Origin of the sequence: Paenibacillus sp. NFR01, from assembly GCF_900111565.1 — a bacterium.
GTDB lineage: Bacteria > Bacillota > Bacilli > Paenibacillales > Paenibacillaceae > Paenibacillus_AQ.
The window spans coordinates 286674-517359 of record NZ_FOIK01000002.1 but is presented as its reverse complement, the minus strand read 5'-3'; the positions used below and the strand labels follow the sequence as shown (position 1 = coordinate 517359).

Annotated in this window: 211 protein-coding genes, 6 tRNA genes and 1 other annotated feature (2 of these 218 only partly in view); of the genes, 153 read left to right on the top strand and 64 right to left on the bottom strand. The window is 55.2% G+C overall.

The features are described 5' to 3' along the window. The 4 genes from BMW84_RS13570 to BMW84_RS13555 form a co-directional block, all read right to left on the bottom strand. A protein-coding gene (locus tag BMW84_RS13570; RefSeq protein WP_091069255.1) for a GerAB/ArcD/ProY family transporter crosses the window boundary here: on the bottom strand, positions 1–486 show its start. The gene continues 615 nt to the left of window position 1, outside the view; only the first 486 of its 1101 coding nucleotides appear in the window; its start codon is at positions 484–486; the stop codon falls past the left edge of the window. Further along, on the bottom strand, positions 483–2198 hold the full coding sequence (locus tag BMW84_RS13565; RefSeq protein ID WP_091069253.1) for a spore germination protein: 1716 nt from the start codon (positions 2196–2198) through the stop codon (positions 483–485). The genes BMW84_RS13570 and BMW84_RS13565 overlap by 4 nt, the downstream gene beginning before the upstream one ends. Before the next feature lie 122 nt (positions 2199–2320). Next, a complete protein-coding gene (locus BMW84_RS13560) occupies positions 2321–3304 on the bottom strand; it encodes a sensor histidine kinase (protein WP_091069252.1) in 984 nt (327 codons plus the stop codon). After that, positions 3301–4002 carry a response regulator transcription factor gene (locus BMW84_RS13555; RefSeq protein WP_091069249.1) on the bottom strand — a complete coding sequence of 234 codons (702 nt, stop codon included), beginning with the start codon at positions 4000–4002 and terminating at the stop codon, positions 3301–3303. The genes BMW84_RS13560 and BMW84_RS13555 overlap by 4 nt, the downstream gene beginning before the upstream one ends. Positions 4003–4183: 181 nt before the next feature. On the opposite strand from BMW84_RS13555, the gene BMW84_RS13550 reads away from it, so the two are divergent. Then, the gene (locus BMW84_RS13550) at positions 4184–4762 is read left to right on the top strand and encodes a histidine phosphatase family protein (protein ID WP_091069752.1); all 579 of its coding nucleotides are present in this window, start codon (positions 4184–4186) and stop codon (positions 4760–4762) included. Positions 4763–4853: 91 nt separating this feature from the next. On the opposite strand, the gene BMW84_RS13545 is transcribed toward BMW84_RS13550, so the two are convergent. Together BMW84_RS13545 and BMW84_RS13540 are read right to left on the bottom strand one after the other, a co-directional pair. After that, positions 4854–5591: a glycerophosphodiester phosphodiesterase gene (locus tag BMW84_RS13545; protein WP_091069248.1), complete on the bottom strand. Its 738-nt coding sequence runs from the start codon at positions 5589–5591 to the stop codon at positions 4854–4856. 181 nt (positions 5592–5772) lie between these two features. Further along, the gene (locus BMW84_RS13540) at positions 5773–6327 is read right to left on the bottom strand and encodes a hypothetical protein (RefSeq protein ID WP_139209631.1); all 555 of its coding nucleotides are present in this window, start codon (positions 6325–6327) and stop codon (positions 5773–5775) included. 222 nt (positions 6328–6549) lie between these two features. On the opposite strand from BMW84_RS13540, the gene BMW84_RS25160 reads away from it, so the two are divergent. After that, positions 6550–7452, top strand: a complete 903-nt coding sequence (locus tag BMW84_RS25160) for a L,D-transpeptidase family protein (protein ID WP_091069243.1) — start codon at positions 6550–6552, stop codon at positions 7450–7452. An 89-nt stretch (positions 7453–7541) separates the two neighbouring features. Here BMW84_RS25160 and ahpF read toward each other — a convergent pair whose 3' ends face one another. The 3 genes from ahpF to BMW84_RS13520 all read right to left on the bottom strand — a co-directional run bounded on the left by ahpF (position 7542) and on the right by BMW84_RS13520 (position 14913). Then, on the bottom strand, positions 7542–9071 hold the full coding sequence (gene ahpF / locus BMW84_RS13530) for an alkyl hydroperoxide reductase subunit F (protein ID WP_091069241.1): 1530 nt from the start codon (positions 9069–9071) through the stop codon (positions 7542–7544). A 12-nt stretch (positions 9072–9083) separates the two neighbouring features. Continuing rightward, complete coding sequence (gene ahpC / locus BMW84_RS13525; RefSeq protein ID WP_091069239.1) at positions 9084–9647, bottom strand: alkyl hydroperoxide reductase subunit C; 564 nt, start codon at positions 9645–9647, stop codon at positions 9084–9086. Between the two features lie 241 nt (positions 9648–9888). Further along, the gene (locus BMW84_RS13520; RefSeq protein ID WP_175498807.1) at positions 9889–14913 is read right to left on the bottom strand and encodes an S-layer homology domain-containing protein; all 5025 of its coding nucleotides are present in this window, start codon (positions 14911–14913) and stop codon (positions 9889–9891) included. Between the two features lie 309 nt (positions 14914–15222). On the opposite strand from BMW84_RS13520, the gene BMW84_RS13515 reads away from it, so the two are divergent. Then, the gene (locus BMW84_RS13515; protein WP_091069234.1) at positions 15223–16686 is read left to right on the top strand and encodes a protein adenylyltransferase SelO; all 1464 of its coding nucleotides are present in this window, start codon (positions 15223–15225) and stop codon (positions 16684–16686) included. Positions 16687–16740: 54 nt separating this feature from the next. On the opposite strand, the gene BMW84_RS13510 is transcribed toward BMW84_RS13515, so the two are convergent. Further along, positions 16741–17718 carry an N-acetylglucosamine kinase gene (locus tag BMW84_RS13510; RefSeq protein ID WP_091069232.1) on the bottom strand — a complete coding sequence of 326 codons (978 nt, stop codon included), beginning with the start codon at positions 17716–17718 and terminating at the stop codon, positions 16741–16743. A gap of 183 nt (positions 17719–17901) precedes the next feature. Between BMW84_RS13510 and BMW84_RS13505 the strand changes: the two genes are divergently transcribed. The 4 genes from BMW84_RS13505 (at position 17902) to BMW84_RS13490 (ending at position 22162) form a co-directional block, all read left to right on the top strand. Next, positions 17902–18819, top strand: a complete 918-nt coding sequence (locus BMW84_RS13505; protein ID WP_091069229.1) for an SMI1/KNR4 family protein — start codon at positions 17902–17904, stop codon at positions 18817–18819. 160 nt (positions 18820–18979) lie between these two features. After that, the gene (locus BMW84_RS13500; RefSeq protein ID WP_091069228.1) at positions 18980–20074 is read left to right on the top strand and encodes a DUF4097 family beta strand repeat-containing protein; all 1095 of its coding nucleotides are present in this window, start codon (positions 18980–18982) and stop codon (positions 20072–20074) included. A gap of 22 nt (positions 20075–20096) precedes the next feature. Continuing rightward, a complete protein-coding gene (locus BMW84_RS13495; protein WP_091069226.1) occupies positions 20097–20771 on the top strand; it encodes a response regulator transcription factor in 675 nt (224 codons plus the stop codon). An 11-nt stretch (positions 20772–20782) separates the two neighbouring features. Further along, on the top strand, positions 20783–22162 hold the full coding sequence (locus BMW84_RS13490; RefSeq protein ID WP_091069223.1) for a sensor histidine kinase: 1380 nt from the start codon (positions 20783–20785) through the stop codon (positions 22160–22162). Between the two features lie 33 nt (positions 22163–22195). Here BMW84_RS13490 and BMW84_RS13485 read toward each other — a convergent pair whose 3' ends face one another. Continuing rightward, on the bottom strand, positions 22196–22786 hold the full coding sequence (locus BMW84_RS13485; RefSeq protein ID WP_091069221.1) for a CatB-related O-acetyltransferase: 591 nt from the start codon (positions 22784–22786) through the stop codon (positions 22196–22198). A gap of 168 nt (positions 22787–22954) precedes the next feature. On the opposite strand from BMW84_RS13485, the gene BMW84_RS13480 reads away from it, so the two are divergent. Both BMW84_RS13480 and BMW84_RS13475 read left to right on the top strand, forming a co-directional pair. After that, positions 22955–23683 carry a metallophosphoesterase family protein gene (locus BMW84_RS13480; RefSeq protein WP_175498806.1) on the top strand — a complete coding sequence of 243 codons (729 nt, stop codon included), beginning with the start codon at positions 22955–22957 and terminating at the stop codon, positions 23681–23683. Then, entirely contained in the window at positions 23616–24221 is a 606-nt protein-coding gene (locus tag BMW84_RS13475) for a P-loop NTPase family protein (protein ID WP_254772981.1), read from the top strand. The genes BMW84_RS13480 and BMW84_RS13475 overlap by 68 nt, the downstream gene beginning before the upstream one ends. A gap of 467 nt (positions 24222–24688) precedes the next feature. Here the strand turns inward: BMW84_RS13475 and BMW84_RS13470 are convergent, their stop codons facing one another. The 3 genes from BMW84_RS13470 to BMW84_RS13460 are packed head-to-tail and all read right to left on the bottom strand — an operon-like array spanning position 24689 to position 28072. Further along, on the bottom strand, positions 24689–26998 hold the full coding sequence (locus BMW84_RS13470; protein ID WP_091069217.1) for a carboxypeptidase-like regulatory domain-containing protein: 2310 nt from the start codon (positions 26996–26998) through the stop codon (positions 24689–24691). Further along, positions 26988–27335, bottom strand: a complete 348-nt coding sequence (locus BMW84_RS13465) for a hypothetical protein (RefSeq protein ID WP_091069214.1) — start codon at positions 27333–27335, stop codon at positions 26988–26990. Before BMW84_RS13465 ends, BMW84_RS13470 begins: the two co-directional genes overlap by 11 nt. Next, on the bottom strand, positions 27332–28072 hold the full coding sequence (locus BMW84_RS13460; RefSeq protein ID WP_254772980.1) for an RNA polymerase sigma factor: 741 nt from the start codon (positions 28070–28072) through the stop codon (positions 27332–27334). Before BMW84_RS13460 ends, BMW84_RS13465 begins: the two co-directional genes overlap by 4 nt. Before the next feature lie 109 nt (positions 28073–28181). Between BMW84_RS13460 and BMW84_RS13455 the strand changes: the two genes are divergently transcribed. The 3 genes from BMW84_RS13455 to BMW84_RS13445 all read left to right on the top strand — a co-directional run bounded on the left by BMW84_RS13455 (position 28182) and on the right by BMW84_RS13445 (position 31958). Further along, positions 28182–28871 carry a YjgB family protein gene (locus tag BMW84_RS13455; RefSeq protein ID WP_091069211.1) on the top strand — a complete coding sequence of 230 codons (690 nt, stop codon included), beginning with the start codon at positions 28182–28184 and terminating at the stop codon, positions 28869–28871. A 98-nt stretch (positions 28872–28969) separates the two neighbouring features. Beyond that, on the top strand, positions 28970–30247 hold the full coding sequence (locus BMW84_RS13450; protein ID WP_091069208.1) for a B12-binding domain-containing radical SAM protein: 1278 nt from the start codon (positions 28970–28972) through the stop codon (positions 30245–30247). Between the two features lie 37 nt (positions 30248–30284). Continuing rightward, the gene (locus BMW84_RS13445; RefSeq protein ID WP_091069206.1) at positions 30285–31958 is read left to right on the top strand and encodes a DUF262 domain-containing protein; all 1674 of its coding nucleotides are present in this window, start codon (positions 30285–30287) and stop codon (positions 31956–31958) included. Positions 31959–32002: 44 nt separating this feature from the next. Here BMW84_RS13445 and BMW84_RS13440 read toward each other — a convergent pair whose 3' ends face one another. After that, positions 32003–33106, bottom strand: coding sequence for a stalk domain-containing protein (locus BMW84_RS13440; protein WP_175498805.1), 1104 nt, complete (start codon positions 33104–33106; stop codon positions 32003–32005). Between the two features lie 401 nt (positions 33107–33507). Between BMW84_RS13440 and BMW84_RS25155 the strand changes: the two genes are divergently transcribed. The 10 genes from BMW84_RS25155 to BMW84_RS24825 all read left to right on the top strand — a co-directional run bounded on the left by BMW84_RS25155 (position 33508) and on the right by BMW84_RS24825 (position 44556). After that, positions 33508–34668, top strand: coding sequence for a winged helix-turn-helix domain-containing protein (locus BMW84_RS25155; protein ID WP_091069200.1), 1161 nt, complete (start codon positions 33508–33510; stop codon positions 34666–34668). 67 nt (positions 34669–34735) lie between these two features. Continuing rightward, positions 34736–36076 carry an MFS transporter gene (locus tag BMW84_RS13430; protein WP_254772979.1) on the top strand — a complete coding sequence of 447 codons (1341 nt, stop codon included), beginning with the start codon at positions 34736–34738 and terminating at the stop codon, positions 36074–36076. A 16-nt stretch (positions 36077–36092) separates the two neighbouring features. Beyond that, positions 36093–36332 carry a hypothetical protein gene (locus tag BMW84_RS13425; protein ID WP_091069195.1) on the top strand — a complete coding sequence of 80 codons (240 nt, stop codon included), beginning with the start codon at positions 36093–36095 and terminating at the stop codon, positions 36330–36332. A gap of 353 nt (positions 36333–36685) precedes the next feature. Beyond that, complete coding sequence (locus BMW84_RS13420) at positions 36686–37777, top strand: outer membrane lipoprotein-sorting protein (protein ID WP_091069192.1); 1092 nt, start codon at positions 36686–36688, stop codon at positions 37775–37777. Between the two features lie 192 nt (positions 37778–37969). Then, positions 37970–39154, top strand: a complete 1185-nt coding sequence (gene alr, locus BMW84_RS13415; RefSeq protein ID WP_091069190.1) for an alanine racemase — start codon at positions 37970–37972, stop codon at positions 39152–39154. 206 nt (positions 39155–39360) lie between these two features. Continuing rightward, entirely contained in the window at positions 39361–39642 is a 282-nt protein-coding gene (locus BMW84_RS13410) for a CopG family ribbon-helix-helix protein (protein WP_091069747.1), read from the top strand. 3 nt (positions 39643–39645) lie between these two features. Beyond that, complete coding sequence (locus tag BMW84_RS13405; protein ID WP_042124727.1) at positions 39646–39996, top strand: type II toxin-antitoxin system PemK/MazF family toxin; 351 nt, start codon at positions 39646–39648, stop codon at positions 39994–39996. A 180-nt stretch (positions 39997–40176) separates the two neighbouring features. Next, positions 40177–42429, top strand: a complete 2253-nt coding sequence (locus tag BMW84_RS13400; RefSeq protein ID WP_091069188.1) for a Tex family protein — start codon at positions 40177–40179, stop codon at positions 42427–42429. Positions 42430–42686: 257 nt separating this feature from the next. Further along, the gene (locus tag BMW84_RS13395) at positions 42687–43619 is read left to right on the top strand and encodes a GNAT family N-acetyltransferase (RefSeq protein WP_254772978.1); all 933 of its coding nucleotides are present in this window, start codon (positions 42687–42689) and stop codon (positions 43617–43619) included. Positions 43620–43785: 166 nt separating this feature from the next. Further along, complete coding sequence (locus tag BMW84_RS24825; protein WP_091069186.1) at positions 43786–44556, top strand: hypothetical protein; 771 nt, start codon at positions 43786–43788, stop codon at positions 44554–44556. A gap of 116 nt (positions 44557–44672) precedes the next feature. Here BMW84_RS24825 and BMW84_RS13385 read toward each other — a convergent pair whose 3' ends face one another. From BMW84_RS13385 to BMW84_RS13375, 3 genes are all read right to left on the bottom strand, one after another. Further along, complete coding sequence (locus BMW84_RS13385) at positions 44673–45605, bottom strand: S-layer homology domain-containing protein (protein ID WP_091069183.1); 933 nt, start codon at positions 45603–45605, stop codon at positions 44673–44675. Positions 45606–45711: 106 nt separating this feature from the next. Further along, positions 45712–46506, bottom strand: coding sequence for an SDR family oxidoreductase (locus BMW84_RS13380; RefSeq protein WP_091069180.1), 795 nt, complete (start codon positions 46504–46506; stop codon positions 45712–45714). 300 nt (positions 46507–46806) lie between these two features. After that, positions 46807–47757 carry an S-layer homology domain-containing protein gene (locus BMW84_RS13375; protein WP_091069161.1) on the bottom strand — a complete coding sequence of 317 codons (951 nt, stop codon included), beginning with the start codon at positions 47755–47757 and terminating at the stop codon, positions 46807–46809. Between the two features lie 179 nt (positions 47758–47936). Here BMW84_RS13375 and BMW84_RS13370 point away from each other — a divergent pair, with 179 nt between their 5' ends. From BMW84_RS13370 to BMW84_RS13360, 3 genes are all read left to right on the top strand, one after another. Further along, on the top strand, positions 47937–49913 hold the full coding sequence (locus BMW84_RS13370) for a GTP-binding protein (protein WP_091069160.1): 1977 nt from the start codon (positions 47937–47939) through the stop codon (positions 49911–49913). 153 nt (positions 49914–50066) lie between these two features. Further along, positions 50067–50318 (top strand): hypothetical protein, encoded by a 252-nt coding sequence (locus BMW84_RS13365; protein ID WP_091069159.1) that lies wholly within the window; start codon positions 50067–50069, stop codon positions 50316–50318. Between the two features lie 95 nt (positions 50319–50413). Continuing rightward, positions 50414–51538, top strand: a complete 1125-nt coding sequence (locus BMW84_RS13360) for a hypothetical protein (protein ID WP_091069158.1) — start codon at positions 50414–50416, stop codon at positions 51536–51538. 673 nt (positions 51539–52211) lie between these two features. On the opposite strand, the gene BMW84_RS13355 is transcribed toward BMW84_RS13360, so the two are convergent. Further along, entirely contained in the window at positions 52212–53438 is a 1227-nt protein-coding gene (locus BMW84_RS13355; protein ID WP_091069157.1) for an MFS transporter, read from the bottom strand. 5 nt (positions 53439–53443) lie between these two features. Beyond that, positions 53444–54232, bottom strand: a complete 789-nt coding sequence (locus BMW84_RS13350; protein WP_091069156.1) for a TrmB family transcriptional regulator — start codon at positions 54230–54232, stop codon at positions 53444–53446. A gap of 285 nt (positions 54233–54517) precedes the next feature. Between BMW84_RS13350 and BMW84_RS13345 the strand changes: the two genes are divergently transcribed. The 7 genes from BMW84_RS13345 (at position 54518) to BMW84_RS24820 (ending at position 60709) form a co-directional block, all read left to right on the top strand. Further along, a complete protein-coding gene (locus BMW84_RS13345) occupies positions 54518–55264 on the top strand; it encodes a DeoR/GlpR family DNA-binding transcription regulator (protein WP_091069155.1) in 747 nt (248 codons plus the stop codon). A gap of 2 nt (positions 55265–55266) precedes the next feature. Then, complete coding sequence (gene pfkB, locus BMW84_RS13340) at positions 55267–56181, top strand: 1-phosphofructokinase (protein WP_091069154.1); 915 nt, start codon at positions 55267–55269, stop codon at positions 56179–56181. Between the two features lie 73 nt (positions 56182–56254). Continuing rightward, positions 56255–58192, top strand: a complete 1938-nt coding sequence (locus BMW84_RS13335) for a PTS fructose transporter subunit IIABC (RefSeq protein ID WP_091069153.1) — start codon at positions 56255–56257, stop codon at positions 58190–58192. Between the two features lie 285 nt (positions 58193–58477). Further along, positions 58478–58657 (top strand): hypothetical protein, encoded by a 180-nt coding sequence (locus BMW84_RS13330; protein WP_091069152.1) that lies wholly within the window; start codon positions 58478–58480, stop codon positions 58655–58657. Between the two features lie 536 nt (positions 58658–59193). Continuing rightward, a complete protein-coding gene (locus tag BMW84_RS13325; protein WP_368086717.1) occupies positions 59194–59763 on the top strand; it encodes a histidine phosphatase family protein in 570 nt (189 codons plus the stop codon). A gap of 156 nt (positions 59764–59919) precedes the next feature. Next, positions 59920–60414 carry a DinB family protein gene (locus tag BMW84_RS13320; RefSeq protein ID WP_175498803.1) on the top strand — a complete coding sequence of 165 codons (495 nt, stop codon included), beginning with the start codon at positions 59920–59922 and terminating at the stop codon, positions 60412–60414. Between the two features lie 124 nt (positions 60415–60538). Continuing rightward, complete coding sequence (locus BMW84_RS24820; protein WP_175498802.1) at positions 60539–60709, top strand: hypothetical protein; 171 nt, start codon at positions 60539–60541, stop codon at positions 60707–60709. Positions 60710–60879: 170 nt separating this feature from the next. Here the strand turns inward: BMW84_RS24820 and cmpA are convergent, their stop codons facing one another. Then, positions 60880–61017 (bottom strand): cortex morphogenetic protein CmpA, encoded by a 138-nt coding sequence (gene cmpA / locus BMW84_RS13315; RefSeq protein WP_091069148.1) that lies wholly within the window; start codon positions 61015–61017, stop codon positions 60880–60882. A 112-nt stretch (positions 61018–61129) separates the two neighbouring features. After that, positions 61130–61489: a hydrolase/acyltransferase gene (locus tag BMW84_RS13310; protein ID WP_091069146.1), complete on the bottom strand. Its 360-nt coding sequence runs from the start codon at positions 61487–61489 to the stop codon at positions 61130–61132. Positions 61490–61606: 117 nt separating this feature from the next. On the opposite strand from BMW84_RS13310, the gene BMW84_RS13305 reads away from it, so the two are divergent. After that, positions 61607–62083 (top strand): SprT family protein, encoded by a 477-nt coding sequence (locus BMW84_RS13305; RefSeq protein WP_091069744.1) that lies wholly within the window; start codon positions 61607–61609, stop codon positions 62081–62083. Positions 62084–62351: 268 nt separating this feature from the next. Continuing rightward, entirely contained in the window at positions 62352–69200 is a 6849-nt protein-coding gene (locus BMW84_RS13300) for an S-layer homology domain-containing protein (RefSeq protein WP_175498801.1), read from the top strand. Positions 69201–69251: 51 nt separating this feature from the next. Here BMW84_RS13300 and BMW84_RS13295 read toward each other — a convergent pair whose 3' ends face one another. From BMW84_RS13295 to BMW84_RS13285, 3 genes are all read right to left on the bottom strand, one after another. Further along, a complete protein-coding gene (locus BMW84_RS13295) occupies positions 69252–69587 on the bottom strand; it encodes a hypothetical protein (protein ID WP_091069141.1) in 336 nt (111 codons plus the stop codon). Positions 69588–69776: 189 nt separating this feature from the next. Further along, positions 69777–71552 carry an ABC transporter ATP-binding protein gene (locus tag BMW84_RS13290; RefSeq protein WP_091069140.1) on the bottom strand — a complete coding sequence of 592 codons (1776 nt, stop codon included), beginning with the start codon at positions 71550–71552 and terminating at the stop codon, positions 69777–69779. Then, positions 71539–73314 (bottom strand): ABC transporter ATP-binding protein, encoded by a 1776-nt coding sequence (locus BMW84_RS13285; RefSeq protein ID WP_091069138.1) that lies wholly within the window; start codon positions 73312–73314, stop codon positions 71539–71541. Before BMW84_RS13285 ends, BMW84_RS13290 begins: the two co-directional genes overlap by 14 nt. Positions 73315–73642: 328 nt before the next feature. Between BMW84_RS13285 and BMW84_RS13280 the strand changes: the two genes are divergently transcribed. The 10 genes from BMW84_RS13280 to BMW84_RS13235 all read left to right on the top strand — a co-directional run bounded on the left by BMW84_RS13280 (position 73643) and on the right by BMW84_RS13235 (position 81026). Continuing rightward, positions 73643–73718: transfer RNA gene (locus BMW84_RS13280), tRNA-Asn, on the top strand. Between the two features lie 6 nt (positions 73719–73724). Next, a tRNA-Ser gene (locus BMW84_RS13275) sits at positions 73725–73813 on the top strand. 966 nt (positions 73814–74779) lie between these two features. Continuing rightward, positions 74780–75685 (top strand): branched-chain amino acid ABC transporter permease, encoded by a 906-nt coding sequence (locus tag BMW84_RS13270; protein ID WP_091069136.1) that lies wholly within the window; start codon positions 74780–74782, stop codon positions 75683–75685. 11 nt (positions 75686–75696) lie between these two features. Further along, on the top strand, positions 75697–76665 hold the full coding sequence (locus tag BMW84_RS13265; RefSeq protein ID WP_091069133.1) for a branched-chain amino acid ABC transporter permease: 969 nt from the start codon (positions 75697–75699) through the stop codon (positions 76663–76665). Then, positions 76634–77416, top strand: coding sequence for an ABC transporter ATP-binding protein (locus BMW84_RS13260; RefSeq protein ID WP_091069132.1), 783 nt, complete (start codon positions 76634–76636; stop codon positions 77414–77416). Before BMW84_RS13265 ends, BMW84_RS13260 begins: the two co-directional genes overlap by 32 nt. 5 nt (positions 77417–77421) lie before the next feature. Next, positions 77422–78123, top strand: a complete 702-nt coding sequence (locus BMW84_RS13255; RefSeq protein WP_091069130.1) for an ABC transporter ATP-binding protein — start codon at positions 77422–77424, stop codon at positions 78121–78123. 72 nt (positions 78124–78195) lie between these two features. Then, positions 78196–79395: an ABC transporter substrate-binding protein gene (locus BMW84_RS13250; protein ID WP_091069128.1), complete on the top strand. Its 1200-nt coding sequence runs from the start codon at positions 78196–78198 to the stop codon at positions 79393–79395. 188 nt (positions 79396–79583) lie between these two features. Further along, positions 79584–80714: an alanine dehydrogenase gene (gene ald / locus BMW84_RS13245; RefSeq protein WP_091069126.1), complete on the top strand. Its 1131-nt coding sequence runs from the start codon at positions 79584–79586 to the stop codon at positions 80712–80714. Between the two features lie 104 nt (positions 80715–80818). Then, positions 80819–80893 (top strand) — tRNA-Glu (locus tag BMW84_RS13240). A 50-nt stretch (positions 80894–80943) separates the two neighbouring features. Further along, positions 80944–81026, top strand: a tRNA-Leu gene (locus tag BMW84_RS13235). Positions 81027–81112: 86 nt separating this feature from the next. Here the strand turns inward: BMW84_RS13235 and BMW84_RS24515 are convergent. Beyond that, the gene (locus BMW84_RS24515; protein ID WP_139209627.1) at positions 81113–81529 is read right to left on the bottom strand and encodes a hypothetical protein; all 417 of its coding nucleotides are present in this window, start codon (positions 81527–81529) and stop codon (positions 81113–81115) included. A 32-nt stretch (positions 81530–81561) separates the two neighbouring features. Next, positions 81562–81759 (bottom strand): Rha family transcriptional regulator, encoded by a 198-nt coding sequence (locus BMW84_RS13225; protein WP_091069123.1) that lies wholly within the window; start codon positions 81757–81759, stop codon positions 81562–81564. Between the two features lie 134 nt (positions 81760–81893). On the opposite strand from BMW84_RS13225, the gene BMW84_RS13220 reads away from it, so the two are divergent. Together BMW84_RS13220 and BMW84_RS13215 are read left to right on the top strand one after the other, a co-directional pair. Further along, positions 81894–82256, top strand: a complete 363-nt coding sequence (locus BMW84_RS13220; protein WP_091069122.1) for a helix-turn-helix domain-containing protein — start codon at positions 81894–81896, stop codon at positions 82254–82256. Between the two features lie 95 nt (positions 82257–82351). After that, positions 82352–82434: transfer RNA gene (locus BMW84_RS13215), tRNA-Leu, on the top strand. Positions 82435–82545: 111 nt separating this feature from the next. On the opposite strand, the gene BMW84_RS13210 is transcribed toward BMW84_RS13215, so the two are convergent. Then, positions 82546–83022, bottom strand: a complete 477-nt coding sequence (locus BMW84_RS13210; RefSeq protein WP_091069119.1) for a glutathione peroxidase — start codon at positions 83020–83022, stop codon at positions 82546–82548. A 140-nt stretch (positions 83023–83162) separates the two neighbouring features. Between BMW84_RS13210 and BMW84_RS13205 the strand changes: the two genes are divergently transcribed. The 3 genes from BMW84_RS13205 (at position 83163) to BMW84_RS13195 (ending at position 84577) form a co-directional block, all read left to right on the top strand. Then, complete coding sequence (locus BMW84_RS13205) at positions 83163–83597, top strand: organic hydroperoxide resistance protein (RefSeq protein WP_091069116.1); 435 nt, start codon at positions 83163–83165, stop codon at positions 83595–83597. Positions 83598–83771: 174 nt separating this feature from the next. Beyond that, positions 83772–84050: a hypothetical protein gene (locus BMW84_RS13200; RefSeq protein ID WP_091069114.1), complete on the top strand. Its 279-nt coding sequence runs from the start codon at positions 83772–83774 to the stop codon at positions 84048–84050. 113 nt (positions 84051–84163) lie between these two features. Further along, positions 84164–84577, top strand: coding sequence for a thiol-disulfide oxidoreductase DCC family protein (locus BMW84_RS13195; RefSeq protein ID WP_091069111.1), 414 nt, complete (start codon positions 84164–84166; stop codon positions 84575–84577). Between the two features lie 29 nt (positions 84578–84606). On the opposite strand, the gene BMW84_RS13190 is transcribed toward BMW84_RS13195, so the two are convergent. Then, the gene (locus BMW84_RS13190) at positions 84607–85794 is read right to left on the bottom strand and encodes a copper amine oxidase N-terminal domain-containing protein (protein ID WP_091069108.1); all 1188 of its coding nucleotides are present in this window, start codon (positions 85792–85794) and stop codon (positions 84607–84609) included. 272 nt (positions 85795–86066) lie between these two features. On the opposite strand from BMW84_RS13190, the gene BMW84_RS13185 reads away from it, so the two are divergent. Genes BMW84_RS13185 through BMW84_RS13140 form a run of 10 tightly spaced genes read left to right on the top strand, consistent with a single transcriptional unit; the run spans position 86067 to position 96534 of the window. Further along, entirely contained in the window at positions 86067–87236 is a 1170-nt protein-coding gene (locus BMW84_RS13185; protein WP_091069106.1) for a P-loop NTPase family protein, read from the top strand. After that, on the top strand, positions 87233–88480 hold the full coding sequence (locus BMW84_RS13180) for a TadA family conjugal transfer-associated ATPase (protein WP_091069104.1): 1248 nt from the start codon (positions 87233–87235) through the stop codon (positions 88478–88480). The genes BMW84_RS13185 and BMW84_RS13180 overlap by 4 nt, the downstream gene beginning before the upstream one ends. A 15-nt stretch (positions 88481–88495) precedes the next feature. Further along, the gene (locus BMW84_RS13175; RefSeq protein ID WP_254772977.1) at positions 88496–89353 is read left to right on the top strand and encodes a type II secretion system F family protein; all 858 of its coding nucleotides are present in this window, start codon (positions 88496–88498) and stop codon (positions 89351–89353) included. A 12-nt stretch (positions 89354–89365) separates the two neighbouring features. Next, positions 89366–90238, top strand: a complete 873-nt coding sequence (locus tag BMW84_RS13170; RefSeq protein ID WP_091069098.1) for a type II secretion system F family protein — start codon at positions 89366–89368, stop codon at positions 90236–90238. Positions 90239–90251: 13 nt separating this feature from the next. Further along, positions 90252–90440 (top strand): Flp1 family type IVb pilin, encoded by a 189-nt coding sequence (locus BMW84_RS13165; protein ID WP_091069095.1) that lies wholly within the window; start codon positions 90252–90254, stop codon positions 90438–90440. Next, on the top strand, positions 90389–91096 hold the full coding sequence (locus BMW84_RS13160; protein ID WP_368086719.1) for a TadE/TadG family type IV pilus assembly protein: 708 nt from the start codon (positions 90389–90391) through the stop codon (positions 91094–91096). Before BMW84_RS13165 ends, BMW84_RS13160 begins: the two co-directional genes overlap by 52 nt. Positions 91097–91139: 43 nt before the next feature. Next, positions 91140–93371: a phage tail tape measure protein gene (locus BMW84_RS13155; protein ID WP_139209626.1), complete on the top strand. Its 2232-nt coding sequence runs from the start codon at positions 91140–91142 to the stop codon at positions 93369–93371. A 28-nt stretch (positions 93372–93399) separates the two neighbouring features. Then, a complete protein-coding gene (locus tag BMW84_RS13150; protein WP_254772976.1) occupies positions 93400–94395 on the top strand; it encodes a TadE/TadG family type IV pilus assembly protein in 996 nt (331 codons plus the stop codon). Between the two features lie 30 nt (positions 94396–94425). Next, positions 94426–94926 (top strand): A24 family peptidase, encoded by a 501-nt coding sequence (locus BMW84_RS13145; RefSeq protein ID WP_254772998.1) that lies wholly within the window; start codon positions 94426–94428, stop codon positions 94924–94926. Between the two features lie 15 nt (positions 94927–94941). Next, the gene (locus BMW84_RS13140) at positions 94942–96534 is read left to right on the top strand and encodes a DUF6382 domain-containing protein (RefSeq protein ID WP_091069086.1); all 1593 of its coding nucleotides are present in this window, start codon (positions 94942–94944) and stop codon (positions 96532–96534) included. 15 nt (positions 96535–96549) lie between these two features. On the opposite strand, the gene BMW84_RS13135 is transcribed toward BMW84_RS13140, so the two are convergent. Then, positions 96550–97014, bottom strand: coding sequence for a DUF2621 family protein (locus BMW84_RS13135; protein WP_091069083.1), 465 nt, complete (start codon positions 97012–97014; stop codon positions 96550–96552). A 196-nt stretch (positions 97015–97210) separates the two neighbouring features. On the opposite strand from BMW84_RS13135, the gene BMW84_RS13130 reads away from it, so the two are divergent. From BMW84_RS13130 to BMW84_RS13060, 15 genes are all read left to right on the top strand, one after another. Further along, a complete protein-coding gene (locus tag BMW84_RS13130; protein ID WP_091069080.1) occupies positions 97211–98338 on the top strand; it encodes a deoxyribonuclease IV in 1128 nt (375 codons plus the stop codon). 44 nt (positions 98339–98382) lie between these two features. Next, the gene (gene purU, locus BMW84_RS13125) at positions 98383–99282 is read left to right on the top strand and encodes a formyltetrahydrofolate deformylase (RefSeq protein WP_091069076.1); all 900 of its coding nucleotides are present in this window, start codon (positions 98383–98385) and stop codon (positions 99280–99282) included. Positions 99283–99386: 104 nt separating this feature from the next. Continuing rightward, positions 99387–100097 (top strand): CpaB family protein, encoded by a 711-nt coding sequence (locus tag BMW84_RS13120; RefSeq protein WP_091069074.1) that lies wholly within the window; start codon positions 99387–99389, stop codon positions 100095–100097. A gap of 12 nt (positions 100098–100109) precedes the next feature. After that, entirely contained in the window at positions 100110–101174 is a 1065-nt protein-coding gene (locus BMW84_RS13115; RefSeq protein WP_091069072.1) for a P-loop NTPase family protein, read from the top strand. Beyond that, on the top strand, positions 101171–102694 hold the full coding sequence (locus BMW84_RS13110) for an ATPase, T2SS/T4P/T4SS family (protein WP_091069069.1): 1524 nt from the start codon (positions 101171–101173) through the stop codon (positions 102692–102694). Before BMW84_RS13115 ends, BMW84_RS13110 begins: the two co-directional genes overlap by 4 nt. A 12-nt stretch (positions 102695–102706) precedes the next feature. Continuing rightward, complete coding sequence (locus tag BMW84_RS13105; RefSeq protein ID WP_091069067.1) at positions 102707–103756, top strand: hypothetical protein; 1050 nt, start codon at positions 102707–102709, stop codon at positions 103754–103756. A 20-nt stretch (positions 103757–103776) separates the two neighbouring features. Beyond that, entirely contained in the window at positions 103777–104646 is an 870-nt protein-coding gene (locus BMW84_RS13100; RefSeq protein WP_091069065.1) for a hypothetical protein, read from the top strand. 52 nt (positions 104647–104698) lie between these two features. Beyond that, positions 104699–104896: a hypothetical protein gene (locus BMW84_RS13095; protein WP_091069062.1), complete on the top strand. Its 198-nt coding sequence runs from the start codon at positions 104699–104701 to the stop codon at positions 104894–104896. Positions 104897–104900: 4 nt separating this feature from the next. Beyond that, a complete protein-coding gene (locus BMW84_RS24815) occupies positions 104901–105044 on the top strand; it encodes a hypothetical protein (RefSeq protein WP_175498800.1) in 144 nt (47 codons plus the stop codon). A 14-nt stretch (positions 105045–105058) separates the two neighbouring features. Then, positions 105059–105439, top strand: a complete 381-nt coding sequence (locus BMW84_RS13090) for a hypothetical protein (RefSeq protein ID WP_091069060.1) — start codon at positions 105059–105061, stop codon at positions 105437–105439. 10 nt (positions 105440–105449) lie between these two features. Further along, positions 105450–105947, top strand: coding sequence for a hypothetical protein (locus tag BMW84_RS13085; protein WP_091069057.1), 498 nt, complete (start codon positions 105450–105452; stop codon positions 105945–105947). 94 nt (positions 105948–106041) lie between these two features. After that, positions 106042–107313, top strand: a complete 1272-nt coding sequence (locus BMW84_RS13080) for an S-layer homology domain-containing protein (protein WP_091069054.1) — start codon at positions 106042–106044, stop codon at positions 107311–107313. A 14-nt stretch (positions 107314–107327) separates the two neighbouring features. Next, entirely contained in the window at positions 107328–112388 is a 5061-nt protein-coding gene (locus BMW84_RS13070) for an Athe_2463 domain-containing protein (protein WP_175498799.1), read from the top strand. 112 nt (positions 112389–112500) lie between these two features. Then, a complete protein-coding gene (locus BMW84_RS13065) occupies positions 112501–113199 on the top strand; it encodes a thioredoxin domain-containing protein (RefSeq protein ID WP_091069048.1) in 699 nt (232 codons plus the stop codon). 20 nt (positions 113200–113219) lie between these two features. Further along, positions 113220–114086 carry a copper amine oxidase N-terminal domain-containing protein gene (locus tag BMW84_RS13060; protein WP_091069045.1) on the top strand — a complete coding sequence of 289 codons (867 nt, stop codon included), beginning with the start codon at positions 113220–113222 and terminating at the stop codon, positions 114084–114086. Between the two features lie 60 nt (positions 114087–114146). Here the strand turns inward: BMW84_RS13060 and BMW84_RS13055 are convergent, their stop codons facing one another. Continuing rightward, complete coding sequence (locus BMW84_RS13055) at positions 114147–114776, bottom strand: hypothetical protein (RefSeq protein WP_091069041.1); 630 nt, start codon at positions 114774–114776, stop codon at positions 114147–114149. Positions 114777–115041: 265 nt separating this feature from the next. Here BMW84_RS13055 and tkt point away from each other — a divergent pair, with 265 nt between their 5' ends. Continuing rightward, positions 115042–117090, top strand: a complete 2049-nt coding sequence (tkt, locus tag BMW84_RS13050) for a transketolase (protein ID WP_091069038.1) — start codon at positions 115042–115044, stop codon at positions 117088–117090. 34 nt (positions 117091–117124) lie between these two features. After that, entirely contained in the window at positions 117125–117442 is a 318-nt protein-coding gene (locus BMW84_RS13045) for a pyrimidine/purine nucleoside phosphorylase (protein ID WP_091069036.1), read from the top strand. 244 nt (positions 117443–117686) lie between these two features. Here BMW84_RS13045 and BMW84_RS13040 read toward each other — a convergent pair whose 3' ends face one another. Continuing rightward, the gene (locus BMW84_RS13040) at positions 117687–118592 is read right to left on the bottom strand and encodes an NAD(P)-dependent oxidoreductase (protein WP_091069033.1); all 906 of its coding nucleotides are present in this window, start codon (positions 118590–118592) and stop codon (positions 117687–117689) included. A gap of 252 nt (positions 118593–118844) precedes the next feature. Between BMW84_RS13040 and BMW84_RS13035 the strand changes: the two genes are divergently transcribed. The 3 genes from BMW84_RS13035 to BMW84_RS13025 all read left to right on the top strand — a co-directional run bounded on the left by BMW84_RS13035 (position 118845) and on the right by BMW84_RS13025 (position 121550). Next, on the top strand, positions 118845–120200 hold the full coding sequence (locus tag BMW84_RS13035; protein WP_091069031.1) for a glucose-6-phosphate isomerase: 1356 nt from the start codon (positions 118845–118847) through the stop codon (positions 120198–120200). Between the two features lie 133 nt (positions 120201–120333). Beyond that, entirely contained in the window at positions 120334–120966 is a 633-nt protein-coding gene (locus BMW84_RS13030) for a YigZ family protein (RefSeq protein ID WP_091069029.1), read from the top strand. A 2-nt stretch (positions 120967–120968) separates the two neighbouring features. After that, positions 120969–121550 (top strand): TetR/AcrR family transcriptional regulator, encoded by a 582-nt coding sequence (locus BMW84_RS13025; RefSeq protein WP_091069027.1) that lies wholly within the window; start codon positions 120969–120971, stop codon positions 121548–121550. A gap of 142 nt (positions 121551–121692) precedes the next feature. On the opposite strand, the gene BMW84_RS13020 is transcribed toward BMW84_RS13025, so the two are convergent. After that, positions 121693–122094, bottom strand: a complete 402-nt coding sequence (locus BMW84_RS13020; protein WP_091069025.1) for a secondary thiamine-phosphate synthase enzyme YjbQ — start codon at positions 122092–122094, stop codon at positions 121693–121695. A gap of 187 nt (positions 122095–122281) precedes the next feature. On the opposite strand from BMW84_RS13020, the gene cysT reads away from it, so the two are divergent. The 6 genes from cysT (at position 122282) to BMW84_RS12990 (ending at position 127826) form a co-directional block, all read left to right on the top strand. After that, on the top strand, positions 122282–123097 hold the full coding sequence (cysT, locus tag BMW84_RS13015) for a sulfate ABC transporter permease subunit CysT (protein ID WP_091069021.1): 816 nt from the start codon (positions 122282–122284) through the stop codon (positions 123095–123097). Further along, positions 123094–123891, top strand: a complete 798-nt coding sequence (locus tag BMW84_RS13010; RefSeq protein ID WP_091069020.1) for a sulfate ABC transporter permease subunit — start codon at positions 123094–123096, stop codon at positions 123889–123891. The genes cysT and BMW84_RS13010 overlap by 4 nt, the downstream gene beginning before the upstream one ends. A gap of 1 nt (position 123892) precedes the next feature. Then, a complete protein-coding gene (gene cysA, locus BMW84_RS13005) occupies positions 123893–124957 on the top strand; it encodes a sulfate/molybdate ABC transporter ATP-binding protein (protein ID WP_091069017.1) in 1065 nt (354 codons plus the stop codon). Between the two features lie 36 nt (positions 124958–124993). Continuing rightward, entirely contained in the window at positions 124994–126064 is a 1071-nt protein-coding gene (locus BMW84_RS13000; RefSeq protein ID WP_091069014.1) for a sulfate ABC transporter substrate-binding protein, read from the top strand. 198 nt (positions 126065–126262) lie between these two features. Further along, on the top strand, positions 126263–127036 hold the full coding sequence (locus BMW84_RS12995; protein ID WP_091069012.1) for an MBL fold metallo-hydrolase: 774 nt from the start codon (positions 126263–126265) through the stop codon (positions 127034–127036). A gap of 208 nt (positions 127037–127244) precedes the next feature. Further along, a complete protein-coding gene (locus BMW84_RS12990; RefSeq protein WP_091069010.1) occupies positions 127245–127826 on the top strand; it encodes a GNAT family N-acetyltransferase in 582 nt (193 codons plus the stop codon). Positions 127827–128463: 637 nt separating this feature from the next. Here BMW84_RS12990 and BMW84_RS12985 read toward each other — a convergent pair. Further along, entirely contained in the window at positions 128464–129267 is an 804-nt protein-coding gene (locus tag BMW84_RS12985; RefSeq protein WP_091069007.1) for a Cof-type HAD-IIB family hydrolase, read from the bottom strand. 189 nt (positions 129268–129456) lie between these two features. Further along, complete coding sequence (locus BMW84_RS12980) at positions 129457–130365, bottom strand: DMT family transporter (protein WP_091069005.1); 909 nt, start codon at positions 130363–130365, stop codon at positions 129457–129459. A 171-nt stretch (positions 130366–130536) separates the two neighbouring features. Here BMW84_RS12980 and BMW84_RS12975 point away from each other — a divergent pair, with 171 nt between their 5' ends. Then, entirely contained in the window at positions 130537–131283 is a 747-nt protein-coding gene (locus tag BMW84_RS12975; protein ID WP_091069003.1) for a metal-dependent hydrolase, read from the top strand. Positions 131284–131373: 90 nt separating this feature from the next. Here the strand turns inward: BMW84_RS12975 and BMW84_RS12970 are convergent, their stop codons facing one another. Together BMW84_RS12970 and BMW84_RS12965 are read right to left on the bottom strand one after the other, a co-directional pair. Continuing rightward, entirely contained in the window at positions 131374–132777 is a 1404-nt protein-coding gene (locus BMW84_RS12970; protein WP_091069000.1) for a sensor histidine kinase, read from the bottom strand. Continuing rightward, positions 132777–133454 carry a response regulator transcription factor gene (locus BMW84_RS12965; RefSeq protein WP_091068997.1) on the bottom strand — a complete coding sequence of 226 codons (678 nt, stop codon included), beginning with the start codon at positions 133452–133454 and terminating at the stop codon, positions 132777–132779. Before BMW84_RS12965 ends, BMW84_RS12970 begins: the two co-directional genes overlap by 1 nt. Before the next feature lie 298 nt (positions 133455–133752). On the opposite strand from BMW84_RS12965, the gene BMW84_RS12960 reads away from it, so the two are divergent. Genes BMW84_RS12960 through BMW84_RS12950 form a run of 3 tightly spaced genes read left to right on the top strand, consistent with a single transcriptional unit; the run spans position 133753 to position 137582 of the window. After that, entirely contained in the window at positions 133753–134496 is a 744-nt protein-coding gene (locus tag BMW84_RS12960; protein WP_091068995.1) for a polyphosphate polymerase domain-containing protein, read from the top strand. Further along, positions 134489–135172, top strand: a complete 684-nt coding sequence (locus BMW84_RS12955; RefSeq protein ID WP_091068992.1) for a DUF4956 domain-containing protein — start codon at positions 134489–134491, stop codon at positions 135170–135172. The genes BMW84_RS12960 and BMW84_RS12955 overlap by 8 nt, the downstream gene beginning before the upstream one ends. 43 nt (positions 135173–135215) lie before the next feature. Beyond that, on the top strand, positions 135216–137582 hold the full coding sequence (locus BMW84_RS12950) for a carbohydrate-binding domain-containing protein (RefSeq protein ID WP_091068990.1): 2367 nt from the start codon (positions 135216–135218) through the stop codon (positions 137580–137582). Between the two features lie 1134 nt (positions 137583–138716). On the opposite strand, the gene gluQRS is transcribed toward BMW84_RS12950, so the two are convergent. Then, complete coding sequence (gene gluQRS, locus BMW84_RS12945; protein WP_091069739.1) at positions 138717–139679, bottom strand: tRNA glutamyl-Q(34) synthetase GluQRS; 963 nt, start codon at positions 139677–139679, stop codon at positions 138717–138719. 14 nt (positions 139680–139693) lie between these two features. Next, positions 139694–140695 carry a lipoate--protein ligase gene (locus BMW84_RS12940; RefSeq protein WP_091068988.1) on the bottom strand — a complete coding sequence of 334 codons (1002 nt, stop codon included), beginning with the start codon at positions 140693–140695 and terminating at the stop codon, positions 139694–139696. A 232-nt stretch (positions 140696–140927) separates the two neighbouring features. On the opposite strand from BMW84_RS12940, the gene BMW84_RS24935 reads away from it, so the two are divergent. From BMW84_RS24935 to BMW84_RS12865, 15 genes are all read left to right on the top strand, one after another. Then, on the top strand, positions 140928–141146 hold the full coding sequence (locus BMW84_RS24935) for a beta-xylosidase family glycoside hydrolase (protein ID WP_139209624.1): 219 nt from the start codon (positions 140928–140930) through the stop codon (positions 141144–141146). 69 nt (positions 141147–141215) lie between these two features. Next, positions 141216–141371: a lmo0937 family membrane protein gene (locus BMW84_RS24510; RefSeq protein WP_139209623.1), complete on the top strand. Its 156-nt coding sequence runs from the start codon at positions 141216–141218 to the stop codon at positions 141369–141371. 129 nt (positions 141372–141500) lie between these two features. Next, entirely contained in the window at positions 141501–142985 is a 1485-nt protein-coding gene (locus BMW84_RS12930) for an aminotransferase-like domain-containing protein (RefSeq protein ID WP_091068982.1), read from the top strand. Then, positions 142979–143920, top strand: a complete 942-nt coding sequence (locus BMW84_RS12925; RefSeq protein WP_091068981.1) for a D-alanine--D-alanine ligase — start codon at positions 142979–142981, stop codon at positions 143918–143920. Before BMW84_RS12930 ends, BMW84_RS12925 begins: the two co-directional genes overlap by 7 nt. Further along, the gene (locus BMW84_RS12920; RefSeq protein WP_091068978.1) at positions 143913–145154 is read left to right on the top strand and encodes an aminotransferase class I/II-fold pyridoxal phosphate-dependent enzyme; all 1242 of its coding nucleotides are present in this window, start codon (positions 143913–143915) and stop codon (positions 145152–145154) included. Before BMW84_RS12925 ends, BMW84_RS12920 begins: the two co-directional genes overlap by 8 nt. Positions 145155–145234: 80 nt before the next feature. Beyond that, on the top strand, positions 145235–145561 hold the full coding sequence (locus BMW84_RS12915; RefSeq protein ID WP_091068977.1) for a YnfA family protein: 327 nt from the start codon (positions 145235–145237) through the stop codon (positions 145559–145561). A gap of 226 nt (positions 145562–145787) precedes the next feature. Continuing rightward, positions 145788–146480, top strand: a complete 693-nt coding sequence (locus BMW84_RS12910) for a hypothetical protein (protein ID WP_091068974.1) — start codon at positions 145788–145790, stop codon at positions 146478–146480. 259 nt (positions 146481–146739) lie between these two features. Continuing rightward, on the top strand, positions 146740–147018 hold the full coding sequence (locus BMW84_RS12905) for a hypothetical protein (protein WP_139209622.1): 279 nt from the start codon (positions 146740–146742) through the stop codon (positions 147016–147018). A 143-nt stretch (positions 147019–147161) separates the two neighbouring features. Continuing rightward, on the top strand, positions 147162–147695 hold the full coding sequence (locus BMW84_RS12900; RefSeq protein WP_217646133.1) for a hypothetical protein: 534 nt from the start codon (positions 147162–147164) through the stop codon (positions 147693–147695). Between the two features lie 153 nt (positions 147696–147848). Further along, positions 147849–148094 (top strand): hypothetical protein, encoded by a 246-nt coding sequence (locus BMW84_RS12895; RefSeq protein WP_091068968.1) that lies wholly within the window; start codon positions 147849–147851, stop codon positions 148092–148094. A gap of 302 nt (positions 148095–148396) precedes the next feature. After that, positions 148397–149053, top strand: a complete 657-nt coding sequence (locus BMW84_RS12890) for a hypothetical protein (protein ID WP_091068964.1) — start codon at positions 148397–148399, stop codon at positions 149051–149053. A 72-nt stretch (positions 149054–149125) separates the two neighbouring features. Then, positions 149126–149752: a class I SAM-dependent methyltransferase gene (locus tag BMW84_RS12885; RefSeq protein WP_091068962.1), complete on the top strand. Its 627-nt coding sequence runs from the start codon at positions 149126–149128 to the stop codon at positions 149750–149752. Positions 149753–149811: 59 nt separating this feature from the next. Then, positions 149812–150300 carry a GNAT family N-acetyltransferase gene (locus BMW84_RS12880; RefSeq protein ID WP_091068960.1) on the top strand — a complete coding sequence of 163 codons (489 nt, stop codon included), beginning with the start codon at positions 149812–149814 and terminating at the stop codon, positions 150298–150300. 666 nt (positions 150301–150966) lie between these two features. Beyond that, the gene (locus BMW84_RS12870) at positions 150967–151461 is read left to right on the top strand and encodes a hypothetical protein (protein ID WP_091068955.1); all 495 of its coding nucleotides are present in this window, start codon (positions 150967–150969) and stop codon (positions 151459–151461) included. Between the two features lie 8 nt (positions 151462–151469). Continuing rightward, a complete protein-coding gene (locus BMW84_RS12865) occupies positions 151470–151946 on the top strand; it encodes a GNAT family N-acetyltransferase (protein WP_091068953.1) in 477 nt (158 codons plus the stop codon). Positions 151947–152028: 82 nt separating this feature from the next. Here the strand turns inward: BMW84_RS12865 and BMW84_RS12860 are convergent, their stop codons facing one another. Beyond that, positions 152029–153717 (bottom strand): methyl-accepting chemotaxis protein, encoded by a 1689-nt coding sequence (locus BMW84_RS12860; protein WP_091068951.1) that lies wholly within the window; start codon positions 153715–153717, stop codon positions 152029–152031. A 389-nt stretch (positions 153718–154106) separates the two neighbouring features. On the opposite strand from BMW84_RS12860, the gene BMW84_RS12855 reads away from it, so the two are divergent. Continuing rightward, on the top strand, positions 154107–154838 hold the full coding sequence (locus BMW84_RS12855) for a queuosine precursor transporter (protein WP_091068948.1): 732 nt from the start codon (positions 154107–154109) through the stop codon (positions 154836–154838). 101 nt (positions 154839–154939) lie between these two features. Here BMW84_RS12855 and BMW84_RS12850 read toward each other — a convergent pair whose 3' ends face one another. From BMW84_RS12850 to csaA, 3 genes are read right to left on the bottom strand one after another with little or no spacing between them, the layout of a single operon-like run. Beyond that, a complete protein-coding gene (locus tag BMW84_RS12850) occupies positions 154940–156034 on the bottom strand; it encodes a M24 family metallopeptidase (protein WP_091068946.1) in 1095 nt (364 codons plus the stop codon). Between the two features lie 16 nt (positions 156035–156050). Beyond that, the gene (locus BMW84_RS12845; protein ID WP_091068944.1) at positions 156051–156758 is read right to left on the bottom strand and encodes an MBL fold metallo-hydrolase; all 708 of its coding nucleotides are present in this window, start codon (positions 156756–156758) and stop codon (positions 156051–156053) included. Between the two features lie 46 nt (positions 156759–156804). Next, positions 156805–157134, bottom strand: a complete 330-nt coding sequence (gene csaA, locus BMW84_RS12840; protein WP_091068942.1) for a chaperone CsaA — start codon at positions 157132–157134, stop codon at positions 156805–156807. A gap of 135 nt (positions 157135–157269) precedes the next feature. Between csaA and BMW84_RS12835 the strand changes: the two genes are divergently transcribed. Both BMW84_RS12835 and BMW84_RS12830 read left to right on the top strand, forming a co-directional pair. Continuing rightward, positions 157270–158118 carry an SDR family oxidoreductase gene (locus BMW84_RS12835; protein WP_254772975.1) on the top strand — a complete coding sequence of 283 codons (849 nt, stop codon included), beginning with the start codon at positions 157270–157272 and terminating at the stop codon, positions 158116–158118. A 654-nt stretch (positions 158119–158772) separates the two neighbouring features. After that, positions 158773–159291 carry a GNAT family N-acetyltransferase gene (locus BMW84_RS12830; protein ID WP_091068940.1) on the top strand — a complete coding sequence of 173 codons (519 nt, stop codon included), beginning with the start codon at positions 158773–158775 and terminating at the stop codon, positions 159289–159291. A 5-nt stretch (positions 159292–159296) separates the two neighbouring features. On the opposite strand, the gene BMW84_RS12825 is transcribed toward BMW84_RS12830, so the two are convergent. Continuing rightward, positions 159297–159650, bottom strand: a complete 354-nt coding sequence (locus BMW84_RS12825) for a winged helix-turn-helix transcriptional regulator (RefSeq protein ID WP_091068937.1) — start codon at positions 159648–159650, stop codon at positions 159297–159299. Positions 159651–159713: 63 nt separating this feature from the next. On the opposite strand from BMW84_RS12825, the gene BMW84_RS12820 reads away from it, so the two are divergent. The 4 genes from BMW84_RS12820 to BMW84_RS12805 all read left to right on the top strand — a co-directional run bounded on the left by BMW84_RS12820 (position 159714) and on the right by BMW84_RS12805 (position 161834). After that, complete coding sequence (locus BMW84_RS12820; protein WP_254772974.1) at positions 159714–159986, top strand: YqkE family protein; 273 nt, start codon at positions 159714–159716, stop codon at positions 159984–159986. A gap of 25 nt (positions 159987–160011) precedes the next feature. Then, positions 160012–160518 carry a metallophosphoesterase family protein gene (locus BMW84_RS12815; protein ID WP_091068932.1) on the top strand — a complete coding sequence of 169 codons (507 nt, stop codon included), beginning with the start codon at positions 160012–160014 and terminating at the stop codon, positions 160516–160518. Positions 160519–160613: 95 nt separating this feature from the next. Further along, complete coding sequence (locus BMW84_RS12810) at positions 160614–161084, top strand: GNAT family N-acetyltransferase (RefSeq protein ID WP_091069734.1); 471 nt, start codon at positions 160614–160616, stop codon at positions 161082–161084. Positions 161085–161105: 21 nt separating this feature from the next. Further along, positions 161106–161834 carry an HAD family hydrolase gene (locus BMW84_RS12805; RefSeq protein ID WP_091068929.1) on the top strand — a complete coding sequence of 243 codons (729 nt, stop codon included), beginning with the start codon at positions 161106–161108 and terminating at the stop codon, positions 161832–161834. 75 nt (positions 161835–161909) lie between these two features. Here the strand turns inward: BMW84_RS12805 and BMW84_RS12800 are convergent, their stop codons facing one another. After that, positions 161910–163043 (bottom strand): FAD:protein FMN transferase, encoded by a 1134-nt coding sequence (locus BMW84_RS12800; RefSeq protein ID WP_091068927.1) that lies wholly within the window; start codon positions 163041–163043, stop codon positions 161910–161912. Positions 163044–163270: 227 nt separating this feature from the next. Here BMW84_RS12800 and BMW84_RS12795 point away from each other — a divergent pair, with 227 nt between their 5' ends. Continuing rightward, a complete protein-coding gene (locus BMW84_RS12795; protein ID WP_091068925.1) occupies positions 163271–163843 on the top strand; it encodes a TetR/AcrR family transcriptional regulator in 573 nt (190 codons plus the stop codon). Positions 163844–163945: 102 nt separating this feature from the next. Continuing rightward, positions 163946–166045: a YhgE/Pip domain-containing protein gene (locus BMW84_RS12790; RefSeq protein ID WP_091068923.1), complete on the top strand. Its 2100-nt coding sequence runs from the start codon at positions 163946–163948 to the stop codon at positions 166043–166045. A 381-nt stretch (positions 166046–166426) separates the two neighbouring features. Here BMW84_RS12790 and BMW84_RS12785 read toward each other — a convergent pair whose 3' ends face one another. Further along, on the bottom strand, positions 166427–167359 hold the full coding sequence (locus tag BMW84_RS12785) for a glycosyltransferase family 2 protein (protein ID WP_091068920.1): 933 nt from the start codon (positions 167357–167359) through the stop codon (positions 166427–166429). A gap of 572 nt (positions 167360–167931) precedes the next feature. Here BMW84_RS12785 and BMW84_RS12780 point away from each other — a divergent pair. Both BMW84_RS12780 and BMW84_RS12775 read left to right on the top strand, forming a co-directional pair. Beyond that, entirely contained in the window at positions 167932–169212 is a 1281-nt protein-coding gene (locus tag BMW84_RS12780) for a glycosyltransferase family 4 protein (RefSeq protein WP_175498797.1), read from the top strand. 133 nt (positions 169213–169345) lie between these two features. Next, positions 169346–170068 carry a DsbA family oxidoreductase gene (locus tag BMW84_RS12775; RefSeq protein WP_091068916.1) on the top strand — a complete coding sequence of 241 codons (723 nt, stop codon included), beginning with the start codon at positions 169346–169348 and terminating at the stop codon, positions 170066–170068. Between the two features lie 125 nt (positions 170069–170193). Here the strand turns inward: BMW84_RS12775 and BMW84_RS12770 are convergent, their stop codons facing one another. Together BMW84_RS12770 and BMW84_RS12765 are read right to left on the bottom strand one after the other, a co-directional pair. Continuing rightward, positions 170194–170583: a hypothetical protein gene (locus BMW84_RS12770; protein ID WP_091068913.1), complete on the bottom strand. Its 390-nt coding sequence runs from the start codon at positions 170581–170583 to the stop codon at positions 170194–170196. Between the two features lie 5 nt (positions 170584–170588). Continuing rightward, the gene (locus BMW84_RS12765; RefSeq protein WP_091068911.1) at positions 170589–171122 is read right to left on the bottom strand and encodes a hypothetical protein; all 534 of its coding nucleotides are present in this window, start codon (positions 171120–171122) and stop codon (positions 170589–170591) included. A gap of 169 nt (positions 171123–171291) precedes the next feature. On the opposite strand from BMW84_RS12765, the gene BMW84_RS12760 reads away from it, so the two are divergent. After that, a complete protein-coding gene (locus BMW84_RS12760; RefSeq protein ID WP_091069733.1) occupies positions 171292–172500 on the top strand; it encodes a threonine synthase in 1209 nt (402 codons plus the stop codon). Positions 172501–172566: 66 nt separating this feature from the next. Here the strand turns inward: BMW84_RS12760 and BMW84_RS12755 are convergent, their stop codons facing one another. After that, entirely contained in the window at positions 172567–172986 is a 420-nt protein-coding gene (locus tag BMW84_RS12755; protein WP_254772973.1) for a GNAT family N-acetyltransferase, read from the bottom strand. A gap of 203 nt (positions 172987–173189) precedes the next feature. Further along, on the bottom strand, positions 173190–174281 hold the full coding sequence (locus tag BMW84_RS12750) for an RluA family pseudouridine synthase (RefSeq protein ID WP_091068908.1): 1092 nt from the start codon (positions 174279–174281) through the stop codon (positions 173190–173192). A gap of 734 nt (positions 174282–175015) precedes the next feature. Between BMW84_RS12750 and recQ the strand changes: the two genes are divergently transcribed. The 5 genes from recQ to BMW84_RS12725 all read left to right on the top strand — a co-directional run bounded on the left by recQ (position 175016) and on the right by BMW84_RS12725 (position 180444). After that, a complete protein-coding gene (recQ, locus tag BMW84_RS12745) occupies positions 175016–176848 on the top strand; it encodes a DNA helicase RecQ (RefSeq protein ID WP_091068905.1) in 1833 nt (610 codons plus the stop codon). 17 nt (positions 176849–176865) lie between these two features. After that, a complete protein-coding gene (locus BMW84_RS12740; protein WP_091068903.1) occupies positions 176866–178863 on the top strand; it encodes a B12-binding domain-containing radical SAM protein in 1998 nt (665 codons plus the stop codon). An 86-nt stretch (positions 178864–178949) separates the two neighbouring features. Continuing rightward, positions 178950–179495: a GNAT family N-acetyltransferase gene (locus BMW84_RS12735; protein ID WP_091068901.1), complete on the top strand. Its 546-nt coding sequence runs from the start codon at positions 178950–178952 to the stop codon at positions 179493–179495. Then, positions 179492–180157, top strand: a complete 666-nt coding sequence (locus BMW84_RS12730; RefSeq protein WP_254772972.1) for a nucleotidyltransferase family protein — start codon at positions 179492–179494, stop codon at positions 180155–180157. The genes BMW84_RS12735 and BMW84_RS12730 overlap by 4 nt, the downstream gene beginning before the upstream one ends. A gap of 53 nt (positions 180158–180210) precedes the next feature. Next, complete coding sequence (locus BMW84_RS12725) at positions 180211–180444, top strand: hypothetical protein (RefSeq protein WP_091068899.1); 234 nt, start codon at positions 180211–180213, stop codon at positions 180442–180444. Positions 180445–180548: 104 nt separating this feature from the next. Here BMW84_RS12725 and BMW84_RS12720 read toward each other — a convergent pair whose 3' ends face one another. The 4 genes from BMW84_RS12720 to BMW84_RS12705 form a co-directional block, all read right to left on the bottom strand. Further along, positions 180549–181523: an alpha/beta fold hydrolase gene (locus BMW84_RS12720; RefSeq protein ID WP_091068897.1), complete on the bottom strand. Its 975-nt coding sequence runs from the start codon at positions 181521–181523 to the stop codon at positions 180549–180551. A 164-nt stretch (positions 181524–181687) separates the two neighbouring features. Next, positions 181688–182656, bottom strand: coding sequence for a type I phosphomannose isomerase catalytic subunit (locus tag BMW84_RS12715; protein ID WP_091068894.1), 969 nt, complete (start codon positions 182654–182656; stop codon positions 181688–181690). A 728-nt stretch (positions 182657–183384) separates the two neighbouring features. Next, the gene (locus BMW84_RS12710) at positions 183385–183993 is read right to left on the bottom strand and encodes a tRNA 5-(aminomethyl)-2-thiouridylate-methyltransferase MnmM (RefSeq protein WP_091068893.1); all 609 of its coding nucleotides are present in this window, start codon (positions 183991–183993) and stop codon (positions 183385–183387) included. A 167-nt stretch (positions 183994–184160) separates the two neighbouring features. Continuing rightward, on the bottom strand, positions 184161–185108 hold the full coding sequence (locus tag BMW84_RS12705; RefSeq protein WP_091068891.1) for a tRNA modification radical SAM protein MnmL/YtqA: 948 nt from the start codon (positions 185106–185108) through the stop codon (positions 184161–184163). Between the two features lie 340 nt (positions 185109–185448). Between BMW84_RS12705 and BMW84_RS12700 the strand changes: the two genes are divergently transcribed. Beyond that, complete coding sequence (locus BMW84_RS12700) at positions 185449–185628, top strand: hypothetical protein (RefSeq protein ID WP_091068887.1); 180 nt, start codon at positions 185449–185451, stop codon at positions 185626–185628. A gap of 186 nt (positions 185629–185814) precedes the next feature. Then, entirely contained in the window at positions 185815–186531 is a 717-nt protein-coding gene (gene trmB / locus BMW84_RS12695; protein ID WP_091068886.1) for a tRNA (guanosine(46)-N7)-methyltransferase TrmB, read from the top strand. 122 nt (positions 186532–186653) lie between these two features. Here trmB and BMW84_RS12690 read toward each other — a convergent pair whose 3' ends face one another. Both BMW84_RS12690 and BMW84_RS12685 read right to left on the bottom strand, forming a co-directional pair. After that, positions 186654–187769: an MGDG synthase family glycosyltransferase gene (locus tag BMW84_RS12690; RefSeq protein ID WP_091068884.1), complete on the bottom strand. Its 1116-nt coding sequence runs from the start codon at positions 187767–187769 to the stop codon at positions 186654–186656. A gap of 57 nt (positions 187770–187826) precedes the next feature. Further along, positions 187827–188354 carry a phosphatase PAP2 family protein gene (locus tag BMW84_RS12685; RefSeq protein ID WP_091068881.1) on the bottom strand — a complete coding sequence of 176 codons (528 nt, stop codon included), beginning with the start codon at positions 188352–188354 and terminating at the stop codon, positions 187827–187829. Between the two features lie 370 nt (positions 188355–188724). On the opposite strand from BMW84_RS12685, the gene BMW84_RS12680 reads away from it, so the two are divergent. The 4 genes from BMW84_RS12680 to rplT all read left to right on the top strand — a co-directional run bounded on the left by BMW84_RS12680 (position 188725) and on the right by rplT (position 191353). Beyond that, positions 188725–189963: a glycosyltransferase family 2 protein gene (locus tag BMW84_RS12680; protein ID WP_091068878.1), complete on the top strand. Its 1239-nt coding sequence runs from the start codon at positions 188725–188727 to the stop codon at positions 189961–189963. Between the two features lie 86 nt (positions 189964–190049). Next, positions 190050–190192 (top strand) — a sequence feature (ribosomal protein L20 leader region). Positions 190193–190245: 53 nt separating this feature from the next. Continuing rightward, the gene (infC, locus tag BMW84_RS12675; RefSeq protein WP_139209621.1) at positions 190246–190743 is read left to right on the top strand and encodes a translation initiation factor IF-3; all 498 of its coding nucleotides are present in this window, start codon (positions 190246–190248) and stop codon (positions 190741–190743) included. A 17-nt stretch (positions 190744–190760) separates the two neighbouring features. After that, positions 190761–190961, top strand: a complete 201-nt coding sequence (rpmI, locus tag BMW84_RS12670; protein ID WP_091068874.1) for a 50S ribosomal protein L35 — start codon at positions 190761–190763, stop codon at positions 190959–190961. Between the two features lie 32 nt (positions 190962–190993). Continuing rightward, on the top strand, positions 190994–191353 hold the full coding sequence (gene rplT / locus BMW84_RS12665) for a 50S ribosomal protein L20 (RefSeq protein WP_068721095.1): 360 nt from the start codon (positions 190994–190996) through the stop codon (positions 191351–191353). An 86-nt stretch (positions 191354–191439) separates the two neighbouring features. Here rplT and BMW84_RS12660 read toward each other — a convergent pair whose 3' ends face one another. Continuing rightward, complete coding sequence (locus tag BMW84_RS12660; protein WP_091068871.1) at positions 191440–191982, bottom strand: acyl-CoA thioesterase; 543 nt, start codon at positions 191980–191982, stop codon at positions 191440–191442. A gap of 309 nt (positions 191983–192291) precedes the next feature. Between BMW84_RS12660 and BMW84_RS12655 the strand changes: the two genes are divergently transcribed. From BMW84_RS12655 to BMW84_RS12635, 5 genes are all read left to right on the top strand, one after another. Continuing rightward, positions 192292–193374 (top strand): BMP family lipoprotein, encoded by a 1083-nt coding sequence (locus BMW84_RS12655; protein ID WP_091068869.1) that lies wholly within the window; start codon positions 192292–192294, stop codon positions 193372–193374. A gap of 181 nt (positions 193375–193555) precedes the next feature. Continuing rightward, positions 193556–195094, top strand: coding sequence for an ABC transporter ATP-binding protein (locus BMW84_RS12650; RefSeq protein ID WP_091068867.1), 1539 nt, complete (start codon positions 193556–193558; stop codon positions 195092–195094). Further along, a complete protein-coding gene (locus BMW84_RS12645) occupies positions 195087–196160 on the top strand; it encodes an ABC transporter permease (protein WP_091068865.1) in 1074 nt (357 codons plus the stop codon). Before BMW84_RS12650 ends, BMW84_RS12645 begins: the two co-directional genes overlap by 8 nt. Further along, positions 196161–197111, top strand: coding sequence for an ABC transporter permease (locus BMW84_RS12640; protein ID WP_091068863.1), 951 nt, complete (start codon positions 196161–196163; stop codon positions 197109–197111). It begins immediately after the preceding gene. Between the two features lie 173 nt (positions 197112–197284). Next, a complete protein-coding gene (locus BMW84_RS12635) occupies positions 197285–197605 on the top strand; it encodes a hypothetical protein (RefSeq protein ID WP_091068860.1) in 321 nt (106 codons plus the stop codon). A gap of 8 nt (positions 197606–197613) precedes the next feature. On the opposite strand, the gene BMW84_RS12630 is transcribed toward BMW84_RS12635, so the two are convergent. After that, positions 197614–198063 carry a GNAT family N-acetyltransferase gene (locus BMW84_RS12630; protein ID WP_091068858.1) on the bottom strand — a complete coding sequence of 150 codons (450 nt, stop codon included), beginning with the start codon at positions 198061–198063 and terminating at the stop codon, positions 197614–197616. A 551-nt stretch (positions 198064–198614) separates the two neighbouring features. Between BMW84_RS12630 and ilvB the strand changes: the two genes are divergently transcribed. From ilvB to BMW84_RS12585, 9 genes are all read left to right on the top strand, one after another. Continuing rightward, on the top strand, positions 198615–200363 hold the full coding sequence (gene ilvB, locus BMW84_RS12625; protein ID WP_091068856.1) for a biosynthetic-type acetolactate synthase large subunit: 1749 nt from the start codon (positions 198615–198617) through the stop codon (positions 200361–200363). Between the two features lie 5 nt (positions 200364–200368). Continuing rightward, entirely contained in the window at positions 200369–200848 is a 480-nt protein-coding gene (gene ilvN / locus BMW84_RS12620; protein ID WP_091069728.1) for an acetolactate synthase small subunit, read from the top strand. 191 nt (positions 200849–201039) lie between these two features. Then, positions 201040–202032 carry a ketol-acid reductoisomerase gene (gene ilvC, locus BMW84_RS12615; protein ID WP_091068854.1) on the top strand — a complete coding sequence of 331 codons (993 nt, stop codon included), beginning with the start codon at positions 201040–201042 and terminating at the stop codon, positions 202030–202032. 118 nt (positions 202033–202150) lie between these two features. Beyond that, positions 202151–203692 (top strand): 2-isopropylmalate synthase, encoded by a 1542-nt coding sequence (locus tag BMW84_RS12610; RefSeq protein ID WP_091068851.1) that lies wholly within the window; start codon positions 202151–202153, stop codon positions 203690–203692. A gap of 192 nt (positions 203693–203884) precedes the next feature. Beyond that, positions 203885–207550 carry an LPXTG cell wall anchor domain-containing protein gene (locus BMW84_RS12605; protein ID WP_091068849.1) on the top strand — a complete coding sequence of 1222 codons (3666 nt, stop codon included), beginning with the start codon at positions 203885–203887 and terminating at the stop codon, positions 207548–207550. A gap of 382 nt (positions 207551–207932) precedes the next feature. Then, a complete protein-coding gene (locus BMW84_RS12600) occupies positions 207933–208493 on the top strand; it encodes an RNA polymerase sigma factor (RefSeq protein WP_091068847.1) in 561 nt (186 codons plus the stop codon). Beyond that, the gene (locus tag BMW84_RS12595) at positions 208490–208942 is read left to right on the top strand and encodes an anti-sigma factor family protein (RefSeq protein ID WP_175498796.1); all 453 of its coding nucleotides are present in this window, start codon (positions 208490–208492) and stop codon (positions 208940–208942) included. Before BMW84_RS12600 ends, BMW84_RS12595 begins: the two co-directional genes overlap by 4 nt. Positions 208943–208984: 42 nt before the next feature. Further along, positions 208985–209500: a hypothetical protein gene (locus tag BMW84_RS12590; RefSeq protein ID WP_091068842.1), complete on the top strand. Its 516-nt coding sequence runs from the start codon at positions 208985–208987 to the stop codon at positions 209498–209500. Positions 209501–209517: 17 nt separating this feature from the next. Next, the gene (locus tag BMW84_RS12585; RefSeq protein ID WP_091068839.1) at positions 209518–210606 is read left to right on the top strand and encodes a DUF4097 family beta strand repeat-containing protein; all 1089 of its coding nucleotides are present in this window, start codon (positions 209518–209520) and stop codon (positions 210604–210606) included. A gap of 79 nt (positions 210607–210685) precedes the next feature. On the opposite strand, the gene BMW84_RS12580 is transcribed toward BMW84_RS12585, so the two are convergent. Further along, entirely contained in the window at positions 210686–211666 is a 981-nt protein-coding gene (locus tag BMW84_RS12580) for an aldo/keto reductase (protein WP_091068837.1), read from the bottom strand. Between the two features lie 227 nt (positions 211667–211893). Between BMW84_RS12580 and leuB the strand changes: the two genes are divergently transcribed. The 4 genes from leuB to BMW84_RS12560 all read left to right on the top strand — a co-directional run bounded on the left by leuB (position 211894) and on the right by BMW84_RS12560 (position 215858). Continuing rightward, complete coding sequence (gene leuB / locus BMW84_RS12575; protein ID WP_091068835.1) at positions 211894–212976, top strand: 3-isopropylmalate dehydrogenase; 1083 nt, start codon at positions 211894–211896, stop codon at positions 212974–212976. A 222-nt stretch (positions 212977–213198) separates the two neighbouring features. Continuing rightward, a complete protein-coding gene (locus tag BMW84_RS12570; protein ID WP_091068833.1) occupies positions 213199–213738 on the top strand; it encodes a peroxiredoxin in 540 nt (179 codons plus the stop codon). Positions 213739–213938: 200 nt separating this feature from the next. Then, positions 213939–214346 (top strand): hypothetical protein, encoded by a 408-nt coding sequence (locus tag BMW84_RS12565; protein WP_091068831.1) that lies wholly within the window; start codon positions 213939–213941, stop codon positions 214344–214346. Positions 214347–214754: 408 nt separating this feature from the next. Beyond that, entirely contained in the window at positions 214755–215858 is a 1104-nt protein-coding gene (locus BMW84_RS12560; RefSeq protein ID WP_091068829.1) for an ATP-binding protein, read from the top strand. Between the two features lie 160 nt (positions 215859–216018). Here BMW84_RS12560 and BMW84_RS12555 read toward each other — a convergent pair whose 3' ends face one another. Genes BMW84_RS12555 through BMW84_RS12545 form a run of 3 tightly spaced genes read right to left on the bottom strand, consistent with a single transcriptional unit; the run spans position 216019 to position 218484 of the window. After that, positions 216019–216198 carry a FeoB-associated Cys-rich membrane protein gene (locus BMW84_RS12555; protein WP_175498795.1) on the bottom strand — a complete coding sequence of 60 codons (180 nt, stop codon included), beginning with the start codon at positions 216196–216198 and terminating at the stop codon, positions 216019–216021. Between the two features lie 34 nt (positions 216199–216232). Further along, a complete protein-coding gene (gene feoB / locus BMW84_RS12550; RefSeq protein ID WP_091068827.1) occupies positions 216233–218245 on the bottom strand; it encodes a ferrous iron transport protein B in 2013 nt (670 codons plus the stop codon). Further along, a complete protein-coding gene (locus BMW84_RS12545; RefSeq protein ID WP_254772971.1) occupies positions 218242–218484 on the bottom strand; it encodes a FeoA family protein in 243 nt (80 codons plus the stop codon). Before BMW84_RS12545 ends, feoB begins: the two co-directional genes overlap by 4 nt. A gap of 241 nt (positions 218485–218725) precedes the next feature. Here BMW84_RS12545 and BMW84_RS12540 point away from each other — a divergent pair, with 241 nt between their 5' ends. The 3 genes from BMW84_RS12540 (at position 218726) to BMW84_RS12530 (ending at position 222134) form a co-directional block, all read left to right on the top strand. Next, positions 218726–219685: an aldolase catalytic domain-containing protein gene (locus BMW84_RS12540; RefSeq protein WP_091068825.1), complete on the top strand. Its 960-nt coding sequence runs from the start codon at positions 218726–218728 to the stop codon at positions 219683–219685. A 168-nt stretch (positions 219686–219853) separates the two neighbouring features. Beyond that, on the top strand, positions 219854–221977 hold the full coding sequence (locus BMW84_RS12535; protein WP_091068823.1) for a putative bifunctional diguanylate cyclase/phosphodiesterase: 2124 nt from the start codon (positions 219854–219856) through the stop codon (positions 221975–221977). Between the two features lie 83 nt (positions 221978–222060). Further along, positions 222061–222134 (top strand) — tRNA-Gly (locus BMW84_RS12530). Between the two features lie 115 nt (positions 222135–222249). On the opposite strand, the gene BMW84_RS12525 is transcribed toward BMW84_RS12530, so the two are convergent. Beyond that, the gene (locus tag BMW84_RS12525) at positions 222250–223605 is read right to left on the bottom strand and encodes a dipeptidase (RefSeq protein WP_091068821.1); all 1356 of its coding nucleotides are present in this window, start codon (positions 223603–223605) and stop codon (positions 222250–222252) included. Positions 223606–223828: 223 nt separating this feature from the next. On the opposite strand from BMW84_RS12525, the gene BMW84_RS12520 reads away from it, so the two are divergent. The 3 genes from BMW84_RS12520 to BMW84_RS24805 all read left to right on the top strand — a co-directional run bounded on the left by BMW84_RS12520 (position 223829) and on the right by BMW84_RS24805 (position 225804). Further along, positions 223829–224806, top strand: a complete 978-nt coding sequence (locus BMW84_RS12520; protein WP_254772997.1) for a TRM11 family SAM-dependent methyltransferase — start codon at positions 223829–223831, stop codon at positions 224804–224806. A 21-nt stretch (positions 224807–224827) separates the two neighbouring features. Then, on the top strand, positions 224828–225445 hold the full coding sequence (locus BMW84_RS12515; RefSeq protein WP_091068818.1) for an NUDIX hydrolase: 618 nt from the start codon (positions 224828–224830) through the stop codon (positions 225443–225445). Between the two features lie 206 nt (positions 225446–225651). Further along, positions 225652–225804 (top strand): hypothetical protein, encoded by a 153-nt coding sequence (locus BMW84_RS24805; RefSeq protein ID WP_175498794.1) that lies wholly within the window; start codon positions 225652–225654, stop codon positions 225802–225804. A 108-nt stretch (positions 225805–225912) separates the two neighbouring features. Here the strand turns inward: BMW84_RS24805 and abc-f are convergent, their stop codons facing one another. After that, positions 225913–227859: a ribosomal protection-like ABC-F family protein gene (gene abc-f, locus BMW84_RS12510; RefSeq protein WP_091068816.1), complete on the bottom strand. Its 1947-nt coding sequence runs from the start codon at positions 227857–227859 to the stop codon at positions 225913–225915. A gap of 557 nt (positions 227860–228416) precedes the next feature. On the opposite strand from abc-f, the gene ggt reads away from it, so the two are divergent. After that, positions 228417–229991 carry a gamma-glutamyltransferase gene (gene ggt / locus BMW84_RS12505; protein WP_091068814.1) on the top strand — a complete coding sequence of 525 codons (1575 nt, stop codon included), beginning with the start codon at positions 228417–228419 and terminating at the stop codon, positions 229989–229991. Between the two features lie 30 nt (positions 229992–230021). Then, positions 230022–230686 carry the 5' portion of an amidase gene (locus tag BMW84_RS12500; protein ID WP_091069721.1) on the top strand. Its footprint extends 550 nt past the window's final position, so only the first 665 of its 1215 coding nucleotides appear in the window; the start codon lies at positions 230022–230024; its stop codon lies beyond the right edge, outside the window.

Sequence of the window (230686 nt, the reverse complement as noted above, 5' to 3'; positions counted from 1 at the left end):
ATTGAGCCCGAACATATAAATCGGCAAATATACCGCATAAAGCATGATTACGATGCTGTTGACCCGAGCAATCGGTTCGATGCCTGAACGTACCATGTAGATCGTGATCAGCAGGATGAGCACGGCGATTAACGTCACCGGAGTGTTGAACAACACATTGTCTTTAATGAAGTTGACGAATTCCCGCAAAATGGTCGCCGTCACGTCCACATAATACTGGAGCATCAGCAGGCCGAGGATAAAGGCGATGACCGGGGAGGTCTTCCGGCCGACCCAGTCCAGAAACGGAGCACCCTGGCTGGCCCGGATAATCGTGCCGACGATCAAAGCCACGACTATTCCGATTACCGCAGCCAGCAGGACGGCCAAAGGCGAATCCTGTTCGGCATACGTGCCGATGATAACCGGCAGCACGACCGTCGCCGTAGGCAAAATGGTGTTAACGATCAGCATGATGGTCTGGGTCGTTCCGATTTTCTCGTTCACAGGCCTCCGCCTCCTTCCGGCGATGCTCCGCCGTTTCCGCCGCCGGTTGAAGGATTTCCGCCATGGGCAGGGGTTCCCTTGCCGGCCTCGGCATTCGTTTTATTGCTGGTGCCGCTGTTGGGTTGGCTTGCGCCTTGGGAGTCAGCCGCTGCCGGTTTCGGCTGCTGATGGCGCCCTTGCCGGCGGGTTTCTTTGCCGGTCAACGTTTTGGGCCGCATCGTCATGTGCCAGAGCGGCACGCGGATAAAGACATCCTTCATGTAGCCCGGCTCCATCGGGGCGATCGGAGATAAATAAGGCACCCCAAAGGAGCGAAGTCCCGCCATGTGGATCAGGAGCACGATCAGAGAGGACATCACGCCGAACAAGCCGAGCGTCGCCGCGATCAGCATCATGGCGAAGCGGATCAGCCGGATCGAGTTGGCGATCGCCAGCGAGGGGATGACGAAGTTGGAGATGGCCGTAAAAGAGACGACGATGACCATCGCCGCGGAGACCAGACCGGCCTGCACGGCGGCTTGGCCCAGCACCAGGGCGCCGACGATGGAAATCGCCGGACCGATGGTCCGCGGCATGCGTACCCCCGCTTCGCGCAGGACGTCGAACGTAATCTCCATCAGCAGCGCCTCCGCCAGCGCCGGCAGCGGAACGCCCTCGCGCTGCGCGGCCAGGCTGATTAGCAGCGTAGTGGGGAGCATCTCCTGATGGAAGGTCGTTACGGCAATATACAGCGCCGGCAGCAGCATGGATACAAAAAAGGCCGCGAACCGGATCATCCGCAGAAAAGACGATATATCATACCGCTGATAGTAGTCTTCGCTGGATTGGAAAAAGTTGAAAAACGTAGATGGAGCCAGCAGTGCGAACGGCGTTCCGTCGATAATGATGCCGACCTGGCCCTCCAGAATTCCGCCGGCCATGGCGTCTGGGCGTTCCGTGTTCTGGATGGTGGGAAACGGCGTCATGCCGCCGTCCTGGATAAACTCCTCGATATAATTGCTCTCCAGGATGCTGTCCGTCACGATGGAGTTCAGCCGGCGGCGGATCTCCTCGATGACACTCTCGTTTGCAATGCCCTTGAGATAGGCCAAGGCAACCGATGTCTGCGTGCGTTGGCCGATTTTGAATTCCTCGATATGCAGATCGGGCGTTTTGAGCCGGCGGCGCAGCATGGCGGTCCCGGTCCGCAGGCTTTCGGTAAAGCCCTCCTTCGGGCCGCGGATGACGCCCTGGGAGGTCGGTTCGTTAATGCTGCGTTTCTCCCATCCGGCCGTATCGGCCGCGAGGGCAGAGGAATGCCCGTCAAAGAAAATCAGCGTATTGCCGTTAAAGAGCAGCGGAATGAGTACCGTCAGCGTTTTGCCCTCCTGTACGCTTCCGATAGGCAGCAGCTGGTCTTTGACCAGATGGAAGGCCGCTTCCTCGGACATGGCGCTGGTCGTCAAGGTCTGATTGTCCATCAGCGGCATGAGCACCGCCTGGTTCACGGTCTCCGTATTGACCAGACCTTCGATATAGATAAAAGCAATGGAGAGCGCGGAGGAAGGATTGGCATGAAAACGGCGGATGACGATATCCGAGCTGTGCCCGATCAGTTCATGGATCTCCTGCAGGGTCGCTTCCAGCGAAGGGTTCAGCGGCTGCGCCGACGGAACGGACACCTCGGGAGGATCCTGCGGCCCGAGAAGTTTCTGGATCAGCTTATTCGGCATGGTGGTCTCTCCTTCGTGTGCTGGATTCTGGATGGTTTGGGGTTATTATCCCCGGGAGGAGAAAACCTTATTCTTCCATGGCAAAAGGCGCGGTCCTCCCGCTCGGGGGAAGACCGCGCCTTTTATGTATTATCCGAAAAATAGATGCGGACCGCAGTGCCTTCGCCGAGCCGGGATTCCAGCTCCACGCGGTGTCCGAGCCGCTTGCAGATCTCCCGTACGAGATATAGCCCCATGCCGGTCGACTCATGGTACTGCCGGCCGCGTTCGCCGGTGAAGTAGGGATTGAACACCCGCTTCAGATCGGCAGGCGAAATGCCGATGCCTTCGTCGCGGATTTCCATTATTGTACCGTCCGCACCGCGCCGGGCAGTGAGAGAGACGGTTTTGCCCGAGCCGGGCGTATAGTTGACCGCATTGATCAGGATTTGCGTCAGCATGAACAGCAGCCATTTGGCGTCGCTGTACACGGCGAGTCCGGGATCGATGGATATCTCGGCGCGGATGCCCCGGCGGATGAACAGCTTGCGGTTCTCGGCTACCGCTTTGGCGGCCATATCCCGCAGCAATAGGGACTCGACCTGGAAGTCATCTTCAAAGCGCTCCAGGCGGGAGGTATAAATCACCATCTCCAGCCCTTTGCGCAGCCGTTCGAGCTCCTCCTGGATGCTTGCGGCAGCGGCTTCGTCCACATCCTCCAGCGTTAGCTGAATCACGGACAACGGGGTTTTCATCTGATGGACCCAGCGGCCGATGAAATCCACATGCCGGTCCATCGTACGGATCCGCAGGTCCAGCTGCTCGCGGTAATGGCGGTCGGCCGTATGCAGCAGCCGGCTCACTGCCTCGGGCACCGCGGCTTCGCCGAGCGGGTCCAGCAGATTGTCGCCTTCCCCGGCATGGCTGAGCTTTTGATATAAAAGGCGCTGCTGCATGTAGCGGAAGACCAGGTACAGGAGAAGAACGACACCGGCAAGAAGCATGCCGTAGAGCATGACGGAGGGCGGCCGGGAGTCCCCGGTGAGCCAGTAGAGCCCCGGAACGAAGAGCATTTGCGCCAGGTAAAAAAACATTAGCGGCAGATGATCCTTCAGGAACAGCTTCATGGCAGCTGCCTGCCTTCCGCGTTAAGCCGGTAACCGGCCCCGCGCACCGTTTCTACAATCTCCGGCAGTCCCAGCTCCTTGAGCTTCCGCCGCACACGCGTAATATACACGTTCAACGTATTGTCGTCGATGAAATGCTGATCCTCCCACATCAGATCGAGCAGCCGTTCGCGGGAGACGACCCGCCCGGCCTTATGCATCAGCGCCTCCAGCAGCACCGCTTCCTTCTGCGTCAGCTCGGCGGTTTGGGCCTCAAGCTGCACGACATACCGTTCCGGATAAAAAATCAGGCTGCCCGCCCGCAGCGTGCGTTCCTGGAGACCTTGGGCATAAGAGCCGTAGGCTCTGCGCAGGTGACTGCGGATCTTGGCCAATACCACTTCGTATTGGAACGGCTTCGTAATGTAATCGTCGCCGCCGTTCTCCAGCGCCATGACCTGATCCATGCCGCTGTCGCGTGCCGAAATGAACAGGATAGGGCACAGCGAGCTGCGGCGGAGCTGACGGCACCAGTAAAACCCGTCAAATCTCGGCAGATTGACGTCGAGCAGCACGAGGGAGGGCGAGCATTCCTCGAAGGTCTCGAGTACCCGGTTAAAATCGCCGGCAATTACCGCCCGGTAATCGTATTTGGCCAGATAGGCGGCCAGCAAGTCGGCCAGCTTCGCATCGTCTTCGATAATCAGAATCGTATCCATGAGGTCCTCCTTGGACAGGCTTCGCTATTACAGTATCATGCCGGGCAAAATGGATGCAAAGCAAATACGCCGATGAAGCGGCAGGCGCCTAGCAGTCCCGGGCCGTATCTGTGCAAAAAAACTGCAGCTGGTTTATACTTTGTACATTATGGACAGCGACAATCAGGAGGACAGAACAGTGATTACAACCATCGGTTTGATCCGTCACGGCAGCACGGCATGGAACAAGGAAGGGCGCATTCAAGGACATACGAATAATCCGCTGGACGAGGAAGGATTCGGGCAAGCGGAGAAAATCGCCGAGCGGCTCAGCGGCGAAACCTGGGATTATATCTATACCAGCGATCTGCTGCGGGCAAAACAGACGGCGGAGGCCATTTCGGCCAAGCTGGGTATTCCCGTAGCCGGGCTGGTGCCGGAGCTGCGCGAAATGAACGGCGGACTCCTGGAAGGCACGACCGAAGATGAGCGGGTGGCGCAGTGGGGGCAGGACTGGCGGTCGCTGGACCTGCGTCTGGAAAAAACGGAAAGCGGCATGGAGCGGGGAAGCCGCGCCATCGAGGAAATCGCTGCCCGCCATCCCGGCAAGCGGATTCTGATCGTCAGCCACGGCGCGATTTTGCGCAGCAGCCTCAAAGGACTTGTACCTGAGCTGGATGTCAGCGAGCTGCTGAAGAACACGTCAATTACCCGCATTGTAAAAGACGATGCCGGGTGGACCTGCGAGCTGTACAACTGTGCAAAACATATCGAGGAATAAGCAAAAAGGGACAGCAGCGGAAGATATCTCCCGCTGTTGTCCTTTTTTTGTACAGTTTGAAGTCGTTCAGTCAAATTTCCTGCTTCAATGTTTACGCTTCTACTTCAGCCAGCAGCGCGGCAAGTACATCCGGGTAATCCGTAATGATTCCGGCGACCCCGGCATTCATCAGCTCTTTCATCCGCTGCGGGTCATTCACCGTGAACGGATGGTAGCAGACCCCATGCTCGGCGGCTTCGGCCACGAATTCCGGCAGTACTGCGTAATGATAAGCGTGAAGCGCCTCTGCTCCCACCGTTGCGGCATAATCCCAAGGCCGGTACAGCCCGTCCCCGTAGAGGATTCCGGTTCGGATGTCCGGGGCGAGCGCTTTGCAGGTTACCAGCGAGTAGTGATTGAAGCTGGACAACACGACGCGGGGGGACATGCCGAATTCGCGTACGGCGGCGATGACTTTCTCTTCCATGCCGGGGTACAGGAATGTAGTGTTTTTCAATTCGATATTCAGCACGGTGTCCGTATCCTGCAGCAGTTCAAGCAATTCCTCCAGTGCGGGGAGCCGCTCGCCGCGGAACTCCGCCCCGAACCAGGAGCCGGCGTCCAGCGCCTTGAGTTCCGCCAGGGTCTTGTCCTTCACGAAACCCGCGCCGTCCGTGGTCCGGCTGAGTTCCTCGTCATGAATCAACACCAGCTTGCCGTCCGCCGTGAGCTGTACGTCGGTTTCGATGCCGGTGGCGCCCAGCTCCAGGCCGCGGCGGAAGGCCGCCATCGTATTCTCCGGACAGACGCCGGATGCGCCGCGATGCGCAAAATTGATGATAGGAGTCATCTGCATATCCCTCCGAATTCAGGTTGATGAAGAGCGGTTCAACCTTAGGTATTCCACGCCGCGCGGCAAATCCCTGTCGTTGGCCGGACCGGTGGATGCCCATTCCGGAAATTTAACATCCCCCTAATGTTAAGAAATTACGGCTATGCCCGTCCGCTTCACACCCAAAAAAAGAGAGGATTCACGCAGATACAATCTCTCGGATCAGCTCATGCACATGCTGCGCTTCGCTGAAGGCCTGCGTGTATTCGGCGTCGCCGCCGCCGGCAGGCAGGAATGGAATGGACAGCACCGGCGTGTCGCTGCTGCTGAGATAAATCTTGAGCGTCAGCTCATGCACCGGAGCAGGCTTACGCGCCTGAGCTGATGCAGCCTGTACGCCATCAAGCGAAGGAATGGCCGCTTCCCGGGCAAGCAGCGGTCTTGCGCTGGTAATGCGGCTGGTTCTGCTGAACTTGGTCAGCGTTAAGGCGTCCTCCACGATTTCGGCGCCAAGAATGGAGTCGAACGCTACCAGCTGCGCCGCCGGTTCCTCGCGGCTGCCTGCGGTCAGGCTGCCGACGGCAAGCCGTTTGCCGGTTTCGTCCAAGGCGATGATATGGGAGCAATCAGGCGTAATGAAACGGCGGGAAGCCTCCAGCTCCAGCGACGCAACGGCGTGGTCGAGCCTGCTGAGCGCTGCCGGGGCACGGGATAACAGATATTGCTGCACCGCGGCTGCAAGTAGCAGGAGCATGCCAAGGGCAGCGAAAAAGATTGCCAGAATAATCAGAATGATCCACCTCCTTGCTTCATAGATATGCCGGAGACCGGTGTGAACATGCACGGAATCGCTGGGAATTAGCGGGGACGGGCCCGGCAAAAAGGGTACGGGCCGGGCTGCAACTATTGCGGCGCAGCGTCGTCTATACGTATTGGATTTCCAATATAAACCAGACAACCCCGGAGGAGGAGCAACATGGATCTGCATGCATATCCCGTCCCGTACCCAAGCCGCCTGGCCAAGGCAGCACTGTCGCTGCTGGCGTTCACTCTGCTGCTTGCGGCGTGTTTCGCCGGTACCGCCAAAGCCTCTGCCGTCACCGATCTGCTCATCATCAACAAAAAGACGAATACGCTCGGCTACTTCAGCGGCGGAAAGCTGGTCAAAACCTTCCGCGTCGCAACGGGCAAAACGAAAGAGCTGACCCCCGAGGGGCGCTTCCCGATCGTCGTCAAGGTGAAGAACCGGCCGTACTACAAGGAGCATATTCCCGGCGGCGATCCGGCCAATCCGCTCGGCGACCGCTGGCTTGGCTTGAAGGTAAACGGAACGATGGGCACGACTTATGCCATCCACGGCAACAACAACGAATCTTCCATCGGCAAATATGTCAGCGCGGGCTGCATCCGGATGCACAATGACGATATCCGCTGGCTCTATCCGCGCATCGCCACCCAAACCATGGTCATCATTACGTCCTCGGGACTCGATATGCAGAGCATCGCCGTAAAATCCGGTTATCCGCTCGGGCAAACGCTTGTAGCCGGAAGCTTCGTAAAAGACGGAGAAACGATCATTCCGCAAAGTCCTTTTCTGATTGAACAATCCAGAGTGTTTGTACCGCTTCGCGAGACGGTGACGCTTCTGGGAGGCAGCGTGACTATTAACGCGGTAAGCGGAGACATTGTGATGAAACTCGGCGGGCGTACCGTCACGCATCAGCCGCTGGGCGATACGGCAAACGTGGACGGAAAAAGCGTCGCGATGCTTCCGTCGCGGAACGTGGGAGGGCGGCTGTATCTGCCGCTGAGCAGCCTGGCGCCGCTGTTCGGTATCGTCCCGGCCTGGAATCCGCAGGCGAAGGCCGTGGAGCTCTAGACTATCAGGTCCGGTATAACGGACGAAGGAACGGAAAAAGGCCACCCCGCTATGCGCTTCGCATAGCGGGGTGGCCTTGTCTTGATCATCTAGTGGCGGATCAGATAATCAAAGGCACCGAGCGCGGCGGTTGCTCCTGATCCCATGGAGATAATAATCTGCTTGAACGGACTATGGGTGCAGTCTCCGGCGGCATAGACCCCGGGCATACTCGTTGCGCCGTAGCCGTCGACGACAATCTCGCCCATCCGGTTTCGCTCGACCGAGTCGCCGAGCCAATCCGTATTCGGGACTAGCCCAATCTGCACGAATACGCCCTCAAGGGGAATATGCCGTTCTTCGCCGCTGTCCCGTTCGGTATAGGAAATGCCGTTCACCCGGTCTTCCCCGGTGATTTCTTTGGTCTGCACGTTTTGAAGCACCGTCGCGTTCGGCAGGCTGAACAGCCGCTGCTGCAGCACGGCATCCGCTTTCAGCTCCGGCATAAATTCCAGCACCGTCACGTGCTTGACAATGCCGGCCAGGTCGATGGCCGCCTCGATGCCGGAATTGCCGCCGCCGATGACCGCAACATGCTTGCCCGCAAACAGCGGCCCGTCGCAATGCGGACAATAGGCGACGCCTTTGTTCTTGAACTCCGCTTCTCCGGGCACGCCGACATTGCGCCAGCGGGCGCCGGTGGCAAGGATCACGGTTTTGCTTTTCAGCACAGCGCCGTTCTCCAGCTCCACCTCGATCAGTTCTTTGCGTTCCAGACGGGCGGCACGCTGCAGCTTCATGACCTCAATGTCATAGGCCTTGACATGCTCCTCCAGATTGGCGGCCAGCTTTGGGCCTTCCGTATGCTTGATGCCGATCAGATTCTCGATGCCCAGCGTATCGAGCACCTGCCCGCCGAAGCGTTCGGCGATCAGTCCGGTGCGAATGCCCTTGCGCGCCGCGTAGATTGCCGCGCTGGCGCCGGCCGGTCCACCCCCGACCACAAGCACGTCGTAAGGCGCTTTCCCGGCAAAATCCGCGGCAGCCGGAGCATCGCCCAGCCTGGCGACGATCTCTTCCAGCGACATCCGGCCGCTGGCGAAAAATTCGCCGTTCAGATAGACGGACGGAACGGCCATAATGCCTTTGCGCTCCACCTCATCCTTAAAGGCAGCGCCGTCGATCATCGTATGCGTGATGCCCGGATTCAGCACGCTCATCGCCACCAGCGCCTGGACGACATCCGGGCAGTTATGGCAGGTTAAGCTGATATAAGTTTCAAAGCGGTATTCCCCGCGGAGCCGCTTGACGCGTTCCGCGGTGTCGGCCTCCACCTTGGGCGGCCGGCCGCTGACCTGAAGCAGCGCCAGCACCAGCGAGGTGAATTCATGGCCGAGCGGAACGCCGGCAAAGACCACGCGGGCGTCTTCGCCCGGACGGCTCACGCTGAAGCTGGGCGTCCGCGGCAGTTCCGCTTTTTCTACCTTGATCCTGGCGGACATCGCTGCCAATTCCTCTACAAGCTCCAGCATCTCCAGCGAAATCCGATCCTGGCCCGCGCTGGCCCGGAGCACCACCTCGCCTTCCATCAGTTCCAGATACTGCTGCAGCTGCGCCTTAATCTCAGGTTCGAGTGCCATCGGCGTCTGCCTCTAAATCTTTCCGACCAGATCCAGGCTCGGCTTCAGCGTTCCTGCGCCTTCTTGCCATTTGGCCGGGCAGACTTCGCCGGGATGGCTGCGGACGTATTGCGCCGCTTTGACCTTATTCACGAGCGTGCCCGCATCGCGGCCGATGCCGTCGGCATTCACCTCAACGGTCTGGATGATGCCGTCCGGGTCGAGAATGAAGGTGCCGCGCTCGGAGAGGCCCTGCTCTTCGTTCAACACATCGAAATTGCGCGAGATCGTTTGCGAAGGATCGCCGATCATCGTATAGGTGATTTTGCCGATTGCTTCCGAATGGTCATGCCAGGCTTTATGGGTAAAATGCGTGTCCGTGGAGACGGAATATACCTCGACGCCCAGCGATTTGAGCGTTTCATACTGGTTCTGCAAATCCTCGAGCTCGGTGGGGCAGACGAACGAAAAATCCGCCGGATAAAAACAGATAACGCTCCATTTGCCTTTCAGGTCGGCTTCGGAGAGCTCGATGAATTTGCCGTTGTGATAGGCCGAAGCCTTAAACGGTTTGATTTCACTGCCAATCAGGGACATGGGGGTTCCTCCTCGAAATGGTGTGGCGGCAGGCCGCTGTGCCTGCGCTCCTTCCGTTAGGATGGTTGACCGGAGCAAAAATATTCCTGTATGTGCACGTTGTATTTCGTACAGTAGCTTCGCTTGCATTTTTTACAGCGAAATAAAAAATCCGCTGCACAGTGTGCAACGGATTGTATTATTTGCCGCATTTTCGGTTCACCCATTGGATGAACTGCGATGAAGCAACGGGAGGGCCGGCTTACTTCACATCATCGGCTGTTTGCTTAACGAAAGTTTCACTGCCGTCTGCGTTCCGTGAAGCCACATGAGATACGGTTGCTTCCTGCACGTCGCCGAATGCCCAATGGCTCGGCGGCACATCCGGGAAGACCGGTGCCATGCCCTGCAGCGGTCCGCGGAACAGCATGCGGTTGATCATCGTCACCGCTTCGGCGCGGGCGATCTTTTGACCCGGACGGAAGCTGCCGTCGCTGTAGCCGCTCAGGAAGTTGCCGCTATAGAGCGCTTCGATCGCATTCTCCGCCCAGTGGCCGTCGCTATCGGAAAAATGGTTCTGAACCGGAACCCCCGGTTTCAGCTGCAGGAAGCGGGCCATTACCGCGGCTAATTCGCCCCGTGTCACCGGTTGGTCCGGCTTGAAGGTTCCATCGGCGAAGCCGCTGAAGTACCCGTGTTTGACGGCGATCATAATGTAGTTGGTCGCCCAGTGGCCTTGGCGCACATCGGTAAATGAAAGCGTGCCGTCCTGCTTTTGATTGTCGGTCAGGCGGGCGACGATGGCAGCCAGCTCAGCCCGGGTTAGCGAAGCGTTAAGCTTGAACTCCCCGTCAGGCATGCCGAGGATATACCTCTGATGGTTCAAAGCGCCGAACCGGTCGGAGAAAATTTTGATTTTGGCCGTCGAAGCCGCCGAAATTCCCGTAGCGCCAGCAGCGGCAAAATCGCCGCGGACGCTCAGTTCTTTTTCCGCTTCGGATAGCTGTGCCCACTTCACGGTGAACTTCAGGCTGCCCGTCTGTCCGCCGGACAGGTTGGTTACGTTCCAGGCGATCGTGTTGCCGTTCGCCTTGCCTCCGCCGGCATCCGCAACCTGTGCCTCCGCCGGGAGGGTTATGGTCACCGTTCCGTTATTCAACGTTACAGAGGAGAGGTTCTTATAGTCCACCGTGAACGTGGACTCGCTTCCCTCCTTTACAACATTCTGCGGAGTCGAGACCGTCAGCGCGAGCGTCGGTCCCGGAACGGTTCCGCCGGTATCTCTTGCCAGCTTAATGTCATGCTTGACGATATCCTGATTCACCGCGATCACCGGACTGATGTAAGTCTGGTAGCCCGGTTTGCTTACGACGAGATAGTAATCCGTTTCCGGGTAAACCATATAGGCGTAGTTGCCGGATGCATCTGTCGATTGCTCCGGACTCGCGTTGTCGTTCGGCGCAAAACCGGTGAGCGCAGGCAGATGCACCGGTGTTCCGCCCGTTTTGCCTGCTGCCGTATTTCTGGCCGTCTGTGCATAAAGCAGTGTTACCTTGGCGCCCTCGACCGGCTGGTTGGTGCCGGCGTCGGTCACGACCCCGTACGGGTCGATTAACTGCTGGGTAATGTTCAATTCACCGTTTGCTTTCAGGCTGACTGTGCCCTGGCTGATCGTAATTTCTTTACCCGGTTCGATTGCATAACGGACCTCCAGCGTATAATCCCCTACCGCCAGCCGGTTGGCATTGAATACGCCTTGTCCGGAGACAGGGAAGGCTTTAGCCACGCCGTTTTCTTGCACATAGGCGCCGTGGGCGTCTTTCAAATAGATAAAGGTTTTGCCTTGCATCTCCGAAATGAGCGGTGCTGCAAGTCCGTTCGGCTGCTTGAAGCCGACGATGCCGGTGATCGTTTTATCCGATTCGAAAGTCTCATCTCCGTTCCCATGCACCGCCCCGACGGTTGCCGTCTGGTTGTAGGTGATGGAGGTCGGAGTGCCGCCGATAATAACCGTTTGGGTAATGGTTAAGGTATAGGTCTGGCCCCCTTTCGGAACGGGAAGGGCGTAAGCGCCGTGTTCATCCGTAATGACCGTTTTGTCAAAATCGATCTGAGGGTCAATGATGCCGTCCCCGTCGATGTCGAGCGTTACCCGTACGGTGGCGCCGGGAACCGGCGCATTGCTGTCTCCGCTGGTAATTACACCCTTCACCTGTGCCGGAAGAAACGTAAGAAAGACTTTAGCATCGGCAGACAACCCTTTATCCAGATCCAGCACAGTGGCGGTGACTGGGACGGATAACGGATCCGTTCCAGTTAATGCGCTGGACTGGTAGATCACTTTGGCGATTCCGTTGCTGTCGGTCACCGCTTCGGCACCCTCCGGAAAAGAACCTTTGTCGGCTTGGAACTCTACTTTAACTCCGTTGATCGGATGGTTATCGGCATCTTTGAGAACAGCCGACAATTCCGATGTCGATTGGCCGTCCGCAAGGATTTGCTCCGGGCTTGCTAACAGAGCGAATTTAACTTCAAGAACCTTGAAATGGTTATCGGCCAAACGGGAAGGATCTTCCCCCGGGAGCTGCTCTCCCTGAGCATCTTCGGCCGAGAAGGTGACCGTATAAGTACCGGTGCCGGTCTTGTCGGCTAACGGCGTATTGGTCAACGCCCATTGCTTGTAGCCGTCGGCCACGCTCGTGGTAGTATTGATCCAGATCAGCTCAACCTTACGTCCGTTCACATCGGCAAAGACCTTATTTGCCGTGAGCGCCGATACGGCGGACAATTTCAGCGGCTGCCCTGGGATTGCGGTCACTACAGCGGCATCGCCCTGCGATTTGTCGCCGACCCAGCCGTCAAGGCCTTTCAGGATGCTGAGCTTAACGGTGGCGGGAGGACTTGTCTGGCCCTGTTGATCGGTTACTGTATAGGAAAAGGTATCGATGCCCGCTGTATCTGCTTTCGGCGTATATAACCAGTCTTTGGCATGCGGCTGATCCGGACTCGCCGGATTCAGGGCTCCCTTCGACGGGCCGGTTCCCGTAACGATGGTATACGCCAGTTCGCCGATATTTGCACCTGAATCGGTACCGGACAAAGTGATCGGCGTAGCATGGGCATTCTCCTGCAGTTCTGTGACCAGAGGCGCGGCAGCCGGTATGCCATTGTAGGAGATGGTTACTTGTGCCGGGATCTTCGAATAATGTTTGCCGTCGTAGCCGGACCATCCAAAGCGGACAGTGGCCCCGTTCTCCAGATCGGCAGCCGGAGTGAATTTAAGGCTATTGAGTGCAGCCGCGGGGATCGACGTCGTTGCGCCTTGGGGCGCATATACGGCCTCTTCCACAGATGGGCCGTCATAATACAGCTTTCCGATATGGTCAAAGTCCTCCGGAAGCGTGACCTGAATGCCCTGCATCGGATCGTTGTCTGCGTCCGAATATGCGGAGGCAAAGCTGTTGCCGTCGGCAGCGGCGAAATCAAGCGTTTCTCCCATTAAGCCGGTTTTGGCAATATCGGTAACCGCCGGAGGCGTATTGATGGAGATGCTTATCTTCTTATTCTCCAACGCATATTGCTTCCCATCGGAACCGTTCCACCAAAATTCGGCACCGCCTTCCGCATTGGGTTCCGGAATAAATTGCAGGTTGTCCAGTTCTGCGGGAGTAAGCTCCTGTCCGGCTACGACAGGGCTGGTGGAGGAGCCGGATACCAGCACCAATGTGCCCTTGGAAGCATCCGGCAGAGAGATAATTTTCGCCTTGACGAGCGGTTCGCTATCGCTGTCATGATATGCGCTGCTGCCGGTAAAATCGTCCGCTTTGAAAATCACGGGCGACCCTTTATCCGTAAGCTTGGTAATATGCTCGATCGTCGGCGCATAGTTCAAATGGAGGTTTACATGGGCAGAGTTCACGGTATTTTTGCCCTGGCCGTAACCGGTCCAGGCGAAAGATGCATCTGCGTCCATGGTTGGGGCCGGCTGGTACTTGAGCTTGCCGAGGTCGGCAACCCCGATGGAATACCCGTCCGTTCCGAGGTTGGCCGCGGTTAATTCCTGGCCGTTAAAGATCAGCTTGCCGTCCGCCGCATCCGGCAGGGAGCGGATCGTAACCACCTGCAGATTCTCGCCGTTTGGAATATCGCCGGCTCCTCCGACCCCGCTGTTTTTGAAGAAGCTGGATTGGAAATCCGCCGCGCTCAGTTGCAGGTCGGTATTCTGCAACACGGTTTTGTCGATATCATGGGCTTTCATGTTGTATGTAGAGAACGACAATACATGCTCGGCTTTACCCGGCGTCCCGTCATTACGGGCATCGAATAAAATCACGTTAACGAAATACTCGGTCCCGGGAACAATACTGGAGTTGGTCAATACCGGGTCCCAGTCCTTGCCGGCATTCTGGGCGGCATTGGTGAAACTTTTGGATTGAACGTCAAGGTTGAGGTCCTGCACGTTTCCGTTGATATCCTTGACTTTCTGAATAACGTTCGCTTCCACGACATAGTTCCCGGTGTTTTTAGGGACAAAAGTGGTATCAAGCGTTATTTTTCCGTTCTGAACCGTGAGGCCGGCATCGGTAAACTCCCCATTCTCCCGCGTGCCCCCGTCGATGACGAGCTGCGCCCAGTCGATTTCCGTAACCCAGCCATCGTTAAATGTATTGGTTGGCGCCAAATAATAATGATGGATCGAGGTCCCGACATAATTATCGCCTGTTGCGATTTTTGAGAAGTCGGCAGGCAGAAGGGAGAAGACGGTCGTGTTCCAGATTTCATTTTGTCCGGACAGCGCCCCTATGTAGTTAGCCTGCTTGAATTCCTTTTTGTAGCCGTCGGAAGCATTTTTCCAATTGTCCGAGGTCGGCCAAGGCGTGTAGGGATCCCCGAGCTTGATATCGTCCGCATTGCCGGACATATATACCCGGTCCCATTCGCCGCCAACGCCGTTTTTATACTCGTCGACGTCGTAGGCCCGGACAAGAAGCTGCGCGCTGACTTTGGGGAGTTGCTGCACATTGACAACCTTGTATTCAATCGGGTACAAGGGATCGCCGTTTTTAATGCGGCTGGTGCTGTAATCCAGGTCGCCGTCAGCGGGGGTATTCGCTGCGCCATTGCCGCCCCAATTGTCGGTATCGGTAAAATAGGTTGCTCCGGTAAACAGCGGAACCTCACCGGCGGAGACTTCTTGCGAGCCGAAGCCGGCGACCCAGGTTCCGGCCGCTACGGCGACCGCGAGTACGAGTGAAACTATGGTTTTGGTGCGTTGCTTTCTCTTCAAACCCCTGTCTGCTCCCTTCAAATACATCAATAAGTTATTATCACAAATTTGATATTACCTAAATCTAGTAATAGTGTCTAGAAAAAATCGCCAAATTCCGTGACTTCCGTAGCATATATTTTTGCTTTTCGACACTTGTAACATTATATTAATAGGGAAATAGACGTATAAAATGTCCGGGGACGTCGGATTTTCCTGCAGATGCGCGAATGGCAATTAAGGACTAGTGAAGCTGGTTTTAGGATAGAAAAACGGGTTGAATAAAAGACTACACATCAAAAACGGAGAGTACAAAAGGAGGAGTAATCAATGAAGCCATCCGATCCACAGGGCTGGAAGCTGCAGCATAGCTATGCCGAGCTCCCGGAAGGCCTGTTCACCCGGGTGACGCCGTCGCCCGTGCGCGCACCTAAGCTGGTGATGTTCAACCGGCCGCTGGCGGAAGCGCTGGGACTGAATGCCGATGTCCTTGCCGGCGAAGAAGGCGCGGCCATCTTCGCCGGCAACCAACTGCCGGAGGGGGCTGAGCCGCTGGCGCAGGCGTACGCGGGACACCAGTTCGGCTATTTCACGAAGCTGGGGGACGGCCGCGCGGTACTGCTCGGCGAGCAGCTCGCGCCGGACGGCACGCGGATTGACATTCAACTGAAAGGCGCAGGGCGAACGCCTTATTCCAGGGGCGGCGACGGCCGCGCCGCGCTCGGTCCGATGCTTCGCGAATATATCATCAGCGAGGCGATGCATGGCCTCGGCATTCCAACGACCCGCAGCCTGGCGGTGACGGCAACCGGAGAGCCGGTCATCCGGGAGACGACGCTGCCAGGAGCGGTGCTCACCCGGACGGCGGCCAGCCATTTGCGGGTCGGCACGTTCCAGTATGCCGCTGCTTACGGCGGCAAGGACGAGGTGCAGGCGCTGGCGGATTACGCGCTGCGGCGGCATTATCCCGAAGGGCTGACCCAGGAAGCGCCTTATCTGTATTTGCTGAAGGCGGTGGCGGAGCGGCAGGCGGCACTGATTGCCCGGTGGATGCTGGCCGGCTTCATCCATGGCGTCATGAATACGGACAATATGGCCATCAGCGGAGAGACGATCGATTATGGGCCATGCGCTTTTCTGGACACGTATCGCCCGGACACGGTATTCAGCTCCATTGACCGGCAGGGACGGTATGCTTACGGTAATCAGCCGTACATTGCCGGTTGGAATGTGGCCCGTCTGGCGGAAGCCCTGCTGCCCCTGCTGCATGAGCACGAAGAGGAAGGTGTACGGCTGGCCGAAGAAGTGCTGCATGCATTCTCGCCGCAATATGAAGCGCGCTGGCTGGAAGGCATGCGCGCTAAGCTCGGGTTATTCGGGGCAGAAGCAGAGGATGAAGCGCTGGCCAAAGACCTGCTCGCGCTTATGGCGGAGCAGCAGGCGGATTATACCGGCACCTTCCGCGCGCTGACGCTAAGGCAGCAGGAACGCCTGCCGATGTCGGGGACGGAAGCGTTCGCCGCGTGGGAATCGCGCTGGCGGGCCAGACGGGAGCGCCAGCATGCGGATGACGAAGCAGCCGCGCAGCTGATGCGGCGCAGCAACCCGGCGGTGATTCCGCGCAATCACCGGGTGGAGGAGGCGCTGGAGGCGGCAGAGCGGGAGGATTACAGCGTGCTGCACCGCCTGCTCGCCGCGCTGGCCGATCCTTACGCCTATACGCCCGAACAGGAAGCGCTCGCCGAACCGCCGGCGCCTTCATCCTGTGCGTACCGTACGTATTGCGGGACCTGAGTCGGCATTCAGCGGGAAACGCTGACGAGACTGCTGACCAGAGCTTCCGCCATTTCAGAGCTTGGCCGCGCCTTGCTGCATAGCATGGATGACGGCTGCATCCGCCGGGCGGCCGAGCTGCTCGAGCGCGTACAGCACGGCGCCGGCAACCGGCGGAAGCTGAGGCTGGAGCGCGGCATACGCCTTGCGCGCCCCGCGCTGGAGCCGTGCTGTCAGCCCGGCACGGAAATAATCGCTGTTCACAACGCTGCCGATGCAGGCGACGGGAACAGGATCCTGCCGGAGGCTGCCGGCCAAGAGGCCGATGCCGTTCATGATCTGGTCCATGGCGCGGTCGCATACTCTTTGCGCGGCGCCGCTGCCGCCGAGGGCTTCTGCGGTGACGGCGGGAGCGAATGCGCCGAACGTTTTGTCGCGGGTGCGGCGGTCGGATTCAAAGCCGGCCTCGGCGAGCGTGTGCAGCGCAGAGAGCGAGGGCTTCTGCCAATGCTCCAGCATCCGCCGGATCAGCCGGTCGTCGGAGGCATCCGTATATCCGGCAAGTACCTCATATACCGTTTCATAGGCAATGCTGCGGGCGGCGCTGTTGGCATAATGATGAAAATCATAATTGCGCAGCAGCCGCCCTTCTTCGTTCACGGCCACTAGGATGGAGCCGGTTCCCGAAATGACGATAATGCCGGGGGTTCCCGGCATGGCGCCGTAGTGGGCAATGAGGGCATCGTTCACATGCCATTTGGGGCAGAGCAGCTCGGGAAGATCGGTCAGCCGCAGGATCCATTCCAGATCTTCCGGTGCATCGTATCCGGCGATTCCGGCCGCGATTCCGATCACTTGCCCGGGGGCGATCCCGCCGAGCGCAAGCGTATGGCGGATCGCTTCATGCACGTTGCTTGCCGCAGCGGCGTCCCGATAAAGGGAAGCGCTTCCTTTTTCACTGTAAGATAAAATCGTTCCGCGAAGATCGGCGGCCATGACCCGGGTGTGGGTGCCGCCGCCGTCGATGCCGAGGATAACCGGTTCAGGCTGCATAGAACAACACCTCTTTTTTGGAATAAGAGAGTAGACACTTGCGGGTAAATTTTAACGAGAATGGTACCAGCATACTACAACCTCCCGGACCATGGAAATGGAATGCTGCCGCAAAGTGGAGAAGGACTGTCCGGAAATGGTATAATCTCGCGTAGATGTATTTGCACTTAGGAGGCATAAATCATGAGAGAAGAACTTATTGCCCAGCTCGACCAGTGGCATGAGGACGATGAAATCCAGAACATTGTGGATGCGGTAACAGAAATTCCGGCGGAGGAGCGGGACTATACGCTGGTGAGCCATCTGGGCCGGGCGCTGAACAATCTTGAACGCTACGAAGAGGCGCTGGAGCAGTTCATGAGCGTACAGGACGAAGGGGAAAATGATCCGCTGTGGCATTTCCGCGTCGGTTTCGCCAACTATTATTTGAAGCGGTACGAGGAAGCGGTTGCCGCGTTCGAAGCGGCGGACCGGCTGGAGCCGGACGATGAAGACACGCTGGAGCTGCTGGGGCTAAGCCGGCGCAAGGCGGCCAAACGGGCTGCCAAGGAAGCGGCGCGGGAAGCGGCGATGAAGAAAACGTCGGTTACCAAAACCCTGCCGAAATACGATTACTCCGGATTCTGGGACGAGAGCGGCGAGGGCAGCGATTACGAGGCGCCGCGTCCGAATGATGCGCTGATTGCGTCCGTGGAAGAACAGCTGGTGTTCAAGCTGCCGACATTCTACGTCAACATGATGAAGCAGCATAACGGCGGCGTTCCGCGCAACAACAAATACATGCTGGAGAACGGCGAGGTTAACGGCCAGGCGGAGATTCGCATTGCGGGAATCCGCGGCATCGGGCGGGACGCCAAATATGCGCTTTGCGGACCAGAGGGAAATCTCCATGCCATCGACACCTGGAATTATCCCGAATTCGGCGTGATCATCGCGGACGCTCCGTCCCCGGAGCAAGGCGTGGTGATGCTGGACTACCGCGAAGCCGGCAACGACGGCGAACCGGAAGTGGTTTACGTTCATCGGGAACCGCGGCAGATCATCCCGCTCGCTCCGAATGTCGAAAGCTTTGTCCGCGGACTGGTCAAGTCCGAAGAATAGGTTCATTGATTTGGCGCTCGTCCTGTCCGCAGGGCGGGCGCTTTTTTATGGACGGAAGACGGCTCCTCTAACCCCTCTCATCAAACTCTAATCTTTCTGCAAAGATTTTCTCATCCGCCGGCATTTATGCTGGAAGCATCATAGCGGAGGAGGAATTGAAATGAAAGAGTTTCCGGGACATGGAAAAATGAAGCTGCTCGCTTGCGGGACGGCTGCCGCGCTGCTGGCGGCAATGATTTGGGCCGGCGGGCCGGCTGCGGCGCGGCAGCTGGACGAAAGCGGCTTTGAGGCCAAGCCGGTTGCTGGAAACAGCGTACAGGCCAAGACGGTCCAGACGGTAAAGACTTCGGTTCAAGCGGCTTCGGCATCCGGCGTGAAAGCGGCGCTTAACGTAAAAGTGAGCGGCCGGGAAACGACAGTAGACAAAGGCGTAACGGCTGTGGGTCCCGGAAAAGCAGGAACCCTTGCCGTAACCAACCGGAATGGTTCGATCACCTTTACGCAGGGCACCGGAAAAAATATCGAGGTACATATGAAGGTGATTGTCGCGGATTCGACGGAAGCGGAAGCCAAGGCGGCGGCGGACAAGGTCAAGCTGCAGGTTCGTCAGGGAACGACACTGGGCATCGAAGTCGAGGACGGGAACGTGTCCCGGACCAATCCCCCGCAGGTAGCGCTGTCGGTTACGCTGCCGCAGAAGCTTGGCGCGAAGCTGGAGGCGGAGCTGAACAACGGCGATATTTCACTGTCAAACGTGAAGAATACCGGTACAATTAAGCTAAAGGTAAACAATGGGGACATTGCGGCAAGAGGCGTCGTTGCAGACATTGTCCTGCAGGCGGATAACGGCAGCGTTGCGGTTGCCGATGCCAAAGGTGCGGCGGACGCCGCCGTCGTGAACGGCGAAGTGGAGGCGACGCGCATTTCCGGCGCGCTTGCGCTGAAAGCGACCAACGGCACCCTAACGGCAACGGGCGTATTCGCTGCCCTGAAGGCCAGCGTGGTGGCCGGTGAGATTGACATTTCCACAAGCAAGCTTGGCGGCAATTGGGACGTCAGCTCTGCGACCGGAGACGTGACGCTGGCCTTGCCGGCTCATTCTTCCGTAAAAGTAGACGGCAAGGTGATGCTCGGGGAACCGGAGACGGATTTACCGCTGACGGTAAAGGGCAGCCGGATTAGCGGCACCATCGGTGCAGGTACGTACACCGTGAGCGCTTCATCCCTTTCGGACCTGTCCATTTTGAAAAACTAAAGCGTAAGCGAGGTGCCTCGCGTTGAAGGAACGCGTGCTGATCATTGAAGACGAGACGGCGATGACCCGTCTGCTGGAACTGGAACTGGCTTACGAAGGGTATGAAACGGCAAGCGCCGGCGATGGCCCTTCGGGTGCGGAAAAAGCGCTGAATGAACATTTTGACCTCATTCTGCTTGATCTGAATTTACCCGGAATGAACGGCATGGAAGTATGCCGGCAGATCCGCGCCGTCAATACAACGCCGATCATCATGCTGACGGCCCGGCATACGGTCGGCGACCGGGTACGCGGCCTGGACATGGGAGCGGATGATTATCTGCCGAAGCCGTTTGCCATTGAAGAGCTGCTGGCCCGGATGCGCTCGCTGAAGCGCAGGATGCAGCCGCGTGAAGCGGAGGCGATGCTCACCGCCAAGGATTTGCGGCTGGACGAGGCGGCGCATCTCGTCACCCGAGGCGGGCGGGAGATCGAGCTGTCGCAGCGCGAGTTTGAGCTGCTCCGCTGTCTGCTGCTGCACAAGAACCGGCTGATGAACCGCGAGGCGCTGCTGAATCTCGTCTGGGGATACGCCTACGAAGGCGAAACGAATGTGGTGGATGTCTACATCCGTTACGTGCGTTTGAAAGTGGATGAAGGCTATGGCGACAAGCTGATTCATACGGTCCGCGGCGGCGGATACATATTGCGGGAGTAGAGGGTGGCAGGATGAAACATTGGACATTTTCCCGCAAGGTCAGCCTTTCGATTGCGGCAGCTTCGCTCCTGGTGGTGCTGGCGGTCAGCGGTTTTGTATATACGACCTTCAAGCATTGGAACGATCGGCAGGTTCAGGCTTTACTGGACGCCAAGCTGGACAATTTCGCGACAAAGATGAGCGAGGTCAGCTTTTTGCCGTCGCTGCTGAAGCCGGGAGCCGGCGGCGGCAGCGGGGCGGCGGCGATCTTCAAGCCGGATTTATCTTCGTTTGCCGGGGATCTGGAGGCCGGGCAGCAGCTTGAAGTGCTGGATACCAAGGGCCGGATTCTGGCGGAAGTCGGCGCGGGTCATCCCGCGGATTCGCACGTCGCCTACATGGCCGAGCGTACCTTCAGTCCGCTGGTGTACGGCAAGCTGACGCTGCGGCTGATCGATACCGGTAAGGCGCAGAATGCGGCAGCCGAACGGGAGATCGGCAGGCTGCTGCTGCTTGGTCTGCTGCTGGCCGTCCTAGCGGCGGGTCTGGCAGGATGGATCGTCACCCGTTCGGCGCTGAAGCCGATCCGCGGCATGATCCGGGAGGTGCGGGCGATCGGCGCCGACAACCTGGGCGAGCGGCTGCATTTGCCTAACGCGCAGGATGAAATCCATCAGCTCGGCGATACCTTCAACGCGCTTCTGGAGAAGCTGGAGCTATCCTTCAACCAGCAGCGGCGGTTCGTGGCGGATGCTTCGCATGAGCTGAAGACGCCGCTGGCGATCATCGAAGGACATACGCATATGATGCAGCGCTGGGGCAAGGCGTCGCCGGAGGTTCTGGAGGAGTCGCTGGCATATTTAATGGAAGAGACGCGGCGTATGAAGGAGCTGACGGCAAGCCTGCTGCTGCTGGCCGAGACGGAGGAGCCGCTCCCGGAGGAGGCCGCCGAAACCTGCCTGCTGACCGGGGTGGTCCGCGAGCTCCTGCCGCAAGCCGGGCTTTTGAAGCCCGGGGTGGCAATGGTTGTGGAGGAGCCGCATCCCGAGGATCTTACGTCTGTAAGGATGCCGGAAGCAGCCGCTTACCAGGTGCTGCGCAATATCGTCGAAAATGCGGTAAAGTATACGCCGGAAGGCGGCGAGGTACGGATAGGGTACACGGTATCGGCCGGGCAGGTGACGGTTACGGTCAGCGATACCGGCATCGGCATCGGCGAAGATGAGCTACCGCATGTGTTCGACCGCTTCTACCGGGCCGAGGCTTCGCGCAGCCGCAGCAAGGGCGGGTCCGGACTGGGCTTGTCCATCGTCCGGACGATCATGCTGCGGTACGGCGGCAGCGTCGGCATCGAAAGCGCACCGGGGCGGGGCACCACGGTGACGCTAAAGTTCAAGCAGGCCGGCGGGTAAGGGCCGGCCTGCTTATGCTGCCGCTGCGCGCGGCTATTCCGGAAGGCCCTGTTCCGCGGCATGGCGGAACAGGGCTTCCAGGTCCCCGCTCAGCAGCAGCGGCAGGGCCGCTTCGATTCCCGGAAGCGGCCAGTCCCACCAGCGGAGCCGCAGCAGCTCCGCTATTTCGTGCTCTGCGAAGCGGTAGCGGAGCACCCGGCCGGGATTGCCGCCCGCGATGGCATAGGGCGGCACGTCCTTGGCGATCAGCGCCCCGGCGCCGATGACCGCCCCGTCCCCGATGCGCACGCCCGACAAAACCGTCGCCCCGTCGCCGATCCACACGTCGTTGCCGACAACGACATCGCCTTTGCTCTTGGGGTGGCCCGGAATATGGGCCATGGAGGGCAGCAGCGCCGTAAACGGGTAGGTGGTCACCCAATCCGCACGATGCTCTCCGCCGAGGAAGACCGTTACATTTTGCGCGATGGAGCAAAATTTGCCGACGCGGAGCATGGCGGCTTCGCCGTAGGTGCGGAGCGCCGGGCTGCCGTACGAGAATTCGCCGAACACGGCCTTGGCGCTTGTCCGGGGCGGAAATTGCCGCAGCAACGCGGTCAGCCGGCTTCCGGGTTCTTCCGTCATTCCACATCCTCCTGTCTGCCGCTCCGCATGTTCGGGGACTTCCTTGAATATGTGGAGCGTTGTCTTTTATTCATATGCCGCGAATTTTCAGCCGGTGACGGAAGGGATCGCGCGATCCGATCTTGAAGTTTACTAATCATACTGAGAGAAATATACAAGGAGGCCGCTGTGCAAACCATCGCAATCCTTACCGACATTCACGGTAACGCTCCCGCGCTTCAAGCGGTGCTGAACGATATCGCCAAACGCGGCATCAAGCGGATGTATTGTCTCGGAGACACGGTTGGTATCGGGCCGGATACCGATCGCATCTTCGAGCTGCTGCTGGAGCAGCGGGACATCGCCTTTGTGTGCGGCAACCATGATCTGGCGCTGCTGCGGGCAGCCCGCGGCGAAGCGCCGCCTCCGGGCCAAGAGGCGGAACGTTCCCACCATGAATGGCTGGCCCGGAGGACCGATCCGCGGCATGTGGCGCGGATGGCTTCATGGCCCATGGAGATTCTTACCCGGGTCGAACAGGTGCCCGTACTGCTGACCCATTATCATCTGGATCCGGACGGCTGGTTCCAACCGGTCGACTGGAATCCGTCCACGGAACGGCTGGAGCGGCAGTACGCCGGCCATCAAGCCCGGCTTGTCGTTTTTGGCCACCATCATGTCGTGCATCATTTTACAAACGGCCGCCGGACGTTCTTCAATCCCGGCGCACTGGGCTGCGCCCACTCGGACCGCCCGGTTGCGGCATACGGCATTGTGACCATAGACGGGGACCTTGTGTCGGCCGAAGTTATTGAAGTCGTCTATGACCAGACGGATTTGCTGCGTGCTTATGCCGAGCTGGACGTGCCGGATAATACGCAGATTTTGCGGATTTTCCACGGGAGGGATTCCCATTAGAATCCGGATTATCGGGGGCTGCGGCAGCGGCAAATCGTATATCGCCCGGGCGTTGTCGGACCAATACGGCATTCCTCACTACGAGACGGACAATATGGTATGGGACCGGAGCGCGGCTGCCCGCCGGTATCCCGAGGAAGAGCGGGATGCCCGGCTGCGCGGGATCGCGGCTTCCGCTTCATGGATCATCGAAGGCGTGCATCACCGCTGGGGCGCCGAAAGCTTCGCGGCGGCGGATGTCATTTATATTCTGAATCCGCCGAAATGGCGCCGCAACTGGCGGACGATCCGGCGTTTTGCGCGGACCCGGCTTGGGCTGGAGCGGGCTAATTACAGACAGACTTGGGGCAACCTGCGCGTGATGCTGCTGGAGTGGAACCGTGATTTCGACGCCAAGGCGCTGCCTGAAATTATGAAGCTGACGGAGCCGTTCGCGGGGAAACGCGTGATTGTCCGCAGCAGTGCCGCTATTTTGCAGCATGCCGCACAGTGGTATGCCGCCACAGCCAGAGAAACCGCAGAGAAGGAGCAGCCATGAAGAGAAGAAAATGGATGATTCTTGCGGAAGCGTAAGTTAGGGAGTGAGTGTGACTGCGGAAGCAGGATTTAAGATGAAGATGGGGGGATGCATTCCTAAACTCAGTAAATCATCATCTCCCTGCGTCCCGTTGCACTTTGTACAACGGACTCGCTCATAAATAGCCCAAAATGAAAATCCGCTGCATTTTATGCAGCGGATTTTTACGTTTTGGCTCTAAAGGGGCATATGGGCCGCAGTTCATTGTACAAAATGCAATGGAATCGCAAAAGTGTGGCGATTTTGCCGATTTCGTTGTACAAAATACAACGAAGCTCCGGCAGAAGGGTCCACGAGAAATCCCGTTGCCAGCTGAATGGCAAATTTGGTCGGCCAGCAGATCAAACGATAAGTGTGCGGTGCAACGGAGTCCGCTGCAGCATTTGCAAGCGAATCGCAGTCTATGGTTGGCGTAACCCATGGATCGCCTAACGAATCTCCACCACGGCCTTCATCCACTCTTTCAGCGCGGTGGAAGGTGCCGATGAACTCCACGCGGTGAGTTCATCGTTGTCCCGCTGCGCCCACAAGCCGAGCTTCTCCTTCAGCAGCCGGTCGAAGGCTTCCGGCGCTGCGGCTCGCTCCGCCTGCAGGCCGGCCATCAGCCCCGGCCAGCGGTAACCGCTTTGGCCGTAGCTATGCTCGGGATACGCTTGTGCCAGCGCCAGCATGGAATCAAGCGATTCCCCGTCGAGCAGGCCAGCCGCCAGCGCGTATCCGACAAAACGGTGGCTCCGGTCTTCCGCGAGCGCAGCCGCAAGCTCACGACGGGCCGGCCCGATTTTTCCCTGGTAAATAAGGCCGGCTGCGTGCAGCGAAAGGGAGTAACTGCCGGGATCCCCCTCATTAAGCAGGATGTATTTCTCGTAGTAATGCTCGTATTCCTGCCATTTACCGTGTTCCTGTGCGTTATTGGCCAAGGTAAAGGCAGTCTGGGCATCCGGCTGCAGCGCAAACAGATTCTTCAGCAGCGGGAGGGTGGCTTCCTCCAGGCGGTCATCTTTCGTTAGGGATGCTTTGGCATGCATGATGCGGGTGATCATGCGCAGGGCATGGGCATCCCGGGGGTGAGCCGCATAATCGCTGCGGTATACTTCCAGCGCTTCCTCTGGCTTGTGATCCAGCACAAGCCGGTCCGCCGGGGTCAGCTCACGCGTCTGCAAAGCGAAAAACGGCAGATTGCTTACCGTCTTCTCGTTCAGGCGGTAGCCGTTGCTGCGGGTAATCAGCCGTCCCCCGGCATCGTAGGCTTCAATGCTCCAGGAGAATTTGCCTTCCGGATTGGCGAACCCGAGCAGCGACTCCGGCTCGACCGTCTCCCAGCCGTCCCCGCTCCAGCTCAAGAGGTAGCCTCCGCTGGCGTCCATTTCATCGGTCGACATCGTCAAATGGCTATCCGTGATCCGCTGCCGAACCACGGTCCCCATCGACCCGCTGTCCGTGTAGATCCAGCCGGTAAACGAATAATACGCTGCCTGTGCCACCGGTTCCCACCGGAAGGTGACGGAAGGGCCGGTGATGACTTGAGAATTGACCGGCGAGATCAGATTCAGCAGCGGCTGCAGCGTGATATTCGACGTAACTTCATCGCCCTGCCCGATCTCAAGCCAGTCATCCTGCGTGACCGGCCAAGTCCAGCCGTCGATCTGCTCAAAGCTGAGCCCCAGCGCTAGCTGGTAGAACCCAGGGATAACGCCGGTGAACCGGTAATGCCCATTCGCGTCCGTTACGGTCTCATACGGCTCCGAGCCGGGCAGCACGCTGTGGTTTACCTCGCTCTCCGCGCGCAGGAATACGCCAGCTCCGGCGACCGGGGTCCCGTCGCTGCGCGTCAGCGTGCCGGCCAAGGCGGAGGTCGCCCGCATGCCTTGCTTCATGGCGTCTTCCAGTGAATTCCGCAGCAGGATCAGCTGGCGTTCCGTATCGGTGGACGCCAGCTCTTCTTCGGTTCGTCCGGAGGATGCCGGGACGCCGGTGCCCGCCGCTGCGCTTGAAGCTGCGGGGAATGGGTCCGCCTCTTCCTTCCACCAGCGGCGGTATTGTTCCAGCGCGGCCTTCACGCCGGCCAGCGCTTCCTCCGGCCGCCCGTCGGCGAAGCGCAGGCGGCCGAGCAGCAGGGCACGCCGCGCTTCCAGCTCGCTGTCGTTCATGGACACGGCAAAGTCCGCCGTGTCCAGCGTTTGCGCCGCTTCCGCCAGCGCGCCGCTTTCGAGCTGCCGCTGCGCGCGGAGCAGCAGCAGCTCTTTCTTCTGCGCTGCGTCGCTGCCCGCCCGCTCCAGCGCCAGGTCCAGCGCCAGCGCGGCGGCATCGCGCTGGTCCAGCGCGTCATATTCCGCCAGCAGCAGCTTCAGCGCGCTTAGCAGCGCCTGGTCCGGCGCAGCGGTGCGGATGTATTCCGCCAGCAACCGGATTTTGTCCTGCGCAGGCAGCGCTGCCGCCGCAGGCCCGGTGTCTTCCGGGCTTTCGCTCCACTGGCTGGAACCTGCGCCTACGTATACATTGTAGGCCCGAACAGCGCCCATGCCCGGTTCGATCAGCGAAGAGCGGATAAGCGCCAGGCGTTGTCCTCCGGTTGCCTCCGCTAACCGGGTCAGCAGCTCCGACGAAGCGGCGTCCGGAGCGGCGCTGCCGTCGTCCGGCCGTCCGGAAGCGGAGGAATGCCAGACGGCTCCGGCCAGCAGCAGGACCGCCAGCAGAAGAAAGGCAGCCAGATGTTTGACCTTGATTCTAATGCTCATGCTGCTTCACCGCCCGATCGTAAAGATCTTTCCAATACATATTGCCGCCGACTTCGATCAGCTGCCGCTGCGCTGGCGGTGCCGTGCCGCTCTGCGTGGAAGGGCTGCCGGGCGGCGCTTCATTCAGCTTCCAGACCGCAGCGGCGATCACAAAAACAACGACGCATAAGGCCAGCGGCTGCAGCGGAAGGATTAGTTCCTTATTCCAAAAGGCCGAAATCCGGTCTCGCCAGCCTGCCTGCCGCGCCTTTCGCATGACTTCGTCCTGCCCGCCGAAACGGAGCGGCGCCACTTCCTCGGCAAGCCGCTCCCTAATTTCCTCGCGATCGTCATTCATTCCCGTATCCCCTCCTTTTCCAAAGCCTGCTTCAGCAGCTGGCGGCCCCGGGCGAGCCGCGATTTTACCGTGTTTTCCGGCTTGCCCAACTGCCCGGCAATGTCCAGCACGCTCATCTCATGGTAATAGTAGAGCGTCAGGCATTCGCGGTAGATGTAATCCAGCCCGACGATGGCATCCGAAATGCAGAGCCGATTCCATCCGGCCAGCGCCAGCGCCTCGGCACTGTCGGCGCTGCCGGCTTTGTCCGGGAGCCAATGGTTGCTTCCGCCGGCCGGGAAAATGCTTCGCCAGCTCCAGGTCCGCCGCCGCATCCGGCAGCGGTTGACCGCGATGGAGACCAGCCATGCCTTTAGCCGCAAGGGATCCTTGAGCTGCCCGATTTTGGCATAGGCTTGAAGGAATGTATCCTGCACCGCTTCTTCCGCCGCCTGCCGGTCGCCGAGCAGCAGATACGCGGTCCGCAGCAGCATATCCCCGTAATCCTCCATAAGCCGGCGCAGGGCGGCTTCATCCCGCGCCTTCAGTCCTTCGATGATATCCAGATGGAGCCCCCTCCCTTTACTAGTAAGATGCCGGCTGGAGCAGCAGGGTTGCATCGCTTGCGTAAAAAAATCCCTCAACCCGTTCCGGCGGCTCAACGCTTTGCCCCAAGCCCCGCCCATTTTCCGGTTTGATTGGCCGGCGCTCAGGGTAAGCGATACGTATGGCCGGAAGGTGCCGAAACCTGCAGGCATTTTGCCTGCAACCTTGTCAGGTGCAGCTTCGTCTATAGATTTGCTTAACCCGTTCAAGAAGAACGAGGAAACATCATACTATGGATAGTTATAAGGAGATGCAAACGATATGTCACGAACTTTTCGAGTAACCGCGAGCATACTGATGTTGTCCAGCATGCTGGCTTTAGCCGCCTGCGGCTCCGGCAGCAATACGGATTCGGCGGCAGGAACGGAAACGGCGGCCCCAACCGCGGCTGCCGGCGGCGGGGAAGCCGCAGCGACCGCTTCGCCGTCGCCGGCGGCCACCGCAACCGCTGCCCCTGCCGAAGCAACCAGCGCGCCGACGGCAGCGCCGGAAGCCTCCGCGCCGGCAGACGCGCCGGACACGGCGAAAGAACTGAAGGAGCTGCTGCATCTGGCCGAGCAGGGCCGCGCACCGGGCATCAAATATGCCGCGCATACGGGGCTGATCGACGATGTGAAGGCCGCGTGGGGCAAGCCGGATGTCGAAGAATCGGCGGGCAGCGGCATCTATGCCACCTACAAATCCAAGGATGCCGTAATCGGCTTCAATAAAGGCAGTCGAATTTTCGATGTCCGCTCCAGCGCCGCCGATTTGCAAAAGCTGACGCTGAAGCAGATCGAAGCCGTGCTCGGACAGCCGGAGGATACGAAAACGAACGGCGGAGACACAATTTATATTTATCCGGCCGGCAAACAGTTCCAGCTGAAATTCATCATCCCGGAATCGACCGGAACGGTAGACCATATTTCGGTCTTCTCGCCGAAGGATTCGTTCAACAACATGGCCGGATAAAGCAGCAAACCGACAGCCCGCAAGGGCTGTTTTTTTATGGGGATGGAAGGGATTGGGAGGGGTCCCGCGAATCTCTATCCTGGAGAGGAGCGAAACGGATGCGAAAAAGCATATTGCTCATCCAGCCGGAAAACCGGAAGATCAACGCCTTCCGCCGGCGGCAGTTCAACAATTTCGTACAGATCACGATGCCTTATTTGGCCGGATTCATCGACGAGACGAAATACCGGATTACGCTGGTGGACGAGTACCGGCAACGAATTCCTTATGGCCGCCCGTTTGACCTGGTGGCGATCACGGTCAATACGCCGAATGCGGCGCATTGCTACGGCATGGCGGCAAAATTCCGTGCAAGCGGCGCGGTGGTCGTGCTCGGCGGTCCCCATGTGACCTTGCTGCCCGGGGAGGCTTCCCGATACTGCGACATCCTTGCGATCGGGGAGGCGGAAGAGACGTGGCCGAAGCTGCTGGAGGATTTTTACCGGGGCGAGTACGCGGCGGAATACCGCTCCGAGACCATTCCCCGGCTCCAAAATCTGCCGGTTCCGAGATGGGATCTGCTGCGGCGCAGCCCGCTGATGAAGGGAGCGGTATTCTCCACCCGCGGCTGCCCGCATAACTGTGCCTACTGCAATCTCAAGCAGATCTATCATAACCGGTTCCGCACCCGGCCGGTCGATGAGGTGATCCATGAAATCTCGCTGATGAAATCGCGGTTTTTCGTGTTTTGGGACGACAACTTTTTTGCAGACAAGGCACATGCGGTTGAGGTGATGGAGCGGCTGGTTCCTCTGCGCAAAAAGTGGGCCGCCCAGGTCACCCTGGCCGACTGCAACAACGAGGAGCTGCTTACCAAAGCCCGCGCGGCCGGCTGCCTATACTTGTTTGTCGGGCTGGAGTCGTTTTCGCCCGCTGCGCTGAAGGGCGTGAACAAAGGGGTCAACCAGGTGGCGAGATATGAGGAGATCATCGGCAAGCTGCACAAGCACGGGATCATGGTTCAGGCCGGCATTGTGTTCGGCTTCGACGAGGATTCGCCCGATACGTTCCGGCAGACGCTGCAGGGCTGCGAGGCGCTGGGCATCGACGGCGTGACCGTCAGCCTGCTGACACCTTTGCCGCAGACGCCGGTGTACGCGCAGATGAAGCGGGAGGGGCGGCTTTTGAGCGGGGACTGGAGCCTCTACAACGGCAAAACCGATGTCGCTTTCCAGCCCAAGGGGATGAGCCCGGAGGAGCTGCACCGCGGTTATGTGGAGTTCCGCCGGCGGTTTTATTCGCTGCCTTCCTTTGTCCGGCGGATGCGGGTGTCCCGAACCCATCTGTTCTATAACTTTGCGATGAACCTCGGGTACCGGCTGGCGCTAAAGCGGTAATCGTACCAGGAACATCTAGATCGGAAAGGTGAATGATATGCAAACCGGAAGCACGACGATACGCAGAGTATTCGATTCAAGCGTCATTTTTAACATCCCAATCTATCAAAGGGCGTATTCCTGGGAGAAGGAGAAGCAGCTTAAAGATTTTTTTAATGACATTTTGACGCAGCACCCGGAAAAGAAATATTTTTTGGGGACGTACCTGTTTCATGTAAGGGAGGAGCAAGGCGACTTCCAGATCATCGATGTCATTGACGGACAACAGCGGTTGACCACCTTTGTAATCTTTATGAAGGAGTTGATCGACCGTTTGATCCAGGGCGGGGCCTCAGAGGTATCCGAACGAACGCGGAGAATTTATTTGAAAGACGGCGATGTATACAAAATCAAATTGTCGAACGAGGACAGTTCTTTTTTGCACCAACATATTCTTGAGGATCACCCGGTTACGAGCAATGGCCTCCAGACCCCGTCGCAACGGCTCTTGCTAAGCGCAAAGCAATTTTTCAAAGATTCTCTGCAGAAGTGTGACCTGAACACGCTGAACAAGCTGTATCAGACCGCGGTACAAGCGGAAGTGCTGTTATACGTGGTAGAGGAGATTCAGGCGGCGACGCAAATTTTCGAGCTGCTCAATGACCGGGGAAAACGGCTGACGGATCTCGAATCGCTGAAGAGCTTTTTAATGCACAACATCGGCATCGTTTCCGAGCATCCCAATCAGATGATTAACGATATCCAGCATCAGTTTGCAGAGATTTACCGAATGATCGAGAGACATCAATTAAACGACGACGATGTTTTGCGGTACCATACCTTGGCTTTTGAAAAAGAATTTGAGCTGAGCGCCAAAGAATACATAAAGAAGAAGGTTGCCGAACGGATGGGCGCCGGCCAATATGAAGAAGCCAAACATTTAATGATCAGCTACGCAAGGAATCTGAAACGTTCTTTTGAGCTTTTTGCAAGCATCTTAAAGAATGAGGATAACGTACAGGCCTTAAGAGACTTGACCATGATCGGAAGAATCGCGCCATTTTATCCTTATCTGATGTATGCCAAGCATGAAAGCAACCAGGAATTCGTCAGACTGGCCCAAGCCTTGGTGAAGTTTAATTTCCGCGCGGTTCTTGCCAACTTGAGAAGCAATGCCGGGGAGAGCTACATGCAGACGGCCCATAAAGAAGGGCGGAATCTGGCCGACCGGATTGAACAGTTTTGCGCCGAAAACTGGTGGAATATGAACAGGCGTGCGAAAGATAACCTGAAGTATTCAAGCCAATATGAATCCATGAACCGAAATCTCGTCAAGTATATTTTATTTAAATACGAGAACCATCTACGTTTCATTAAAGGGTTCCCTCCGCTGGAACTCGAGCACTACTTCAATGACTCCGCCAGGGAAAAGCTCAGCATCGAGCATATCACGGCACAAAGAGTCCGCGGCATCACTCTGGATGAAGACTTCCGTGAGAACTACATGCACAATCTCGGGAATCTGGTGATCGACACCGCAGCCTCCAACTCCAGTAAAGGCAATAAGGTGCCGGATCAGAAGCTATCCGCCTATTTGAGGGCACCGATCATGTCGCAAAATGAAATCGACGACTTCTCATGCGACTGGAGCGATCTGGCGAGCATCAAACGGATGATCGATGCGCGCAAGCAGGTGATTGATGATTTTATTACAGTCCAGTTTGAGCTGTAAATGAATCGTTCTATTTCAGAGAAGGCCGCCCGGGCAGGGGCGGCTTATTTCATTGCAGCCGGATACTCGTCGTAGCCCTCGAACGTAATGCTCTCCGGCACAAGGCCATTCCCGGACCGGGCATACGTCAGCTTGAGATCGCCGATGCTTTCGCCAAAACCGATAAACACGTTGATCCGGGCGACCAGCCTGCCGCCGTCTACGTTGTAGTAAACGACCGAACCGTAATACGCCTGATCGACGGTTTGACCGTCGGCCGCACGCCCGGGAATCCGTATGGACACGGACGGCGACGCCGATTTCTGCAGCTTCAGGTTCATCAGCAAATCCGTACCGTCTTTGGCCACGCCGGAGCTTACGAGCTTGCCGGCCGCCTCAGGAGCGGGAACCACGGGAAGCTCGGTCCCGTCCTGCGTCCGGATCACATGGACTTCCTGCTCTACGATGCCGGTACCGTGGCCAAGCATAAAGACGATAACGGCCTCCTGTTTGCCGTCGCCGTCGATATCGGCCGCATGCAGCTCCGGCGGATAGCTGAGGTCGCGCGGGTTCTCCCAGCCGAAGCGATACTTCCGCCCCTCCGCCTCAAGGATGTAGCCCTTATACTTGTCGCCGTCTTTCGATACGGCGTACAGCTTGATTGCTGGATAGCCTTCGGCTGCCGCCAGCGGCTCCTTCGGGGTCCGGACGGTGGTGCTGACCGCGCCGGATTGAATGCGGACTTCGCCGCCGGCTTCGTCATACTCATAATCCGCGCCGGTAAGATGGTTCAACTCGTCGGCAGGGAAGTAAACATGCCCGCCGCGCAACATGATTTTTCCGGCAATCGGCTCAAGGTTTCCGTCTCCGTATTGCATGAACTCGCTGCCGGACTTCAGCAGGATGGCGTTATAGTCCGTCTTGAAGGTGAGCTGTTTTTTCCGGTTATTCCAGCTCAGCGAGGCAGAGTAATATTCGGTCAACACTCGGGCGGGAACGTAGATCAGGTTATTCTCAGAAAAGGCGTATAGGCCTGTGGCCGTGATCTCGCCGTCAACCATAAGGGTGAGCGGCGCAGCAGCGGCGGCGTGATCTATAGAAGATGCAGCCGGACTTCCGGCCAGCATGAGGGTCAGAGCGGCGGTGCAGACTGCGAGCAATCTTTTCATGGATATGCCTCCGTCATAGGGTAGGAAAGTATAAGCTCTTACATTATAAAATAGATTTACCCGCTGGAGATCACTTTCCGGCAACAATCGGGAAACAAGCCTGTTACAGATTTGAATGATCCGTGTAAGGCATCTTCTACAGTCCCGGCGGCGTTCCCAGCTCATGGGCGGCACATAGCGCCATCAGGCGCGCCCGCGTCGTGCTTCCTTCCTCGCGCGCGGATCGAGGCAACGGCGCTGCAGACCGTCGGCGGCAAGGAATATGACGGTTTTGTGCTTGGTCTCGTGCGGGGCTAAGGGAAGCAGCCTAACGTGCCGCAGGAAATGGAGCGTAGAGCCAAAGAGCAACCGCTGGTATAATGAACCCATCGATGAATCGCACAAGGAAAGCGGGTTAACGCATGGATATACAGTGGCTTGAACAGGATCTCACCGTGATCATCAACGGCCAGCCGGCCTTGCTGCTGCCCAAGGAGTATGTACTTCTGCAGTTTTTGTACCGTAACCGTGGCCAGGTGTTCAGCCGGGAACAGCTTTTGGACCAGGTGTGGCCGCTGGAATTCCCGGTGGAACGCACGGTGGACGATCATATTTACCGCTTACGCAAAAAACTGTCCGGCATCGCCGGCCTCTCGATCAAAACGGTCCGGGGATTCGGCTACAGCCTGACGGTGCAGGTGTCCACGGCAACTTGGCTAAGCACGCCCACGACCGGTGACGCCGAAATGCAGGAGACGATGCTGCGGCTGCTGGGTACCTATCATAAATACGGCCAGGGACGTTCACTCCTGACGCTGGCACGCCAGCAGGACGTGCTCGGCTACGAGATGGACCCGTTCTACCGGGTCTGCGTCCATTTTATTGAGGGGGATTTGGCGTGGCTGCTGTTTACGGAGGAAGTGGGGCTACAGGACCGGCTTTATTATCTGGTGGTGTTTTATCTTTTTATGGGCGGTGGGCAGGCGGAGGAACGTTTGGCATTTTGCGAGCGAGTTCTGGACCAGAAAATACTGGCCCCTGCAGAGCATCTGGAATTGAAGATTCTCAATATTCTGCTCCTTTACGCACTTGCCGGGCAACCGCAAAAGGCGCTGGACCGGTTGAAACTGACGCATCAGGTGATTGCCGACCCGAACTATGAAAGCTTTGTGCCGGTCACGGCCATCGCCGAAATGTCGGTTCATTTGATTGCGGGTACGGCGGATGAGCAGGTGGAGGCGATGTGCATGAGCATCGACGAGCTTCTCGCGGCCAAACCTTACCTGCGTGAAATCGGGCAATATCATGTGGCAAAAGGCTTATGGCGCTTGCGGCAGCGGGCTTGGCGGGAAGCGGAGCGTCTGCTGGATGAAGGTTTGCAGGTGCTGGAGATGAGCGGATTTGTGCCGATGCGCTGTTATGTTTTGCAGCAGATCGTCCAGTTCAGCGAAATGTTCTCCTCTATTCCTGCCTTGCGCGATAAATACGCCATGCTTATGCATGAAGAGCATGAACGAATGGATCTGCCGCGCTTGCGGCAGCCTCTGGAGAACCTCCTGCGCAGCGCCGTGCTTTCTCTCTGATCATCCTCTGACATTTCTCCATTATTGTTGCAGGTAGTGAATAGCATGCTTGACATTGGAGGAATGGATGATGAAGTCTTTGGAAAAAGCAGGCCCGGGCCTGCTGCGCAACAAAGTTTATGTGCGCGTGTATACCGCCTACACCGTCGCCGCTTTCGGCGACTGGTTCGATACGCTGGCGATCCAGGTACTGGCCGGTTACCGCTGGGGCGTGAGCCCGCTGATGCTCGCACTGATTCCGGTAGCCGTCGCGCTGCCCGGCATCGCGCTGGGGGCGCTGGCGGGTACGGCCGCCGACCGGCTGAACAAGCTGAAGCTGATGCGGCTGTGCGATCTGCTGACCGCGCTGATTACGCTGTTTCTATTGTTCGCGCCGAATATGTACTGGCTGCTCCCGCTGCTGGCGCTGCGGGCAGCGGTCTCCACGCTGAACGTGCCGGCGCAGCAGGCGCTGACGCGCTCGATCGTGCGCGAAGACCAGTTGATGCAGGCGGCATCGCTGAACGGCATCGTCAATCAGGGCTCCAAAATCGCCGGGCCGCTGCTCGGCGGACTGGCGTTGACGCTGTTATCGCCGCAGTGGTGCATTTTGCTGAACTTCATTATGCGGCTGTGTTCCTATGGGCTGCTGCTGACAATGAAGGCGCCGGGGACGGCTGCGGCTGCGATTACGGTGTCCGTTTCAACTGCTAGCTCAACTTTCGCTTCACCAACCTCAACCTCTCCTGCTTCCGCTGCCGGTGGAGAAATGGAGGGAGGAGTGGAAGAACGCGTTCCGTTTGGCGTAATGTGGAAAGAGGGCTGGTTGTTCATCCTCCGTACAAGTGTGCTTCGCAACACGATGATCTACGGTTTGATCGGGATGCTGGCGATCCAGATGATCGACTTCCAGTTTACCAGCCTATTCCGGTCGATCGCGCCGGACAACGAGCCGCTGCTCGGCTGGATGGTCGCCGCCTCGGGCGTGACGGCGGTCCTCACGATTCTGGCGATGAACCGCCGCAGAAGCGAGGGCAGCCATGGCCGGCGCTTGGGCAGCGGCCAGTTGCTGATCGGTGCAGCCGTCGGCGGTCTGGGGCTGCTGGCGCCGGGAGTGCCGGTCTATCCAGTGCTGCTGTTTGGCGCCGTGCTGGGCGCAGGCAACGGGATCTCCATGCTGGCGTTCAACTATTGCCTGCAAAAAGAAACGCCGCCTCACATGACGGGCCGCGTCTTCGGCATCCAGAGCACGGTTCTTAGCGCGGTGATGATCGTCGCGCCGCTCCTGGGCGGGCTGCTGGTGGAGTGGTCCGGGCCGTCGCGCATCTTTGCAGTCTTCGGCGCGGCGGTGGCCGTCATCGGGCTTGCGGGCATCGCCCTCAGCCCGGTGCTCTGGCCGGAGGCGAAGCGGGCCGCGGCTGAGGGGTAAGGGGCGCGTCGCGGCTTTGGCGCGTGCGGCGGCGAGCGACAATAACGGCAGATATGCCGTTATTGAACTCGTGCCGGCGCCAAGGGCTGAAAATAACGGCAGATATGCCGTTATTGAGCCCGTCTCGGCGCTGCTCATTGCATTTTGTGCAATGGATGGGCATCAAAAAGCTCCGAATCTCAATTTCGTTGTATTTCGTGCAACGGAATTCCGAAAAACGACCGAAAACCGCCCAAATATGAAAAATCCATTGTAAGAAGTGCAACGGAACGGAAAAATTAGTTTGTTTATGCCCATTCTGTTGTACGAAATACAACGTAGCTTCAGAATGAGGCGGGAGCGTGGAGGCCAGTTTAAAGTATAGGGCTCCGGCCCCTCGCACCCGTGTTTCACTTCCGCCCCGTGCCCCATCCCGCACCGTCGCCCCTTTGCTCCCGTAATCCCGCCTTCACGCCTCTCTGAATGCGCTGCCCCAACGACCGCACAAACGCCCGCCCGCTTTTCCCCGCACTTGCGAAATGCTTGTCATGCCCGTCTGCATATTGAGGTCATGTCCCTCATAGACATGTACTAATCAATGCATTCAAAACAGGTTAAGGGGATGATGACATGCGCCGGATAACATGGGTACTCGCGATCATTATGAGCGTGGCCCTGGTGATGACGGGCTGCGGCGGGAAGAAGGATGCCGCTTCCGTGGTCAAGGATTTGAACGATGTGTCTGACAAGCTGGAGAGCAAGCAGGGGGCGTACCAAGGTGCAGGCACGATGACCCTGTACACCGGCGAGCAGCCGCAGGAGTATAAAGTCGAGGTCTGGTACAAAAATCCGTCTTACTACCGGATCAGCCTGGCCAATGTGCAAAAGGATGTCACGCAAATCGTGCTTCGCAACGATGACGGCGTATTCGTCCTGACGCCAAGTCTCGGCAAGAGCTTCCGTTTCCAAAGCGACTGGCCGGACAATCAGGGTCAGGTATACCTCTACCAGACGCTGCTGCGCGGCATCGTATCGGACAACAACCGCCAGTTCGTAGAGGACGGCAACAATTACGTGTTCGAGGTGGCGGCCAATTATCAGAGCAGCGCGCTGGTACGCCAGAAGATTTGGCTGGACAAAAAAACGTACGAGCCAAAGCAAGTCCAGGTGTCGGATTCCGAAGCCAAGGTGGTCGTCAACGTGAAATTCGACAGCTTCAAATTCGATCCGGACTTTACGAAGGATTCGTTTGATATGCAGAAAAATATGGCTACCGGCAGCGCCTCCGAGAGCACCGTGATCGAAGTGGACGAAAACGGCAATCCGGTGAGTGCGGCAGATGACGGCGAGAACGCCGCCGATCAGGCCGCCGTGGCCGAGCTTGGCGACTTTGGCATCATCGAGCCGGGTTATGTTCCGGCCGGCGTCGAACTGAAGGATACGCACAAGATCGAAGGCAGCAAAGATTATTCCGCGCTGATCCGCTATGACGGCGTTTACCAATATACCATCATGGAATCCCGTCCGCTGGACCGCGCCGTATCGCTGGCCCCGGGAACGCTGATCGATCTGGGCTTTACCGCCGGCCTGCTGACCGGGGATGAGCAGCAGACGCTTACCTGGATGGATGCCGGTATGGAATACCGCATTACCAGCGCCAATCTGCCGCTGGACGAAATGATACAAATTGCCGCTTCTATGGATGAACAATCGGGTAAGTAATAGTCAGAGGCGGATACAGCGTTAGCGGGACTCGTTCCTCTTACACGCCGTATCCGCTTTTTTTCACATTCCGAAAGATGCCTTGCTTCCATTTGACAGCCGCCTTGCGTTAGCATTACCATGGGCATAAGCATCATGTTCCAAGGTGAAAGGTTACAACGCCTATTTACAATGTTAGAAGGTGACTTTGAATTGCAAGCAAGCTATCGACCGACAGTTGCCGAGATCAATCTGGATGATTTGCGTGCCAATTACGAGGCATTCCGCGCCGTACTGCCGGCCGAAACCAAGTTTATGGCATGCGTCAAAGGAAATGCGTACGGCCATGGCGCCGTGGAGGTCTCGCGGGAGCTGGAACGTCTGGGCGCGGATTATTTAAGCGTAGCTTTTCTGGATGAAGCATTGGAGCTGCGTCAGGCGGGAATACTACTTCCTATCCTGGTGCTTGGCTATGTTTCCCCCGAAGGAATCTACGCCGCCTGGAAGAACCATGTGACCGTGACGCTGTTCACGCCGGAGGTGCTGGAAGCGATTCAGGCGCTTCCCGAAGATCCGGACCGCCGGCTGAAGGTGCATATCAAGATCGACAGCGGGATGGGACGTCTGGGGCTTTTGCCGGAGGCCGCGCCCGACTTCATCGAACAGGTGCACCGGACCACGCAAGCGGAGCTGGAGGGAATGTTTACCCATTTTGCCAAGGCAGACGAACAAGACAAAAGCTATACACTGATGCAGCATCGACGATTCACGGGCGTGGCGGAAACGCTTCGGGGCAGAAATATCGAAATCCCGATCATACATACGGGCAATAGCGCTACGGCCATTGATACACCTCTTTTATCCATCAACATGGTGCGTGTGGGCATAAGCTTGTACGGATTTTATCCCTCGGCAGAGGTGAGCCGTGAGACAGTGGCTCTACACCCGGTAATGACGCTGAAGACGCAGGTGGTCTATGTGAAAAGCCTGCCGCCCGGCTCGGGCATCAGCTACGGCACCCGGTATTTTACGGACAGCTGCGAGACCATCGCCACGCTGCCTGTAGGATACGCAGACGGATATTCCCGCATGCTGACAGGTAAAGCGGAGGTGCTAATACGCGGACGCCGCGTTCCGGTCGTCGGAACCATCTGCATGGATCAGTGTATGGTGACGCTCAAATCTTTCGCTGAAGAAGCGGAACAAATCAAAGCCGGCGAAGAGGTTGTGCTCATCGGCCGCCAGGGCGACGTTTCTGTGACCGCAGACGAACTGGCTCTTCATTTGGGAACGATTCACTACGAGGTAATCTGCATGCTGGCTCACCGCGTCCCGCGGAAATACGTCCGCCAGGGAGCGCTTCCGAACCTGGTTAACCCTCTCCTGAAGCCGGAGTGATTCCGGCCTGGCAGCACTTGCAGGGAAATGAAAGCAGGGAAGAATATCGAGTGACTGTGACTTATGGTCTATACGTGCCGCCATTTCTAGTTTATAATGGAGTGCAGCATACTTGATATACTGAAAGCATATATTCCTTGTATAAATTTCCTTGTATATTGCTACACTGGATGCAGGGGCTAAGGTTTGTGGGGGTGGAAGAGAAGGTGGCCAATATGCAGAACACCAAGAGAATTATGATCAGCTTGCCGGATCATCTCTTGCAGGAAGTGGATGGAATCGTCCAATTGGAGAATTCTAACCGGAGCGAATTGATCAGACAGGCCATGAAGCTGTATTTGAGCGAGCGGAGAAAGAACACGATCCGCGAATCGATGCAGCGGGGCTACATGGAAATGGCGAAGATCAATTTGACGATGGCATGTGAGGCATTCCTCGCTGAGGAAGATGCAGACAGCACTCTTGGCCGCTTAGTAAGCGGGGTGTAGATATTGATCGTTAAACGCGGCGACGTTTTTTTTGCCGACCTCTCGCCTGTAGTAGGTTCTGAACAAGGTGGAGTGCGGCCGGTGCTGGTCATTCAGAACGATATTGGCAATCGCTTCAGTCCGACGGTCATTGTAGCGGCCATTACGGCCCAGATCCAGAAGGCGAAGCTGCCGACGCATGTGGAAATTGATGCGGCTGCCCACGGCTTTGACCGCGATTCGGTCATTCTGCTGGAGCAGGTTCGGACCATTGACAAACAACGCTTAACCGATAAGATCACCCACCTGGACGATGAAACGATGAAAAAGGTGGATGATTCGCTGCAAATCAGCCTGGGCCTGATCGATTTCTGATCGGCTGGGGCTACATACTTCTCCAAAGCCAACAAGCGCACCGGATCAGGGGATCCGGTGCGCTTGTTGGCGTTTGAAGCGGATAGTCGCAGCAGGAGAATTTTGGTGTATCCTCTCCGGTTGTGATACTATTTTAGATATGTGCCTGAACATACGCTTGCTGCAAGCGTCAGACCGTGGATGAAAGAGGGATGGAAGTTGACGGTAGAACCTAACGTGAATGCGGGAACGACGGCGGAAGAAGCCGCCGCCCGCCAGGAGCTCGAACTGATTATACAAACGATTGCCAAGGAGCTCGGGATCAGTCCCAAGCAGGTACGGACGACGGTCGGCCTTCTGGATGAAGGCAATACGATTCCGTTTATCGCCCGGTACCGTAAGGAAATGACCGGCGAACTCGATGAAAATGCGCTTCGCGATATCGAGGAGCGGCTTGCGTATTTGCGCAACTTAAGTGAGCGCAAAAAAGACGTCCTGCGCAGCATTGAGGAGCAGGGCAAGCTGTCAAAGGAGCTCGCGGAAAGCATCCGCAAGGCGGTCAAGCTTCAGGAAGTGGAGGACCTTTACCGTCCGTACAAGCAAAAGCGCAAGACGCGGGCCAGCGTTGCCAAGGAAAAAGGGCTGGAGCCGCTGGCGGACTGGGTGCTGGAGCAGCGCCGCAATGCCGACCCTTATCAGGAAGCGGCGAAATATATCGACGCGGACAAAGGCGTGGAGAATGCGGAGCAGGCGCTGCAGGGCGCCATGGATATCATCGCCGAGAATATCGCCGACGATGCGCAGATCCGTTCCTGGGTCCGTTCCTATACGGCCAGCCAGGGCGTGTTGATCTCCGAAGCGAAAGATGCGGAGCAGGAAAGCGTATACGAGAATTATTACAGCTACCGGGAGCCGGTGCATAAGATGCCGCCGCACCGTATTCTCGCCATCAACCGGGGCGAGCGGGAAGCCGTGCTGAAGGTGGGCATCGAAATCGCCGCCGATAAGATCCATGCGTACATTGCGCGCAAGCTGATCAAAGGACCGTCGCTGGTAAAGGAGCTGCTGGAATCCGTCATTGAGGATTCCTACAAACGGCTGATCGCGCCTTCGGTGGAGCGCGAGGTACGCGGGGAAATGACCGAGAAAGGGGAGACGCAGGCGATCTCTATTTTCTCCGGGAACCTGCGCAGCCTGCTGCTGCAGCCGCCGGTCCGGGGCAAAAACGTGCTCGGCGTCGACCCGGCCTACCGAACAGGCTGCAAGCTGGCCGTCGTGGACGACACCGGCAAGCTGCTGGAGGTGGCGGTTACCTACCCGACGCCGCCGAATAACAAGAAGAAAGAGGCGGCGGCCAAGTTCAAGGAGCTGATTGCCACATACGGCATCCAGCTCATCGTCATCGGCAACGGCACCGGCTCGCGGGAGACGGAGCAGTTCACCGCCGAGGTCATTGCCGAGATCGGCGACCCCGGGCTCCAGTACCTCATTGTCAATGAGGCCGGAGCCAGCGTGTATTCCGCCTCCAAGCTGGCGCAGGAGGAGTTTCCGGATCTGGATGTGGCCGAGCGCAGCGCCGCATCGATTGCCCGCCGCGTGCAGGACCCGCTCGCGGAGCTGGTCAAGATCGACCCGAAGGCGATCGGTGTCGGGCAATACCAGCATGATGTGACGCAGAAGCATCTGGAGGAGAGCCTTAAGGCCGTCGTGGAATCGGCCGTCAACCATGTCGGCGTCGACGTGAACACGGCGTCGCCGTCCCTGCTCTCGTACGTCTCCGGCGTCAATGCGACAATTGCCAAGAACATCGTTAAGTTCCGCGAGGAGAACGGCAAGTTCCAGTCCCGCAAGCAGCTGCAGAAGGTGCCGCGCCTCGGCGCAAAATCGTACGAGCAGTGCATCGGGTTCCTGCGTATTCCCGAAGGGGACAATACGCTCGACCGCACGCCGATCCACCCCGAGTCGTATGCGGTGGTCGACCGGCTGTTCGCGGAGCTGGGGCTGAAGGTCAGCCAGCTCGGCAGCAAGGATGTCGCCGCAGAGCTGGCGGCGCAGGATCCTGAGGCGCTTGCGGCGAAGCTCGGCGTCGGCGTGCCGACGCTGCGCGACATCCTGGAGAGCCTCCAGCGTCCGGGCCGCGACCCGCGCGAGGAGCTGCCGCCGCCGATCTTCCGCACCGACGTGCTGAAGATCGAAGACCTTGTGCCCGGCATGGAGCTGCAGGGCACGGTGCGCAACGTCATCGATTTCGGCGCGTTCGTCGATATCGGGATCAAAAACGACGGGCTGGTGCATATCTCCCAGCTCAGCGGCAGCTTCGTCAAACATCCGATGGACGTCGTGTCCGTCGGCGACAACGTGACCGTCTGGGTGCTCGGCGTCGATCTGAAGAAAGGCCGGGTCAGCCTGACGATGCGCCCGCCGCGCAGCGAAGCGGGCAGCGCGAAGGCATAACCTTATCCATACGAGCCCTCCGGCCGGAGTTTTTGCGGCGCGGAGGGCTTTTTTTTGCATGGAAGCCGAGCCGGTTGCCCATCGGTGACCGCCAGGGGCCGTACGCTGGCCGTAGCCCGCAAACCGGCCGTCTTTCAATCCCGGACCGCCTCGCTCGCCCGCCGTACAAAACGGCTTTAGCGATGTTTGCCCTGTCCCTCCGGCCTGGCGGGGTGGTATCCTTGTAGCAAATCAAACAATACAGGTGGGATCTATGATTGGGAAAACATGCAAAACATGAGCTGGTGATCCGGAATTTCCGGCAGGAGGACATGCCGGCGCTTGGAGCATTCTACGAAGCGGTGACCGGAGGACAGGGTGAAACGATCTTCTGGTGGGTTGGCGGAGAGGAGAATTGGAGCAATGTCTTCTGCGCGTTTGAAGGCGACCGGATGATTGCCAAGGGACAGGCGGAGGTGTTTACCTCCGTTCAGCCGGGCAGCCCGGCGGAGGCCAAGCACCGGATTTTTGTGAATCTGCGCGCGCTGCCGGGCAAGGAACATCAGCATGTCGTGCTGGATGCGGTATATGTCTGCCTGCTGGACCGGGCGCGGGAGCTGAAAGCAGGGTTAGCCGCCGGGTATGACGCGCTGCTGTGCGTCGGGAACAAAGCGGCCGAGGAGACGTATAACCGCTATTTCGAGTGGCATCTCGGGTACCGGCACATGTACGATCTCTGCACGATGACCCGCGATTTGACGTTGCCCATATCGCCTCAGCGGCTGCCGGCTGGGTTTGAACTGGCTCAGCGGAGCCTGGAGACGGAAGCCGAACAACGGGAATATCTGGCGCTGGAGGCCGAGATCTGGCCGGAAACGCCGCTCCGCCTCGAGCGTCTGCTGGAATACCGGCGGAATCCGCATTGGACGAATCTAGTCGCCTGCGAAGCGGGAACGGTCGCGGGGAGCCTGATGGCCTGGGAAGAAGAGGGGCAGGGCATGACCGAGGACGTGTTCGTGCGGGAGCCGTGGAGAGGGCGGGGCATCGCCGGTGCGCTGCTGTCCGAGGCGTTAACCTACCTTCAAAACATCGGGCTGGCAAGCGCGCAGCTCGTCACGCGGACGGATAACGCCGCCGCTTTGTCGCTGTACGGCAAACTGGGGTTCATCACAACATCGCATGAAAAAAGGTACAGTATGCTTTTGGAGTAATCTATCCGGTTAGCCTTCCATAGGCGGTCTTTGGAGTAAAACTCCGGAGGCCGTTTTTGATCTGACTTGAAAAATAGGCCGTTCTTTTCGCCGAATGCGCAACATCACACATCCTTGTTTCGTCAAAGAGAATAACAGATCATTTGCATACAGGAGGATTGATCCCATGAACGCTCGAACAACGGCTTCCTTCGCCGCAGCCGCGGCGCTCGTCCTGCTTCTCTCCGCCTGCGGCGGCAATGAGGCCGCGCCTGCGGCTTCGCCTTCTCCGTCGGCGACGACCGAACCATCGCCGGCGGCCCCATCGTCGCCAAGCCCGTCCCCGGCCGCCTCGCCGTCTGCGACTGCCGCGCCATCGCCGTCCGCAACGGCGCCGGCTCCGGTAGAAAGCACACCGCCCGAAACCTCGTCCGCGCCGGATGAAGGCATGCCGCCGACCGCGGCGGAGGCTGCGTCAACGGTGATCCGGGCGCTGAAAGCAGGCAATATGAAGACGCTGGCGGCCTGGACGCATATGGAGAAGGGCGTGCGGTTCTCCCCGTACGGGTATGTCGATACCGCCAAGGACCTGGTGCTGGACCGGGATACGATCGAAGGCGCAATGAAAGATCCAACCAAACGCGTGTGGGGCGCTTACGCCGGCTCCGGGGAAGAGATCAAGCTGAGTTTTGCCGAATATATGAAAAAGTTTGTTTACGATGCGGACTTCATGGGCCTTGGTAAAGTCACGGTTAACGAGAAGATTGACCGCGGGTCTACGCTGAACAATATAACCGAGGTCTACCCGCCGGACCAATACGATGTCGTGGAGTATTACATCGCCGGAGTGGACCCCCAATACGGGGGCATGGACTGGCGGAGCTTGAAGCTAGTCTTTGAAAAATTCGATTCCGACCGTATTCTCGTCGGCATCGTGCATGATCAGTGGACGCCATAGCAGCCGGCCGGCATTGTCCGTATTCACCGGCTTACGCACAAAAAGGCAGCGCCCCAATGCCGGGGTGCTGCCTTTTTCATAAGCGATTTATTTTCGGGCAGAACCGCTGCCGCTCCTTATTTCCCCGAAGTCACCAGCTTCGCGGTCGCTGTATAGCCTTCCGGCAGATACGTGACCACGCTGGCCGAAGAGATAACCTGTGCATACATGCCGTTCGGATCCGGGCTCGTTACGCGGTAGTAGATCACTGCGGTTTTGTTCGCGCCGAACTCGATCTTCGTGACCGACAGGCCGTAGCCCGGATTCGGCAGATTGCCGACAGTCAGCGTTACCTTGTTCACGCCATCCGCCGCTTTCGCCAGTGTCACGGTCGCTTCGTACGCCGGCGCCGGTGTTGGGGTAACCGGTTTGATCACTTCCTTAGCGAATTTCATCGCGTCGTACGTCCATTCTGCCGCTTCTGCGCGGGTTATGGTATCGTACGGACGGAAGTTGCCGTTCTTATCCAGCGTCACGAGGCGCGTGTTCAGCAGCGTCTGCATGGCTCCGTTTTCCGCGGTGGTAAGCTTCGTGCCGTCCGCAATGTTGAAATACATTTTGGTCGTGGCAAATTGTCCTTTGCTCTCAAGCGCTTGCAGCATCAGTGTGGCGAACTGGATACGGGTCATCGCCGCGTTCGGGTCAATGGTTTTATCCAGCGTCAGTCCGTTCTGCTTGGCTGCGATAAAAGCGGAAGCATACCAGGACTTGTCGTTCACCTTGTCGAAGTAATCGCTTGCTTTGGCTGTGGAAGTCGGAGACAGCTTCAGGCCGCTGACCAGAAATTGCACCCCTTGGGCCACGGTCACTTTGGATTTTGGCGCAAATTTATCCTTGGTCATGCCATTGAGAATGCCTTGGCTGTGCAAGGCGTTGATTTTATGCTCGGCATTATTGCCCTTTAAGTCGGAGAAGGCAAATGCCGATGTGCCTACCGATAAACTGGCTGCCAGGATGCCGCACGCGATGGTCATTTTTTTGGCGTGCATTTTAAATGTTTGTTTTTTCATTGTGCCTCACCTCACCCTCTTAGATGGGAGAACTCGCCAAAAGGTTGCAGGTTGCCATCATAAAATATTTAAACTTTAATCTACCCGCAGATTACCGCCAGTAGTCTTATCCGCGCAGCAGTGATTCGGCCCCGTCCACGTACACCTGGGTCCCCGTCACATGGAACGATTCGTCGGAGGCCAGGAACAGCACGAGATTGGCGACCTGCTCCGGCTTGCCCGGGGCATCCTCAAGCGGGTGATTGCCGCCTTCGGGATACTCCACGGGGATTTGGACCTCCTTCAGGTCTTCGGTTTGATTCGTGTTCTTGCCGATATTGGTTTCAATGGCGCCCGGACAGATGACGTTCACCCGGATCGCATACCGTGCCAGCTCCAGCGCCGCCATCTTGGCAAAAGCGGTCTGCCCGGCCTTCGAGGATGAATAAGCGGACGCCCCGATATTGGAGAAGACCCGATTGCCGTTGATCGAGCTGGTGATAATGATGCTGCCGCCCTGTTCCTTCATAAAAGGCACGGCGTATTTGACGGTGGCGAAGGTGCTGCGCAGATTGGTGTGCATCGTCTGGTCCCAGTCGTCCATCGTCAGCGTTTCGATCGGGGCCCAGGTTCCGTTGATGCCCGCATTGGCAAAAACCACGTCGATCCGTCCCTCGCTGCCCCCGATGCCGGCCATCGCCTCTTCAATCTGCCCCGGAAGCGATACATCGCATTCAATGACCTCGGCAGTACCGCCGGCCGATTCGATTTCCTTTTGGGTTGCGGCCGCCTCCTCGGGCGTGCGGTCCAGCAGAAATACCTTCGCACCGTGTTGGGCAAAACGTTTTGCCGTCGCCTTCCCGATCCCGGAGCCGCCTCCGGTGACTACCGCGATTTTCCCCTGCAATCTCTTGTCTGCCATTTGAGTATCCTCCCCGATACGTATTGGAAAAAGCCTGGCCGCGCTTGCGGCTTCTGTAACTTTATACCCCTGCCCCCCGGAATGAACCAACCGGTCCAGGCCGGTGGTAAACGGACAATCCCGCCTGCGGGAGCTGAGGCGGCCCGCCGGTTTCCGGTGTTCAGGGGGCGGAGGGGAGAGGGGGAGGCAGCGCTTCCGTCAGGCCGGTCCGTTTCGGCGACGCTGCCGCCCCGATTCAAAAAAGCCGCGCTCCCATGTATGGAAGCGCGGCTTTACAAGCGGCCCGATTAGTTTATCCGGTTATTTGGAGCCTGGGAGTGCGATGACATCCTTGAGCTGCTGTGCGGTCGCTTTATAGCCTTCCGGCAGATACGTCTGCGCCGTCGCGGATGAAATCACCTGCAGGTACATGCCGTCCGGATCCGGTTTGGTCACGCGGTAGTAAATCACGGCTGTTTTATCCGCACCGAATTCAATCCGTTCGATGATCACGCCGTAACCCGAGTTCGGCAGGCCGCCGACGGTCAGCGTCGCTTTGTTGACGCCGTCTGCTGCCTTGGACAGCGTCACGGAAGACTCATACGATGGCGCCGGCGTTTGCGTAACCGGTTGAATGACTTCCTTCGCGAATTTCATCGCATCGTAAATCCATACGGCCGCTTCCGCTCGGGTGACCGTGTCAAACGGACGGAAATTGCCGTCCTTGTCTAGCGAGACGATACGGGTATTGAGTAGTGTCTGCATCGCGCCGTTCTCAGTGTTGGAGAGCTTGGCGCCGTCATTGATGTTCACGTACATCATCGTTACCGGGAACTGCCCTTTGCTTTGCAGCGCCTGCAGCATGAGGGTTGCGAACTGGATGCGGGTCATCGCCGCGTTCGGATCGACGGTTTTGTCGAGCGTCAGTCCGGTTTGCTTGGCCGCCACAAAAGCGGAAGCGTACCACGCGTTATCTTTGACTTTGTCGAAATAGTCGCTTGCTTTAGCCGAAGAAGCGGAAGAAAGGCCCAGTCCGCTGACGATAATCTGAATGCCTTGGGCAAACGTGACTTTCGATTTCGGAGCAAACAGGTCTTTGGAGATCCCGTTCAGAATGCCTTGGCTGTTCAGGGCGTTGATTTTGCTTTCTGCGGCATTCCCTTTCAGGTCGGAGAAGGCAAATGCCGAAGTGCCTACCGATAAGCTTGCTGCCAGGATGCTGCACGCGAGGGTCATTTTTTTGGCGTGCATTTTCAAAGATTGCTTGTTCATTGTGCCTCACCTCTTCCTCTTAGATGGGAGATCACGGTAAAAGGTTGCAGCAGGATGAATATTTATTGAGAAAAGCTAAGGCTGGAACATTGCCGGCATCCGCGGTAGACTAGAGTGACAGCGCTCTCTTCGCAAGAGGCGCGGGCCGGATTACATACCCACAAGGATGGAGAACAGCGATGACAGAGGCTGCAGCATCACGGATTAACATTGGTATTTTCGCGCATGTCGATGCCGGAAAAACGACAACGACAGAGCATTTATTATATGAAAGCGGGCGAATCCGCAATCTTGGCAGCGTGGACAGCGGAACGGCGGTGACCGATTCCCTGGAGGTCGAGCGGCAGCGCGGCATTTCCGTGCGGGCGGCTTTGGCTTCCTTTGCCTGGAAGGGCGTGCAGATCAACCTGGTGGATACGCCGGGGCACGTCGATTTTCTGTCCGAGGTGGAGCGGAGCCTGCGGGTGATGGATTGCGCGGTACTGATTCTTTCGGCGGTGGAAGGCGTTCAGGCCCAAAGCGAGATGATCTGGAACGCGCTGCGCAAGCTGAACATTCCGACGCTGGTGTTCATGAACAAGCTGGACCGCACCGGGGCCGACCCCGCTGCCGTTCTGGCCCAGGCGCATGCCTATTTATCGGAAAATATCATTCCCGTCCAGCGGCCGCTGCTGGACGGGCTGGACTATGCCGGCGCCGAGGATTTATGGGATGACGGCGCAGAGCCGGCAGCCCGGACCGGCTTGCTGGAGATGATCGCCGAACGGGACGAGGCGCTCCTGGAACGGTATATGTCGGAAGGAGAACCTGACTTCGCGGCATGGCGAGAGTGGTTCCGGCAGCGGACAACGACCGGAACGATGTATCCGCTCGTCTACGGAGCAGCGGCCAAAGGCATGGGCATCACCGCGCTGCTGGATGCGATGCTCGATTATTTTCCGCGCGCGGGCGGCAATCCGGATGCGCCGGTTTCGGGCATCGTGTACAACATTCAGCGCGACAAGGCGATGGGCCGGATGGCCTTCGTCCGGCTGTATCAAGGCCGTGTGCGCAACCGCGACACGGTGAAGCTTCACCTGCAGGATGCGGAAGCGAAGGTGACGCAGATCCGCAAGGTGGAGGGCGGCCGCGCGGAGGATGTCGGCGAGCTGGCCGCCGGGGACATCGCCGTGCTGTACGGCCTGTCCACGGCCCGGATCGGCGACATTATCGGCGACCCGGACCCGGTGCCGGCGGAGGCGAAGCTCGCCGTGCCGCTCCTGACCGCGCGCGTCTTCTGGGACGCGGACACCGACGAGCGGCAGGTGATCTTCGCGCTCGGCGAGCTGGCGGACGAGGATCCGCTGCTCGATGCGCAGTGGCTGCAGGAGGAACGCGAGCTGCACATCAAAGTGATGGGGCCGATCCAGCTTGAGGTGCTGGACAGCGTGCTGGAGAGCCGCTACGGGCTGAAAGTCACCTTCGGCCAGCCGTCGGTGATCTATAAAGAGACGCCGGCGCAGGCGGGCGAAGGCTATATCGCTTACCTGATGCCGAAGCCGTGCTGGGCGATCCTGCGGTTTGCGATTGAACCGGGGCCGCGCGGCAGCGGCCTGCAGTATGCATCGGTGGTGCGCAGCTCGGATCTGCTGCCGCAGTACCAGAACGAGACGGCGCGCCGCGTGCCGGAGGCGCTCCAGCAGGGGCTGCGCGGGTGGGAGGTTACCGACCTTAAGGTGACGCTGGTCGAGGGGAACCACCATGTGTGGCATACCCACCCGCTCGATTTTGCCGTAGCCACGCCGATGGGCATCATGGACGGGCTGGCGCGAACCGGCACCAAGCTGCTGGAGCCGATCCTCCAGGTGCGCATCGTCGTGCCGGAAGAGAACGGCGGCCGCGTGATGAACGATCTGATCCAGATGCGCGGCAGCTTCGAGCCGCCGGTCCTCCAGGGCGAGCGGATGATCATCGAGGGCCGGCTGCCGCTGGCGACCTCGCTGGAGTATCCGGTGACGCTCAGCTCTTTTACCAAAGGCCGGAGTACGTTCACCTCTTTCTTCGCCGGGTACGAGGAGTGCCCGCCCGAGGTTACGGCCGAGCGGACCCGCCGCGGCGTCAATCCGCTGGATCAGGCGAAATACATCCTTAGCGTGCGCAAAGCGCTGCAGGGGTGAAGCCCCGGGTTGCTCCTTAGGTATAGCAACAGGCGTACGTACCGTACCCTTGCCGGCCGGAGAGCGGCAAATATTCAGCCCATGCGGCGAATAAACTGAAACTACCTGTTATCTGGCATGAAGTCACCTCTACCCGAAAGGAAGTGCTGGCCCGTGATTATTTGGGGAACCGTCATAGCGCTGCTTGGCATCTCGCTGCTGACCGCGGTTATTGGGCCATATGGCCCGCTTGTTTTTATCGCCGTCATGTTTGGCATTGTACTCGACACCCATCTGCGGACGAAGGAAATTCAAACCGACCTGCAAGCGATCAAGGAGAAGCTGGGCCTCTCCCAAGAGGAAGCCGCTCCAGTGAGCGATGAAGAGATCGAGGCGGAATTGGAGCGGGAAGCGCGAGGGGAGTAGAGGCAGGGGGGTAGGAGCTTAGGGTAGTGCTAGGGGCTGTCTACGTTGCCGCAGGGCGGCGAAACACCTTTTTTTAGAGAAAATGGAGGGTTACGATGAAACGTTTTATCGCAATCGCCGGGTGCATGATTCTGCTCGCCGGCTGCTCCAAAACTCCGGCAAACCGCAGTGCGCAAGAAGCGGCTTTTTCTCACCATCCACCCGCTGCCACAGCAACTGCCGAGACGCCGCAGGTTTCATCCGAAGCAGCCGCGCCGCAGCCTACCGCCGTCCGGGAGCTGTCCCGGGAAGAAGCGGTGGAGTGGATCAAGTCCAAGCTGAGCGACGCGTCGCTGAAAGAATCTTCGGTTCGGTATCAGGATACGGATCCGGATGGAAACTATATTATTGCGCAGAGCAGTTCTGCCACTACGGAGATCATGGAATGGTACCATGTCAACCCGAAGACACAGGAAGTGACCTGCGAGATTTCGCCGGACGAATGTTTGGCGGGATCCGCCGTTTCGGAGGATACTCCGGCGTTACTTAATCCCGAGCAGCAGGAGGCGCAGGACCTGGCCCGGGCTTTTGCCGAGAAGAACCTGGGACCCAGGTATGTAGATGGAGTGACCGCCGTGGAGCTGGATCATGAGGACAACGGAAATCCGGTTTTTCATGTCTACAATCCGGGGAGCGGGCATACGGAAACGCTGGATTGGCTGACGGTGAATTTGGCGGACGGTACGGTGGAGGCCATGTTTACGAAAAGTGCGCGCTACAGTGAGAAGGATTTTTCCATTAGCGCGAAAAATGCCACGATTCCCCTCAAAGGCTGGGACAATGAGCTGAATCTTGCGGAGCTGCTGGGCAAGCCGTTATCGCAAGTGACAGAAACGCTGCAGAATGCGGATACGCTGACCGGATCATTTGTGCGAACGGTGGAATATCCGGGCCTGACCCTGCAGCTTTTCTCTCCGAAGCAGGACGGCAAAGCTTTTTGGATCATGAATATGAAGCTGACCGATTCGTCGTATGCAACGGCCAAGGGGCTGCATGCCGGCATGCCGCTGGCGGAGCTGATCAAGGTCTACCCCGAGCTTGCGGCGGAGGGTGCCGATCCATCGGCGGATCCGGATAACCGGGCATACGAGCTATCGGATCAGGAGACGTATACCTACGCGCGGTATGATGTGAAGAGCGGAGTGATTCGGGAGATCTATATTTATCATCTGATTCCGTGAGCGGTAGCTGAATCGGATGGTCGGAGCGCAACAAGCCCTCGTCGTTGGACGGGGGCTTGTTTTTTGACGGGGATTAGTTTTGATGCGGAAAACGTAGCTGTGTGCGGTAGGTGTGGTTTCACCTCGGCTAACGGACATGAGCGCCGCTATTTTCAAAAAAACGCGTTATTTCCCAATCCAACGGACCTGATCGCCGTTATTTGCTTGTTTTGGGCAGAAATGTGGGGTTTTGAGCGTGAATAACGGCTCTCAGGTCCGTTAACGAGCCGAAAAGCCTCATTATCGACGAATAGCGGCGCTCAGGTCCGTAAGAGATGGCGCGAAAGGATAGAAACAGAGCTTTATCTGTGAAAAATGCTTTCAAGCCGCGTGGGATCTCAGTTCGCGCATCAGAGAGGCCATAGCAATAATCGGCGCTGGGGAATGTGCTATTACTAATATTGCATGCCACAGGTGCTGCTTGTGCGAATAAAGCATCAGGTTTGTTATTTTTAGTCCATGTGCCAATGTGAGGTGAGCGGGTCCGTAACCAATCGCGACCGCAGGCTACCTTTGCGGCACGCCCCGTCAAGCGACGAGCGCTGAGTGAGCTCCGCGGCGGACGCTGATCATATGAAAAAGCAAGCCCCCGTCCACCCGACGGGGGCTTGCTCCGCGTGCATCCCACGCTTCCTTATCCTTCCTCCACCGTGTACGTCTTCAATCCCCGCAGTACCGGGAACAGCCAGTACATCCAGATGACCGCTACGGCAAGGGTGCCGAGGCCGCCGATAACGGTGGCCGGAACGGCGCCGACCAGGCCGGCCATCGTGCCGGACTCGAATTCGCCGAGCTGGTTGGACGTGCCGATGAACAGCGAGTTGACGGCGTTGACCCGTCCCTGCATATCCAGCGGCGTGTTGACCTGCACGAGCGTAGAGCGGATCACGACGCTCACGACGTCGGACGCGCCGGTCAGGAACAGCGCGAACAGCGATACATAGATGTTGCTGGAGATGCCGAACAGCACCGTGGCCAGCGCGAAGACCGCGAGCGATGCGAACAGCGTTTTGCCGATCGCGTTTTCCAGCGAGACGCGGGTCAGGATCAGCGAGACGACCAATGCGCCAACCGCCGGCGCGGAGCGCAGCAGGCCGAGGCCCAGCGAGCCGGTCTTCAGCACGTCTTCGGCGAAGATCGGCAGCAGCGCGGTCGCGCCGCCGAGCAGGACGGCAAACAAATCGAGCGAGATGGTGCCGAGAATGATTTTACGCTTAAAAACAAATTTGAGGCCGCTGAGGAAAGTCTCCATCGTGACGGCATCGGGTTTTCGGACATGGCGGACGACCTTGACGCTGAAGATCAGTACCGTGGAGACCGCCAGGGCAACGAGCGAAGCGATATAAGCGTAGGAAGTGCCCCAGGCAACGAGCACGCCGCCGAGCGCCGGGCCGACGATCATGGCCGTTTGCATGGCGGAGGCGGACCAGGCGGCGGCTTGCGGCAGCTGCTCGCGGTCCACGAGATCCGGAACGAGCGCGGCCGAGGCCGGGCTTTCGAAGGTCCGGCTGGCGCCGAGAATCGCCGCTCCGATCAGAATGTGGATCGGATCGATCCAGCCCTGAATGCTGCCGAGCAGAAGCGCCACCACGACGAGGCACTCGAAGAGCTGGCATAAATACACAATCGTGCGCCGGTCATACCGGTCGGCGACCTGTCCGGCGGGAAGCGTAAGAATCAGCATCGGCAGGAATTGCGCCAGGCCGACGAGGCCAAGCTGGAACGCGCTGTCGGTCAGCGCATACATCTGCCAGCCGATGACGACCGACAGCATTTGAAAAGCGGTGGTGCTGAAGATCCGGGCGATCCACAGAGACACAAAGGAACGGTTGTGCATCACGGACGGAGCTATGGTACTCATGAATGTCATCCTTTCTTTCGATCCATCTCGGGATGCTCTTGGCGAATCCGGGCATAGTCCGGTCCGTAACGGTCCAGCAGCTCGGGCGCGAAGTCGCGTTCGATCCGCTGCATCACTACATCATGGAAATAAGCCGAATCCAAGACATCCAGCAGGGAAAAATGATTGCTTTCCAGCGCCAGCGCCGGCGTCTGGCTGCCGAAGTTGCCGAGCAGCGCCACCTTTTGGTCCAGCAGCAGCGAGAAATTGCGAAGTTTGGGCGGCGCGCCTTCACCGCGGCTGTGAACCATGACATGCTTCAGCTTCGTAGGAACCTCGCCGATTACCATCAGATGCACCTCGACCCCCCGGGCTTCGGCCGCCAGCAGCGGCTCCTCCAGCCGGTGCAGGTCCTCGGACCAGAGATCCACGAGAATATCGTGGGCCGCATTGGCGGCCAGCCGGCGGATGGCCAGATCGACCTGCTTATCGCCTTTCCAGTTGGAGAAAAAAGCCGGCGTCTCCGCCGGAGCCGTCAGCTCCCCCTTCAGCACGCGTGCGGTGTGCTCAAAATCGTATTGCAGCAGCTTGATGACTTCACCGATCGGAACGGCGGCATACAGCACCGGATCGCCTTCGAGCGTACGGCAGATGCCTTTTTCCGCAAGACCGCGCAGCGCGGCATATACGTTGGAACGGGACACCGACACCTGCTTGGCAACCTCATAGCCGGAAGAGGCAGGCTGCCCATGGAGCGTCAAATAACACCGGGCCTCCAGATCCGATAGTCCCAGCCTGCGCAGGGATTCGATCATAACGGGTCCTCCTTGTTGAATTGCTTAGACGTATTTTAGAATACTACTCCCGCTAAAGGCGAACTGTCAAGGGAATGGATTCCAGTCGGTCACGTATTGCAGGTTGTCGCTTTTTGCCGTGAGAAGATTTGGTATAATTGGACAGAGTATAAGGGCCCAGAAGCTGTATTCGTTACAGAAGCGTGACGAACCATAGAATGGTTGAAGATATTTGAATGATTTTGAATTTTAGTGATTGTTTTTTTGAAGGTTTATGATACTATAGATTTTGTTGGAGGATGAAAAATGTTAACCGAAGAACGATACACGCTAATTTTACAGCGCTTACAGGAACGGAAGATCGTGAAGATCCAAGAGCTTATGGAAGAGCTGAACGCCTCTGAATCCACGGTACGCCGCGATTTGATCGACCTTGAGGCCCGCGGGGCTTTGAAGCGGATACACGGCGGCGCCTCGCTGCCCGTACATCGGGGGCTGGAGCCGGGGATGGAAGAGAAATCCTCCAAAAACGTTCAGCAAAAGACCAGAATCGCCAAACTGGCCGCCTCACAGGTGCATGACGGTGAATGCATTTATCTGGATGCGGGAACGACTACGTTAGCGATGATTCCATATATTGAAGCTCGTGACATTATTGTGGTCACTAACGGCCTTTCGCATGTGGAGGCTCTGGTCAGCAAGCAGATCCGCAGCTATTTGCTGGGCGGGATGATGAAGAGCCACACGAAAGCGGTAATCGGCAGTATCGCCCTTCAGAACATGGACAACTTCCGTTTTGACAAATGCTTTTTGGGAACCAATGGGGTAGACGCGGACATGGGCTTTACGACGCCCGACCCGGAAGAAGCGCTGGTGAAGCGCAGAGCGCATCAGCTGTCGGCCGAGACCTTCGTGCTGGCGGACAGCAGCAAGTTCGGCGAGGTCTCTTTTGCCAAACTGTTCGATGTGCCGGAGGCGGTCATAATCGCGGATTCGGTTCCGGAGCCGATGCGCGCCGCCATTGTCCAAAAAACCAAAGTAATTGAGGGATGAACATGATTTACACCGTTACGCTTAACCCATCCATTGACTATATCGTGGAGGTCGAGAATCTTGAGCTGGGGAGCCTGAACCGGATGAAGCGGGATCTGAAGCTGCCGGGGGGAAAAGGAATCAACGTCTCCCGGGTGCTGAATCAGCTTGCGGTAGGCAATACGGCCGTCGGATTTCTCGGCGGCTTCACCGGCCGTTATATAGATGACAAGCTGCGCGAGGAAGGCATCGGCTGCGATTTCGTTTTTGTTCAGGACGATACGCGGATTAATGTAAAGCTGAAGTCGGCGGAAGAGACGGAGATCAACGGTCTTGGCCCTGACATTTCGGCGGCAGAGGCAGAAGCGCTGCTCGGGAAGTTGTCCGGGCTTCAGCCGGGAGACATCATGGTGTTGTCCGGGAGCGCGCCGCCAGCGCTCGGCGGAGAATTTTATGGCAAACTGATCCAGGCGGCGAAACAGGCCGGAGCGGAATTCGTCATCGACACGACGGGCCAGGCGCTTTTGGATGCATTGCCGCAAGGACCGCTGGTGGTAAAGCCGAATCATCACGAACTGGCGGAGTTGTTTGGCGTAGAGCTTGAAACACGGGAAGAGCTGATCGTGTACGGGCGCAAGCTGCTGGAGCTCGGCGCCAAACATGTGCTGATCTCGATGGCTGGCGAAGGCGCGCTGCTGATTACGCCGGAAGCCGCTTATCATGCCTCGGCCCCGTCCGGGACGGTGCGCAATTCCGTCGGCGCCGGCGATTCGATGATTGCCGGGTTCGTAGGAACGCTGCACCAGGGCGGGAACGAGATGGAAGCCTTCCGGTCCGGCGTCGCCTGCGGCAGCGCAACGGCGTTTGCCGATGATCTGGCCTCGCGCGAAGAGATTATGCGCCTGCTGCCGGACATTCAAATCAAAGCCGTTCAGTAAAGAACAACAAGCATAAATAGGCGGGCGCCCGGCAAGACGCGCCTGCCGGAACTGAAAAGGAGAGCTGAAGCAGATGAAAATTACCGATCTGATGCTCAAAAATATCATGATCATGGATTTGCAATCCACCACGAAAGAGGCTGCCATCGACGAGCTTATCGCCAAGCTTGATGAAAGCGGTCGCATCAACGATAAAGCGCTGTTTAAGGAAAAGATTCTGCAGCGCGAAAAAGAGTCCAGTACCGGTATCGGCGGGGGAATTGCTATGCCGCATGCCAAAACGAAGGCGGTCAACGAAGCGACAGTGTTGTTCGCGAAGAGCGCCGGCGGCGCGGATTTTGAAGCGCTGGATGAAGCGCCGGTGTACCTGTTCTTTATGATCGCTGCACCCGAAGGAGCGGGCAATACCCATCTTCGCACGCTGGCCGCGCTTTCCCGGCTGCTGATCGATGCCGACTTCATAGCTGCGCTGAAGAACACGAAGACGCCGGATGAAGTGGCAGCACTGTTCGATGCGAAGCAAGCGGAGCAGGATGCGGCCAAACAAGCAGAACAATCCGAATCCGCTTCATCAAACAACGCATCTATGACACAAGGAACATTTGTCGGCAATCCGGCATCGGAAGCTTTTGTCGTTGCTGTAACCGCTTGCCCGACCGGCATCGCGCATACATTCATGGCGGAGGACGCACTCAAGAAAAAAGCCAAAGAGCTCGGTATCAACATCCGAGTGGAAACGAACGGTTCCGAAGGCGCGAAAAACGTGCTGACCGCAGAGGAAATCCGCCGTGCCAGCGGGGTCATCGTAGCCGCCGACAAGCAAGTGGAGATGGCCCGCTTCGACGGCAAGCCGGTGCTCCAGCGTCCAGTCAGCGACGGCATCCGCAAATCGGAAGAGCTGCTGCGCAAGGCAGCAGGCGGCGATGCGCCGATCTACCGCGCGCAGGGCGGCACCTCAGCTTCTTCGGACTCCGCTTCGGCGGGCAAGCCGAGCATCGGCGGCCGAATCTATAAAGACCTGATGAACGGCGTTTCGCATATGCTGCCGTTTGTCGTCGGTGGCGGCATCCTGCTGGCCATTTGCTTCCTGCTTGAACGTACGCTGAGCCCGGATAACGAACTCGTGAAGCTGCTGATGACCATCGGCGGCGGGGACGGTGCGTTCCACTTCCTGATCCCGATTCTCGCCGGCTTCATCGCCATGAGCATCGGCGACCGTCCGGCGCTCATGCCCGGTATGGTCGGCGGCTATCTCGCCGCAACGTCGAACGCCGGCTTCCTGGGCGGTCTGGCCGCCGGTTTCCTTGCCGGTTACGTCATTCTCGGGCTGCGCAAACTTTTTACGGGCGTTCCGAAATCGCTTAACGGCCTCAAGCCGATCCTGCTGTATCCAGTGTTTGGGCTGCTGATCACCGGCACGGTTATGTACTTTATCTTTGATCCGATTTTCAGCTGGATCAACACCGGCCTCATCGACGGCCTGAACAGTCTCGGTACCGGCAACAAAGTGCTGCTCGGCCTTATTCTCGGCGGCATGATGGCCATCGACATGGGCGGCCCGTTCAACAAAGCCGCGTATACCTTCGCCATCGGCGTGTTTACCTCCAGCGGCAACACCAACGGCCTGATGATGGCGGCCGTCATGGCAGGCGGTATGGTTCCTCCGCTCGCAATCGCCCTGGCAACGACGTTCTTCAAGCATAAATTCACGAACGAAGAACGCCAATCCGGCCTGACCAACTATGTGCTCGGCTTGTCCTTTATCACGGAAGGCGCCATTCCGTTCGCGGCGGCGGATCCGCTGCGTATCCTGACGACCTGCATCATTGGTTCCGCGATCGCCGGCGGCCTGACCCAGCTCTGGAACGTCAATGTTCCGGCACCGCACGGCGGCGTGTTCGCCGCGGCGCTCGCCAATCACGCGCTGCTGTTCCTGCTCGCTGTAGCCATCGGCGCCGTTGTTTCCGGCCTGATGCTCGGCCTGTGGAAAAAGCCGCTGTCTTCGAAATAAGCGACTCTAGTACGTGTAAGCCCCTGTTCCGATTCATGGAACAGGGGCTTTTGCGTTTAGCGGGCGTGCTGCCTTGTGTGGGGCTTCCAGAAGCCGCCTAGAGGCGAGCACGGCTTGCGTTAAGCCCATGGCTTGTGTTAAGTTCACGGCCCACTATACCGACTCTGCCCGCAACCTTGCGTTACAAGACTCCAGCCTTTGCCCGTGCAATATCCGTAGCGCCAGCTTGCGGCTCACGGGCGAATGCGGTAATTTTGAGGAGTGAGCAGAATACGGGGGTAAAGCTTGAGCGGGTTAGAGTTTGAGAGGTTTGAGAGGTTTGAGAGGTTTGAGAGGTTTGAGAGGTTTGAGAGGTTTGAGAGGTTTGAGAAGTTTGAGAAGTTTGAGAAGTTTGAGAGGTTTGAGAAGTTTGAGAGGTTTGCGGGTTTAAATTTGGGAGCGTTAGAGTTTAGAGGCGGATTTTAGGGCTGGAGTTATACATAGGGTTTGGCATGGTAATGGTCACGGTAACAGTAACGTTAACGGTTATAGTTTAGCGGTTGGGTTAAGAGGCTGAGATAGAGCGGTTAGCTCAAGCGGTTGATATCTGAGGTACTTGAGGAGTACAGAGGAAGGATTTGCAAGTAATGTTTTGCAAGTAAATCCATCGGGCTCGTGCATAGCGAGAGGCGAAAAATAAATTAGTGGGATTTCCTCCCACTAATTTTCGCCAATCCCCGCTTTTAACACAAATAGTGGGAATACCTCCCTCTATATTTGATCAAACGCCCCAATTTGCTCATTTCAAGCCTAATTAGTGGGATGAAATCCCACTAAATAGCATGTCGTCTCCAATCGCCTAAATTAGTGGGATAAAATCCCACTAATGAACCAGCGAATGCAACGCCTAATTTAAGGCGGTATGTTCCGCCTTTTTTACGTAAACCAGCATAGGCCAGAACGCATCCGGATTGTGCGAATGAATCCGATGCTCATCTCGCCCAATGAAACGAGGAATGTTCATGACAACGACTACTTTATTTCTCGTCCGCCACGCCGAATCGGTCTACATGCCCGGGCAGGAACGGGAGCGAGGCCTTTCCGATCAAGGCGATCAGGATGCGTTCACCATTGCGGAGCTTCTGCAGCATGAGTGCATCGATCTTTTCCTCTCAAGCCCTTACGAGCGGGTGATACGGACTATACAGCCTTTGGCTGACCGGCTGGGCAAGCCGATTGAACGAATTGAAGCGCTGCGGGAGCGGGCGGCAGGCGATTTCGGCAACCTCAGCTTTGCGGAAGCGAAACGCCGACTCTACAGCGATTTTGGATTGGCTTTTCCAGGAGGAGAATCGGGTGATGCCGCTCAGCGGCGGGTTATGGAAGGGGTGGAGCCGATTTTGAAGCGGTATGCCGGCCGCCGAATCGTTATCGGCACCCATGGCGACATCATGACCTTGCTGCTGAACCGGTGGAATCCGGCGTATGGCTACAGCTTCTGGGCCTCCACGTCAATGCCGGATATTTACCGGCTTGAACTGGAAGCGGAGGGGGCGGCCGCTCCACGGGTGACCCGCATTTGGAACCCTTGACTAGGTGGGGCCGCCCCGCAGGCTTCCCGCATTTTGACCCTTGACTGGTGTCCCGACGTCCCCGTTCGGACAAGCGCCCCATGTTCCCGGACCATGATTTTACCTTCACAAAATGGTAAAGTATAGTTATCCAAAAAACCTACGGGAGGTATGAACATGCAAAATAAAATCAGCGAAGTCCTGTTGCAAAACTGGGATTATGCCATGGATATTGAGGATTGGTCGCCGCCGCTAAGCGATGCGCTGAATGGCGTGAGCAGCGAGCAGGCGCTGTGGAAGCCGCAGGGTGCCGCGGGCAATTCGATCTGGGAGACAGTCAACCACCTGACGTACTACAAGGAACGGCTGCTCCGCAAGCTCAAGGGACTTCCGAAGCTGCCGGATCTCGAGAGCAACGACGCTACGTTTACGGTGACCGAAAGCGGGGATGAGGCGTGGCAGCAGGCCGTGGACAAGCTGAAGAGCGTGCATGCGGATTTGCGCGTGATCATTGAAGCGCTGGAGGAAGGCGCCTACGACTGGGGCGGTTCGGGGCATGCGCCGGGCGAAGAAGTGATGAGCCTCATTTTGCATGACGCCTATCATACCGGCCAGATCGTGCTGGTCCGCAAGCTGCAAGGCTCGTGGCCGAGCAACCGCCGGTTCAATTAAACGCTTTTTCAGAGGGTAAAAGGCACAGCCAGGCGATTCGCCCTTGTTTCAGGACCAAAGTCCCCGGTTAATGGATGGCATACAACCAAGCATCGCACATTAGCGGACAAAGGAGAGATCGATTATGGAGCCGAACACCACCAAGGACAGAAGCGTTGAAGTGGAGCACAGAGAGGTACAGCATAAGTCGGATTCCAGCCTTGTCGCATCAACCTTTATCAAATACGCGGCGTATGTCATTATTATTTTCGGGATTTTGTTTTTCCTGGTGAGATACGTGTTCCCAATGTTCTGATAGGTAAACCGGATAAGCAACGGAGAAGACGCGGGCGGCGACGAAGCAGCCTGTGTCTTTTTTTCGGGGAAAAGAAGTACGCAACGCAAGGCACCGTCCACTCCGGTCCGGAACGGCCTGAGCCCGCAACAAAAAGCCGCATCGCCCCTCAGGCAATTACGGCTTCCGGGTTAAACCTCATGTTTCATCACGTCATGCGGCGCGGCGGAGTTGCGGTAGAAGAACCAGCACTCGTTCAGCAGCTTGATCTGCCGGCGGTCCTTTCGCAAATACGCCTTCATCAGCTGATGGCAAAGCCATTGCGGCAAGGGAATCCCTCCTCTGGCATGCTTCCGGTTTACCTACAGCCTATGAAAGCAGCCCAGGAAAGGTGCGGTTTCCCGGCATTTCAGCCAAAAACGACGATCAATCGCAGAGTGCTTAATGCGCGTTCTCTGCTTCTTCTTCGTACCACTGCTCCAGTTGGGCCTGCAGCGCGCGGATCTCTGTAAGCAGGGCAATCAGCGGGTAATGGCTCTCCTGGATGGCGGCAAAAGCGCGCTCCAGCCGGTTAATGTAATCGATCCCGGACTCCAGCGTATATCCTTCGCGCAGCAGCTCCAGCGCATCGCATTCCGCGACGGCCAGCGGCAGATCGGGCACGTTGTCCGCAGTCAACTTGTCGATCTCTTTATTGAGGCGAAGATTCAGCGCGCTCAGCTGATAGGCATATTCTTCGGGCATCTCCACGAATTGCAGCGCCTGCTGCTGCTGTAAAATGACGTACCGCATTTTCGGCATCTTGTATTCTCCCTCCGTACTTGTCTTTCTTCTTGACAGTTTAGCGTATGCACAAGTTACAATTCAAGTGGTAGAGAAATCGAAAGAGAGAAATGGATGGGAGCGGCGATGACGAATATGAGCAATGAGGAGCTGCAGCAATGGATCGAGCAGGTATCGCTGCGCAGCTTCGGCGTTCCGTTCCGGCATAAAGCCAGCTTCAACGGACGGCTGACGACGACGGGCGGACGTTATTTTACCAAAAGCCACAATATCGAGATCAACCCCCGGCAGCTGACGATGTTCGGCAGGGAAGAGACGGAAAAAATTATCAAACATGAGCTTTGCCACTATCACCTGCATTTGGCGAAAAGGGGATATATGCACCGGGACGCCGATTTTAAGCAGCTGCTGGCCCGGGTGGGCGGCAGCCGGTACTGCCAGTCGCTTCCCGGCGCCCAGGCGCGCAAGCCGCTGCCGATCCGCTACAAGCTCGTCTGCGTCTCCTGCGCCATGGAATATCCGCGCAAGCGGAAGCCCGATCCCCGCAAATACCGCTGCGGCCGCTGCGCGGGCATGCTGAAACTGCTCGTGCTCAAGGAGAGCGGAAAGTGAAGGACGCGCGATTTCTGTGTTTTACGTTGCGAGGCGCCGGGCGTATACGGCTGCAGGCGATCCGCAGGCTGAATGGCTTGGGATGGAGTAGAGAATATTAGCATACAACTTTCGGGACATGAAGAAGCCGCAGTTACTGCGCGCTTCTTTTTTTGCGGCGCATCTTCGTACAATCGCACCGTTTTCTGGATAAAATCACACATCGATATGTAAACGCTATCAAACTAAGATGGAAAAGAAGTCCATTTTAGCAGAGGGGGCGCAACACATGAAGCGATTCAGGTCCGCCATCGCGGGTCTGCTGGCATTGCTGCTGTTCATTCCGGGTCTGCCCTATATCGGGTCCGGCGGAGGGTTGGCGCATGCGGCTGAGATAGGGGGAACCGGGGCAAAGGATGTTCCGACAAGCACGGTCCTCATCAAGAACAAGTGGAAAGGAAATTATTTGTACGAAACGAGTGACGGGATCGTCCGTTACGGGATGACTAATCCCGTCGATGCCTCGGCGCATTGGAAGGTGCTGACGGATAACGGAATATCGCGGATCCAGAACGAGAAGACCGGGCATTTCATCACCTTGACCGGCAATAACGGTAAGGAAGATTCGTTGAAAGCAGGTGCGGCTTCGGGTGCAAAAGATCAGTGGCTGATCGACACTTCGAGCCGTAATGGCTATATGGTGATCCGCAGCGCCACCGAACCGCTGAGCCAGCTGGTCATCCACGAAGAGCAGCAGCTCGGCTATGCGCAGGTCAGCGCGGATATCAACATTACGTTCGAGAGTCCGCAGTGGGCGTTTGTTCCATTGAACGCACCATCCCCGGTACGGCTGGAAAGCCGGATGCGGCCGGGACAGGTCATGTATGAAAAAGACGGTAAAGTTCTATGGGGCAGCGAGCCTGTCACCAACGAAGCCGCACAGTGGTATATCGAAGCAGGCGGCTCGCAGGGAACGCTGCACATCCGCAACAAGTCGACCGGCAACTATATCAAGCAGAACGAGCAGCATTGGTATGGTGTATTCTCGGCGAAGATCGATCCGGCGAAGTCGGCCCTGAGCGACTGGATTCAGGAAGCGGCAGCCGGAGAGGACGGAGCCGGTTATGTGACCTTCCGGAATAGCGGGTTAACGGATGGAGGCAAGCCTTTATGGCTGAATCCGCAGTTTAACGATGACCACGACGTGCGCTCCAATAACTGGCCGGCGGGCAGCACGAATGCCCAGTGGAAAATTGTACCGGTGAGTGATTTCCAGCCCGTTAGGCTGGCCGCCTACACGGATGCCCAGTCACCGGCAGACTTTTTGTACGAGACGGCCGGCGGTGGTTTGAAGCATGGCGCGATTGCGGATGCGGCCGACGTCAACAGCTTTTTGTGGTATCTGGAGGATTATGACGGCCACAAACGGCTGCGCAACGCGGCCACCGGCCATTATTTATCGTACGGGGAGGGTACCGTTAAAGCCTTTCCGCTGAGCGCTAGCTCGGCAACCGATCAATGGACCCTCAAGGAATCGGATGATTTCGATGACTATATGACCATCGGCAATGTCGGCGACACGGGCAGCTATTTGTCCATACTGGGCGGGGGCAATACCGGCGCCGGAACCGACAGTGCTTCGCTGAATGCCCAATGGCAGCTGGCCGATCCGGCTGCGCCCGTCGACAATTCGGAGCATTACATCCGGATTCAGAACGGTTGGCAGTCCTTCTATTGGTACGAAAGCAAGGAAGGACTCCTGAAATACGGCAACATGCAGGAAGACGGCAGCGACCAATGGCTGGTGGTGAAATATAACGGCCGCAAGCTGTTTAAGAACCGCGCGACCGGCCATTATCTCAACATCGCGCAGATGCCGGACGGCCATCTCCAGGTGTCGCCGCTGGGCGATTTGAACAACGTCGATCCGGCGTACATCTGGACGGGGAAAAATATCGGCAACAGCACGTACGTGATCTCGAGTGTGCTCGACAAGGAGCCGAATAAACAACCGGAGAAATATATCTCGCTGCAAAACCTGACCAAATACGCTGAATACGGCGCCATCAATCCGGCCTGGGGCAGCCCGCAGTGGCGTTTTGTCCCGGTCACGGAGAAGAAGCAGGATTTGTTCCGCTTTAAGCTTCAAGGCGCCGCGGATGGGGAAGAGCTGTATCTGAAGGACGGTCCGGTACCAACGCCTCAGGCCAGCGGTAAGCTGGAAGAGGAAGTGACGGACACGGGACCCGCGATCCTTAACGGTAACGGCGGCATGGATGCTCCCGATGATCAGGGCGGCCCCGCCGCTCCGGCGAGCTCAGACGATAAAGCGAATACCCATGATTCGGCTGATGCGGCGGATCAAGCCGATGATTCTATTACAGCGGGTGGAGCCGATTCTGCCGGGGGGCAGGAGCATAAACTGACGGCTGAAGTAAACGCCGCGCCGGCCGTGGACGATGCAACCGTCGGTCAAGTGACATACGGCGATTTGGATCTGTCGGATGATTCGTTCGTCTGGCAGCTGCAGGAGATCGCCGGCGCGAACGGGCAAGTCAAAATCCAGAACCGCGGAACAGGTAGATATCTGTCGCTGCAATCCTTCGAGAAGGTGATTGAATCGGATTCCCCGCAGCTTCCGGTGCTGACCGATAAAGTGGTTTACGATGTTTGGGCCAGCATTAAATGGTATGTCGGTATGGATGAACATGGAGATACCACTTTTAAGAGCGGTTGGGGAGGGCATTATCTTTACAGCACGAAGGATGCCGATGATTATCCCGTCCTTCGGATCAGCAGAGTGGACGGCATAAGCAATAAACCGGATGCTCATTTCACGGCCGAGCCGGCGGTCATCGCGCCGCAGCCGCTGCCATCTGAACCGGTACGTCTCAAAAACGCCAATACCGGCGAATATCTGTACGAGAATGAACATGGCGTCGTGCTGTATGGCAACCCGGCGGCGAACAATGGTTATTCGCACTGGACGGTCGTTGACGAGGGAGATGGCCAATATATCGTCAACCGGGCGACCGGTCATTATTTGACGCTGAACGGGGATTACTCCTTCCTGGAGACCTCGCGCACCGCGCCGGCAAACGGCGCTTCCGCCTGGGACATCAGTCTGGCCCCGGATGCCAAAAATTACACTATCCGCAGTCTTTACGGCGAATATGACGATGAATATATCAATATCAAAAACCGTGCCGGATATGCGGAACACGGCCTGTATCTGACGAGCGACAGCTCGGTGCAGTGGAGTCTGGAAGCTGCAGATAAGGATTACGTCACTCCTGAAGGCGAACCGCGGAATACGGATACCGCAACGCCGGTACAAGAAGACACGAATCTCGTGAAAATCGTTCCGCAAAACGCAGCCGGCGCTGTTCTGGCTGAACAGGACGGTCAAATCGTTGTGGCGGAGAGTACTGCTGTTTCTGCCGGCGCAGTGTGGCGCCTGCAGGATTTTAACGGCCGCAAACGGATCGTCAACATGGATTCCGGCCACTTCCTTGCGCGCGATAAGGATGGGGCAGCCGTTATTTCGGAAACAGGAACAACCGAGCTCGCGCAGTGGAATACGCCAGAGAAGCTTGGGTTTACGCTGCTGCAAAATGCGGATAAGAGCCAAACGTTGACCAATAACGGTTCATCCGTTGCTCTCGGCCCCCTTAACGCAGATGGCGCATTGTGGAGCCTCACCCCGGTTCCCGGCGATGCCGTGTATGCAGGAGCGGAAGCGTTCCGCGGCGATGGCGTGCTGCGGTTTGCCGTTCATGCGGATACGGCAAAAGCCTACAATGCTGCGCTCAGTTATCTCAACAAGGCGGCCGCGACCGCGAAGCTAAAGGTGGAGGTCAACGGGCTGCCTCAGCGCGAAATTACGCTGGCTGCGGATTTGTCCTGGAACCAACAAGCCTTCCCGCTGAATTTGCGGGCAGGCATGAACACCGTCAGCTTCATCGGCAGCGTAGCCGTGCTCAAGCTGGTCGACGTGGATAGCCTGACGATCAAGAACAGCATCAATAAGGCCTACCGCGGCGCCACCTTGCCGTATATTACGTACGAAGCCGAGGATGCGGATACCAATGCGCAGCTCCTCGATCCGTCAAGGAAATACCGTACGGTCGCTTCCGAAGCCTCCGGACGGCAGGCGGTTGTTTTGAGTAATACCGGCGATTATATGGAGTTTACGCTGGCCAAACCGGCCAATGCATTGGTGCTCCGCTATTCCATACCGGATAGCCAGGACGGCCAAGGCGACGTGAAAACATTGTCTTTGTACGTCAACGGGAAGAAGCAGGAGCTGACCCTGACCTCCAAATATGCCTGGGAATACGGCAGTTATCCGTGGTCCAATGATCCGGCGCAGGGAAGCGCGCACCGCTTCTTTGACGAAATTCATGCCTTGATCGGCGAAACGCCGGCAGGCGCGACGATTCGTTTGGTCAAAGAAGACAGCGACACCGCCGCTTCCTATACCCTTGATCTCGTGGATATGGAGCAAGTCGCACCCGCGCTGGAAAAGCCGGACGGATTCGTGTCCGTGGCCGATTTCGGCGCGACGGCCAATGACGGCAGCGACGACACGGATGCGTTCCAACAGGCGCTCACCAAAGCCAATAAGGAGCATACGGGCGTCTGGTTCCCGGCAGGCAGCTTTAACGTAGGCGCCGAACAGCTGGATCTGGAATCCGCGCTCATCCGCGGGGCAGGCATGTGGTACACGACGCTGGACGGGGCCAAATTCTTCGGCCACGGCGGCAGCGTTGGCGTATACGATCTGCTGATCGACGGCGGCATCAACGTTCGCGATGACGAAGCGGTGACGAATGCGTTCCATGGCGCGTTCGGCCAAGGATCGGTCATCCAGAACGTCTGGATCGAGCATACGAAAGCAGGCCTATGGCTGACCCAGCCGATGGGCGAAAAAGCGCGCACGAACGGCCTTTACATGGAAGGCCTGCGCATCCGCAACCTGATGGCGGACGGCATTAACTTTGCCGTCGGGACCGGCAACAGCATGATGGAGCAGAGCGACATCCGCTATCCGGGCGATGACGGCATCGCGATGTGGTCGTTCACCGATCCAAAGCTGAACGATGTCAACGGTACGGAGCGTACGCCAAGCTACAACAATACCGCCCGTTTCAATACGGTGTCCCTGCCGTGGCTGGCGGACAACATCGTTATATTCGGCGGACGCGATAACAAGGTTCAGGACAATATCGTGAAGGACACGGTGACGAACGGAGCGGGGATTGCCGTATCCACCCGATTCACCGCAGAACCGTTCCAGGGAACGACGGTTGTGGAACGCAACACATTGCTGCGCACCGGCAGCTATGATTCCGGCTATACGGTTAACCTGGGAGGATTGTGGCTGTACGCCGGGGAAGGCAATATGAAAGCCGATATCCGCATCCGCAATAATACGATTGTGGACAGCACGTATTCCGGCATTATTGCGCACGGCAATTTAACGATGGACGGCGTCCGGCTGACCGACAACGTCATCGACGGAGCCGGGACGAGCGGCGTTGCCGTGACGGCGGACCTGAAGGGCTCGCTCATCGCCGACAATCTGATTATCCGCGGCGAGCGGATGTTTCTGACGGCCAACGGCGCATCCGGTTTTGTCATCGACGAGCGGAACCAAGGGATCGCTTCGAAGGTATTAAAGTTTTCAGTGAAGCTGGAGAACGGCCAAACCGGTCCGTTTACAGCATCCGCCGGTAACGCAGCTGTCCTTCAGGTATTGGACCCGGCAGGAGCGGACATCACTCCGCAGGCCTCCTTCAGCGTTGGGGATTCAGCGATTGCTGCGGTGAACAGCAACAAGCTTTTGGCTTACCGCGGGGGAAATACGGTGCTAACCGTTACGGTCGGAGGGGTTTCCAGAGCGTACGATCTTGCAGTTACGGGCACGACCGGTCCGGAAACGGGACCGGGACCCAACACGCCGGGCAATAGTGTGAGCCCGGCCGCTTCGGCGCCGTCTTCGGAAGCCGGCGACAAGTCGCTCCAGACGGCCGCCTCCGGCACGGCCGTCATTGAAGTGGCTGCCGCACCGGACGGCAGCGTGGCCTTCGGCGCAGCCGCGCTGCGCGCAGCGGCTGTGGCCAGCCATGGCGCCGTCCTTGCGGTGACGCATGACGGCGCGGTGTACCGCATCCCGCTGGCGCAGGCACAGCGGGTGCTGGACGCCGCCGGGCTCAGCGGCGGCGTGCTGGAAGTGCAGCTCGGCGCGCCTTCGGCCGCCGAGCAGGCCCAGCTGCTTGCCGCAGCCGGCAAGCAGGGCCTCAGCGTGAAGGGAGCGCCGCTCGCCTTCACGGTTGCCGTCACGGACGGCAAGGCCTCCGTGACGGCCGGGACGCTGGGCACCGCATACGCGGAACGCCGCTTTGCGGTGGACGGTGCGCTCGACCCGAATACCTCGGTCGCGCTGCTCTTTGATCCTGCAGCCGGAACGTTCAAGTATGTTCCGGCGCTGTTCGAGACGGTGAACGGTGCAACCGCCGTCACCGTCAAGAGCAGCCTGCCCGGCGGCATCATCGCCGTGGCGGAGAACCCGGTCAGCTTCGGCGACATCGCCGGCCACTGGGCGGAAGCCCAGATCGGCCTGCTCGCCAGCAAGCTGATCGTGAACGGCGCGTCCGCCGGCAGCTTCGCGCCGGCAGGCAACGTCAGCCGGGCCGAATTCGCGGCCATGCTGGTCCGTTCGCTCGGACTTGTCCCTGACGCGTCCGCGCTGGGCACCGCCTTCACCGACGTTCCGGCCGGCGCCTGGTACGCCTCGGACGCCGCGGCTGCGGCTGCCCTCGGCCTTGTGCAGGGCTATGCGGACGGCGGCTTCCGTCCGAACGCCCAAATCACGCGGGAGCAGATGGCCGTCATGGCGGCCCGGGCGTTGAAGCTGATGCAGACGGACGTTCCCGCCGCGCAAGGCAATGCCGCCTTCAAGGATGGGGACCGCATCTCCGCCTGGGCGCAGGATGCAGTGGCGGCCCTCGTGGCCGGCGGCATCATGAACGGACGGTCCGCGGATCACTTTGCGCCGGACCAGAACACCAGCCGCGCGGAAGCGGCCGTGATTCTTGTTCGCCTGCTGCAAGCCGGCAAACTGCTGAATCCGTAAGCTTCGGCTCCGCACAACCAAGGCCCCCGGTTTCACACCGGGGGCCTTGGTTTATTGTTCGCCGGAACGTCTGATTTCATGGATGGCAATCGTGTAGATTACGCCGTACAGCCCGCTGTCCCGTTTCTGCGTTAGCCGCCGCTCCAGCGATATTGCTGCCGGCTCGCCGAGCGCTACGATCTTCCGGTACGCTTCGTTATCTTTGATGTAGTCGTAAGGGTTGCTGCTTAAGGCCAGGCGGGGATCATTGCCGATCTCCGCGTGCATCTGTTCGATCAATGGATTAAGCTGCTTGTCGATCCTGGCGTTGGACGAAGTGTCTGCAATAATAAGCGCAGCGACAAGGATGAAGCTGGCAACAAAAACCCACGCAATCTTAGCTTTCACGGTCTCGCCTCCATCTTTCGGTAAAGGAATCTTGAACGTTATAAACTATTTTACAGGAAATTCCTGGTTCATCCAATGAACCGGGCAGCGCAGCGAAAAAGCCTCCAAACCCGCCGTCGGCGGATGTGGAGGCTTCTTTGTTTCCGGCATATGCTTAATTGAAAATGCAGGGCAGCGTCCGCGTCCCGCTTAAGCTTCCATCTTCTGCGCCGAATACAGCCGGTAATAGAGGCCGCGCTGCGCCATCAGCTCGTCATGCGAGCCGGATTCGGCCACGCCTTTATTCGAGACGTACATGATGCGGTCGCAGTTTTTAACGGTCGAGAGACGGTGCGCGATAATGAACGAGGTGCGTCCCTTCAGCAGCTCGTTCAGGCCCTGCTGCAGCAGGCGCTCCGTCTTGGCGTCGATCGAAGAGGTGGCTTCGTCGAGAATCAGGATGCGCGGATCGGCCAGCAGCGTCCGGGCAAACGAGATCAGCTGGCGCTGTCCTTGGGACAGCTTCGAGCCGCGTTCGTTGACCTCGGTCATATAGCCGTCTTCGAACTCGCGGATAAAGTCATCGGCGCAGACCGTTTTCGCTGCGGCAATGATTTCCTCTTCGGTGGCGTCGAGCCGGCCGTAGCGGATGTTATCCATGATCGTACCGCTAAAGATAAAGCTGTCCTGGAGCATAATCCCCATTTGGCTTCTGAGCGATTCCAGCGTGACTTCGGCGATGTCATGGCCGTCGATCTCAATTTTGCCGCCCGTCAGATTATAGAAGCGGGAGATCAGGTTCACGACGGTGGTTTTGCCCGCGCCAGTCGGACCGACCAGTGCGATGCTTTCGCCCGGCTTGACGTCGAACGAGAGATTTTCCAGAATGTTGATTCCCGGATCATAAGCAAAGGTAACATCGTCGAAGGTAACGCGGCCCTGTACGGTCGGCAGCTTCTTGGCATCCGGCACGTCGGTGACCGTAACCGGTTCATCCAGCGTTTCGAAGATCCGTTCCAGATAGGCGACACCGTTGATAAACGCGTTATACAAGTTCGACAAGTTGAGAATCGGCTGCCAGAACCGCCAAGCGTAGCTGCTCATCGCCAGGATGACGCCGAAGGTGACGTCCTGCGGGCTCAGCGTCAGAAGGCCAACGAGATAGATCGCCGTCGTGACCAGCGTGGACAGATTATCCACGGTGAACGGGATAAGCGTATTGTAACGCAGGGCGCGCATCCATTCCTTGCGGAAGTTGCCGGCCAGGCGCGTGAAGATCCCCTCATTGCGCGTCTCGCGGGAGAAAATCTGCGTGACGCGGATCCCGCTGATGCTCTCCTGCATATAGGCGTTCAGGTTGGAGCTTTTGTTCGAAACCGCCTGCCAGGCCCGGCGCTGCTTGGTCTTGATCAGCAGCATGACGCCGAGGAATACCGGAAGGCCGGCGATGGTCACGAGCGACAGTCTGACATCGACCGCGAACATAAAGGCCGCGATAAAGATCAGGTTCACGATTTCGAGAATGAAGTTGATAATCCCGTTCGACAGGACATCGGATACCGAGTTCACGTAGTTGACGACCCGGATCAGGATTTTGCCTTGCGGCCGGTCGTCGTAATATTTGAACGGCAGCCGCTGGAGATGCTTGAACAGGTCGGTGCGGATATCAAAAATAATATCCTGACCCACGCTCGTCATCATCCGTGAACGGATGGTGGCGAGGATAACGCTGACGACGATGGTAACCAGCAGCAGCGCCGACCAGCCGACCAGCGCGCCGACGTCATTGGCCGGAATCGTCACGTCCACGACATGCTGCATGATCAGCGGGGCGGAGAGGCCGATGACGGCCGACAGGGCGCTGAGCAGAAAAGCGATGATCATCGGTTTTTTCTGTCGCCTGATATATACCATCGCGCGCCGGAAATGGCGGATATCAAACGGCGATTCCAGATTCTCGTCGATGTCGAATTTATTTCTGGCCACTGCTGGTCACCCCTCTTCCAATCCCTTCGTTTTGCAGCATAAAGACGTCATAATAGTAACCGCGTTTGGCCAGTAGTTCCTTGTGCGTGCCTTCTTCGACCAGCCGGCCGTTGTCCAGGACGAGAATGCGGTCGGCTTCCGAGGTGGTGGACACCCGCTGGGCAATGACGATTTTGGTGCACGGGAATTCCAGCTCGCGCAGGCTCTTCTGAATATGCTCTTCCGTCTCCAGGTCGACCGCGGAGGTCGTGTCGTCCAGAATGAGGATCGGCCGCTGTACCGCCAAAGCCCGGGCCAGGGCAATCCGCTGCTTCTGGCCGCCGGAGAGGCCGATGCCGCGTTCGCCGACGATCGTGTCGTAACCCTCGGGCATTTTGGTAATAAAACCGTGCGCCGCCGCAAGCTCCGCATATTTAACGGTTTCTTCCTCCGGCAGTTCGGGATCGCCGTAAGCAATGTTGCCGTCAATCGTATCCGAGAACAGCAGCACATCCTGTGTCGCGATGCCGATGTTGGCACGAAGCTCGTCGAGCTCCAGCTTGCGGACATCCTGTCCGTCCAGCAGCACCTTGCCCTTGGTTACGTCATAGAAACGTGGAATCAGGTTGATGAGCGTCGTTTTGCCTGCGCCGGTGGAGCCCATGATGGCAACGGTTTCACCTGGCTCGATCGCGAAGCTTACATCGTCGAGTACTAACCGGTTGTCATATTTAAAGCTGACATGGTCAAATTCGATGCGTCCGGTGTAACGACGAATGTTTTGGGTGTTATGTTTGTTCTCGATGCCGGGATGCGCGTAGTACACCTCGACGATTTTGGACAAGCTGGCGAAAAAGCGTTGAATATCATTAATAATGATGCCGATATTGCGCATCGGGTTCGACAGGCCCCAGATGAGCGAGGAGAAGGCGGCGTATTCCCCGAACGTAACCCGGTCGATCATGACGAAATATCCGCCTGCCAGCATCAGGATCACGTTGAAGGCTTGAGCGAACGTTTCCAGATAAGGGAAGTAATCCAGCCAGACGAGAGCGGCGGTTTTATTCGCTTTGGAGAAGTCCACGTTTTTCGCGGTAAACTTCTCGATTTCGTATTCCTCGCGGGCAAATGCCTTGACCACCCGGTTGCCGGAGATGTTCTCCTGTGTCGTCGTGTTGAGCTGGGACAGCCGCTCGCGCAGATCGATGTACATCGGCCGCACGCGTTTGGCGAATATGTACGCGACGATGAAGATCGGAGGCGAAAGGATGAGCAGCCACAGGGTCAGTTCCACATCGATGGTGAAAAAATATACGACCGCCGCCAAAAATACCGTCAGCGATTCGATAATCGTCTTGATAATCCACGCCATGGAGTGGCGTACCATATCGAGATCGCCCGTCATTTTGGTCATGAGGTCGCCGGTGCGGTTATGATCGTAATAATGCATATCCTGTCCCTGGATTTTGTTGTACAAATAAATGCGGACCCGGTAAAGCATGTTTTGCGATGAGATTTCGTACTGCATCGTTGTCAGATAGGCTAGCCCCGTCCGCAAAAGCGAGAAACCGACCATCGCCAGACAGAGTCCGATGAGCAGTCCCCGTTTATCGGCCAGATTCTGCGCCGCATGGTCGTTCGAGATGAACGTATCCACGATGCGCTGCCCGATGTACGGATTAATGATGGTGAGCGAGCAGCCGATGACCGACAGGCAGAGCGCAACGATGTACCTCGCCCTATCGCCCCCCAGGTTCTGCCACAGCCACTTGAGTTGGAACATGTAATCACCTGCTTTTTGTATATTTTCTTTTTCTGTTGAACGCTGCCTCCTATCCCATCAACAAAAAACTAAAGTGATTATAGCATGAATGCCGGGAACGATCTTTTTCCAAATCCTTGGCGTGTGAACGCTTCAATCGGATATTAAGGAATCAAGGGGGGATATTCGCCCTCATGCGTAAAGATGCACGGTATTTTGGCGGATTGCTAGCAATAACGGCAACATGGTGACGCTTTCCCGGACAGGTGTGAAAACGATGTCAAATATCGGGGTTCCGCTTGACTGAACTTTAAAATCATGATAAATTATTTCTTGTTCATGTGAATGTTCCCTGATAGCTCAGTTGGTAGAGCACTCGACTGTTAATCGAGTTGTCACAGGTTCGAGTCCTGTTCGGGGAGCCATTTCTTGGAGAGATACCCAAGTGGCTATAAGGGGACCCTCTGCTAAGGGGTTAGACTGCGTAAGCGGTGCGAGGGTTCGAATCCCTCTCTCTCCGTTCTGAAGATGAAAGTAAGCTCCTCCTGGTGAGGAGCTTTTTTATTTCCTTCATATATAAATAGCTGATGCTGAAGCCGAGTGTTTCACCGGGGAGCTGACGCCGAATCGTTCCACCGAGCAGTTCTTGCGGACACAGGAGCCGTTATTTACCGTTTTTTCGGAAAAATCGTCGTCTTACGGACACCACAGCCCTTATTTGTGAAATTACGGTGCGAAAATGTGTACTAAAGGCGAATAGCGGCTCTCAGGTCCGTTAGGGCGGGAAATGAGCTATTTTTCCGCAAATAGCGTCTCTCAGGTCCGTTGGCATCGTGCACAGGTAGCCTGAAGCAGCAGCAATCGGTCATCCCCAGCAATCCTTTGTTTCTCCTCAATGTTCCCCTCGTTATTCGCCGGGAATTCTCTTGTTTTCTGTCGCCCCTAGCCAGCCCTCAGCAAAGCCTATACACCTCCAATCCCGCTTATTCGCTTGGACATATTTTCATATTCGCCTCTATGCAGTTTTGCATATCCGTTCACAAATGGCACGAGATTGAAGCCGTTCGCAGCGCATAAAAGGCGGTATAAGACGAAATTCGAGGGAATTCGCTAGAATTTATCCCGTTATTCCTTTAATAAATTGAAGGATCGAAGCTTTAAAGAGACAAATGTTATATTAATTGCCCGAAAATAAAGTATTGTATTAAAAAAGGACTTTTTCTCCAACACTCCAATACCTCCGATTATCTGCGTCATGCTCCCGATTCCTCCTTATTGTTCACTTCACTTATCATTATCTTCCATAATCATGTCATATAATGTAATAAAACCTACCCTAAATTTTCGAATAAAATCGTAAAATCTAAAGATCGGTAGTGACGAAGAAAATAACCTGTGTTACTATAGGTAACATCAAACAGAGAGAAAGGCGAATGGCAACACAAGAAGGGGAAGTTTCATCACAAAATAGAAAAAGGGGATGCCGATGGAGTACTTCATTCAGCAATTGATTAACGGGATTTCCGTGGGCAGCATTTATGCGCTGATCGCACTGGGTTATACCATGGTGTACGGGATTATCAAACTGATTAACTTTGCACATGGCGATGTTTTTATGGTCGGTTCGTTTATCGGACTGTTCACCGCGAAATTTTTGGCATCGGCAGGGTTTCCGCCGGTCCTTGTCCTTATCATATCGCTTGTCTTCTCGATGACGGTGAGTGCGCTGCTGGGGATCACGATTGAACGTCTCGCTTACAAGCCGCTGCGCAAATCCACCCGGATTGCCGCTTTGATCACCGCGATCGGCGTTTCCTTTTTGCTCGAATATACAGGCGTCCTTATTCTCGGGCCGCAAGCCCAAGGGTTCCCGGACATCCTGGAGAAAAAGCAGTACTATCTGTTCGGTTCCTCCATCCAGGTGGAATCCACTCAGGTCATGATTCTGATCATCACGATTGTATTGATGCTGCTCCTGCAGTACATCGTACACTACACCAAAACAGGCAAGGCAATGCGCGCGGTATCGTTCGATATGGAAGCGGCCCGGCTCATGGGGATCAACGTAGACCGCACGATCTCGGCAACCTTCGCAATCGGTTCCGCTCTGGCGGCGGCGGCCGGCGTTATTTTCGGAATGACGTACAACTCGGTGGATCCGCTGATGGGCGTGATGCCTGGCCTTAAAGCTTTTGTCGCTGCGGTGCTTGGCGGGATCGGAAGCATCCCCGGAGCGCTTGTCGGAGGCCTGCTGCTGGGAACGGTGGAGACGGAAATTTCCTCGCTCGGTTATTCTTCCTGGCGTGACGGCGTAGCCTTTGCCGTTCTGATTCTAATCTTGATCTTTAAACCGTCCGGGCTCTTTGGTAAAAATGTCCGGGAGAAAGTGTAGGGGGGATCATGATGAAGAAGCTGAACAAAAAATTCTGGTCGGGCATTGTCGCTTCAATTATCTTCTATGCCATCGTGCAAATTCTTCTAACAACAGGAATCCTTAATGATGTTAATCGGTCCACGCTCCTGTTGATCGGCGTAAATATCATGCTGGCGGTATCGCTGAACCTGATCAACGGGATTACGGGACAATTCTCCATCGGCCATGCGGGCTTTATGTCCGTGGGTGCGTATACTTCGGCGATCCTAACGCTGGATTACAATGCGCCGTTTGTGGTCGCAATCATTGCCGGCGGCATCGTCGCATCGATCTGCGGGATTTTGATCGGCATACCGACCCTTCGCCTGAACGGCGATTACCTGGCGATTGCGACGCTTGGTTTCGGCGAAATTATCCGCATTATCATGCTGAATACAGAATATGTCGGCGGGGCGTCGGGTCTCAGCGGCATTCCGAGCAAAACGACCTGGACCGTGATTTTCATCTTTACGCTGGTGACGGTCGTGCTGATCAACAACTTTATCCGTTCCACGCATGGCCGCGCATGTCTGGCGATCCGCGAGAATGAAATCGCCGCCGAAGCCATGGGGATCAACACGACGCTGTACAAGGTCATTGCATTTACGATCGGCGCTTTGTTCGCCGGCATGGCCGGCGGGTTATCCGCACATACCTTTTACGTTATTACCCCGGGCAGCTTCAACTTCCTGAAGTCGTTCGAAATTCTCGTTATGGTGGTGCTGGGCGGTCTCGGCAGCACGGCCGGTTCGATCGTCGGCGCAGTATTCGTTACCCTGTTGTACACCTACCTGCGCGATGTTCCGGAATGGCGCATGATTATTTACTCCATCGTCTTGATCCTGATGATGATTTTCCGTCCGGGCGGACTGTTGGGTACGACTAAATTCTCGCTCGGCAAATTCGGCAAAAAGGAGGCGAAGGCAAATGGCGATATCAGCGACAGCAGCGCTTCTTAATGTAAAAGCGGCGAGCCGCTCCTTTGGCGGACTTAAGGCACTCAGCGAAGTTTCGCTTCATATTAACAAGGGCGAGCTGATCGGCCTGATCGGACCGAACGGCGCCGGCAAGACGACACTCTTCAACCTGCTGACCGGCGTTTACCCGCCTTCAACGGGCCAGATCATTCTGAACAGCGAGTCGGTCGGGGGATTGAAGCCGTACAAGATCAATCACAAAGGCGCGGCCCGGACCTTCCAGAACATTCGGCTGTTTACGGCAATGACGGTGCTGGACAACGTCAAAATTGCTTTTCACCAGCATGCGAAACATTCGTTGTTCTCCTCCATGCTGCGGTTGCCGAAGCATTTTGGCGGAGAAGCCGAGATTACGCAAAAAGCGCTCGATATCCTCAAAATCTTCAGCCTGGATGACCAGGCCGACGAGACGGCCGGCAATCTCAGCTACGGTAATCAGCGCAGGCTGGAGATCGCCCGGGCACTGGCCGCCGGTCCCAAGCTGCTCCTCCTCGACGAGCCGGCAGCCGGGATGAACCCAAATGAAACCCGCGATCTGATGAACCTGATCGCCTGGATCCGCAAGGAATTCGACCTGACGATCCTTCTGATCGAACATGATATGTCGCTCGTTATGGGGGTTTGCGACCGGATTTACGTGCTGGACCGCGGCATGCTCATTGCCGACGGAACGCCGCAGGAGATCCGCAGCAATCCGAAAGTCATCGAAGCGTATCTGGGACAGGAGGCGTAGAGGCCATGCTTAAAGTTGAAGGAATCAACGTATATTACGGAGCCATTCACGCCCTGAAGGATCTCAGTATTACCGTCAATCAGGGGGAGATTGTAACCTTGATCGGCGCCAACGGCGCCGGAAAGTCTACGCTGCTCAAGACGTTGTCAGGGCTGCTCAAGCCCAAGACAGGAACCATTGAATTTCTGGATAAATCCATTGCGAATCAAAGCGTACAGTCGATTGTCAAACAGGGGCTGATCCATTGTCCCGAAGGGCGCCGCGTGTTCGCCAATATGTCGGTGGAAGAGAATCTTGAACTCGGCGCGTATCTGCAGAATTCCAGCAGTCTGGCTGCCGATTTCGAAAGAGTCTACTCCACGTTTCCGCGGCTATTGGAACGAAAGAAACAGCAGGCCGGCACGCTTTCCGGCGGCGAGCAGCAGATGCTGGCCATGGGGCGTGCACTGATGGGCCATCCGAAGCTGCTGCTGCTCGATGAACCCTCCATGGGGCTTGCCCCGCTGCTGGTCCAGGATATCTTCAAGATAATCCAGGAAGTGAACGCAGCCGGAACGACGGTTCTGCTGGTCGAGCAGAATGCGCATCAGGCGCTCAAAGTCGCCCACCGCGCATACGTGCTGGAGACCGGCCGCGTCGTGCTGGAAGGAGACGCCAAGGAACTGGCGGATTCCGAAGAGATCAAGATGGCTTACCTCGGACATTAAGCAGGTCCGCATCACTCACGGCATCACAGAAACAACATATAAAATTATATTTTTCGGGAGGCTGGGAGAAGAATGAAGAAAATTGGGGCCATTATCTTGTCGACAGTATTGACTGCCGTATTGGCAGCCGGCTGTGGCAACAACAACACAGAGAACAGCGGAAATTCCGCAAGCGGCGGCAACTCTGGCGGTGACACGATTAAAATCGGGGCTGACCTGGAGCTCACAGGCGGTCAAGCTTCTTTCGGCGACTCCGCATCCAAAGGTGCGAAGCTGGCTGTTCAGCAAATCAACGACGCCGGCGGCATTCTCGGCAAAAAGCTGGAGCTGGTTGTAGCCGACAACGCTTCGAAGTCCGAAGAAGCTACACAGGCCGCGCAAAAGCTGATCACCAATGACAAGGTCGTAACGATCATTGGCGCTTCGACCTCCACCAATACGTTGGGTATCGTGCCGGTAGCTACCGAGAAACAAATTCCGCTCGTAGCCGTAGGCGCCACCAACCCGAAAGTAACCGTTGACGAGCGCAGCGGCAAGGTGAACGAATGGGTATTCCGGGCAGCGTTTATCGATCCGTTCCAAGGCCAGGTAATGGCTAACTTTGCTACTCAATCCCTGAATGCAAAGACTGCCGTTATCTACACGGATACTTCCAGTGACTATTCCAAAGGTCTGCAAAAGTTCTTCGAAGAGACCTTTACCAAAAACGGCGGCAAAATCCTGAGCCAAGAGTCTTACCAACAAAAAGACTCTGACTTTAAAGCGGTATTGACCCGTATCAAAGAACAAAATCCGGACGTGATCTACCTGCCTGGTTATTATGAAGAGGTTGGCAAAATCCTGAAGCAAGCACGCGAAATGGGCATTACCGCTCCATTCCTGGGCGGCGACGGCTGGGATTCCCCGCAATTGGCTGAAATCGCCGGCGCTGAGGCTTTGAACAACACCTTCATGTCCAACCACTACTCGCCTGAAGATACTGCCGAAGAAGTAACCTCTTTCGTGGATGCTTACAAAGCAGCGAACGGCGGCGCAGTACCGGACGGTATGGCTGCTCTCGGTTATGACGCCCTGAAGCTGGTGGCCGATGCCATTACCCGTGCCGGCGAAGCCGATCCTGCCAAGATTAAAGATGCTTTGGCCGCAACCAAAGATCTGCAGCTGGCAACAGGCAAAATCACGCTCAACGAAACGCATGACCCTGTGAAAGCGGCCGTCGTTCTGAAATTCGTGGACGGCAAGCAAACTTTCGAAACCAAAGTAAATCCGTAAGCGCGAATGCTGCATATACTGCAGAAGACGGTGTTTAAACCTTTGCGGTAACGGCTATTAAGACTTAAATGGTTTACTGGATGTAGGGAGCCTCGGCTCCCTGCATTTATCTATTGTTGTACGGGGAAAGGCTCAGGGGATGGGCCTTTTTCTGTTATGGTGACACATCAAGGGAAGGAGCGTGCAAAATGATCGTCGGCATACCCAAAGAGATCAAAAACAATGAGAATCGCGTTGCCGTCACTCCCGCAGGGGTTGAAGCGCTTCGAAAAAGCGGCCATGAGGTGCTGGTGCAGCAGGGTGCCGGCATCGGCAGCGGATTTGCGGATCGTGAATATTCAGCCAACGGCGCACGGCTGATTCCAACAGCGGCCGAAGTCTGGGCCCAAGCAGAGATGATTCTTAAGGTGAAGGAGCCGCTGCCGGAGGAGTACGGGTTTTTCCGCACAGGGCTGATTCTGTTCACGTATCTTCATCTGGCCCCGGAAGCGGCACTGACCGAAGCGCTGGTACAGAGCGGCGTTACTGCTATCGGCTACGAGACGATTCAACTGGAGGACGGTTCGCTGCCGCTGCTCATTCCGATGAGCGAGGTTGCCGGACGGATGGCCGTGCAAATCGGCGCACAGCTGCTGGAGAAGCCGCACGGCGGCAAAGGCATCCTGCTTGGGGGAGTGCCGGGCGTACAGCCAGGGGAAGTCGTTATTGTCGGCGGCGGCATCGTCGGCACCAATGCGGCGAAGATGGCGCTTGGCCTTGGCGCACGGGTTACTGTGCTCGACCGGAATGCGGCGCGCCTTCGGACGCTGGACGATATATTCGGCGGGCGGCTGATTACGGTCATGTCGGATTCCTATCATCTGGAACAAGCGGTGCGCAAGGCGGATTTGCTGATCGGTGCCGTCCTCATTCCCGGTGCACGGGCGCCTAAGCTGGTGAAAGAATACATGGTGCGGCAAATGGCGGAAGGTTCCGTCATCGTTGATGTCGCCATCGATCAAGGCGGCTCGATTGAGACCATCGACCGGATGACCACGCATGAGAATCCGACGTACGTAAAACACGGCGTAGTTCATTATGCGGTCGCCAACATGCCGGGCGCGGTCGCCCGCACATCGACGCTTGCACTGACGAATGTGACGATTCCTTATGCGCTCCAAATTGCGGATCTCGGCATTGCTGCGGCTGCGAGGCAGAACGCTGCGCTGGCCCGCGGACTGAATGTCGCAGCCGGCCAGGTAACCAATACTGCCGTAGCGCAAAGCCTGGGATACACTGCCGCGGACGGGGTGACAGCGCTGCTTCAAGCCGGCGGGTAGGTCCGTCTAAGCGAGGATTAGAAAGTTTGAAAAACTACTTGTCAAATATTCTGGGATTTGATATACTCATTTTTGTTGTGACACTGATTTAAATCTTCGAGTATGGCCCGTTGGTCAAGGGGTTAAGACACCTCCCTTTCACGGAGGTAACAGGGGTTCGAATCCCCTACGGGTCACCATTTCTTTTAAGGGATGAGAATCCCTGAACTGAATATTTTCCTCTTATTATGCGGTAGTGGTGGAATGGCAGACACGCTATCTTGAGGGGGTAGTGGGCGTACGCTCGTGGAGGTTCGAGTCCTCTCTACCGCATTGATGAACACCGGAAGGACCCTTGGCTCAAGGGTCCTTTTTTATTTTTCAAGAAAAGTTCGCCAGTGCTATCGGAATAGGCAAGTTTAACGGTTCCACGGGCCGGCATATTGCGGATATAATAGGCGGATACAATCCGGACAGATATCATGGGTGAACTGGATAGATAGCTGCTGTTTCAGATATTGCTCTATGGTTATCCACTCTTCGCTGCGGTTACGGATGGATTTGCAGGATGCGCAGATAGGAACCAGGCGTCCGTGTACATGCTGCAAATTTGGTGAAGAGAATCGCTTATGCAGCGAGAAAAGATTGGATTTGCCGGGAGCGGGATGGACGGAAATGGCTGCAGGTTCGTCGGCAGGCTGGCTGTGGAGGGAGGGCTGGCCTTCTTTCCAATGATGATTCACGTACAAGACCGATCCCTCTTGGTCCATCAGAAGTACACTGTGCGGCAGGCTGTCCAGCATCTGCTTCACGGAGGAAGGTAATAGAAATGGCAAAGTCATCGCTCCTTGAATTCTTTAGGTAGACATCAGGTTGGCGGCAAATCCAGCAGTTTGGCAACCAGCCGGCGGTAACGCTCGGCTTTGCGTGTGCCGTGAATGAGATTCGACAGGCGGTAAGGCGGAATACCGTGCAGCTTGCAAAAATCCTTCTGGTCCAGCTGAAGCTCAGCCAGCCGCTGCTTGATCGCCCAGCCGAAGGGAGTCACGGGACGATTGCTCTTCAATAAGCTTCACCTCTTATCGGCCATCCCACGCTATGGTATAATCTATAGGATAATATTAGCAATTATATACTTATTTACGTCATTTTTCAATATAAAACACGTTATTTAGTCATAGTTCTTTGGAGGGATGCCAGTTGCAAACCATTTACGAACGGATCGAATTTCTCATTAAGCAAAAGGGGCTGACCAAAAAAGCGTTCTGCCAGCAAATGAACATCAGCACCGGCAATTTCGGGGATTGGAAGCGCGGCAAATCGACGCCCGGTACCCATAATTTGATTGAGATCGCCGGATTTTTCAAAGTCAGTCTGGATTGGCTGATTCTCGGTAAAACCGCGGCGGAAGTAATTAGGGAGAGCGAAGGCGAGTATTTTATTGCGCAAAAACGGCAACTGGATTGCCAAATGGACGAGCTTTTGCCGGAAGAGCAGGCGTTTATCAAGGAGTATTTGGCCTTTGCCGAATACCGCAAAAATAAACAAGACGGAGCGGAATAAGCCGTTAATATAAAAAGGCTTTACTTTTTACAAACAACGATATATAATATTGAATGTTGGCTTCAAATGAAACGTTTATATTTGGAGTTCATTGCGCGGTAGTGGTGGAATGGCAGACACGCTATCTTGAGGGGGTAGTGGGCGTATGCTCGTGGAGGTTCGAGTCCTCTCTACCGCATAATAGGTTATTGAAGAGAGCCCTTAATTTTAAGGGTTTTTCTTTTGCCAAAAAACAAAACCGGGACCGTTCCCATCGCACATGGCGAGAGGGCGGTCCCTTTTTTGCCGATCAGATTAATTTGGCGATATCCGCTTCGATTTGCTCCGGCGTCGTTTGCGGTGCGTACCGTTTCACTACCTTGCCATCGCGGTCGACGAGGAATTTGGTGAAGTTCCACTTGATGCTTTTGGAGCCGAGCAGTCCGGGCGCTTCATTCGTCAGGTATTTGAAAAGCGGATGGGCATCGTCGCCTTTCACGTCGATTTTCTCGAACATCGGAAAGGTTACGCCGTAATTGATTTGGCAGAACTCGGCGATATCGTCGCTATCTCCAGGCTCTTGTCCGGCAAATTGGTTGCTCGGGAACCCGAGTACCGTAAACCCGCGGTCCTTGAACTTGTCATAAGTCTCCTGCAGCCCCTTGAACTGCGGCGTAAACCCGCATTTGCTAGCCGTGTTCACGACCAGCAGCACGTTGCCCTTGTATTGCTCCATAGACTCTTCCTTGCCCCGGAGCGTACTAGCCGAAAAATCATAAATGCTCATAAAAATCCCTCCCGAACAATATTTTCTACAATTTAATTGTACACTATCTAACGCCAGAAGCAAAGTTTCAAATCATCTCCTTGGTTTAAAGTTAACTATGAAAAGGCAAATTTATGCTTTATTAAAGGAGAGGATGTTCGATGAAAGCATTATACACCGCAACGGCCACCGTGCACGGCGGAAGAGAAGGCAGAGTGGAGTCCTCGGACGGCGCGCTGAAGCATGATCTGAAAATGCCCAAGGAGCTTGGGGGTCCCGGAGGAACCGGCACCAATCCCGAGCAATTGTTCGCGGCCGGCTACGGCGCCTGTTATGAAAGCGCGCTGACCAATGTAGCCCGTAAAGAAGGCGTCAAACTGCAGGATGTAGAGGTGACCAGCAACGTCTCGATCGGCAAGGACGATAGCGACGGCGGCTTCCGGTTGGCGGTACGGCTCGATGTAAAGTTGCCGGGTATCGAGCATTCCGTGGCTCAGCAGTTAGCCGAAAAAGCGCATGCCTTCTGCCCGTACTCCAAAGCGACGCGCGGCAATATCGACGTGGAGCTGAACGTGCTGCAGGGCGTGCATGAATGAAGATTTTCCGGTAATCATGGCAAAAAAACGTCGATCTGTGCAGAAAAAGAAATTACGGAAGCTCTAGGGACATGCTTTGGTTGACATCACCCCCAAAATTCTTTAATATGTCTAGGTATCTGTTAAGTTGCGCGAGCCATGACAACCAAAAATTCAAATAATGGGTGATGAAGAATGTCCTATAGACCAACTATTACGAATGTAACCAAAGCAAGCAGCAACGATAAGCAAGGTTTGTACGAATTTATTGTGAAGCTTGCCGACGGTACGGAGTGCCGTGCATTCTACCACCGCTATCCGGCCTGGAAAATGACGGCTATCAGCCGTTTGCTGAAAACGCCTTGTCCGGTATGCCGCAAGGATTTTATCTGCAAATGCATGGAGGCTTACACTTCCGATTTCGAAGAACAAATGGTCGGGGACGAATGGATCGAGAAAGCCATCGCCGAATAATTTAGATATCATCAGAAGAAGCGCGGGAGCAATCCCGCGTTTTTTGTTTGCGCCGGCGCAGAATGACGGGAACGCTTCGAGGGTAATGTATGGAAGAAAGGGAGGCGGCAGGCATGGAGACCTACGGTGTGGAAAATAAAACGGTTGTGCTTATCGACGGCGTCTGCCATCTGTGCCAGGGACTGGTACGGTTTATCGTCCGCCGTGATCCGCAGGGGCATTGCCTGTTCGCGCCGCTGCAGAGCGAAATCGGAGCTGAGCTCATGCAAAAAGCCCGGCTGGACGCCGGGCAGTTGAACACCGTTGTGGTAATGGAGAACGGTACAGTCTATACGGAATCCGGCGCGGTTCTGCGGATTTTCCGGCGTCTGCGTTTTCCGTGGCCGGCCGCGTATGCGTTCGTTCTGGTTCCCGTACCGCTGCGGAACGCGGTGTACCGCTACGTGGCCCGGAACCGTTACCGCTGGTTCGGCCGGGATGAAGCTTGCCTGCTGCCGACGCCGGAGGTTCGGAAGAGATTTTTATGAGTGTAATAAAGATTAAAGATTTCCAGGTATTACTTGGCTAGTGCTTCGTAACCCAGAATATATGTCTCCGTGATTTTCCAGGAACCGTCGTCCGCTTTCACCAACGCGTTAACGGTGAAGGCACGGTTATCCGTAAACTCGGGGCCGCTGAGCCGCTTCGTGGTCTGAACGGTATATACATAAGCTTCAGTAGCGGTGTAATCCAGGATTTTGGTGGATTCGACGGCGTTATCCAAGTCATAGGCCTTAAAGATCTGCACATACGTTTGTTTGGTTTGGTCATAGATAGGCGAGGAGTCGTCAAGGGTGGACAATACGCCGTTCAGATCCTCTTTGTTGGAATAATCCGCGTTTGCCTGCAATGTTGCCTTGATTTTGGATTCATCTTCCTTCGGCACGGTAACGACGGCATCCAGTGCGCCTTGCGGAAGCGAATACTCCACGTTGCCAACCTGGACGTTGTTGATCAGCCAGGTTTTGCTGCCTGCCGGCTTTGTCAGAAGATAAGTATTTTCTGTTCTGGAATCCAGCATGAAGGCGCCGCCGACCTTTTTGGTTGTCTCCGTTGTAGTTACCGTGGCTTCATTCGCTTTTGCATCCACGATCTTTATATCATCGATAGTCGTTTTGGTATCGTACAGCTCCATTTGCCCTTTCACTGAATCACCGATGCCGGCGAGTGCGGAGGAAGGATCGATCAAAGACATGAGACCGGCGAGATTCTCATTGTCGGAATAGAGAACATAATTTTTAAACAAGGTATCAATGCCTGAGGTATCAATGGTAAGAGCACTGCGGTTGATTTCTACAATGCGAGTTTTGGCATTCCATTTCACTTCGTTCCCTGTCGCTTCGCCGACAAAACGCAGCGGGATGTAGGTCACGTTATTGATCGATTTGGGCGCGGCTTTCAGCTGCTTGACCGTTCCGTTCACGGTGGCCCGTTTGCTGCCGATTTGCAGCTTGATGGTCAGTCCGTCTTTAGTTGCGGTAACAGTTTTGGTTTTAGCATCCCAAACAAGGTCCATTCCAAGCTTTTGGAAAATCGGACGCATCGGAACCAGCACCGTTTCCTGATCCATCACCGGAGCACTGGTGTTGAGGTTCAGTTTTTGCTGATCAATCAGCACGGAAATTGGTTGTTCTGCTGCGGCCGCGGTAAAGCTGATAGTGCCGGATAAAGCAAGCGCCGCGATAAAACCCGGAATGACTTTCATATGTATAGCTCTCCTTTTAGAATAATATGGATATAGATGATGTACAGATGTAACCTATTATAAAGGCAAATGTGTCAGGGGGATATATCCTGTACAGGATATTTTCGGTTAAAAATACCCATAGAGGTAAAAAAAGGTATTGCCGCCTACGTACAGGTGTGCTACTATAACTGTAAATTATAGGAACAAAGACGGAAGCACCGTCCGATGACCGCTTAGCGGTTATTGGCGGTGCTTTTTTTGTTGTTTCTAAGCAGAAAGGAGGAGAAGCCGTGGCGGCAAAAATCGTACTGGCCGTCCGGGAAAGCCAGTTTATTGAACCGCTTTTGCATTTTGTGCACCACAGCGATTACGGTGAAATGCTGCGGATTACAGCCTTCAGCCGGATGGAGACCTTCATGGCATTTATGAAGAGCGGAGAAACACCGGATGCGGTGATCGGTGATCCGGTGTTTATCGAAGCGTGGCTATTGGAGAGCCGGAGCCGTATACCTTGGGCGGTTCTGCATGAAACAAACGGAACCGTCAATTCCGGGCCTGGGGGGCAAACCGGGACTGCGATTGCCAAATATCAGGCGCTGCCCGCGTTGCTGGAGGCGATATTGCAGCTCTGCGACGTTCGGAAGGTGAAACCTGCTGCTGCGTTAAGGGAGGAATTATTGCTGCTGGGTCTGGTTTCGGCCAGCGGGGGCAGCGGCAAGACGACCGTTGCGCTGAACATGGCGAAAGTACTCGGGGAGATGGGTCTGTCCGTATTCTATTTAAATCTGGAAAGCGTGGACAGCAGCGTGCTGTCGCTGCGTTCGGCTTCTTCCGGAGGTCCCGGGCTGGACGGGCTGCTGTATGAACTGAACGCCCGGCAAAATGCCGACGACAGGAATAGGCCGGGAATCAAACCCGATATCGGCAAATATGTCATCAGGCATGAGAGGCTGCGCTGCGAAGCCTTCCGGCCTCCGGCCAATCTTCAGGAAATGCTGCAAATGACCAAGCAGGACACGCTGGAGCTCCTGGAGCTTATTTCCGGTTCAGGCAAATACGACGTGGTTCTTGCGGATACCGGCGGGCTGGAAGAGGAACGGACACTGGCGGTTTTGGAGCGATGCCGCAGCCTGCTCTGGATTTTGCGGAATGATGAGGCCAGCCTCTATAAGACGGAGAGATGGGTGAAGCAGTATGTGTCCGGCTTCTCGGACTCGGCGGCAGGCATCCTGGAACGCAGCGCCTACATTATGAACAGAGCAGGGGACGATTCTGGTTGGGGCTTTCTTACGGAAGGGTTACGGATGGACGCAGCGCTGCCGGATATTCCCTCCTGGTCGCTGAGGCATCAAGCGGAGTTGCGGCTGAATTCGCCCCAATTTATTGCAGGCATCCGGAAGCTTTGCCAGACCGTTGTTGAACCTGCCTTGCCGCGGGTGTTCACAGGCAGATCCCTATGAACGAAAGGATGTTCAGGGAGCTGCGCAGCGAGATCCGTGAAGGGTTGGACGTTACGTTATCGATAGGCAACCGCGAGCTGGGGGCTTATATCGAACGCGTCATTTTGGGGCGGGATAGCTTGAAGTATTTAACCGCCAAGGAAAAGCATGAATTGGTCAAAAGGTTATATGACTCTTTCCGCGGCCTCGATATTTTGCAGCCGCTGGTGGACAATCCGGCGATATCGGAAATCATGATCAACAGCCATGAAGAAATTTTTGTTGAGGAAGACGGACAGATCCGCCCGCTGCCGGTAGCATTTGAGTCCCGAACGCGCCTGGAAGATATTATTCAGACGGTGGTATCCGGTGTGAACCGGGTGGTCAATGACTCCTCTCCGATTGTCGACGCCCGGCTGAAGGACGGGTCGCGGGTGAATATCGTGCTGCCGCCCATTGCCCTGAAAGGACCGGCGATGACGATCCGCAAATTCCCGGAGTCGCCGATGACAATGGACGATCTGGTGCGGCGCGAGGCGCTGAGCGGCGAAGCGGCGGAAATGCTGCGGCTGTTTGTCATCGCCGGATACAACATCTTTATCAGCGGAGGGACCGGCTCCGGCAAAACAACGTTCCTTAATGCATTGTCCCAGTTCATCCCGCCGCAGGAGCGGGTGATTACGATCGAGGATTCCGCAGAGCTGCAAATCACGACCGTTCCGAACCTCGTGTCCCTGGAGACGCGCAATGCCAATACCGAAGGCCGCGGCGAGATCACGATCCGCGACCTGATTCGTTCCTCCCTGCGTATGCGCCCGAACCGCATCGTGGTCGGCGAAGTCCGCGGCGCAGAATGCCTGGATATGCTGCAGGCCATGAACACTGGCCATTCAGGAAGCTTGTCTACCGGGCATGCCAACAGCGCCAAAGACATGCTCAGCCGCCTGGAGACGATGGCACTCAGCGCCGCCGACCTGCCGGTAACGGTGGTCCGCCAGCAGATCGGTTCGGCCATCGATATCTTCGTGCATTTATCCCGGCTGCGCGACCGGTCGCGGCGGGTGACGGAAATCTGCGAGGTGGCGGGAGTGAGGGAGGGTGAGGTGGTCCTGAATCCGTTATACGAATTTAAGGAGACCGGGGACAATGGCGGCCGGATCATAGGGAGCCTGATTCCAAGCGGCAATCCGCTGCTGGATGCCGGGAAGCTGGAAAGGGCCGGCATTCGGAAGCATCCGGTAGCAAAATATGGCATTCATCCGTGAGGAGGAGAGCGTTTCGTGTCAGATCCGCCTTGGAAGAAGAAACCAAAGCAGCGTTCGGTGAATCAGCTGCCTAGAGCCAGGCCAGAGGGGCTTATGCCTGGAAAACCGCAGCCGGTCGCCGGGAATTCGGCGCTGCCGGATTATCAGACGTATGCGCTACACCCGCGGCTTAAGCTCCTTGCGACGATGCTGGGCGGGATCGGGTTATATGCCGTCGGGTACCTTTTTTACCATCGGCTGCTGCTTCCGCTTTTACTGGTTCCGGGCGGGGCGTACGCCCCGCGTGTGCTGAGAGATTATCTGCTTCAGCGGAGGCGTGCGGCATTGACCCAGCAGTTCAAGCAGACCTTGTTTTCGCTGTCTTCCTCATTGTCCGCAGGACGCTCCGTCGAAAATGCCTTTCGCGAAGCGGTGGTCGACTTACGGATGCTGGATCCCGACGGGCGCGGCGACATGGCCAAAGAACTGGGCATTATCTGCGCACGGATGGAATTCGGGCAGCCGGTGGAAGAAGCGCTCCACGATTTCAGCAAACGTGCAGGAATGGAGGATGTGGAGCGTTTTGCCGATGTGTTCAGCGTCTGTAAGCGGACAGGCGGAGATTTGGTAGAGGTTGTCCGCCACACCTCAAGCATCATCGGCGAGAAGCTAGAGATCCAGCAGGAGATTTCTGTCGCTATTGCCCAGAAGAAATTCGAAGCCAAGGCGATGCTGGCGGCCCCGCTGGCGATGGTGATGTTCATGAGTCTGACGGCAGGGGATTATATGGAACCGATGTACACGGGAATGGGCATTGTCATCTCGACCCTTGCACTGGCCGGACTGGTTCTCTGCTATCGCTGGACCTCGAAAATTATGGACATTTCATTGTAAAGGCGGGAGAGCATGCGCTGGGTTTCAGGATGTATTGCAGTGCTGCTGGCGTTTGGTTGGCTGCTGCTTCATTTGAAAAGCGGCAAACGGTATCACCGGTTGCGCAGCATCCCCATGGAGGGCCTGCGGCTGCGCAAATTCGCCGGACCGGTCCTGCTGCTGTTGGAGAAAGGGGGGATGGGCGGGCGGATTCCAAGATTCTTTATCCGAATCCAGCGTTCTTTGCAGCGAAAATATGGGATTCGCTACAGCAGCGAACGCACATTGCTGTTTTTGGGGGAAATGTTCAGCTACACTTGGCTCCTGCTGCTGCTGGGCAGCCTGTTTACCGCACTCAGCGGCGAACGCTCCGGGATGCTGCTGGGCGGCTTGCTGGGCATCGCGCTGCCGGTGGCGCTGATTCACGACCTGCACCGGAAAGTGCAGCTGAGGGAGCAGCGGATGATGTTTGAATTGCCGGAGCTGCTGAACAGCATTGTGCTGCTGGTCGGGGCCGGAGAGACGGTCCAGCGGGCCATTATCCGCTGCGCCAGCAGCAGAAAGAGCAGCAGCGAGCATCCGCTGTATACCGAGTTGTCCGTGCTGATCCGGGACTGGGAGAGCGGGGATTCCTTTCAGCAGGCATTCGAGAATTTCAGCAAGCGTTGCTCCGTGCAGGAGGTCTCTTTGTTCACTACAGCCGTTCTGCTGAACTACCGGCGGGGCGGGGCGGATTTTGCCCTGGCTTTGCGCGATTTGTCGCGTTTGCTCTGGGAGAAACGGAAGGCAATCAGCCGGACGCAGGGGGAGCAGGCCTCCTCCAAGCTGGTATTTCCGATGGTGGTTATTTTTCTGATTGTGATTGTGCTGGTGGGAGCGCCGGCGATGATGATGCTGAACATGTAGGAGGATGATATGAATGACATCGAATTTTTTGAAGCATGCCAGACAATTCTGGAACGAAGAAGAAGGACTGGGTTCGCTGGAAATGATTCTGATTATATCGGTTTTGATCGCTGTCGTGTTGCTGTTCAAGGACAAGATCAAAGAGGTTGTATCCGATCTGATCGATACGGCCGGGGAAAAGAGCCAGCAAGTATTCGAATAAAAGAGCTGCGGCATGAAGAGGGCAGCTTTACGCTGGAAGCCTCGATGCTGCTGCCGATCCTTATGGGAATTGCGATGCTGCTTTTGTTCTTTTGCCTGTACAGCTATCAGAAATCAATGCTGCAGCAAATGGCTTCCGCCGTCTCCGAGCGCGCGGCCTATAGTTGGGATAACAGCCATAAACAGTCTAAGGACGGCTCCTTTTCTTCCGGCAGTTACGACAGTCTTTATTGGCGGATCAGCGAGGATGCGCTGCTGCAATCTTTGTTCGGGCTTGGAAAAGAAGGCGGCGAAGTAACAGCCGAGCTGCCCTTCTCCGGGAACACGGACGTTCTGCCCATGAAGAAACTGGGGCAAGCGGCGGATATGCTGCCGGCCCCGCTGCCGGGCAGGATGAACTACGATTACGGGCTGCAAGGAAGAAGCATCGAAACGCAGCTCTCCAAATCGCTGCGCCTGCCGGTGCTGGATGACATTCTCTCCGATTCGGCCCGTCCGCAGGGACAAGCCCGTTCGTTTGTTGCAGAGCCCGTCGAATTTATCCGCACCGTGGACCTGATGCGCTATTACGGTGAAAAGTTCAAAGGCGCCGGAGAGGGGACGGAGGACAAAATGAACCCGAAGAAAGCCTCGGCTGTGCTGAACAAGCTGAAATGAAGGTGCGCCCATGGAAAATAAGCGAGGGAATATGCGAGGTTGGATGCCCAAGCTGAGACGAAGGCGGTATGGACTGCGGGACAGAAGGGATGCAGGTTCGGTATCGATTTTTCTGATTATGGTGCTTGCCGTGTTGTTTTTGTTCGCCGCCGTATTGATTGATTTCGCGCGGATCGCAGCGTCCAATGTCCAGCAGGAACGTCTGGCCCGGGCCGGGGTACGTTCGGTTATGTCGTCGTATGATACGCAGCTGCACGAAAAGTACGGATTATTCGCTTTTTCGGGAGACCGCGGCGAACAGATTTTATCCGAAGTGCTTGGCGACAATCTGTATGAAAGCGGCCGCAGCGACGCCTTTAATCTGCTGCCGGTCAAGCTGGATTCCTCCACTCTGGAGATGTCCCGCCCGCTCGGCGAATTCGAGGTCTTCCGCAGGCAAATCGGCGAAGAGATGAAGTATAAAGCACCAATTGATGCCGTTCTGGAACTCGCCGCCAAATTCAAACCCATCTCCGGTGCGATGGAAGAAGCTTCGCGTTCGACGAAATTGCTCGCCAAGCTCCAGCCCCTATACGATGAGCGGGAAGCCGCCCTGGACGAGATGCTGGAGAAGCGGAAACTGGTCGGAGACCGTGTCCGCGATTTGGAACGGCTGATCGTAAATCTGCCAGGACGGGAAGTGGTTAACGAGCCGGTTGGTACCATGGACTCGGCGGCGGATATTGTAGCGATGCATGCGGATTATGTCGCAAAGTATTTTTCGGATGTGTACCGGGATAAAGATGAGCCTGCACGTTTTACTTCTACTATTAGTTACTATATCACGCAGACCGGGGACATCCGTATGCGCATAGTGCCTGCCATTGAGCAATTTCATTCCAGGCATACCGCATTGCTGGAAGAGGCGGAAGCTGCGCTGAAGCATGCGGATGAGTTGAATACTCAAATGAAGGAGGTACTGGATCAAGCGCGCAACAGCGGAGCGGAACAGGGGGAGGCCAATGCGGCGGGGTGGGATATCCCGGGAGATTCGTCGTCACCGGCGGTTTCATTGCAGTCGCTGCGCGAGCAGGAGGAAGCACTGCTGCTGAATGAGGCGGAACTACGCGAATGGTACGCGGGTATCACTGGTCAGGAGCAAGCATCCAAGGCGGTAGATTCCGCCGTTACGATTTTGCCGGGAGCTTTGGCGGAGGCCGTGTCCCCCACTGCGGATATTGCGCCAGCGTACCTTGCCGTCCGAAACGCAGCGGAAGCTGCCGAAGGCTACTTTAACAAATATGGCAGCGCAGGCAGTGAAATGACCCAGGCAACGGCCAAGCTTGACGCCCGGCGCGTTCCAGACAAGCAGCGCAAGCAGATCGAGAAGGAAGCGAAAGCAAAACTCGGCGATGCCGTAAAGCTGCTGAATCAAATTCGCAGTCTGGGCAGCGCCGCTCAGGAAGCCCAGGACAGCTTCGATGAGTTAGAACAATTTTATGCCGAGGTTGTCGAGTTCAACCACGCAGCAAGTTCGGAACAGCAGCCTGTTGTCCCCGAGAATAACCTATATCCGGCAGGCGGGCAAGCGATGGAGAATGCCGACGGCATCTACGATGCGCTGGGGACGGTTATGGGAGGCGCGCGTGACCGGCTGTTCCTGTCCGAGTATGCCGCACTCTATTTTTCGTATTTCGACCCCTCACAGCTCGGGGGAATGATGTCTGGAACAGCGGAACCGCTCGGCGAAGATATAGCTGCGGCGCTGGACCCTTCCGCACAAGAGCTTGAGTATGTACTGTATGGAATTTCACATCCGGCGGCAAATGTAGCGGCAGCATACAGCGAGATTTTTGCGCTAAGTCTGGCGGTGCGGACCATGGAGGGATTCATGGAAAGTGCGAAGCTGGGCAATCCGCTGGCCATTTTAGCAGCGGCGCTGCTTTACGGGGTCGAGCATGCGGCGGCTGACATGGTTCAGCTGTGCAAGGAAGGCGAAATCCCGCTATCCAAGTATTTGCCTGTAAGGCTGAGCTATCGCGATTATCTGCGATTGTTTTTACTAAGTCATGGCAGCGGCGAAGGGCAGCTTGCGCGGATGCTGGCCGTCATCCGGCAGCAGACGGGGCGAAATCCGGTCGAGAGCTACACGTATGCTTCAGCGGAAATCCGTTTGGGGCTTCGGCTGTGGTTTTTGCCGGGTGCCGTCAAGGTGCTGAACAAAAACGGTACATTGCCCGGCAGTGTAGAGGGAAATGTGTACTTCAAGACGGTGAAGGCGGATTTTTCTTATTAGGAGGCATTTCTCAAATAGGGGGAGGGAGATGGACCGGAGGAGTAAGGCGGTATTCCGCCGGATAGAAGACGGCAGCATGGTTGTTGAAGCCGCTATGGTGCTTCCGGCATTTCTGTTGTTTGTATTGTTCCTAATTTTTATTATTCAGATGACCCTATATTCCACGGCGCTGCAAGCTACAGCTTCGGATACCGTTAAAATGGTTGCCAGCCATATGTATCCGGCAGCGCTCGCTGCGGAGAAATGGAAAAACGACAAAACACAGGCTGCTGAAGCAACAGGGAGCACCGGAAGTTCGGAGACGTCTGCAACGGGAAAATGGACGCTGCCGCGTTTGTCGGTCGAAGAATGGGCCGGAACGTATGCGCAGAAGCTGCCAAGTCCGCTGGATGAGTGGGTCGGCGATTTATTGGCCAAGGGTGAGGCGCCGCTGCAAAAGCTGCAGGCCGGAGCTTCGGAAGCGGCGCTTGATTTGGCGGTCAAGCCGCTGCTGCGGCCCTATCTTGCTTCCGAATGGCTGGAATATGACCGGATCCATGTATCCAATGTGATGGTTCCCGACTTAAAGGGAGGAACCCGGCCGTATTTTGGTCTGGTACTCAGCTACCGTTTGCCGATGAAAGTTCCCTTTTTAAATAAGAGCCTTGTGCTGGAGGCAAGCAGTGCCGAACGGATCTGGATCGGTGCGACGGATGAATCCGGAGGGACAGGCACCGGCGGTTCGGACAGCGGACAAAACATTGGCATTACGGTGTTAGAGAAACCGAATCCCGGCGTAGCTAACCATCAGGGGAAGATTCGGGCGAAGGTAAAGCCCGGCATATCGGCAAACCTGGCCATTTTTTACAAAAGCGGGCAAAGCACCGCCAAATATCTGGGCTGGAAACAGGCGGATGATCAAGGTTATATCGAGTGGGAATGGAAGATTGGCGTCAATACAACACCGGGAACTTGGACGTTTGTCATCACACTCGATGATGGAACAACGCTGAAAGCGGAGTTTGAAGTCGTAAAAAAAAAATAAGTTCCGGCGAAGGGAGGGAACGAATTGGCTGTGTGGGCATTTTGGGGCTTTCTCCCCTTTTTAGCTGCCGCTTTTGCCACCGATCTAAGGTCCATGAAAATACCGAACGTCATTACGGTTTCCGCTCTGGCTTCAGGGCTGCTCCTACAAGGTTTGCTACTCGGGCTTCCGGGACTCGGACAGGCTTTGGCTGGAGCGTTAACCGGGTTTGCTATTCTGCTGGCCATGTATTTCATGGGCGCCGTGGGCGCAGGGGATGTAAAACTGTTTGCCGCAATCGGTGCCTGGGGCGGAATGTTCTTTTCTTTTCAGGTCGTCATCTATTCCGTTTTATTCGGTGCCGTTATCGGCTGGATGATCGTTCTGTGGCGCCGGGAAGCGATGCGTACGGTCCGGAGGATTCTCGGTAAAACTGCCGTATTCCTGCTGCTGCGAAGTCCGGGATTGTTAAAGGAAGGGCCGGAGCGACTCAGATTCCCTTTTATGCTGGCTGTAGTCCCGGGTTTCCTGTGCGCTTATATCTACTATTAACGGGGGGATTCTCTGGTGTTTGGACTTCAGTGCGATTTTATCCAGCAAGACGGTATATCCATGCTGCTGCGCAGTCCAAGCGGATTGACGGCGGAGCAGATGAACATGGTTCAGGCCCGTATGCTGATGGGGAGCTCCATCGGACATCATCTGCGGCTGATGCTGCGTGAAGTCGACCTGCAGATTACGCTTGAATACGCCGTATCCCGCCGGAAAATGCTCAGCCATTTGCTCAAGAGCGAAAAACTGGACATGACCTCGTTTTACGGTCTGCTGCTGCAGATTGCGGGAGCTATGGACGAGGGCAAGTTGTATATGCTGCAGCCCGAACTTTATGCACTTCATGCCGATTACATCTTTATCGAGGGGCCGCTGAACGGCGGGAAAGCGCATTTGACGTATGTACCTGTGCAGCTTGCCGAGTTGCCCGGGGCGGGAGTGTCGCTGCAGATGCTGGTGATGACGCTGATGACAGCAATCACGGAGCTTGCCGGAAACGGCATACAGCGGCTGCTGAAATATTGCGGGGATGCTGATTTTTCGCCGGCCGGATTGAAGCTGCTGCTTGCGGAGCTGTTGACAAGCCTTCCATTAGAGCAGCAAAGAAGAGAAGCGCCGGAAGACAGCATTGACGGTACGCGCTTGCATGCTCCTTCTGAGTTCCAGGAACAAGAGATTCCGCCGGAACAAAGGAAAGCAGAGCGGAAAACAGAGCGAAGCCGCACTGCTCCGATGGATGAGGAGGTGCAACGTCCGCCGTGGCTGATTCATTATTCTCTGGGTCCAGAGGCTGAGGCTTCCGGGGAGGCTACGGACGTTGAAGCGGAGGATACAGAAGAAACAGGCTCATCTCCGCATAAAACTTATACGCTGCTGGCGGGAGTCCTTGCAATGGCTCTGCTGTGGAAGTTCCTCTACTTTAGCCATCCCCAAATGCTGTGGCTTACCGTCTGCATAGCAGGCAGTCTGTGTATCGCGGCAGCGTGCTGGATGATTTGGAGCAATCGTTGGAGATGGGGAGTCGGCGATACGGAGGAGGTTGATGAAGGAGAAGAAGCGGCAGGGCAGACCTTTGGATATGACTTCGGCTCAACTCTTGAGCCGGTTAAACGCGAAGCCCCGCCGCTGGAACGCCGGCCCGGGTTGCCTCTGTCGGAAAAATCTACTCCTGCGGTGGAGCATATCTTTGGTGATCACGGAATGAAATCCCTTGGCGCGCCTTTTCCGGCAATGTCCGAAGCGGCAACGACCCAGTTATCCCGCGGGACACCTGAGGCCTCAACGGGCGCCTCCGCACGGCGAATGCCCCATCTGGAACGAGTCCATGAGGATGAGGGCGGCTATCCCGAGAAGATCGAGATCAACCGCCCAAGCTTTATCATCGGCCGCTCCGCCGAAGTGGCGCAATTTGTGGAGAATTCGGAAGGCGCTTCACGGGTGCATGTTGAAATTTCCCGCGGAACGGACGGTTTTATATTAAAAGACCTGGATTCCCGCAACGGGACGATTTATCAGGGCGAGGTGATGGTGCCGTATAAAGAGTATCCCCTAACCGATGGGGTTCAGTTTTCGATCATTAAAGGCCGTTATATCTTCCGGTCGGCTTAATGCCTGCCCGGCGAATTATTTGATCAGGTGGCGGTAAGGGGCATAGTCGATGCCGTTTTTCTCCAGAAACGTGATCAGGAAGCGGCTGTCACGCCGCGGCGTGGCCGCAATGTACCCTTTAATGCAGTGCTCGCGGGTTACGGCTTCGGCGTTGCTCTCAATGGCGATCCTGCCGATTTCTGCGGCGATGGAATGTTTGGCGATGTCGCGGAACGGACCGGGAACCGGTTGAACCAGCTGATCCAGAAAAGACTTCATTTCATCGCTCCACATTGGCCTGCTGCGTTCGACCCAGTAGTTTTGCCAGTCCAGCTTGGATTTGCCGTCGGCTTTGGGGAGTACCTTGAGGAATTTACGAAACATGAAATAGCCGCCGATACACATGCTGCCCAGCAGCAGAAACGTCCAGAAAGCTATGGAATTCATAAACCAGCCGCTCGGCGCAGCGGATAAGAAAAGAAACAGCGTGCCTGTAATCATTCGTACACCGCCTTTGACAGTGATGATTGTCACAACATCCTTTTCATTCCCAGTATAACGCATTTTTCGGCGGAAGTTCAAAGAAATCTGTGCTTGTACGGCAAACGGTTGTCTACCCGGGACGGCCCTCGCCTAGATTTATTTCCTTAATCACGGTAGAATAGGGGATAATTCGTGAAGGAAAGAGGGTTAAGGCATGTTGAAAATCGGTTCCCATGTGTCCTGCGCGGACAAGGGTCTTCTGAGCGCGGCCAATGAAGCAAATGAGTATGGCTCCACTTCGTTTATGATATATACCGGCGCGCCGCAAAATACGCGGCGTAAACCGATCGAATCGATGTTCCTTGAAGAGGGCAAACAGACGATGAAGGAGAACGGGGTCGAAGAGATTGTCGTCCATGCCCCGTATATCATCAATCTGGGCTCTTACAAAGAGAACACCTACCAGCTGGCGGTTGATTTTCTGCAAGAGGAAATCCGCCGCACCCATGCACTGGAGGTGAAGCATATCGTGCTGCATCCGGGCGCATTTACGGACAAGGATGCCGAATACGGCGTGCAGCGGATTGCCGACGGGCTGAACGAAGTGCTGAACGGAACCCATGAGACCGAGGTGCATATTGCACTGGAGACGATGGCGGGAAAAGGCACAGAAATCGGCCGCAGCTTCGAGGAGATTGCCTCAATCATCGACAAGGTTGTACATAACGAACGTTTGTCCATCTGCCTCGATACCTGCCACATCCATGATGCCGGCTATGATATCGTGGATGATCTGGACGGCGTGCTGCGCAAGTTTGACGACACGATCGGCCTCAAACGCCTTGGCGTCGTGCATATCAATGACAGCAAAAATCCGCGCGGCGCGGGCAAAGACCGCCATACCCCGATCGGCTCGGGCTGGATTGGCTTTGATACGATCAACAAAGTGGTCCACCATGAATTGCTGGCCGGGTTGCCGTTTATTCTCGAGACGCCTTGGATCGGCAAGGATGCGAAAAAGGTTCAGCCGATGTACGAGGTGGAGATCGCCCTGCTGCGCGGCAATGTGAAGGAGCGTTTTGGCGAGCAATTCCTCCGCGAGGTGGAAGAACTGCATGCTTTCTTTGATAAAAAGGAGATCGAGTCGCGCAAATATGTGCTGGATGTGTGGAGCCTGCTGAAGAACGATGCTAAAGCGAAAAAAGCCGATCCGCGCGAACCGCTGGAGCGTCTGTACGACGAAGTGCTGGCTGCAAACTTGTTCCCGCAGCTTGACGAAAAAGCCGTGAATCACCGGCTGATCGCCTGGCTGGCCGGCAAACAAGCGTTGGCGTACGCATAACCGAAGCTACAGTAAGCTTGAGCAGATGAGAGGATGGGCAAGAAATGACGGAAGTACATGTTAAAAGCGGACAGGCGCCTGGCGCCAGTCACCCCAACCGGGCACGGATGCTGATTTCCTGCCCAGACGGTCCCGGAATCGTGGCCGCCGTGTCGCATTTTTTGTTCGAGCATGGCGCAAATATCGTGCAATCGGACCAGTATACGATGGACCCGGACGGCGGAATGTTTTTTATGCGGATTGAATTCGATCTGCCCGAGCTGGATAAACGGATCGAAGAGCTGCGTACCAAGTTCGGAGGCGTTGCCGAACGTTTCAAAATGGAGTGGCAGATCTTTAATGTAAGCCATAAGAAGCGGCTGGCGATTTTCGTCTCTAAAGAAGATCACTGTCTGGTAGAACTTCTCTGGCAGTGGCAGGCCGGGGACCTTGATGCCGATATCGCGCTTGTAGTCAGCAACCATCTGGATATGAAGGAATACGTGGAATCGTTCGGTATTCCGTACCATCATATTCCGGTGACTGCGGAGAGCAAGGCGGAGGCGGAGAAACGTCAGCTGGAAGTGGTTGGGGCGGATATCGACGTGATCATTCTGGCCCGCTATATGCAGATTATTTCGCCGTCTTTTATCGAGCATTACCGGCACCGGATCATCAACATTCACCATTCGTTTTTGCCGGCGTTCGTCGGAGGCAAGCCGTATGCGCAGGCGTATCAGCGCGGGGTGAAGATCATCGGCGCTACTGCCCACTACGTCACTGAAGAGCTCGACGGCGGCCCGATTATCGAACAGGACGTGCAGCGGGTCAGTCACCGCGACGACGTCAATGAGCTGAAGCGCATTGGCCGGACCATTGAGCGAGTCGTGCTCGCCCGGGCAGTCAAATGGCATATCGAAGACCGGATTCTTGTCCATCACAATAAGACGGTGGTCTTCAACTGATTCAACTATAAATCGCTAGTTGGTGGAAAAGCATTCTACCGGCATCTTGGCCTTTAGGCGCCAGGATGCCTTTTTTCGTTCCATCAGAGAGGGGAGGAATACGCTTGGCAACCCGTGGCAGGCCGCTGCTTAAGCGCAACTATATATTGGCGGTTCTTATTTTGATACTCGGTTTTGGCGGACTACTCAGTTATGACTTGTACATCAAGCCCTTTGTATTGTCAAAGACCGTAGTGAAAGTGAAAGCCCCGGATAACGGCTTTTTGCCCAAAAATGTTGAACTGAAGCGTGAAGACCTTTATCTGGACTCCGTGCAGACCAAAGATATTCCAGCAGGCGCCATCACGGCCTATGAGCAGGTCGTGCACAAGATTACGAATGTGGACCTGATGGATGGAAGCATTCTGACCGAGCCACTGGTCGATGTCAGCGATCTGGAACCGCAGGGCGATGAAGGGATTTTCCCGATCCCGAAGGAAGCGATCTATGCGATTAACGGTTCGCTGCGGAGCCGGGATAAGGTGGACCTGTATCTCGTCGATGCAGACATCAAGAACGTTCCCGTGGAGGAACTGCAGCCTGCTACGCCGCCGGAGCCGGCGACAAGCCTGTTTCTGAGCGATGTAACGGTAAATTACGTGCGTACGGAGGATAACAACGATGTGCTCGACTCCGAGGACGGTAACGTTAACAACCGTTTTACCTCTACCGGCAAAGTTGCCGTACCGGAATTAAAGCTCAAGAAATCCGACGGCGAATTGCTGGGCCGATATTTGGAGCAGGGCAAACAACTGTGGATCGTCAGGGTGAAATAGGAGGGATGCCATATGAAAATTTTCAGTCTTGGCGTGGATCAGTTGACGGTCAATGAGATTAAGCTTGCCGGATATACGGTTATTCCCCATAGCAGTCTTCCGGATCCCGTCCATACCGGACCGGATATGCTGATGTTTACCAGCGAGGCCGTTCCGGTGTCTGCGCTGGGAGAGCTGCGGATAAATTATCCGCAGGCCACGATCCTGTACCTGTATTTGCAAAAGGGAGTGCGCGGCTATCAATCGGTGCATTTATTGTGCGAGAGCCTGGGAATCTTCTTTGTCCCGCCGCGATCCACCTCTGGCGCGATCATCGAAAAGCTCAGGTTCATCCTTGCGGAAGACGGCGAGGAGCGGCCTAATGTGATCGGATTTTTCGGCTCGGGCCCCGGCGTCGGCTGTACGAGTACGGCCAGATTGTTCGCGAAACGCCTGGCTGCGGCCGGACAAAAAGTAATCTTGCTGGGGCTGGATTTGTATGACCCCGGTTATGACCGCAAAACGGCGGTCAGCCTGGATAGGCTCAGGCCTCGCCTAACCGGCAAAATGCTCCAAGCCATCGATTTCGAGAATCTTGTGAAGCTTGACGGATATCCCTACCTCCCTGGCAATTACGATTATTTGGCAGCCCAGGATTACCGAGAGGAAGAAATCGAGTATTTACTTGCCGAGGCCGGAAAATACGCCGACGTGCTCGTCGCCGATTGCGGCTCGATCCCGGAAAGCGCCGCGTGGTATGTCGGGATGCAGTGCTCCGCTTTGCGCATGCTGGTGACTCACCCGCGCCATGAACAGAGATTGCAGCCGCTTATGGAACTTGCCGGACATATGGATCTGCATCCGCAGGATTTCCAGTGGATCATCAACCGCAGCACGGCGGAGGAACTGCTGTCTCCCAAAAATCTGGTGCAGCGCTTTGGCTGCGAACTGCTGCTCGAGCTGCCCTATTATCCGGGTTATCCGGAGAATCCGCCGCTTGGCAAGCGGGAGCTGCAGCAACTGGATGACAAAATTCATGCGCTGCTCGTGACGCTCGGATTGACGCCGGAACTTAGAAAGAAGGGGGTATTCGGATGATTGAATTTAACGAATGGAAAAAGCAACGGCCCAGCGATTATCCGCTGTCATGGCCGAAGCGCGGGTTTAAGCCGCCTGCCGCAGCCAGAGTAACCAACCCGCCGTTTTCCCTCAAACAAAAAATTCTCAGCACCGGCAAACCGGGGAAAGACGAATTTTATGCTTTTCTTCGGCAGATGAAGCAGGAGATGAATGCCGGACTGGAGCGGGAGGACGAAAGTTATTTTGAACTGAACGCCAAGGCGTTGATCGGAGACCCGCAGGCTGTCGGCTTTTTCATGAACGAAATTGAAAAATATTTACGCAAAACGCCGTTCGCCGGAAAGCTGCCGGAAGCGTACAGCACGCCGGCCGAAGCGTTGTTTCATGAATGGAAGGGCTTCGGGCCGGCCTACCGCTGGTTCACCGACCGGACGTTCAGCGAATCCACCGGTTTGCAGATTATCGGCAAACAGATTTTTTATAACCACCGGGGCAACTTTATCGCTTATCCGTACGAAATGCCTTCCCTTGACCGGGTGGAGCAGCTTAAGCGCGCTTTGCTGAAAAGCGATCCCGGTAAAAAGCTGAACAAAGATAACCCTTCCGTCGAGTTCAAAATGGATGATCCGCTTTGGCCCGGGCGGTTTATCCGGCTTGCCATCTGGGTATCGCCGCGGGTCTGGGAGGGCTTCACGACGATCTCGCTGCGGCGGCAGGTGGTCGAGTTTTTGAATCTGGAGGATCAAGCGGGGACCAAATGCATTCCTGCCGAAGCAGTGGAGATGATACGCGCTCTTGCCGGTACGTTCCGCAATACGGTCATCGCCGGCGCAGTCGGATCGGGAAAAACGACCTTTGCCAACACGATTGTCGGCGAGCAGCTGCTCGGTTCGTCCTCGTGCATGGGGGTCGTGATGATCGAGAAGCATCCGGAATCCATTTTGCCTTATCAGATCAAAGGCCACCGAATCATTCCGATTCAGGCGGCGAACGAAGAGCTGATGGAGGTTGGCGTGGAATCGCTGCGCCATGATCCCAACATCGTGTTTATGACGGAAATGCGGTATCACGAGTGGGAATTTTATTTGTGGAGCGGGGAAAAGGGGTATGACGGCATCACCGGGACGTTCCATACGGTGGATTCGGAGGACATCCCTTATCAAGGCGCTTTCGCCGTATCTACGCGGGTGGGCGGGAGCTTCAAGGGCCATCTGATCTCGGCTTTGAAATCATGCGAGCTGGTCTTCATTCTCGAAAGCGTCCGGAACGGAAGAAAACGGCTGGCGCGCATCTCCGAGATTTTTTATGACGAAGCCAACCGCTCGGTGTACGCAAACGATCTGATGCGCTGGGAGGAGGAGACGGGTTCATGGAGTTATAACGATAAGCTGACGCCTGCGCTGCTCACTAAGATGGAGAAGAAAAATGCTCCGGCTACGCGGAGACTGCTTCAAGAGCTGGGCCACCTTGCGGCGCAGAAGCCTATGATCCAGCCGTTGAAGGAAAGCCTGAAGTCGAGGCTTGTCCTGGAAGAGTAGGAGGAGGTAGCGGTGCAACTGTTCATGTTTCTAATTCGTTTTGCGTTCCATCTGCTGGTCGTTTGGGGAATGTGGCTGATCGTCCAGCCGCTGCTGGAGCGGCATTTGCGGCAGCTCGGGCAAAAGCTTGACCACCGCATGAACCGGCGGCTGCAGCGGTTTGAACGGCGAGCAGTAAGCGGGCGAACCCGTTCCTGGATATACCGGCATGTTGACCGGCTGCTTTATTTTGCTCAGCGGAAATATGAACCGGGTATCAGCGTACTGCGCTTTTTCCTGCGGACATTCCTGACAGCCGTAGGGGTTTACGGTTCCGCGTGGTTAACGCTGAAAGAGCTGCCGGGGCACTTAAGCTTCAGCAATCCCTTTTTGGAAGGAGCTGCTCTTCAGGGTAGTAGCGGGGCTGCCGGAGAGTGGCGTTTACCGCTGTTCCTGGCCTTGCTCTTTGGCACTGTACCTTACCTGCGGCTGCGGTATAAATATGCCCAGCGCAAAGTCCGCGGCAGCTACGATCTGCTCGATGTCATTCGTATCGCTACCAAGTATACTCATTTATCCGTCGATTCCATTTTGGCGCGGACGGCAGAGCTGCTCGGGGAAGACAATGTGCTGAAGACGCCGCTGAGGCTGCTGGGAGCCGCCTTTTCCAATTATAGCAGTGAAACGGAGCTGAACCGGGAGGCGGAGCGGTTTGCCCGGGCGATCGGCACGACCTTTGCCGTAGAATTCGTTTCGGATCTGCTGTATTGCGAGAAAGAAGGGACCCGCTATTTCAAAAATTCGCTGATGACATTAAACCAAACCATGGAACAGCAGCGGGAGACGATCATGAACGTGAAGGCCGGAAGCCGGGATGCCATAAGCCTGGGGCTGTACGGGAACCTGGTTGTACTGGTATCCTCGGTCGGCACATTTATGTTTATGCTGAAGCCCGATGTGTATTTTAAACTGCAATTCGAGACATCGGTGGGGCTTATTTTTCTGATGATCATCCTCAGCGGTTTATTCATTTCGTTTCTGCTCAGTACCGTGCTGGCCAAACCGAAGCTGGACTACCATTAAGGCGAGAAAGGAGGTGGGTTATGGAACGTCTTCTGCTGCTGTTGGCCGTCATCGGCGTAGCTTATTTGGCATTGTTGGTCTTTATCAGTAGCGCCGGTCGGCAGGAGCAATATTTCTTCCGGCTTCGGGCGGGGGTAAAGACGCTGGGCGAACGCATGACCAACGACCTGCTGCAGCAAATGCTGGCGAACACCGGCCTGCCGCTGTCAGCCGGGAGAATTATGCTGTTTCGTTACGCCGCCGCATTCATTTATTTGCTGGTGCAAGCGATCGGGAATTTTGTGCGGGCAAGCCCTTTTTCCTTGTTCGATCTGCTGGTCGCCTTGTTGATTGTAGCGGTCACCAGCCCGATGCGCTATCTTCCGTTTGGCTGGCTGCTTGGCTGGCTGCAGCAACGGTCGCTGATCCAAAAAGACGGAGAATTAATCTCGTTCATCCGGCTCTATGAGAACAACCGGCTTCGTCGGCGGGGGTATACGCAGTTCGGCGCATTTTGCGCAGCTTCGGCCAATCATTTTCAGCATATCCGCCAGGATTTGTACGAACTATCGGAAAGGGCAGTGGATGAGGGCAGCGAGCGGGCGATTGAATGGTTTTGTTCCACTTTTCCGGAGCATCATCCCTTTATCAGCGATATCCGCTCCATTCTGCTCGCCACCGAAGCGATGGACGATGATTTCGAGGCGGCGAAATATTTGCAGGAGCAGGCCAAAACTATTGCCAAAATATCCAGCGACCAATATTTAAAGAAATGGTCTTTTATCGGAGATGTGGCTACCATTGTGAATGTTGTTCCGTCGATTGCCACCTTTTTAATGATCGTTTCGCTGGCGATGCAGTACATTATGCTGATTAAGGGAAGTTTCGATGGAATAGGAATGTTTCAGTAAAAAAGTTATATTCAGGAAACGCATAGGACTGTACAATGAAAGGAGTTTTTTTATGAAAAAAGATGCGATTTCGACAGGATTGTTTATTGCGATCGGGTTCCTCTGCGTGGCTATTGTCATTGCCGTTCTGATTCCGGTGGTGCGCGATGTTATCAATGATGCCGACGACAACAGGCCGGATGTTCCCGGCGTCAGTACAACTTCCATGTGGTACTCGCCGGACGAGGCGCCGCTTTCTAGAGTGGGGTAAGCCGATGAAAAAGGATACCTTATCCGTGGCCTTGTTCCTGGCAATCGGGTTTATCATCGCCGGAATGTTTATCGCTGTGGCAACCCGGATGATTGGCAGCAGCCAGGACGACCTGATCACCCATGTCAAACAAGTTGAACAGTACTAAAAGGGGGCGCAGAGTTGAAAGCGACGGTTCTGCGGGCACTGTTCTTGTGGCTGGTATTGTTCATTCTGCTGCAGCCGCTGTTCTCCTATATTGATTATTTGCTGGACTTGCAAGTGAAGGCGAACACCTCCTACATCACGCAAAAAGCCGCGGTTGAAGGTATGGTCACCTCAGGTCTGATCAACGAGGTCACGAACAACCTTACTGCGCTTGGTTTCTCTACCGGGGATATTGAGATCACCAGCAGCACGGAATCTGTCCAGTCGCGCGGCCGGCGAATCGATGTCTATATCAAAGCACCGCGGATCCATATGTTCCCTTATAATTTCTCCGCTCAGGATCAGCCGCTTTTTTACTACGGCCATGGTTCGATTATGAGCGAGTTTATCGAATGAGGGCCAAGAAATGGACTATATTGTAAAATTGGCTTTTGTCCTGCTGATCTTCATCTATACCTGGTTGTTTCAAGTGCAGAATCAGGAATGGGATCTCAACCGGTCGTTGCTGAAGGACGCGAACAATGCTGCGGTACATGACGCTGCCCAAGCCATTAATCTTTCCGAATATGCCAAGGGACGGATTGTCATCGATCCAATTGCCGCGCGTAGCGCTTTTGATAAGGGGCTGGAGATAAATCTCGGATTGGACGAGGGCCTGAATTTCAAGAAAGGCAGCCCGTTGCATGCGAAGGTTGAGGTTGTGGACTTCATTATTGTCGATGAATCGACAAACAGCTTTCCGCTCCTGTATGAGAACAAACTATACGGCATCACCAAATACCTCCGGGGACCCGCAGTAATTGCTGTAATTAAGACCAAACATACGGTGCTCATTGCAAGAAATAAGAGTCCGGAGGACATTGAGGTTCCAGCCGTACAGGAAAATAAACTCGTGTACAAATAGCTATTGAAGAGGATGCGGTATTGCAGGTTCCGTCCGCCCTCCGCTGAACTTACAAGCCGCATTTCATTTTCATAGCCAAAGGAGAATTGATCTAATGAAAAAGCTTCTGAAGAAAATGGTTTCGTTTGCGGTCATCGGAGGGCTATTACTATCTACCGCCTTGTGTCCCGCACAGGTTACGCGTGCCGCTGCCGTAAGCTCGTTCAAAGATGTTCCGAAAACGCACTGGGCGTACACAACCATTATGGAAGGGGTCGAAAAGGGCTATCTGGAGGGCTTCAGCAACGGCACGTTTAAGCCGAATGATTCGGTTACAGTGGCGCAGTTCCTGAAGATGGTGTTGTTGTCGATGACAGAGGTGGACAGCAGCGGGAAGCGTACATGGGCAGCCTCGAAGTTGGCGTTGCTACCGGATTGGAACTTGAGTGCTTTTAAAGATTCGAGCATTTCTTTCGCGGCTGGTGGGAAGGGGCAGGCATGGTATGAGAATTATGTGCATACGGCAGAAACGCTAAGTATCATTCAAGCGCAGCAATATGACGAAAGGTTCAACACCCCATTAACTCGCCAAGAGGCAGCAGCTATTCTTGAGAATCTTGATTCTTATTTCTATGGCACGCTTGATCAAGCATACGCTGAAAAAGCAGCTCCTGTCTTATTTAAGGATGTTACAAAATTTGGGCGAGGTTATGATCTTGTCGCCGCAAAGGTGGCTTTACGTGGCATTATGGCCGGGGGAGCAGGGGGATATTTTAACCCGAAACAAGCGATCTCCCGGGCGGAAGCGGCTAAAATCACTTATGTTCTAGCTCATCCAGAAGCTCGAAATCCACAGAAAATTGATATGACGAATATTCCTTATGCAATGGTGGATTCCCCGGGATATAGTCAGACCGTTCATGTATTTGCCAATTGGGAAATGAAGAAAGTGTATGACTCTCTCAAAGGAGCTCAAAAAAGTTATCCAGGTTACACACAAGGATCGTACGGAGAACTGGATTACTATAAGTCCCGGGAAGAAGCAGAGAAGCATCTTGAAAAACAATATTATTTTGATAAAACGATCTTTGACAATACTATTTACTTCGACATTGTCTTTGGTTTCGATGGAAATGTCTATAACATTACATTGAGTTCCGATGTTGAAAGCTCCGCTCGAGGACAGGAAGTGTTAGATCTGTTCCTTAAGAAGACCTTTAATAATCCTAGCCCTGTAAAAGAAAAAATACTAATGGTGTTACAAACGGAGCAGAAAGGGGGGAGTCTAACTACCTCAGATAAAGTTTATGAAGGAAGACAAGTCGTTATTTCTGCTACAAGGCATGGGTTTATTAGTATAGGGATTTCTGTATACCAGGATAAATAGGGAGGAGCAAAACTATGTTAGGCCGGAAACTAAGGCCGACGCTTGCATACTTGCTAGTTTGGATCATGCTCTTGTCATTATTGCCTCTGGGTCCTCCATCAGTGGCTAATGCTGCTGTACTGACTCAACAACAGTGCATTGAAAAATATGCTTATTTATCACCGCCGCCCGGATTCCCGATTTGTAATACTTCAGGAAAGCTTTGGAACAAGAAGCTGTATGATGACATGAAGATTATTGCCTATGGGGATGTTCTACAGGCAAACACAGCGGCGGATTTCAAAGCTGATTGGCAGGATGAGGAAGGGAATCTGCGGACGGATGCAGCTAATGGTCATCCGTACTTTTCGCGAAATGGTGCAGCAGGCGAATACCGGTACTTTGGATGGGATCAATACAACACGCTTTACAGTAACCAGTGGTTCATTAACGATTCCAAGAAAGGGAGCGATCCCAATGCTAGAAGTTGGATTTATCGACCATGGGAGGAAAATAGCCTCATAAAAGGTAGATCCGATAAGCCAGGTAAATTTTCGCCCATTCTTAATGGTTCATTTGATAATGCAAAAAGAGTTTATGAACGTGGTATAAATGCGATAGATACTGTCAACAAAATCATCAAATCAGATAATGTACAGGTCAGAGTTTCCGCTAAAGACCAAGACGCCAATATTAATCCAGTGAAAAATCTTTTCGACTACATGTACGTCGAGCAAGATCCCACAGTGTGGGCGGGCGGCATGGGCCGGATGTGGCATTTGAAGGATAACGGGGAGATCTGGTACCAGACTTTTGCGATCGATAAGCTCACCGGCAAAGAGAAACCAGGCGTTGTCGCTGACATTATCCCGAAAAACCTTACGACGACCAATCTTTCTGCGTTGCCAGCCCTTTGGACCTGGAACTTCGACCTTACAGGTGTTCTGCAGGATTCAAAGTGGTTTAATGACCGTTATGAAAAAGCACGCCATTATACCCGAGGAGACGTGAAGGAATGGACGCTAAAGTTTGAATATGCGTACCCAGGAAAGCCCTTAACGACACTGAAAACTTTCACTACCCAGAAGAACGGAGATGTTTCTTTTCAGAATCAAGGCATGATCGCTTCATCTAACATCGATGTTCCGATCGAAAAGGGCGTGCTGAAAGAGGGAGATAAGATCTCCTTCAAATTAACGGTTACGGCACGGTATGAGGACAGCAACGACAATAACGTTTTTGATGTCGATACTGACGAATATGATGTTACATTAGGGAATACTCCACCGCCACCACCGCCGCCGCCAACACATGGTGACCTGCCACCGAAAGACGATCCCGGCCCACCGCCGGTAGAATGCGTACCGAGTATTCCTACAGATGCCTTCGACATTGTAGAATTCGGCGCTTCAGACGGTACGGATCTATCGCGAATAGCGGATCGTCAAGTGTGGGTGGACGGTATTCCTGTAGATGCGAACCTCTTTTTCGGGGGAGGGTATGTCTTTGGAGACGACAAGGATGGTCTGGTGACGGTATCGATGCGGTGGACACCTAAACCGGGTGAAGACAAGCATGGGTCCAATGGCTGCGATACATACCGGATCGTATTGGTTCATGACACAAAGCCGCGGGCACAGTTCAAGCTCTTTGGCGATACTTTCAAGGAAAACCGGAAAATGAGCGTAGATAATACGTCCCGCGATCCGAACGCCAACGATCCCTTTGTTCAAGCCTCGTATCCCATTGTCAGCAGTCAATGGTCCTGGTCCGCAACTGACGGCTCCAGCGATAATGACCGAAGGATGGGTGTGAACGGTGCCGATCACAAGGAGTTTCTGTACAAGAAACCGGGAGAGTATGTTCTAACCTTAACCGTGACCAATGCTTTAGGGCGGACTTCCGATCCGTATGTGTTGCCGTTTAGTGTTTTGCAGGACTATGATCCGGCAGTTATTTTCTATCCGTATTCCAGCCAGATCGCGCGGGGCGAGGGCGTATCCCTGTTCCTTGATGCCGTCAGTACGGATAAGGATGTGATAACAACTACCGACTTCAAAGTGTACTATGACATGGACAATGATGAGACCTATTCCCAGCTGGTGGATTCCTTCGGGGCCCCGTTGTCGGAATATAAGCCGCCGGGCAATAAGCTCGGACGTTACCGTATTGTGGTGACGGTGAATGAAGACTATGGACAAGCAACGATTCCGCAATTCATCACAGCTGCAGACAAACGTTCGACCACTCAACACTTTGATTTTGAGGTCGATAACTACATCCCGTATTCGGACATCTATACGGATATTCCGACGGTACGCCAAGCAGTGGATGCTTTCTTTTTGGAGGATAAAAACCTGGCGCAGAGTAAAATCAATTACCTGAATTCAAACGGGGTAACGATCAGCAATCAGATGCGTACCAAAGGTGCGGACCCAACGGTAAATACGTGGGACATGCATACGTATACCTATTCACAGCCGGCTGCAACGACAGTAAATACGGGTGGGTATCCATCAAGCACCTATGTTTACTCTTCCGGAGGCTACTCGGGGACGCTGCAGCTGCAGAGTGTAATGGACAATGGATCTTATAATGATTTTGGCTCTTACCAAACGGTTGTGGATGTGCCTGGTCATAATGAGACTACCGTCACCTATGAACAATGGTGTCAGGGTTATGCCGGTAACAATGTTTATTATAACCATCCCGGAAGCTGCTCCAATTCGACTTCATCACCATATACCGTGGCTGTAGAGCATACAACATGGGTTGATACCACTTACCGTACGGTCTGGGTACCAAACATTCAGTGGGTCAGCAACTACTACGGGACTTATTCCGGCAACATCTACAAAGATGTGCGGCAGCCGTATGCCAATCCGTTTGTACGCTCCACATCGAACAAATTCGTGATTTACGTCTCGGACGATTGGATAAACGAGCTGGGTGATTTCACGAAAGTGAAGGAATTGACGGATGCGAAGATTATTTTGGTCGGTAAACCGTCCATCAAGACGCAAACGGGCTACGATTATTTTATCGAGAACAAGGGCCAGTCGACCGAAGACATCATGCAAAGCGTCGTGGACTATATTTCAACCCTGAATCCGCCCACAGCAACGCAGACGGTGCTGGTCAATCAGGAGTTCAAGCTGCTGACCGATGAGTCCGATCCGGAGAACGATCCGATTGCCAAACGGCAAACGATGTACATCCACAATGAGAATTACTTTGATAATTCCTTGGGGCATGCGGCCTTTGCGGCAAACGAGTTTAACGAAGTAAAGTGTGGAACGGAAACGCTGCGGACGAGCTTTGGGCAAACCGGAGAATACCGGATTTTGCGGCGAGTTCAGGATAAACCGAGCGCCGATCCGAAGCTGGCCGCCTACGACTATTACTCTAACAACGCCGAAACGATAGTCATCGTTCACCGGAAGCCGATCGCGAAAGCGGATCTAGACTGGACATACGATGCCGGCACCAATACGTATCTCACTAGCTGGGTGGATCAATCGTATGACCTGGACCACAACATCAGCGATCCGGTGAATAAAGGAATTGTGGACCGGAAGATCAAGTTCGCCTTCTCCGGGGAAACGTATTACAAGATTCCAGACCGGTTATCTGCGGGCACCTATCATCTGGAGTATCTGGTCAAAGACGTGGAAGGTGCCTGGTCCGCTCCGTTCATCATGGACTTTACATTGGCCAGTACGCCACCGCCGCAGCTAAAATCCAAGCTAAAGGCGCAAGATCCGGCCTTCTCCATTGTCACCGGCATTCCGGCCAGCGAGAAGCTGACGGCCTATGGATTATGGACTAGGTATCCGTATTCCCTGTCTTTGTCGCTACAGATGCCGCCGGGTGGCGGTCTGATCAGCAAGACGGTGCCATATTTCACCGGGACAAAAACAGGCTCAGACATTGCCTGGGGCGATGTAGCCGGTATGATCATTCCGGATACGATGGCGGACGGAGCGTACACCTTCCGCATCCAAGCCAATGGCTCAGTGGGCGGAGCCTATGCGTATAACGACCACACCGTAAATGTATTCACGCCGATCAACCTGGTGGCGGTGGATCCGGAATCGAATAAGCAGCTTGTGGTGGGATATCCAAGCACATTCACAGCTACCACAACCAAATATCCGAACAAGGTCACGGCAACCGCCTTCTATGGCACTTCCTATGCGCAGACACTTACGATGGTCGCCTCGTCCAACTCGGAAGGGAAGATCTGGAGCTACGGGATGGCTGCTGTGCCGAACGTTCCGGATGGAAATTATACGGTTCGGTTCACGGCAACCAACCCGAGCGGCAAAAACGAAGCGGTTAACGTTCCGATCCGAGTGACCCACAATACGCCGCCAAGCGGAAGCTTAAAGACCTACACATATGATGCCGCAAATCCGTCCATGCCGAAATATGAGGGAGATACGGTTCACATCGATCCGGTCAATCTGAACGATAACGAGCATGATACACTGACGGTGAACTTTACCGTAACCGATCCGGCTGGCGCCAGCGTACTCAATCGTACGTTTACATGGTCTTACCCGTATACGACACAAGGCGGTCCTACACTGGTTGCGTCAAAACCGGGTACTTATGCGGTCACGATGAGCATCAGTGACGGTAAAGCGGCACCAGTGCTGGTAACGGGCAGCTTTACAGTTCTGCCGCTCAGCATCACCGGCGCCGTCACGCATAACGCACTGTGGGACAGCCACAGGGCCGATTACAATTCCATTAATCCGTCGGCAACTAGAGCAGCCAATACATTCTGGGCGGGCGAGGAATTCGTTTTGTCGGCCAATGTAACGAACACCGGAGCTTCGCCGGTTGTTGCAAACACGTTAACCGCTCGAATGACGGACACTAATTTGACGGTTTCCTTGGCAGGCACCGGTAGCAAACCTTTGATCTGGAACGGCAGCTTGTGGCGGGATAACTTTGTTGATCTTGCCGACGGCAGCTATACTTTCATCTTTACCGTCACTTACTCCAACGGCGTCATAAAAACAAATACCGTTACCATTTTGATCAAAGACAGCATTTATACAATTTTGGGTTCGCATCGAGTGAAATAAGATAAACGGTGGCAGGAGGGTTGTATGGATTCGTCTCTTCTCCACCGTTTCTTTGTCAGGCATCGTATTTATCGGAGTGCCCCGTCGCATCTGACTAGAGAGGAAAGAGTGAATGAAGAAGAGAATTTGGATATTCCTGGTGTTTCCGCTGCTGGTTATCGTAGCAATTGAATCAGTCGTGCTTTACCAGCAGATCAGGGATAAGGACCAAGCAGAGGCTTTTCCAACCTTTATGGACGCTAAAGGCAAGCTGGACATCCAAGTAGGGGATTTTAAGCTGGACAAGCAGCCATCGCTGGGCAAACCTGATGCGCCGGTGAAAGTCATCGAGTTTGTGGACTTCAAGTGCCCGGCCTGCAAGGCATGGGAGCAGGAGTATAGCGCCCAGTTTAAAAAGAAATACATAGACACTGGTATCGTGCAATTTTTTGCGGTCAACTTTCCGTTCCTTGGGCCGGATTCAATCGAAGCGGCGCTGGCCGCAGAGCTGATGTATGAACAGGGAGCCGATAAGTTCTGGCAGTTCAAGCAGAAGCTTTACGACCATCAGGGACAGGAGCAGACACAGTGGGCTACGGAATCTTTCTTGCTGGAATTTGTGAAGGAGAACATCGAGGGGATCGATTACAAGAAATTTGAAGCAGGGCTGAAAAACTGGGATCACCTTATCGATGTCAAAGAGGATTTTAAAATTGCTTCCGCCAACGGGGTGTATGGAACGCCGAGCTTTAGGGTCAACGGGAAGGCGGTCAGCTCTGATTATGCTAAGCTTAGCCAAGCGATCGAGGACAGCATCAACAATAACAAGTGATTCGGGAGGAACGTTCATTCATGAAAAAATTAATGGCCACATTTGCAGTAGCTGCAATGGTCGCCGCCGGCTTACCTGTCGCGGGTTATGCGGCATCGGCGCCGATTAAGATTATGATCGATGGGGCAGAACTGAAGAGTACCGCCGCGGCACTTTTAGTTAACGGAAGTGTTATCGTGCCATCCAAAACAATCTTTAAATCCCTGGGCGCAACCGTAGAATGGAGCCAGGTCAAGCAGCAGCTTAAGGCCACGAAGGGAAGCACGACCATTGTTTTAACCATCGGCTCGAAGTCGGCCCAACTGAACGGAAAAGTAGTCGCTTTAAATACGGCTCCACAAGTCATTAAAGGAACGACCTATATCCCCTTGAAATTTGTGGCTGAAGCATTTGATTCAACAGCTGCGTGGAACCCGAAAACCAACTCCGTAACTATCAACCAAAAGCAAGCAGCTTCTGTGAGTATTGTTCAAACGGCAGAACAAACCGCAGAGCAAATCGCCAAAGATGAGGATGAAATTAAAAAAATCATCCAATTAAGGTCGGATTATTACGCCAAAAAGGATGCAGTGGGTTTACGAAGCACATTTGTAAAGCCAGTGGAGAGCGTTGAATTTTTGAATAAATATTTTGAAACCTACGACGATAACGATTATATTGAGAGTTTTGGCGAGATCCAAATCACCGGAAACAGCGCCGTTGCAATAATTGTTCTGATCCATGAGGTTATCGAAGTAAATAATGTCAGTGGAAAGCCGTATATTGCGGCTAAACTTAAGGACACCATGAGCGTTCAATTAACAAAAGTAGAAGGGAAAACGTGGAAGATCAATTCCATTAAAATGATAAAGGGCGAGCAAATCCCTATAGATGATTTAGTTCAATAAATCAAACCATAACCGGTAACTTCGTTGCCAAAAACGGGTAAGGGAATGAGGGGAAGACCTTCACATGCCTTTGACCCTTTTTTGCGTTAAAGGGAGCTGCCTGAATGACGGAAGCAGTGCATACCGCCGCTCTTCCGGCTCCCGCCAGCTGCTGCCCTGGGCATTGCGTACAAAAGGGACCAGCTTGCCTTTGTAAATTCGGCGCGTCAGCAGCGCCGCGGAGAAATCATCCGGCCGCACAAAACATGCCGGCTTGGCGACAGGCGAGCATTCGCCCTGCTCCAGCACCGAAGCGACAAATTGGGAGCAGAAGTAGGCGTCTTCCCGTTCCATCCGGACGTTCAGCAGTACGCCGAGCAGACCGAGCAAATGATATTTATACCGTTCCTGTTCCGACATCATGGACTGTACGAGGCTGTACATCCGGTCGTACTCCTCCGAGGTTACTTTTATTTGAAAAATGGCGCATTCGCTGTCCCGGTAAAAGGAATCGCGGAAATTCTCGCGGATGAGCCCGCCGATAAAGGGGTTATGCGCTTTTTTACGGCCAAAGCTGTATACTTCACGAAGCTGTCCGTCAAAGGCGAGCGAAGCATGGTTCAGCTGCGCCCGGGTAAACCAGCCGATCACGGTGCTGAAGAGGGTTTCGTTAGCGGTGAGGACAATATAGATATTTTTATGAATGCTCATATTTCGCGGCCCTTTCTGCCAAGATATTGAAGTGCACGCGTTCATTCGTGCCAGTTTCAGTGTACGGGATTGGGCGTTTTTCCAAAACGAACCAAAGTCTTGCCGCGTTACTGGACCTAAGGCTAAGTACGGGCTGGACGCCGAACCGGGAGGGTGGCAGAGACAGCTTTGCCATGCGCAAAAATAAACACTTGGAAAAGCTTTCACTTTAGTGATACAATAATAGTCAAAATGACATTCTTGATTTTAGAGGAGGATTATTTTAATGACCGAGCAACAAGCGAAAGAACAAGCGATTCAAAAAGAGGAAAACTCCACGGTCGATAATCTGGCGATTACCACGATCCGCACGCTGGCGATTGATGCAATTGAAAAAGCAAACTCCGGCCATCCGGGCATGCCGATGGGCTCCGCGCCGATGGGCTACCAGCTGTTTGCTAAAACGATGGTGCATAATCCGGATCATCCGACTTGGGTAAACCGCGACCGCTTCGTCCTGTCCGCCGGCCATGGCTCCATGCTGCTGTACAGCTTGCTGCACCTGAGCGGCTACGATCTGCCGATGGAAGAGCTGAAGCAATTCCGCCAATGGGGCAGCTTGACTCCAGGCCACCCGGAATTCGGTCATACGGCAGGCGTTGACGCCACTACCGGCCCGCTCGGCCAAGGGATTGGCATGGCTGTAGGTATGGCAATGGCGGAAGCGCAATTGTCCGCAACCTACAATAAAGACAACTACGACGTTATCAACCACTACACTTACGCCATTTGCGGCGACGGCGACCTCATGGAAGGCATCTCTTCGGAATCCGCTTCCCTGGCCGGCCACCTGAAGCTGGGCAAACTGGTTGTATTGTACGATTCCAACGATATCTCCCTGGACGGCAAGCTGAACCTGGCGTTCTCTGAAAATGTAGCCAAACGTTTCGAGGCTTACGGCTGGCAAGTGCTGCGCGTAGAAGACGGCAATGATCTTCCGGCCCTTGAAAAAGCGATTGCCGAAGCGCAAGCCGAAAGCAGCAAACCGACTCTGATCGAAGTGAAAACCGTCATCGGCTACGGCAGCCCGAACAAACAAGGTAAAGGCGGCCATGGCGGTACGCACGGTTCCCCGCTCGGCAAAGAAGAAGCCAAGCTGACCAAAGATTTCTACAAATGGGTATACGAAGAAGATTTCTACGTACCGGACGAAGTGCGTGCCCGTTTTGCCGAAGTGAAAGCAAGCGGCATTGCCGCCAACAAAGCTTGGGACGAGAAGTTTGCCGAGTACAAAAAGGCCTATCCGGAGCTGGCGGCGCAGTTCGAAACCGCGATCAGCGGCAACCTGCCTGAGGGCTGGGATGCGAAGCTTCCATTCTTCACTGCCGAAGACAAAGCCGTTTCGACGCGCGTAGCTTCCGGCAACGCCCTGAACGGTCTGACTGCGGGCGTTCCTCAGCTCGTGGGCGGCTCTGCCGACCTGGAAAGCTCGACGATGACGCATCTGAACGGTCTGGACCAATTCACATCCGAATCTTACGCCGGCCGCAACATTTACTTCGGCGTACGCGAATTCGGCATGGCTGCAGCGATGAACGGGATTGCCCTGCACAGCGGTCTGAAAGTATTCGGCGGTACCTTCTTCGTATTCACCGACTACCTGCGTCCGGCTGTCCGTCTGGCATCGATCATGAAACTGCCGGTGACTTACGTGCTGACGCATGACAGTATCGCTGTCGGCGAAGACGGCCCTACCCACGAACCGATCGAGCAACTGGCATCCCTGCGCATCATTCCGGGCCTTACCGTGATCCGTCCGGCAGACGCCAACGAAACTTCCGCAGCCTGGGCCTATGCTATGGAAAATAAAGCGAATCCGGTAGCGCTCGTGCTGACCCGCCAAAACCTGCCGATCCTGGCCGGAACCGTGGAAGGCGTGCGCGAGAACGTGAAACGCGGCGGTTACGTCGTATCCGAAGCCAAAAGCAAGCCGCAAGCCCAACTGATCGCTACTGGCTCGGAAGTGCAACTGGCTGTGAAAGCCCAAGCGGCGCTGGCTGAAGAAGGCATCGATGTTCGCGTTATCAGCCTGCCAAGCTGGGATCTGTTTGAAAAACAAGACAAAGCGTACCGCGATTCCGTTATCCTGCCGGATGTGAAAGCACGTTTGGCGATCGAAATGGCGCAAACCTTCGGCTGGGAACGTTACACCGGCGACCAAGGCGACATTCTCGGCATCACGACTTTCGGCGCTTCCGCACCTGGGGACACCGTCATTCGCGAATACGGCTTTACGGTTGAAAATGTAGTCAGCCGCGTAAAAGCCCTGCTATAATAGACCCAATCTAGGACAAAGGGGAGAAATAGCAATGAGTCAGTTCACCAACGCGACAGTTCAGAAGGAAGCCAATATTTATTACGACGGCAAAGTAACCAGCCGTACCGTATTTTTGGAGGACGGCACTAAAGTAACGCTCGGGATCATGCTGCCCGGAGTCTACGAATTCGGTACCGACGGCCCTGAAACGATGGAGATTTTGTCCGGCGAACTCAAAGTGCTGCTTCCCGGAACGGAAGTATGGAAGGATATCAACGGAAAAGATACGTTCCACGTTCCCGGCAATTCCAAATTTGCGCTGGAAGTCTTCACCTTAACTGATTATTGCTGCTCTTACCCGGTAATTTAAGCTAGTAAAGGTTTGATCGGAAAAAGCCCCGCCAATCGGCGGGGCTTTTTTTGGCTTTCGGGTCAGTGAGTGACCCAGGTATGCGTATATTTGCGTGTTGCCAACGGAGTGCCGGTCCGCGAAAGGTTAAACCGGACGGCGGAGTGAAGCGGATTGTGCTGAGCAACGGGTTCAGCATTCTATAAAAAAACCGTCCCTGCAGCATAAGCAGCTGCAGGGACGGTTTGTCGTTCCTTGGACGGGACTATTCCTGAGCGTCCCGCTTATCGCCCATCTTTTGCCCGATCCAGTCCTCGTAGCATTTGACGACCGCGGACAGATCCTCGTCTCCGAAGCCGTGGTTATAGCCGGCCTGGAACAAGCTTTTGGCTACGCCAAGCATCGGCGTCGGAACGCCCGTGGCATCGCTGAGCGAGGTGGCAAGCTTCAAGTCCTTGAGCATCAGCGCCAGCGAGAACTGGTTGCTGAAGTCGCCGTCGATGATCTTGCGGCTTTTCAGCTCGGCCTGCTTGCTGCCTGCGGAACCGTTCTGCACGAGCTGCAGGAACTTGTCGGCCGGCACGCCGGATTTAACGGCGATGGAGAAGCCTTCCGCCAGCGCGGCATTGTGGATGCCGACCATGGCGTTATGCGCCAGCTTGGCGGCAGCGCCGCTGCCGTTGGCGCCCATATGCAGCAGCAAGCGTCCCATCGTGTCGAAGAGGCCGCGGACGGATTCGATCACTTCGGCGTCGCCGCCGACCATGAAGACGAGCGTGCCGTCAATGGCTGCCGGCTTGCTGCCGGTGACCGGCGCGTCGAGGAATTTGCCGCTCTTGGCTTCAACCGCGGCTGCGACTTCGTGAACCAGTCCCGGAGAAATCGTGCTGGAGTCGATAACAACGGCGCCCGGCTTTAAGGCGTCGAGAATGCCGTTATCCCCGTAGAATACCTCGCGGATGGAATCGTCGTTGCTGATCATGGTGATAATAACGTCCTTGCCTTCCGCAGCGCCAAGCGGCGTGGCGGCAACCTGTGCGCCTTCCGCTTTCAGCGGTTCGCATTTTTCCGCGGTACGGTTGTATACCGTAACGTTATACCCTGCGCGCAGCAGGTTCAGGGCCATGGGCGCCCCCATTGTTCCGAGTCCGATAAAACCGATTTGTGTCATTGCAAGGCCACCTTCGTTCTTTGAAATAGGATTCTTTTATTCATCTTATCACGGCATCCGGACATGTTCCACAGCGCCGGCTTTGCAGTTTGAACGGCAGCGCTTCCATGAAACTTGCAAAAATGACTTGCAGATAGGCGTTCGTTGTGCCCTAAGACCTTGCCAGTCAAGGCAAATTAAAGTATCCTTATATAAAGTTCTAACCAACGGTGTTAAATTCCTTAGAGAAAAAACAGGAGGTTACCATTACCGATGTCCAAGAAAATAAAATTTGATTACACCAAGGCGCTTTCTTTCTTTAACCAGCATGAAATTGACTATTTTGCCCCTGCCGTGAAGCTCGCACATGAGCAGCTCCATAACGGAACCGGCACAGGCTCCGATTTCCTGGGTTGGATTGATCTGCCTACCGCTTACGACAAAGAAGAGTTCGCGCGCATTCAGCAAGCGGCCAAGAAAATCCAAAGCGATTCCGATGTCCTGATCGTGATCGGGATCGGCGGATCTTACCTCGGCGCCCGCGCTGCGATCGAAGCGCTCAGCCACTCTTTCTATAACAACCTGTCCAAAGATCAACGCAAGCTTCCGGAAATTTATTTTGCCGGCAACAACATCAGCTCTACATACATCACGCATCTGCTCGACCTGGTGGAAGGCAAAGACTTCTCCGTGAACGTTATTTCCAAATCCGGCACAACGACCGAGCCGGCCATCGCCTTCCGTATTTTCCGCGCCGCACTGGAGAAGAAATACGGCAAAGAAGAAGCCCGCAAACGCATTTACGCGACTACGGATAAAGCAAAAGGCGCGCTCAAGAAGCTTGCAACCGAAGAAGGCTACGAATCCTTCATCATTCCGGACGATGTGGGCGGACGCTACTCCGTACTGACTCCGGTAGGCCTGCTGCCGATCGCCGTTGCCGGTATCAACATCGAAGAAATGATGCAAGGCGCCGCAGCCGCAGCGGACGAGTTCAACAATCCGGACGTGGCTACGAACCAAAGCTATCAATACGCAGCCGTGCGCAACGCGCTCTACCGTAAAGGCAAAACAACGGAAATCCTCGTAAACTACGAGCCTTCCCTGCATTTTGTCTCCGAATGGTGGAAGCAGCTGTTCGGCGAGAGCGAAGGCAAAGACTTCAAGGGCATTTACCCGTCTTCCGTCGACTTCTCCACCGACCTGCACTCGATGGGCCAATTCATCCAGGAGGGCAACCGCAACATTTTTGAAACGGTAATCCAAGTGGAAGAAGTTCGCCATCACATTACGCTGGAGAGCGATCCGGACGATCTGGACGGCCTGAACTTCCTGGCTGGACAAACGGTCGACTTTGTCAACAAAAAAGCGTTCCAAGGCACGCTGCTGGCGCATACCGACGGCCAAGTACCGAACCTGGTCGTGACGATTCCGGACCAAACGCCTTACACCTTCGGCTATATGGTTTATTTCTTTGAAAAAGCATGCGGCATCAGCGGCTATCTGCTGGGCGTGAATCCGTTTGACCAACCGGGCGTAGAAGCTTACAAGAAAAACATGTTCGCGCTGCTCGGCAAACCGGGTTACGAGAAGGAGAAAGCGGAACTGGAAGCAAGACTTTCCGAATAATCTCCGATCCTGCGCATAACTATATCTGCATACCCGTCAAGTCATCAGGAGCAGTCCAGCGGCATTATTGCCGCGGACTGCTTCTGCACATATAATCAAGTCATCATCACATGCGATTAAGGACTGGAATACGATGCTGGAACAATACAAAACCGTGCGCTCTTCCGGGTCACAGGAAATCGTGATCCGCAAATCCCGCTTTATCGGCCATGTCATGCCGGTGGAGACGGAGGAAGAAGCGATCCAATTTATCGAAGACATCAAGAAGCAGCACTGGAATGCCACTCATAACTGCTCTGCGTACATGATTGGCGAGAGGGACGAAATTCAAAGGCAGTCGGATGACGGGGAGCCGAGCGGAACCGCCGGCAAACCGATACTGGAGGTAATTCGCAGCCAGCAGGTTAAAAATGTCGCAATTGTCGTTACCCGTTATTTCGGAGGCATTATGCTGGGCGCAGGCGGCTTGATCCGGGCATACACGGATGGGGCGGTGCAGGCGCTTGAAGCCGGAGGGGTCGTCACCCGCGTGCTGAGGCGGGAAGTGTTCGTGGAAATCGAATACACCTGGCTGGGTAAAGTGGAGAACGAGCTGCGAGGCCGGGGCATCAAGACCGGAGAGACTTTGTTTACGGATAAAGTGACTCTGCTGTGTCTTCCGCGAAATGAAGAAGGCGACGCATTTACGGCATGGATAACGGATCTGACCGGGGGGCAGGCCACGGTTACGGAAGGGCGGCGGCTTTACTTTAACGAAGGGGAATAGATATGGCAAGAAGAGCAGTGGAGCAGGAGTTGTCGAGAGAACGCATTCTGGAGGCGGCCAGGCATCTGTTCATTACCAAAGGCTATCGGGCAATTTCGATGCGCAGCATCGGGCAGCACCTAGGGTACAGTCATGGCTCTCTCTATTATCATTTTAAGGAAAAAGCGGAGTTGTTCTATGCCATCGTCGTCGAGGATTTCAATCATGTTGCCGCGCTGCTGAACCAGGCGATGCATACCCCGCCTGAGCCGGGCATGACCCGGGTGGAGCAGCTGATCCTGGAATTTATCCGTTTCGGTCTGGACCATCCGTACCAGTATGAAATTATGTTCATGATCCGCGACGAAGAGCTGCTGGCTTACTGCCGCGCAGAACAGGGACGATGTTATGACTTGTTCGCAAGTATCGTCCGCCGTCACATGAAAGATGAAGGGTATGTCTCGGCCGACTGGCAGAGCGTACCGCGTATGCTCTTTTTATCCGCGCACGGATTCATTTCCTACTACATTCAAGATAAAGTCTCGTTTGAAGACGTCAAGGATGCCGCTCTGTCACATGTCAAGGTTCTTAGCCGCAGTTTATAGGTTGCAGCTTTTTTTACCGAATTTCACTTTAGGGCGTTGAACTGGTATAACATTACACGGTGAAAGTGTTATAGAGGCTATAAATAATAAAGGGCGGCCCCGGAATCACGCGGAGTCGCCTTATTTTCCATACGGAGGAACATTACCCGGCCACGATCTTCACGGCATATTGCCGATGTCGAGGCCCGTCGAATTCGCAGAAATAAATGCCTTGCCAGCGTCCGAGCAGCAGCTCGCCCCCGTGGATAATAATCGTTTGCGAAGGCCCGGCGGTGATGGATTTAAGATGGGACGCCGTATTCCCTTCGGCATGCCGGTACTGGGGATGCTCCCAGGGATACACTTCGTCCAGACGCATGAGCACATCATGCTTGACGTCGGGGTCGGCATTTTCGTTGATGGCAATTCCTGCCGTGGTATGCGGGCAGTACACGACGGCGATGCCTTCCTTGACGCCGCTTTTTTTCACGAAGGACACGATGTCCCGGGTAATATCCCGCAATTCGTCGCGTTTGCTGGTGCTGATCTCAAAGGTATGAAGCATCGGTTAAAGACCCCTTTCTCGACCTGAAGGTTAATTATATTTTACCCCAAAAATCGTCGAAAGACATTGACGGTACATAAGGCTTTTGGTAAAGTATTAATAATATAATTCCAAGTATATTAATAGGAATAGTGATACGTGATTATTCAGTGAACCGACCGGATCACCGGAGGTAGGAGGCCTGCTATTGAACGCGTTGCTCAGACATAAGGGATGGACTTATGGATTCCGCACCAGTATCCTGCTTTACTTTATCGCACTTATTGTGCTGCCGATCCTCGGCGTCTATTACAACTCGTTTTCGCTCGGCTTCGGCAACTTCGTCGATACGATCACGGATCCGATTGCCTGGAAGTCGGTCCTGCTGACGCTGAAGCTGGCCGTCATCGCTACGTTAATCAATGTGCTGGTTGGTACCGTGATCGCCTGGGTGCTCATCCGCTATAAATTTCCGGGCAAAGCGCTGCTGAACAGTCTGGTCGATCTCCCGTTTGCGCTGCCGACGGCGGTCGGCGGACTGATGATCCTGCTGCTGCTCGGTCCCGGCAGTATCGTCGGTGAGCTGGCCGAACGTTTGGGCTTCGAAATCGTGTTCCACCAGCCGGCCATCGTGATTGCCATGGTGTTCGTCACTTTTCCTTTCGTGATCCGGGCGGTGCAGCCGCTGCTGGAGGAACTGGACCCCTCCGAGGAGGAAGCGGCCTACACGATGGGGGCGAAGCGCAGCCGGGTGTTCCTGCAGGTCATTTTGCCGAACATGTTTCCGGGGATGATCAGCGGGGGGATGCTCGCTTTTTCCCGGGCGCTGGCCGAATTCGGAGCTGTCGTGCTGGTCGCCGGCAACATTCCGGGCCGCACGCTGGTCTCCTCCGTCTTTATCTACGGGGAAGTGGAGAGCGATAATCCCGTCGGCGCCGCCGCGGTTTCGATCCTGCTGCTCACCTTGTCCTTCGCCATTCTCTGGCTGATTAATGTGCTGCAGATGCGGGGGAGAAGAGCATGAAGAAGCTGACGATCGGATTTACTTATTTAGTCTTTTTGGTACTGATTGCCGCCCCGCTTGGAAAAATGATTATCAATGCCTTCCAAGGCGGATTGGGCGGTTTTATAGATGCGCTGACGAGGCCGGAAGCGGCCCACGCGCTGCTGATGACGCTGTTCGTCGTTGTAGTGGTGACGCTGCTGAATACGCTGTTCGGCATTATGATGGCTTTATATCTGGTCCGGGCGAACTGGCTTGGGCGGCGGGTGAAAGGCTTGCTGAACAGCATCGTCGATTTGCCGTATGCCGTTTCGCCGGTCATCGGCGGCCTGATGATTGTCCTTCTGGTCGGGCCGGACAGCCCGATCGGAGCTTTTCTCGAACAGATTGGATTAAAGATTGTGTATGCTTTTCCGGGGATGGTCATCGCTACCTTGTTCGTCACTTTTCCATTGATGGTGCGTGAGGTCATGCCGGTGCTCCAGGAGATCGGGACCCAGCAGGAGGAAGCGGCTTCCACGCTGGGCGCTTACGGCTGGACGACGTTCTGGAAGGTAACCTGGCCTTCGATCCGCTGGCCCGTCATTTATGGCGTGATCCTAACGGTGGCTCGTTCGCTGGGAGAATTCGGCGCGGTACTGGTTGTGTCCGGCAACATTATGAATAAAACACAGACGGCGACGACGCTGGTATACCAGGATGTCGAGAACTTCAACGTTTCCGCCGCGGGGGGCGTGGCGCTGGTGCTGGCCGCTTTCTCCGCAGGCTTGCTGCTTCTGATGGAATGGACCAAAAGACGAAAGGAAGTGCATTGAGATGCATGTGGAAGTTCGGGGACTGAATAAACATTTTGGCGATTTCCATGCGGTGAAGGACGTAAGCTTCGGGATTACCAAAGGCCATCTGATCGGCCTGCTCGGCCCAAGCGGCGGCGGCAAAACCTCGATCCTGCGGATGCTGGCGGGCCTGGAGAACCCGGATAGCGGCGAGATTGTGTTCCACGGCAAAACCGTCAACCAGCTGCCGCCGCAGGAGCGCGAGATCGGCTTCGTGTTCCAGAACTATGCGCTGTTCAAGCACATGACCGTCTATGAGAATATCGCGTTTGGCCTGAAGGTCAAGAAAGCGAATAAACAGCATATCAAGGACCGCGTGATGGAGCTGGTGGAGCTTACAGGCCTGAAGGGGTTTGAAAAACGCTACCCGCATCAGCTCTCCGGCGGGCAGCGCCAGCGCGTTGCTTTTGCCCGGGCGCTCGCGCCGGAGCCGCAGCTTCTGCTGCTCGACGAGCCGTTTGCGGCCATCGACGCCAAGATCCGTCAGGAGCTGCGCTCCTGGCTGCGCGACCTGATCGAGCGGGTCGGCATCACTTCGATTTTTGTTACGCATGACCAGGATGAGGCGATTGAGGTCGCCGACGAAATCATGATCATCAATCAGGGGCGTCTCGAACAGAAAGGGACACCATGGGATATTTATAAAGCGCCGAAAACGCCGTTTGTGGCGACGTTTATCGGCGAATCGACCTTGATCGAAAATGCTTCCGAACTGAAGGGGTTTGCGAATGCGGGCGGCGGCAAGCCGACCAAAGCACTGATCCGTCCGGAATATATCGAGGTCGGCCATCTGCATGAATTCAAAATGGCTTCGGCCACGGTGCAGGGCGTGGTGAAGCATCTGCATTTCCGCGGCAGCGAATGGCTGATCGAAGTTGAGGTTGGCGGACACAAACTGTCGACGTACCGCTCGCTGGAGAAGGAGACGCTGCAGCCGGGACAGGAAATCGCCGTGCTGGTGCACCGCGCCTATCTGTTCAACGACGAGCGCAGCTGGATCCAGGAGAACGGCTTGAAGGAAGATCCGATGCCGGTATTTATCTAATCGCTTATTTTATAACTAAAGGGATGTGTGGCCGGTATGGGGCTTTTCAAAGGGAGCAGACAACTGCACGGATGGCTGGCTGCCTTAATTCTGGCATTGTTTACGATAACCGCCGCAGGATGCGGGAATGACGGGGCTGAGGGAACTACCGGGCCCGTCGCACCCAAGGGCGACGTCACACTCGTCGTCGGCGCTTACAGCGTCGCGAAGGATGCGATGGGGGAAATCCTGCCGTTATTTGCCGCGAAGTGGAAAGCGGAGACGGGGCAGACGGTTGTTTTTCAGGAATCGTACGAAGCTTCGGGAACGCAGGCACGGGCGATCGTCGGCGGCTTTGAAGCCGATGTGACCCTGCTGGCGATGGAAGGCGATGTCGACAAGCTGGTGAAAGCCGGGCTGGTGAATAAAGACTGGAAAACGCATGGCGCAGAGGGCATGGTTACCCGTTCCGTCGTTGCGCTTGGGACGCGGGAAGGCAATCCGAAGAACATCCACAACTTTGCCGACTTGGCCAAACCAGGCGTCAAGGTGCTCTACCCCAATCCGAAGACTTCGGGCGGTGCCCAGTGGGATATCAATGCCATTTACGGAGCCGGCCTGAAGCAATCGGAGGAGGAGACCGGGGGGAAGGACCCGGCTGCCGCCAAAGCGTTCCTGGAGTCGATCCACCGCAATATCGAATCGCTCGATAAAAGCGGCCGCGCCTCCATGGCGGCTTTCGAGTACGGCGTCGGCGATGTTATCGTCACGTATGAGAACGAGCTGCTGGCCCGGATCGCCCAGGGCGTGAAATACGAAGTGATTTTGCCTGAAGACACGATCCTGATCGAAAACCCGGCCGCCGTGGTGGATAAATATGCTGCGGAGCACGGCACGACCAAGGCGGCGGAGGCGCTGGTGGATTTTATGAGCACGCGCGAAGCGCAGGAGGTATTTGCCAAATACGGCTTCCGTCCGGTCGACCAGACGGTGCTTGCCGAGCATAAAGACCGTTACCCGGTACCTGCGGGATTGTTCGATATTCAGTACCTTGGAGGCTGGGACGAGGTGCGGAATACGCTGTATTCCAAACGCGGGGTCTGGTATCAGGTGCTTGCGGGAATCTAAGAGGCTGTCCCGGCGCAGGAGACTGTGCGGGCGGCTTCTTTTTTTACTTTTATAAAGTTTAGTCTATATTTTTCGGGGTCCCGCAAAGTACCTGAGTAAACTTCGAAGCCAAGCCCCAGCCTATGGGGTTATTTTGCGCGGCGGGGCAGTTTATAATGGAATAGGACGTATAGAGAATATCAGGATGGAGGCTGGCCGATGGATACATTAACGTTTCTCGGAACGGGCGACGCCATGGGCGTGCCGCGGATGTATTGTGAATGTGCGGTTTGTATGGAGGCGAGAACAAGCGGAACCAACAATCGGCTGCGTTCTTCCGTATTGATTGAGGGAGGCAACGAGCATTGGGTCATCGACTGCGGGCCGGATTGGCGGCGCCAGATGGAGCTGCTGGGCTTACGCGAGATGCGTACGCTGCTGGTGACCCATCCGCATTTTGACCATATCGGCGGATTGCCGGAGTGGGCGGATGTATGCCGCTGGAGCGGCTACCGGGGGCAGCTGTATGCACCGGCAGAGGTTATTCCCGTTATTCAGCGCCAGTATCCGTGGCTGGGCGGCCATATCGACATGATTCCTTGCGACGATGGCTTGACGCTGAACGGTTGGGACATCATCACCTGGAGGGTCAATCACGGAAAAAACGGCTACTCCTACGCCTATCGGCTGAGCAAAAACGGCTACACCTGGGTCTACTGCCCGGATTCCATCTCGCTCGGACCGGAGGAGACGAAGCATATGCACGGCGCCGATTTGCTGGTGCTCGGTACGAGCTTTTACCATGAGGAAGCCGAGCTTTCGACCCGGTCGGTGTATGATATGAAGGAAGCGGCGGAGCTGCTGGAGCTGGTGAAGCCGAAGCAGGCGGTATATACGCATATGTCGCATGACGTGGATTTGCGGAAAAGCTATTCGCTGCCTCAGCAGGTAACGCTGGCCGTTACGGGAATGAAGCTGCCGCTGGGCGGGTAGGGGGAAATTGATGCCAGAGCGTTATAACGACGGATCATTTCGCTTTCGGCGGTTCAGGGGATGAGGGATATTGGATATCATGGGCATAAGTTGCGGGTTGTCAAATTCGTCGTTCAAACTTTTGTAGCAGACACGGCTGAAGCTCATGTGGTAATCTATGGATAATTTTATTCAAAAGCAGGAAACTGCTACATTAGGAGGTTATCCGATGTCTGCACCTGTCCCACCCATCATGCTGGATTTTCCGGAAAGCTTTGAAACGGAGCGGCTGTTCATCCGCACGGCGCTTCCGGGAGACGGCGCTGAAATGAATGCGGCCATGGCGGAGAGTGTCGAAGCGCTGGCTCCGTGGATGCCGTTTGTCCACCCGATGCCGTCGCCGGAACAATCGGAACAATATGTCCGCGAAGCGCGGGTCCGTTATTTGGAGCGGACCGAGCTGCATATGCAGCTGTACGACAAGCAGACCGGAGCCTTTATCGGCTGCAGCGGGGCACATACGATTGACTGGGAGCTGCGCAATTTCGAGATCGGCTACTGGATCCGCACCTCGTGTTCGGGCAAAGGTTATATTGCGGAAGCGGTAAACAAACTGACCGAACTCCTGGCGCGTGACTTTGACGCAAACCGGATCGAAATCCGCTGCAGCGGCAAAAACCGTAAAAGCGCCGCCGTGGCCGAACGGGCCGGCTTTAAGCTGGACGGCGTGCTGCGCAACAACCGCAAAGGCATAGACGGTGAGCTGCAGGACAGCCTTGTGTATGCGAAGGTGCGCGGGCAGGATTTCTAGAAGAATGTGATCCGAAAGAGAGGGCCTGCGAGGGTTCTTTCTGAAAAAAAAAGCCGTCCGGCTTAAGCCGGACGGCCTTTTGGGTTTATAGAGGGCGATGCTTGGCCCAGGGTGTGGTGTGATTGCGGATGCGTGAGTGCTTATGAGCGAGGCCGGATGCTTAAGTGTGGATGGATTGCTAATCGCTGAAGCATGATCACTGGACCGTGAGTACGGAGAGTGAGGCCGGATGCTTAAGTGTGGATGAATTGCTAATCGCTGAAGCATGATCACTGGACCGTGAGTACGGAGACGTGAGCACGGATGTGTAAGTGCTGATGTCCCGGGTAAAATGCCGTACATGGCGCAGGCCCGAACCTAACGGACACAGGAGCCGCTATTCGTCAAAAAACCTGCTATTTCCCAAACTAACGGACATGAGCGCCGTTATTTCCCTCCCAATGCTGCCTAAACGGGTGAAATGGCGAGAATAAGGTCTCTGATGTCCGTTAGAATCTGAAAAAGCACAAAATGACGCAAATAACGGCGCTCATGTCCGTAACACTCGGCAGCTGGTTTCAAACGACTAAAACAAACTAGTCACTGAACTGCAGAGGCACAACGACAGTCGCCCTACAACTACTACCCTTCAGATGGCTTATTGCTCTGTGTGCAGAATGAACTTATCGATTGCGTATTTGACGCCCTCTTCGTTGTTGCTGAGGGTGATGAAGTCGGCGATTTCTTTCAGCGCAGGGATGGCGTTGCCCATGGCAATGCCCAGGCCGGCGGCTTCCAGCATTTCATGGTCATTCCAGGAATCGCCCATGGCGATCGTCTCCGACAGCTCGCAGCCAAAGTGGGACGCAAGGAACTCCAGAGCCAGACCTTTGGTGCCTTCGCTGTGCATGATTTCAAGGAAATAAGGCTTCGACTTCGTGATGTGCACGGCATCGCCAAGCAGCTCGCGCAGCTTTGGCGCCAGCTCGTCCAGGAAGTCAGGATCGTCGATGATGAGCATCTTCGGCGTTTTTTGCGGGACCAGCTTCTCCCAGTCCGGTTCGATGAAATACGGTGTGCGGTTGAGCGTCGAATAGTCTTTCAGCTTTTGGTTTTCTTCACGGGCGTACAGCTTGTCGTCGATGTAGGTTTGCAGATGCAGATCATGTTCCACGCAATATGCGAACAGCTTGCGCACTGCGTCCTGCGGCACATAACGTTCGTAGAGGACTTTTTCGTCCATGAGGTTTTTGACCAGCGCGCCTTGATACGTAATAATCGGCACGTTCAGTCCGGTTTGGCGGGCAATCGCCTGTGCTGAGGCATAAGCGCGTCCGGTAGCGAGGGTAACAACGACGCCGGCGGCGACAGCCGCTTCCAGCGCTTGCTGTGTACCCGGGGTTACTTCTTTGTCGTCGTTGATTAGCGTGTCGTCGATGTCGATGGCAATCAGTTTGTACATGGTTTCTCTCCTAAAAGTTTTTGTGTAGCGTATGCTTCTTCGAGTAGCTTCGTACAAAAACTTGCATCGGAAGCATAAGCCTAGTTTTTGTGTAGCCTATGCTTCTTGAACAGCTTCGTACAAAAACTTGCATCGGAAGCATAAGCCTGGTTTTTGTGTAGCCTAAGCTATTGAAAGCACAGGCTTTCTCTACTCCGGAGCGTTGCTCCGGGGTTCGGGGCTAAGCTCGGCGATCAGCATTGCCGCGAGAATGCAGGCGCAGCCTGCGGCAGCCGACAGGCCGAGGGTCTCCCCGCCGAACAGCAGGCCGGTTGCAGCGGCAAATACCGGTTCGGTCGAATAAATAATCGCCACCCGGGCCGGGGTGGTGTACTTTTGGCACGCCGTCTGAATCCAGAAGGCGAACGCGCTGGTCGGGCCGACGGAGATGAGCAGCGCCCACAGCACCTTCGGGTCCTGCAGCAGCTCGCCGCTGCGGGCCAGCGGACCGCTGCCGTCCACGAGCAGCGACGCGGCGATGCTCAGTACGCCGACAAACGCAAGCTGCAGGGTGACCAGCGGCAACGCGGGATAACGCGGCGCATATATGCCGGTATAGGCGATCTGCAGCGCAAAAGCAATCGCGCAGAGCAGCACCAGGCCGTCGCCTTTGTTCAGCGACAAGGCGGAGCCGGTGAATGTCAGCAGGTACAGACCCGCTGCCGCCAGCGCCGCACCTATCCAAGTATACCGCGAAATGGCGTGTCGCAGCAGCAATAAAGAGAGGAATGGCACTAAAACGACGGATAGACCGGTGATAAATCCGGTATTCGACGTAGTCGTGTACAGGAGGCCAACCGTTTGGAAGGCATAGCCCATAAATAAAAAAAGGCCCAGCAGCAGCGCATGGCCTACCATGCGGAAGCTGAGTTGTCCCCATTCCTGCCGGTAAAAGACCGCCGTAATCAACCCGAGCAGCAGTGCAGCGCCAATGAAGCGGATACCGTTAAAGGCCAGCGGCGGCAGCACGCGGACCGCATGCTGCACGATCAGAAACGTGCATCCCCACATCATCGCAACCGCCAGCAGACTCAGATCGGCGATTCGGGAGCGACTCAAGAGCGGTCATCCTTTCTTCGGCTAAAGTGTGGCAAGTTGACCAAATTGTATCCTAAAACCCCGGGAACGACAAGCATGTTCGCTAGACAAAACGATGAAGCGTTGGTATAATGCGAAAGCCGTACACTTGTTCCTATAATTGACGACATCTTAGAAAGGAGCGGCTGCCAGATGATGGGCAAATCGCATTTGGTGATCGGTACCGGCGTAGCCTTGTCGGTGATGGGCTTGCTTGGGCAGGAGATTACGCTGCCGGTCGTCGCCGTCGCCGCAGTCAGCTCGCTGCTGCCGGATATCGACGAACCGAACTCCATGCTCGTGCGCGGCGCGCTGCCCGCCGCGCTGATCCGCCTACTGCAGCTGCTGCTGGTGGCTGCAGCAGGCCTGGTCTATTGGCAGGGCGGCCTGGCGTGGCCCTGGAACCTGGCGCTGGCGCTGCTGATCGCCAGCACGAGCATCCTGCCGGGCCGGCGGCTCCGGCAGCTCGCCATGCTGCTGTCGGCGGTCGGCCTGATGGCCTTCGCCGAGGCGCTGCATCCCTGGAACTTCGTCGCCGCGGGGATACTGATTCTGGCGACGATCGTTCCTCACCGCGGCCTGACGCATACCTTTTATGCGTTGGCCGGCTGGACGCTGCTGCTGTACGCCGCAGGCAGCGGAATGCCCGGCGCCGGCCCGGGGCTGCTGCAGCCGGGCGGTGCGCCGCCGCAGCTTTGGCTCGCCGGCGGCCTGGCGTATCTCATGCATCTGCTGTGCGATGCATTGACCCAGCGCGGCATTACGCCGCTGCCGCCGCTCGAATTCAAGCTGCGGCTGAAGCTGATGAGCACCGGCACGAAGCGGGGCGGAGCGGTGGAGAAGGTCTGCGTGCTGCTGACCGTCCTGCTGCTGCTGTATACGTTTGTATTGCCAAACTAACGTTACATCTGCCTTACCAAATGAAAGGGTATACGAATTCGCCGCAGTAACGGCGAAGACGTATACCCTCTTTATTTTACCGATGGTAGTTCACGGCAGCTGCACATAAAACGTGGTCAGCCCGCCCGGCTGGCTTTTAGCATAAATTTTGCCCTTATGCTGCTGCTCGATGATCGATTTGGCAATGGCAAGGCCAAGGCCGTGGCCGCCCTGCTTGCGCGAGCGGGAGGTATCGGTGCGGTAGAAACGGTCGAAGATCCGGTGCAGATGCTCCGGGGCGATGCCGTCGCCGGTGTTGGACACCGCAAGCAGCGCTTCGCCTTGCTGTTTTTTGAGCGTCAGATTCACCTGGCCCCCGGGACCGGAGTATTTCACCGCATTGTCGAGCAGGATCATGACCACCTGCTTGATCTGCTCGCGGTTGCCGTTTACGGTAACATCGGGAGCGATATCATAGTCGAGCATGACATTCTGCTCGAAGATCACCGCTTCCATCGTCAGGATGATGTCCATCGCCGCGTCGCTCATATCGAAAGGAGCATGCAGTGGACCTATGCGGGAATCGTCCATTTCGGTCAGGTAGAGCAAATCGCTGGTCAATTTGGCCATTCGCCCGGTTTCCGACTTGATATACTGCAGCCATTTGGCCTGCGCGCCGATGGTGTCCTCGCGGTTGGCGAGCAGTACGTCGGCATTGGTGTTGATGACGGCCAGCGGCGTTTTGAGCTCGTGGGAAGCATCGGCGATAAACTGCTTTTGCTTCTCGAAGGCTTCCCGGACCGGCTTAATCGAGCGATTGGCGAAATAACGGCTGAAGAAAAATAAAATAACCAGCATGACAATGCCGACAGCCGAAAAGGTATAGATCATTCTGGTCAAAATATCGCGCTGGGCGGTAATGTCCAGGAAGACCAGCATGTAGCCCAGCGAGGTCTGCTTCTTCTCGAAGGTCCAGCGGCTGCCGTCCATCGTGAATTCGCCGGTGTTCGTGCCGAGCGCTTTGGCTTTCCCGAGCGCTTCGGTGTACAGGCTGTCGTCCATCGTCATCTGCGAATCCTTGACGCTGATGTTCCAGTCATTGTCGGTAAGCAGCATGAACGACACAAAACGTTCCGGCGGCGGCGAGTTGAGGCCGCCCCTGCCGCCGCCCTGGTGCATGCCGCCTGCTTTGCCGCCGCCGGGCGCGCCGCCGGCAAAGCCGCCGCCTTCTGCCGCGGCACCGGACCCCGCTGCGCTGCCCTGGGTATCTCCGGCGGCACTTCCGCCGCCCGTCGCTCCGGCAGGCGTCTCTCCGTCCGCGGCATTCTCGCCGTATGGCCGGTCGCCGCCGCGCGGAACCTGATACAGCTCCATAATCCGCTCGCGGTCTGTCCGGATGCCGTTCGCCACATCCTGATAGGTAATGACATAAATCGCGGCGAAGGCGGCCAGCATGGTAATCGAGATGGTGACGAGATTGACGATGAGGAAGCGATTGCGGAGTTGTTTGAACATTACGCATTCACCTCAAGCACGTAGCCCACGCCCCGGATCGTGCCGATCCGCACCTCCGAGCCGAGAAACGTCAGCTTTTTCCGCAAAAACGAAACGTACACCTCCGCATTGTTATGCTCTGCCTCCGAATCGAAGCCCCACAGCTTCTCAATAATCTGCTCCTTGGACGTCACCGACTGCCGCCGCGTCATCAGCAGCTCCAGCAGCTCGCTTTCCTTCAGATTCAGCTTCATATCCTTGCCTTTGACCGCCAGGCGCAGCGTTGTCGTATTCAGCTCCAGGTCGCCGAACTTCAGCGCATCCTCGGGCAGCACCTCGCCTCTGCGGCGCATGACCGCCCGGATCCGGGCCAGCAGTTCCTCCGTCGAAAACGGCTTGGCGATGTAATCATCCGCCCCGTAATCGAGTCCTGCCACCATGTCGCTGATTTCGCCTTTGGCGGTCAGGAAAATGACAGGGGTGGCGATGCCTTTGCCGCGCAGCTTTTGCAGCACGCCGATTCCGTCCAGCTCCGGCATCATAATATCCAGCAGCAGCAGGTCGTAAATGCCGCTCAGCGCAAAATCAAGCCCGGTCCGGCCGTCATGGACGGCGTCGACGGAGTAGTTATTCTTTTTCAAAATTTGAGTCACGGCCTCCGCCAGATGCACTTCGTCTTCCACAATCAATATTCTCATGGGCGTATGCCCCTTCCTTCGTTGTCTTGAATGCAGTGTAGCAAACGTACCTTTAGCCAACCTTAACCGGCTACGTCCGGCTTCATTATAATGCAAGGCTGAAATCTTCCCCGTCATTTTAACCGTTTTTTGCACATTCCGAAAGCTCCGGTATTTCTTCCTTGATTGTAAACGGAGTGTTAAATGGATTTTCGCAATGTAAATTCTATTTAAGATTCGTTAAAGGTTCGGACGCTAAGATACAGACATGAGCAAGAGGGGAACACCCGAACAACCAGACAGAAAGGATCTGAAACCTATGGCGATTGAAGTATTCAACCGATATGAGAACAAATACGTATTCGACCACGCCGCCTACCAAAAGCTCTATTGCGACTTGCTGGATTACATGGAACTCGACGCCTACAACCAACAGCATGAGTTTTACTCCATTACGAACCTGTACTACGACACGGAGCATGACTCGCTGATCCGGAGCAGCCTGGCCAAACCGAAATACAAAGAAAAGCTTCGTCTCCGGGCTTACGGCGTACCGGGCGGCGATTCCAAGGTCTATCTGGAGATCAAGAAAAAAGTGTTCGGCCTTGTCAACAAACGCAGAACGTCGCTGAAGCTGAACGAAGCGTACGAATTTGTCCGCACCGGGATTGAGCCGGAGTACAAGGACTATATGAATAAACAGGTCATCGAGGAAATCAAATACCTGCTCTCCCGTTACGAGCTGAAGCCGAAAGTGTATCTCTCTTATGACCGCAAAGCGATGTTTTGCAAAAATAACCGCGATCTCCGGATCACCTTCGATACCAACATCCGCAGCCGGCGGTATGATCTAAAGCTGGAAAACGGCACCTACGGGCAGCTGCTGATGCCGGAAGGGCAGTGGCTGATGGAAGTGAAGGCCGAGAAGACGATTCCGGTCTGGCTGGCTAAAATGCTGTCCGAGCACCAGATGTACCGCACCAGCTTTTCCAAATACGGAAATGAATATAAACAGATGCTGAAAGACAGCAAATGCGAGAGGGAGAGTGTCCTGTATGCTTGATTCGATTTTTAATGTGGCGCTGACGAGCGCCGACCTGACGTTTACCGATGCGATGATTACGATTGTGGTGGCGCTGGCTCTCGGGGCGATCATCAGTCTGACTTATATGAAAACAAGCCCTGCGGGATATTCGCAAAGCTTTACCCTTACCATGGTGCTGCTGCCCGTGATTGTCGCCATTATCATTCTGCTGATCGGCAGCAATGTGGCCCGGGCGTTCAGCTTGGCCGGCGCTTTTTCAATTATCCGCTTCCGCAGCGCGCCCGGCGATCCGAAGGATATTACGTATGTCTTGTTTACGATGGCTTCCGGCCTGGCCTGCGGCGTCGGCGCTTTCGGTTACGCGGTGCTTTTTACGCTGGCGCTGTGCGCGGTGATGTTCGTGCTGAACAAGCTGAGATTCGGCGCCGCCAAGACGGTGCAGAAGACACTCAAGGTAACGATTCCGGAGAGCCTTGGGTATGAGGAAGCTTTTGCAGAAGTGTTTGAAACATTCGGCGTAACCTACGAGTTGCGCAAAATCCGCACCACCGAGCTGGGCAGCCTGTACGAGCTGGTCTACAGCGTAACGTTCAGCGAAACGACGAACCAAAAGGATTTTCTCGACATGATCCGCACCCGCAACGGCAATCTGGACCTGTCGCTGACGATGACGCCAACTGTGGCTGAATATTGATTCCGGGCTTTACACATGACCTACAAACGAAGGGATGATGACAATGAGCAAATTTATGATAGGCAGTAAATTGGGGCTGGTGCTCCTGCTGGCGGCCGCCATGACAGCCTGCGGGGCAGGCAATAATGCGACGGCTTCGGTGGGCAGCGGGGCAACCTCTTCTGCCGTGCAGCTTACCTCCGCGGCTACGCCGATCACGGCAACGATTACTCCGGTCAAGGCGAGCGATCTGGTTGAATACGACGAAGACGACACGAACACTTCCTGGGGTGCCGATGCTTCGACAGCCATTACATTAGGCGGCGCCAGCGCCAGCGTCAGCGGCTCCGGCGCGGAGGCATCGGGCAGCACGGTAACCATTACCGCAGCAGGAACCTATGTCATCAGCGGCAGCTTGAACAACGGGCAGATCCTTGTCAACAACACCGATAAAGGCACCGTGCATCTCGTACTGAACGGCGCATCCATCACAAGCAAAGACAATGCGCCGATTTATATTCAAGAAGCAGGCAAGGTAGTGGTGACGCTGGCTGACGGCACGGACAATACCGTTACCGACGGCGCGGAATACAATCTTGCCGCTGACAGCGACGAGCCTAGCGCCGCGATTTTCAGTAAAGCCGACCTGACCTTCAACGGCAGCGGCAAGCTGACAGTGAACGCCAATTACAATGACGGCATTACGAGCAAGGACGACCTAAAAATTGTCTCGGGCACGATTGAAGTGAAGTCCAAGGACGACGGTCTCGTCGGCAAAGATTTGGTTGGCGTTCAGGACGGCAGCATCACGATTGCAGCGGGCGGCGACGGCATCAAGTCGACCAACGACAAGGACGAGGACAAAGGGTTCATCGCCATTGCCGGCGGGACCTTTGACATCACGGCTGAAAATGACGGCATACACAGTGAAAAAGCACTCGTTATCGACGGAGGCACCTTTGATCTGGTGACCGGCGGCGGCAGCGTCAACGCTCCGGCAAGAGCCGAAGAGCAAGGTCCCGGCGGTTTTGGCGGGGGCGGCTTCGGCGGCGGTATGCGCGGCGGCCAGGATCAGACGGATGGGACGGCGGTGGACGGCGAGTCCTCGGCATCGGTTCCGCAGGATCAGCCGGGCGACGGCGGCTCCGCCTCGACGACGGCGGCCAGCGCAAGCGCGACCGCTACGGTGAAGACGGCGGATGCCAAGGTTATGACTGCGGCAACCGGAACGAGCGAAAATGAAGTGGAAGCCGATACCACAGAGTCGGACAGCGCCAAGGGGCTGAAAGCCGGTGCCGATCTGACCGTGAACGGCGGCACGTTCACGCTAGACACGGCGGATGATGCGCTGCATTCGAACAGCAATGTTTCGGTTGTCGACGGGACGTTTGACATTCAGGCCGGCGATGACGGCATTCATGCCGACGTGCTGACGCAAATCTCGGGCGGAACCGTCAAGATCGTCAAAAGCTATGAAGGCATCGAAGGCGCCATCATCAATATTGCCGGCGGCGATATCGACGTAACGTCTTCGGACGACGGCGTGAATGCTTCGGGCGGCACGACGGAAACGTCGGAATCTGCGGATGCCGACGATGGCTCGGCGGACGGTGTGACGGATGGTAAGGCGCAAGGAACCGCTGGAGGCACGGCGGATGGTACGGCGCCAGGAACAGCAGCAGGCTCGTCGGGCAGTGCGGCTCAAGGAACCGCTCAAGGAATAGGGCCTATGGGCGGCGGAGCGTCCAACGGCATGCTGACGATTACCGGCGGCACATTGAAGGTGAATGCGGACGGCGACGGCCTGGATTCGAACGGCTCCATCGTGATGAGCGGCGGCACCGTAATCGCGAACGGCCCGACGGATGACGGCAACGGTACGCTGGATTACGACGGCACGTTTGAACTGACGGGCGGATTCCTGGTGGCGGCCGGCAGCGCGGGCATGCTGCAAGCCGCTTCGGACAGCTCCAGCCAATACACAGTGGCGATGACCTTCACCGATCAGCAGGCCGGACAACTGGTTCATCTGGAAGATGCGGACGGCAATACTGTGGTTACCTTCGCTCCGTCCAAAGCTTACCGCGCCGTGGTCATCAGCTCGCCTGATTTGAAGGCAGGCCATTACACCCTGTACACCGGCGGCAGCGCCACCGGAACGGCAAAAAACGGATTGTACGAAGGCGGGGCTTACCAGGGCGGCACGAAGGTGGTAGCCTTCGAGATTACAGGCAGCATGACCTGGCTGAATGAATCCGGCGTTACCACCGGCGGAGGCGGAATGGGCCAAGGCGGCATGGGTGGCAGAGGCGGCGGCAGACCGGATGGTCAAGGCGGACAAGGCGGCATGACTCCGCCGGATGGCGGCGCCGGCCCGGGCTCGGCGCCAGGCAGCACCGGCAAGACGGACTCGGGAACCACGAGTAAATAGGAGGGCGTCGGCGCACGCGAATTTGAAGCAGGCAAATTACAAGCGTAAATAAAGAGCAGCGATCCTCTAGATTTGGAGGGACGCTGCTCTTTGCTTTGTGGGCGAGAAACCGCAAAGCGAATTTGCCGGGGGATTTTGGGCGTGGCCCAGCGAGGTAACAATGGGATCATGTTCTTGAGCCTCCGACACAATGGAGGGGGAGGAACCCGTAGTCTGCATGGAAGGAACGAGTACACTTGGATGCTCACAACTACGGAGTAGGGTTGATCATCTCAGGCGGAAATGTGCAGGGGGAAGTGTGAAGTAACCAGGGGTTTGGGCGGGGCATGGGGGCCGGGGCTGCGGCAAGGGATGGGACGTGGCGGTTTATGCGAATGCATGCGGGAGGGAGTGTGAAGTAACCAGGGGGTTGAACGGGGCAGGCTGTTGCAGCAAAGGATGGGACGTGGCTGTATATGCGAATGCGTGCATGAGGAAGTGTGCAGTAACTAGGGGTTGAACGGGGCAGGCTGTTGCAGCAAAGGATGGGACGTGGCTGTTTATGCGAATGCGTGCTGAAGGGAGTGTGAAGTAACTAGGGGGTTGTTTGAGCGGAGCGTGCAGTTGCAGACGTAAAACGTCGGTCTCGCATACGCAAAAGTCGATCTTTTTGTGCGGCATACCTTCGTGGGAGAGAAGATTTCAAAACTAACGGACATGAGAGCCGTTAATGCTGTGAAATCAAAGGATTGGCCGAGCTAACGGACATGAGCGCCGTTATTTTGGCTTTTTGAGCGATTTTGAGGCGATTATCCCAAAATAGCGGCTCCTAGGTCCGTTGTTTTGGGAAATAGCCGTTATTTCGGCGAATAACGGCTCTGGTGTCCGTTAGCCTCTGAAGGCTTGGGGGAGAAACTAAACTCCCGTCCGCGAGCCCCCAAAGTGCCTGCCTCCAGACACTGAAATCCACGGCTTCCATGCAAAAAAAGGTGTTCCATGCCGCCGCTGGCGGCGTATGGAACACCTAGGCCGTTTATAGCAGCAGGGTAACCGCTGCAGCTTATGCCCCTGCCGCATAAGCCTCTGCGCATAAATCCCTGCCGCATAAGCACCCGCGCATAAGCCGCTGTCATGCGCGCGAACCCGCCGCGGCCGTCACCTTGCCGCGCGCAGCTTCTCCAGCATCTCGGCCGTTACGGTGATGTTGGCCGCTGGGATGGCGGCCAGCGCGAAGCGGCCGACCAGCTCCGCCGGCAGCAGCGGCTGCGGCTCGGGCAGCAGGCCGCCGGCCCAGGCCAGCCAGCCGGCGACGCCGGCGGGGGACACGCCCGCCTCGCGCAGCTCGGCGAGCGTGATGCCGCCGTGCCGCTTGGCGAGCCGCCGGCCGTCCGGGTCCAGCAGCAGCGGGATGTGGGCGAAAGCCGGCGGCGTCCAGCCGAGCGCCTCGTAGAGCAGCAGCTGCCGCGGCGTCGAGTCGAGCAGATCGGCGCCGCGCAGCACATGCGTGATGCCCATCAGCGCGTCGTCCACGACGACGGCCAGCTGGTACGAGAAGATGCCGTCCGCCCGGCGGACGACGAAATCGCCGCCGGCTGCGGCATTGACGCGGCGCGTCCCGGCGATGCCGTCGCGTAGCGTCAGCTCGCGGTCGTGTGTGCGGAAGCGCAGCGACGGCGTCTTGCGCTTCGCCCGCGCCTCGGCCTCTGCGGGCGAAAGCCCGCGGCAGGTGCCCGGATACGCCGGGCCCTCCGAGGCCAGCCCATGCGGGGCCGCCGCCGCGGCGAGCAAATCGTGGCGGCTGCAGTAGCACGGGTAGAGGCTGCCGCGGGCGTCCAGCCGCTGCAGCGCCTGGCCGTACAGCGCCAGCCGCTCGTTTTGGGTGTACGGCGAATGCGGCCCGCCGATATCGGGGCCTTCGTCCCAGTCCAGCCCGAGCCAGCGCAGATCCTCCATGATGCCCGCGGCGAACTCCGGACGGCAGCGGGCCGTGTCGATGTCCTCCATCCGCAGCACGAACGTGCCGCCGGCCTGGCGGACCTGCAGCCAGGCCATCAGCGCGGCGAGCGCATTGCCGATATGTAATGGGCCGGAGGGCGACGGCGCGTATCGGCCGCGCATCAATGCAGCGGCCACTATTCCTCCAGGAAGATCAGGCCGATGACATCCTCCGGTTCGATCCGGCCGAAATAATGCGTCAGATCCAGATGCGCAAGGGCTTGTCTCACTTCGGCTTCTTCATAACGCTTGCCGCGCAGCGCGTTCTCTACGTCGACTACATCGCCCACGCCGAAGAAGTCCCCGTAAATTTTGATGTCCTTGATCACCGATTCCTCGATGTCCATGCGGATGTCGAGCAGGCCGCCCGGGAATTTGCGGGAATGCTTCACGTTGCTCTTCGGCGACAGACCGTAGTTCCAGTCCCAATTCTGGTAATGTTCTTTGGAAATTTCGTTGATGCGGACCCAATCGTCCTCGGTCAGCTTGTACTGCGGGACCTCGGACGGCTCCATGCCGAAGATCGAGCGCAGCAGGCCGGCGCGGAATTCCTCGATGGTCATCTCCGTGCCGAGCAGCTCCTTGATATTGGCGACGCGGCTGCGCACGGATTTGGTGCTTTTCGATTTGAATTTTTCCGGATTCACGTTGAGGGAAGACTGTACATCGTCCAGATTGAGATTGAACATCAGGGTGCCATGGCTGAACATCCGTCCGCGCGTGGAGAACTGGGCGTTGCCAGAAATTTTTTGCTCGCCGACTTGAATGTCGTTGCGACCGCTAAGCTCGGCATTGACGCCCATGGAACGCAGATAGTCGATCACCGGCTGGGTGAATTTCAGGAAATTGTGGAACGACTCGCCGTCGTCCTTGGTAATGAAGCTGAAGTTCAGGTTGCCGAGGTCATGATAGACGGCCCCGCCGCCGGAGAGCCGGCGCACGACCTGAATGTTGTGCTCCTTGACGTACTCTTGATTGATCTCTTCGATCGTGTTCTGATGTTTGCCGATAATGATCGACGGGCTGTTAATATAGAACAGCAGATAGCTGTCATCCATGGGCAGATTCTTCAGCGCGAACTCCTCGATGGCCAAATTGATGGACGCATCCGTAATCCCCGTATTATCGATAAAGAGCATGACGATTCCTCCGATTTGTGCATAATGAACTGCTGCATCTATTTTAATCGAAAAGCCGTTTTTGCACAAAATGTCCAGCCGAAGCCCACGTTTTCATTGTTACTCCTGCTTCCGGGATGGTTATGATTTTCTTCTGGCGAGTTCTGTGCTAAAACCAGCCGTTTGCCAAGTCATCTCTCCGGTATTCTTGCAGGTCACGGGTAAAGGCAGACGTAAGCGAGCGTCAAGGGAGATGCGCGGAAGGACATATCGTTCTAATGTGGCGGTATGCGGGCTGTCCTACAGCACGGACGGACAGCGTTATACGGATGTCGGCGAAGCCTTCGGGCTGCGGGAAGGATACGGCTTATGGACCGGCGCCAAATTCGGGCTATTCGCCGCTTCGGAGGGCTCCACTGCTCCGTCGGCCGCAGCAGGGTATGCCGATTTTAAACAGTTCACAGTAAAATAACGGAAGTTTAGAACATGACACAGGCGGGTAAATAGGGACAAATACCTTTGAGGAAAGGTGGTTATCCTTATGTTATGGGGACTGATTGGACTCATCGTGCTATTGTGGCTGTTCGGATTTATTTTTCATGTGGCGGGCGGCTTGATCCACTTGCTGCTGATCGTCGCAGGCATTCTCTTTATCATTAATCTGTTCCGGGGACGCGGCGGCACGCGCAATTATTAACCCGGAGCTTAAGCAATGGATGCGGGCGATCACCCGCCTCGGAACCACGGCCGGAATAAAATTCCGTCGCCGTGGTTCTTTTTTTGCCGCGAAGACTGTGCCATGATAGCTATGGGGGCGATTCAAACCATGTATCACGATTTCAAACCGATAGCGGGACGTCCGCTTTATATCCAGGTTAAAGAGTATATCCGGCAGCAGATTGTCAAAGGCACCTTTCAAGGCGGCCAGAAGCTGCCCTCCACCCGCGAGCTCAGCCTGCTGCTGAACGTCAGCCGCAATTCCGTCATTTCCGCGTATGAAAGCCTGACTGATGACGGTTATGCCTACACGGTGCAGGGCCAGGGAAGCTTTGTATCGGCCACGGTGGTGCACGGGCAGGACGGTTCCGCGGAGGATGCCGGCTGGAGGCTGGACTGGTCGCAGCGGCTGAGCCGGGAGGCACGGCTGGCGGAGGAACTGGACATCATGAAGCACGGCGTGCGCGCGGAACGGGGAACTATTTCTTTTACGAGCATCGCCCCGGACGAAAGCCTGTTTGATCTGGAGAATGTAAAACGCGCCTTCCTGGCGCGGATGGCCGTCGAAGGCCATGTGCTGTTAAATTACGGCTATGCCAAAGGGTATAAGCCTCTGCTGGATTATCTGCGACAATATATGGAGCAAAAAGGCGTTGATCTGGACGGCAAAGACCTGCTGATCACGAACGGATTCACGGAGGGCTTCGATCTGGTGCTGTCCGCACTCGGCCGGAAGCACGGCGCGGTGCTGTGCGAGAATCCGACCCATCATACGGCGCTGAAAAATATGCGGCTGCACGGTCTCGAAGTCTGCGGCGTCCCGATGGGGGCGGACGGCATCGACCTCGCAGCGCTGGAAGCCTCGCTTAAGCAACGGGCCTACGACTGGGCGTACTTGATACCGTCGTACCACAACCCGACCGGCATCGTTACCTCGCCGGAGAAAAGGCATGTGCTGATGAAGCTGATGGCCGCATATCAGGTGCCGGTAATCGAAGACGGGTTTAATGAAGAATTGCGTTACTCCGGCTCCCATGTCGCCCCGCTGATTGCGGCGGCGGGAAGCGGCAACGGCGTCATCTATCTCGGAAGCTTCTCGAAGGTGCTGTTTCCCGGCCTTAGGGTCGGCTGGGTGCTCGCCGATAAGGACCTGATTTATTATCTGGAAAGCGTCAAACGGGCGCGCAGCATCCATACCTCGACGCTGGACCAGTCGATTTTGTACCAATATCTGCTCGGCGGCAATCTGGAGAAATATTTGCGCCGGGCGCGGACGGAATATAAACGGAAATACGAGCTGACGCTGGCCTGCTGCAAGCAGTATCTGCCCGATGCGGCCGTATCGGGCGACGGCGGGCTGCATCTGTTCGTGACCTTCCCCGAAGGCTTCAGCACGCGGGAGCTCCTGATGGCCTGCAAGGCGCAGGGCGTCATTTTTACGCTCGGCGAAATGTTTTTCACGGACGGGACGGGGCAAAACACGCTGCGCCTCGGATTCTCGCGGGTCTCCGACGAGAACATCCGCAAAGGCATCGAAATTATCGGCAACGCGGCAACACGACTACGGAACGGAAGAGGGAATGGGCAATGTTAAAAATCGGCGTTATCATGGGCGGGGTATCCTCCGAATACGAAGTGTCACTGCAGACCGGGGCGGAGATGCTGAAAAATCTCGACCCTGCCCAATACGAAGCGGTACCGGTCGTGGTGGAACGCCGCGAAGATTTGCTGAAGCAGGTAGCCGGGCTGGATTTTGCGCTGCTGGCACTGCATGGCGAATTCGGCGAAGACGGGACGGTGCAGGGCGCGCTGGAGACGCTGGGCATTCCGTATTCGGGCAGCGGCGTGTTGTCCAGCAGCCTTTGCATGGATAAACATTTGTCCAAAACAATCCTGCGCAGCCACGGCGTCGCGACGCCGGATTGGCTGTGCTGGAACAGCCTGGACGAAGTGAACGCTAACGCGGCGGACCGGCTCGGGTATCCGCTGATGGTGAAGCCGAACAACGGCGGCTCCAGCATCGGGATGACGAAGGTGAACTGCCGGGAAGAGCTGCGGGCAGCGGCTGAAAAAGCGTTTGCCGAAGGCGGCTCCGTGCTTGCGGAGCAGTATATGAACGCGCAGGAGATTACCTGCCCGATTCTGGACGGCAAGCTGCTGCCGGTCATCGGCATCCGTTCGCTGGGCGCTGATTGGTTCGACTACAGCGCCAAATATGTGCAGGGCGGCGCCGAGGAGCGGATCATTACGCTGCCGCCTGCGGTGCAGCAGCGGGTGCAGGAAGCCGCGCTGCGCAGCTACGCGGCGCTGCGATGCGCGGTGTACGCGCGCATTGACATCATGCTGAAGGACGGCGTTCCGTACGTCCTCGAGGTGAACACGCTGCCCGGCATGACCGCCACCAGCCTGCTGCCGCAAAGCGCGCTGGCTGCGGGAATGAGCTTCTCCGGGCTGCTCGACGAGCTGATCCGCCTGTCGCTGGCGGAGCAGCGGGGAACCGGACGGCGGGAGGTGGCTGGCCATGTCTAGAATCAGCAGCGGACTGGCGCTGAAGCCCTTAGGACCCGCCAAACCGGCGGTTCTTGGCGGCGGCAGAGCATCCGGGGAGCTGCTTGTCGCTCCCCGCGTCAGGGAAATTCCGCCTTCGGGCATCCGGACTTTTTTTGATCTGGCTGCAGCTAACAACGAGGTTATTTCGCTCGGTGTTGGCGAACCGGACTTTCCGCTGCCGGCTTCGGTGCGCGAGGCCTGCATCCGGGCCATGGAGCGCGGCGATACGATGTATACGCCGAACGCCGGCCTGCCGGAGTTGCGCGAGGAGATCGCCGCGTATTTGCACCGCAGCTTTGGCACGATGTATGCTCCGGCGGACGAAGTCCTCGTGACGGTGGGCAGCAGCGAAGCGCTGGATCTGGCGCTGCGTGCGTTCACGGCGCCCGGCGACGAGATCATCGTCCCGTCGCCGGGGTATGTCGCCTATGCGCCGATGGCGCATCTGAACGGCGGCACGATTGTTCCGGTCAGCACCCCGTCGTCGTCAGGCTTCAAGTTGACCGCTGATGCGCTGCGCGCGGCCATTACGCCGCGTTCCAAGCTGCTGGTGCTGAACTACCCGAACAACCCGACCGGCGCGGTCATGTCGTATGACGAGTGGCTGCCGGTTGCTGAAGTTGTGCGCGAGGCCGGCCTAATCGTCCTGGCCGACGAGGTGTACGCTGAGCTGAGCTACGGCGAGAAGCATGTCAGCTTCGCCGCGCTGCCGGGGATGCGTGAACGCACCATCCTGATCAGCGGCTTCTCCAAGGCGTTCGCCATGACCGGCTGGCGGGTCGGTTACGCCTGCGGCAACCGCGAATTGCTGGCGCCGATGCTCAAGATCCACCAATACACCGCCATGTGCGCGCCGGCCATCAGCCAGATTGCCGCGCTGGAATCGCTGCGCAGCGGCCTGGCGCACATGGAGATGATGAAAGACAGCTTCCGGCAGCGCCGCACGCTGCTGGTTGAGGGCTTGAAGGCGGCGGGTCTGCCCTGCCATGAACCGCAGGGCGCCTTTTACGCCTTCCCTTCGATATCGCATACCGGAATGACGTCGGATGCGTTTGCCCATGCGCTGCTGCGGGAGGCCGGCGTCGCCGCCGTGCCCGGTAGCGTGTTCGGCGCGGATGGCGAAGGCTACATCCGCTGCTCCTATGCGGCTTCTCCGGCGAAGCTGGAAGCCGCGCTGGAGCGCCTGGACCGCTTTATGAAGAAATGGCGTTAAGCCCGGTCAGACATTGTAAGTTTCAGCGGATTCCCCTATAATTCCACTCAAGATGTAGTGGAAGAGCAGGGGGATAACCGATGGCGGTGGCAATCCTATTATTTATCGTGGCCGGACTGGCCGAAATCGGCGGCGGCTATCTCGTCTGGCTGTGGCTGCGGGAAGGACGGCCGCTGTGGATGGGGCTGGCCGGCGCGGTCATATTGATCGCGTACGGTATCATCCCGACGCTGCAAAAGTTCCCGTCCTTCGGCCGGGTGTACGCCGCCTATGGCGGCGTATTTATCGTGCTGGCCGTGCTGTGGGGCTGGCTCGTGGACAAAAAAACGCCCGACCTGTACGACTGGGTCGGGGCGGCGATTTGCGTCGTCGGCGTATCGGTGATTTTGTGGGCGCCGCGGCATTGAGGATTTTAATATAAGCAAAATTAAGCAAAGCAGCGATCTCCGTTTGGAGATCGCTGCTTTGCGTTTGCGGGCCGATAGTGCCTTTTTTGTAACTGATGAGGGATTAACCGATATAGAAGGATCGCTTGCTTTTTTCACGAATACTGTAGATATGGAAATATTTAAGAGTTCGTGAATAAGACGTTATCTGAAATAACTATAAAACATATGAAGAGGATTGAATTATATGTGGCCAAGTATTATTGGATGGTCTTTGTCTGCCTTGATAGCAACCATTGGTTGGTGGATAGCTATAACTAATTTAAATAAGCAACATAGAAGAAATCTAGAATTAGACAAACAAAAATTTATTCGTGAGATGCAAATTAAAACAGCTGATGAAGCTATAAATTTGCTAGCAAAATCAAGAGACTCACTTGGGGAGTTGAATTTATATTTGATTCTTTTACCTGGTGATCTGAGAACAAAATACTCAGTGAATTTGGAAACTCATAGTAGTCGTTGGGAAAAGCCAAACGAACAAGTTTTAAAGCTGTGGGAAAAATCATCCAAATCAATTCTTGAATTCACTTATTTTTTTGAATCGAGAGAAGTTGTACTTAATAAGTTTGTAGGAATGAAAGAAACATATTTAGAACAGTTAAGCGAAATAAGAGAAGCGACAGGTAAGTATAGTGAATATTTAGGTAGGATCTATTATGCAAGATATTTAAACGGGATAGTACTTTCAGAAGAAGAATTGATAGACCTTGAGAACAAAACGAAAGAATTTAATAAGTATATTTTTGATTTTTTAGGTTACGTGCATGATTTTATAATTGAACTACAAAATGCTTTTTTAAGTGAAGCGTTTGGGTATTCAATCCCTATTAGGCAACCAACAGATCCTAAATATAAAGTACTCAAAGCGAAAGAATAGATACGTAGGATTAATCAAGAAGAAAGTTACTTCAGATAACATAATATTCACGCTGCGGGCATACGCCCTTGGTCTGGTATTCGCCAGACACCCGACATACGTCGGGTCGTGAATACAGGAACGTTAGGCGAAATTCATGAAGAAGGGACAAGATGAAGGATGAGTATAATAAGTGATATCAAGGAAGTAGCTAACATAGTTCAAAAGGCTGATAACATCGAATTATATAAAAAAAATATTGGACCTAAAATTAGAAGCTATGAACATACTTGAGCAAAACAACAATCTAAAAGCCGAAGTCAGAGAACTAAGAGATAAACTAGAGATTCAAGAAAAGCTTGTTTTTAGGAAAAATAAGTATTGGATTAGTGATGTTGAAGGGCCATTTTGTTCTAAGTGTTGGGATGTCGATAAAAAGCTTGTACGTCATCAAGACTTGCATGATGGATATTATATGTGTCCGAATTGTAAAATGACAGTTGAAAATGAATCATACAACGGGAAAACAGTTGATGAAGAAGAAAATGATTTTCTTTAATAATTGGCAGGTAATCCAAAGAAGTCATAAACTTCGCCTAACATAATATTCGCGCTGTGGACATTCGTCCTTGACCCGGCATTCGTCGGGTAGTGAATACAGGAACGTTATGTGTAATTAAATCATTCTTTTGGAGGGAAAACATGATGAATATATCTATATTTCTTAGTTATCCAAAACCATATACAAAAAAGCAAGAAGAATTTGTTGTTAAGCTATCCCAATACTTAGAAAGTAGAGGATTGAAACCTAGAACACTTGGGATAACTGATTATGATATGGATGCTCCGTTAACTGCAATTCGCAGATTAATGATGGAATCAAATGGTCTAATAACTATAGCTTTTAGAAGGGCATTTATTGAAAAGGGATCTGGAAAACCTAAAAGTGATAATGAGTACGATATATCAAATCAATGGCTAACAAGTCCTTATTCTCATATAGAACCTGCAATGGCATTTCAAATTGGACTACCAATATTAATTTTTAGAGAGAGTGGAGTAATTGCAGATGGCATTCTTGAACAAGGTGTAACAGGTTTGTACATGCCAGAAATTAACCTTGATAATGAAATTAATTATTTTGATTCACAGGAGTGGATACAAGTAATAGGTAAGTGGGAAGGGCATGTTCGAGCTGTGGTTCAGAATAAGGGGTGTCCCCCAAAGTTATATTGATAATTGTAAGTAATTTCAGGATGGCTTCAACTACACATAACATTATATTCAAGCTTCGGCGCCTGGTGGCTCCTCGGTGGGACGTTGTGGAATACGGGAACGTTATGTGAAGAACCCGCAGTACTGTATAGAACCTTTTGAAGGAGGAAATCAATGAAACTGAGAATACTCATATTTATTTTTGCATTGGGAATTCTTTCTGGAATTGTTCAATTGATCAATAACAAATATTCATTTTCAAAGACTGAAACATATTTTGAATCAATTTTGTTTTTCTTAATAGTTGGATTGACAATGCTGGTTTGTGAGCGATCAGGAGTCAATGATAAAAAAGCTCATCTAGTTTTCGGGATCATTCTTATATTTGCCGGTATTTTCTTTGATTTAGTTACTACATAGAATTTGTAAAGGAACATAAGGAGCATGAGGGCATAAGGATATAAGGACATAAGGGAACCAGCTTTAGAAATTCAAAGATGCGGGTAAATCGGCCTAACTTCATATTCACGCTTCGGGCGCCGGAAGTTAGAAGTGGGATCGAAGGGGCATTTCAGCTGCAGGGAATCATATTCAGCGGACACATCCGCACCGACTAAGCGCGTCGCACCCGGACCCTTGGGTCCTTAAGTCGGTAGGACGTCGTGAATACTGAGAACGTTATAAGAAATCCCCGCAAAACCATTGAAAAGAGGACACAATCTATGAAGATCCTTATCTCTCAGCCAAACCATGAAGGAAATCTTGAACAGCTCCAAACTGAACTTGCATTAGATGATGATTTTGATACAGTTTTATTTCCTGAGGGTTACATTAGAGATAAAGATAATGTAGCTAGAGCATGTGCGTTAGCAAATAAATATAAGAAAATGATAATAACGGGTTATAGAGATAACAACAAAGATAGAGCATTAATAATTAATCAGCATGGCGAGATCATTTTAGAACGTGCAAAAACACCAATGAATGTTCGTCTATATACACCTTCAGCGGTTGAGGTTAATGGTTTTAAGATCGGCTATTTGTTATGTGTAGAATTATTGCAAGGATTACTTGGATTAGAAGAATATGATACAAGTTTAACTTATATTGCACATCCGATAGGTGTAGGAATGTTTAGTAGAGATCAATTGGATGAATGGATCTCTGAAGCTAAGAGAATTGCAGTTAGATATAATACGATGATACTAGGAACAAGTCACGCCGACGGCTCATATAGGAACTGTGGTATTTCTATACCGATATCTTATTGTATTGATAGAACAGGAGACTCCATATTTATTTCTGAGAATGACTTAAGAACAAGAATAATTAACCTTGAGACAAAGAAGTATGAAATTATTGAAAGGACACTTGCATAGTGAAGAAGGCGGGGGTCGCTGGCGATTCTCAGTCGCAAGGGGGATTTCAACAAGCTAAAGGAGAAGAGATAAATGAGTATTCATGAGAAGATTAAACAATGGGAACGGACACAAGGAGTTGCATTGTTTGCTGATTTAGGACTACCGGACAATGCGAATATTTTGGACTATGGTTGCGGCTACGGTCATTTTACTTTTGCGGCATCCAGATACTTAGGAAGTGAACGAGGCAACGTATTTGCAGTTGATATTAATAGAGATTGCCTTACTTATGTAAATAAGGTAGCTCAAGAAGAAGGTTTATCAAATGTAAATGTCATGACTGGGAATAAGGATTATATATTAAATTTTGAAGATAATACATTGGATATGATATTGTATTATGATATTTTACATGGAAACGGCTCGCATAGATTTACACTGCTCGATGAAGCAAAGAGAACATTAAAACACGGTGGAATTTTATCCATATTACCATTTCACTTAAGTAACTTTAGAGATAGAGAAGGCAAGAAAAAAGTGTTTACTTATAAGAAATTAATCGAAGAAGTCAATGAATATGGCTTTATTGGAATGAGTGAGATGCCTGAAGGTGTACATTTTGAAAAGTACCACAGTTCATATTATAACAATAAAGGCGGGGTTGAATTCGAAGATTTAGAGAGAGCAGGAATACTGAATTTTAGAAAAAACACCTAAACGTTAAGTGAAATCACTAGAAGATAATAATGAAATCATAATGAATTGAGGAACCTACAATGACTGCATATATTATTCGATCGGTCAATGAACAAGACATAACGTTTTTGTGGGAGATGCTGTTTGAATCCATATATACCCCTGAAGGTCAAGAAGCGGCGAATAGAGATATTATTAATAATCCTTCCCTCTCTAAATATGTTGAGGGCTGGGGACGTGAGGGAGATAGGGGTTATATTGCAGTAAATGATCTGGGAGATTCATTAGGTTCAATTACATTACGATACTTCAATAAAGATAATAAAGGCTATGGATATGTAAATGATGAAACACCGGAATTAGGGATGGCTATACGAGCTGAACATAGGGGGAGAGGCATTGGAACGGAATTATTAAAAACCCTATTGGAACAAGCAAAGATAGAAGGGATAAACTCCATATCTTTAAGTGTAGATCCTAACAATCCTGCAATAAGACTCTATAAACGTTTTGGATTTAAAGAAGTGGGAATGGAAGGAACCTCTATAACAATGATGGTGAATTTATAGTGCATGTGAGCGTGATGGTGATTGATGTCCGTCCGGCCTGAGGCTGGCTCCCTTTAAGTTAGTCAGGAGTAAAAGCAGACTATACCCGGCATCGGCCGGTGTGAGTACGGATAAACATAAGGTGAATATTAAGAATCAGGGCGTAGTAAGCAACCCTGATTCTTTGTTGCAGCTTCTATTGTCTGATAATAAGAACGTCTCTGGGTGGTCTTCCATTGTTTTGGATTTGGGAGATTTCCGTATCCGTCAGAATGCGGCCGACTAAAACGAACGAAGAGGTGACGTTGTTGAAATTGAAATTGCCCAAGTTAGACACATTTTGACGGCCCCGGAACACGCGGAAGGACCCTTGAAAGTTCGTTCCCGAGAACAAAACCAGTGTTACTTGAGAGCTTTGCACAGTATTTCTGAGCCGGAAGCTTGAGAGCGCATTATTGAACCGGAACGCTCCAAGATCTCGAACGGCGACCCCACCGCGTCTGAACAGAATACGGCGACCGGAAAAATTGATACCCGACCAAAGTACAAGACGTACATCACGATTTGCCAACGATATCACTCCTTTTTAAAGGTTGATATAGCATATTGCAGTTTTGCAGAATCGGTATAGACCAATAGAGCAGGATGATCGTTTGATTTACTAGTATGGCAATAAGGAGAAATTCCATGAAGGTAAAACTGGACTCATCCGAGATCGCGAGCAAGTCTTTGAGCTGGCTATGCATAAAGCCCATGTTATTGGCTGTCCGTGGGAAGGACCTCTCCGCCAAGGCGGATATGTATAATCAACTAAACGAGGGGCAGAAGGCACTCTACCTGTTTTATTCTTTTCACAACCACACCAAGACCTTGGAAGAGTTCTATTGGTTCTCTGCTTACAACATTAACGAGCTGAAGGCATGGGATGGAATTCGAAAAGGATTGAACTATTTTCAAGCCAGGGCTCTGCCGGAACTCCTGAAAGACATCGAAATATTCTTTGCGGAGCGAAAGGGATGGAACCATCCAATAAGCCCCACCGATTTAGACAATGACAACGAACTGAAGGTTAAGATGATAGCGTTATATGAGAAGTACCTAAATTACTCTGAAGCTGCGATAAGTAGAATGAATGCTTGGATTATAGCGAACCGGCAAGATTTTATAGAGGAAGAGGTATAAATAAATCAATGACAGGGACACAGCTAATAATAAGATCTTTCGATTCCAATCGGGATGATATTCCGTATGAACTGCTTTTGCTGGCGGATCCCTCCAAAAAAATGATCGACGATTATATTGGACGGGGCCACTGCTATTTAGCATTCATTCATGACGAGCTCATTGGAGAGTTTGTTTTGATTCATACGCATCCCCAAACCTATGAGATCGTGAACATTGCGGTGAAGGAAGAGCATCAGGGGAAAGGGATAGGCAAGCAGCTCGTGCTAAAGGCCATCGAAGAGGCAAGGAAAAAGAATGCCGGGTCTATCGAGATCGGCACGGGTAACTCCAGCATCCGGCAACTAAGGCTCTACCAAAACTGCGGTTTTAGAATCATCGGGATCGATCCTGATTTTTTTGTAAGGCACTACAGCGAGGAAATTTGGGAAGATGGAATACAGTGCAGGGACATGATAAGGCTCAGAATTGATTTACTACGATGAAATAGATTTTGTGTGAAAATTATGGACCTGAAAAAATGGGGATTCCAGCAGCCTTCCCAGGCTGTCGGAACCCCCTTTTTGTTTAAATCTTGAACTGCTGCACCGCTTGCTGCAGCTTGATGGCTTGTTCGTATAGATGCTGCACGGTTTGTGCGTGGCCTTCCAGCTCCTCGTGCTGGCGGGAGGAGTTCTCGGCCAGAAGCTCTGCGCCCGCCTGCGATTTGGCGGTGATCTGTGCGGTATCTTCGACCGAAGCGCTGACTTCCTCCGTGCCGGCCGAAATTTGCTGGGTGGCCGCGGAGACGGATTGCACGCTGTGGTTGATGCTTTGGATCAGCACAAGCAGATGGTTAAAGGCGTTGCCGGCCTCGACCACCTTGCCTACGCCGGAGGCGACTTCGGTGTTGACATGGTTCATCTCGGCCACGGAACGGTTCATATCTTCCTGCAGGCCGAGTAGGAATTCGCGGATTTGTTCGTTCAGATCCTTGGACTGCTCGGAGAGCTTGCGCACTTCGCCGGCAACGACGGCAAAACCGCGTCCATGCTCGCCTGCACGCGCCGCTTCAATCGAGGCGTTCAGCGACAGCATTTGAATCTGCTTCGTAATTTCCGTAATGCCCTGCACGACTTCACCAATCATCAGCGAGCGCTCATTCATAACGCGGAATTGCTGCAGCGAGTGGATGGAGGCTTCCTGCACCTGGCGCATTTGCTGCACAGCGCTTTGGGCGATCTCGTTGCCGCCTGTCGCTTCGGCAGATGCTTCGCTGATCTGCTCGGTTACTTCGCCCGCGGCGGAAGCGATATGCTGGATGCCGAGATTGATTTCTTCCATCGCCCGGGAATTGTCGAGCGCCGTGCTGGCGATCGTCGTACTGCCTTTACTGATTGCTTCCACCGATTCGGCGGAACGTTCCGCCATGCGGTTCAGGACCTCGACGCGTTCCTTCAGATCGTTAGAGTCTTCAACGACGGTTCCCGACGTATTCAGCACTTGTCCGATCATTTCCTTGAGCCGGTGGCTCATTCGGCTGAAGCTTTCGGACAGCTGGCCGACTTCGTCATTGCTCTTGATGTTCAGCTCTTCGGTGAAATCGCCTTCGGCCAATTTGTTGCTGTATGCTGCCAGTTTTGTGATCGGCTTTGTGATTTTTCGGCTCATAAAGATGGCTGCCGCCATCCCCACTATCAGTGATGCCAGCGTAATGGCGGCGCTTGTCCACATGATATTGTTCATTTTATCTTGAATAAAACCGACATCCGCGCTGACGCCGATGATCATCGGGCTGCCCGGAATTCCGACATAAGCCGTTTTATGTACGCCATGACTGTCTGTATAAATATCACTCAGTCCGGTTTTTCCTTTTGCTGCCTGCTTCATTGCCGAATTGATGCTGATTTCCTCGTCGTACTGAAGTTTGGCGCCATGATCCGCGGTCAGTACGGTTGCTTTGTCGTCCTTCAGGCTGATCAGGAAGATCGTTTCCACCTCAAGCTGTTTCTTCTTATCCTGGAAGTAATACTCTACGTTCGTGCGCGATTGCTCGCTTTTATTGAGCGTCTGCTGCGCATGGGTTGCATTGAGATTTTTGTAGATGTCCTGAGACGCAGTGGTGAGCGACTTGTCGATCTGCGGAATGACATAGTTGTCGAAAGTGCTCGTGGAGATAAAGTAAAAGCTTGTGCTAAGAACCAAGGACGTCAGTAAAAGAACGATGAACAACAAAACGGTAAACTTGCGGCTGATCGAAACTTTAAAGCGTGACATGTCATTCTCTCCTTTTTTGGCCGTGTGCGCCGTCTATCCCAAAGCTCCCTAATTGGGAACCAGCTGATGCCGTATAGTCCATTGGTATAGGTCATATATCCAGCTATTCTTCCGGGAATGGTAATTGAATCTATTTTATAAAATTAACCCCCGGTTGAATAGTGAAAATATCAATTATAGAGTATTATTTTTCAGAAAATTCCGCATTTGTGTTAACGTATTCACATATTTACTGTAAATCGCGAAAGTTTACGAATATATTTTCAAAATACCTAAAATTCCATGGAAATAGACTTCCAGATGTGATAGAGTTATAATGTTTTGTTTCAGGCGCTGCAAGCCGCGGTTCGTAACCATCCCGCGTAACCAAAACTAGGAGGCTTTTATTGATGTACAATTTGTTATGGGGCATATTATTTGTCCTGGTTAATTTTGCGTTCTACCTGGTCTGTTACAGGCTCTTCGGAAAAAAAGGGCTGTACGCCTGGGTCGGGATTGCTACGGTCATCGCCAATATTCAGGTGGCCAAAACGATTGCGATGCCATTCGACATCGTCATGACGCTCGGTAACACCATGTATGTCACGCTCTACATGACCAGCGATTTGCTGAATGAAAAATACGGCCGCGCCGAAGCGCGAAACGCCGTATGGTTTGGCTTTTTCACCCTGCTGATGACGACGGCGATTATGCAGATGGCGCTGAAGTTTACGCCGGCAACGGGCGACTTCGGTCAGGAACCGCTGGAGCAAATCTTCGGCATGATGCCGCGCCTAGCGCTCGGCAGTCTGGCGGCTTATTTTATCAGCCAGTTTCTGGACGTCCGCCTGTATTCCTGGATCCGCAAATATTACGGCTCGCGCCGCCAGATGTGGATTCGCTCGAACGGCAGCACGATGGTCAGCTCGTTTGTCGATACGCTGATTTTTTGTTCAATCGCGTTTGCCGGATTGTATGATTTGCGCACCTGGACCGAAATTCTGCTGACGACGTACGTAGGCAAATTCGTGCTTACCGGCGCAGGAACGCCGATTCTCTATATCGCCCGGTCTTTTAAGTTCGCCGAGGATGAGCCGGTTCAGCCGGCGAAGACCTCCGACGATTCATTGCACGTTTCTTAACCCCAGCATGCATAGGGTTGGCTTCACATCAAAAAGCAGCATTCTCTCTTGATGCCAAGAGGAGAACGCTGCTTTTTTGCTAACCTGCCGGCCTGATTTTTTTACAGATGAAGCACGGTCAGTTCTTTTGGGAAAACAGTCAAGGTCTGCGGACCTTCCGGGGTAATATACACATCGTCTTCGATCCGTACGCCGCCGAGGCCCGGTACATAAATGCCCGGTTCAATGGTATAGACGTTGCCGATCTCAACGAGGTCCTGGTTTAAGCCGTGCAGCGAAGGATATTCATGGCAGTCCATGCCAAGGCCATGGCCAACGCGATGGACAAAATATTCGCCGTACCCTGCAGCATCGATCACCGCGCGGGCCGCCTGGTCGACCGACCCGAACGTGGCTCCGGCCACGGAGGCGGCGATTCCCGCTTGATTGGCAGCCAGCACCGTATTATAGATGTCGACGAGCTTGCCGTCGACTTCTTCTACGGCGAAGGTGCGGGTAATGTCGGAGGCGTATCCTCCGGCAAAGACGCCGAGGTCGAACATCAGCAGATCGCCGGGCTGAACCTTCGTATTGCCCGGAACGCCGTGCGGCAGCGAGGTGTTGATGCCGGTGAGCACCATGGTATCGAAGGAAGGGCCGGAAGCGCCTACCTTTTTCATCAGATAATCCAGCTCGGCAACGAGGTCGTTTTCGGTTGCGCCGGCTTTGACATGGGACAGTCCTTGCCGCAGCACCTCTTCCACCAGCTCGGCCGCATGCTTCATCCGGCGGATTTCTTCGGGCGTTTTGATGGCCCGCATAGCTCGCAGCAGCGGCCCGATATCGCGGAACGAGCCTGCCGTAACGGATGCGGAGAGCTGTTCGAAGCGGCTGACGGTGAAATGTTCTTTTTCGAGACCGAAAACGCCCGGCGTCTTGCCGTCAAACCGTGCTTTCAGCAGCTCATACGGATTATCCGTATCGCTGTGCGTCAGAATCGTCTTTACGGAGGAAGCGGCGTTGGCGGCTTCGGCATCCAGCGCCGGAACGATCAAGGCAGGCTCTTCGCCGCGGATCAGCAGCAAACCGAGAAACCGCTCATGCGGGTTGCTGGCAAAGCCGGTCAAATAATAGACATGCTTCGGATCGGTGACAAGGATCGCATCCAGCCCGCCGGCTGTCAGCGATTGTTGCAGGTGTAGTAAAGCTTCATTCATGATGGTGCTCCTCTCGTTAAGACAATTTATCGATGAGTCTTTGCGGGCTGCCTTCATAGACGCCGCCGTGATAACAGATGATACTCCGGACCTTCAAGCCCGCAAATTTGCGGAGACTGGCCAGTGCCAGCGGCAGATCCGGCGTGAACTCCGGTGCCGGACCTTCCAGCTCGCCGCCGATAATGCGAAGCTCGTCCGCAGCCAGCAGCAACTCCTGGTCCGGTACATACAGCGAAATATGTCCCGGGGTATGTCCGGGGGTGTGGATAATCTGTATGCCGCCGCCGTAAGGCAGGCGGTCTCCGTCGTTCAGCTCGGTGATATCGCCGAGCGTTTTGAGCTGCTCCAGAAACCTCTGCGTGTTCTGGCGGATCGCTTCCGGCATCGCAGCCAGCCGGGCTTCGGTCATTTTGATCATGGGTTTGCTGCCGGTAATGGCCGGAATGTCTCCGGGATGGGCGAGAATCTCCGCCTCGGGCAGCCTGCGTTTCAGCACCGGCAGATTTCCGATATGGTCGAGATCCTGATGGGTAATCAGGATACGCTTGATGTCTTCAAGCCGTGCGCCTGCGCCTTCAATCGCCGCGATCAGCGCTTCGGACCCTCCCGGTACGCCGGTATCGATCAAGGTATATCCGTCATCGTCCTTAAGCAGAATCGGATGAATCTCGTCGTTATTCATCGGTATGGTGAGCATGATTACTTGCGCTCCCCAATCGTTCATGACTATCACCTCAATGGATAAATGTAAGTGCCGTTATGTACTCTGGCTAGGCAATCGGGGTTCCGTTAGGTACGGGCTGGTCCGGTGCGAGCAGGATGACGTCGCCTTCGCCGGGAACGCCCCCAAGCACGAGTACCTCCGAGGTGAACCCGGCAATGCGGCGGGGCGGAAAGTTGACGACGGCGGCTACCTGCCGGCCGACCAGCATTTCCGGCGTGTAGCGCCTGGTGATCTGCGCGCTGGAAGCTTTTTGCCCGAGTTCGCCGAAATCGATCAGCAGCTTGATTGCCGGTTTACGCGCTTCCGGGAAAGGTTCGGCCGACAGGATCGTTCCGATCCGCAGGTCCAATTGGTGAAAATCCTCAATGGTCGCCAAACGGCTAAACCTCCTTTATGATGGGATGTCTTTTCTTGATGCACCGATATGATGTAACATAATCTTAAATCAGATGTCCCAAAAAGGCCAGAATCGGCTTGTCTCTGAGGAGCCGAGGCGGAAAGGGGATTTACCATGACAGGTATGATGGGTAAAACCGTCATCGTTACCGGAGCGAACTCCGGAATGGGCCTCGCGACATCGGTCGCTATGGCCCGCAGAGGCGCGGAGGTTGTGATGGCCTGCCGGAGCCAGGCGCGCGGCGAAGCGGCACTAGCCGAAGTCATACGGCAGAGCGGTTCCGGGTCCGTCCGGCTGATGCTGTGCGATCTCGCTTCCTTTGACAGCATCCGCAGCTTTGCGGCTGAGTTTCTTACGCTCTATCCCAAGCTGGATGTGCTGATCGACAATGCCGGAGTCGTCATGCTGAAACGGCAGCTCACCAAAGACGGCTATGAAATGGACTTCGGGGTGAATCACCTCGGCCATTTTCTGCTGACCCGGCTGCTGCTGGATGCGCTGAAGGCGGCGGAACAGGGACGCATCGTCGTCGTCTCTTCCGGAGCCTACAAGATCGGCAAGCTGTATCTGGACGACCACACGCTCTCCCGCGGCTTTAATCCGGCCAAGGCTTACGCGCGCTCCAAACTGGCCAACATCCTGTTTACCCGAAAAATGGCGGAGGAGCTCCGCGGCAGCACGGTGACCGTTAACTGCCTGCATCCCGGTGCCGTCGGCACGAGCATCGGCGTGAACCGGGAGACCGGTTTCGGCCGTTTGATCCTGCAGCTGCTGTCGCCGTTTTTTCTCTCCCCGGAACAAGGGGCGGATACGGCGATTTATCTGGCTACCGAGCCGGAGCTGAAGGGAGTAAGCGGGGAATATTTCTACCGCCGGGCGGTCAAGGAGCTGACCCCGCGGGCGCTGGATGCCGAAGCGGCGGAACGGCTGTGGCAGTGGAGCCTGGAGCAGACGGGGCCGTAAGGTTTTTGCCTTGTGCTAAGCGTGGGGTGGCACGGAAAACTGTGGGCGAGCTCGGTAAGTAACAGGCTGGCACGCGAAGTAACAGATTGATGCGCCAAGCTGTTGGCGAGCGCTGAAAGTAACGGATTTGTATGCCAAGCTGTGGGTGAGCGCCGAAAGTAACTGACTGCTACGCCAACTTTGGACTCGCAGGGAAAGTAACAGGCTGCACATCAAACCTTCGGGTGGCTCAGAGCGCAAAGAGTCGCTCTAAACCCGTTGCCCGCAAACCATCGCCGGCGGTTCATGCATCCCAATCTAACGGACCTGAGAGCCGTTATTTGCCCGAAATGAGGGGCATTTCGCTTTTAACGGACACCAGCGCCGTTATTCATCTGGATTAGGCTGAAAAACGGCATGAAATCAAGAAATAACGGCGCTCATGTCCGCTGCAGCGGGAAATATTATCTTTTTCATTAAATAGCGGCGCTCATGTCCGTTAGCTTCACCTATGGGTGAAACAAGCCGCCGAAAGACTGTTTTGAACGCGATAAGGATAGCGAACACGGCTAAAGAAGTACCGCCAATAAAGAAGTAACGACTAACGATGAACCAGCAATAAAGTAACCACCAACGTAGAACTACCAATGTAGTAATCACCGGAGGGATTTCAGCATGCAATGGAGCAAGGAGAACATTAAGGATGCAGCCATCGAGGATTTGGCCGGCATCGTGGAGATATACAATTCGACCATCGCGGGGCGGATAGTTACGGCGGATTTGGAACCGATTGGCGTGGAGGACCGTGTGAAATGGTATCATGAGCACAATAGCCATCACCGGCCGCTGTGGGTACTGAAGGACGGCGACACGATCGCGGCCTGGTTCAGCTTCCAGTCGTTTTATGGCCGTCCGGCCTACAACGCGACGGCGGAGATCAGCATCTACGTGAGCGAGCAGTACCGGGGCAGCGGCGCAGGCAGCTTTTTGATGAGTTGCGCACTGGAGGAATGCCCGCGCCTGGGCCTGGAGAATCTGGTCGGATTCGTATTCGGCCACAACGAGCCAAGTTTGGGGCTTTTGCGGAAATTCGGGTTCAAGGATTGGGGCCTGCTGCCGGGGGTAGCCGAACTGGACGGGGTGAAGCGGGATTTGGTGATCATCGGCCTGAAATTGTCGCCAGCGCAGCCGTAAAACGGTTACAATTCTTCTTTCAGCTCGCAGCAGCCGGTGTCGGTATCCTCTGGATCGATCCATTCCCCGGACCATTGCTGCAAATCGCGGATCACCGGTTCGAGCGCGCGCCCTTTCGGTGTCAGCGAATACTGGATCCGGACAGGCGTCTCCGGGAACACTTCCCGCAGCACGATGCCTTCCTGCTCCAGCTCTCTGAGGCGTTCGGAGAGCAGTCTGCCGCTGATCGGCAAAGCCGCTTCGATCAAGCTGAAGCGCTGCGGGCCTTGAAGCAGCTGGTAAATGATCAATCCCGTCCAGCGACGGCCGATCAGATCCATGCTTTTTTGAAACCGCGGACAAAGGTCATTGGATTTCATGGGGATTCACCTCTTGTAATGTATTATATTTTAAATAAACCGGGTTTGGAAAGGAAGATTGCATTGGCGAAGAAAAAACAGCCGCAGCCGCATCAGCACCGGCCGTCGGCAAAGCCCGCGGAGGATGCGCCGGCTACATTAAAGGATCTGCTGAGCAGCGATGTGCTTGGCAAACTGAAGGCCCAGTCCGATGCGCTGAAAGCCGAAGAGCATAAGCGCAAGGAAGCGGTCCGCCGGGAAGCCGAAGAGAAGCGGCAAGCGGAGCAGAAGCGCCTGGAGAACGATTTTGCCCATCTGCTGGAGAAAAGCGATCCCAATTGGAAAAAGTACAAATAAACTGGACAGTCAGGAGCTGAAGCTGATGAAGATCGGCGTCGTATCAGATACCCATTTATCCTCCTCCGTTAAGGCACTGCCAAGGGCGCTCACAGAAACGCTGCGCGGCGTGGACCTGATCCTGCATCTGGGCGACTGGGTGGCGATGGAGGTCTATGATTTGCTGTCGGAGCTGGCACCGGTGGAAGGCATCGCCGGCAATAATGACGGTTACGAAATCATCCAGCGCTTTGGAGAACAGAAGATTCTTACCCTTGAAGGGCTGCGTTTTGGCCTTATTCACGGGCATGCGCCGTATTCCCGCAAAGGCACCGACGGCAACGCGCTGCTGGCCTTCCAGGGGGAGCAGGTGGACTGTATCCTGTTTGGACATTCCCATCAGCCGTTGATGCGCAGGGAGAACGGCATCCTGCTCTTTAATCCGGGCTCAGCGACGGACAAACGCCGGGAACCGGAATATTCGTTTGGCGTGCTGGAGATCCGGGACGGAGCCATCGACGCCCGCCATATCTTTTACCCCTCCAAGTCTTAATGTCCATATGATCCGTGATTTTCTCCATGTCCCTGCACAGCCGCTTTGCCTACAATGATGGTAAAACGGCTGCGGCCAGGAAAGCGGGAATGGATATGAGCGTGTATCGGCTGGAACGTGTGGAGCTTCAGGATGCGGAGCGGGTGGCGCCGCTGTTTGATCAGTACCGGGTGTATTACGGGCAGCAATCGGATGTGCGGGCTGCGCTGGATTTTGTGCGGGCGCGGCTGGAAGCGGAGGAGTCGGTGATTTTTGCGGCGGTAACCGGAGAAGGGGCGGAGCGAGAGTATGGCGGGTTTACGCAGCTTTATCCTTCATTCTCTTCGGTGACCGTCCAGCGGCTGTGGATATTGAACGATCTTTTTGTCGCTGCGGATGTCCGCGGCCAAGGGATCGGGCCGATGCTGCTGGAAGGCGCGGAAGCCTTTGCTGCTGCAACCGGAACCAAAGGACTGACGCTGACGACGATGACGGACAATTTCACCGCCCAGCGTTTGTATGAAGCGAAGGGATATGTGCGGGACGATGAGTTCTACACGTACAACCTGTTTTTCAAAAAAGGATGAACAGCAAGGAGCGCATAACAAGTGAACACGAGCCATAACAGCAACACCGGCGGAAAGCCGGGGATTTTCTTTGATCTGGACGACACGCTGTACGATCATCTGGTGCCGTTCCGGGAGGCAGTGCGCGAGGTACTGGCCCCGGATGAATCCGTCTTGGATTATGCGGAGCTGTTTTACCGGGTACGGCATCACAGCGACCTTTTGTGGCCGAAATATTTGCACGGCGAGCTGGAGCTGGAAGAGACGCGGGTCCTCCGCTTGGAATATGCGTTTGAAGAATTCGGGTTGGGACTCAGCCGCGAGCAGTCGGAGCGCGTGCAGGCTTCCTATATCGGCCGGCAGTATACGATCGACATGATCGAAGGGGTCAAGGAGCAATTGGAGCGCTTTATTGCGCTGGGAATAACTGTTGGCATCATCACGAACGGGCCGGAGGAGCATCAGAGTGCCAAGCTGCGCGGCTTAGGCGTTGATAAGCTGATTCCGCCGGAGCATATTTTCATTTCCGATGCGGTGGGGCTGGCCAAGCCGGACCCGCGGATATTCCGGTACGTGAATGAAAAGACCGGCACGGCCCCGGAGCATTCGCTGTATGTCGGCGATACGTGGGCCAATGATGTCGTTGGCGCGCTGGAAGCGGGCTGGAAGGTCTGCTGGTACAATCCGCGCGGCCGACAGCCGGGCAGCGATCACCGTCCAACCTTTACCTTTGCCGATTACGCGGAGTTTGCCAAGCTGCCGCTGCTGTAAACGCGATTCCGGACAAAATAAAACCCCGTCCCCGCCAAAGCAGGCGGATACGGGGTTTTGTGATCTTGCAAGGGCTTAGTTGCCGAAGCTGTAAGTGGGATCGGTAATGATCAGGCGGTCACGCAGACCGGAGGTTGCATAAATTTTGTTGTCGTCGGTGATGAAGAAGGCATCAATCTTCTCCGGCAGAGATTCCAGGTATTTCATGCCGTCTTCCAGGCCCATCAGGAATACGCCGGTCGACAGCGCGTCGGCATCCGTTGCGTTCGGGCTCATGATCGTGAGGCTCTTGAGGCCGTTTTGCGCCGGGAAACCGGTGCGCGGATCCAGGATATGGTGGTAACGCACGCCATCCTGCATGAAGAAGCGTTCATAGACCCCGGAGGCGTCGATCACTTCGTTGGAGATTTTGATCGTACCGAGCTGGGTGCCGCGGCTTTGGTCCGGATCCTGCAGGCCGATGTTCCAAGGCGAGCCGTTCGGCTTGTTGCCGAGGGCGATGATGCTGCTGCCGCCGAGGTTGATCATGGCGCTGTCGAGTCCTTGCGCTTTCAGGTATTCGGCGATACGGTCGGCGGCGTAACCTTTGCCGATCCCGCCCATATCAAGCACCATGCCTTCGCGGGCCAGCTTGACGGTCTTGGCATTCTCGTCGATAATGACATCCTTGTAATTCGTCAAAGCTTTTGCTTTGTCGATTTCGTCTTGGGGCGGCACCGATTCTCCGCCTTCGCCAATCGCCCACAGATCCACCAGCGGACCGATGGTCGGATCGAACAGCCCGTCCATTTCTTTGGCGTATGCAATCGACTGCTTCACGACGTCCAGCGTCTCGTCGGATACTTTCACGGCTTCTTTGCCTGCGGCACGATTTACTGCATACAGCTCGCCGTCCTCTTTGGTGCGGCTGAACTCGGTGTCCATGCGCTCCAGCATCTGCTCAATATCGTCCATGTTCTTTTGGGTGGCTTTGTCACCGAATACTTTGATATTGACGACGGTATCATAAATATAGAAGGTTTGCGCGATCGATTTGGTGCCGTTTTCTTCGGCCACTACGGCTTTACCCGAATTCTCGGCAGCATTTCCCGAATTTCCGGTGTTTCCGGCATTGTTATCTTTACCGCAAGCGGCGAGTGCGAGACTCAGCGACAGTGCGCTCACCATGACGATTGCCGCCTGTTTCAGCGTCTTTTTTTTGTTCAACATGTCCACCATCCATAATTGTAGTCTTTCTAGAAAGCGAAAATAAACATCTGTATTATAATACCCCATATCAACTGGGTATGGGGAATAATTTTCATCACATTCCAGGCATTTAGCCGGAGGGTTGTTATTTTGTACGGAACATGCTACATTATTCATTGACCGATTGACTAAATGACTGTAAATGTGTTTTGGTCAGTTTGTAAACGGCAAGAAAAGAGGGCTTAACCATGTCAATTGACCGCAAGGCGCAGATTTTGAAGGCGGCGACCCAGTCATTTGTCCAATACGGCTACAAGGCGACGACCATGGAGCAGGTATCGAGAATCGCGAATGTGGGCAAAGGCACCATATATACGTTTTTCAAAACGAAGGAAGAGTTGTTCGAGGAAATTCTGGGCAAAGCGGCGCAGGAGCTGACGACGGTGATGAACCGGGTGGCCGCGGAAAACACGAGCTTTATCCAGAAGCTGCTGAACCTGCTCGATTCGATCCTGGAATTTCGTTCGGACCATGAGCTGTTTGCCAAGCTGGCGCAGGAGGTGCGGGATATCGGCACCGTGCAGGCGATGGAAGGCATTGTGCGGCTCGAAGTGTTCGCGCTTGATTTTCTTCAGGGACAGATTGATGAGGCCATGGCTAACGGCGAAGTTAAATCCTGCGACTCCAGCGTTGTGGCGTTTATGATCCTGCAAATGTACCTTGCGCTCACCCGGGAATGGAACAAGCTGCACGAGCCGCTGGACAAGTCCCGGATCAAGGAGCATATGATTTTGTTTATTTCGAACGGCCTGCTTGTGTGACGGCAACAATCCTAGCCTGCAAAGGCTATTTTTTATCATATAGAGTGACTAATTTACAAAAACGGTCAATCATTCAAAAATACAAATAGAGGTGTTACGGAGATGAAGGCTATACATGTATTTTGGAAGGAACTGAAGATCATTGCCAAGAAGCCGATGATCTTGCTGACGCTGCTTGGCGTAGCCCTGCTGCCGATGCTGTACAGCAGCTTCCTGATCGACGCTTCGTGGGATCCCTACGGCAAAACCGACAAGCTGCCGATCGCCGTCGTCAATCTTGATGAAGGCGCGGTGTACGGGGGCAAAGCGATGGATGCGGGCAAGGATTTCGTGAATGAGCTGAAGGGCAATGACGACTTCAAATGGAGTTTTGTCAATGCTGCCGAAGCCGAAGACGGAATGGCGCATAACCGGTATTATATGACGATTACGATTCCTGCGGATTTTTCGAAAAATGCTACAACGCTGACGGAAGAGCATCCGGTGCAATCGGAGATCGTGTTCGAGCCGAACAGCGATTATAACTATATTGCCGGCCAGATCGGCAACTCGGCGATGAAAGAACTGAAATCGAAGCTGTCCGCGCAAATCACGGAAGCTTATACACGCAGCATGTTTGAGCAAGTTGACACCATCGCCTCCGGACTTGGCGATGCAGGCAGCGGCGCGAGTCAACTGCAAGAGGGCGCCGGCAAGCTGAATCAGGGCCTCGCGACGCTCAAAAGCAATTTGAGCAAGCTGACCAGCGGCACTTCCGAGCTGATGAGCGGCATCCAGAAGCTTCACAGCGGCGCGGGTACGCTGGAGCAGGGCACAAGCGCGCTCAGCAGCGGCGCCGGCGACCTGTCCGGCGGGCTGAACCAGCTGGCTGCCGCCGGCAAGCAGCTGCAGGCCGGTGCTGACGATGCCAGTGACGGCGCGGCGGCGCTGAAGGACGGGCTGGCGTCGGCCAAAGACGCCAGCGGGCAGTTGAAGTCCGGGCTGGGCGCGTCCGAAGCGGCCAGCGGCGAGCTGGCGGCCGGCGCGGAGCAGGTCGCCAAAGGGCTTGAACAGATGATGGCGGCGACCCCGGGGCTTGCCGACAACGCACAGTTCAAGCAATTGCTGGCGGCCAGCCAGCAGGTTGCAGCAGGCGCCGGCCAGCTGCATGACGGGCAGTCGCAGCTGCTGGCGGGCAGCGGCAAGCTGGATGCCGGCCAGCAGCTGCTGTATGCCGGCGCGGCAAAGCTCGCGGACGGCAATGCCAAGCTGGCGGCCGGGCTGGATGCCTTCGGCGCGAAGCTGGACGATGCCGCGGCGGGCGGCAAGAAAGTCGCCGCTGGCGCAGTCTCCGTCGCTGCGGGTACGACGCAGCTGGAGCAAGGGCTTAGCAGGCTGGCCGGCGGTGTGGACGGACTGCAGGAAGGCGCCGGCAAGCTGACGAGCGGCGCGGGCGAACTGACTGCCGGTGCGGGCAAGCTGGCGGACGGCACCGGTGAGCTCGCGACCAAGCTGAACGATGCGGCAACCGAAACGTCGGATGTCAAATCGGATGACAGCACGGTCAACATGTTTGCCGAGCCGGTCAAACTTGTCGAGAAAACCGACTACAAGCTGGATCATTACGGCCTCGGGATCGCGCCGTATTTCTTGTCGCTGGCACTGTTTGTAGGCGCGCTCGTCTTCACGGCGGTATTCTCCCTGCGGGAATCGGCGGTTCCCGGCGCTTCGCCGATGGGCCGGTTCTTCAGCCGGACGCTGACATTCATAATGGTCAGCATCGCGCAGTCTGTCTTGGCCGACATCGTCTTGCTGTACGGCCTGAAGCTGGATGTGCGAAGCATTCCGTATTTCTTCCTCTTTACTTTAATCGCAAGCTTTACCTTTACGATGATCATTCAGGCGCTGGTCACCTGGCTGGATAATCCGGGCCGCTTCCTGGCGATTGTCCTGATGATCTTCCAGCTGACGTCCAGCGCGGGCACGTTCCCGCTGGAGCTGCTGCCGAAGTGGATGCAGGCCATCAACCCATGGCTCCCGATGACGCACAGCATCACCGGCTTCAAGGCGATCATCGCCAGCGGCGATTACTCGTTGATGTGGCACCAAGCCGGATACTTGCTCAGCTATGCGCTATTCTTCCTGCTCTGCACGCTGTTCTACTTTGTACGGCAGATTCCGCGCGGCAGCGACGGAGCGGCGATGAAAGAGCTGACGGCCTAAGAGTAATTGCGTGAACAAAAACACCCTCCAGGCGGGTCCAAATGGACCAAGCGGGAGGGTGTTTTTTTGTTTTTGATGCAACTTGCTATCTTCAACCCGTGAACACCGTTCCATTGCATGGCGCAGGCCTATTGTTAGGGCAGTGTATCATACGATAGTGACACCAGAGCCGTTAATTTCAGAAATAAGTGTTATTTCCCAGACTAACGGACCCAGGAGCCCTTATTTCGATAAATTCGTCTCAAAATCACCCGATAATCCAAAATAACGGCTCTGATGTCCGCAAGCTAGAAAATTAGGATGATTTTGTCCAAATAGCGGCGCTCAGGTCCGTAAGTGTCAGGTGTTATTCCCGGACGGTTCCTTTGATTAACAATTGTTTCACTCCGCCAAATACTCCGGATACCTGTTCTTCCGCGGATTCAGCACGAACAGGATACCCGACACATAACCCGAGACCGCGTTGAAGTTGCGCTTCAGCGTCGATTTGACCGTCAAATAGCTGAGCGTCCAGAGCAGGGCGGCGTAATGCTTTGCTTTGGCCTTGCGCATATGGAGCAAATAGTAGTGGTTGATCGCGGTCGCGCGGGCGACCCGGCCGGCTTTGTCGCGGGAGCTTGGCGATTCATGGTGAGTAATCTTCATTGCCGGATTAATCACCAGCTTGCCGTATTTGCTTGCCAGGTGGCACATATAAATGTCGTCGCCGACCGCATAGCTGGTCATCCACGGGTAAGGCTGCATGTCGCGCAGCGAGCTCCGCCGGAAGGACATATTGCAGCCGTGAAAAAAATCCGTCTCAAACAGCTCGTCCGCTTCATTCCACATGAGCAGCGAACCTGCCAGGGTGCTCGCCGACAGTTTGCCGGGGGAGGAGGACATCTGGAAGGTCAGCCGCCCGAGCAGCTTGCCCGACTTGCTGCTGGACATGCCCTTGGCGATTCCGCCAACGCCGACGATCGATGGATCGGCCGCGTAGGTATCGAGCATTTTGCGGATATACAGCGGGTCATCGAGCTCCGCATCATCGTCAAGGCTGAGCACGATCTCGCCGTCGACTTTTTCCATAGCCTCATATCGGGACAACCAGACGCCCGGTCTCGTTTTTTTGTAATAACGCAGCTCGGCATCCGGCAGCAGCTCCAGCTCTTTACGGAATGCCTCCAGCGTTTGCGGTTCAAGCTCGCCGTCATCCACGATCAGCAGCTCGACGGACACCTGCTCCAGCCCGGTTTGCCGGGCGATGGACCGGATGCATACGGTAAGATCGTTCACCCGGTTCCGCGTGGGAATGACAATGGACACCTCATGCATGGCTGCCGACTCCTTTTCATAAGACCGCTTGGTCTAGAATTAACAATTCTCTACATTCTCTACTTCATTCCTCTTCAGTCTACCCCGCTTTGTTATAGGACGTATATACTACTTTGGTTTACTTTAATGGGGGAAAATAAGGAATATAATGGAGCCAACCAACTACGAGACGGAGCATAGGGAGACTGGAAAGGGCAGGCTGTACGCAGGAAAAAGGGGGACAGGAAAGGGCTGGCCGCGGACGGAAAAATGCTTTTGCGGAAGCGCTGGCGGAAAAGATGTTTCGCGGGGCCGGCTGGATGCTTAATGGATGTTAAAAGCTAAGCGAAGCAAGTTTTGTGAAGAAATTCAAGATGCTTATGCTATCAAAACTAAGCGAATGCTTCTGAAGCAAGTTTTGCGAAGAAATTCAAGATGCTTATGCTATCAAAACTAGGCGAATGCTTCCGAAGCAAGTTTTGCGAAGAAATTCAAGAAGGTAATGCTATCAAAACTAAGCGAATGCTTCCGAAGCAAGTTTTGCGAAGAAATTCAAGAAGCTTATGCTATCAAAACTTTTAGGAGGAGACGTTATGCATATCGGGATATTCATGCACACCAATTACTTTGAAGATTTTTTCGTCAAGGGCCTCGGGCTCAGCGAAGAAGAATATGTTCAGTCGTACCATAACGATTTTTCTTTCGATTATGCGCGTCTCTTGCACAGCAAAGGTATTCGTACCACTATATACAACTTTACCCGCCGCGGCAGCGAGGTGCGCACGTACCAGCACGGGATCGTGGATTGTACGATCAAATTTATTCCTGTGGGCATGCTGTATAAGGCCTATTGCCTGATTCCGCTGTCCCACCGTACGCCGATCGGCAAGTTTGTCTCTCAGTATGTTTCGACCATCCAAAAGGATCTGGCCGACATCCTGCGCGCCGACGGCATTGACCTGATCTACGCCCAGGAGTATGCCTCCGGCCGGTTCGAACGGCTCGCTGCAGTAGCCAGCCGGCTGCACATTCCGATCATCGCCGCCTATCATGGCGGAAGCATTCATAAATGGATTATGCCGGTCAAAAAACGGACGCTCCACCGCGCCAACTTTTTGACGACGCTTAATGAAGATGAGCAGGCAAGCATGGTGAAGCATTTTAGCTCAATGAAAGAACGTATCCGGCTGCTGCCGAATTTCGTGAACTCGGCGATTTTTTACCGCCGTGAACGGCAGGAGACACTGGCCAAGTTGGGCCTTGATCCGGGGAACCGATACGTCATTACGGTAGGGCGGCTGTTCGAGCATCAGAAGGGGCACTCGTTTCTGGTAGCGGCAGCGGAACAGCTGCGCCATATCCCCAACCTGAAAATCCTGATCGCCGGCGGCGGGCCGGACGAGCAGAGCCTGCGGACAATGATCCGAGACAAGGGACTGGAGGACAGGGTAATCCTGCTGGGAACGATCCGCGATAAAGAGGTGCTGGCCGGTTACTACAGTATATCGGAGCTGTTCGTGCTCCCTTCCCGCTATGAAGGGCTGCCGCTCGTCATTCTGGAGGCGGGCGCCTGCGGGCTTCCGACGGTTGCTTTTAACGTCATGGGGGTCAGAGGCCTTGTGCAGCATGGCGTGAACGGAATTTTGGCCGATAAGCTGGACGGAACCTCCCTGGCTTCGGCGCTGGAGACGCTGCTTGGGAATCAGGCGCTGCGCGCGGAGATGGGGGCGGCGGCACTGAACCATGTACAGGCCCATTATTCGGAGGAGATTATCGGAACGAAGCTGCATAATCTGCTGCGCGAAAGTCTGGGCCTCGAACCCGATCCGCGTCCGTTCACCAAACCGGTGGCTCCGAAAGATCGGGCCATGTGAGGCGTTCTCCCCTACGGACAGGCAGCCCAAGATAAAGGTTTGTCATTTTGCCGCGTTAACTATATAATAGTAAGTGGCGTATATTTAGTAATGTAGTCACATGCGCACGATATTCCTTGGGAGGAATCATCCAGTGAAAATAGAGGTTTGGTCCGATTATGCCTGTCCGTTCTGTTATATCGGAAAAAGACGGCTCGAAAACGCGCTCAGCCAGTTCCCTGACCGGGATCAAGTCGAGGTGGTGTTCCGCAGCTTTGAGCTGGACCCGAATGCCAGCGTTAACGAAACGCGAGATATCCATGAGCTGTTGTCTTTGAAATACGGAATGGCCCGCGAGCAGGCCGTCCAGATGAATAATCAATTGGCGGAGCAGGCCAGAGGCGTAGGGCTCACGTTCAATTTCGATACCTTGAAGCCGACCAACACGCATGACGGCCACCGGCTCAGCCATTATGCCAAAACGCAGGGCAAAGAGGCGGAGCTGAACGAACGTCTGCTGCGCGCTTATTTTACGGATTCACTGAATGTCGGCGATCATGAGGTGCTGGCGAAGCTCGCTGCCGAAGTCGGCTTGGACGAAGCGGAAGTATTGGCCGTGCTGAAAAACGGTGATTACGACGCAGAGGTGGATGCGGATATCGAAGCGGCACGGCGGCTGAACGTGAACGGCGTTCCATTCTTTGTATTCAACAACAAATATGCCGTATCCGGAGCACAGCCGGGACCGGTATTCTCGGAGGTGCTGGACACCGTCTGGGCGGAGGAAAAGAAATCGCCGGCGCTTCAGGTGCTCGGCAGCACCGGACCGGCCGATGCCGGAGACGACGGCTGCGCGGACGGCTCGTGCAAGCTGTAAATTTATTTTAAAGCGGTCCCCTTTACATCCGTAATTTCGGGGGGACAATAGCGGTAACTTAAACAAGCAGGACGCCAACATGTTAAATGTTGGCGTCCTGCTTGTTTTATTTTGCACAGAAGCCTTTAGTTTCGGCGCCGGACCAGCCTTGCGATGCCTTCGATAATCAGGCCGAGGACGAAACCTCCCCCGAGAAACAGGAAATACGTGAGCAGCCCGGCAAGATCCTCCCAGCCGTCCATATCCCGCATGCCGTAAACGAATAGCAGGACGAGGCCGATGACATTGCCGGCCGTGGCAAGCAGCCAGACGTAGCGGGCGCCGATCCAACCGAACAGGCTTAGGATGGCGGAGACGGCAAGCGCAAAGACGGCGAGCCGCAAGGCCAGAGTCAAGCTAAAGTCCACATCGTTCAGTACAAAACGCTGAAGCATCAGCGGCAGCCAGGTCACAAACGCATAAGCGGGAAACCAGGTGAACCAGCGGTTGCTTTTGGCGGGGGGGAGAAATGGCATCGCGTTCACTCCTTTTCGGCGTTCTGAAGTTGTTCGAGTTGTTCCGTGCTTTGCAGCAGGCAGGCCAGCAGTTCCGGCAAATCCTCCATCTGGTCTTCATGAATCGGCCGCTTGAACGCGACTTCGGCGGTATGCGTATAAACGTCGTTGCCGCGCGGATGCGTAAAACTTAAGGTCTGTACGGGAGCAAGCTCTTTGCCCCATATGCCGGCAAGGATTCGTTCAATGTCGCGGCATACGTCGGGCTCGCCCGAGGTCAGCATTGCAAAACGCAGCAGCAGGCTGCAGCCGGGGGAGGTATCCGGCAGAGCCAGTATTTCATCGCTTAGATCCTTCAGCGAAGAGCGGAGCACCAGTTCGGCCGTGACGGCGGCTTCCCCGGCAAGCCGGAAGGACAGGCGGAATTCCCGGGACAGGGTCGCCAAATCGAGTAAATCGCTGCGGCCTGTGATGGTCAAAGCGCCGTCGAGATTATCGTAGTCGTAGAGCTGATTTTCGATGGAAACTTTAAGATTGTCGAATACGGTTGGATGGAACAAAGGCATTTGCCTCCCGGAAGGTAAGGTATATGTTGTTTTGTATTGTATCATGACGTTCCGCCGGGTCAAAAGGTTTCGGTCCACGCCGAAGAATCCGCAACGGTTTGCGCGGTTGTTAATTCTGATTTATTCTATAGGATATGCATTTAATAGGAAGAAGGAAATGGACATGAATTATAGTTATCTTTCTCATCTGGAATGTCCGAAATGCGGGGAGACCTACCCGGCGGACGAAGTCCGGCAGCTCTGCGCCTGCGGCTCGCCGCTTTTGGTGCGCTACAAGCTGGACGAACTAAAGAATGTTCTGGATAAAAAAATGCTGCTCTCGCGCAAGCCCGATCTGTGGCGGTATCACGAGCTGCTGCCGATCACGGATGAGGCGAATGTCGTGACGCTTGGCGAAGGCATGACGCCCCTCCTTGCGTTGCCCCGCCTCGGGGCGGAGTACGGAATTACCTCGCTGCTGATGAAAGATGAAAGCCTCGTGCCGAGCGGCAGCTTCAAGGCGCGCGGCGCGGCGGTCGGCGTGTCCAAAGCGAAGGAGCTCGGCGTCACCGGGCTCGCCATGCCGACCAACGGCAATGCCGGTGCGGCGTGGGCGCTGTATGCTGCACGCGCGGGGATTGAAGCAACCATTGTCATGCCGCAGGATGCACCGGTCATTACCCGCAGCGAAGTCGCCTTGTCCGGCGCGCGGCTGTATCTTGTGAACGGCCTGATCAGCGATGCCGGAAAGATCGTCGCCAGGGAAGTCGCCGACAAAGGGCTGTTCGACGCTTCCACGCTGAAGGAGCCGTACCGCATTGAAGGCAAAAAGACGATGGGCCTTGAGATCGCCGAGCAGCTCGGCTGGGAGCTGCCGGATGTTATTCTATATCCGACCGGCGGCGGCGTCGGGCTGATCGGCATCCATAAAGCGCTGCTGGAGCTCCAGGCGCTTGGCTGGGTGCAGGGCAAGCTGCCGCGGCTGGTGGCCGTTCAGGCGGAGGGCTGCGCCCCGATCGTCAAGGCCTGGGAGCAGCGGCAGGCGCAATCGGAGTTCTGGCCGAACTCCGAGACGCTGGCCTTCGGCATCAATGTGCCGAAGGCACTCGGGGATTTTCTCGTACTCCAGGCGGTGTACGAGACCGAAGGGGCGGCGGTGGCGGTGTCCGACGCCGAAATGAGCGCCGAACAGGCGCGGATCGCCCGGCTCGAAGGGGCGTTTATCTGCCCGGAAGGCGCGGCGGCCTTTGCTGCGGCGCGCAAGCTGGCCGCAAGCGGCTGGATCGCGGCCGGGGAGAAGGTTGTGGTGCTGAATACCGGCGCCGGCATCAAATATCCCGATACGGTGCAGGTGAACCCGCCGCTGCTTCAAATCGGCGAGTTCATCGGGTAACTCGCAAAACGGCATCTCCGCGCCAGCGATTAAGCTTGGTGCAGAGATGCCGTTATTTTTCTTCGATTACTCCACGACCTTGAACATGCCGGTCATGCCCGGCGCATGATTGCGGAAGCCGTACCGCTCGTAGAACGTATCGTTGCCGTGCGAAGCGAACAGGCCGACGAAAGCGCCGGATTCACTGTGACTCTGAATGTAGCCGAGCAGCGCTTCAACGATCATTTGGCCGATGCCTTGCCCCTGATACTCCGGTAAGACCGCGATATCCTGGATGTAAAAGTACATGTGGCCGTCGCCGACGATCCGGCCCATGCCGATGGTCTGCCCCTCGTGCCGGACGGTCAGCCCGTAGACGGAACCGGCCAGCGAGGCCGCCGTCATCTTCGTGTTCACTTCGCCCCAGCCGACGGATGTCCACAGCATGAGATGCTCCTCTACCGATGGGAGCCGTTCAACAATCTCCAAGTTCATTAATTCTGTCATGATCCATTCCTCCGCGCTCTAAAATAGGAGGCGGCACATTTTTCGATGAACCGCCTTATCCGGCGATGAACCTATTGGCATACTCCATGGTTATCGCGCTCCTTTCTTTGGCGGAAGTGTGTTGGCCATTGAACCTGTATTGCATCCGAGCCTCTGAAAAGGTCCCCAAGGCTGCCTCGAGGCAAAAACACCTGCGCAAGGGATCAATGGGTCGGTGCAGGCGCCGTATATTTCAGGAAAGTTTTCGGAATATCGCTCTCAAAGGTCAACAGCTCACCCGTTGTCGGATGCGTGAACGACAGGATCCGGGCGTGAAGGCCCAGCCGTCCCACGGCTTTGGTTTCTGCGCCGTATTTCTTGTCGCCGGCGATCGGGTGGCCGATATCGGACAGGTGCACGCGGATCTGATTTTTGCGTCCGGTCTCCAGATGCACGTCCAGCAGCGAAAAATGCCGGTTTCCTTGAATCAGCTTATAATGCGTCACGGCATGCTGGCCGTCGCCTTCATGCGGACTGGAGTACATTTTCAGCGTCGACGTTTCTTTAAGCCACGAGCTGATCGTGCCCTCGGGCTTTTTCACAGCGCCTTCGACCAACGCGACATAGGCGCGCTCCTTGACGGCTTCCTTCCAGTTGTCCTGCAGCGCCTGCTGGATTTTTTCGCTTTTCGCGAACATCATGACACCTGAGGTGTCGCGGTCCAGCCGGTGGACGACAAAAATCCGGTTTTTTGGATTGGCGATCCGCACGTAATCCATCAGCTGGCGGTAGGCGGTCAGTTCCGTTTCGTCGCCGGTGGAGATGGAGAGCAGCCCGGCCTCTTTTTCAATGACGATTATGTCATTGTCTTCGTAGAGGATGGTCAGCAGGGTAAGCGGTTTGACTTCTGCGGGCTTTTCCAGGTTGACGGCAACGTTGTCGCCCGCCTTGAGCGGGTAGTTGTGGCGCGTCAGCGGCTGGCCGTTCACCGTAACCTGGCCGCGGGTAAGGATGGCCTTCACGGCATTGCGGCCTTTTCCGGTCATATGCTCCAGCAGAAAAGGCAGCAGTTCGGCGGGCTCGGCCACCTGGAAGCTGCGAAGCGGCGCTAAGGTTTTGGCGTCAGTTGCGGCTCCGCGTTGTGGTTTGGCGCCGGGTCCGCGTCCGCGCTGCAGCTTGCTGCCCGCTGCATTTTTCCCGCTGCCTTTACCGGATAATGCGCCTTGTTTGCGCTCTGCGCCGCTCCGTTTTCCTGCGGCATTCGCTTGCCGCGGGCTGCGGCTCGATTTGTCTTGCGATGGTCGTCTTGTATTCATGGAGTCATTCTCCGTCCCTTTGGATTGTACATTTCAATATACCATGGGCATGGGCGAAATGCTACGAATCAGGGGAGAGGGTTGCTGCCTTAAGGGAGTAATGGGAGGCTATCCGCTGCTTAGGTACAGGATAGGTGGGGCAGCCTGCCGGTTATCTCTGGCGGCCTATACTGTAGGGCATTTGAGGGTCGCTCGCCAGCCACATGCTGGTAACTCACTATTCAACTGCTAGTTCAACTGCTAGCTCAACTGCTAGCTCAATTGCTAGCTCAACTGCTAGTTCAACTGCTAGCTCAACTACTCGCTCAACTACTCGCTCAACTACTCGCCCCACTTCTGCCATTGCTAACCACTTACCGCCGCCCCGAGGAGCTGCTAACGGACCTGAGCGCCGCTATTTCGCAGAAATATGCCTTTTTCGCAAACTAACGGACCTGAGCGCCGCTATTGCCTCCCAACTTGCCCTAAAACACACTAAAAACCCCAAATAACGGCTCTCAGGTCCGTTAGGCCGGGAAATGACGCATTTCCCAGCAAATAGCGGCGCTGGTGTCCGTTAGGGCAGCAAGGGGATAGGCCGATGGGCGTGCAGCAACGGAAAACTGCCGGTAAGCCCGGCTGATTATTTTACAAAATTATCCTGTCTTCGTTACCAAGCCATCTTCCAGGCGGTTGCTCATTATTCCATTGCCCGGTAAACTAAAGAGACCAAGCTTTAAGGAGTTATGACCGTTATGAACAAGCAAGCCCCAACGATGGAACAAGCGCAGGAAATGCTGCAAAAATATTATGGCTACCCCGATTTCCGGGAAGGCCAGAAAAAAATCGTCCACAGCCTGCTGGACGGCCGCGACACCCTCGGCATTATGCCGACCGGGGGCGGCAAATCGATCTGCTATCAGGTGCCGGCGCTCCTGATGCCGGGCCTGACGCTGGTGGTGTCGCCGCTGATCTCCCTGATGAAGGATCAGGTCGACGCGCTCACCACTGCGGGCATTGCCGCCGCGTACATTAACAGTACGCTGAGCGGCAAAGAAGCGAACGAGCGGCTGCGCGCCGCCCGCCGCGGCGACCTCAAGCTGCTCTACGTCGCGCCGGAGCGGCTGGAGCTGGACTGGTTCCGCGAGGAGATGGCCGCAATGGACATCTCCTGCGTTGCCGTGGACGAAGCCCACTGCGTGTCGCAGTGGGGCCATGACTTCCGCACCAGCTACCTGGCGGTGGCGCCGTTCGTAGAATCGCTGCCCCGGCGGCCGATTCTGGCGGGCTTTACAGCTACGGCGACGCCGGAGGTCATGGAGGACATGCTCCGGCTGCTGCGCCTGCGCCAGCCGGAGGTGTTCGTCACCGGACTCGGCCGGGATAACCTGGCCATGTCGGTGCTGCGCGGCGAGAACAAACGCGAGTTCGTGCTCGACTACACGGCCCGGCACACGCATCAGCCGGGCATCATTTATGCGGCCACCCGAAAAGAGGTGGACGACCTGTACCAGCGGCTGCTGGGCGCAGGCATCGCCGCCGGGCGGTATCATGCCGGCATGAGCGACCAGGAACGGGCCGACAGCCAGGAGGCGTTCCTGTACGACGATATCCGCGTCATCGTGGCGACGAACGCGTTCGGCATGGGCATCGACAAGTCGAACGTGCGGTATGTCATTCACTACAACATGCCGAAGAACATGGAGGCATACGTGCAGGAGGCGGGCCGCGCCGGACGCGACGGCGAGCCGAGCGAATGCATCCTGCTGTTCAGCGCGCAGGACATCATGACGCAGAAGTTCCTGATCGAGCAGAATCCGCAGGATTCGGACCGCAAAGCGAACGAATATCGCAAGCTGCAGCAGATGATCGACTATTGCTACACGACGCGCTGCCTGCGCACCGCGCAGCTGGAGTATTTCGGCGAGACGCACGGGGCGAAGGACTGCGGCATCTGCAGCTCCTGCACCGATGAGCGGGAGCTGGTGGACATGACCGTGGATGCGCAGAAGATCTTCTCCTGCATCCACCGCATGCGCGAACGGTTCGGCGTCGCGCTCGTAGCCTCGGTGCTGAAGGGCTCGCGCAACCAAAAGGTGGTGCAGTACGGCTTCGACCGTCTGCCCACCCATGGCGCGATGTCGTCCCGCACCGAAAAGGAAATCACCGAGATCATCAACGTGCTGATCTCGGAGGGCTATCTGGCCTTGTCCGAAGGCCAGTATCCGGTCGTGCGGCTGCAGCCGCTGGCCGCCGAGGTGCTGCGCGGGCAGCGCGCGGTGGAGCAGCGCGTGGCCCGGCCTACCGTAACCAGCGGCGCTTCTTCCGGTCGCAGCCGCCGTTACCGCGACGACTCCCCGTCGGCGGTCAACGAGACGGTGTTCGAGCAGCTGCGTCTGATCCGCCGCGAACTGGCGGGACGCGAGCATGTGCCGTCCTACGTGATTTTCAATGATGCGACGCTGCGCGAGATGAGCGTGGTTTGCCCGCAGACGGAAAATGAAATGCTGAATATCAAAGGCGTCGGGGAAGTCAAATACCGCAAATACGGCAAGCCGTTCCTCAACTTTTTCCAAAATGAACTGTAAAGAAGGTTGAACAAGACATGAGAATCGTCCTGGCAACACTGAACGCCAAATATATCCACACCTCGCTGGCCATTCGCCTGCTGAAGGCTTACAGCCAGCAAGAGTTTCCGGATATCGAACTGGCGGAATACACCATCAAAGATCCCGTGATGAACATCGTGTCCGACCTGTTTGAACGAAAGCCCGATGTCATCGGCTTCTCCTGCTACATCTGGAACATCGAAGAGACGGCCAAGCTGGTCGGCATCCTCAAGCAGGTAATGCCCGAGGTAACGATCGTGCTGGGCGGTCCGGAGGTAAGCTATGAGCCGCTGTACTGGATGAACCGCGTGCCGGGGGTGGATTTTATCGTTAATGGCGACGGAGAAGAGACCTTCCACCATCTGCTGCAGGAGCTGCGGGATGAACGCCGGTTCCATTTTGTGTTCGGCGCGGCCTACCGTACCAAAGAAGGCGAAGCCGTCATGAACCCGCCGCGGCCGAAAAGCGATCTGAACACTTTGCCGACGCCGCACCGATTTCCGGATGACCTCCCGGATCTCAGCAAGCGGATCGTCTATTTCGAGACCAGCCGGGGCTGCCCGTTCAACTGCCAGTTCTGCTTGTCCAGCATCGAGGTGGGCGTGCGGTATTACGATATCGAGCGGGTGAAGTCCGATTTGCTGTACCTGATCGAGAACGGCGCGAAAGTGATCAAGTTCCTCGACCGTACCTTCAACATCAACCGCAATTACGCGATGGAGATGTTCCAGTTCCTGATCGACAACCACCAGGGCTGCGTGTTCCAGTTTGAAATAACGGCGGATATTATGCGTCCCGAGGTGCTTGATTTTTTGGCGACTAATGCTCCTCCCGGCATCTTCCGGTTCGAGATCGGGGTGCAGTCGACGAACGACGAGACGAACGAGCTGGTGAAGCGGCGGCAAAATTTCGCCAAGCTGTCGCGCACAGTCATGAAGATTAAAGCGAGCGGCAACATCGACCAGCATCTCGATTTGATCGCGGGCCTGCCGATGGAGGATTATGCGACCTTCCGCAAAACGTTCAACGACGTGTTCGTGATGGAGCCGGAGGAGCTGCAGCTCGGTTTTCTCAAAATGCTGCGCGGCACCGGCCTGCGCGCCCAGGCGGCCAAATACGACTACGTCTACATGGAGCATGCGCCGTATGAGATTTTGAGCAGCCATAAGCTGTCTTTTAAAGACATCATCCGGCTGAAGCGGCTGGAGGACGTGCTGGAGAAATACTGGAACAGCCACCGGCTGGATCACACGATGAAATATCTCATCCGCCACGTGTTCGACTCCCCGTTCGATTTTTTCCAGGAGTTCGGCGATTATTGGGAAGCGCGCGGCTGGCAAAAAATCGGGCATCAGCTCGAGGATCTGTTTACCCGATTGCTGGCCTTTCTAACGGACCGGGATACGCCGTCCATGGACATCGTGACCGGACTGATGAAGCTGGATTATTTCCTCGGACATAAATATAAGCCGCGCAAAATCTGGTGGGAGGAACGGATGGACAAGTCCGACTGGTCCAAATATCTCAAAGAGATTGCGGCCAATCCGGAGCGATATCCGGTCAGAGTGGCGCAGGGCAACGTAAACGAACGGGAGCTGCAAAAAATCGCGGTGCTCGAAGCGCTGCCGTTTGATCTGGATTCGGTGCTGGCGTCGATTTCCGGGCTGCGGGCGGATGCTGTACTTCATGAGTTGCCGGGAGAAAATGATGTGGCCGAAGCTGCCCAGACAGCAGAGGATGGTACGGGTAAGGCCGGGACGACGGAAGCACCGGAATCGGCGGAAGAGCAGAAGGCCAATATTGCTGTAGCTGTAAAAGCGCCGGCTTCGACCGAAATCTCGGCATCCGTGCAAGAAAACGTTCCGGCAGTCAGCGCAGCTGTCTCCGGCCATAAGGCGCAGCAGACGGCTCGCACCGGCGGTACGCTGCTGGTGGTGCTGTATCAGCAGGACGAGACGGAAAAGGCGCGGTTTCTCTCGCTGCCGCTCGGGTAAACGGGCGATCATTTCCGCGAGCACCGGTTGAATGAAACTTTCTCTGACGATTTGTGTGTTGAGAGGGAGCGGGGAGGAGGACGACCATGGACCATGGCGTTAGGGATGAAAGGATAAGCAGCAAGGTCAGGCTGGAAGCTTTCACGGAAAAATACCGGGAGGCGCTGTTGGACTTCTATCTGCCTCCGGAGCAGCTCGTCTTTACCGCGCTGCCGGCCGAAACGCTGGATGCCGCCATCGCCGATCCGCAGAAGCTGCCGGTCGTTGTGCTGCAGGACGGGGTGGCGGCGGGATTTTTCATTCTGCACGTGGGTGAAGCTGTACGCGATTTTGCTGCCGGGAATCCACGCGCGGTACTTTTAAGGGCTTATCTGATCGACTATAAAATGCAGAGCCATGGCGCAGGTACCCGTTCCCTGGCTTTGCTGCCGGATTTTGCCAAAGTCCATTTTCCGGGCGCCGATGAAATCGTACTGGCCGTCAACGTGAAAAATGCTGCAGCCGCCCGGCTGTACCTGAAAGCGGGCTTTCGCGACAACGGCCTCCGCCGTGAGGGTCTGCACGGGCCGCAGCGGATTTTACAGTATAAGCTGAAGAAGGAAGCATGGCTGGATAAGGAAGTGGCGGAATGACAACTCCGGACAGCGGACCGGGGATGAAGCGGAAAGAGGGAATGAGGCGAAGAGAGGGCCAAGAGAGTGGCAGCCGAAGCGACCAGGCAGAGATGCCGTACCTGGACCGGCTTCTGGATATATGGGAATGCAGCCCGCTGCTCAACGAGGTTTTTGCCAAAGCCCGGCGTCTGGAGCCGTTTCCGTATTATGTCGGCGCGGGCTGCCTGGTGCAGACGGTATGGAATACCTTGACCGGGCGTGCAGCAGATTACGGCGTTAAAGACATCGACCTCGTTTATTACGATGCGGACGATTTGAGCGAAACGGGCGAAACCCGGATGGATGCGAGGGTGACGAAAGTTTTTGCGGACATCCCGTTTCCCGTGGATCTTAAGAACCAGGCAAGGGTTCATCGGTGGTATCACGGCAAATTTGGCATCCCTCTTGAGCCTTACCCGTCGCTCGAGGCGGCTATCGACAGCTGGCCGACGACAGCAACCTCACTTGGCGCACGGCTGGAGCGTACGGGCGAATGGTGTATTTACGCGCCGTTCGGACTGGATGACCTGTTCACGCTGACGCTCCGTCCGAACAAAACGCTGATCAATGAGGCGATCTACCTTGGCAAATCCGCAAAATGGCGCCAAAAGTGGCCGGAGCTGCGGGAAATCCGCTGGTGAAACGGAGTGGTGATATGAAGCAGGCGAGGCGAGGCTCGCTGGGCTAGTCCCTTTTGTGCTGGGCTTTTTTTCTGAGTATACTGCCCGTATCCGATCATGAACGTTATATTGCGATTCTGCTGATTCCGGTTCTGCTCGCGTTCGGGCTCGGCGTGATCAGCTTTTACCGCTTAGCGTGCAAAGCCGACGTTGTTTGGTCAGCCGTCTCGCTGACGCTGAGCATGGGGCTGGCATTTGTGCTTGCAGTACTGATTGCTATGGGAACTTTGCTCGGAGAGCTCGGCTGAGAGGCCGGGCTCTTTGGGTTGTTAAGGGAGGTTTTTTTTGGTTGGCAATCAATCGGCAACCCGCTCTCCGCAACCCTTTCTCTGTAACCCCGCCTCCGTAACAGTTACACCGATCTCGGGACGGTTGCCCCAGGTTGCTCCGGCTGCTTCCCCGGCAAATGCCGCTCCAGCCAATCCAGCACATTTGCGGTTACCTCGTCTCGGTTGACCTCGTTTAGCATTTCATGCCGGCCGCCGGGATACAGCTTGTACTCCATATCGCGAATTCCCCGTTTTCGGTAAATCTCCGCCAGGCGAAGGACGCCTTTGCCGGCCAGGCCTACCGGATCTTTGGCGCCGGAGAACAGATAGACCGGTTTGTCGATGCAGAGCGCGCTTAAGGTCTCCCGGGTGTGCAGACTGCGCAGCAGCCGGAAAAAATCCCGAAAAAAACGCGCCGTGCAAATGGCTCCGCACATCGGATCGGCGATAAAACGGTCCACCTCCGCGTTGTCGCTGCTCAACCAGTCGAAAGGCGTCCGAACCGGAGCGAAGCTGCGGTTGTACGGCCCAAACACGGCGGCATTGAGCAGCAGGCTGCGGTGCAAATTCCCCTGAACCGCAACCTGCGCTCCCGCGAGCGATTCTCCGAAGCGCAGCATGCTGCGCGGCCCGTTGGTGCCGCTGAGGATAAAACCGGCATAGACCTCATGCCCCGGTTCGCACATCAGCTTTTGCGCCAGAAAGGAACCCATGCTATGCGCCAGCAGGTACATGGGCAGTCCCACATGGCGCTCCTGTGCGATGCTGCCGAGCTGCAGCATGTCGCGCCGCATCCAGTAAAAGCCGTCCTCACCGACATCGCCCAGCAGATCCTCGTGGCCGGCGGTCGCCCCGTGGCCCCTGTGATCGTTGGCGTACACCGCGAATCCTGCCGCCGTTATAGCCTCCGCGAAACGGGCATACCGGCCCGCCGTCTCGCACATTCCGTGTGAAATCTGTACGATTCCCCGCAGCGGAATACCCTCTGCCGGCAGCCATGCATACGCCTGAATAATTACGCCAAGCGGATCGGTCATTTGAAATTGCAGTTCCTCCATCGGCTCATCTCCCGTTTTTTCATCGATAGCCAGCAGTATTCCCGCCTGCGTACAAAAACAGCATCCCGGATCGTCAAACGCAGGAACTGCTCCTGGGGCTGCAACCGGGATGCTGTTGATCATCCGATATTTTTTATGAAACTGACGATTTCGCGCTCCATCGCTTATGGCAAGTAGGAGCGCAGCACGGTGGCCTGGCCTTCGATGCCGTAAGCGCCGAGGCTGGCCGGAAGGAGGTAGCATTCGCCGGCGGCGTATGGCTGTGAGCCGCCTTCCCAGGTCAAGTGCCCGCTGCCTTCGCAGATCACGAGAATCGTGAAGCTGTCACCGGTGGTGGAGAGATTCCATTCTCCGCTCACGAGCCCTTTTTCCACGATAAAATACGGAGACGACGCGATCTGCAGCCATTCGCCGGGAACGGCGCTATCCGTTTTCATCGACGTGGCACCGGCGCCTTCGTAAGCGGTAACGTTCAAGGAATCCTCAATGTGCAGCTCGCGCGGTTTGCCGTCTAGTCCCGGACGATCGTAGTCGTAAATCCGGTATGTAGTGTCCGAGTTCTGCTGAATTTCCGCCACAACGACTCCGGCGCACAGGGCATGCACGGTTCCGGCCGGAATGTAAAAAGCGTCTCCCGCCGAGACGGTTACTTCCTGCAGGCTGTCCATCACCGTACCGTTTTCCAGCGCTTCGCGCAAGGTTTCGCGGGTGACGCCGTCCTTGAGGCCATAGATGATTTTGGCGCCCGGTTTGGCGTCAAGCACGTACCACATTTCGGTTTTGCCCAGCTCGCCTTTCGGGAGGCCTTCATAATCGTCCGTCGGATGCACTTGAACCGACAAATTGTCGTTGCAATCCAGGAGCTTGATGAGCAGCGGGAAACGTCCGCCGTCCTCGGAATACCCTTTGCTGCCAAACCACTCGCGGCCAAAACGTTCACGGATCGCATCCAGGCCAAGCCCGGCCAGCTCGCCGTTCACAACCGAAGAAATGCCGTTCGGATGGTCCGCGATCATCCAGCCTTCGCCGATATGGCCTTCCGGCAGGTTCAGCCCAAAGGTTTCGAGCGCCCGTCCGCCCCAGACTCTTTCTTTAAATTCCGGTTCGAATTTCAAAGGATAAGGTTTTGTCATCACTGCATCGTCCTCTCAATAGTTAGGATTAGGATTGCAAAGAAGGAGTTGCCTTGTGTATAAAAAAAGTCCGCTTCAGCTGTAGAAAAAGGTAAAGCGGTAACGAAGCTTCAGTTAGTGCGATTACGCGTTGGTCCACCTGTGCTGCAGCCAGAATACCAGGTATACAGGTACCATAGGAGCAGGATGTTTTGTTTAGCGGGCATGCCTGTAACCATATGGAGCAGGATGTTCCATATTCGGCGGGGCATCTGGCCTGAGGGTTGGAATTAGGCTCCGCGGTTCGCTTTCACGTTGCGCATGTAGCCGCTTGTAGATGCATGGAGATTCATGTTGGTACTAACGGACATGAGAGCCGTTATTTTGTTAAAAGACCAGCATTCTGCGTTCTTACGGACCCAGGAGCCGTTATTTCACAAAAACCTTGGAAAAAACGCCGATTGTTGCTTAATAAAGGCGCTCATGTCCGTTAGTCCGGGAAATAAGTCCATTTTCGTAAAATAGCGGCGCTCATGTCCATTAGCTGACCTCTGGTCAAGTCAGCAGTATAACAACTGATAGTTGGAAACAGCAATCAAGTCCGCAGTCACAGCCACCAGTAGTGTTAAGCAGCCCATTCAGCAGTATAGCAACCGCTTAGTGCAAAGTAGCCGGAGGGCCGCAAACTTTCGCCGTTGGCGGCAAATATGCGGTTATTCCCTTCGGCGTTTGGATCTGAAAAAAGAGGCTCAAGCGCTGGAGCGGCCGCCCTTTTTCTCTACCGCCACGACGTACGGCGCATTTGCGCGCTGGAGCTGGCGGTAAATGATGCTTTGCGCAGCCTGCGGGGCGAGGGACGCCGCCCAGGCTTCCACGGCGGCGGCTTCCGCATCGCCGCCGGAATGGCCCGGGTAGAGCACGGCGGTGACGATGCCGCCCGGGCGCAGCAGCGCGAGGGCGGCATCCATGGCCGCGAGCGTGCTCGCGGTTTCGGTGATGATCGTCTTATCGGCATCCGCCGCCGGCAGATAGCCGAGGTTGAACATCACCGCGGACACCGTTCCGCGCCAATCCGGCGGAACGGCCTCCAGCATCGCCGCGTGGCTCTGCGCGAGGAGCGTCACGGGCGCAAGCGCGCCCGGACTCTCCTCGCGGGCCAGCCGCAGGCGATCTTCCGCCAGCCCGAGCGCGGCGGGCTGGATGTCAAACCCGAACACCCCGCCGCGCGGCCCCGCCGCCTTGGCGAGGAACAGCGTGTCCGCACCGGTGCCCACGGTGGCGTCAATGGCCCGGCCGCCGGCATCGAGGCGCTCGCCGGCCAGCTTGTGGGCGAAACTGAGTACAGAAAGAAACCCCATGCTTGAATCCTCCACAATAAATCTTTTCGCTAGCTGGCAGCCCGGCGGGAAAGCATAGCGAGCAGTCCCTCGCATCAGCCCTCCCACCGGATCATCTTGCCGCTAGCCGGCAGCCCTGCGGGAGCAGAGTCGGCATATGCCTTACACGCCTTGCATTCCCCAGGGTATTACTGTTGTCCCCGCCAGAACTTGCCCTGCCACGAATCGCGGGCGATCAGCTCGTTGTCGATGGCATTCAGCACTTCCCATTTCTTGAGGCTCCACATCGGGCCGATCAGAAGATCGCGCGGCGCGTCGCCGGTCAGGCGGTGAACGATCATCTCGGGCGGCAGCAGCTCCAGCGAATCGACAATGAGCTTGACGTATTCGTCCTGCTCCAGGAATCGCAGCAGGCCGGCTTCGTACTGCTTGACCATCGGCGTTTTGCGCATCAGATGCAGCAGATGGATTTTGATGCCCTGCACATCCATCTTCGACACGGCCGATACCGTCTCCAGCATCATTTCATGGGTTTCCTGCGGAAGCCCGTGAATGATATGCGTGCAGACGCGGATGCCGTGCTTGCGCAATTTCTCGACGGCTTCCTCATAACATTGCGTATCATGTGCCCGGTTGATCAGCGTCGACGTGGATTCGTGGATCGTTTGCAGACCCATCTCGACCCACAGGTAGGTGCGCTGATTCAGCTCGGCAAGATACTCGACGACATCGTCCGGCAGGCAGTCCGGCCGGGTGGCGATGGACAAGCCGACGACGCCGGGCTGCTCCAGAATAACCTCGTAATATTCCCGCAGATCCTCTACCGGAGCGTACGTGTTGGTGTAAGCCTGGAAATAGCCGATATACTTCGCGTTCGGCCATTTCAAATGCTGCCGGTCGCGCACTTTATTGAATTGGGTGACGAGATCATCGCGGCGGCTTCCGGCAAAATCGCCCGAGCCTCTGGCGCTGCAGAAGGTACATCCGCCCTTGGCGATGGAGCCGTCGCGGTTCGGGCAGGTGAATCCTGCATCCAGCATGACCTTGAACACCTTGGTGTCCAGCTGACGGTGCATCTCGTAGTTCCAGGTATGAAAACGTTTATCTCCCCACATCAGCGGGGATGAAGCGTGCATAAGACTCAAAGTCGCGGCTCCTTTCATGAAATTTCAAATGAACCTTTTTCATTGTACCAAAAATCCTCATCCAGCGTAACTCCGAGGTTGAACCCGATATGCATTCTTTGGGGCGATTCTGATTTCGGCCTCAAAAAGATGTGCCCCCTTTGAACCGTACTTTTGATTGTACAAAATAGGCTAAAAAAATGGGCATTCAGGCCTGTTTGCAACTTGTTAATGCTTACACCTTATGTTATATTTAAAGTGTAAAAACGTTGATTTGTCGCTAAAAAATTAGGGTACTGAATTCATAAGTTGGTGTTGTCCTGCCTATACTATTACCCAAGAGGTGATCATGATGAATTCTCAAACGGCAACTCCAGAAAGAGGTTCCATTGACGTCCAGCTGACTCCGGATGAAGCGCTTGCGCTGACCGGCGTGGAATTTAACGGCAACCATAAAATCAAAAGCGAAGCGCAGCGGAAGATCCGCAATGCTTTCGAAAAGACATTCGACTTTAATGCTCCAACCAAGTAATGTCACTTAAGGCCCGTGGACCCCAATTCCAAATAGAATGTTTTGCGCGAAGGAATTTCCGTCAGCCCTGCGGGGCGCGGGAATTCCTTTTCCTTTTTTGCCGAAAACCGCTTTACTTTTACGGACAAGTTCGGCACAATATTGCAAGTAGTCAGTAACCGAATGAAGATAAGCGGAGGAATATCGATGCGTTTACGCGGAAGAAAAGGAATACGCGAAAGTCTGGAGCAGCAGCCCGATCTGGTTGTTCTGGACCCGCGAAGCTATAAAGGACGCTGGGCTGAATTGTTCGGCAACGACCATCCGATCCATGTGGAATTCGGAATGGGCAAAGGACAGTTTATCAGCCAGATGAGCCGCAAATACCCGGAGATCAACTTTATCGGCGTGGATATGTTCGACGAACTGATCCGCCGCGCCGCAGAGAAGGCAAGAGCGGCGTGGGCGCCGGAAGGCCTGGAAACGCCGCCCAACCTCAAAGTCGTTTTGGCCAATATCGATTATGCGGAGGAAGTGTTTGCGCCGGCGGAGCTTGAGCGGATCTATCTGAACTTCAGCGATCCGTGGCCGAAGGCGAAACATGCACGCCGCCGTTTGACCCACCCGCGCTTTTTGGATAAATACAAGGGACTGCTTAGCAGTCTGGGCGAAATTCACCTGAAGACGGACTCGCGTAGCCTGTTTGAATTTTCGCTCAACTCGTTTGCCGATTTCGGGCTGCAGATGAAAAATATCTCGCTTGATCTGCATACGGACGGCGTCATCAACGAAGAGCATGTCATGACCGAATACGAAACGAAGTTCTATAACCGCGGCGTCAACATCCACCGCTGCGAGGCGATTGTCGGCGAAGAAGCGCTGAGCCGCTATCAGGCGACCCGTCTGGCGAAATACCGTCTGTAGCGCGGGCCGCTTAGAGAAACTGCATACATGGGAAAAGGACCTTCCGGCTATTGGCGAAAGGTCCTTTTTTGCAAGATAAAAGATGACAGCTTCGAATTTATAGCTCCACTTTAAGGGGAATTCTATTCCAGCATTTCGATGATGCTGAGGGCGCTCTGCAGCGGATGATAGCGGGCGATTTCCTCCAGATGGATTTTGCGCTTTGCCACGACGTCGTCGTACTCATGCAGCAGACGGTTCATCCATTTGTCGACGACTTCAAGCGTGACGATCGGTTCGCCGAAGCCCGCCTCCGTGAAATAACGGCAGTTCTCTTCCTCTTGGCCCGGCAGCGGATTGTGGAAGAGCATCGGAATGCCCTTCGCCAGGCCTTCGCTGCAGGTCATGCCGCCGGGTTTGGTGACCAGCAGGTCCGATACCTCCATCAGCTTGTCGATTTCGCGGGTGAACCCGATCAGCGTAATGTTCGGATGCTGGTAACGCGGATCTTCCCTCATCTCTTTAAGCAGCTTTTCGTTTTTGCCGAGACAAAAGATGATCTGCACCCGGTCGCGCCAGCTAACCAGCGCTTCGTTGACGATTTCGTCCTTCATCATGCCCCAGCCGCCGCCCATCACGAGCACGGTGGGCAGCTTCCGGAGGCCGAACTGTTCCATGATTTCGTCTTTGCCCGGATGCTCCCAGAAATCGGGATGAACCGGCATCCCGGTCACCTGGATTTTGGCTGCGGACACGCTGCGTCTGCGGAGCTTGGCCTTGACTTCCGGCGTCGATACGAGGTAACGGTCGACCTCCGGGCTGATCCAGCTGGCATGCGCGTCGTAGTCGGTAATTACGGTTACGAGCGGCACCTTGAAGCCGGAATCCAGCCGTTTCAGGCGGGAGACCACGGCGCTGGGAAGAAAATGGGTGCACACGATAATATCGGGCTTTAATTGCTTCACAATATTTTGCGCATGCGTATAAAATATGCGGTGCAAGGCAAGCGTGGTAAGACGATTGAATGATTTCTGATGACGATATACATACCCCATAAGCCGGGGCTGGGAGGTTACCGTTTTGCGGTAAGCCGACACGATCAGCGGCGCCATTTTGGGATTCAGAAAATTCCCGAGCTCCAGCACCCGGGGTAATACCTGGGGCGACAGCTTGCGCAGGCTGCTTGACAGCGCATAGGCCGCCTGGGTATGGCCGGCGCCAAAACCTTCGGACAGCAACAACACTCTTTTTTTACGCAATGTTTGATTCACCTGTTCCATCGATGGTTTTCGCTATTCTGAATCCATGCTGGCAAATCAGACCCAAAGGGCCATCGTGCCCGCCGCCACTGCGCTGCCGATCACTGCGCCTGCGAATACATCGGTCGGATAATGCAGCCCGAGATAAATCCGGGAAAACCCGATGATGCAGGCCAGCGGCAGCAGAATTACGGCAAGAGGCGGGAATGCCATCATATAAGGAACCGTAGAGGCGAAGATAGCAGTAGTATGACCCGACGGGAAGGAATGATCCTTCAGCGGGTTATGAAACGTGTTCGTGTCCGGCAGCGCCAGGTAAGGCCGCAGACGCGGATACAGCCGCTTGGCGATGGCGACGGGAATATGGCTGACCGCCAGAGCGGTGAGCGCCTGAAGCCCGGTTGTCCGCAGAGGCTGCGGCGCAAAGGCGAAGATCAGCAAATTGACGCCGATCGAACAGGTGGCTCCCCCCAGGTGGGTGAGGTAGAACAGCCAGAAATTCAGAACACGGTTGTGAAGACGCCCGTTGATCCATTTGAACAGACGCCGCTCCAGCTGATGCATTTTTTTGAAAAATGGTCTCATGTCTTCTGTCCCTCCGATAATTCGGATTACTGAGCTGAGGCTGCCAGAGCGATTTCAATCTGCATCATAAAGCTGTCTTTATCATACGTTTTAAAGGCAGTCCATTTCAAGAAAAAGCTCGGCCGATTGCCCGCTTGCGAAAGTTTTGACTTAGTGTACCCAGGGCCTTACAATGATTCAAGCAGGCCTGCGGGCGTTTATAAGGTAAAGAGAAAAAATGGGATGCCGCCCAAAAAAACGCCGTCTGCCCGCATAAAAGGGGAAACCTTTGGTCTATCGTAAGGAATGCAACAAAAGGGTCATAAAAGGTTTGTACACAGACAGAGAGAGCACAAACAACATTTTGGAAAAGGGGGCATCAAGAAGCATCATGACAGACGCTTTATTTGTATCGCTGCAGGTCATTTTGGCCGCGATCGCAGTCTACCAGTTTTTATTCTCGCTGTTCGGACTGCGCAGAACCAAACGGAAGGAAGTCTACGCGCCGCAAAAATCATTTGCCGTACTTGTCGCCGCACATAACGAGGAAGAGGTCGTCGGGGCTTTGATGGAGAATCTAAAGCAGCTCCATTATCCCAAGGAATTGTACGACGTATTCGTGATTTGTGATAACTGTACCGACAACACGGCCAAAATCGTCAGAGAGCACGGCATGAACGCCTGTGTCCGCACCAACACCAACCTGCGGGGCAAAGGCTACGCCATCGAATGGATGCTCAAGGAGCTGTGGGCTATGCCGCGGCAGTATGATGCCGTCGTTATGTTCGACGCCGACAATCTGGCTGACACGGAGTTCCTCATGGAGATGAACAACGATCTCTGCTCGGGGGCACGGGTGATTCAAGGCTACATCGATACCAAAAATCCGGAGGATTCCTGGATTACCGCGGCATACGGGGTATCGTACTGGTATATCAACCGCCTATGGCAGCTTTCGCGGCATAATCTGCAAATGGCGAACTTCCTCGGCGGCACCGGCATGTGCTTCGAAACGTCGCTGCTCAAGGAAATGGGCTGGGGCGCGACCAGCCTGGTGGAGGATCTGGAATTCACGATGCGCAGCGCCTCCAAGGGCGTGTATCCGCGCTTCAACTATGACGCCAAGGTGTTCGACGAGAAGCCGCTGACATTCAAGGCTTCCTCCAGACAACGGCTGCGCTGGATGCAGGGCCATTTTACGGTGGCGAGACGCTATTTCTTTCCTTTGATCTGGCAAAGCATTAAAGAGCGCAACCTGATCAAATTCGATTTGGCGCTGTACGGCGCAAACGTCTATGTGGTGCTGTTGACCTTCCTGATGACGGCGGCGATCTGGATCGACAATTCGCTGTTCGGCGGACCGCATATTGCCAACATCTACGGGCATCTGCCGATTTGGCTCAGCTATTTTGCGATCGGAGCGAACGTGTTTACGTTCCTGTTGTCCATGGCGCTGGAGAAGGTTCGATACAAGAAAGTGTATCTGTACCTGCTGACCTTCCCGATTTACCTGCTATCCTGGTATCCCATTACGTTCTATGCGTTTTTTACGCAAAACAACAAGCAGTGGAGCCATACGAAGCATACGCGGGTGGTCCGGCTGGAGGAAGTGCAGAGCAAGCAGGTGTAGCAAAAAAAAATTCGTGAAAAATCTGCCTGCCTGGTTGACACTGGGGTTGCCCATAGTGTATATTATTCAAGTATGCAAAACATAGGGATTGCAAGCAGAAGCACCGGCTTCTCACCTGAACGGCTTAATGCCGGCTGGTTTTGATCTCAATGATTATGGATGTTATCGTTCATGAACGTTGATCAAACGGGGTGTCGGTCGTAGTTACCGGCATCCCTTTTTTATGGAGAACCGCTTATTGCCCATAAGATCCGGAGGTGGAGAGTTATCAGTAAAGACCATATGATCAATGATGAAATCCGGGCCAAAGAGGTCCGGTTGGTTGGAGCGGAAGGCGAGCAAATCGGAATCAAGCCGATCCGCGAAGCGCTGCAAATGGCGATTGATCTCAATTTGGATTTAGTCAACGTAGCACCGCAGGCGAAACCGCCGGTATGCCGCATCATGGATTACGGCAAGTTCCGTTACGAACTGCAGAAGAAAGAGAAGGAAGCGCGCAAGAACCAGAAGATCGTGGACATCAAGGAAGTCTGGTTCCGCGCCAACATTGAGGAACATGATTATCAAACCAAGTTCCGCAATGTAATCAAGTTCCTGGGCGAAGGCGATAAGGTGAAATGCTCCGTGCGTTTCCGCGGTCGTGAGATCACTCACGCCAATATCGGCCAGAAGATCCTGGAGCGCGTGAAGAACGAAGTGGCCGACATTTCCGTTGTCGAGCGCCAGCCAAAGCTGGAAGGCCGCAGCATGATCATGATTTTGGCCCCTAAAGCCCAATAATTCAAGGAGGAAACACCATGCCTAAAATGAAAACCCACAGCAGCCTGAAAGGCCGCTTCAAAGTAACAGGATCCGGTAAAGTACTGCGCTACAAAGCCCACAAAAACCACTTGCTGTCCCACAAGTCCAAACGCGCCAAACGCGTCCTGAGCGGCAACCCGGTAATGGCAGCAGGCGACGTAAGACGTTTGAAACAAGGACTTGCAAACTTGAAATAGTTTAAACACATATTTTTGGGAGGTTTATTAATATGGCAAGAGTTAAAGGCGGATTTGTAGTTCGTCGTAGACATAAAAAGGTATTGAAGCTGGCTAAAGGTTATTTCGGTTCCAAACACCGCATTTTCAAAACTGCTAAAGAACAAGTAATGAAATCGATGGTTTACGCTTACCGTGACCGTCGTCAAACCAAACGTAACTTCCGCAAACTGTGGATCGTGCGCATCAACGCTGCAGCCCGTCAAAACGGCCTGTCCTACAGCAAGCTGGTACACGGCTTGAAACTGGCTGGCGTGGAAGTAAACCGCAAGATGCTGGCTGATCTCGCTGTTAACGACCTGAATGCATTTAACTCCTTGGCTGTTGTAGCCAAAGAGAAGATCAATGCTTAATTTGCAATAAACCGAAAAGCACCGCCTGCGGCTCATCCGCGCGACGGTGCTTTTTTGCGGCCTTTAATTGACTAAAGGATTAAAGGCTATTCCCAATACTTTGTTGTGCTCAGCTGTGCAGCCAGCATTTTGCTGCTGTTTCGTCTAAGCTTGCGAAGCTCCGATCGTTCATCGGCGGAATGGCTGACCAGCTTCTCCTCGTCGGTTTCGGCAAGAACCTTGGGAACCTGGGCCGGTATGCCGTTTTCGTCAACGGCTACAAAGGTTAGAAATGCGGTAGCAGCCACGGTGCGTTCGCCGGTGTAGAGGTTTTCGGCTATGATTTTGACGAATACCTCGATGCTTGTCCGGCCGGTCGAAGATACGAAGGATTCGAAGCAGACCGAATCGGTGGGACGGATCGGCGACAGAAAGTCGACGGAATCGGCAGAGGCCGTGACGACGTTCTTGCGGCAATGCCGCATGGCGGAGATGGATGCCACTTCGTCGAGCGTGCTCATCAGTTTTCCGCCGAACAGCGTTTTGTGGTTGTTTACGTCATTTGGGAAAACGCGCCCGGTTTTGAATACCCGGGATTCCCGGCAGTATTTGTATTCCGGAACGGCTGGAATGTCGCTAGGCTTGTCCATTGTTTTCGTAACTCACCTTTCATGCATTATGTAAACAATTATGATAATAGAAAAGCAACTGTTGTGCAATAATATGCCTAACAGTTTGCTTTTTAATAAGGGAAATCGAGCTTTTCTAACACTAACTGCACATCGACATAACACTTGGTGTTACAGGAAGCGTTTTCTTGTTGAAAAATGCAAATTATTATTGACCTGAGGTCATTAATAGACTGGATTTTCGGTTTTTTTGCAGGTATAATTTGACCTAATGGTGTGTCTGGACAGAGTATAGAGGACAACCAAATTGTTAAGGGGGATTCCATTCCGATGAAAAAAGTTTTCAAGCTGTCTCTCGTAATGTTGCTTGCGTTTACTGTCATCCTGGCAGGCTGCGGAAACAATAACAACAACGCGAATTCCGGAAATGCCGGAACCGGGGACAACGCCGCTACCAACGCAGGAACTGCAACAAACGCTCCGACCGAAGCACCAAAGACTGACGTTAAGGTTGGCCTCGTAACCGACGTAGGCGGCGTTAACGACAAATCCTTTAACCAATCCGCTTGGGAAGCCCTGGAAGCTCTGAACAAAGAGACCGGCGTAGAAATCAAGTACCTGCAAAGTAAATCCAATGCAGACTACGAGCCAAACCTGAACCAATTCGTTCAAGGCGGCTACAATCTGACTTGGGGTATCGGCTTTGACCTTGGCGACGCTGTGAAGAAAGTTGCCGACGAAAACCCGAACGCCAACCTGGCGATCATCGACAGCGTGGTTGACGCTCCGAACGTTGAATCCGTAACCTTCTCCGAAAACGAAGGTTCCTTCCTGGTCGGCGTGGTTGCGGGTCTGACTACAAAAACCAACAAAGTAGGTTTCATCGGCGGTATGGAAAGCCCGGTTATCAAACGTTTCGAAGTTGGCTTCAAAGCCGGCGTTGAAGCAGTTAACCCTAACGCTAAAGTAACGATTACTTATGCAGGCGCTTATGACAAGCCTGATACTGGTAAATCCCTGGCTGCTACCCTGTACGATGCAGGCAATGACATCATCTTCCCTGCTGCAGGCGCAACGGGCAACGGCGTATTCAACGAAGCAAAATCCCGCAACAAAGCAGGCGGCTCCAAAGTTTGGGTTATCGGCGTAGACAAAGACCAATCCCTGGAATTTGGCGATGACGTAACTTTGACTTCCATGATCAAACGCGTAGACGAAGCTGTTAAGAAAGTATCCCAACAAGTAGTTGACGGAACGTTCAAAGGCGGCACAACTACCGTACTGGGTCTGAAAGACAACGGCGTAGGTCTTCCTGAGACTTCGAAAGCCAACGTAAGCCCAGAAATCCTGGCTAAAGTTGACGAGTACACGAAACAAATCATCGACGGAACAATCGTTGTTCCTGCCGAATAATCGTTTACACACGCAACGAATTTTATAAGAACAGGGAACAAGGCCGGTCTTGAGCCGGCCTTGTTCCCTGTTAAAATACCGGTCCTTAAAAGCAGCACAGTAATGCCGTCCTTGAATTCGGGACGGTATATCGGCGTCTGTACGTGTAATAATTTCTATATTCTGTGATGAGGGTGATTCCATGAGTGCTGCGGCTCCTGTTGTAGAGTTGAAGCAAATCACAAAACGTTTTCCCGGTATTGTTGCAAACGACTCCATCAGCCTGACGCTCCAGAAGGGGGAGATTCATGCGCTGCTCGGCGAAAACGGGGCAGGCAAGTCTACCCTGATGAATATCGTATTCGGTTTGTACCAGCCCGACGAGGGCAGCATTGAAATTGACGGAAAACCGGTCGTTATCGACAGCCCGAACAAAGCCATTGAGCTGGGCATCGGAATGGTTCACCAGCATTTCAAGCTTGTTGATCCTTTTACGGTAACCGAGAACATCGTTCTTGGCATGGAGCCGAAAAAGGGACTTAAAATCGACTATAAATCCGCCGAGGAACAGGTTCGTAAACTATCGGAGCAATACGGGCTGCAGGTCAATCCGAACGCCAAAATCCATGATATTTCGGTCGGCATGCAGCAGCGGGTAGAGATCATGAAAACCTTGTACCGCGGGGCGGATATTCTTATATTCGACGAACCAACCGCCGTCTTGACGCCGCAGGAGATCACCGAACTGATGGCGATCATGAAGCGTCTTGTAGCGGAAGGTAAATCGATCATCCTGATTACGCATAAGCTGAAGGAAATTATGGAAATCTCCGATCGGGTGACGATTATCCGGCGCGGGAAAGTGATCGACAGCGTTAAAACTTCGGAAACCAATCCAAATGAGCTGGCCGAAAAAATGGTCGGACGCGGCGTAACCTTTAAAGTGGACAAGGCTCCGCCGAAGCCAGGCGCAACGGTACTGAAGATGTCGAACGTGCAGAGCAAGAGCAAGGAAGGCGTCTCTGTGCTGAACGGTCTCAGCTTTGAAGTAAAGGCGGGAGAAATTCTCGGTATCGCCGGGGTAGACGGTAACGGACAAAGCGAACTGATCCAAGCGATTACCGGCTTGCGTAAAGTTGATTCCGGTTCCATTACGATTGAGGGAAGCGAAATCGCCAATTTGTCTCCACGCAAAATTTCGGAGAAAAATGTCTCGCATATTCCGGAAGACCGTCATAAACACGGCCTCGTGCTGGATTTTACAGTAAGCGAAAATATGGTTCTTGAGACATACTATAAAGCGCCGTACAACAAAAACGGATTTTTGCAAAAGGATGTCATCGACCGTCATGCCACTTCGCTTGTCGAACGGTTCGACGTACGGACGCCGTCCATCGAGAACAAAGCCCGGTCGCTCTCCGGCGGGAATCAGCAGAAAGCGATTATTGCTCGGGAAATAGACAAGGATCCGACACTGCTGATCGCAGCCCAGCCGACGCGCGGCTTGGATGTCGGGGCGATCGAGTTCGTACAGAAGCAGCTGATTGCCCAGCGCGACCAAGGCAAGGCAGTACTGCTCATTTCCTTCGAGCTGGATGAAATCATGAACGTGTCCGACCGGATTGCCGTTATTTATGAAGGGCAAATCGTCGGCGAAGTATATCCGGAGGATACCAATGACCAGGAGCTGGGCCTCATGATGGCGGGAAGCCTCAAGCGGGGAGGTAATGCGGGTGAATAAACTGAAAAAAATCTTTGCTGGCGATAGCTACATCATACCGCTCGTAGCGATTATACTGGGCTTTCTGGTCGGTGCAGTGGTCATGCTGATCGGCGGCTACGATCCTATCGCTGCCTACTCTGCGCTGTTCAAGCGCGTGTTCGGCAGCCCGTACGACTTCGGCGAAGCGATCCGGGAAATGACGCCGCTGATGTTTACGGGTCTGGCCGTTGCCTTTGCCTTCCGTTCGGGGATGTTTAACATCGGCGCGGACGGACAGGTACTGATCGGTATGACGGCAGCTTCCGTCATCGGCATCAAGCTTAGCGGAATGCCAACGTTCCTGCTGGTTCCGCTGGCAGTTATTGCCGCGGGCCTGTTTGGCGGCTTATGGGCAGGCATTGCCGGCTACCTGAAAGCCAAACGCGGTATCAATGAAGTTATTACAACCATTATGCTCAACTGGATTGCGCTTTATCTGGCCAACTACATTGTCCGAAACTTCTTGCTGATTCCAGGGAAAAACCGTTCCGAGGATATCCCGGCTTCGATGTCCATGACGTTTCTGAATTCGCTTTTCGACAATGCCCGCATACATTGGGGTACAGTATTGGCGTTGTTGGCCGCGGTATTCTTTTATGTGTATCTGTGGAAAACCAAGCAGGGCTATGAAATGCGGGCCGTCGGTTTCAACCCGCATGCCGCTGAATACGCGGGCATGAATGTCGGACGCAACGTGGTTAAGGCGATGTTCATCAGCGGCGCTTTTGCCGGCCTGGCCGGTGCGGGCGAAGTGCTGGGGGTTTTCCATTATCAATCCGTATTTGCCGCTTCTCCGGGTTACGGCTTTGACGGAATCGCCGTAGCGCTGCTTGGATTAACCCATCCGTTGGGCGTTATTCTGGCTTCTATCCTCTACGGTATGCTGACGTACGGTTCGGCCGGCATGAGTTTTGGCGCGGACGTTCCGCCGGAATTGATCCGGATCGTTATCGGTTCGATCATATTCTTTATCGCTGCCCAAGGAATTGTGCGCTGGGTGCTGAAGCCGTTTTACTTCAAGCGCAAGAAAGAGAAGGTGTCTTAGATGGATACATTAGGCCAATTGCTCAACACAACGCTGGTGTTCTCCACGGCGCTGATCTTTGCCGCACTAGGCGGCATCTTCTCTGAGCGCTCCGGTGTGGTCAACATCGGGCTTGAAGGACTGATGATGTTCGGCGCGTTTGCCGCGGCTGTCGGCGGTTATTACGCCGAAGATGCCGGAATGGGCGCGTGGGCACCATGGATCGGCGTATTATGCGCCATGGTTATCGGTGCGCTCGGTGCGCTAATTCATGCCGTGGCCTCCATAACGTTCAAGGCGGACCAGACGATATCAGGTACGGTTATCAACTTTCTGGCCGCCGGAAGCACGCTATATCTGGTTAAATTGCTGTTTGAAGGCGCGGGCGAATCCCCGCTGATCAACGGCTTCGATAAGATCACGGTGCCATGGCTTTCCAAGATTCCGGTGATCGGCGAAGGGGTTTTTGATTCCTACCCGACCACTTACCTGGCGATCATCCTTGTTATCGTCATTTACTTCGTGCTGTTCAAGACGCCGTTCGGTCTGCGCCTGCGTGCGGTCGGCGAACATCCGAGCGCAGCGGACACGCTTGGCGTTAACGTCAACCGGATGAGATATATCGGCGTGTTGCTCAGCGGTATGCTGGCTGGCATCGGCGGCGCCACCATTACGCTTACGACAACCGGAACCTATGCCCATAACACGATTTCCGGACAAGGCTTTATCGCCATTGCCGCGATGATCTTCGGGAAATGGAATCCGCTCGGTGCCTTCGGTGCGGCCGTATTCTTCGGCTTGTCCCAGGCGATCCGCAACTATGTTCAGCTGTTTGAATGGTCCAAGGATATCCCGCAGGAATTTATTTTCATGATTCCTTACATCCTGACCATAATCGTGCTAGTCAGCGCAGTAGGGCGCTCATCGGCTCCGAAGGCGCTGGGCGAACCATACGATCCGGGTAAGCGGTGAGCCTGCCGGCTCCCGCGTGTGCTCGCAAAAAAGCATTCCCGCTTCCTGCGGGAATGCTTTTTTTTGTGCTCCTGAATGCAGGAGATTCTTGTGGAGGGTCAAATGTACAGGCGGAGGGGACGCCGGTGGAATAGACTGTAAGGGTCTTGATAATCCTATTGGGAGGGATATAGATGATCCAGCCGGTTACAAAAAAACAGGTCATGAAGATGGTGGGCAAAAACATCGTCGCGGTCAAAAAGGACGGATCCAAAGTCATGGGCAAGCTGATCCGCATCTCGGGCAACCGTCTGATGCTGCAACCGATCAGCGGTAAAAAAGTGCAAACCAAAGCGCTCATTCCGTTGGTACTGTTCGACTTGCTGGCTGTTGGGACGGCTCCTTATGCCTACGGCGGGTATCCTTACGGCGGATACCCGTATGGAACGCCTTACGGCGCTCCTGGGTATGGCGGCTATGGTCCGTACGGACGCCCGCCTGTTGGCTTTTTCTAAAGCGGTCCTCAGCGGTTGAACTGCTTCTCAAATTCATAGACGTAATTTTTCTGGTGATAGCGGGCTACACTGTAGCCCAATTTTTTATAAAAAGCTATGCCTGCGGTATTCCCGCTGTCTACGGATACCTTTGCCCTGTTGCATCCGCGGGATAGTGCAAACCGCTCGGCACGGTCCATCAGCAGATTGCCCCAGCGTTTGCGGCGGGCTGCGGGCGAGACCGCAAGCATATCGATATAGAGCAGATCGCCATGCAGCATAAAGTGGACAAATCCCAAAGGGTCGCTTTCGTATTCGGGGCAGGCCACCAGTGTAACGCCTTGGCTCAAGCGGCGCGGCAAATCGCTTCTCACCTGGTTAATGACGGTCTGCGGGAGATGCGAGAGCGGGACAAGCTGTTTCTCAATCAGGTCCAGGATCACCGTATCATCTTGTTTCGGTCTGCGATAGCGGATCATGGAGCACCTCCAGTCTGGCACATTGTCGTACATCATATGCTGCCGAAGGTATGGGCGTTCCGGCAAGGAATTCGTAACATCGCGTGAAAGTTTGCAGAAATATGGGTATTGACTAACCGTGTGAGGAATCATATAATGTGTCTAAACATTTTATCGAACATACATTCATCGGCGATGATGAGGACGAAGTTTAAAGGGCTCTTTTGATCAGAGAGTGCGAGGATTTGCTGAAACCTCCACCAGAATCCCTTTTATACGAGCTCACCTCGGAGCTGTTTCGCTGAAAGGTCCGTCGGCAACAGTGGCGGAATTAGTAGGGGAAATCGTGTGGTCCGCGTTACGGACTTCAGGTCACAAAGATTGGGCCCTGCCTACATCGATGGATTTTTGTTACCTGATAAGGCGTTGCATCGCGAGGTGCAATGCAAACATGGGTGGTACCACGGAAGATCAACCTTTCGTCCCTCACGCGCAGCGATCGTTGTGCGTGGGAGGCGGAAGGTTTTTTTGCTGATATATGGGGTTTTTGAATATCGAAGGGAGGAACACTGATGAGTGCGCAAACACCGGAAGTGCGGTCGACAGAAGAATTACGTGAGAAATGGAAAACGCCGGAGGTCATTAGCGGATCGGAGATCCTGTTGCGCAGTCTTGTACTTGAAGGTGTAGATACTGTATTCGGTTATCCGGGCGGTGCAGTGCTGTACATTTACGATGCGCTCCACGGCTTTACGGATTTCAATCATATCCTGACTCGCCACGAGCAAGGCGCCATTCATGCCGCCGACGGCTATGCACGGGCAAGCGGCAAACCGGGCGTGTGTATCGCGACCTCCGGCCCGGGGGCAACCAATCTGGTAACGGGCATCGCGACTGCTTTTATGGACTCGGTTCCGCTCGTTGTCATTACAGGCAACGTATTCTCCAGCCTGATCGGTACGGATGCATTCCAGGAAGCAGACATTACCGGTATCACGATGCCGATTACAAAACACAGCTATCTGGTGCGGGATGTTGAGGACTTGCCGCGAATCATTCATGAGGCGTTCCATATTGCGAACACCGGCCGCAAAGGTCCAGTCCTGATCGACATTCCGAAAGACGTGTCGGCGGCGAAAACCTTGTTTGCGCCGGCTCAGGAGCAAGGCGTCAACCTTCGCGGCTACAACCCGCGCACTGTTCCTAACAAATTGCAGCTCGATAAACTGGTGCGGGCCATCGCTTCCGCAGAGCGGCCAATTATCATTGCGGGAGGCGGGGTTATCTACTCCGGAGCTCACGAAGCCATGTACGAATTCGTGAAACGGACTGAAATTCCGATTACGACGACACTGCTGGGTCTCGGCGGATTCCCGAGCGGCGAAGAGCTGTGGATGGGCATGCCGGGTATGCACGGAACCTACACCGCGAACAATGCCATTCAGAACTGCGATTTGCTGATCAATATCGGCGCACGGTTTGATGACCGGGTAACCGGCAAGCTGGACGGTTTTGCACCATATGCCAAGATCGTTCATATCGATATCGATCCGGCGGAAATCGGCAAAAACGTGCAGCCGGACATCCCGATCGTAGGTGATGTCAAAACGGTATTGGAGATGCTTAATCCGGAAGTGGGACGGGCTGCAAACGCGGATGCGTGGAGAACCCAGATTGCCCAGTGGAAACTGGAATATCCGCTTCGTTACAACGATTCCAGCGATGAGCTGAAGCCGCAGTGGGTGATCGAGATGATCAACGACACTACGGAAGGTGAAGCGATCATCACCACGGACGTCGGCCAACATCAGATGTGGGCCGCCCAGTATTATAAATTCAATCATCCGCGTTCCTGGATCACCTCGGGCGGGCTTGGAACGATGGGCTTCGGTTTCCCTTCGGCGATCGGTGCGCAAATGGCGCATCCGCAGCGTCTGGTGGTCTCCATCAACGGCGACGGCGGCATGCAAATGTGCGCCCAGGAACTAGCGATTTGCGCCATCAACAACATTCCGGTCAAGATTGTTGTGATCAACAATCAGGTGCTTGGAATGGTGCGCCAATGGCAGAACCTGATCTACGAGAAGCGTTACAGCTACACCGATCTTGCGGGCAGTCCGGACTTCGTGAAGCTGGCTGAGGCGTACGGGGTTAAAGGCCTCCGCGCAACCAGCAAGGAAGAAGCGGGCGCCGTATGGAAGGAAGCGCTGGAAACGCCGGGTCCGGTATTGGTAGAATTCGTTGTCTCCAAAGACGAAAATGTCTACCCGATGGTAACCCAGGGCTCGACCATCGATCAAATGCTGATGGGGGATGAATAACCGTGATGAAACATACGATTTCCGTATTAGTGAATGACCAGCCCGGCGTCCTGCAGCGGGTTTCCGGACTATTCGGCCGCCGCGGCTTTAATATCGAGAGCATTACCGTAGGGCAATCGGAAGAAGCGGGATTGTCGCGGATGGTCATTGTAACCCTTGGCGACCAGCATACGCTGGAGCAGATCGAAAAGCAGCTCTACAAGCTGATTGATGTCATCAAGGTCGTTGATCTCGGCTCCAAGCCAATGGTTGCCCGCGAACTGGCTCTGATCAAAGTAAAAGCGGAGCCGGCAGAACGTCCGGAGATCATGGGCGTCGTTGAAACCTTCCGTGCCTCGGTCGTGGATATCGGTTCGACCAGCCTGCTCGTCCAGGTCGTCGGCGATACGCAAAAAATCGATGCCATGATTGAACTGCTCAAGCCATACGGCATTAAGGAGCTTTCCCGGACCGGCGTAACCGCTATGATCCGCGGGAACGCCTGATTTTAAAGAACAAAGTCGGCGGATAACTCCGGTATAATTTACGGCTTTAACGAATTGCTGCTTGCTTGCATTAACGGACAGGATTCAGTATGATTGACCCGCTGAAAGAGCGGGAGCTTGAGAAGCTAACCCAAGGCTTCTGAAGCACCCGCTCTTTACGATGGGTCTCAATTTAAAGGAGGATATGAACAATGGCAGTAACAACGTACTATGAAAAAGATGCAGAACTGAGTGTATTGAAGGGAAAAACCATCGCAGTAATCGGATACGGCAGCCAAGGGCATGCCCAAGCACAAAATCTGCGTGACAGTGGTCTTCAAGTTGTTATCGGCCTGCGTGAAGGCAAATCCTTCGAAACGGCCAAAAATGACGGCTTTGAAGTGCTTTCCGTAGCGGACGCCGTATCCCGCGCGGATGTCGTGCAAATTTTGATGCCGGATGAAACCCAAGCTTCCGTCTACAAAAACGAAATCGAGCCAAACCTCAAAAAAGGCGCTGCACTCATGTTCTCCCATGGCTTTAACGTTCATTTCGGACAAATCGTTGCTCCAAAGGATGCCGACGTACTGCTCGTTGCTCCGAAATCGCCGGGTCACATGGTTCGTCGTACGTACGTGGAAGGCTTCGGCGTTCCAGGCTTGATCGCCATCGAACAGGATGCTACCGGAAACGCTAAAGCGATTGGACTCGCGTACGCAAAAGGTATCGGCTGTACCCGTGCCGGAGTTATCGAAACTTCCTTCCGCGAAGAAACCGAAACCGACTTGTTCGGTGAACAAGCTGTACTGTGCGGCGGCGTATCCGCATTGATCAAAGCCGGCTTCGAAACGCTGACCGAAGCAGGCTATACTCCGGAAATGGCTTACTTCGAGTGCTTGCACGAAATGAAGCTGATCGTTGACCTCATTTATGAAGGAGGTCTGGCTACCATGCGCGATTCCATCAGTAACACTGCGGAATACGGCGACTATGTTACCGGCCCTCGCATCGTGACCGACGAAACGAAAAAAGCAATGAAAGCCGTATTGTCCGACATTCAACAAGGTAAATTCGCCCGCGATTTCATCCTTGAGAACCAATCCGGCCGCGCGTTCCTGACAGCTACACGCCGCAATGAAGCCGCTCATCCGGTTGAAGTAGTCGGCGGACAACTGCGTGAAATGATGCACTGGATCAAGAAATAAGCAAGCTAAGCTATGCATAAATTAGGATAACGATAACCAGGCATAACCCTCAGATGCGGCCGCGATTCATGCGGGCCGCATTTGAGGGTTTATACACGATCTACAGGAGGTGCTCGGCATGCGCAAGATTTATGTGTTTGACACCACGCTGCGTGACGGGGAGCAGTCCCCGGGCGTGAACCTGAACACGCGCGAGAAGGTAGAAATCGCCCATCAGCTGGAGAAGCTCGGAATCGACCGGATGGAGGCGGGTTTCCCCGCCGCTTCGCCGGGAGATCTTGCCGCCGTCCAGGCGGTGGCGAAGGCGGTCAAAAACGCAACCGTCATCGGCCTGTCCCGTTCCCGGGAGAAGGATATCGATGCGGTAAAAGAGGCGCTGCAAGGCGCACAGGACCCATGCATTCATATTTTCCTCGCCACGTCTCCGATCCACCGCCAGCACAAGCTTCGGATGGAGAAGGCGGAGGTGCTGGAGACGGCGCGTTCAGCCATTCGTTATGCCAAGAAATTTTTCCCTAAGCTTGAGTTCTCTTTGGAGGATGCCGGCCGTACCGAGCTGGACTTTATGGCCGAGGTTGTAGGCATGGCCATCCGCGAGGGTGCAAATGTCGTCAATATTCCGGATACGGTGGGTTATCTTAACCCGTCCGAATACGGGGCGATCTTCAAATATTTGAAGGAAAACGTTCCGGATATCGAACGCGTGCAGCTTAGCGCACATTGCCATAACGATCTCGGGATGGCGACGGCCAATACGCTGGCCGCAATTCTGAACGGCGCCGACCAGATTGAAGGCACCATCAACGGCATCGGCGAACGCGCCGGCAATACGGCGATCGAAGAAGTTGCGCTGGCGCTCGAGACGCGCAGCGAATTTTTCGGGGCCAAAACCTCGCTGGTGTTGTCCGAAATTGCCCGGACCAGCCGTCTGGTCAGTAAATTGACCGGCATGGTTGTGCCGGGGAATAAGGCGATCGTCGGAGCCAATGCCTTCGCACATGAATCCGGCATCCATCAGGACGGCATGCTCAAGGAAAAAACGACGTATGAAATCATGACCCCGGAAACGATCGGCCTGAAGGAAAGCAAGCTGGTGCTCGGCAAACATTCGGGCCGCCATGCCTTCCGCGACAAGCTGAGCGATCTGGGTTACGATTTGTCCGAAGAAGAATTGAACACGGCATTCGCCCGGTTCAAGGATCTGGCCGACAAGAAGAAAGAAGTGTCCGACGAGGATATTCTGGCGCTGCTCGAAGAAAGACTGATCGACACGCCGGAAGTATTCGCGCTCAAGACGATTTTCGTCACCTATGGCAATGAAGCAACGCCTTCCGCAACCGTCACAATTCAGGGACCGGAAGAGACGCCGATCGCCGCTACGGCCGAAGGCAACGGTTCGGTCGATGCCATCTACAATGCCATCGATCAAGCAACGGGCGAAGAAGTCACTTTGGGCGACTACTCGATCAAAGCTGTCAGCCGCGGCAAGGACGCCCAGGGCGAGGTGCATGTAGTTTTGTCGCAAGGCGAGATTGCCGCGCAAGGCCGGGGTCTCAGCACCGACATTCTCGAGGCGAGCGCCAGAGCCTATCTGGATGCGCTGAACAAGCTGATCGAGAAGCGGAAGACTTTTTCCGGAAGAGAAAAAGCCAGTCTTTAATCTGTTTTAAAAAAGCTGCCTGTAACTGCCGTTTGGCGTTACAGGCAGCTTTTTTGCGTTGTATGCTTCCTGCTCTCATGCAGCAGTATGAATGAACATTTATTTCCATTGTTGATAAAAAATCATTAATTTATAATGATATAGCCACCGGCAGACGACAGCATAGATGGACAGGAGGGAAACTACCGGGCAATGATGAAAAGAAATTTTGCCGCAATACTTAGTTTTTTAATCATTATGTTGCAAGTTACTTACGGATTCGGTTTTGCGCCGCGGACAGATGCGGCCGAAATCAAAAACAATATTATATCCAGCGTGAACATGACGGTTTACGACAACGGCGTACCTGTTACGGATGCCGTCTACAAGCAAGGTGCAGAGGTCAAGCTGACCTATGATTGGCAGCTTCCGGATAAAACCTATCAGGGCGGCGATACCTACACCTTCGATTTGCCGGATCATTTTGTGCTGGCCAGCGATATCAGCGGAATTCCGCTGAAAGCCGACGGCATGACGCTCGGGCGGCTAGATGTGCGAAAGGGTAATCCGAACCAGGCCACGTTGACCTTCGGCGACGATGTGGATAAATATTTCGATGTCCATGGTTCGTTCGCCATCCGTACCGCATTCGATAAAGCGAGCTTTACCGAAACGACGGTACAACGGATCGTTTTTCCGGTGAACGGCGGCAATAAAACCGTCACGGTCCGTTTTGTGCCCGATGTTCCATCGACGATCGCCAAAAGCGGCACTCCGGTGGGAGCGAATAAGGATCATTACAATGCGGCGGCGATTGACTGGACGGTTGACGTAAATAAAACGCTCGCCAGCGTGAACGGAGCGGAAATTACCGATCCGATTCCGGCCGGGCTTGCGGTCAATATAGACAGTGTGAAGGTCTATCTGCTCGACATGAAGCTCAACGGCAGCGCCGTCCGCGGCAAGCAGCTTTTATCTTCCGAATATACGGCCAGCCTTGCGGGCGGCAAGCTGAAGATCGGCTTCAGCGGCGCTCCGATTACGGGAGCGTACCGGCTGGAATATACGACTGACCTTACAGATGCCGGAAAAACGAGCTTCACGAACACCGCGTCTTTTAGCGGAAGAGGGATGACGGCAGCAACCGCCACCGCCAAGGTTACCGTTGCTAGCGGATCGCCGCTGGCCAAGACCTTTGTGTCGTACGATCCGGCGAACCGGATCAGCGACTGGGAAATCCGCTACAACTATAATGAACGGATAATCGCGCAAGCGGACGCTGTGTTGAAAGATGTGTTCGACAGCTCGCAAACCCTGGTGCCGGGATCGCTCAACATCGTTCCGGTCAGTTTTTCAACCAGCGTCAAAGGGACGGAAGGCAAGTCGCCATTTACGAACTACACGCTGAATCCGCCGGCGGTAAACGGTGCGGGGAAGAGCGGCTTTGAACTGCGTTTTAACCAGGATGTCAGCGGCGCTTATTTAATCAAATACAAAACGCAGGCACTGAATCGGGTGGAAGAGGAAACAACGGTTAAAAACACCGTGTCCAGTGGCTCGTCGACGGCAACGGACTCCGGAAAGCTGACCCCGGCCATCATCGGCAAAAAAGTGGCAGCGACCGATTATGCGGCGAAAACCGTAACCTGGGAAGTGACCATCGACGGTGACAGTTACCCAATGAATCAGGTGAGTGTGAAGGATAGTTTTACCAATAAGGGTCTGAAACTTGTGCCGGGGTCGATCGTCGTGAAAAAAGGCGGCAGCACGCTGTCTTCCGGGTACTCGCTCAGCAATGTCGAGGAGACCAAGGGTTTCGAGGTGAAGTTTGCTTCTGCCCTCGCCGGCCCGTACACGATTATCTACAAGACGTATTTTGACAATCAATGGCTGAATTACGACTGGCTCAAGACCACTGCCAAGTTCGAAAACGCAGCAACCGTGAAATGGAGCGATGCCGGCTCCAGTGCTACCAAAAGCAAAACAGCCAGTGCGGTGTTCACGCCAAACAGCAAGGAGCGGGCCAATGGCTTTAAAAGCGGAGATTATAATGCCGCAACCAAAGAGATCACCTGGACCATAGGCGTCAATTACAATCGCAGCGAGCTGAACAACGCCAAGGTGACGGATGTATTGGAGAGCGGGCAGGCTTATGTCGCCGGATCGCTGTCGGTTTATCCGATGACCGTAGAGAAAGACGGCGATGCCGTGAAGGGGACAACGAAGATTGTTCCCGGCAAGGTTTACACCGTCACTTATGATGAGGGCGGCAAACAGCTGGAAGTTGCTTTCAGCGGCAAAATCCAGGCCGGTTATTATCTGGTGTTCAAAACATCGCTCGGCGGAAAAGCCGTCGACAGCCCGGAAATCGACAATACCGCACGGCTGAGCAGCGGGAACGGCAAGGAATCGCGTGATCTGAACGCATCGGTCGATATTCCGAATGCCGGACAGTTTATCGATAAAACCGGCGTACAGAACAACACGAAGATCAAGTGGTCCGTGAACATTAACTACAGTCAGTCCTATATCGAAAATGCGGTGATCACCGATTATCCAACCGACAATCAGCTGCTGCTGGGAGATTCATTTAAGCTGTACCCGGCAACAGTCAGCGCGGACGGCAAAGTGACCAAGGGCAGCAAGCCGCTGGTTCAGGGCACCGACTACAGGCTGGACATTCAAAATGATGCGGCGACAGGCAAACAGCAGTTTACGCTGGCTTTTCTGGCCCCGATCGAGAAGCCTTACGTTCTGGAGTATGAGTCGCTGATCGTCGCGAAGGACAATGACAAGGTCTCGAACAGCGTCCAGCTCAGCGGCAATAGCAGCATTACGATTACAAAGGAAAAAAAATACGAGGTTACCGTGGCCCTCTCTGCCGCTGAAGCGGTCGGGACCGGCAGCCGGAAGGCACTGAAGCTGATCAAGACGGATGCGCAAGACGGCTCCAAGCTTGCCGGCGCGACCTTTGCACTGTACCGTGATGCCGGAACAGCAGCAGCGCTTGTCGGGACGGTAACGACGGATGTGTACGGAGCAGCGGCCTTCGGTAACCTGTGGCCGGGGAGTTATTATTTGCAGGAGGTCGAGGCGCCGGAAGGATATGTGATCCAGCCGGACCCGGTCCCTGTAGCGTTTAACTCCACCACGGAAACGACTTTAACGCTTACGAATGAAAAAGCGCAGCCGTCGACGTCTCCATCGCCGACGCCGGAAGCGCCAGCTACGGCAACGCCGGCGCCAACGGCTGCGCCGACGCCGGAAGCGCCGGCTACGGCAACGCCGGCGCCAACGGCCGCGCCGACGCCGGAAGCGCCGGCTACGGCAACGCCGGCGCCATCGGCTGCGCCGACGCCGGAAGCGCCGGCTACGGCAACGCCGGCGCCATCGGTCGCGCCGACGCCGGAAACGCCGGCTACGGCAACGCCGACGCCAACGGCCGCGCCGACGCCGGAAGCGCCGGCTACAGCAGCGCCGGCCACGGCAACGCCGGCGCCAAGCCAGCCCCCCATCGTCGAGGTTCCCGACGATGAGGTGCCGCTGGGCGGCAACCCGCAGCCTGGCGGTTCGCCAACGCCGGAAGCGTCGGCTGCGCCAAGCCCGGCACCGTCTGCTGCGGCGACCCCGGAGGCATCGGCTGCGCCAAGCCCGGCACCATCGGCAGCGCCGACCCCGGCACCGTCTGCTGCGCCGACGCCAACGCCAATCATCGAAGTTCCTGATGACGAGATTCCGGTCGGCGGAAGCCCGGTTCCGGACGGTCCGGTCAAGCTGCCCCAGACCGGAGAAGCCAGCCCGTGGCCGATTTATTTGGCGGGGGGCGCGCTGATTGCAATCGGCGTGCTGCTGGCCGCAAAATTTAAACCCCGCAAATAAGCGGGGCAATATTCAGGGAGTGCCCCTTTCCGACGAGTGGAAGGCAAGGGGGCGCTCCTTTTTTCATGCATTATACACCTGACAACGCCGAGTTTGTTTCTGTCACTGCTAGGTGTACGCCCAACATTACTTGTTTCTTTCGGTACGTTAACTCGAGCGCCCAACATCACTTGTTTCCTTCGGGACGTTAACTCAAATGCCAGCAACGCGGTTTGCCCCCGATTCCGCCTAGATGAATCTACGCCCCGGGGCGGATTTACAAAGCGGAGCGGCAACGGTATGATCGCTGTGGATGATTTACAAGGAGCGGTTTGGCGCGTGTGCCAAAACATTTTATTTTTCTTGCAGGGGACCGGCCGAGGCCGGCGTCTAACGTATTGTTATGAAGGAGGGGAGAGCACTGGAAGAGGCAGCATGGATATCGGCCGTACTGGGGGGCGAGCATCAGGCCTTCGGGCACTTGGTCAAGCGATATCAAGGCATGGTATACCGGGTTTGTTACAAAATTACGGGAGAAGCCGAATCGGCCAAGGATATGACCCAGGAGGTTTTTATCAAAGCCTATAAGGCGCTCCCTTCCTTCAAAGGGCAAGCCTCGTTTTCGACGTGGCTGTACCGGATCGCTTACCGCACCTGTCTGGACTGGAAACGGGCCAACGACCGGGAGTGGAAGCACCGGAGCAGCGCGGATTATTCCGAGAACGATTGGGTGACCGCCCAGACGCCTGAGCAAGAAGCGATCCGCAAGGAATCTTCGCAGGAGCTGGATGAACATTTGAATAGCCTCACGGAACCGTACCGGTCGGTCGTGCAGCTGTACTATTTTCATAGCCAGTCCTATCAGGAGATCGCCGACCAGAAAGGGATCTCGGTTAAAACAGTGGAGTCTCAGCTGTACCGTGCCAGACAGATAATGCGCAAAAGCGGGGGGGAATGGCGATGAATTGCGTCAAGGTAAAAGAATGGATGCCGCATTATTTGGACCAAGCGCTGCCCAAAGAAGCGGAGCATAACATGCGCCTGCATCTGGCAACCTGCGAGGATTGCGCCGCCTGGCTGGCAGAAGCCCAAGCCCTGGAAGCGATCTGGAACGAAGCCGGACAGGACGGCGGAGCGGAGCCGCTGGAGATTCCCGATCTGTACGGCGGGATTATGGCCGAAATCGATAAGATCGAAGCCGGGCGCCGTGCGCGCAGCGCACCCAAGACAGAAGCCAGAAGCCGTACGGCTGCCGGAGCTTCATGGATGCATTACGGGCTTGCGGTCTGCCTGACTTTCGTGCTGCTGCAATTCGGCGTATTTAAAGACTTGGCGTTCGGCATCAGCGAGTTCAACGGGCATATGTCCGCTTCGGTAAGCTCATGGTTCAGTCCGTCCAGCCAATCGAAATAAATTTAATCGATATGAAAGATAAAAATAAAGGAGCGAAACGCGATGATCAAGAAACGCCGCTGGCTCACGTTTTTCCTGGCAATGATTCCGGGCGTGGGGCATATGTATTTGGGGTACAAAAAGAAAGGCCTGGAATTTATGGCCGGGGCCTCGATCTGTATTATCTTCATCTCCTCCAGCAGTCCCGAATTTTCCTTCGCGCTGGCTGCGCTGTGGTTCTATCAATTATTTGATGCACTGCAAAAGGTGAATTGGATGAAGATGGTCCATGCCGAGCACGAACGCATGATGTATCAGCCCGACGGTTACGGTGCCCCTTGGTCGATGGGCTTTACGCCGCCTCCCGGTTATCCGGGGTATCCGGTGCTGCCGGAAGAGGATATTAATCCGGTGTGGATGGGGATCGGCTGCGTTGCCGCAGGGGTTCTGCTGATGGTGATCACTGTATTCCCGTGGTTATGGAGAATCCTCTCCGATATGAACATCGGTTCGATTCTGCTGGCGCTGGGCCTGATCGGCTACGGGTATATGATGCTTAAGAAAAACTCTAGAGTATAAGAAATGGGGACGTGAACATGGGGAGATGGAAAATCGGCAGTTTTACCGCAGCACTGGGCTGTATTGCGGTGGGCGTGATGATCGTGCTGGCCCAATTCGACATCGTATCGTATGATGTGCTGGGATATATTTGGCCGGCGCTGCTGATTTTTATCGGCATCGAGATGCTGCTGCGGCTCTCGGTTAAATCGGAGACCAAAACAAAGGTCAGCGGCTGGTCTATCGTGCTGGTCATTGTACTTATTCTTGCAAGCGGCGGGCAGTCGCTGGCATCGAATGGGCTTGGGGGATTGTTTGGACCGACGCAGCTGGTTCCGGTTGAGGATGACGTGAACGTGGAAGCGGGCGTGACCAACGTCAAAATCATGATTCCAAACGGCAAAGTTCAGCTGAACGGAACCGACGGCAATGTCATAAGCTACGAAGGCAAGCTGGAGCAGCCCGGCAAAGACTTGGATGCGGCTACCCAAGCGCTGGAAGATCACTGGAACGTGGAGACTTCCGGCAACACCCTGATCCTGGAGCTGAAAGGAGAATCCGGCGTTCTGTCCGGCATCCATATCGGCTTCAATCTGAAGGCCCCTTATCTGAATGTCAACGTTCCCCGCAACCTTGCGGTCGAGGTGGACACCAGCGACGGCTCGATCGACGCCTCGGATCTGGCTGCGGGACTGGAAGTCCATACGAGCAACGGAGCCATGGATATCCATGATATTGCCGGCGGCCTCGATGCCCATACCAGCAACGGTTCGCTGACCGTGAAAAATATTGCCGGCGGCGCCGAGCTGGTCAGCTCCAACGGGGCGCTCAATCTGACGGACATTGACGGCGAAGTTTCGGCCAAGAGCAGCAACGGCAAAATTACGCTGGCCTCGCCGGTCACCGGCAATTGGAAATGCTCCTCCAGCAACGGTAAAATCGAGGTGAGCCTGCCGGCGGACGCCAATGCCCGCATAACGGCGGATACGAGCAACGGTTCCCTCAAAGGAAATGTGAACTGGAGCAAGGACGGCGGCAGCCACGGAACGGCTACGCTGGGCGCCGGACAATACCAGGTTTCGCTCTCGACCAGCAACGGTTCGGTGAACGTAAACACAACTCCGTAACCTTCACATTAAAAAAGCTCTCCTTCCTGCAGGATATCTGCGGGAAGGAGAGCTTTAACGTTTCAGGGCTTGCTCATAATTACCAGGCATACGCCTTAGGCGCAGCTCCGCCCGGTCCCGGGAAGATTTCGTCCAGGCGCTGCATGACCGATTCGTCCAGCGACAGCTCCACGCTGCGCAAAGCGCTTTCGAACTGCTCCAGCGTGCGCGGTCCGATAATCGGGGCGGTAACGGCCGGATTGGCAAGCAGCCAGGCCAGCGCAATGTTGTCCTGCGGTTCGCCCAGTTCCCGGCTCAGCTCGGCAAATGCTTCGAGCTGGCTGCGGTGCTGCTCGATCCGCTCCGCATTGCCGCCGCTGCGGCTGCCCTCGATCTTCATCAGGGCGTTGCGGCCAAGCAGCCCGCCGTCGAGCGGACTCCATGGAATGACGCCGAGGCCCAGGCTTTGCGAAGCCGGCAGCACTTCAAGCTCCGGCAGCCGGCAGGTCAGGCTGTATTTATGCTGCTCGGAGACAAGGCCGAGGAAACCGCGGTTTTTAGCTTCCATCTGGGCCACAGCGATATCCCAGCCGGCAAAATTGCTGGAGCCGACATAGCCGATTTTACCTTGGGCGACAGCATGCTCGAAGGCACCCCACAGCTCGTCCCAGGATACATTGCGGTCGATATGGTGCATCTGGTACAGCTCAATGTGGTCGGTTTGCAGGCGTCGCAGCGATCCTTCCAGATGGCGGCGTATAATATAAGAAGAAAGTCCGCCTTCGTCGTTCGGGCCATCCAGTTTGTCGCTCATTGCGCCGTAGACTTTGGTGGCGAGCACAACCTTCTCGCGCCGGCCTCCGCCTTGCTGAAACCAGCGGCCGATAATCGTTTCAGTGAGGCCGGAATTTTCGCCCCAACCGTATACATTGGCCGTGTCAAAAAAATTGATGCCGGCGTCCAGCGCGGCGTCCATGATGCGGAAGGCTTCTTTTTCATCGGTAATCGGCCCGAAGTTCATTGTCCCCAGACACAAACGGCTGACCTTCATTCCCGATTTTCCCAAGCTTGCATACTTCACGTTCCATCACTCCTTGAATAAGGTTGGATTTCAGACAAGCCTTATACAGCATTTTAATTGTAAATCAACGCTTGGCCCGAGAGCAAATGGGGAGGAATACTCTTATAGGCGCCGCCTATGAACACAATAGATTCTATATCTTTGTCCTGCCCTACCTGTTTGTGATACAACAGTATACAGAAGAACTATGCCTGCGCTGCCGCAGGACAATTGAAGGAGTGACTCTAATGAGCAACGTGAAAAAAATCGCCGTCATCGCCGGAGACGGAATCGGACCGGAAGTCGTGGCCGAAGCAGAAAAAGTATTGAAGAGAACGGAAGAGGTCTTCGGGTACGCTTTTGAAACCGAACATGCCCTGTTCGGAGGCATCGCCATCGACGAAAAAGGCACGCCGCTGCCAGCGGAGACGCTGGACATCTGCAAAAACGCCGATGCCGTACTGCTCGGTGCGGTTGGCGGACCGAAATGGGACAGCAATCCGAAGGAATTGCGGCCGGAAACCGGATTGCTCGGCATCCGCAAAGCGCTGGGACTGTTCTCCAACCTGCGCCCGGCGGTCGTATTCGACTGCCTGAAAGACGCGTCCACGCTGAAGCCGGAAGTGCTGGAAGGCACCGACCTGATGGTGGTGCGCGAGCTTACCGGCGGTATCTATTTCGGCGACAAGCTGCGCCGCCAAGGCGAGCAGGGCGAGGAAGCCGTCGATACTTGCGTATACAATGTTACCGAAGTAGAGCGCATCGTGCGCCAGGCTTTCGAAATTGCCGGCAAACGCCGCGGTAAGCTGGCCAGTGTGGATAAAGCCAACGTCCTTGAGACTTCCCGCTTGTGGCGTGAAGTGGTCAACCGGATCGCTCCGGAATATCCGAACGTGGAACTGGAGCATGTGCTCGTCGACAACTGCGCGATGCAGCTGCTTCGCCGCCCGTCCAGCTTTGACGTTATCGTTACGGAAAATATGTTCGGCGACATCCTGAGCGATGAAGCGGCTATGCTGACCGGTTCTATCGGTATGCTTGCCTCCGCTTCGCTCGGTGAAGGCAGCTACGGCTTGTACGAGCCGGTGCACGGCTCTGCGCCGGACATCGCCGGCCAAGGCTTGGCGAATCCGATTGCGACGATTCTGTCGCTGGCGCTGATGTTCCGCCTGACCTTCGGGTACGAAGACGCTGCCGCCGCTATTGAAGCCGCCGTTGCCGAAGTCTTGGATGCAGGCCACCGCACAGGCGACATTGCCGTCGACAAGAGCAAGGCGATCAGCACTACGGAAATGGGTGATCTGATCGTTGCGGCGATCCGCAAGGCATAAGCTTAACCGAAACCTGCCAAGCCCTCTTTGAATCAGAAATGAGACAAACGTCACAAAAAATTACTTAATTATAATTATTATAAAAAAGTAATTACTGTTATATTGACTTTGATATTGTTCGATGATACCATTTGGTCTATAGCAAGCACGTTATACCTCATTCATAATCAAGAAAAGCATAATCTAATGTTTTTCTTACATATCTAAAGGAGGATTTAAGCAATGGCAGAACGTTTGGTAGGTAAACAAGCCCCGGATTTCACGATGGAAACTGTATCGGGCGACGGTAAAGAATTTGGCAAGGTCAGCCTGTCCGACTATCGCGGCAAATGGCTTGTATTCTTCTTCTATCCGCTTGACTTTACCTTTGTATGTCCAACAGAAATCACGGCGCTTAGCGAAGCAGCTGCTGATTTTGCAGCGCTGGACACGGAAATTCTCGGTGTAAGCATTGACTCCGTACACAGCCATAAAGCATGGATTAACAATCCGAAAGACATGAACGGACTGGGTCCGGTCAACTTCCCGCTCGCTTCCGACATCACGAAGCAGGTAGCCAGCGACTACGGCGTTCTGATCGAAGAAGAAGGCGTAGCGCTTCGCGGCCTGTTCATCATCGATCCGGACGGCGAACTGAAATACGAAGTGGTTAACCACAACGACGTGGGCCGCAGCGTGGAAGAAACGCTTCGCGTTCTGCAAGCTCTGCAATCCGGCGGTCTGTGCGCCATGAACTGGAAGCCGGGCGACAAAAACCTGTAAGATCGCGCTTCGTTTAGTCGCGTTCTTTGATAGTCAATCGAAAACCTCCTTGCGGAACAATTTCCGCCAAGGGGGTTTTTTGGACAAATCGGCCGGTTTGGACAATGCTTTAAGAAAGGGCGCCGGGCGGAGGAATCTCCGTTGGTTACTTGTAATACAATATACGAAATGAGTCAGATACGCCAAGGAGGGTGAACAATATGAGCTTTTGCTGTGGAGCGAGTATGGTTGGAACAAAAGGAACCCTTAAACATTATCGTACGCAGGTTCACAATGTTCCCCTGCTGTTTTGCCCGGTGTGCCACCGGGTGGAGGTACATTACAAGGTCGAAAACGAATATGAGATCTTGGCGGAATATGCTCATGGCGATGGAGTAACCGATGTGGACTTTCAGGATTACGTGATGGAAGACGAGGAGTCGATCTTCGAGAATGTTGTCAATCTGGAAAGCGAAGACCCGCTAGCCATTGTGCGCAGCCAAATCGACATGTCGCTTGATCTACTGTCGGTAGCCAAACAGATCGGGGACGCTAAGTGGGAACGGGAGCTGAAGAAACGGCTGGCCGTCATGAGTCAGCGCCGCCTTCGGCTGCAGCAAAAAGCGTAAATTACCTGCGGGCGGATAAGCCTGCAGATGCATATGGAATTGGTTAAAGCCTTCGCAGTGCGAAGGCTTTTTCTGCGTTAGAAGAATTTGCGGCCCCGCCAATGACGGTGTAGTCTTGCAGTCCGACCCCTATTTTAAGGTGCGGGTTTGATTTTGCTACCATAGATGTAAACGCTTATAATAGTAACTGTGTCTTAAGAATGATTTTAGAAATATTTTTATGATTCGACAGTTTCTCCGATTGCGTTGTCTTCTTCTCTTGGATATGATTGGAATATAGTTGAAACGGTTGGATAATATGAAACGATTTCCGAATGTTCTGGCGGCTTCGTCATATACTCAGATACATAAGCATTTTGATGTCGCTTCGCGTCTTCGCCAATTGCTGTAAAGGGGGAACATCGTATCGTGATCAGCCAATACCAGGAAAGCTTGCTGTTGCCTGCAAGGATGTTTCAAGCCGGTTCAATGGATACTACATATGTGGATGTACTGGAGCACATTGACAGCGGAATAATGCTGTTTGATGACGAAGGAATCCTTACTTTTGTAAATAAACAAATGTATGCCCTTTTGGAGCTAAGCCGCCATTCCCTGATTGGCTGCACGATGGCTAATATTCTGTCTATGATGAAGTTAAGCCGCTTCAAGAAGAAGCAGATGCTGCGAAGCTACCGTGAGATGATTGTCAAAGGCAAACGAACCTTCGAATTTGCAGACGAATACGGTCGTTACTGGCAGGTTACTTTATGCTGCGGCGAGCAGATGAAAGGCAATTATCTGTTCACAGTCAAGGAAATATCCGATTATAAACTGATCGAGCAAACGGCTTATCAGAATGATAACCTTGCCATGCTCGGCAAGCTTTCCGCGTCCATCGCCCATGAAATCCGCAATCCGCTGACAGCGATCCGCGGGTTCATCCAACTTCTGCACCCCCATCTGCACCAGCTCGGCAAAGAGGAGTATGCCAAAATTATCCTCGCCGAAATCGACCGGGCGAATGACATCATTCATGAATTCCTGACCTCTTCCAAGCCTTCCGTTCCGCAAGTCAGCGTGATCCAAATTTCTGCACTGCTTAAAGAAGTTGTCCTGCTCACCGAGAGCGAAGCCTTGATGAAGGGCTGCGAGATCTATCTTCATCCCCTTCAGGGCGATATGATTATTTCCGGAGACATCAAGCAAATGAAGCAGGTTATCCTGAACATGATCCGCAATGCGATGGAAGCCATCACCGAGCGGGCGGATGATCACATCGGCAGAATCGAAATCGGTGCGCGGCGGGAAGGCGCCGAGGTTCGCATTTTTATCTCCGACAATGGCAAAGGCATGGACATCCGTACGCTGGACAGGTTGTTTAACCCGTTCTTTACAACCAAGGAGCATGGCACCGGCCTGGGGCTATCGGTTAGCGACCGGATCATCCGCAACCATGGCGGCTGCATATCCGTCAGCAGCAGAGTGAATGAGGGCACGCGTTTTGTCATCTCCTTGCCGCTTATACATTAAGAAGTACAGCAAGCTTCATCCTACAAGGACAAGCCGATTCTCTGTGAAAGCTCACGGGGGACCGGCTTTTTTTGGCATCGGTGCTTAGCACAACAAAACCGCCACCCCCCGGGGATACCGGGAGATGGCGGGAAGATGACGCGGCCTGAGCCGCGAGGATTTATATTTTGCTGGTTTCGGAACTGCAGCAGGAGAGCGGCGAATCGAGCGATGCCGCAGCGCAGCTTTTGGCTTTGTCGCAGCCGGCGCAGGCGCCTTGCTTGCCTTTCTGGATATGCCGGTAAATCATCCATCCGGAGTACCCGAACACCGCTGTGATGATGAGAATATTGACGATCATGACGACCACCGCTTTCTATGAAGAAATAGTGTCCTTAGGACCAACCGAGCAAACGTCCGCCTTGAAAAACAATCATGGAGACAATATAGGCGAGTACCAGCGAGTAACCCATCGCAAAGAACGTCCACTTCCATGACGCCGTTTCTTTTTTGATTACCCCGACGGTGGCCAGACAAGGAATGTAGAGCAGAATGAAGACCATAAAGCTGATCGAGCTAAGCGGCGTAAAGATCTGGCCGATCTGGCTCTCAAGCCCGGCGGTATCCGGCGCGTGGTAGATGATGTTCATCGTGGACACCACCACCTCTTTGGCCAAAAAGCCCGGTACCAGCGTCGATCCGGCCTGCCAGGTACCGAAGCCGAGCGGATGCAGCAGCGGCGCGATCAACCCGCCGAATTTGGCAAGGAAGCTGTCGTCCATCTCAACGCCGAAGCCGCCGGGACCGGCATAGGACATCAGCCAAATGATCACGGAGCCGGCCAGAATGATCGTACCCGCCTTGCGCAGGAAGCCCTTGCCTTTTTCCCAGGTGCTGCGGCCGAGGGTTTTGAACTGCGGCATCCGGTAAGGCGGCAGCTCGATAATAAAGATGGAGCTTTCGTTTTTGAACAGATGCTTGGAGAACAGCTTGCACAGCAGCAGGGCGAACACGACGCCAAGAACGTACATCGACAAGACGGCAAATGCCTGCTGTTCCGGGAAAAAGACGGCAGCAAACAGCAGATAGACGGGCAGACGGGCCGAGCAGGACATCAGCGGCATCAGAAGTGTCGTGAGCATCCGGTCTTTAGGCTGTTCAATGCTGCGGGCAGCCATAATGGCCGGCACGTTGCAGCCGAAGCCGATAATAAACGGAATAAATGCTTTGCCGTTTAGTCCCATGCGTTCCATGGTGCTGTCCATCAGGAGGCAGACCCGCGCCATATAACCGGAATCCTCCAAGAAAGAAATCATCAGGAACAGGATAAATATTTGCGGCACGAATACGATAACGCCGCCTACGCCGCCGATAATGCCGTCGACAATCAGGGCATGGGTAAAGTCGGTAGCGCCGATGGTGTTCAGCAGGGTATTGGCTCCGTCGCTGATTGGCCCCGAAATCCAGCCGTCGACCAGGTCCGATAGCGGACCCCCAATCCAGTCAAAGGTCGTTTTAAACAGCACGTACATAAATACAATAAAGAGCGGCAGTCCGAAGAAGCGATGCGTCAGGATGGAATCGAGCTGTTCCGTCAACGTATGCGGCTTGCGGCGGGAAGTATCCATTGCTGTCGCGCAGAGGGTACGGATATAATCCATCCGTGTGGAGCGGATCCACTGGGGAAGGGTCAGGGCAAGCTTGCGGCTCTGCAGCTCGGTTTGACAGGCATCGCATATCGTCAGCAGACGGGCGGTATCCATCCGCTTCTTCAGCAGTTCGAGCACAACCGGGTTTTGCTCCATCAGCTGAAGCGCTACCCAGCGATGGTTGGGTAATTCCTTTACATGCCGAAGCTCTTTTTCGATGGCCGCAATTGCATTTTCGGCAATGTCCCCGTAGTTAATTTTGAACTGGACTGCAGGTATGGCCGATGATTTTGCCAGAACGCTAAGCACTTGTCCGGTGCCTTTGCCTGTCCGGGCAACGAGCGGGAAAACGGAAATCCCCAGCTGCTCTTCAAGCACTTCAGGTCTGACCTGAATGCCGCGCGCTTTGGCGACGTCGATCATATTCAGGCCGAGCAGCATTGGCTTGCCATATTCGAGCAGTTGCACCGTCAGCAGGAGATTGCGCTCAAGCTGTGAGGCGTCGACGATATTGATGAGCGCTTCCGGCGATTCTTCAATTAAATACTGCGCCGCGACTCCCTCGTCCCGGGACACGGGATGCAGCGAGTAGATGCCGGGCAAGTCGATCAGTTTGCCGCCGCCGTTCTTAAGGCTGCCGACTTTTTTCTCGACCGTAACGCCGGCCCAGTTGCCTACATATTCGTAGGAGGAGGTCAGCGTGTTGAACAGCGAGGTTTTACCTGTATTGGGATTGCCAAGAAGGGCAATGGAACTCACGATACGTTCACCTCAATTTGGGAAGCTTCTTTCCGTCGGATGGCGAATAGCTGGCCGTTGCATTCCAGCGTCACAGGTCCGAGAAACGGGCCTTTGCCTTTCAGACGGATCATGACGCCCTCAGACACTCCGAGATCAGCCAGGCGCCGCTGCAGAATGGGATTCATTCCTTCAATTCTAAGGATCGAGCCGGCAGAGCCCGGTTGCAGGCGCAGCAGGGAGCAGTGTGAAGAAGCCATGGGTAATCCCTCCGATATAGAGACTGATAATCAATCTCAATTATTTTCTTGAGCGTAGCATTTTGTTCAACGCAAAACTGTGATCTATATCATAATATCAAATTTTAAGGAACTAGCTATGGAATAATTCTGAAAATTTCTTTACATTATATTCATGACTAAAGTATGATTGTACGATGATGAACATTACGCCAGATTTCCGGATATTTAATGAAAGGAAATTTCGAAGGGAGAACATGACGTGAAAACGAGCCACAGTAAAATTGTCGACTGCACCATTCGAGACGGGGGATTGGTCAACAACTGGGATTTTAGCATCGAATTCGTGCAAAAGCTTTATGCCGGACTGAACGAAGCCGGCGTTGAATATATGGAAATCGGTTATAAAAATTCGCCGAAATTGCTGAAGGGGGCTGACAGCGCCGGGCCATGGCGTTTTTTGAACGATGATTTCCTGCGCAAGGTCATTCCGCAGAAGGGCGCGACCAAGCTGTCGGCGCTGGTGGATATCGGCCGCGTGGACGAAAGCGATATTTTACCGCGCGAAGAGAGCATGCTGGACCTGATCCGTGTTGCCACATACATTAAGGATGTGGACAAAGCGCTGGAGCTGGTGGAGACGTTCCATAACCGCGGCTATGAGACGACGCTGAATATTATGGCTTTGTCCAACGTGATGGAGAACGAACTGCTGGAAGCGTTCGAGATGATCCGTGAGAGCGTCGTGGACGTGGTGTATATCGTTGATTCCTACGGCAGCTTGGACCACAACGACATCCGCTATCTGGTCGACAAGTTCAAAACGCATTTACCGAACAAACGGCTCGGCATCCATACCCACAACAACATGCAGCTCGCTTTCTCCAACACGCTGATTGCCGAAGAGCTGGGCGTGGAGCTGCTGGATGCTTCCTGCTACGGTATGGGGCGCGCGGCGGGCAATTGCCCGACGGAACTTTTGGTGACCCATCTGAAAAATGCGAAATATACGCTCCGGCCTGTGCTGGAGATTCTGGATCAGCTGATGGTACCGCTGCGCGCGAAGGTTGAATGGGGTTATATCATCCCTTATATGATCACAGGCACGCTGGACGAGCATCCGCGTTCGGCGATGGCACTGCGCGCTTCGGAGGATAAGGACAATTCCGTCGATTTCTATGATAAATTGACGACACCTGAAGTCAACTTCGGTAACAATTGAGCGGCCGATTGACAAGCACCGACCTCTTCTCTGAAGAGGTGGTGCTTTTTCTTCGCTTATGTCTTGCGGTGAATGTAACTTTACTGGAGGTTTTTGCCGATAAATATTACAGAGAATTCAAAGCATTCATCGTATAATGTTGATACCACTTACTGACGCGAGGGATTTATGAGACAAGAAGAGAAAAAAACCATACATGCGGCTGTCATCGGGGCTGCGCTATTTCTTCTGATTCAAATTTTTCGGACCACGCTGGGCCAAATTGAGAATCAGGACGCGCTGCTGGCGCTGTATCTTATAGTCGGCTGTTGTAATATCGCACTCGGTTTTGCCGTGTTTGCGCAAGGCTGGCTATTTTTCTCCGATAAATTATCCAAAGCCAGATTATATACCTCGGCCTTATTCCTGGGTGTGTGTTTGTTCGATTTTTTACATACGCTCAGCTTCGTGGATATACCGGTGATTTCGACTTATATCGGAACGGACCAGTCGCTGTGGTTGCTGACGTTTTCGCGTTTGGCAAGCGCGCTGGGAATTTTGTTTATTTTTAGCGGAGAAGATCAGCCGGTATCGGTATCCGGCAAGAAGAGAGTATATGCAGTATCCATTCCGCTTATTGTACTGACACTTGCGGCGATCATGTTCGGGCATTATTTGGTTGATGGCGACAACGGGACTGCCTGGCTGGACACTGTTAAGCATATAGCCGATATGGCGGTGCTGTTCGTTTATTTGCTAAGCGTAGGCATTATCGTTTATCCGGGAAAACGGGAAAAGTCGGCGTCGCTGCTGATCATTATCCGCGCGCTCATCTTTTTCGCGCTTGGACAGGTCTTCTTTATGAACCTGTTCAGCGTCGGCGATGCCGATTATCTGTTCGGGATGCTGAGCACTACAGTAGCTTATTATTTAATGCTGACCGGGATCTACCGTCTGACAATTGAAGAGCCGTATCATGAGAACCAGCAGGCGGAAGCTCGGATAAACTATTTGGCCTACCACGATGAGTTGACCGGGCTGCCGAACCGCAGACGTCTTTTGCAGCAGGTCGACGAAATCGTGATGCAGGGCGTCAAAAAAACGGGGAACAGCTACTCCGCGCTCGTTATCCTAAACATCAATCATTTCAAAAATATCAACGACTCGCTCGGCTACGTTGCCGGAGACCAGATGCTGACGTTGGTCGCACAGCGGATTGCCGGGGTCGTCCGCGGCAATGAAGGGCTCTACAGCATGGGCGGCGATGAATTCGGGTTCCTGATTACGCAGCGCACCAGCATCGAGAGCTGCCATGACCGGGTAGTGGATCTGCTGCAGCTGTTCGAAACGCCGGTCAGTATGGATTCCGGGGAGTATCATCTGTCGCTCAGCCTTGGCATGAGCATTTTTCCGGGGGACGGAGATACGGCGGAGCAATTGATACAGAATGCCGATACCGCGGTCCATAATGCCAAGGGGCAAGGCGTCGAGTTCCGCCGGTATGTTCCGGCGATGCAGACCAAAGCCAAGGAGCGGCTGAAGCTGGAGAATGATCTGCGGCGCGCACTGGAGAACAACGAGTTTTATCTGGTGTACCAGCCGCAGGTGGAACTGGTAACCGAAGAAATTGTCGGGATGGAGGCGCTCCTGCGCTGGAACCATCCGAAGCGGGGAAATGTGTCTCCGGTGGAATTTATTCCGGTCGCGGAAGAAAGCGGACTGATCGTGCCGATCGGAGAATGGGTGCTGCGTACGGCCATACTTCAGAACAAGCAATGGCAGGATGCGGGATACCAGCCGATTTGCGTTTCGATCAATTTATCGATGCGGCAGTTCCTGCAGCCGAACCTCGACGGCAAAATCGCCGCGATTCTGGATGAAATCGGCCTCGATCCGAGGTACGTCGATCTGGAGATCACGGAGAGCATGACGCTGGACAAAGAGACGGCTTTCGACCAGCTGAACCGGCTTAAACGGATCGGCGTGTTCATCAGCATCGACGATTTCGGTACAGGCTACAGCTCATTGCATTATCTCAAGAATATGCCGATCGACCGGCTTAAGATCGACCGTTCGTTTGTCTCCGAGGTGATGGAGGACAGCAACAATGCGGCCATTGTATCGACCATTACTTCGATGGCCCATCACTTGAAGCTGAAGGTAACGGCCGAAGGCGTGGAGAACAAGGAGCAGCTGGATTTCCTGCGTGAGCAGCAATGCCATGAAGCGCAAGGGTATCTGTTCAGCAAGCCGGTCAAGGCGTTTGAATTCGAGTCGGCGTTTTTGAAGCCGCTGCAGGGCTTGCACTCATAACCGTCATTCCTTTACACCAGGTTGACATTTATTCTGCGGGAATGCTAAAATTACTTTTGTCTTCCGTTTACGTTTTTAGCATTGCGGGTGTAGTTCAATGGTAGAACTTCAGCCTTCCAAGCTGATAGCGTGGGTTCGATTCCCATCACCCGCTCCATATTGAATTTCGAAATCCTTGAGCATCAAGGGTTTTTTTATTTGTTTGCCCACAGCAAAAAAAGCAGCGCTCCCGGCCAAATTGCCGAGGATCGCTGCTTTTTATGTTCTAGGGATTAAAGCGTCTTGAGGAATTCGACGATGGTCAGCAGGCCTTTGTCGAAGTTCTCCAGGTTGAAATGCTCGTTAGGCGCATGCAGGTTTTCGTCGTCAAGTCCGAAGCCCATCAGAACGACCGGAACCTCCAGGATACGGGAGAAGCTGGCCATGATCGGAATGGAGCCGCCGTCTTTGGTAAAGAGGGCGCGGGTACCGTACACCTTGCCGTAAGCATCGGCCGCGGTTTGCAGAATCGGCAGCGAAGGATCAATGTTGAACGCCTTTGCTTTGCCCATTTGTTTGATATGCACTTTGGCGCCGGATTGGATATGGGCCCGCAAGTGGGCTTCAACCGCATTGAGCACATGCTGCGGGTCCTGGTCGCCGACAAGGCGGCAGGTGATCTTGGCGTGGGCTTCTTTCGGGATGACCGTCTTGCTGCCCTCGCCCTGGAAGCCGCCGTATACGCCGTTCAGCTCCAGTGTCGGACGCGCCCCTACGCGTTCTACGAAGCTATAGCCTTCTTCGCCGTAGAGGGAATCCAGTCCCAGGCTTTCTCTGATTTTGTTCTCGTCGACGCCTTGTTTGGCGAACTCTTCGCGCATCAGTGCGGACAGCTCCGGAACGCCATCATAGAAGCCTTCCACCGCTACGCGGCCTTTGTCGTCATGCAGCGAGCTGAGCAGCGATACGATCGCATGCAGTGCGTTCGGTACGGCGCCGCCATAAGAGCCGGAGTGCAGATCCGTTGATGCTGTGGTCACATGAACCTCAAGCTCAGCCAAACCGCGAAGCCCGGTGCAGATCGCCGGCCGGCCCCGTTCAAGCAGGGCAGTATCGGAGACGAGCACAGCATCCGCGGCCAGCAGGTCTTTATGCTGCTCCAGGAATTCCGGCAGATGGATGCTGCTGATTTCTTCTTCGCCTTCGATACACAGCTTGATGTTGACCGGCAGCGTTCCTTCCTGCTTCAAGATCGCTTCAATCGCTTTGATGTGCATGAAGACTTGTCCCTTGTCGTCGGTGGCACCGCGCGCATACAGTTTGCCGTCACGGATGTCCGGTTCAAACGGAGGCGTCGTCCACAGGTTAAGCGGGTCAACGGGTTGGACGTCATAATGTCCATAGACAAGGACCGTCGGTTTGCCCGGCGCATGCAGATAATCGGCGTATACGACCGGGTGACCGGCTGTAGGGTGAATTTTGATGTTTTCCAGACCGGCACGTTTCAAAGTTTCCGCCAGCCATTCGGCTGCAGCCAATACATCGTTTTTATGGGCGGATAAAGCGGAGATGCTCGGGATGGCTAGCCATTCCTTCAGTTCGGCAAGCTGAGCTTCACGTTCAGCCTGAAAATAAGCTTCATAGGACATGTTGATTATGTACCTCCTTGGCAATTTGCGTATTCTATACATTATACTGAAGAATTGACCATGTATCAAAAAAAAGCGCAGAGGCGGATCGGGCGCTACGGCATGCCTGCGGGTTGCCTACGTGCCGGCCGGCGTGATAGACTAACCCTGCCCGGCTAATGCCGGGAATTTATGAGAGCAGCCATAGGAGCGAATACGAATGCCGGCAATTGAGCCAAACGAAATGAATACCCATCCGGAGCCGCTAAACCCCTTTTCCGCTCCGGCGAATTATATTTACACTTATACTTGTACTCCGGATGAAGAATCCCTCTGCGGCATGGAGCTGCGCTGCCTGTTCGAACGGGCCGAGACGCCGCCGACGTTGTTTGCCAGCCCGATTGCCGTAGGAGTCAGCCGCAGTCCGTTCATCAAGGAGCGGATAGATGTCATGTATGAAGCGGACACGCTGGAGGAGATCTACCGGCAGACCGAACAAGTGGATGTTGAGGGTCAAACGTTCAAAGTCATCTGCGTGCGATCCAGCGATTTAGCCGCCGAAGACAAGATCGACTATGACGGCCGGAGAGCCATTGAACGGGAAATCGGGTTGCGCATCGAAGGGGAAGCAGACGTGAAACGCCCGCAGCGGATTTATGGCCTTGCCACCATCGGCGGCCGCTGGTATTTCGGCGTGTATCATAAAAACAATGCGACATGGCTGCGCCAAATGCGGAAGCCGCAAAGCTATTCGATTGCACTTAGTACCCGGGTGTCCCGGGCAGCGGTTAACATGGCTATTCCTAGGCCTGAAGGCATTAAGGCCATCGACCCGTGCTGCGGTATCGGAACGGTATTGGTCGAGGCGTTGTCTATGGGTATCGACATCGTCGGCCGGGACATCAACCCGCTGATCGCGCGGGGAGCCCGGACGAATATTGCCCATTTCGGCTTCGACGCCGAAGTAACGCTGGGGGACATCGCCGACATTGAGGATCATTATGATGTGGCGTTTCTCGATATGCCTTACAACTTGTATTCACGGATTACGCCGGAAGAGCAGCTGTCCCTTCTGGTGCATGCCCGCCGGATTGCCAGCCGTGTGCTGATATTTGCCATCGAAGCCGTCGATGAGATGATATCCGCCGCCGGTTTTGCGATTGTGGACCGCTGCGTCGCCAGAAAAGGCTCGTTTTCCCGGCATATTATGCTTTGTCAATAGAACCAAAGGAGGCTGTGCAGCATGGAGGAGAAATGGCTGACCTGGGCGAAGGAGATTCAAGCGATCGCGCAAAGCGGACTCACCTACGGCAAAGATGTGTATGATATCGAACGGTATGAGGCGCTGCGGGAGCTGAGCGTCGATATTTTGGCCAACTACACGTTTGAGAGCAAGGAACGCATCCGGCTGGCCTTTGCCTCCGATAAAGGGTATTGCACACCTAAGGTTGATATCCGCGGCGTCGTGTTCCAGGACGGGAAAATCCTGATGGTGCGCGAGAAGCTGGACGGGAAATGGGCGCTTCCGGGCGGCTGGGCCGATATCGGCTTGTCCCCTAAAGAAATCGCGGTAAAGGAAATTCGCGAAGAATCCGGTTACCTGACGGAAGCGGTCTCCTTGCTGGCGGTGCTGGACAAGAAATTTCACGGACATCCGCCGGAGCCTTACCACATCTACAAAATGTTTATATTGTGCCGGATTACCGGCGGTGAAGCTGCGGAAGGACTGGAGACGGACGGCGTCGCTTTTTTTGCCGAAGACGCGCTGCCTGAGCTGTCGCTGGAGCGCAATACCGAAGCACAGATCCGCCTGATGTTCGAATTTCTGCTGGACCCGCAAAAAAATGTCATCGTGGACTAGCCTTCTGCATAAGATAGAGGTGTAAGCGGAGGACGGCGGCTTCACTTTTTGAAGGCTGCCGTTTTTGGTTAATTGAATAATGTAAGCCCTTGCATGGCAGATCCGCAGCTTATTTATCGCTTATCCGAATCCAATTAGAACTTTTTGCCCACGTGGTCTACACTAATTCCTCTGCTGTGACGATAAGAATTTTAGGAGGGGATCGCATGGAACAAGAAGAATTGAGACTGCCGCTCAAACAGGAGGCGGTAACACGGCCAGCGGAAGGCAACATTGCCGCCGGGCTGGTCTGGGGAATTCTGCTCAGCATTCCGCTGTGGATCTCGGTGATCGGCTGGATTATGGGGATCTGGCACTAATCGGCTTGCAAACTCTTATCCGTATGTATTTATTATATGTCGACTATAAAAAAGCAAGGCTGCTTCTTCGGGGACGAAGAGGCAGCCTTTTTGCATGTTGTAAACCTCTTATTGCCCTGTCGCTTCCAGCCAGCTTTCGTAAAGGACGTCAAGCTGCTGCTGCCGCTCATCCCGCTGCTGCTGCAGCTCGGCAAGCCGGCCAGAATCGCTGGCGTTCTCCGGAGCGGACATCGCAGTATCGATCACTGCAAGCGCACGCTCCGCCGCTTCAATCTCCCGCTCCAAATGGACTGTTTGCAGTTTGCGCGAAGATGGGGCGGACACCTGCGCCGTGCGGTTGGCATTTGCAGTGGAACGTTCCACGCCGGCGCCGGCTGATTCGGGATGTACGGATACAGGTACGGATTGAAGACTGGCGTTATTCTCTGCCTGTTTCTCTTTATAATATTCGTAATTGCCGTCGAACTCCGCAAACCGTCCGGCTGCGATCGTCCACAGCTTGCCGAAGCAGCGGTTGATGAAGTAGCGGTCATGCGTAACGGCAAGCACCGTGCCCGGAAAATCCTCCAGTGCCTCTTCCAGCGCTTCACGGGAATCGATGTCGAGGTGGTTGGTTGGCTCGTCGAGAATGAGCAGATTCGGCCGCCGGTGCATAAGTACCGCGAACCTCAGCCGCGTCCATTCGCCGCCGGACAGGCTCGCGACGGACTTGAATACATCCGGCCCGTAGAAAAGGAAGCGGGCCAGCTGTCCGCGCGCCTGGCCTTCCTCCATGCCGGCTTCTTCGCGGAAGTATCCGAGTACCGTCTGCTTCCCGTCTTCCGGCACCGCCTCCTGGGCGAGATATCCGACGGCCGCTCTGGCACCCAGCGTACAACTTCCGCTGTCCGGCGTTTCCTCGCCGAGAATGATGCGCAGCAGCGTGCTTTTGCCGGCGCCGTTGCCGCCGATCAGTGCAGTCGTCTCGCCGTAGCGCAGCACGGCGCTGGCGGAAGCGAACAGTCTGCGCGCCCCGTACGTTTTACTTATCCGGTCGAGAATGACGACCTGATTGCCCGAACGGTCATCCTGCTGCAATTGAAGATCCATCGCTTTGCGCTCCAGAATCGGCCGCTTGATTTTGACCATCCGGTCCAGCGCTTTCTGCATCGAAGCGGCCCGGCGGTGGAAGGAAGGGTTCGGCGGGTTGGAGCGGTTGCCCCATTCGATGAGCCGCTTGATGCTTTCCTGCATCTGCTTAATCTTCTTCTGCTGCTCCTGATAGTCGGCGAACTGCTGGAGCAACCGTTGCTCCTTCTCCTGTTGATACCCGCTGTAGTTGGTGTGGTACTCAAAGGCTTCGCCGTCTTCGATCTCCACAACCTTCCGGACCACAAGATCGAGGAAGTAACGGTCATGGGAAATGACGACCACCGTGCCGGTGTAATCCTGCAGAAAGCCCTCCAGCCATTCGATGGCCGGCATGTCGAGATGATTGGTCGGTTCGTCGAGCAGTAAAATATCCGGCTGCCGGAGCAGCAGGGCTGCAAGGCCGACCTTAGTTTTTTCTCCTCCGGAGAGGGTGGAGAAGAGGCGCTCGAACTGCGCGGCGGGAATGCCCAGTCCCTCCGCAACCCGTGCGATCGACGCTTCAATCTCGTACCCCCCGGCCGCCTCGAATTGCTCCTGCAGACGGCCGTATTCCTTGAGGAGACGCTCCATCTGCGTTTCGTCGTTTTGCGCGGCGGTGCCGGACATTTCCTGCTCCAACTCGCGGAGCCGGGATTGCCAGGCCAAGGGCTCGGCGAAGCTCTGTTGCAGCATACCGTATACGGTTTGGTTGCTTTTGGCTTCCTGAATCTGCGACAGCAATCCGATCGTGCTGCCTTTGCGGATGGAAATTTGCCCGTTGTCCGGCTTCTCCCCGCCGCTGAGCAGATGGAACAATGTTGTTTTACCGCAGCCGTTGCGTCCGATCAGGCCGAGCTTCTCGCCCCGGCGCACATCGAAGGTAACGCTGTGGAGCACCTCTTGGGCGCCGTGGTATTTTTGAACTTGTTGACATGAAATAATCATGGGTATATTCCTCCTGTAATGCCAAAACCGCCGGTGCCAGAAGAGATGCATTGTCCGAAAACAAAAAGAGGCCGCAGGGAAAGTCCCCGCGGCCGGTCTTCTTCTCGGAATGGATGATCCGTTAAGGCGATGGCAGGAAAGGCATTTCACAATGTAATAGTGTTATTGAATTCATGTAAATGGACAGACTTCTCCCCTTGCGCACATTTGCATGAACAATGCCGGCCATAGCTATAGGCAGCCGACTCATAACACTGTTGGTCACATTGCGATCCATTCCTGACACCTCCTTCTTAGCATAATTAGCTGTATTTTACCCGATGATGGGGTTTTTGGCAAGGGGCGGGAGCTGGTGCCCGAATCGGGTAACCTTTTGCCCGGAGATCCCCCGGATTTTCGGATGCTCCGGTGCCCGGTGTTTTAAGCCGTTTCCGGCGGCCGCCATTCTTTGTGCACCGCTCACAAAATGCAAGGGCAACCCCTTAGAGTGAATTGACAAAGCAGCCGGCGGCGCAGTTAAATGACACTACATTATCTATGAATGGGAGATGGAGCAGATGACAAGAGGTCCGGCAATCGGCACGCAAACGATGATCGTCAGTCCGCATCATCTGGCATCCGCGGCCGGGGCGCGCATCCTGGAGCGCGGCGGCAACGCCTTCGACGCCGCAGTGGCGGTGAGCGCCGCGCTCGGCGTCGTCTACCCGCATATGACCGGGCTCGGCGGCGATGCGTTCTGGTTGACCTGGCGCGCGGGCGAAGGGCGCGTCAGGGTCTACAACGGCAGCGGCCGGTCCGGCTATGCCGTGAACCGGGACTGCTACGCCGGGGAAGCAGCGATTCCCCGGCGGGGCGTACGCAGCGCCATTACCGTGCCGGGAATGGCGGACAGCTGGTCGGCGGTCCAACGCGAGTATGGCCGCCTGAGCCTGGCGGAGGCGCTGGAGCCGGCAATCGGCTACGCCTCCGGCGGGTTTCCGCTGTCGCCCGATCAGCATGCGGGCAGCGTCTTTGCCGGCGCGGCGCTGACGCCGGAGGCGGCCGCGGTGTATTTGCCCGGCGGCGCGGCGCCCGCGCCGGGCGTAAGGTTTAAGCAGCCGCAGCTGGCGAAGACGCTGCAGCTGCTTGCGGCCGGCGGCCGCGACGCCTTCTACAAAGGCGAAATCGCGGAGGAGATTTGCCGCTACCTACAGACGGCCGGCGGTTATCTCATCCGCGACGATTTTGCCGATCATCAAGGCTTCTGGACCGAGCCGGTCATGACGGAGTACCGCGGCCATTCCATATACCAGGCGCCGCCCAACTCCCAGGGATTTACGGCGCTGATGACGATGAATATCCTAGAGCATTTCGACTTCACGGGCATCGGCCACGGCAGCTTCGAGTATTACCATCTGCTGGCCGAAGCGCTGAAACTTAGCTTCCGCGACCGCGACAGGGTGCTGACCGATCCCGATTTCGCCGACATTCCGCTGGCCGGCCTGCTGGATAAAGCCTATGCCGCGCAGCTTGCGGCTTCCATTACACCACAAGCCGCGGCATTGTCCAGCGAGCCTGCAGGCAGGGATACGGCTTACGCGGCGGTGGTAGATGCCGAGGGCAACGCCGTTTCGTTTATCCAGAGCCTCTATTTCGAATTCGGCTCAGGGGCTTTGGCTGGAGAAACGGGGATTCTGCTGCAGAACCGCGGCTCGTTTTTTTCGCTGGACCCCGGCCATGTCAATACGCTGGAGCCGCGAAAGCGCCCGTTCCATACGCTGATGCCGGCGATGGTCTGCCGTGAGGGAAAGCCGGCGTACCTGTACGGAACGCAGGGCGGCGAAGGCCAGCCGCAGACGCAAACCCTGCTGCTGACCCGGATGCTGCATTACGGTATGAATCCGCAGGAGGCGGTGGCGGCGCCGCGGTTTGTGTGGGGCCGGACCTGGGGCGATCCAACCCAGGAGCTAAAGGTGGAGCGCCGCGTACCGGCGGAAGTGCGGGCACAGCTTGCGGCCGCCGGGCATCTGGTACGGGAAGCCGCAGCGTATGACGGCATCATGGGCCATGCCCACGCCATTGCCATCGACGCCCATGGCTTCCGCAGCGGCGGCACCGATCCGCGCTGCGACGGAGCGGCCATCGGTTGGTAGGCGCAGGAGAGGAGCGGTTGGCAGATGGGGATGGATAACGAGTATGGCGCATGGATTGCGCCGGAGCTGAACGTTCGCGGTTCCGGCTGCGGACCGCTGCAGGGACTCCGGTTCGGCGTTAAAGATGTGTTCGCGGTTGCCGGTCACCGTACTTCGGCGGGGAATCCCGATTGGCTGCGCACCCACGAGCCCGCCGGTGAACATGCAGAGGCGGTGGCGCGGCTGCTTCGGGCCGGCGCAGATCTGCGGGGCGCTGCCCATACGGATGAGCTGATGTACAGCCTGGGCGGTGAGAATGATCATTACGGGACGCCGCGGAATCCGCACGCGGCGGATCGCCTTCCTGGCGGCTCCTCCAGCGGCTCGGCGGTGGCCGTGGCTGCAGGGAGCTGCGATTTTGCCCTCGGGACGGACACGGGCGGCTCCGTGCGGGTGCCCGCCGCTTACTGCGGCGTCTTCGGGTTCCGGCCGACCCACGGTGCGGTCGGGATGGGGGGCGTTATTCCGCTCGCTCCCGGTTTTGACACCGCGGGCTGGCTCGCCCGTTCGCCGGAAATGCTGCTGCGGGTAGGAGAAGTTCTGCTGCCCGCGGCGCTTTCGGATGCAGCGGTTGGCGGCGTTGGCAAAGACGGAGACGGGAGCGGGGGCAGGGGCATCCGCCGGCTCATACTGCCGCCGGAAGCCTGGGCGCTTGC

Bases quoted from the DNA above. Each gene is read 5' to 3' on its own strand.
- BMW84_RS13565 (WP_091069253.1), bottom strand. From the start codon at position 2,198: ATGCCGAATAAGCTGATCCAGAAACTTCTCGGGCCGCAGGATCCTCCC.
- BMW84_RS13560 (WP_091069252.1), bottom strand. From the start codon at position 3,304: ATGAAGCTGTTCCTGAAGGATCATCTGCCGCTAATGTTTTTTTACCTG.
- BMW84_RS13555 (WP_091069249.1), bottom strand. From the start codon at position 4,002: ATGGATACGATTCTGATTATCGAAGACGATGCGAAGCTGGCCGACTTG.
- BMW84_RS13545 (WP_091069248.1), bottom strand. From the start codon at position 5,591: ATGACTCCTATCATCAATTTTGCGCATCGCGGCGCATCCGGCGTCTGT.
- BMW84_RS13540 (WP_139209631.1), bottom strand. From the start codon at position 6,327: ATGCTCCTGCTACTTGCAGCCGCGGTGCAGCAATATCTGTTATCCCGT.
- BMW84_RS25160 (WP_091069243.1), top strand. From the start codon at position 6,550: ATGGATCTGCATGCATATCCCGTCCCGTACCCAAGCCGCCTGGCCAAG.
- ahpF (WP_091069241.1), bottom strand. From the start codon at position 9,071: ATGGCACTCGAACCTGAGATTAAGGCGCAGCTGCAGCAGTATCTGGAA.
- ahpC (WP_091069239.1), bottom strand. From the start codon at position 9,647: ATGTCCCTGATTGGCAGTGAAATCAAACCGTTTAAGGCTTCGGCCTAT.
- BMW84_RS13515 (WP_091069234.1), top strand. From the start codon at position 15,223: ATGAAGCCATCCGATCCACAGGGCTGGAAGCTGCAGCATAGCTATGCC.
- BMW84_RS13510 (WP_091069232.1), bottom strand. From the start codon at position 17,718: ATGCAGCCTGAACCGGTTATCCTCGGCATCGACGGCGGCGGCACCCAC.
- BMW84_RS13505 (WP_091069229.1), top strand. From the start codon at position 17,902: ATGAGAGAAGAACTTATTGCCCAGCTCGACCAGTGGCATGAGGACGAT.
- BMW84_RS13500 (WP_091069228.1), top strand. From the start codon at position 18,980: ATGAAAGAGTTTCCGGGACATGGAAAAATGAAGCTGCTCGCTTGCGGG.
- BMW84_RS13490 (WP_091069223.1), top strand. From the start codon at position 20,783: ATGAAACATTGGACATTTTCCCGCAAGGTCAGCCTTTCGATTGCGGCA.
- BMW84_RS13485 (WP_091069221.1), bottom strand. From the start codon at position 22,786: ATGACGGAAGAACCCGGAAGCCGGCTGACCGCGTTGCTGCGGCAATTT.
- BMW84_RS13475 (WP_254772981.1), top strand. From the start codon at position 23,616: ATGCCGAGCTGGACGTGCCGGATAATACGCAGATTTTGCGGATTTTCC.
- BMW84_RS13470 (WP_091069217.1), bottom strand. From the start codon at position 26,998: ATGAGCATTAGAATCAAGGTCAAACATCTGGCTGCCTTTCTTCTGCTG.
- BMW84_RS13465 (WP_091069214.1), bottom strand. From the start codon at position 27,335: ATGAATGACGATCGCGAGGAAATTAGGGAGCGGCTTGCCGAGGAAGTG.
- BMW84_RS13460 (WP_254772980.1), bottom strand. From the start codon at position 28,072: ATGCCTGCAGGTTTCGGCACCTTCCGGCCATACGTATCGCTTACCCTG.
- BMW84_RS13455 (WP_091069211.1), top strand. From the start codon at position 28,182: ATGTCACGAACTTTTCGAGTAACCGCGAGCATACTGATGTTGTCCAGC.
- BMW84_RS13450 (WP_091069208.1), top strand. From the start codon at position 28,970: ATGCGAAAAAGCATATTGCTCATCCAGCCGGAAAACCGGAAGATCAAC.
- BMW84_RS13445 (WP_091069206.1), top strand. From the start codon at position 30,285: ATGCAAACCGGAAGCACGACGATACGCAGAGTATTCGATTCAAGCGTC.
- BMW84_RS13440 (WP_175498805.1), bottom strand. From the start codon at position 33,106: ATGAAAAGATTGCTCGCAGTCTGCACCGCCGCTCTGACCCTCATGCTG.
- BMW84_RS25155 (WP_091069200.1), top strand. From the start codon at position 33,508: ATGGATATACAGTGGCTTGAACAGGATCTCACCGTGATCATCAACGGC.
- BMW84_RS13430 (WP_254772979.1), top strand. From the start codon at position 34,736: ATGATGAAGTCTTTGGAAAAAGCAGGCCCGGGCCTGCTGCGCAACAAA.
- BMW84_RS13420 (WP_091069192.1), top strand. From the start codon at position 36,686: ATGCGCCGGATAACATGGGTACTCGCGATCATTATGAGCGTGGCCCTG.
- BMW84_RS13400 (WP_091069188.1), top strand. From the start codon at position 40,177: ATGAAAGAGGGATGGAAGTTGACGGTAGAACCTAACGTGAATGCGGGA.
- BMW84_RS24825 (WP_091069186.1), top strand. From the start codon at position 43,786: ATGAACGCTCGAACAACGGCTTCCTTCGCCGCAGCCGCGGCGCTCGTC.
- BMW84_RS13385 (WP_091069183.1), bottom strand. From the start codon at position 45,605: ATGAAAAAACAAACATTTAAAATGCACGCCAAAAAAATGACCATCGCG.
- BMW84_RS13380 (WP_091069180.1), bottom strand. From the start codon at position 46,506: ATGGCAGACAAGAGATTGCAGGGGAAAATCGCGGTAGTCACCGGAGGC.
- BMW84_RS13375 (WP_091069161.1), bottom strand. From the start codon at position 47,757: ATGAACAAGCAATCTTTGAAAATGCACGCCAAAAAAATGACCCTCGCG.
- BMW84_RS13370 (WP_091069160.1), top strand. From the start codon at position 47,937: ATGACAGAGGCTGCAGCATCACGGATTAACATTGGTATTTTCGCGCAT.
- BMW84_RS13360 (WP_091069158.1), top strand. From the start codon at position 50,414: ATGAAACGTTTTATCGCAATCGCCGGGTGCATGATTCTGCTCGCCGGC.
- BMW84_RS13355 (WP_091069157.1), bottom strand. From the start codon at position 53,438: ATGAGTACCATAGCTCCGTCCGTGATGCACAACCGTTCCTTTGTGTCT.
- BMW84_RS13350 (WP_091069156.1), bottom strand. From the start codon at position 54,232: ATGATCGAATCCCTGCGCAGGCTGGGACTATCGGATCTGGAGGCCCGG.
- BMW84_RS13345 (WP_091069155.1), top strand. From the start codon at position 54,518: ATGTTAACCGAAGAACGATACACGCTAATTTTACAGCGCTTACAGGAA.
- pfkB (WP_091069154.1), top strand. From the start codon at position 55,267: ATGATTTACACCGTTACGCTTAACCCATCCATTGACTATATCGTGGAG.
- BMW84_RS13335 (WP_091069153.1), top strand. From the start codon at position 56,255: ATGAAAATTACCGATCTGATGCTCAAAAATATCATGATCATGGATTTG.
- BMW84_RS13325 (WP_368086717.1), top strand. From the start codon at position 59,194: ATGACAACGACTACTTTATTTCTCGTCCGCCACGCCGAATCGGTCTAC.
- BMW84_RS13320 (WP_175498803.1), top strand. From the start codon at position 59,920: ATGCAAAATAAAATCAGCGAAGTCCTGTTGCAAAACTGGGATTATGCC.
- BMW84_RS24820 (WP_175498802.1), top strand. From the start codon at position 60,539: ATGGAGCCGAACACCACCAAGGACAGAAGCGTTGAAGTGGAGCACAGA.
- BMW84_RS13310 (WP_091069146.1), bottom strand. From the start codon at position 61,489: ATGCCGAAAATGCGGTACGTCATTTTACAGCAGCAGCAGGCGCTGCAA.
- BMW84_RS13305 (WP_091069744.1), top strand. From the start codon at position 61,607: ATGAGCAATGAGGAGCTGCAGCAATGGATCGAGCAGGTATCGCTGCGC.
- BMW84_RS13300 (WP_175498801.1), top strand. From the start codon at position 62,352: ATGAAGCGATTCAGGTCCGCCATCGCGGGTCTGCTGGCATTGCTGCTG.
- BMW84_RS13285 (WP_091069138.1), bottom strand. From the start codon at position 73,314: ATGTTCCAACTCAAGTGGCTGTGGCAGAACCTGGGGGGCGATAGGGCG.
- BMW84_RS13270 (WP_091069136.1), top strand. From the start codon at position 74,780: ATGGAGTACTTCATTCAGCAATTGATTAACGGGATTTCCGTGGGCAGC.
- BMW84_RS13265 (WP_091069133.1), top strand. From the start codon at position 75,697: ATGAAGAAGCTGAACAAAAAATTCTGGTCGGGCATTGTCGCTTCAATT.
- BMW84_RS13260 (WP_091069132.1), top strand. From the start codon at position 76,634: ATGGCGATATCAGCGACAGCAGCGCTTCTTAATGTAAAAGCGGCGAGC.
- BMW84_RS13255 (WP_091069130.1), top strand. From the start codon at position 77,422: ATGCTTAAAGTTGAAGGAATCAACGTATATTACGGAGCCATTCACGCC.
- BMW84_RS13250 (WP_091069128.1), top strand. From the start codon at position 78,196: ATGAAGAAAATTGGGGCCATTATCTTGTCGACAGTATTGACTGCCGTA.
- ald (WP_091069126.1), top strand. From the start codon at position 79,584: ATGATCGTCGGCATACCCAAAGAGATCAAAAACAATGAGAATCGCGTT.
- BMW84_RS13210 (WP_091069119.1), bottom strand. From the start codon at position 83,022: ATGAGCATTTATGATTTTTCGGCTAGTACGCTCCGGGGCAAGGAAGAG.
- BMW84_RS13205 (WP_091069116.1), top strand. From the start codon at position 83,163: ATGAAAGCATTATACACCGCAACGGCCACCGTGCACGGCGGAAGAGAA.
- BMW84_RS13200 (WP_091069114.1), top strand. From the start codon at position 83,772: ATGTCCTATAGACCAACTATTACGAATGTAACCAAAGCAAGCAGCAAC.
- BMW84_RS13195 (WP_091069111.1), top strand. From the start codon at position 84,164: ATGGAGACCTACGGTGTGGAAAATAAAACGGTTGTGCTTATCGACGGC.
- BMW84_RS13190 (WP_091069108.1), bottom strand. From the start codon at position 85,794: ATGAAAGTCATTCCGGGTTTTATCGCGGCGCTTGCTTTATCCGGCACT.
- BMW84_RS13180 (WP_091069104.1), top strand. From the start codon at position 87,233: ATGAACGAAAGGATGTTCAGGGAGCTGCGCAGCGAGATCCGTGAAGGG.
- BMW84_RS13170 (WP_091069098.1), top strand. From the start codon at position 89,366: ATGCGCTGGGTTTCAGGATGTATTGCAGTGCTGCTGGCGTTTGGTTGG.
- BMW84_RS13165 (WP_091069095.1), top strand. From the start codon at position 90,252: ATGACATCGAATTTTTTGAAGCATGCCAGACAATTCTGGAACGAAGAA.
- BMW84_RS13155 (WP_139209626.1), top strand. From the start codon at position 91,140: ATGCCCAAGCTGAGACGAAGGCGGTATGGACTGCGGGACAGAAGGGAT.
- BMW84_RS13150 (WP_254772976.1), top strand. From the start codon at position 93,400: ATGGACCGGAGGAGTAAGGCGGTATTCCGCCGGATAGAAGACGGCAGC.
- BMW84_RS13135 (WP_091069083.1), bottom strand. From the start codon at position 97,014: ATGATTACAGGCACGCTGTTTCTTTTCTTATCCGCTGCGCCGAGCGGC.
- BMW84_RS13130 (WP_091069080.1), top strand. From the start codon at position 97,211: ATGTTGAAAATCGGTTCCCATGTGTCCTGCGCGGACAAGGGTCTTCTG.
- purU (WP_091069076.1), top strand. From the start codon at position 98,383: ATGACGGAAGTACATGTTAAAAGCGGACAGGCGCCTGGCGCCAGTCAC.
- BMW84_RS13115 (WP_091069072.1), top strand. From the start codon at position 100,110: ATGAAAATTTTCAGTCTTGGCGTGGATCAGTTGACGGTCAATGAGATT.
- BMW84_RS13110 (WP_091069069.1), top strand. From the start codon at position 101,171: ATGATTGAATTTAACGAATGGAAAAAGCAACGGCCCAGCGATTATCCG.
- BMW84_RS13100 (WP_091069065.1), top strand. From the start codon at position 103,777: ATGGAACGTCTTCTGCTGCTGTTGGCCGTCATCGGCGTAGCTTATTTG.
- BMW84_RS13095 (WP_091069062.1), top strand. From the start codon at position 104,699: ATGAAAAAAGATGCGATTTCGACAGGATTGTTTATTGCGATCGGGTTC.
- BMW84_RS24815 (WP_175498800.1), top strand. From the start codon at position 104,901: ATGAAAAAGGATACCTTATCCGTGGCCTTGTTCCTGGCAATCGGGTTT.
- BMW84_RS13085 (WP_091069057.1), top strand. From the start codon at position 105,450: ATGGACTATATTGTAAAATTGGCTTTTGTCCTGCTGATCTTCATCTAT.
- BMW84_RS13080 (WP_091069054.1), top strand. From the start codon at position 106,042: ATGAAAAAGCTTCTGAAGAAAATGGTTTCGTTTGCGGTCATCGGAGGG.
- BMW84_RS13070 (WP_175498799.1), top strand. From the start codon at position 107,328: ATGTTAGGCCGGAAACTAAGGCCGACGCTTGCATACTTGCTAGTTTGG.
- BMW84_RS13065 (WP_091069048.1), top strand. From the start codon at position 112,501: ATGAAGAAGAGAATTTGGATATTCCTGGTGTTTCCGCTGCTGGTTATC.
- BMW84_RS13060 (WP_091069045.1), top strand. From the start codon at position 113,220: ATGAAAAAATTAATGGCCACATTTGCAGTAGCTGCAATGGTCGCCGCC.
- BMW84_RS13055 (WP_091069041.1), bottom strand. From the start codon at position 114,776: ATGAGCATTCATAAAAATATCTATATTGTCCTCACCGCTAACGAAACC.
- tkt (WP_091069038.1), top strand. From the start codon at position 115,042: ATGACCGAGCAACAAGCGAAAGAACAAGCGATTCAAAAAGAGGAAAAC.
- BMW84_RS13045 (WP_091069036.1), top strand. From the start codon at position 117,125: ATGAGTCAGTTCACCAACGCGACAGTTCAGAAGGAAGCCAATATTTAT.
- BMW84_RS13040 (WP_091069033.1), bottom strand. From the start codon at position 118,592: ATGACACAAATCGGTTTTATCGGACTCGGAACAATGGGGGCGCCCATG.
- BMW84_RS13035 (WP_091069031.1), top strand. From the start codon at position 118,845: ATGTCCAAGAAAATAAAATTTGATTACACCAAGGCGCTTTCTTTCTTT.
- BMW84_RS13030 (WP_091069029.1), top strand. From the start codon at position 120,334: ATGCTGGAACAATACAAAACCGTGCGCTCTTCCGGGTCACAGGAAATC.
- BMW84_RS13025 (WP_091069027.1), top strand. From the start codon at position 120,969: ATGGCAAGAAGAGCAGTGGAGCAGGAGTTGTCGAGAGAACGCATTCTG.
- BMW84_RS13020 (WP_091069025.1), bottom strand. From the start codon at position 122,094: ATGCTTCATACCTTTGAGATCAGCACCAGCAAACGCGACGAATTGCGG.
- BMW84_RS13010 (WP_091069020.1), top strand. From the start codon at position 123,094: ATGAAGAAGCTGACGATCGGATTTACTTATTTAGTCTTTTTGGTACTG.
- cysA (WP_091069017.1), top strand. From the start codon at position 123,893: ATGCATGTGGAAGTTCGGGGACTGAATAAACATTTTGGCGATTTCCAT.
- BMW84_RS13000 (WP_091069014.1), top strand. From the start codon at position 124,994: ATGGGGCTTTTCAAAGGGAGCAGACAACTGCACGGATGGCTGGCTGCC.
- BMW84_RS12995 (WP_091069012.1), top strand. From the start codon at position 126,263: ATGGATACATTAACGTTTCTCGGAACGGGCGACGCCATGGGCGTGCCG.
- BMW84_RS12990 (WP_091069010.1), top strand. From the start codon at position 127,245: ATGTCTGCACCTGTCCCACCCATCATGCTGGATTTTCCGGAAAGCTTT.
- BMW84_RS12985 (WP_091069007.1), bottom strand. From the start codon at position 129,267: ATGTACAAACTGATTGCCATCGACATCGACGACACGCTAATCAACGAC.
- BMW84_RS12975 (WP_091069003.1), top strand. From the start codon at position 130,537: ATGATGGGCAAATCGCATTTGGTGATCGGTACCGGCGTAGCCTTGTCG.
- BMW84_RS12970 (WP_091069000.1), bottom strand. From the start codon at position 132,777: ATGTTCAAACAACTCCGCAATCGCTTCCTCATCGTCAATCTCGTCACC.
- BMW84_RS12965 (WP_091068997.1), bottom strand. From the start codon at position 133,454: ATGAGAATATTGATTGTGGAAGACGAAGTGCATCTGGCGGAGGCCGTG.
- BMW84_RS12960 (WP_091068995.1), top strand. From the start codon at position 133,753: ATGGCGATTGAAGTATTCAACCGATATGAGAACAAATACGTATTCGAC.
- BMW84_RS12955 (WP_091068992.1), top strand. From the start codon at position 134,489: ATGCTTGATTCGATTTTTAATGTGGCGCTGACGAGCGCCGACCTGACG.
- BMW84_RS12950 (WP_091068990.1), top strand. From the start codon at position 135,216: ATGAGCAAATTTATGATAGGCAGTAAATTGGGGCTGGTGCTCCTGCTG.
- gluQRS (WP_091069739.1), bottom strand. From the start codon at position 139,679: ATGCGCGGCCGATACGCGCCGTCGCCCTCCGGCCCATTACATATCGGC.
- BMW84_RS12940 (WP_091068988.1), bottom strand. From the start codon at position 140,695: ATGCTCTTTATCGATAATACGGGGATTACGGATGCGTCCATCAATTTG.
- BMW84_RS24935 (WP_139209624.1), top strand. From the start codon at position 140,928: ATGCGCGGAAGGACATATCGTTCTAATGTGGCGGTATGCGGGCTGTCC.
- BMW84_RS24510 (WP_139209623.1), top strand. From the start codon at position 141,216: ATGTTATGGGGACTGATTGGACTCATCGTGCTATTGTGGCTGTTCGGA.
- BMW84_RS12930 (WP_091068982.1), top strand. From the start codon at position 141,501: ATGTATCACGATTTCAAACCGATAGCGGGACGTCCGCTTTATATCCAG.
- BMW84_RS12925 (WP_091068981.1), top strand. From the start codon at position 142,979: ATGTTAAAAATCGGCGTTATCATGGGCGGGGTATCCTCCGAATACGAA.
- BMW84_RS12920 (WP_091068978.1), top strand. From the start codon at position 143,913: ATGTCTAGAATCAGCAGCGGACTGGCGCTGAAGCCCTTAGGACCCGCC.
- BMW84_RS12915 (WP_091068977.1), top strand. From the start codon at position 145,235: ATGGCGGTGGCAATCCTATTATTTATCGTGGCCGGACTGGCCGAAATC.
- BMW84_RS12910 (WP_091068974.1), top strand. From the start codon at position 145,788: ATGTGGCCAAGTATTATTGGATGGTCTTTGTCTGCCTTGATAGCAACC.
- BMW84_RS12905 (WP_139209622.1), top strand. From the start codon at position 146,740: ATGAACATACTTGAGCAAAACAACAATCTAAAAGCCGAAGTCAGAGAA.
- BMW84_RS12900 (WP_217646133.1), top strand. From the start codon at position 147,162: ATGATGAATATATCTATATTTCTTAGTTATCCAAAACCATATACAAAA.
- BMW84_RS12895 (WP_091068968.1), top strand. From the start codon at position 147,849: ATGAAACTGAGAATACTCATATTTATTTTTGCATTGGGAATTCTTTCT.
- BMW84_RS12890 (WP_091068964.1), top strand. From the start codon at position 148,397: ATGAAGATCCTTATCTCTCAGCCAAACCATGAAGGAAATCTTGAACAG.
- BMW84_RS12885 (WP_091068962.1), top strand. From the start codon at position 149,126: ATGAGTATTCATGAGAAGATTAAACAATGGGAACGGACACAAGGAGTT.
- BMW84_RS12880 (WP_091068960.1), top strand. From the start codon at position 149,812: ATGACTGCATATATTATTCGATCGGTCAATGAACAAGACATAACGTTT.
- BMW84_RS12870 (WP_091068955.1), top strand. From the start codon at position 150,967: ATGAAGGTAAAACTGGACTCATCCGAGATCGCGAGCAAGTCTTTGAGC.
- BMW84_RS12865 (WP_091068953.1), top strand. From the start codon at position 151,470: ATGACAGGGACACAGCTAATAATAAGATCTTTCGATTCCAATCGGGAT.
- BMW84_RS12860 (WP_091068951.1), bottom strand. From the start codon at position 153,717: ATGTCACGCTTTAAAGTTTCGATCAGCCGCAAGTTTACCGTTTTGTTG.
- BMW84_RS12855 (WP_091068948.1), top strand. From the start codon at position 154,107: ATGTACAATTTGTTATGGGGCATATTATTTGTCCTGGTTAATTTTGCG.
- BMW84_RS12850 (WP_091068946.1), bottom strand. From the start codon at position 156,034: ATGAATGAAGCTTTACTACACCTGCAACAATCGCTGACAGCCGGCGGG.
- BMW84_RS12845 (WP_091068944.1), bottom strand. From the start codon at position 156,758: ATGAACGATTGGGGAGCGCAAGTAATCATGCTCACCATACCGATGAAT.
- BMW84_RS12835 (WP_254772975.1), top strand. From the start codon at position 157,270: ATGACAGGTATGATGGGTAAAACCGTCATCGTTACCGGAGCGAACTCC.
- BMW84_RS12830 (WP_091068940.1), top strand. From the start codon at position 158,773: ATGCAATGGAGCAAGGAGAACATTAAGGATGCAGCCATCGAGGATTTG.
- BMW84_RS12825 (WP_091068937.1), bottom strand. From the start codon at position 159,650: ATGAAATCCAATGACCTTTGTCCGCGGTTTCAAAAAAGCATGGATCTG.
- BMW84_RS12815 (WP_091068932.1), top strand. From the start codon at position 160,012: ATGAAGATCGGCGTCGTATCAGATACCCATTTATCCTCCTCCGTTAAG.
- BMW84_RS12810 (WP_091069734.1), top strand. From the start codon at position 160,614: ATGAGCGTGTATCGGCTGGAACGTGTGGAGCTTCAGGATGCGGAGCGG.
- BMW84_RS12800 (WP_091068927.1), bottom strand. From the start codon at position 163,043: ATGTTGAACAAAAAAAAGACGCTGAAACAGGCGGCAATCGTCATGGTG.
- BMW84_RS12795 (WP_091068925.1), top strand. From the start codon at position 163,271: ATGTCAATTGACCGCAAGGCGCAGATTTTGAAGGCGGCGACCCAGTCA.
- BMW84_RS12790 (WP_091068923.1), top strand. From the start codon at position 163,946: ATGAAGGCTATACATGTATTTTGGAAGGAACTGAAGATCATTGCCAAG.
- BMW84_RS12785 (WP_091068920.1), bottom strand. From the start codon at position 167,359: ATGCATGAGGTGTCCATTGTCATTCCCACGCGGAACCGGGTGAACGAT.
- BMW84_RS12780 (WP_175498797.1), top strand. From the start codon at position 167,932: ATGCATATCGGGATATTCATGCACACCAATTACTTTGAAGATTTTTTC.
- BMW84_RS12770 (WP_091068913.1), bottom strand. From the start codon at position 170,583: ATGCCATTTCTCCCCCCCGCCAAAAGCAACCGCTGGTTCACCTGGTTT.
- BMW84_RS12760 (WP_091069733.1), top strand. From the start codon at position 171,292: ATGAATTATAGTTATCTTTCTCATCTGGAATGTCCGAAATGCGGGGAG.
- BMW84_RS12755 (WP_254772973.1), bottom strand. From the start codon at position 172,986: ATGACAGAATTAATGAACTTGGAGATTGTTGAACGGCTCCCATCGGTA.
- BMW84_RS12750 (WP_091068908.1), bottom strand. From the start codon at position 174,281: ATGAATACAAGACGACCATCGCAAGACAAATCGAGCCGCAGCCCGCGG.
- recQ (WP_091068905.1), top strand. From the start codon at position 175,016: ATGAACAAGCAAGCCCCAACGATGGAACAAGCGCAGGAAATGCTGCAA.
- BMW84_RS12740 (WP_091068903.1), top strand. From the start codon at position 176,866: ATGAGAATCGTCCTGGCAACACTGAACGCCAAATATATCCACACCTCG.
- BMW84_RS12735 (WP_091068901.1), top strand. From the start codon at position 178,950: ATGGACCATGGCGTTAGGGATGAAAGGATAAGCAGCAAGGTCAGGCTG.
- BMW84_RS12730 (WP_254772972.1), top strand. From the start codon at position 179,492: ATGACAACTCCGGACAGCGGACCGGGGATGAAGCGGAAAGAGGGAATG.
- BMW84_RS12720 (WP_091068897.1), bottom strand. From the start codon at position 181,523: ATGGAGGAACTGCAATTTCAAATGACCGATCCGCTTGGCGTAATTATT.
- BMW84_RS12715 (WP_091068894.1), bottom strand. From the start codon at position 182,656: ATGACAAAACCTTATCCTTTGAAATTCGAACCGGAATTTAAAGAAAGA.
- BMW84_RS12710 (WP_091068893.1), bottom strand. From the start codon at position 183,993: ATGGGGTTTCTTTCTGTACTCAGTTTCGCCCACAAGCTGGCCGGCGAG.
- BMW84_RS12705 (WP_091068891.1), bottom strand. From the start codon at position 185,108: ATGCACGCTTCATCCCCGCTGATGTGGGGAGATAAACGTTTTCATACC.
- BMW84_RS12700 (WP_091068887.1), top strand. From the start codon at position 185,449: ATGAATTCTCAAACGGCAACTCCAGAAAGAGGTTCCATTGACGTCCAG.
- trmB (WP_091068886.1), top strand. From the start codon at position 185,815: ATGCGTTTACGCGGAAGAAAAGGAATACGCGAAAGTCTGGAGCAGCAG.
- BMW84_RS12685 (WP_091068881.1), bottom strand. From the start codon at position 188,354: ATGAGACCATTTTTCAAAAAAATGCATCAGCTGGAGCGGCGTCTGTTC.
- BMW84_RS12680 (WP_091068878.1), top strand. From the start codon at position 188,725: ATGACAGACGCTTTATTTGTATCGCTGCAGGTCATTTTGGCCGCGATC.
- infC (WP_139209621.1), top strand. From the start codon at position 190,246: ATGATCAATGATGAAATCCGGGCCAAAGAGGTCCGGTTGGTTGGAGCG.
- rpmI (WP_091068874.1), top strand. From the start codon at position 190,761: ATGCCTAAAATGAAAACCCACAGCAGCCTGAAAGGCCGCTTCAAAGTA.
- rplT (WP_068721095.1), top strand. From the start codon at position 190,994: ATGGCAAGAGTTAAAGGCGGATTTGTAGTTCGTCGTAGACATAAAAAG.
- BMW84_RS12660 (WP_091068871.1), bottom strand. From the start codon at position 191,982: ATGGACAAGCCTAGCGACATTCCAGCCGTTCCGGAATACAAATACTGC.
- BMW84_RS12655 (WP_091068869.1), top strand. From the start codon at position 192,292: ATGAAAAAAGTTTTCAAGCTGTCTCTCGTAATGTTGCTTGCGTTTACT.
- BMW84_RS12650 (WP_091068867.1), top strand. From the start codon at position 193,556: ATGAGTGCTGCGGCTCCTGTTGTAGAGTTGAAGCAAATCACAAAACGT.
- BMW84_RS12640 (WP_091068863.1), top strand. From the start codon at position 196,161: ATGGATACATTAGGCCAATTGCTCAACACAACGCTGGTGTTCTCCACG.
- BMW84_RS12635 (WP_091068860.1), top strand. From the start codon at position 197,285: ATGATCCAGCCGGTTACAAAAAAACAGGTCATGAAGATGGTGGGCAAA.
- BMW84_RS12630 (WP_091068858.1), bottom strand. From the start codon at position 198,063: ATGATCCGCTATCGCAGACCGAAACAAGATGATACGGTGATCCTGGAC.
- ilvB (WP_091068856.1), top strand. From the start codon at position 198,615: ATGAGTGCGCAAACACCGGAAGTGCGGTCGACAGAAGAATTACGTGAG.
- ilvN (WP_091069728.1), top strand. From the start codon at position 200,369: ATGAAACATACGATTTCCGTATTAGTGAATGACCAGCCCGGCGTCCTG.
- ilvC (WP_091068854.1), top strand. From the start codon at position 201,040: ATGGCAGTAACAACGTACTATGAAAAAGATGCAGAACTGAGTGTATTG.
- BMW84_RS12610 (WP_091068851.1), top strand. From the start codon at position 202,151: ATGCGCAAGATTTATGTGTTTGACACCACGCTGCGTGACGGGGAGCAG.
- BMW84_RS12605 (WP_091068849.1), top strand. From the start codon at position 203,885: ATGATGAAAAGAAATTTTGCCGCAATACTTAGTTTTTTAATCATTATG.
- BMW84_RS12600 (WP_091068847.1), top strand. From the start codon at position 207,933: ATGAAGGAGGGGAGAGCACTGGAAGAGGCAGCATGGATATCGGCCGTA.
- BMW84_RS12595 (WP_175498796.1), top strand. From the start codon at position 208,490: ATGAATTGCGTCAAGGTAAAAGAATGGATGCCGCATTATTTGGACCAA.
- BMW84_RS12590 (WP_091068842.1), top strand. From the start codon at position 208,985: ATGATCAAGAAACGCCGCTGGCTCACGTTTTTCCTGGCAATGATTCCG.
- BMW84_RS12585 (WP_091068839.1), top strand. From the start codon at position 209,518: ATGGGGAGATGGAAAATCGGCAGTTTTACCGCAGCACTGGGCTGTATT.
- leuB (WP_091068835.1), top strand. From the start codon at position 211,894: ATGAGCAACGTGAAAAAAATCGCCGTCATCGCCGGAGACGGAATCGGA.
- BMW84_RS12570 (WP_091068833.1), top strand. From the start codon at position 213,199: ATGGCAGAACGTTTGGTAGGTAAACAAGCCCCGGATTTCACGATGGAA.
- BMW84_RS12565 (WP_091068831.1), top strand. From the start codon at position 213,939: ATGAGCTTTTGCTGTGGAGCGAGTATGGTTGGAACAAAAGGAACCCTT.
- BMW84_RS12555 (WP_175498795.1), bottom strand. From the start codon at position 216,198: ATGATCGTCAATATTCTCATCATCACAGCGGTGTTCGGGTACTCCGGA.
- BMW84_RS12545 (WP_254772971.1), bottom strand. From the start codon at position 218,484: ATGGCTTCTTCACACTGCTCCCTGCTGCGCCTGCAACCGGGCTCTGCC.
- BMW84_RS12535 (WP_091068823.1), top strand. From the start codon at position 219,854: ATGAGACAAGAAGAGAAAAAAACCATACATGCGGCTGTCATCGGGGCT.
- BMW84_RS12525 (WP_091068821.1), bottom strand. From the start codon at position 223,605: ATGTCCTATGAAGCTTATTTTCAGGCTGAACGTGAAGCTCAGCTTGCC.
- BMW84_RS12520 (WP_254772997.1), top strand. From the start codon at position 223,829: ATGAATACCCATCCGGAGCCGCTAAACCCCTTTTCCGCTCCGGCGAAT.
- BMW84_RS12515 (WP_091068818.1), top strand. From the start codon at position 224,828: ATGGAGGAGAAATGGCTGACCTGGGCGAAGGAGATTCAAGCGATCGCG.
- BMW84_RS24805 (WP_175498794.1), top strand. From the start codon at position 225,652: ATGGAACAAGAAGAATTGAGACTGCCGCTCAAACAGGAGGCGGTAACA.
- abc-f (WP_091068816.1), bottom strand. From the start codon at position 227,859: ATGATTATTTCATGTCAACAAGTTCAAAAATACCACGGCGCCCAAGAG.
- ggt (WP_091068814.1), top strand. From the start codon at position 228,417: ATGACAAGAGGTCCGGCAATCGGCACGCAAACGATGATCGTCAGTCCG.